Annotated in this window: 204 protein-coding genes, 2 tRNA genes, 6 pseudogenes and 1 riboswitch (1 of these 213 only partly in view); of the genes and pseudogenes, 99 read left to right on the top strand and 113 right to left on the bottom strand. The window is 70.7% G+C overall.

Annotation, left to right across the window (positions count from 1 at the left end):
• A protein-coding gene (ligD, locus tag AQI70_RS29210) for a non-homologous end-joining DNA ligase (protein WP_062155280.1) crosses the window boundary here: on the top strand, window positions 1-748 show its 3' portion. Its footprint begins 134 nt before the window's first position; only the last 748 of its 882 coding nucleotides appear in the window; the start codon falls outside the window, past its left edge; its stop codon occupies window positions 746-748.
• 67 nt (window positions 749-815) lie between these two features.
• Here the strand turns inward: ligD and AQI70_RS29205 are convergent, their stop codons facing one another.
• On the bottom strand, window positions 816-1622 hold the full coding sequence (locus AQI70_RS29205; protein WP_062155279.1) for a nuclease-related domain-containing protein: 807 nt from the start codon (window positions 1620-1622) through the stop codon (window positions 816-818).
• A 115-nt stretch (window positions 1623-1737) separates the two neighbouring features.
• Between AQI70_RS29205 and AQI70_RS29200 the strand changes: the two genes are divergently transcribed.
• The 7 genes from AQI70_RS29200 (at window position 1738) to AQI70_RS29170 (ending at window position 8437) form a co-directional block, all read left to right on the top strand.
• Entirely contained in the window at window positions 1738-2244 is a 507-nt protein-coding gene (locus AQI70_RS29200) for a protein-tyrosine phosphatase family protein (RefSeq protein WP_062155277.1), read from the top strand.
• 93 nt (window positions 2245-2337) lie between these two features.
• Window positions 2338-3135 (top strand): hypothetical protein, encoded by a 798-nt coding sequence (locus AQI70_RS29195; RefSeq protein WP_062155276.1) that lies wholly within the window; start codon window positions 2338-2340, stop codon window positions 3133-3135.
• Window positions 3132-4367: a sensor histidine kinase gene (locus tag AQI70_RS29190; protein ID WP_062155274.1), complete on the top strand. Its 1236-nt coding sequence runs from the start codon at window positions 3132-3134 to the stop codon at window positions 4365-4367. The genes AQI70_RS29195 and AQI70_RS29190 overlap by 4 nt, the downstream gene beginning before the upstream one ends.
• A 170-nt stretch (window positions 4368-4537) precedes the next feature.
• Window positions 4538-4903: an SH3 domain-containing protein gene (locus AQI70_RS29185; RefSeq protein ID WP_062155272.1), complete on the top strand. Its 366-nt coding sequence runs from the start codon at window positions 4538-4540 to the stop codon at window positions 4901-4903.
• A gap of 43 nt (window positions 4904-4946) precedes the next feature.
• Window positions 4947-6362: an FtsW/RodA/SpoVE family cell cycle protein gene (locus AQI70_RS29180; protein ID WP_062155270.1), complete on the top strand. Its 1416-nt coding sequence runs from the start codon at window positions 4947-4949 to the stop codon at window positions 6360-6362.
• The gene (locus AQI70_RS29175; RefSeq protein WP_062155268.1) at window positions 6359-7834 is read left to right on the top strand and encodes a penicillin-binding transpeptidase domain-containing protein; all 1476 of its coding nucleotides are present in this window, start codon (window positions 6359-6361) and stop codon (window positions 7832-7834) included. The genes AQI70_RS29180 and AQI70_RS29175 overlap by 4 nt, the downstream gene beginning before the upstream one ends.
• A gap of 84 nt (window positions 7835-7918) precedes the next feature.
• Window positions 7919-8437, top strand: a complete 519-nt coding sequence (locus tag AQI70_RS29170; RefSeq protein ID WP_062155266.1) for a DUF3291 domain-containing protein — start codon at window positions 7919-7921, stop codon at window positions 8435-8437.
• An 85-nt stretch (window positions 8438-8522) separates the two neighbouring features.
• Here the strand turns inward: AQI70_RS29170 and AQI70_RS29165 are convergent, their stop codons facing one another.
• The gene (locus tag AQI70_RS29165; protein ID WP_062155264.1) at window positions 8523-9629 is read right to left on the bottom strand and encodes a ferritin-like domain-containing protein; all 1107 of its coding nucleotides are present in this window, start codon (window positions 9627-9629) and stop codon (window positions 8523-8525) included.
• 125 nt (window positions 9630-9754) lie between these two features.
• Here AQI70_RS29165 and AQI70_RS29160 point away from each other — a divergent pair, with 125 nt between their 5' ends.
• From AQI70_RS29160 to AQI70_RS29145, 4 genes are all read left to right on the top strand, one after another.
• Entirely contained in the window at window positions 9755-10693 is a 939-nt protein-coding gene (locus tag AQI70_RS29160; protein WP_062155262.1) for an AurF N-oxygenase family protein, read from the top strand.
• 212 nt (window positions 10694-10905) lie between these two features.
• Complete coding sequence (locus tag AQI70_RS29155; RefSeq protein ID WP_062155260.1) at window positions 10906-11559, top strand: TetR/AcrR family transcriptional regulator; 654 nt, start codon at window positions 10906-10908, stop codon at window positions 11557-11559.
• Between the two features lie 10 nt (window positions 11560-11569).
• On the top strand, window positions 11570-11881 hold the full coding sequence (locus AQI70_RS29150) for a hypothetical protein (RefSeq protein ID WP_062155257.1): 312 nt from the start codon (window positions 11570-11572) through the stop codon (window positions 11879-11881).
• A gap of 116 nt (window positions 11882-11997) precedes the next feature.
• Entirely contained in the window at window positions 11998-13143 is a 1146-nt protein-coding gene (locus AQI70_RS29145) for a C40 family peptidase (RefSeq protein ID WP_079051529.1), read from the top strand.
• On the opposite strand, the gene AQI70_RS29140 is transcribed toward AQI70_RS29145, so the two are convergent.
• The 5 genes from AQI70_RS29140 to AQI70_RS29120 all read right to left on the bottom strand — a co-directional run bounded on the left by AQI70_RS29140 (window position 13061) and on the right by AQI70_RS29120 (window position 18697).
• Window positions 13061-14314 (bottom strand): styrene monooxygenase/indole monooxygenase family protein, encoded by a 1254-nt coding sequence (locus AQI70_RS29140; protein WP_062155249.1) that lies wholly within the window; start codon window positions 14312-14314, stop codon window positions 13061-13063. The genes AQI70_RS29145 and AQI70_RS29140 overlap by 83 nt on opposite strands.
• Before the next feature lie 67 nt (window positions 14315-14381).
• Window positions 14382-15023, bottom strand: coding sequence for a GTP-binding protein (locus AQI70_RS29135; RefSeq protein WP_003997952.1), 642 nt, complete (start codon window positions 15021-15023; stop codon window positions 14382-14384).
• Window positions 15004-15432, bottom strand: coding sequence for a DUF742 domain-containing protein (locus AQI70_RS29130; protein WP_062155247.1), 429 nt, complete (start codon window positions 15430-15432; stop codon window positions 15004-15006). The genes AQI70_RS29135 and AQI70_RS29130 overlap by 20 nt, the downstream gene beginning before the upstream one ends.
• Window positions 15429-15932, bottom strand: a complete 504-nt coding sequence (locus AQI70_RS29125) for a roadblock/LC7 domain-containing protein (RefSeq protein ID WP_062155245.1) — start codon at window positions 15930-15932, stop codon at window positions 15429-15431. The genes AQI70_RS29130 and AQI70_RS29125 overlap by 4 nt, the downstream gene beginning before the upstream one ends.
• A complete protein-coding gene (locus tag AQI70_RS29120; RefSeq protein ID WP_425264643.1) occupies window positions 15929-18697 on the bottom strand; it encodes a sensor histidine kinase in 2769 nt (922 codons plus the stop codon). The genes AQI70_RS29125 and AQI70_RS29120 overlap by 4 nt, the downstream gene beginning before the upstream one ends.
• Before the next feature lie 366 nt (window positions 18698-19063).
• Between AQI70_RS29120 and AQI70_RS29115 the strand changes: the two genes are divergently transcribed.
• Window positions 19064-19852 (top strand): protein phosphatase 2C domain-containing protein, encoded by a 789-nt coding sequence (locus AQI70_RS29115; protein ID WP_062155241.1) that lies wholly within the window; start codon window positions 19064-19066, stop codon window positions 19850-19852.
• A gap of 5 nt (window positions 19853-19857) precedes the next feature.
• Here AQI70_RS29115 and AQI70_RS29110 read toward each other — a convergent pair whose 3' ends face one another.
• Together AQI70_RS29110 and AQI70_RS29105 are read right to left on the bottom strand one after the other, a co-directional pair.
• Window positions 19858-23991 carry a tetratricopeptide repeat protein gene (locus AQI70_RS29110; RefSeq protein WP_062155239.1) on the bottom strand — a complete coding sequence of 1378 codons (4134 nt, stop codon included), beginning with the start codon at window positions 23989-23991 and terminating at the stop codon, window positions 19858-19860.
• A 173-nt stretch (window positions 23992-24164) separates the two neighbouring features.
• The gene (locus tag AQI70_RS29105; protein ID WP_062155237.1) at window positions 24165-24659 is read right to left on the bottom strand and encodes a MarR family winged helix-turn-helix transcriptional regulator; all 495 of its coding nucleotides are present in this window, start codon (window positions 24657-24659) and stop codon (window positions 24165-24167) included.
• Between the two features lie 242 nt (window positions 24660-24901).
• On the opposite strand from AQI70_RS29105, the gene AQI70_RS29100 reads away from it, so the two are divergent.
• Entirely contained in the window at window positions 24902-25873 is a 972-nt protein-coding gene (locus AQI70_RS29100; RefSeq protein WP_062155235.1) for a lysozyme, read from the top strand.
• Window positions 25874-25946: 73 nt separating this feature from the next.
• Here AQI70_RS29100 and lon read toward each other — a convergent pair whose 3' ends face one another.
• Complete coding sequence (gene lon, locus AQI70_RS29095) at window positions 25947-28361, bottom strand: endopeptidase La (RefSeq protein ID WP_062155233.1); 2415 nt, start codon at window positions 28359-28361, stop codon at window positions 25947-25949.
• 182 nt (window positions 28362-28543) lie between these two features.
• On the opposite strand from lon, the gene AQI70_RS29090 reads away from it, so the two are divergent.
• Window positions 28544-29338 (top strand): GNAT family N-acetyltransferase, encoded by a 795-nt coding sequence (locus AQI70_RS29090; protein ID WP_062155231.1) that lies wholly within the window; start codon window positions 28544-28546, stop codon window positions 29336-29338.
• Window positions 29339-29383: 45 nt separating this feature from the next.
• On the opposite strand, the gene AQI70_RS29085 is transcribed toward AQI70_RS29090, so the two are convergent.
• Window positions 29384-30325 (bottom strand): rhomboid-like protein, encoded by a 942-nt coding sequence (locus tag AQI70_RS29085; RefSeq protein ID WP_425264644.1) that lies wholly within the window; start codon window positions 30323-30325, stop codon window positions 29384-29386.
• 303 nt (window positions 30326-30628) lie between these two features.
• On the opposite strand from AQI70_RS29085, the gene AQI70_RS29080 reads away from it, so the two are divergent.
• The 7 genes from AQI70_RS29080 to AQI70_RS39265 all read left to right on the top strand — a co-directional run bounded on the left by AQI70_RS29080 (window position 30629) and on the right by AQI70_RS39265 (window position 40764).
• Window positions 30629-31306, top strand: a complete 678-nt coding sequence (locus tag AQI70_RS29080) for a spermine/spermidine synthase domain-containing protein (protein WP_062155229.1) — start codon at window positions 30629-30631, stop codon at window positions 31304-31306.
• A gap of 133 nt (window positions 31307-31439) precedes the next feature.
• Complete coding sequence (locus AQI70_RS29075; protein WP_062155227.1) at window positions 31440-32177, top strand: response regulator transcription factor; 738 nt, start codon at window positions 31440-31442, stop codon at window positions 32175-32177.
• On the top strand, window positions 32174-33280 hold the full coding sequence (locus AQI70_RS29070) for a sensor histidine kinase (RefSeq protein ID WP_003997965.1): 1107 nt from the start codon (window positions 32174-32176) through the stop codon (window positions 33278-33280). The genes AQI70_RS29075 and AQI70_RS29070 overlap by 4 nt, the downstream gene beginning before the upstream one ends.
• Before the next feature lie 291 nt (window positions 33281-33571).
• Window positions 33572-37381 (top strand): multifunctional oxoglutarate decarboxylase/oxoglutarate dehydrogenase thiamine pyrophosphate-binding subunit/dihydrolipoyllysine-residue succinyltransferase subunit, encoded by a 3810-nt coding sequence (locus AQI70_RS29065; RefSeq protein ID WP_062155521.1) that lies wholly within the window; start codon window positions 33572-33574, stop codon window positions 37379-37381.
• Window positions 37382-37545: 164 nt separating this feature from the next.
• Window positions 37546-37878: a CU044_2847 family protein gene (locus AQI70_RS29060; protein ID WP_159042707.1), complete on the top strand. Its 333-nt coding sequence runs from the start codon at window positions 37546-37548 to the stop codon at window positions 37876-37878.
• Window positions 37875-40337: a trypsin-like peptidase domain-containing protein gene (locus tag AQI70_RS29055; protein WP_062155226.1), complete on the top strand. Its 2463-nt coding sequence runs from the start codon at window positions 37875-37877 to the stop codon at window positions 40335-40337. The genes AQI70_RS29060 and AQI70_RS29055 overlap by 4 nt, the downstream gene beginning before the upstream one ends.
• Entirely contained in the window at window positions 40306-40764 is a 459-nt protein-coding gene (locus AQI70_RS39265) for a tetratricopeptide repeat protein (protein ID WP_062155224.1), read from the top strand. The genes AQI70_RS29055 and AQI70_RS39265 overlap by 32 nt, the downstream gene beginning before the upstream one ends.
• Here AQI70_RS39265 and AQI70_RS29045 read toward each other — a convergent pair.
• On the bottom strand, window positions 40761-41750 hold the full coding sequence (locus tag AQI70_RS29045; RefSeq protein WP_062155222.1) for a hypothetical protein: 990 nt from the start codon (window positions 41748-41750) through the stop codon (window positions 40761-40763). The two genes, AQI70_RS39265 and AQI70_RS29045, sit on opposite strands and share 4 nt — an antisense overlap.
• 127 nt (window positions 41751-41877) lie before the next feature.
• Between AQI70_RS29045 and AQI70_RS29040 the strand changes: the two genes are divergently transcribed.
• Window positions 41878-42060, top strand: coding sequence for a DUF6104 family protein (locus AQI70_RS29040; RefSeq protein ID WP_003997970.1), 183 nt, complete (start codon window positions 41878-41880; stop codon window positions 42058-42060).
• Window positions 42061-43094: 1034 nt separating this feature from the next.
• Here the strand turns inward: AQI70_RS29040 and AQI70_RS29035 are convergent.
• Window positions 43095-43940, bottom strand: a complete 846-nt coding sequence (locus AQI70_RS29035) for a hypothetical protein (RefSeq protein WP_062155220.1) — start codon at window positions 43938-43940, stop codon at window positions 43095-43097.
• Between the two features lie 169 nt (window positions 43941-44109).
• Between AQI70_RS29035 and AQI70_RS29030 the strand changes: the two genes are divergently transcribed.
• Window positions 44110-45192 carry a DUF4097 family beta strand repeat-containing protein gene (locus AQI70_RS29030; protein WP_062155218.1) on the top strand — a complete coding sequence of 361 codons (1083 nt, stop codon included), beginning with the start codon at window positions 44110-44112 and terminating at the stop codon, window positions 45190-45192.
• A 1-nt stretch (window position 45193) separates the two neighbouring features.
• Entirely contained in the window at window positions 45194-46249 is a 1056-nt protein-coding gene (locus AQI70_RS29025) for a PadR family transcriptional regulator (RefSeq protein WP_003997973.1), read from the top strand.
• A gap of 85 nt (window positions 46250-46334) precedes the next feature.
• Here the strand turns inward: AQI70_RS29025 and AQI70_RS29020 are convergent, their stop codons facing one another.
• The 4 genes from AQI70_RS29020 to AQI70_RS29005 all read right to left on the bottom strand — a co-directional run bounded on the left by AQI70_RS29020 (window position 46335) and on the right by AQI70_RS29005 (window position 49888).
• Window positions 46335-46898, bottom strand: coding sequence for a Clp protease N-terminal domain-containing protein (locus tag AQI70_RS29020; RefSeq protein ID WP_062155217.1), 564 nt, complete (start codon window positions 46896-46898; stop codon window positions 46335-46337).
• On the bottom strand, window positions 46898-47107 hold the full coding sequence (locus AQI70_RS29015; protein ID WP_062155215.1) for a helix-turn-helix domain-containing protein: 210 nt from the start codon (window positions 47105-47107) through the stop codon (window positions 46898-46900). Before AQI70_RS29015 ends, AQI70_RS29020 begins: the two co-directional genes overlap by 1 nt.
• A 107-nt stretch (window positions 47108-47214) precedes the next feature.
• Entirely contained in the window at window positions 47215-48177 is a 963-nt protein-coding gene (locus AQI70_RS29010) for a zinc-binding dehydrogenase (protein WP_062155213.1), read from the bottom strand.
• A 487-nt stretch (window positions 48178-48664) separates the two neighbouring features.
• A complete protein-coding gene (locus AQI70_RS29005) occupies window positions 48665-49888 on the bottom strand; it encodes an NAD(P)-dependent malic enzyme (protein WP_062155210.1) in 1224 nt (407 codons plus the stop codon).
• A gap of 654 nt (window positions 49889-50542) precedes the next feature.
• Between AQI70_RS29005 and AQI70_RS29000 the strand changes: the two genes are divergently transcribed.
• From AQI70_RS29000 to AQI70_RS28990, 3 genes are read left to right on the top strand one after another with little or no spacing between them, the layout of a single operon-like run.
• Entirely contained in the window at window positions 50543-51508 is a 966-nt protein-coding gene (locus tag AQI70_RS29000) for an ABC transporter substrate-binding protein (protein ID WP_062155208.1), read from the top strand.
• Window positions 51509-51540: 32 nt separating this feature from the next.
• Window positions 51541-52509 (top strand): amino acid ABC transporter permease, encoded by a 969-nt coding sequence (locus AQI70_RS28995; protein ID WP_062155206.1) that lies wholly within the window; start codon window positions 51541-51543, stop codon window positions 52507-52509.
• A complete protein-coding gene (locus AQI70_RS28990) occupies window positions 52506-53267 on the top strand; it encodes an amino acid ABC transporter ATP-binding protein (RefSeq protein WP_062155204.1) in 762 nt (253 codons plus the stop codon). The genes AQI70_RS28995 and AQI70_RS28990 overlap by 4 nt, the downstream gene beginning before the upstream one ends.
• Before the next feature lie 81 nt (window positions 53268-53348).
• On the opposite strand, the gene AQI70_RS28985 is transcribed toward AQI70_RS28990, so the two are convergent.
• Window positions 53349-54122: a class I SAM-dependent methyltransferase gene (locus AQI70_RS28985; RefSeq protein ID WP_062155202.1), complete on the bottom strand. Its 774-nt coding sequence runs from the start codon at window positions 54120-54122 to the stop codon at window positions 53349-53351.
• Between the two features lie 113 nt (window positions 54123-54235).
• Here AQI70_RS28985 and AQI70_RS28980 point away from each other — a divergent pair, with 113 nt between their 5' ends.
• The gene (locus tag AQI70_RS28980) at window positions 54236-54865 is read left to right on the top strand and encodes a CGNR zinc finger domain-containing protein (protein WP_003997982.1); all 630 of its coding nucleotides are present in this window, start codon (window positions 54236-54238) and stop codon (window positions 54863-54865) included.
• On the opposite strand, the gene sodX is transcribed toward AQI70_RS28980, so the two are convergent.
• Window positions 54769-55203: a nickel-type superoxide dismutase maturation protease gene (gene sodX / locus AQI70_RS28975; protein WP_062155519.1), complete on the bottom strand. Its 435-nt coding sequence runs from the start codon at window positions 55201-55203 to the stop codon at window positions 54769-54771. The genes AQI70_RS28980 and sodX overlap by 97 nt on opposite strands.
• 145 nt (window positions 55204-55348) lie before the next feature.
• Between sodX and sodN the strand changes: the two genes are divergently transcribed.
• Window positions 55349-55744, top strand: a complete 396-nt coding sequence (gene sodN, locus AQI70_RS28970) for a superoxide dismutase, Ni (RefSeq protein WP_020136639.1) — start codon at window positions 55349-55351, stop codon at window positions 55742-55744.
• 7 nt (window positions 55745-55751) lie between these two features.
• Here sodN and AQI70_RS28965 read toward each other — a convergent pair.
• A pseudogene (locus AQI70_RS28965) lies at window positions 55752-56336 on the bottom strand (site-specific integrase); the annotation flags it as partial.
• Between AQI70_RS28965 and AQI70_RS40400 the strand changes: the two are divergent.
• A pseudogene (locus AQI70_RS40400) lies at window positions 56316-56786 on the top strand (relaxase/mobilization nuclease domain-containing protein); the annotation flags it as partial. The pseudogenes AQI70_RS28965 and AQI70_RS40400 sit on opposite strands and share 21 nt — an antisense overlap.
• A gap of 12 nt (window positions 56787-56798) precedes the next feature.
• Here the strand turns inward: AQI70_RS40400 and AQI70_RS28960 are convergent.
• Window positions 56799-57617, bottom strand: a complete 819-nt coding sequence (locus tag AQI70_RS28960; protein WP_062155200.1) for a class I SAM-dependent methyltransferase — start codon at window positions 57615-57617, stop codon at window positions 56799-56801.
• A complete protein-coding gene (locus AQI70_RS28955) occupies window positions 57614-58942 on the bottom strand; it encodes a helix-turn-helix domain-containing protein (RefSeq protein ID WP_062155198.1) in 1329 nt (442 codons plus the stop codon). The genes AQI70_RS28960 and AQI70_RS28955 overlap by 4 nt, the downstream gene beginning before the upstream one ends.
• 104 nt (window positions 58943-59046) lie before the next feature.
• On the opposite strand from AQI70_RS28955, the gene AQI70_RS28950 reads away from it, so the two are divergent.
• The 5 genes from AQI70_RS28950 (at window position 59047) to AQI70_RS28930 (ending at window position 64510) form a co-directional block, all read left to right on the top strand.
• On the top strand, window positions 59047-59508 hold the full coding sequence (locus AQI70_RS28950; RefSeq protein ID WP_062155196.1) for an ATP-binding protein: 462 nt from the start codon (window positions 59047-59049) through the stop codon (window positions 59506-59508).
• Between the two features lie 113 nt (window positions 59509-59621).
• A complete protein-coding gene (locus AQI70_RS28945; RefSeq protein WP_244181874.1) occupies window positions 59622-59978 on the top strand; it encodes a hypothetical protein in 357 nt (118 codons plus the stop codon).
• 28 nt (window positions 59979-60006) lie between these two features.
• A complete protein-coding gene (locus tag AQI70_RS28940) occupies window positions 60007-61122 on the top strand; it encodes a hypothetical protein (RefSeq protein WP_062155192.1) in 1116 nt (371 codons plus the stop codon).
• Complete coding sequence (locus AQI70_RS28935; RefSeq protein WP_062155190.1) at window positions 61119-61475, top strand: ASCH domain-containing protein; 357 nt, start codon at window positions 61119-61121, stop codon at window positions 61473-61475. The genes AQI70_RS28940 and AQI70_RS28935 overlap by 4 nt, the downstream gene beginning before the upstream one ends.
• 1565 nt (window positions 61476-63040) lie before the next feature.
• Complete coding sequence (locus AQI70_RS28930; protein WP_062155188.1) at window positions 63041-64510, top strand: glycosyltransferase family 39 protein; 1470 nt, start codon at window positions 63041-63043, stop codon at window positions 64508-64510.
• Between the two features lie 25 nt (window positions 64511-64535).
• On the opposite strand, the gene AQI70_RS28925 is transcribed toward AQI70_RS28930, so the two are convergent.
• Both AQI70_RS28925 and AQI70_RS28920 read right to left on the bottom strand, forming a co-directional pair.
• Window positions 64536-64769 carry a hypothetical protein gene (locus AQI70_RS28925; RefSeq protein ID WP_062155186.1) on the bottom strand — a complete coding sequence of 78 codons (234 nt, stop codon included), beginning with the start codon at window positions 64767-64769 and terminating at the stop codon, window positions 64536-64538.
• Window positions 64770-64867: 98 nt separating this feature from the next.
• On the bottom strand, window positions 64868-66022 hold the full coding sequence (locus AQI70_RS28920; protein WP_062155184.1) for an inorganic phosphate transporter: 1155 nt from the start codon (window positions 66020-66022) through the stop codon (window positions 64868-64870).
• Window positions 66023-66162: 140 nt separating this feature from the next.
• On the opposite strand from AQI70_RS28920, the gene AQI70_RS28915 reads away from it, so the two are divergent.
• Window positions 66163-66936, top strand: coding sequence for a VOC family protein (locus AQI70_RS28915; protein WP_062155182.1), 774 nt, complete (start codon window positions 66163-66165; stop codon window positions 66934-66936).
• On the opposite strand, the gene AQI70_RS28910 is transcribed toward AQI70_RS28915, so the two are convergent.
• From AQI70_RS28910 to AQI70_RS28885, 6 genes are all read right to left on the bottom strand, one after another.
• On the bottom strand, window positions 66923-67150 hold the full coding sequence (locus AQI70_RS28910; RefSeq protein ID WP_244181873.1) for a hypothetical protein: 228 nt from the start codon (window positions 67148-67150) through the stop codon (window positions 66923-66925). The genes AQI70_RS28915 and AQI70_RS28910 overlap by 14 nt on opposite strands.
• A complete protein-coding gene (locus tag AQI70_RS28905) occupies window positions 67147-67479 on the bottom strand; it encodes a DUF952 domain-containing protein (RefSeq protein WP_062155515.1) in 333 nt (110 codons plus the stop codon). The genes AQI70_RS28910 and AQI70_RS28905 overlap by 4 nt, the downstream gene beginning before the upstream one ends.
• A gap of 10 nt (window positions 67480-67489) precedes the next feature.
• Window positions 67490-68716 carry an RNA polymerase sigma factor gene (locus tag AQI70_RS28900; protein ID WP_062155180.1) on the bottom strand — a complete coding sequence of 409 codons (1227 nt, stop codon included), beginning with the start codon at window positions 68714-68716 and terminating at the stop codon, window positions 67490-67492.
• A gap of 29 nt (window positions 68717-68745) precedes the next feature.
• The gene (locus AQI70_RS28895; protein WP_062155178.1) at window positions 68746-69159 is read right to left on the bottom strand and encodes a YciI family protein; all 414 of its coding nucleotides are present in this window, start codon (window positions 69157-69159) and stop codon (window positions 68746-68748) included.
• A 110-nt stretch (window positions 69160-69269) separates the two neighbouring features.
• On the bottom strand, window positions 69270-69503 hold the full coding sequence (locus AQI70_RS28890; RefSeq protein ID WP_062155176.1) for a hypothetical protein: 234 nt from the start codon (window positions 69501-69503) through the stop codon (window positions 69270-69272).
• A gap of 26 nt (window positions 69504-69529) precedes the next feature.
• A complete protein-coding gene (locus AQI70_RS28885) occupies window positions 69530-70114 on the bottom strand; it encodes a dihydrofolate reductase family protein (protein ID WP_062155174.1) in 585 nt (194 codons plus the stop codon).
• Window positions 70115-70235: 121 nt separating this feature from the next.
• Here AQI70_RS28885 and AQI70_RS28880 point away from each other — a divergent pair, with 121 nt between their 5' ends.
• Window positions 70236-70826: a TetR/AcrR family transcriptional regulator gene (locus AQI70_RS28880; protein WP_062155171.1), complete on the top strand. Its 591-nt coding sequence runs from the start codon at window positions 70236-70238 to the stop codon at window positions 70824-70826.
• 114 nt (window positions 70827-70940) lie between these two features.
• Here the strand turns inward: AQI70_RS28880 and AQI70_RS28875 are convergent, their stop codons facing one another.
• The 3 genes from AQI70_RS28875 to AQI70_RS28865 all read right to left on the bottom strand — a co-directional run bounded on the left by AQI70_RS28875 (window position 70941) and on the right by AQI70_RS28865 (window position 74500).
• Window positions 70941-71549, bottom strand: coding sequence for a GNAT family N-acetyltransferase (locus AQI70_RS28875; protein WP_062155169.1), 609 nt, complete (start codon window positions 71547-71549; stop codon window positions 70941-70943).
• A gap of 281 nt (window positions 71550-71830) precedes the next feature.
• Window positions 71831-72979 carry a family 2 encapsulin nanocompartment cargo protein polyprenyl transferase gene (locus AQI70_RS28870; protein ID WP_062155167.1) on the bottom strand — a complete coding sequence of 383 codons (1149 nt, stop codon included), beginning with the start codon at window positions 72977-72979 and terminating at the stop codon, window positions 71831-71833.
• A gap of 111 nt (window positions 72980-73090) precedes the next feature.
• Window positions 73091-74500: a family 2B encapsulin nanocompartment shell protein gene (locus tag AQI70_RS28865; RefSeq protein WP_062155165.1), complete on the bottom strand. Its 1410-nt coding sequence runs from the start codon at window positions 74498-74500 to the stop codon at window positions 73091-73093.
• A gap of 305 nt (window positions 74501-74805) precedes the next feature.
• On the opposite strand from AQI70_RS28865, the gene AQI70_RS28860 reads away from it, so the two are divergent.
• A complete protein-coding gene (locus AQI70_RS28860) occupies window positions 74806-75396 on the top strand; it encodes an N-acetylmuramoyl-L-alanine amidase (protein WP_208607463.1) in 591 nt (196 codons plus the stop codon).
• Window positions 75397-75427: 31 nt separating this feature from the next.
• Window positions 75428-76330: a 1-aminocyclopropane-1-carboxylate deaminase/D-cysteine desulfhydrase gene (locus tag AQI70_RS28855; RefSeq protein ID WP_062155511.1), complete on the top strand. Its 903-nt coding sequence runs from the start codon at window positions 75428-75430 to the stop codon at window positions 76328-76330.
• 19 nt (window positions 76331-76349) lie between these two features.
• On the opposite strand, the gene fxsT is transcribed toward AQI70_RS28855, so the two are convergent.
• Window positions 76350-79115 (bottom strand): FxSxx-COOH system tetratricopeptide repeat protein, encoded by a 2766-nt coding sequence (fxsT, locus tag AQI70_RS28850; RefSeq protein WP_062155163.1) that lies wholly within the window; start codon window positions 79113-79115, stop codon window positions 76350-76352.
• Window positions 79116-79214: 99 nt separating this feature from the next.
• Window positions 79215-80810, bottom strand: a complete 1596-nt coding sequence (locus tag AQI70_RS28845) for a Na+/H+ antiporter (RefSeq protein ID WP_062155161.1) — start codon at window positions 80808-80810, stop codon at window positions 79215-79217.
• Window positions 80811-81198: 388 nt separating this feature from the next.
• Between AQI70_RS28845 and AQI70_RS28840 the strand changes: the two genes are divergently transcribed.
• The 3 genes from AQI70_RS28840 to AQI70_RS28830 all read left to right on the top strand — a co-directional run bounded on the left by AQI70_RS28840 (window position 81199) and on the right by AQI70_RS28830 (window position 83318).
• A complete protein-coding gene (locus AQI70_RS28840; RefSeq protein WP_062155160.1) occupies window positions 81199-81459 on the top strand; it encodes a UBP-type zinc finger domain-containing protein in 261 nt (86 codons plus the stop codon).
• A gap of 270 nt (window positions 81460-81729) precedes the next feature.
• Window positions 81730-82143: an ATP-binding protein gene (locus tag AQI70_RS28835; RefSeq protein WP_004925829.1), complete on the top strand. Its 414-nt coding sequence runs from the start codon at window positions 81730-81732 to the stop codon at window positions 82141-82143.
• 17 nt (window positions 82144-82160) lie between these two features.
• Window positions 82161-83318, top strand: a complete 1158-nt coding sequence (locus AQI70_RS28830; protein ID WP_079051527.1) for an RNA polymerase sigma factor SigF — start codon at window positions 82161-82163, stop codon at window positions 83316-83318.
• 75 nt (window positions 83319-83393) lie between these two features.
• Here AQI70_RS28830 and AQI70_RS28825 read toward each other — a convergent pair whose 3' ends face one another.
• Complete coding sequence (locus AQI70_RS28825; RefSeq protein ID WP_062155158.1) at window positions 83394-83843, bottom strand: hypothetical protein; 450 nt, start codon at window positions 83841-83843, stop codon at window positions 83394-83396.
• Window positions 83844-84039: 196 nt separating this feature from the next.
• Here AQI70_RS28825 and AQI70_RS28820 point away from each other — a divergent pair, with 196 nt between their 5' ends.
• Window positions 84040-85008 carry a diacylglycerol/lipid kinase family protein gene (locus tag AQI70_RS28820; protein WP_062155156.1) on the top strand — a complete coding sequence of 323 codons (969 nt, stop codon included), beginning with the start codon at window positions 84040-84042 and terminating at the stop codon, window positions 85006-85008.
• Window positions 85009-85331: 323 nt separating this feature from the next.
• Entirely contained in the window at window positions 85332-85589 is a 258-nt protein-coding gene (locus tag AQI70_RS28815) for a WhiB family transcriptional regulator (RefSeq protein WP_003992873.1), read from the top strand.
• 204 nt (window positions 85590-85793) lie between these two features.
• Here AQI70_RS28815 and AQI70_RS28810 read toward each other — a convergent pair whose 3' ends face one another.
• Window positions 85794-87269 (bottom strand): sensor histidine kinase, encoded by a 1476-nt coding sequence (locus tag AQI70_RS28810; RefSeq protein WP_086025950.1) that lies wholly within the window; start codon window positions 87267-87269, stop codon window positions 85794-85796.
• A gap of 437 nt (window positions 87270-87706) precedes the next feature.
• Entirely contained in the window at window positions 87707-88360 is a 654-nt protein-coding gene (locus AQI70_RS28805) for a TetR/AcrR family transcriptional regulator (protein ID WP_062155155.1), read from the bottom strand.
• Window positions 88361-88456: 96 nt separating this feature from the next.
• Here AQI70_RS28805 and AQI70_RS28800 point away from each other — a divergent pair, with 96 nt between their 5' ends.
• On the top strand, window positions 88457-89209 hold the full coding sequence (locus tag AQI70_RS28800; protein ID WP_062155153.1) for an SDR family oxidoreductase: 753 nt from the start codon (window positions 88457-88459) through the stop codon (window positions 89207-89209).
• A 175-nt stretch (window positions 89210-89384) separates the two neighbouring features.
• Here AQI70_RS28800 and AQI70_RS28795 read toward each other — a convergent pair whose 3' ends face one another.
• Window positions 89385-90473, bottom strand: coding sequence for an SIS domain-containing protein (locus AQI70_RS28795; protein WP_062155151.1), 1089 nt, complete (start codon window positions 90471-90473; stop codon window positions 89385-89387).
• A 233-nt stretch (window positions 90474-90706) separates the two neighbouring features.
• Here AQI70_RS28795 and nagB point away from each other — a divergent pair, with 233 nt between their 5' ends.
• A complete protein-coding gene (gene nagB / locus AQI70_RS28790) occupies window positions 90707-91492 on the top strand; it encodes a glucosamine-6-phosphate deaminase (RefSeq protein WP_062155149.1) in 786 nt (261 codons plus the stop codon).
• Between the two features lie 56 nt (window positions 91493-91548).
• Here nagB and AQI70_RS28785 read toward each other — a convergent pair whose 3' ends face one another.
• From AQI70_RS28785 to AQI70_RS28760, 6 genes are all read right to left on the bottom strand, one after another.
• Entirely contained in the window at window positions 91549-92079 is a 531-nt protein-coding gene (locus tag AQI70_RS28785) for a hypothetical protein (protein WP_062155147.1), read from the bottom strand.
• A complete protein-coding gene (locus tag AQI70_RS28780) occupies window positions 92076-92324 on the bottom strand; it encodes a helix-turn-helix transcriptional regulator (protein WP_062155145.1) in 249 nt (82 codons plus the stop codon). The genes AQI70_RS28785 and AQI70_RS28780 overlap by 4 nt, the downstream gene beginning before the upstream one ends.
• An 82-nt stretch (window positions 92325-92406) precedes the next feature.
• Complete coding sequence (locus tag AQI70_RS28775; RefSeq protein ID WP_062155143.1) at window positions 92407-93894, bottom strand: glycoside hydrolase family 3 protein; 1488 nt, start codon at window positions 93892-93894, stop codon at window positions 92407-92409.
• Window positions 93895-93903: 9 nt separating this feature from the next.
• Entirely contained in the window at window positions 93904-94734 is an 831-nt protein-coding gene (locus AQI70_RS28770) for a carbohydrate ABC transporter permease (RefSeq protein ID WP_062155142.1), read from the bottom strand.
• Window positions 94731-95723 carry a carbohydrate ABC transporter permease gene (locus tag AQI70_RS28765; RefSeq protein ID WP_062155141.1) on the bottom strand — a complete coding sequence of 331 codons (993 nt, stop codon included), beginning with the start codon at window positions 95721-95723 and terminating at the stop codon, window positions 94731-94733. The genes AQI70_RS28770 and AQI70_RS28765 overlap by 4 nt, the downstream gene beginning before the upstream one ends.
• Before the next feature lie 103 nt (window positions 95724-95826).
• The gene (locus tag AQI70_RS28760; protein WP_062155140.1) at window positions 95827-97104 is read right to left on the bottom strand and encodes an extracellular solute-binding protein; all 1278 of its coding nucleotides are present in this window, start codon (window positions 97102-97104) and stop codon (window positions 95827-95829) included.
• 305 nt (window positions 97105-97409) lie between these two features.
• Between AQI70_RS28760 and AQI70_RS28755 the strand changes: the two genes are divergently transcribed.
• From AQI70_RS28755 to AQI70_RS28715, 9 genes are all read left to right on the top strand, one after another.
• On the top strand, window positions 97410-98174 hold the full coding sequence (locus AQI70_RS28755) for a GntR family transcriptional regulator (RefSeq protein WP_062155139.1): 765 nt from the start codon (window positions 97410-97412) through the stop codon (window positions 98172-98174).
• A gap of 88 nt (window positions 98175-98262) precedes the next feature.
• Window positions 98263-100398: a carbon starvation CstA family protein gene (locus tag AQI70_RS28750; protein WP_062155135.1), complete on the top strand. Its 2136-nt coding sequence runs from the start codon at window positions 98263-98265 to the stop codon at window positions 100396-100398.
• A complete protein-coding gene (locus AQI70_RS28745) occupies window positions 100373-100570 on the top strand; it encodes a CstA-like transporter-associated (seleno)protein (protein ID WP_062155134.1) in 198 nt (65 codons plus the stop codon). The genes AQI70_RS28750 and AQI70_RS28745 overlap by 26 nt, the downstream gene beginning before the upstream one ends.
• 128 nt (window positions 100571-100698) lie before the next feature.
• Entirely contained in the window at window positions 100699-100962 is a 264-nt protein-coding gene (locus AQI70_RS28740; protein ID WP_079051525.1) for a DUF3311 domain-containing protein, read from the top strand.
• Window positions 100959-102569: a monocarboxylate uptake permease MctP gene (gene mctP / locus AQI70_RS28735; protein ID WP_062155130.1), complete on the top strand. Its 1611-nt coding sequence runs from the start codon at window positions 100959-100961 to the stop codon at window positions 102567-102569. The genes AQI70_RS28740 and mctP overlap by 4 nt, the downstream gene beginning before the upstream one ends.
• Window positions 102570-102641: 72 nt before the next feature.
• Window positions 102642-103148, top strand: coding sequence for a GNAT family N-acetyltransferase (locus AQI70_RS28730; RefSeq protein WP_062155128.1), 507 nt, complete (start codon window positions 102642-102644; stop codon window positions 103146-103148).
• Window positions 103149-103166: 18 nt separating this feature from the next.
• A riboswitch (cobalamin riboswitch) is annotated at window positions 103167-103340 on the top strand.
• A gap of 122 nt (window positions 103341-103462) precedes the next feature.
• Window positions 103463-105841 (top strand): ribonucleoside-diphosphate reductase subunit alpha, encoded by a 2379-nt coding sequence (locus AQI70_RS28725; protein WP_062155126.1) that lies wholly within the window; start codon window positions 103463-103465, stop codon window positions 105839-105841.
• Window positions 105841-106854 carry a ribonucleotide-diphosphate reductase subunit beta gene (locus tag AQI70_RS28720; protein ID WP_003998041.1) on the top strand — a complete coding sequence of 338 codons (1014 nt, stop codon included), beginning with the start codon at window positions 105841-105843 and terminating at the stop codon, window positions 106852-106854. Before AQI70_RS28725 ends, AQI70_RS28720 begins: the two co-directional genes overlap by 1 nt.
• Window positions 106855-107113: 259 nt before the next feature.
• The gene (locus AQI70_RS28715) at window positions 107114-108079 is read left to right on the top strand and encodes a GlxA family transcriptional regulator (protein WP_062155124.1); all 966 of its coding nucleotides are present in this window, start codon (window positions 107114-107116) and stop codon (window positions 108077-108079) included.
• Window position 108080: 1 nt separating this feature from the next.
• Here AQI70_RS28715 and AQI70_RS28710 read toward each other — a convergent pair whose 3' ends face one another.
• From AQI70_RS28710 to AQI70_RS28665, 10 genes are all read right to left on the bottom strand, one after another.
• On the bottom strand, window positions 108081-109466 hold the full coding sequence (locus AQI70_RS28710; RefSeq protein WP_062155122.1) for a bifunctional albaflavenone monooxygenase/terpene synthase: 1386 nt from the start codon (window positions 109464-109466) through the stop codon (window positions 108081-108083).
• A complete protein-coding gene (cyc1, locus tag AQI70_RS28705; protein ID WP_107117109.1) occupies window positions 109463-110548 on the bottom strand; it encodes an epi-isozizaene synthase in 1086 nt (361 codons plus the stop codon). The genes AQI70_RS28710 and cyc1 overlap by 4 nt, the downstream gene beginning before the upstream one ends.
• A gap of 293 nt (window positions 110549-110841) precedes the next feature.
• Window positions 110842-111492: a peptide deformylase gene (gene def / locus AQI70_RS28700; protein WP_062155118.1), complete on the bottom strand. Its 651-nt coding sequence runs from the start codon at window positions 111490-111492 to the stop codon at window positions 110842-110844.
• 73 nt (window positions 111493-111565) lie between these two features.
• A complete protein-coding gene (locus AQI70_RS28695; protein WP_062155116.1) occupies window positions 111566-112546 on the bottom strand; it encodes a tetratricopeptide repeat protein in 981 nt (326 codons plus the stop codon).
• A 108-nt stretch (window positions 112547-112654) separates the two neighbouring features.
• The gene (locus AQI70_RS28690) at window positions 112655-113908 is read right to left on the bottom strand and encodes an HD-GYP domain-containing protein (RefSeq protein ID WP_062155114.1); all 1254 of its coding nucleotides are present in this window, start codon (window positions 113906-113908) and stop codon (window positions 112655-112657) included.
• On the bottom strand, window positions 113905-115212 hold the full coding sequence (locus AQI70_RS28685) for an HD-GYP domain-containing protein (RefSeq protein ID WP_062155112.1): 1308 nt from the start codon (window positions 115210-115212) through the stop codon (window positions 113905-113907). The genes AQI70_RS28690 and AQI70_RS28685 overlap by 4 nt, the downstream gene beginning before the upstream one ends.
• 129 nt (window positions 115213-115341) lie before the next feature.
• The gene (rsrA, locus tag AQI70_RS28680; protein ID WP_003998049.1) at window positions 115342-115644 is read right to left on the bottom strand and encodes a mycothiol system anti-sigma-R factor; all 303 of its coding nucleotides are present in this window, start codon (window positions 115642-115644) and stop codon (window positions 115342-115344) included.
• The gene (locus tag AQI70_RS28675; RefSeq protein WP_003998050.1) at window positions 115641-116336 is read right to left on the bottom strand and encodes a sigma-70 family RNA polymerase sigma factor; all 696 of its coding nucleotides are present in this window, start codon (window positions 116334-116336) and stop codon (window positions 115641-115643) included. Before AQI70_RS28675 ends, rsrA begins: the two co-directional genes overlap by 4 nt.
• 257 nt (window positions 116337-116593) lie before the next feature.
• Window positions 116594-117223: an alpha/beta hydrolase family protein gene (locus AQI70_RS28670; protein ID WP_062155507.1), complete on the bottom strand. Its 630-nt coding sequence runs from the start codon at window positions 117221-117223 to the stop codon at window positions 116594-116596.
• A gap of 19 nt (window positions 117224-117242) precedes the next feature.
• Entirely contained in the window at window positions 117243-118058 is an 816-nt protein-coding gene (locus tag AQI70_RS28665) for an SOS response-associated peptidase (RefSeq protein ID WP_062155110.1), read from the bottom strand.
• Window positions 118059-119035: 977 nt separating this feature from the next.
• Between AQI70_RS28665 and AQI70_RS28660 the strand changes: the two genes are divergently transcribed.
• From AQI70_RS28660 to AQI70_RS28630, 7 genes are all read left to right on the top strand, one after another.
• Window positions 119036-119263 (top strand): MbtH family protein, encoded by a 228-nt coding sequence (locus tag AQI70_RS28660; protein ID WP_062155108.1) that lies wholly within the window; start codon window positions 119036-119038, stop codon window positions 119261-119263.
• A 305-nt stretch (window positions 119264-119568) separates the two neighbouring features.
• Window positions 119569-119802 (top strand): hypothetical protein, encoded by a 234-nt coding sequence (locus AQI70_RS28655; RefSeq protein ID WP_062155106.1) that lies wholly within the window; start codon window positions 119569-119571, stop codon window positions 119800-119802.
• Window positions 119803-120075: 273 nt separating this feature from the next.
• A complete protein-coding gene (locus AQI70_RS39685) occupies window positions 120076-120255 on the top strand; it encodes a hypothetical protein (protein ID WP_167358923.1) in 180 nt (59 codons plus the stop codon).
• Window positions 120256-120447: 192 nt separating this feature from the next.
• A complete protein-coding gene (locus AQI70_RS28645) occupies window positions 120448-121170 on the top strand; it encodes a M50 family metallopeptidase (RefSeq protein WP_062155102.1) in 723 nt (240 codons plus the stop codon).
• Between the two features lie 120 nt (window positions 121171-121290).
• Window positions 121291-122610, top strand: a complete 1320-nt coding sequence (aroA, locus tag AQI70_RS28640; protein ID WP_062155100.1) for a 3-phosphoshikimate 1-carboxyvinyltransferase — start codon at window positions 121291-121293, stop codon at window positions 122608-122610.
• A gap of 18 nt (window positions 122611-122628) precedes the next feature.
• Window positions 122629-123639 (top strand): ribosome small subunit-dependent GTPase A, encoded by a 1011-nt coding sequence (gene rsgA, locus AQI70_RS28635; protein WP_062155098.1) that lies wholly within the window; start codon window positions 122629-122631, stop codon window positions 123637-123639.
• Window positions 123640-123803: 164 nt separating this feature from the next.
• The gene (locus AQI70_RS28630) at window positions 123804-124127 is read left to right on the top strand and encodes a DMT family transporter (RefSeq protein ID WP_062155097.1); all 324 of its coding nucleotides are present in this window, start codon (window positions 123804-123806) and stop codon (window positions 124125-124127) included.
• 17 nt (window positions 124128-124144) lie between these two features.
• Here the strand turns inward: AQI70_RS28630 and AQI70_RS28625 are convergent, their stop codons facing one another.
• Window positions 124145-124756: a TetR/AcrR family transcriptional regulator gene (locus AQI70_RS28625; RefSeq protein ID WP_244181872.1), complete on the bottom strand. Its 612-nt coding sequence runs from the start codon at window positions 124754-124756 to the stop codon at window positions 124145-124147.
• A gap of 209 nt (window positions 124757-124965) precedes the next feature.
• Between AQI70_RS28625 and hisN the strand changes: the two genes are divergently transcribed.
• The 3 genes from hisN to AQI70_RS28610 all read left to right on the top strand — a co-directional run bounded on the left by hisN (window position 124966) and on the right by AQI70_RS28610 (window position 126803).
• Complete coding sequence (gene hisN / locus AQI70_RS28620) at window positions 124966-125766, top strand: histidinol-phosphatase (RefSeq protein ID WP_062155096.1); 801 nt, start codon at window positions 124966-124968, stop codon at window positions 125764-125766.
• A gap of 69 nt (window positions 125767-125835) precedes the next feature.
• Entirely contained in the window at window positions 125836-126183 is a 348-nt protein-coding gene (locus AQI70_RS28615; RefSeq protein WP_062155095.1) for a DUF6233 domain-containing protein, read from the top strand.
• A 227-nt stretch (window positions 126184-126410) separates the two neighbouring features.
• Complete coding sequence (locus AQI70_RS28610) at window positions 126411-126803, top strand: CBS domain-containing protein (RefSeq protein WP_003998074.1); 393 nt, start codon at window positions 126411-126413, stop codon at window positions 126801-126803.
• A 70-nt stretch (window positions 126804-126873) separates the two neighbouring features.
• Here the strand turns inward: AQI70_RS28610 and AQI70_RS28605 are convergent, their stop codons facing one another.
• Window positions 126874-128328, bottom strand: a complete 1455-nt coding sequence (locus AQI70_RS28605) for a catalase (RefSeq protein ID WP_062155094.1) — start codon at window positions 128326-128328, stop codon at window positions 126874-126876.
• A gap of 153 nt (window positions 128329-128481) precedes the next feature.
• Between AQI70_RS28605 and AQI70_RS28600 the strand changes: the two genes are divergently transcribed.
• The 4 genes from AQI70_RS28600 to AQI70_RS28585 all read left to right on the top strand — a co-directional run bounded on the left by AQI70_RS28600 (window position 128482) and on the right by AQI70_RS28585 (window position 131936).
• Entirely contained in the window at window positions 128482-128898 is a 417-nt protein-coding gene (locus AQI70_RS28600) for a Fur family transcriptional regulator (RefSeq protein ID WP_037886712.1), read from the top strand.
• A 229-nt stretch (window positions 128899-129127) separates the two neighbouring features.
• A complete protein-coding gene (locus AQI70_RS28595; RefSeq protein WP_062155092.1) occupies window positions 129128-129916 on the top strand; it encodes an ABC transporter ATP-binding protein in 789 nt (262 codons plus the stop codon).
• Window positions 129913-130776 (top strand): ABC transporter permease, encoded by an 864-nt coding sequence (locus AQI70_RS28590; RefSeq protein ID WP_062155090.1) that lies wholly within the window; start codon window positions 129913-129915, stop codon window positions 130774-130776. Before AQI70_RS28595 ends, AQI70_RS28590 begins: the two co-directional genes overlap by 4 nt.
• Window positions 130773-131936 carry an ABC transporter substrate-binding protein gene (locus AQI70_RS28585; RefSeq protein WP_062155088.1) on the top strand — a complete coding sequence of 388 codons (1164 nt, stop codon included), beginning with the start codon at window positions 130773-130775 and terminating at the stop codon, window positions 131934-131936. Before AQI70_RS28590 ends, AQI70_RS28585 begins: the two co-directional genes overlap by 4 nt.
• A 49-nt stretch (window positions 131937-131985) precedes the next feature.
• On the opposite strand, the gene AQI70_RS28580 is transcribed toward AQI70_RS28585, so the two are convergent.
• The 4 genes from AQI70_RS28580 to AQI70_RS28565 all read right to left on the bottom strand — a co-directional run bounded on the left by AQI70_RS28580 (window position 131986) and on the right by AQI70_RS28565 (window position 137648).
• Window positions 131986-132059: transfer RNA gene (locus AQI70_RS28580), tRNA-Met, on the bottom strand.
• 307 nt (window positions 132060-132366) lie between these two features.
• Window positions 132367-134157 carry a tetratricopeptide repeat protein gene (locus AQI70_RS28575; RefSeq protein ID WP_062155504.1) on the bottom strand — a complete coding sequence of 597 codons (1791 nt, stop codon included), beginning with the start codon at window positions 134155-134157 and terminating at the stop codon, window positions 132367-132369.
• 393 nt (window positions 134158-134550) lie between these two features.
• Window positions 134551-134624, bottom strand: a tRNA-Met gene (locus AQI70_RS28570).
• Window positions 134625-134681: 57 nt separating this feature from the next.
• Complete coding sequence (locus AQI70_RS28565) at window positions 134682-137648, bottom strand: UPF0182 family membrane protein (protein WP_079051520.1); 2967 nt, start codon at window positions 137646-137648, stop codon at window positions 134682-134684.
• Window positions 137649-137812: 164 nt separating this feature from the next.
• Here AQI70_RS28565 and AQI70_RS28560 point away from each other — a divergent pair, with 164 nt between their 5' ends.
• Window positions 137813-138355, top strand: a complete 543-nt coding sequence (locus AQI70_RS28560) for a PPA1309 family protein (protein WP_037886716.1) — start codon at window positions 137813-137815, stop codon at window positions 138353-138355.
• Window positions 138356-138475: 120 nt separating this feature from the next.
• On the opposite strand, the gene AQI70_RS28555 is transcribed toward AQI70_RS28560, so the two are convergent.
• From AQI70_RS28555 to AQI70_RS28545, 4 genes are all read right to left on the bottom strand, one after another.
• Window positions 138476-139573, bottom strand: coding sequence for a YlbL family protein (locus tag AQI70_RS28555; RefSeq protein WP_062155084.1), 1098 nt, complete (start codon window positions 139571-139573; stop codon window positions 138476-138478).
• A gap of 74 nt (window positions 139574-139647) precedes the next feature.
• Window positions 139648-139812, bottom strand: coding sequence for a hypothetical protein (locus AQI70_RS39680; RefSeq protein WP_003998083.1), 165 nt, complete (start codon window positions 139810-139812; stop codon window positions 139648-139650).
• Window positions 139813-139940: 128 nt separating this feature from the next.
• Window positions 139941-140402, bottom strand: a complete 462-nt coding sequence (locus AQI70_RS28550; protein ID WP_003998084.1) for a molybdenum cofactor biosynthesis protein MoaE — start codon at window positions 140400-140402, stop codon at window positions 139941-139943.
• 240 nt (window positions 140403-140642) lie between these two features.
• The gene (locus AQI70_RS28545; protein ID WP_062155082.1) at window positions 140643-141761 is read right to left on the bottom strand and encodes an SDR family oxidoreductase; all 1119 of its coding nucleotides are present in this window, start codon (window positions 141759-141761) and stop codon (window positions 140643-140645) included.
• A gap of 192 nt (window positions 141762-141953) precedes the next feature.
• Here AQI70_RS28545 and AQI70_RS28540 point away from each other — a divergent pair, with 192 nt between their 5' ends.
• Both AQI70_RS28540 and AQI70_RS28535 read left to right on the top strand, forming a co-directional pair.
• A complete protein-coding gene (locus AQI70_RS28540) occupies window positions 141954-143396 on the top strand; it encodes a zinc-dependent metalloprotease (protein WP_062155079.1) in 1443 nt (480 codons plus the stop codon).
• Window positions 143393-143920, top strand: coding sequence for an NUDIX hydrolase (locus AQI70_RS28535; protein WP_062155077.1), 528 nt, complete (start codon window positions 143393-143395; stop codon window positions 143918-143920). Before AQI70_RS28540 ends, AQI70_RS28535 begins: the two co-directional genes overlap by 4 nt.
• Window positions 143921-144020: 100 nt before the next feature.
• On the opposite strand, the gene AQI70_RS28530 is transcribed toward AQI70_RS28535, so the two are convergent.
• From AQI70_RS28530 to AQI70_RS28515, 4 genes are all read right to left on the bottom strand, one after another.
• A complete protein-coding gene (locus tag AQI70_RS28530) occupies window positions 144021-144776 on the bottom strand; it encodes an AIM24 family protein (RefSeq protein WP_062155075.1) in 756 nt (251 codons plus the stop codon).
• A 17-nt stretch (window positions 144777-144793) separates the two neighbouring features.
• Entirely contained in the window at window positions 144794-145474 is a 681-nt protein-coding gene (locus AQI70_RS28525) for an AIM24 family protein (protein WP_030974882.1), read from the bottom strand.
• 13 nt (window positions 145475-145487) lie between these two features.
• A complete protein-coding gene (locus AQI70_RS28520) occupies window positions 145488-147287 on the bottom strand; it encodes a TerD family protein (RefSeq protein ID WP_062155073.1) in 1800 nt (599 codons plus the stop codon).
• Between the two features lie 151 nt (window positions 147288-147438).
• Entirely contained in the window at window positions 147439-148035 is a 597-nt protein-coding gene (locus AQI70_RS28515; protein WP_003998091.1) for a M48 metallopeptidase family protein, read from the bottom strand.
• Between the two features lie 274 nt (window positions 148036-148309).
• Here AQI70_RS28515 and AQI70_RS28510 point away from each other — a divergent pair, with 274 nt between their 5' ends.
• Both AQI70_RS28510 and AQI70_RS28505 read left to right on the top strand, forming a co-directional pair.
• Window positions 148310-149530: a TOMM precursor leader peptide-binding protein gene (locus AQI70_RS28510; protein WP_062155502.1), complete on the top strand. Its 1221-nt coding sequence runs from the start codon at window positions 148310-148312 to the stop codon at window positions 149528-149530.
• Window positions 149523-150893, top strand: a complete 1371-nt coding sequence (locus AQI70_RS28505) for an ABC1 kinase family protein (protein ID WP_062155070.1) — start codon at window positions 149523-149525, stop codon at window positions 150891-150893. Before AQI70_RS28510 ends, AQI70_RS28505 begins: the two co-directional genes overlap by 8 nt.
• A 21-nt stretch (window positions 150894-150914) precedes the next feature.
• On the opposite strand, the gene AQI70_RS37845 is transcribed toward AQI70_RS28505, so the two are convergent.
• From AQI70_RS37845 to AQI70_RS28490, 5 genes are all read right to left on the bottom strand, one after another.
• Window positions 150915-151124: a hypothetical protein gene (locus tag AQI70_RS37845; RefSeq protein WP_078504049.1), complete on the bottom strand. Its 210-nt coding sequence runs from the start codon at window positions 151122-151124 to the stop codon at window positions 150915-150917.
• Window positions 151125-151260: 136 nt separating this feature from the next.
• Window positions 151261-151584 (bottom strand): hypothetical protein, encoded by a 324-nt coding sequence (locus AQI70_RS28500; RefSeq protein ID WP_062155068.1) that lies wholly within the window; start codon window positions 151582-151584, stop codon window positions 151261-151263.
• Entirely contained in the window at window positions 151581-151949 is a 369-nt protein-coding gene (locus AQI70_RS28495) for a WhiB family transcriptional regulator (RefSeq protein ID WP_003998096.1), read from the bottom strand. Before AQI70_RS28495 ends, AQI70_RS28500 begins: the two co-directional genes overlap by 4 nt.
• A gap of 176 nt (window positions 151950-152125) precedes the next feature.
• The gene (locus AQI70_RS37840) at window positions 152126-152452 is read right to left on the bottom strand and encodes a hypothetical protein (protein WP_003998097.1); all 327 of its coding nucleotides are present in this window, start codon (window positions 152450-152452) and stop codon (window positions 152126-152128) included.
• 165 nt (window positions 152453-152617) lie between these two features.
• Entirely contained in the window at window positions 152618-154813 is a 2196-nt protein-coding gene (locus AQI70_RS28490; protein ID WP_208607462.1) for an ATP-dependent DNA helicase UvrD2, read from the bottom strand.
• 183 nt (window positions 154814-154996) lie between these two features.
• Here AQI70_RS28490 and AQI70_RS28485 point away from each other — a divergent pair, with 183 nt between their 5' ends.
• Window positions 154997-155239 carry a mycoredoxin gene (locus tag AQI70_RS28485; protein WP_037886733.1) on the top strand — a complete coding sequence of 81 codons (243 nt, stop codon included), beginning with the start codon at window positions 154997-154999 and terminating at the stop codon, window positions 155237-155239.
• Between the two features lie 90 nt (window positions 155240-155329).
• Here AQI70_RS28485 and nudC read toward each other — a convergent pair whose 3' ends face one another.
• The 5 genes from nudC to AQI70_RS28460 form a co-directional block, all read right to left on the bottom strand.
• A complete protein-coding gene (gene nudC / locus AQI70_RS28480) occupies window positions 155330-156271 on the bottom strand; it encodes an NAD(+) diphosphatase (RefSeq protein WP_062155065.1) in 942 nt (313 codons plus the stop codon).
• Between the two features lie 156 nt (window positions 156272-156427).
• Window positions 156428-157831 carry a dipeptidase gene (locus AQI70_RS28475; RefSeq protein ID WP_062155499.1) on the bottom strand — a complete coding sequence of 468 codons (1404 nt, stop codon included), beginning with the start codon at window positions 157829-157831 and terminating at the stop codon, window positions 156428-156430.
• A 10-nt stretch (window positions 157832-157841) separates the two neighbouring features.
• Window positions 157842-161450, bottom strand: coding sequence for an ATP-dependent helicase (locus AQI70_RS28470; RefSeq protein WP_062155062.1), 3609 nt, complete (start codon window positions 161448-161450; stop codon window positions 157842-157844).
• 131 nt (window positions 161451-161581) lie between these two features.
• A complete protein-coding gene (locus tag AQI70_RS28465; RefSeq protein WP_079051518.1) occupies window positions 161582-165040 on the bottom strand; it encodes an ATP-dependent helicase in 3459 nt (1152 codons plus the stop codon).
• Window positions 165041-165297: 257 nt separating this feature from the next.
• Window positions 165298-165705: an MGMT family protein gene (locus AQI70_RS28460; RefSeq protein ID WP_062155058.1), complete on the bottom strand. Its 408-nt coding sequence runs from the start codon at window positions 165703-165705 to the stop codon at window positions 165298-165300.
• Window positions 165706-165891: 186 nt separating this feature from the next.
• Between AQI70_RS28460 and AQI70_RS28455 the strand changes: the two genes are divergently transcribed.
• The 3 genes from AQI70_RS28455 (at window position 165892) to AQI70_RS28445 (ending at window position 172256) form a co-directional block, all read left to right on the top strand.
• Window positions 165892-168687 (top strand): lysylphosphatidylglycerol synthase transmembrane domain-containing protein, encoded by a 2796-nt coding sequence (locus AQI70_RS28455; protein WP_062155056.1) that lies wholly within the window; start codon window positions 165892-165894, stop codon window positions 168685-168687.
• 286 nt (window positions 168688-168973) lie between these two features.
• Entirely contained in the window at window positions 168974-170521 is a 1548-nt protein-coding gene (locus tag AQI70_RS28450) for an alpha/beta hydrolase (protein WP_062155054.1), read from the top strand.
• Window positions 170522-170708: 187 nt separating this feature from the next.
• Complete coding sequence (locus AQI70_RS28445; RefSeq protein ID WP_062155053.1) at window positions 170709-172256, top strand: alpha/beta hydrolase; 1548 nt, start codon at window positions 170709-170711, stop codon at window positions 172254-172256.
• Between the two features lie 71 nt (window positions 172257-172327).
• Here AQI70_RS28445 and moeZ read toward each other — a convergent pair whose 3' ends face one another.
• From moeZ to AQI70_RS28390, 12 genes and pseudogenes are all read right to left on the bottom strand, one after another.
• Window positions 172328-173506: an adenylyltransferase/sulfurtransferase MoeZ gene (gene moeZ, locus AQI70_RS28440; RefSeq protein ID WP_062155051.1), complete on the bottom strand. Its 1179-nt coding sequence runs from the start codon at window positions 173504-173506 to the stop codon at window positions 172328-172330.
• A gap of 63 nt (window positions 173507-173569) precedes the next feature.
• Window positions 173570-174334: a spherulation-specific family 4 protein gene (locus AQI70_RS28435; protein ID WP_062155050.1), complete on the bottom strand. Its 765-nt coding sequence runs from the start codon at window positions 174332-174334 to the stop codon at window positions 173570-173572.
• Window positions 174322-175293, bottom strand: coding sequence for an NAD-dependent epimerase/dehydratase family protein (locus tag AQI70_RS28430; RefSeq protein ID WP_003998110.1), 972 nt, complete (start codon window positions 175291-175293; stop codon window positions 174322-174324). Before AQI70_RS28430 ends, AQI70_RS28435 begins: the two co-directional genes overlap by 13 nt.
• 212 nt (window positions 175294-175505) lie before the next feature.
• Complete coding sequence (locus tag AQI70_RS28425; protein ID WP_062155048.1) at window positions 175506-176771, bottom strand: hypothetical protein; 1266 nt, start codon at window positions 176769-176771, stop codon at window positions 175506-175508.
• On the bottom strand, window positions 176768-178477 hold the full coding sequence (locus AQI70_RS28420) for a DUF3492 domain-containing protein (RefSeq protein ID WP_062155046.1): 1710 nt from the start codon (window positions 178475-178477) through the stop codon (window positions 176768-176770). Before AQI70_RS28420 ends, AQI70_RS28425 begins: the two co-directional genes overlap by 4 nt.
• 217 nt (window positions 178478-178694) lie before the next feature.
• Complete coding sequence (locus AQI70_RS28415) at window positions 178695-180323, bottom strand: dipeptide ABC transporter ATP-binding protein (protein WP_062155043.1); 1629 nt, start codon at window positions 180321-180323, stop codon at window positions 178695-178697.
• Window positions 180320-181169 (bottom strand): annotated as a pseudogene (locus AQI70_RS28410) (ABC transporter permease). The gene AQI70_RS28415 and the pseudogene AQI70_RS28410 overlap by 4 nt, the downstream one beginning before the upstream one ends.
• On the bottom strand, window positions 181166-182218 hold the full coding sequence (locus AQI70_RS28405; RefSeq protein WP_062155041.1) for an ABC transporter permease: 1053 nt from the start codon (window positions 182216-182218) through the stop codon (window positions 181166-181168). The pseudogene AQI70_RS28410 and the gene AQI70_RS28405 overlap by 4 nt, the downstream one beginning before the upstream one ends.
• A 32-nt stretch (window positions 182219-182250) precedes the next feature.
• The gene (locus AQI70_RS28400) at window positions 182251-183978 is read right to left on the bottom strand and encodes an ABC transporter substrate-binding protein (RefSeq protein ID WP_062155039.1); all 1728 of its coding nucleotides are present in this window, start codon (window positions 183976-183978) and stop codon (window positions 182251-182253) included.
• Between the two features lie 296 nt (window positions 183979-184274).
• Window positions 184275-184367, bottom strand: a complete 93-nt coding sequence (locus tag AQI70_RS40815; RefSeq protein WP_341845969.1) for an Ms4533A family Cys-rich leader peptide — start codon at window positions 184365-184367, stop codon at window positions 184275-184277.
• Window positions 184368-184423: 56 nt separating this feature from the next.
• Entirely contained in the window at window positions 184424-186028 is a 1605-nt protein-coding gene (locus AQI70_RS28395) for a DUF3152 domain-containing protein (protein WP_062155037.1), read from the bottom strand.
• Window positions 186029-186036: 8 nt separating this feature from the next.
• A complete protein-coding gene (locus tag AQI70_RS28390) occupies window positions 186037-187164 on the bottom strand; it encodes an alpha/beta fold hydrolase (protein WP_062155036.1) in 1128 nt (375 codons plus the stop codon).
• A 357-nt stretch (window positions 187165-187521) separates the two neighbouring features.
• Between AQI70_RS28390 and AQI70_RS28385 the strand changes: the two genes are divergently transcribed.
• From AQI70_RS28385 to AQI70_RS28370, 4 genes are all read left to right on the top strand, one after another.
• Window positions 187522-187746 carry a hypothetical protein gene (locus tag AQI70_RS28385; protein WP_062155031.1) on the top strand — a complete coding sequence of 75 codons (225 nt, stop codon included), beginning with the start codon at window positions 187522-187524 and terminating at the stop codon, window positions 187744-187746.
• Window positions 187747-187998: 252 nt separating this feature from the next.
• The gene (locus AQI70_RS28380; protein WP_062155029.1) at window positions 187999-188640 is read left to right on the top strand and encodes a TetR/AcrR family transcriptional regulator; all 642 of its coding nucleotides are present in this window, start codon (window positions 187999-188001) and stop codon (window positions 188638-188640) included.
• A gap of 214 nt (window positions 188641-188854) precedes the next feature.
• Complete coding sequence (locus AQI70_RS28375) at window positions 188855-189082, top strand: DUF3107 domain-containing protein (RefSeq protein WP_003998121.1); 228 nt, start codon at window positions 188855-188857, stop codon at window positions 189080-189082.
• 208 nt (window positions 189083-189290) lie between these two features.
• A complete protein-coding gene (locus AQI70_RS28370) occupies window positions 189291-189560 on the top strand; it encodes a hypothetical protein (RefSeq protein WP_003998122.1) in 270 nt (89 codons plus the stop codon).
• A gap of 75 nt (window positions 189561-189635) precedes the next feature.
• Here AQI70_RS28370 and AQI70_RS28365 read toward each other — a convergent pair whose 3' ends face one another.
• Complete coding sequence (locus AQI70_RS28365; protein WP_062155028.1) at window positions 189636-190400, bottom strand: ferritin-like fold-containing protein; 765 nt, start codon at window positions 190398-190400, stop codon at window positions 189636-189638.
• 474 nt (window positions 190401-190874) lie between these two features.
• On the opposite strand from AQI70_RS28365, the gene AQI70_RS28360 reads away from it, so the two are divergent.
• Together AQI70_RS28360 and AQI70_RS28355 are read left to right on the top strand one after the other, a co-directional pair.
• Window positions 190875-193460 (top strand): DEAD/DEAH box helicase, encoded by a 2586-nt coding sequence (locus tag AQI70_RS28360; RefSeq protein ID WP_107117103.1) that lies wholly within the window; start codon window positions 190875-190877, stop codon window positions 193458-193460.
• Window positions 193461-193592: 132 nt separating this feature from the next.
• A complete protein-coding gene (locus AQI70_RS28355) occupies window positions 193593-194501 on the top strand; it encodes an alpha/beta fold hydrolase (RefSeq protein ID WP_062155024.1) in 909 nt (302 codons plus the stop codon).
• Between the two features lie 44 nt (window positions 194502-194545).
• Here the strand turns inward: AQI70_RS28355 and AQI70_RS28350 are convergent, their stop codons facing one another.
• The gene (locus tag AQI70_RS28350; protein ID WP_037886749.1) at window positions 194546-195439 is read right to left on the bottom strand and encodes an NYN domain-containing protein; all 894 of its coding nucleotides are present in this window, start codon (window positions 195437-195439) and stop codon (window positions 194546-194548) included.
• 206 nt (window positions 195440-195645) lie between these two features.
• Between AQI70_RS28350 and AQI70_RS38770 the strand changes: the two genes are divergently transcribed.
• The gene (locus tag AQI70_RS38770; protein ID WP_003998127.1) at window positions 195646-195798 is read left to right on the top strand and encodes a hypothetical protein; all 153 of its coding nucleotides are present in this window, start codon (window positions 195646-195648) and stop codon (window positions 195796-195798) included.
• A 75-nt stretch (window positions 195799-195873) separates the two neighbouring features.
• Here AQI70_RS38770 and AQI70_RS28345 read toward each other — a convergent pair whose 3' ends face one another.
• From AQI70_RS28345 to AQI70_RS28335, 3 genes are all read right to left on the bottom strand, one after another.
• Window positions 195874-196479, bottom strand: coding sequence for a MarC family protein (locus AQI70_RS28345; RefSeq protein ID WP_062155022.1), 606 nt, complete (start codon window positions 196477-196479; stop codon window positions 195874-195876).
• A gap of 163 nt (window positions 196480-196642) precedes the next feature.
• The gene (locus AQI70_RS28340; protein ID WP_062155020.1) at window positions 196643-197500 is read right to left on the bottom strand and encodes a PHP domain-containing protein; all 858 of its coding nucleotides are present in this window, start codon (window positions 197498-197500) and stop codon (window positions 196643-196645) included.
• A gap of 166 nt (window positions 197501-197666) precedes the next feature.
• Complete coding sequence (locus AQI70_RS28335) at window positions 197667-198308, bottom strand: DUF6758 family protein (RefSeq protein WP_003998130.1); 642 nt, start codon at window positions 198306-198308, stop codon at window positions 197667-197669.
• A 124-nt stretch (window positions 198309-198432) separates the two neighbouring features.
• On the opposite strand from AQI70_RS28335, the gene AQI70_RS28330 reads away from it, so the two are divergent.
• Entirely contained in the window at window positions 198433-199641 is a 1209-nt protein-coding gene (locus AQI70_RS28330; RefSeq protein WP_062155018.1) for an MFS transporter, read from the top strand.
• Window positions 199642-199682: 41 nt separating this feature from the next.
• Here AQI70_RS28330 and AQI70_RS28325 read toward each other — a convergent pair whose 3' ends face one another.
• Window positions 199683-200267 (bottom strand): suppressor of fused domain protein, encoded by a 585-nt coding sequence (locus AQI70_RS28325; RefSeq protein ID WP_062155016.1) that lies wholly within the window; start codon window positions 200265-200267, stop codon window positions 199683-199685.
• Window positions 200268-200775: 508 nt separating this feature from the next.
• Here AQI70_RS28325 and AQI70_RS28320 point away from each other — a divergent pair.
• Window positions 200776-201891 carry a magnesium and cobalt transport protein CorA gene (locus AQI70_RS28320; RefSeq protein WP_062155014.1) on the top strand — a complete coding sequence of 372 codons (1116 nt, stop codon included), beginning with the start codon at window positions 200776-200778 and terminating at the stop codon, window positions 201889-201891.
• A 32-nt stretch (window positions 201892-201923) separates the two neighbouring features.
• Window positions 201924-202436, top strand: a complete 513-nt coding sequence (locus AQI70_RS28315; RefSeq protein WP_062155012.1) for a hypothetical protein — start codon at window positions 201924-201926, stop codon at window positions 202434-202436.
• Window positions 202437-202447: 11 nt separating this feature from the next.
• Here AQI70_RS28315 and AQI70_RS28310 read toward each other — a convergent pair whose 3' ends face one another.
• Complete coding sequence (locus AQI70_RS28310; RefSeq protein ID WP_062155011.1) at window positions 202448-203203, bottom strand: hypothetical protein; 756 nt, start codon at window positions 203201-203203, stop codon at window positions 202448-202450.
• Between the two features lie 220 nt (window positions 203204-203423).
• Here AQI70_RS28310 and AQI70_RS28305 point away from each other — a divergent pair, with 220 nt between their 5' ends.
• From AQI70_RS28305 to AQI70_RS28295, 3 genes are read left to right on the top strand one after another with little or no spacing between them, the layout of a single operon-like run.
• The gene (locus AQI70_RS28305) at window positions 203424-204707 is read left to right on the top strand and encodes a magnesium transporter MgtE N-terminal domain-containing protein (protein WP_062155009.1); all 1284 of its coding nucleotides are present in this window, start codon (window positions 203424-203426) and stop codon (window positions 204705-204707) included.
• The gene (locus tag AQI70_RS28300) at window positions 204697-205293 is read left to right on the top strand and encodes a DUF1003 domain-containing protein (protein WP_062155007.1); all 597 of its coding nucleotides are present in this window, start codon (window positions 204697-204699) and stop codon (window positions 205291-205293) included. The genes AQI70_RS28305 and AQI70_RS28300 overlap by 11 nt, the downstream gene beginning before the upstream one ends.
• A gap of 43 nt (window positions 205294-205336) precedes the next feature.
• A complete protein-coding gene (locus tag AQI70_RS28295; protein ID WP_062155005.1) occupies window positions 205337-206470 on the top strand; it encodes an Mrp/NBP35 family ATP-binding protein in 1134 nt (377 codons plus the stop codon).
• Between the two features lie 102 nt (window positions 206471-206572).
• Here the strand turns inward: AQI70_RS28295 and AQI70_RS28290 are convergent, their stop codons facing one another.
• From AQI70_RS28290 to sigE, 5 genes are all read right to left on the bottom strand, one after another.
• Complete coding sequence (locus AQI70_RS28290; RefSeq protein WP_062155002.1) at window positions 206573-207241, bottom strand: hypothetical protein; 669 nt, start codon at window positions 207239-207241, stop codon at window positions 206573-206575.
• A 227-nt stretch (window positions 207242-207468) separates the two neighbouring features.
• Window positions 207469-207909, bottom strand: a complete 441-nt coding sequence (locus AQI70_RS28285) for a sec-independent translocase (protein ID WP_062154997.1) — start codon at window positions 207907-207909, stop codon at window positions 207469-207471.
• Between the two features lie 219 nt (window positions 207910-208128).
• Entirely contained in the window at window positions 208129-210117 is a 1989-nt protein-coding gene (locus tag AQI70_RS28280) for a S1C family serine protease (protein WP_062154995.1), read from the bottom strand.
• Between the two features lie 352 nt (window positions 210118-210469).
• Window positions 210470-211441 (bottom strand): zf-HC2 domain-containing protein, encoded by a 972-nt coding sequence (locus AQI70_RS28275; RefSeq protein WP_062154993.1) that lies wholly within the window; start codon window positions 211439-211441, stop codon window positions 210470-210472.
• On the bottom strand, window positions 211438-212136 hold the full coding sequence (gene sigE / locus AQI70_RS28270) for an RNA polymerase sigma factor SigE (RefSeq protein WP_037642843.1): 699 nt from the start codon (window positions 212134-212136) through the stop codon (window positions 211438-211440). The genes AQI70_RS28275 and sigE overlap by 4 nt, the downstream gene beginning before the upstream one ends.
• A 235-nt stretch (window positions 212137-212371) precedes the next feature.
• On the opposite strand from sigE, the gene AQI70_RS28265 reads away from it, so the two are divergent.
• The gene (locus AQI70_RS28265; protein WP_279616766.1) at window positions 212372-213070 is read left to right on the top strand and encodes an O-methyltransferase; all 699 of its coding nucleotides are present in this window, start codon (window positions 212372-212374) and stop codon (window positions 213068-213070) included.
• A gap of 147 nt (window positions 213071-213217) precedes the next feature.
• On the opposite strand, the gene AQI70_RS37830 is transcribed toward AQI70_RS28265, so the two are convergent.
• Window positions 213218-213385 (bottom strand): DUF3117 domain-containing protein, encoded by a 168-nt coding sequence (locus AQI70_RS37830; protein WP_003966491.1) that lies wholly within the window; start codon window positions 213383-213385, stop codon window positions 213218-213220.
• A 368-nt stretch (window positions 213386-213753) separates the two neighbouring features.
• On the opposite strand from AQI70_RS37830, the gene chcB reads away from it, so the two are divergent.
• Entirely contained in the window at window positions 213754-214557 is an 804-nt protein-coding gene (chcB, locus tag AQI70_RS28260) for a 2-cyclohexenylcarbonyl CoA isomerase (protein WP_062154991.1), read from the top strand.
• 86 nt (window positions 214558-214643) lie between these two features.
• Here the strand turns inward: chcB and AQI70_RS28255 are convergent, their stop codons facing one another.
• Window positions 214644-215231 carry a DNA-3-methyladenine glycosylase I gene (locus AQI70_RS28255; protein ID WP_062154989.1) on the bottom strand — a complete coding sequence of 196 codons (588 nt, stop codon included), beginning with the start codon at window positions 215229-215231 and terminating at the stop codon, window positions 214644-214646.
• Entirely contained in the window at window positions 215228-215578 is a 351-nt protein-coding gene (locus AQI70_RS28250; RefSeq protein ID WP_062154988.1) for a DivIVA domain-containing protein, read from the bottom strand. The genes AQI70_RS28255 and AQI70_RS28250 overlap by 4 nt, the downstream gene beginning before the upstream one ends.
• 145 nt (window positions 215579-215723) lie before the next feature.
• Between AQI70_RS28250 and folP the strand changes: the two genes are divergently transcribed.
• Entirely contained in the window at window positions 215724-216584 is an 861-nt protein-coding gene (folP, locus tag AQI70_RS28245; RefSeq protein WP_062154987.1) for a dihydropteroate synthase, read from the top strand.
• Between the two features lie 158 nt (window positions 216585-216742).
• On the opposite strand, the gene AQI70_RS28240 is transcribed toward folP, so the two are convergent.
• Entirely contained in the window at window positions 216743-217501 is a 759-nt protein-coding gene (locus AQI70_RS28240) for an LOG family protein (protein WP_062154986.1), read from the bottom strand.
• A 137-nt stretch (window positions 217502-217638) separates the two neighbouring features.
• Window positions 217639-218718 carry a succinyl-diaminopimelate desuccinylase gene (dapE, locus tag AQI70_RS28235; RefSeq protein ID WP_062154985.1) on the bottom strand — a complete coding sequence of 360 codons (1080 nt, stop codon included), beginning with the start codon at window positions 218716-218718 and terminating at the stop codon, window positions 217639-217641.
• Window positions 218719-218803: 85 nt separating this feature from the next.
• On the opposite strand from dapE, the gene AQI70_RS28230 reads away from it, so the two are divergent.
• Window positions 218804-219778, top strand: a complete 975-nt coding sequence (locus tag AQI70_RS28230) for a VldE C-terminal domain-containing protein (protein ID WP_107117102.1) — start codon at window positions 218804-218806, stop codon at window positions 219776-219778.
• 345 nt (window positions 219779-220123) lie between these two features.
• Window positions 220124-220621, top strand: a complete 498-nt coding sequence (locus tag AQI70_RS28225; protein WP_062154983.1) for a hypothetical protein — start codon at window positions 220124-220126, stop codon at window positions 220619-220621.
• 132 nt (window positions 220622-220753) lie between these two features.
• Here the strand turns inward: AQI70_RS28225 and AQI70_RS28220 are convergent, their stop codons facing one another.
• Both AQI70_RS28220 and fdxA read right to left on the bottom strand, forming a co-directional pair.
• Complete coding sequence (locus AQI70_RS28220) at window positions 220754-221857, bottom strand: bifunctional succinyldiaminopimelate transaminase/glutamate-prephenate aminotransferase (RefSeq protein ID WP_062154981.1); 1104 nt, start codon at window positions 221855-221857, stop codon at window positions 220754-220756.
• A gap of 139 nt (window positions 221858-221996) precedes the next feature.
• Window positions 221997-222317 carry a ferredoxin gene (gene fdxA, locus AQI70_RS28215; protein WP_003998156.1) on the bottom strand — a complete coding sequence of 107 codons (321 nt, stop codon included), beginning with the start codon at window positions 222315-222317 and terminating at the stop codon, window positions 221997-221999.
• Between the two features lie 140 nt (window positions 222318-222457).
• Between fdxA and AQI70_RS28210 the strand changes: the two genes are divergently transcribed.
• Both AQI70_RS28210 and AQI70_RS28205 read left to right on the top strand, forming a co-directional pair.
• Entirely contained in the window at window positions 222458-223450 is a 993-nt protein-coding gene (locus AQI70_RS28210) for a GNAT family N-acetyltransferase (protein ID WP_062154979.1), read from the top strand.
• A 52-nt stretch (window positions 223451-223502) separates the two neighbouring features.
• Window positions 223503-224363: a transglutaminase family protein gene (locus tag AQI70_RS28205; protein WP_062154977.1), complete on the top strand. Its 861-nt coding sequence runs from the start codon at window positions 223503-223505 to the stop codon at window positions 224361-224363.
• Window positions 224364-224496: 133 nt separating this feature from the next.
• Here AQI70_RS28205 and AQI70_RS28200 read toward each other — a convergent pair.
• From AQI70_RS28200 to AQI70_RS40955, 3 pseudogenes are all read right to left on the bottom strand, one after another.
• Window positions 224497-225112: pseudogene (locus AQI70_RS28200) on the bottom strand (response regulator transcription factor).
• Window positions 225109-225534 (bottom strand): annotated as a pseudogene (locus AQI70_RS28195) (sensor histidine kinase); the annotation flags it as partial. The pseudogenes AQI70_RS28200 and AQI70_RS28195, both read right to left, overlap by 4 nt.
• A pseudogene (locus AQI70_RS40955) lies at window positions 225504-225596 on the bottom strand (ABC transporter ATP-binding protein); the annotation flags it as partial. The pseudogenes AQI70_RS28195 and AQI70_RS40955, both read right to left, overlap by 31 nt.
• Window positions 225597-225723 lie beyond the last annotated feature (127 nt).

Genomic DNA, 225723 nt, shown 5'->3' with positions numbered 1-225723 from the left:
GCACCTGCGGGATCGGCCCCTGTCCTTCCTGCGCTATCCCGACGGCCCGGACGGCCAGGTGTTCTTCGCCAAGAACGTCCCGCCGGGCACCCCCGACTGGGTCACCACCGCCGAGGTCCCCCGCGTCGAGGGGCCGGCGCGCATGGTGCTCGTGCAGGACCTCGCGAGTCTGATGTGGGCCGCCAACCTCGTCACCGAGTTCCATACGCCCCAGTGGGTGATCGGCGCACCCGGCGAGGCCGACCGGCTGGTCTTCGACCTCGACCCCGGCTCGCCCGCGACCGTGGTCGAGTGCTGCGAGGTCGCCCTCTGGCTACGGGAGCGGCTGGCCGCCGACGGCATCGAGGCCTACGCCAAGACCTCCGGCTCGAAAGGACTGCATCTCGCCGCGGCCATCCGGCCCGCCCCCTCCGAGCAGGCCGCCGAGTACGCCAAGGAACTCGCCGTGGAGGCCGAGAAGGCCATGCCCCGGCTCGTGATCCACCGGATGACCAGGAGCCTGCGGCCCGGAAAGGTCTTCGTCGACTGGAGCCAGAACGCCGCCCGCAAGACGACGGCCACCCCCTACACCCTGCGCGCCCGCCGCGCCCCCACCGTCTCCGCCCCGGTGACCTGGGCAGAGGTGGCGGACTGCCGCTCCCCCGGCAACCTGACCTTCCTCGCCCCGGACCTCGCTCCGCGCCTACAGGACTACGGCGACCTGCTGGCCCCGCTGCTCGACCCCGACCGGGCGGGTCCGTTGCCCTGACTCGGCCGAAGCGGGGGTCCGGGGGCCGCGGGCCCCCGGGGACGGCAACCCCGGCCGACCCGCACACTCAGCCGACGGAACCCCAGGTACGCCGGTCCCTTGCCATCGCATGCAGCGCCTCCACATCCGCCGGCTTCAGCACCCCGCCCAGCCGGGCCAGCCCCGCCACCTCCGTGTCCGTCAGCACCCTGACCTCCCGGAGCGACGCGGTGATCGCCACGTCGGCCGGTTCGACCAGGGCGAGGACCGGGCGGACCTCGGCGGTCAGGGCGTGGGAGGCGCGATCGGCGTCGGCGCGGACGCGGCGCAGCAGGGGGTTCGGGGAGCGGCGACCGAGGGAGACCATCGGGTCGGCGACCGTCACCTTCTGCTTACGGGCGTACAGGGTGTGCACCGCGAACAGCCCGCCGGGGCCGATCACCAGGTGGTGGATGCGGTCACCGCCGGGCAGCGGGACGGAGTGCAGCGCGTGCCAGCCCGCGCCGTCCAGCCGGTCCAGGGCGTCGCCGACCGTCTGCTCCGCCGTCAGCGCCCGGCGGCGCGGGTCGGGGCGCAGCCGGTGGGACGGTCCCGGGTCCCGGTCGAGGGCCACCAGGAGCGCCTCGCCGGGGCGGTTGGGCGCCAGGTCGTCGTCCGGGTGGAGGGTCAGCCGGGCCAGCTCAGCCGGGGTGGGGACCGGCGGCGGGCCCACCGTCACGGGGCCGGTGATGAAGGGACCGAGAGCCTCCAGCACATCCTCTCTGCGGTCCTCGCTGAGCAGGTTCACCCGGGCCGCCTCACGGTCGTACCAGGCGATGTTCCGCCCGTCCGTGAGGCAGACGTAGAGCCGTTCCTGGCCGTGCCGCCAGGCCGGTATGACGCGCAGTCCGCTCATGCATCATCACCCCACTGACCATGGGAACAGGCGGGGCGCTGCGCGGGCAAGAACCCGGTTACCTTTGTGCCGAGTTGGGCAGACCCCCCGGGAGGGGTTGGTTGGGGAGGCGCCGTTGCGTACCCGCAGGAAGCAGCCCGACGTACCGGCTCCCGGCAGTCCGTGGAACGAGATCGTGCCCGGTCTGTGGATGGGCGGGCACGAGTTCCGGGGGCCGTCGGGGCGACTGGAGTTCGCCGTCGTACGGGACGAGTTCGATCTCGTACAGACGCTCCTGCGGCTGCCGGGGCACGGGCCCGACGCCGGTGTCGAGCACCATGTGTGGCCGATACCGGACGGCCCGCTGGACGGCACCCAGCTCGCGGGGGTGATACGGCTCGCCGAGGCGGCGTGCGAGGCACTGGACGAGGGCCGCAGGGTCCTCGTCCGCTGTTACCACGGGTACAACCGCTCGGGGCTGGTCATCGCCCACGCCCTGATCCGCCGGAGCCACCCCGCCGAACAGGCGATCCAGCTGATACGCTCCCGCCGCTCTCCGTGGGCCCTGCACAACGAGCGGTTCGTCGAGTACCTGCGGGCCGGTCTGCCGACCGCCCGGCTCCTTGAGGAGCTCGCCGAGTAGCCGTTCGCCCGTCCGCCGACCGGGAGCGCAAAAAGGACTTCCGTACGAATAGGGTGTACGGGGCCGACAACCACCCCGAACCCCAGGAGAGCCGTGCCCCGCAGCCGCCCCACGCGCACCGCAGTGGTCGTCGCCCTGCTGCTGGCGGCCGCGACGGCCTGCGGTGACGCCGGAGGGCTGCAGGGCGCGGGCCCGACCGAGACCGCGGTCAGCCCGGACAAGCTCTGGCCGGAGCTGACGCCGGCGTCCAGTCCGGCCTATGTCATCGGCGAGGTGAACCGGAAGGCTGTCAAGGGCGTCACCGTACCCGGCGGCGACATCCGCGACGTGGACCCAGTGGCGGTCGTGCGCAAGGAGATCGCCGAGAGCCCGGGGGACTACCGGGGCGACGACGCGCCGTACCGCCGGACCGGCAGTCTGATGGCCCAGTGCGGCAAGGGCGCCGGGCGCGGCAGCTGCCCGGTGCTCCAGCCGTACTACCGGGATCTGACCGGCGACGGGCACCCCGACCTCACGGTGGGTTTCCGGCTGATGCCCGGCAAGACGACCGCGGTGCGGGTCTACACCGTCGAGAAGCGCAGGCTCGTGCAGGTGATGGAGTGGGACGACGCCGTCAGCGCCGTCGAGCTGGCCGGGCGGTCGGTGATCATCCGCTCGCCGTCCGAGGTCGCCGGGTACGAGTACCGGCTGCAGTGGACCTGGGACGCGGACCAGAAGGCGATGCTGCTCACGCACGACGAGATGCTGCGCGCCGGGCCGCGCAAGAAGACGCCGCACCCCTCACCGTCCCGCGCCGCCTCACCCTCCCGTGCCGCCTCACCGTCCCGCGCCGCCTCCCCCTCGCGATCGGCCTCGCCCCTGGGTGGCTCTCCCGCGGCGAGCGCCCCATGAGGCTCGCGCTCCCCCAGTGGGCCGGCACGCTCGCCGTGAAGGCCGCCGTCTTCATCACGGTGATGTGCTGCGCGCTCGCCGCGCTGCTCGGCATCCTCGTGCATGTCTCGGTGACGAACCAGACCGTCGGCCAGGCCCGCGAGCTGACACTGTCCCGGCTGGAGGACGCGACGGCGGCGTTCGAGGCCGGGGACACGCTCGGGCCGCACGTCGGCCTCGATCCGCCGGGGCTGCCCCGGTCCCTGCGCGATCTGGCGCTGGCCGGGGACCGCGGCACGATGGTCGCCGACCGCCAGGGGCGCCCGACGATGTGGGCGGCGGGCCCGGCCGACGACGAGCGGGTCCTCGCCGTCGAGGTCGACTACTCGCAGCAGGCCCGCACCATCGAGGGGCTGGACCGGGCGATCCTGTGGTCGTCGGGGCTGGCCATCGGGGCGACGCTGCTGGTGGGCGCGTTCGCGGTGACACGGGTGACAAGGCGGCTGCACGCCACGGCCCGGGTGGCCCGGCGGATCAGCGGAGGCGATCTGGACGCGCGGGTGGACGACCCCCGTACGAAGGATCCGACCAGGCCGCAGGACGAGGTGGCCGCCGTCGCCGTGGCACTGGACTCCATGGCGTCGTCGCTGCAGAGCAAGCTGCTCGCCGAGCAGCGGTTCACGGCGGACGTGGCGCATGAGCTGCGGACGCCGCTGACCGGGCTGCACGCGGCGGCCGAACTGCTGCCGCCGGGGCGGCCGACCGAGCTGGTGCGCGACCGGGTGGCCGCGTTGCGCACGCTGACGGAGGATCTGCTGGAGATCTCGCGGCTGGACACCGGGCGGGAGCGGGTGGAGCTGGACAGCGAGCCGCTCGGGGCGCTGGCCGAGCGGGTGGTGCGGGCGTCCGGGACCCAGACCGAGGTCGTCGTCGTACGGGACGTCGTGGTCGAGACGGATCGACGGCGGCTGGAGCGGGTGTTGGGGAACCTGGTTGCCAATGCCCACAAGCATGGGCGCCGGCCCGTCGTTCTGACGGTGGACGGTCCGGTGGTGACGGTGCGGGATCACGGCGAGGGCTTTCCGGACTATCTCATCGCGCACGGGCCGCAACGGTTTCGTACGGAGGGCGGGGCCAAGGGGCACGGGCTCGGTCTGACCATCGCGTTGGGGCAGGCGGAGGTGCTGGGGGCGCGGCTGACGTTCTCGAACGCCGTGGACGGTGGGGCGGTCGCGAGGCTGACGCTGCGATAAGGGTCGGGGCGCTTCTCCTACGGGCTCCTCCTACGGGCTCTTCCTACGGGCTCTTCGTACGGACTCCTCCTACGGACTCCTCCTATGGCCCAGCGTGGCGGGCGACTCTCCCGGATTACTCCTAATGTGGCGTTTAGTCAGGTTTGCCCCCCTCTGATGGAGGTACTCCCATGGCCCTACGCTCCCGCCTTGCCATATCCCTGGCCGCCGGCGCCCTCGCCGTCGCGGCCGTCGCCACCCCCGCTGTCGCCGACGACGAGTGGGGATCCCAGAGCGGCTCGGGCGGTGACCACGGCGGCGACCAGCGGTTCACTCGGGGTGTCGTCACCGCGAGCACCCTGCTGCTGCGCAGCGCACCCAACCGGGGCAGCCAGGTGATCCGCACCGCCCAGCAGGGGGACGTCGTCAGGATCTTCTGCCAGACCGTGGGTCAGAGCGTCCAGGGCAACAACCGCTGGTACCTCCTCGCGGACGGCACCTGGGCCTGGGGTTCGGCCCGGTACATCGCGACGAAGCGCCCGCCGCGCTGGTGCTGAGATGTAAGGCACACAAGGCGGACTATTTGGGTAAGTTCCGGACATGACCAAGGCCGGAACCACCCTGGTGGCAGCGGACACTCCCGCTCCCGCCGCACGTCTCCCCCGGCGCCGCGGCATCGAACTGGCCCTCATCGTCGTGGCCGTCCTGCTCTCCGTGTACGGCTACTGCGCGGTCGGCCTGGCGAGGAACGGCACCGTCCCGCCCGGCGCCGCCGGTTACGGAGCCGGGCTCGGCGTGCTCGCGCTGGTCGCTCATCTGGCGGTACGTCTGCGCGCCCCCTGCGCCGACCCGCTGCTGCTGCCGATCGGCGTCCTGCTCAACGGCCTCGGCCTGGTCCTCATCTACCGGCTCGACCTGGAGACGCCGGACGACCGGGCCGCGCCCGCCCAACTCGTGTGGTCCACGCTGGGCGTGGCGCTGTTCATCGTGGTCGTGCTCCTGCTGCGCGACCATCGCGTGCTCCAGCGCTACGCCTACGTGTGTGTCGTCGCCGCCCTCGTCCTGCTCGCCCTGCCGATCTTCTTCCCCGCCGTGAACGGCGCCCGTATCTGGATCCGGATCGCCGGATTCTCCATTCAGCCGGGCGAGTTCGCGAAGGTGCTGCTCGCGGTGTTCTTCGCGGCGTACCTGGCCGCCAACCGCAGTGCGCTGGCGTACACGGGCCGTCGGGTCCTCGGCGTCGACCGGCTGCAACTGCCCACCGGGCGCGTTCTGGGCCCGATCGTCGCCATCTGGCTGCTGAGCGTGGGCGTCCTGGTCCTCGAACGGGATCTGGGGACCTCGCTGTTGTTCTTCGGCCTGTTCGTGGTCCTGCTGTACGTCGCCACCGGCCGCACCGGCTGGATCGCGATCGGCCTGCTGCTCGCGGCGCTCGGCGCGGTGGCCGTGGGGCAGTTGGAACCGCATGTGCACAGCCGGGTCGAGGACTGGCAGCATCCGTTCGCGTCGATCGAGGCGGGCGAGGGCCCGAACCAGCTGTCCCAGTCGCTGTTCGCCTTCGCGGCGGGCGGCATGGTCGGCACGGGACTGGGCCTCGGCCACTCGATCATGATCGGCTTCGCGGCCAAGTCGGACTTCATCCTGGCGACCGCCGGAGAGGAGCTCGGCCTGGCGGGCCTGTCGGCGATCTTCCTCCTCTACGGTCTGCTGGTGGAGCGCGGCTTCCGGGCGGGCCTCGCCCTGCGCGACCCCTTCGGCCGGCTGCTCGCGGTCGGGCTCGCCTCGATCGTGGCGCTCCAGGTGTTCGTGATCGCGGGCGGGGTGACCGGCCTGATCCCGCTGACCGGCATGGCGATGCCGTTCCTGGCGCAGGGCGGCTCGTCGGTGGTCACCAACTGGGCGATCGTGGCGCTGCTGATCCGGCTGAGCGACAGAGCGCGCAGCCGGCTCGGCATTCCCGAGGACGAGGAGGCCGCCGTGACGAGATCCGAAGGCCGCGCGGAGGCCCTCCGATGACCCGGCACATCCGGCACGCCGCCTTCTTCTGCGCCCTGCTGCTGATCGCGCTGCTCGCCAACGCCGCCCGCATCCAGGTCATCGAGGCCCGTACGTACGACGACAACATCGCCAACCGCCGCGGCACCATCGCCCGTTACGGGCAGCCCCGCGGCGACATCCTGGTCGGCGGCACACCGGTCACCGGATCCCGGGACACCGGCGAACACCTGCGCTACGAGCGGACGTACACGAACGGCCCGATGTACGCCCCCGTCACCGGCTTCGCCTCGCAGGTGTACGGCACGACCTTCCTGGAGCACACCGAGGACGGCGTCCTGGCCGGCACGGACCCACTGCTCTCGCCGTTCCCGATGTGGAAGGGCGTCGCCCGCGACCGCAACCCCGGCGGCGACGTCCTCACCACCCTGCACCGGGGCGCGCAGGAGGCGGCGTACGAGGGGCTGACCGGCCGCAAGGGCGCCGTCGCGGCCGTCGAGCCGTCGACCGGGCGGATCCTGGCCCTTGTGTCGGCCCCGTCGTACGACCCGTCCGTGCTGTCCGGGAACGGCCCCGCGGTGGCCCGCTCCTGGGCGACGCTGAACCGCGACCAGGACAAGCCGATGCTCAACCGGGCGGTGCGCAAGACGTATCCGCCGGGGTCGACCTTCAAGGTGGTGACCGCGGCGGCGGCCCTGGACGCGGGCGTGGTCAAGAAGCTGGACAAACGGACCGACTCCGAGGATCCGTACACCCTGCCGGGTACCAGGACCTCGCTGACGAACGAGTCCGAGGGCTGCACGGACGTTCCACTGCGCAAAGCGTTCGAGTGGTCGTGCAACACGGTGTTCGCCAAGCTGGGCGTGCGGGTGGGGGTGAAGCGGATGGCGGCGACGGCGAAGGCGTTCGGCTTCAACGACGCGGATCTGAGGATCCCGTTCTCGGTCGCCGAGAGCACCTTCGACACCAAGGTGGACAAGGCGCAGCTCGCCCTGTCGTCGATCGGCCAGTACAACACCCGCGCCACACCGCTGCAGATGGCGATGGTCGCGGCGGCGGTGGCGAACGGCGGGCAGGTGCGGTCGCCGTATCTGGTGGAGCGCAGGACCCGGGCGGGCGGCTCCACCGTGGCGACGGGCGGGTCGCGGTCGGTCCGGCAGGCCATGCGGCCCTCGACCGCCGCGCTGCTGAAGGAGCTCATGGTGGACGTGGTGCGGGAGGGCACCGGCTCGAACGCGTGGATCCCCGGCGCGACGGTGGGCGGCAAGACGGGCACGGCCCAGCACGGCCTCGGCAACTCCGGGACCCCGTACGCCTGGTTCGTCTCCTGGGCGCAGGGCGACCTCGATCTGGAGCCCAAGGTCGCGGTCGCGGTGGTGGTGGAGGACGCGGACCCGGACCGGGGTGACATCAGCGGGGGCGGGGACGCGGCGCCGATCGCCCGGGCGGTGATGAAGGCCGTACTGAAGTCCCCCTCGGACGACCGCCGTTGACGTCCGCTGCCGGATTCGAGGCAGGTGCCCACGTACTGAGACGCCCCCTGGGCCCGCGCCCCGGCCCGACCTATCGTTCGGTGCATGACGCCATCAACCACTCCTGAAGCCGCCTACGAACTCGCCCAGGTCAACATCTCCCGCCTCAAGGCCCCGCTGGACTCCCCGCAGTTGAAGGAGTTCGTCGACGCCCTCGACCCGGTCAACGCCGCCGCCGACGCGGCCGACGGCTTCGTGTGGCGGCTGCAGAGCGATTCCGGCAACGCGACGGACGTACCCGTCTTCGGGGACTCCTGGCTCATCATCAACCTGACGGTGTGGCGCGACACGAACGCCCTGACGGCGTTCATGTACCAGGGCGGGCACCGCGAGATGCTCTCCCGCCGCCGCGAGTGGTTCGAGAAGCTTCAGGAGGCGGTGACGGCCCTGTGGTGGGTCCCGGCCGGCCACCGCCCGACGGTCGCCGAGGCGGAGTCCCGCCTGCTCCACCTGCGCACCCACGGCCCGACACCGTACGCCTTCACCCTGCGCACGTCGTACCCGCCGCAGGGGGCGGAGCCGGTACTGGGTGAGGTGCCGGAGGGGCTGGGCTGTTCGGTCTGAGGAGGTTCACCCGCTCCTCGGCGTCCTGGGCGACCATCGCCCTCGCGTGCGTCACGCTCCACGGCTGCCCATGAGGGGAAGCCTGTCAGCCCTCAGCCCCCGCCTCGATCGTCTCCCCCACCTCGGCGACCCGCTCCCGCTCCTTTGCCGCGAACCGCTCCGCGTCCAGCTTCTCGGCGATCTCCTCGTCCTGGGCCATCAGCAGGTCCAGATTCGAGTCACCCATCTCCAGCACACCCATGTCCACATAGGCCTGCTGCAGACGCCTGCCCCACAGCCCGATGTCCTTGACGCACGGAACGATGCGAGAGAACAGCAGCCGACGGAACAACTGAAGGAATTCGGACCGCTCGCTGATCTCCTCCGCCTCGGCCTTCGGGATGCCGAAGTTCTCCAGAACCTCGACCCCGCGCAGCCGGTCCCGCATCAGGTAGCAGCCCTCGACGACGAACTCCTCGCGCTCCCGGAGTTCGTCGTCGGTCAGCTGCTTGTAGTAGTCCCTGAGCGCCATCCGCCCGAAGGCCACATGCCGCGCCTCGTCCTGCATCACATACGCCAGGATCTGCTTCGGCAACGGCTTGTCCGTCGTATCCCTGATCATGCCGAACGCCGCCAGCGCCAATCCCTCGATCAGCACCTGCATACCGAGGTAAGGCATGTCCCAGCGGCTGTCCCGCAGGGTGTCACCCAGCAAGGACCGCAGATTGTCGTTGATCGGATAGACCATGCCGATCTTCTCGTGCAGGAAACGCCCGTAGATCTCGGCATGCCGCGCCTCGTCCATCGCCTGGGTCGCCGAGTAGAACTTCGCGTCCAGATCGGGCACGGACTCCACGATCCGCGCCGCACAGATCATCGCGCCCTGCTCACCGTGGAGAAACTGGCTGAACTGCCAGGAGGCGTAATGCCGGCGCAGCTCGCCCTTCTCGCGCTCGCTCATCTTCGCCCAGTACGGCGTCCCGTACAGCGCCATCGCCTCTTCCGGCGTACCGAGCGCGTCGTACGGGTCGACCTCCAGGTCCCAGTCGATCCTGCTCTGCCCGTCCCACTGCTTGTCCTTGCCCTTCTGGTACAGGGCCAGCAGCCGGTCGCGCCCGTCGTCGTACTCCCAGCTGAAACGGGCCGCACCGCTCGCCGGCACCTGCCAGATCGATTCGCCCGGGTCCATGGCGTACAGGTCGTATGTCGGCATGCCCCGCAGGCTCCTGCGTAGTGGACGCCGCGTCAACAAGTCATGCGCAAGGGATTGACGGCCTTGCTGACAAGCAGTCTCATAAGACGCGGACGAAGTACCCCCGGTAACGAGGTGAGGGACCGATGACGACCCTGACGGAAGCCGACGCGCTGGAGGGCCTGCGCGACGCACTCGGCCTGCTCAAGGACCGCGAACAGGTGGCCGAACGCCTCCTCGCCTCCTCCGCCAAGCACTCCTTCGACCCCGACAAGGAGCTGGACTGGGAGGCGCCCTTCGAGGAGGGCAAGTGGTTCTGGCCGCCGGAGCTGGTCTCGCTCTACGACACCCCCCTGTGGCACCGGATGAGCGAGGAACAGCGCCTCCTCCTCTCCCAGCACGAGGCCGCGGCCCTCGCCTCCCTGGGGATCTGGTTCGAGATCATCCTCATGCAGCTCCTGGTCCGCCACATCTACGACAAGGCGGCGACCAGCGCACACGTCCGCTACGCACTCACCGAGATCGAGGACGAGTGCCGCCACTCCAAGATGTTCGCCCGCCTGATCTCCCACGGCGGCACACCCTGGTACCCGGTCAGCCGCGTCCACCAGAACCTGGGCCGCCTGTTCAAGACGATCTCCACCACCCCCGGTTCCTTCACGGCGACCCTGCTCGGCGAGGAGGTCCTCGACTGGATGCAGCGCCTGACCTTCCCCGACGAACGGGTACAGCCCCTCGTCCGCGGCGTCACCCGGATCCATGTGGTGGAGGAGGCCCGCCACGTCCGCTACGCCCGAGAGGAACTGCGCCGCCAGATGGTGACGGCCCCGAAGTGGTCCCAGGAGTTCACCCGCATCACGTCCGGCGAGTTCGCCCGCGTCTTCTCCATAGCCTTCGTCAACCCCGAGGTCTACACGAACGTGGGCCTGGACAAACGAGAGGCCCTGGCCCAGGTGAAGGCCAGCGGCCACCGCCGGGAGGTCATGCAGACGGGGGCAAAGAGGCTGACGGACTTCCTGGACGACATCGGGGTACTGCGCGGTGTCGGCCGCCGCCTGTGGAGGTCGTCCGGCCTGCTGGCGTGACGAAGCGGGCGCACCCCACCGGCCCGCAGCCGCCCACGGCGGCAAGGGGACGTGCCGGGGGGCGCCCCCCCGGCACGTCCCCGCCCCAACGCAACCCAAGGCGCTACGCGCACCCCCACCCACCCGCACCGGCCGCCGCAGGCATCACACCAGCACCCCCACCAGCCCGCACCCGGCACCACGCACGGCACCCCCCGACTACCCTGCTGGTCATGACGCCCTCGGCACCCACCCCCGCCTACCGTCGCCTGAGCGTCGAGGAGCGCCGCACCCAACTCCTCAACGCCGCCCTCAGCCTCTTCGCCCACCGCACCCCCGAGGACGTGTCCCTGGACGACGTGGCGGAGGCGGCCGGCGTCTCACGGCCACTGGTGTACCGCTACTTCCCCGGCGGCAAGCAACAGCTCTACGAGGCCGCCCTGCGCTCGGCCGCCGAAGACCTCCAGCACTGCTTCGACGAACCCCGCGAGGGCCCCCTCCTGCCCCGCCTCGGCCGCGCCCTCGACCGCTACCTCACCTTCGTCGACCAGCACGACACCGGCTTCAGCGCCCTCCTCCAGGGCGGCAGCGTCGTGGAGACCTCCCGCACGACCGCCATCGTCGACGGCGTACGCCGCGCCGCCGCCGACCACATCCTCAGCCACCTGCAGGTCACCGACCCCGGCCTCCGCCTCCGTATGACCGTGCGGATGTGGATCACCGCGGTCGAGGCGGCCTCCCTCATCTGGCTCGACGAGGACAAGCAGCCGCCGGTGGAGGAACTAAGGGACTGGCTGGTGGAGCAGTTCACCGCCGTGCTCTCGGTCACCGCGGCCCGCGATCCACAGACCGCCGCGCTGGTCGAGAAGCTCGCGGCGGATGGCTGAGACTGGTGCCGTGAAGAGCGAAGACACCCCCTTCGAGGGCGGCCCCATGGACGGCCGCGTCCTGCCCGTGCTCCTGGGCATCACGGGCCACCCGCCCAAGACGTACCGCATCCCCGTCCCGGACCCCGACGGCGGCGCGCCCACCGTGCTCGTCTACCGCCGCGTACCCCGCACCCAAGGCGCCCAGGGCACCCGCACCGGCCTCACCCGACGCTGGAAGTACGAGTACGACCCCGAGGCAGACCCCGGCCGCCGGCTGAACTGGCCGTGGTCCAAGCCGGACACCCCGCCCCGCGGCAAGCCGGACGACACGGACGGGTGACCTCTTTACTCCGAACGACGCACACCTACCGCGCAAAACAGGCGATCACATCTGATGCTCGCGATGCGGAGCGGAGACCCTCTCCGCACCGGACTTCGCGCACCGGAGGTGATGACGTGTCAGGAAGACTCCTACGTCTGGCGTGCACGGCAGCGACGGCGGCGGCCTGCACGCTCCTCGCACCGACGCTCACGACGACCGCGACCGCCGCCCCCGAACCGCAGGAGCGATCCGTCTCGGAGCTCCTGACGGACCTTCAGCGCCTGTACCGCGAGGCCGAGCAGGCCACCGAGACCTACAACGCCACCGCGGAGAAACTGAAGAGACAGCGCGCCGAGGTGACCCGCCTGGACGCCGCGCTGACCCGCGCCCGCCTGTCCCTGCACGACAGCCGAGGAGCAGCCGGCCGCCTGGCCCGCCAGCAGTACCAGAACACCACCACCATCTCCCCGTACGTACGCCTGCTCCTGGCCCGCGACCTCCAGCACGCCCTCGACCAGGGGCATGTCATCGGCCGGCTGGCCCGCGAGCGCGCCGAGACGGTCGGCCGTCTCACCGGCACCGAGCAGAAGGCCGACGAACTGGCCCGCAAGGCCCGCAAGGCCCTCGACGACCAGTTCGCCCTGGCCGAACGCCAGAAGAAGGACAGGGACGCCGTACGAAAGCGCCTGAAGAAGGTGGAGGAGCTGCTGGCCTCCCTCACCGCCGAGCAGCTCACGGCCCTGGCCGAACTGGAGGCGAAGACCGTCACCAAGGCCCAGAAGGACTTCCTGGCGTCCGGCGCCCTCGCCGAGGACGACCACAAGCCCTCACCCGCGGGCGCCCGGGCGGTGCGCTACGCCAGGAAGCAGCTCGGGAAGCCGTACAGGTGGGGCGCGGAGGGCCCGAAGTCGTACGACTGCTCGGGCCTGACGTCCCAGGCGTGGGCCCACGCCGGCGCCCCGATCCCGCGCACGAGCCAGGAGCAGTGGGCGCAGCTCGAACGCATCCCGCTGACCGAGCTGCGCCCCGGCGACCTGGTGATCTACTTCCCGGACGCCACGCACGTGGCCATGTACCTCGGCAAGGGCAAGGTGGTCCAGGCCCCGCGCCCCGGCGAGAAGATCAAGATCTCCCCGATCGCGTCCAACCCGGTCCTGGGCGCCGTACGCCCGAGGGTCCCGAAGGCCGGGCCCGAGCTCAGGACCCGGAAACCTCCGCGAGATACGCCGCGGTCTTCTCCGGCTCATAGAAGAAGTTCTCAAAGTCGGCCGGGTCGTTGAACGCGTTGGCGAATCGATCCGCCACCGGCTGCAGCTGCCCCGCCGCCCCGATGAGGTTGAGGATGTGCTCCGGCGGCGGCGCCAGCATCGCGTTCGTCCACTTGGTGACGTGCTGCGCGGTGGCCCAGTACCGGTCGAAGGTGCTCCGCATCCACGCCTCGTCGAACTCCTTGTCCCCGTGTTCGAGGATCGAGGCGAGATACGCGGCCGCGCACTTCGACGCGGAGTTGGAACCCTGCCCGGTGATGGGGTCGTTGGCCACGACGACGTCCGCCACACCCAGCACGAGCCCGCCGCCGGGAAGCTGCCCGACGGGGTTGCGCACGGTCGGCGCGTACCGCCCGCTCAGCACACCGCCGGCGTCCGTGAGCTCCACCTTGGTCGCCCGCTCGTACTCCCAGGGCGTGTACTTCTCCATGAGCTGCAGGGTCAGGGAGAGGTGCTCCGCCGGGTCCTTCACGCCGTCGAAGACATCGAGCGGCCCGCCGGGTATGCCCTCCCAGAACAGGATGTCCGCCCGCCCGGAGGTCGTCAGACACGGCATGATGAACAGCTCGCCGACACCGGGGACGAGGTTGCAGCGGACGGCCTCCATCTCCGGGTGCTCGGGGCGCGGCCCCAGACCGTGGACGTACGACACGGCCAGCGCGCGCTGCGGCTCGCTGTACGGGGACCTCTCCGGGTCCCGCGCGAACATCTGGACCAGCTCGCCCTTGCCGGCCGAGACCAGGACCAGGTCGTAGGTACGGGAGAAGTAGTCGAGGTCGCCGACGGCCGCGCCGTGGATGACGAGCTGGCCGCCGCGCTGTGCGAACGTCTCCATCCAGCCGGCCATCTTCACCCGCTGGTCGACCGACTGCGCGAACCCGTCGAGGTGCCCCACCCAGTCGATCGCGCGGGCCGCGGGGCCCTCACCCCAGGAGCCCGGGGCCGCCACCGAGACGCCGAGTCCCTCGATCTTCGGGGCCTGGGACTCCCAGAAGTTCAGCTGGAGATCGCGCTCGTGCCGAAGCGCCGTGTCGAACATGCACTGGGTGGACATGACCCGGCCGGAGCGGATCTCGTCCGCGGTCCGGTTGGACATCAGGGTGACCTCGTACCCGTGCGACTGGAGGCCGAGGGCGAGCTGGAGTCCGGACTGGCCGGCTCCGACGACGAGTATCTTCCGCATGCGGGTGGTGTCTCCTACAGGGATCGGGGACTACTCGGGGCTGGTCGGGGTCGTGGTCTCCCCGGTGCTACTCGGGGGTGACGTCGAGTGCGTGACCGACGAGGGCCAGCAGGGTCTCGATCACCGAGATCCGGCGCCGCGCGTCCATGATCATGACAGGTATGTGCGCGGGGATCGTCAGGGCCTCGCGCACGTCCTCCGCCTCGAACAGCTCGCTGCCGTCGAAGTGGTTGACGGCGACGACGTACGGCAGCCCGGAGCTCTCGAAGTAGTCCAGTACCGGGAAGCAGTCCTTCAGCCGACGGGTGTCGGCCATGACGACGGCACCGATCGCGCCCCGCACGATGTCGTCCCACATGAACCAGAACCGCTGCTGGCCCGGCGTGCCGAACAGGTACAGCACCAGGTCGTCGTCGAGCGTGATGCGGCCGAAGTCCATGGCCACGGTCGTGGTCAGCTTGCCGGGCGTCGAGGAGAGGTCGTCGGTCGCCTCGCTCGCCTCGGTCATCAGCGCCTCGGTCTGCAGGGGCGTGATCTCCGAGACGGCGGTGACCAGCGTGGTCTTGCCGACGCCGAAGCCGCCCGCGACCACGATCTTCGTGGCGATCGGGGCCCGGGTCCGATCGGTCTGCCAGGAGCGCAGGTTTTCGTCGGGTTCGACGAACGGGGAGACGCCGGAGGCGGCGGCGTCAGAGACGACGGAGTCCACTCAGCACCCTTTCCAGCAGAGCGCGGTCCGGCCGGCCCGTGCCGTGGCCGGTTCCGGTGCCGTACACACGGATCTTTCCCTGGTCCGCGAGATCGCTGAGGAGCACCCGGACCACGCCGAGCGGCATCTTCAGCAGCGCGGCGATCTCGGCCACCGTGCGCATACGGCGGCACAGTTCAACGATGGCCCGCATCTCCGGCATGACACGGGAGGTGAGGGAACCATTCGTCAGTTCCCTGCGCTCCTCGGGAGCCTCCAACGCCGCTGTGCTGCTGACGAACGTCTCCACGAGCAGGACATGGCCGAAGCGGGTACGGCCGCCGGTGAGCGAGTAGGGACGCACGCGGGCGGGCTTGCGGTCGCCGCCGCGGACGGGGAGCTGGGTCCTGCTCTTCGGGGCGTTGCTCATCGGGTACTCCCTGCCGACTCGGCCTCAAGGGATTGCCGTAGCTCACTGCGGAGTTCGGGAGTGAGGACGTGTCCGGCACGGCCCACGAACAGGGCCATGTGGTACGCCACCACGCTCATGTCGCAGTCCGCGGAGCCGTGGACGCCGAGCAGTGAGCCGTCGCTGATCGACATCACGAAGAGGCTGCCCTCGTCCATGGCGACCATCGTGTGCTTGACGCCGCCGAACTCCATCAGCCTGGCGGCGCCGACGGTGAGGCTGCCGATGCCGGAGACGATGGTGGCGAGGTCGGCGGAGGAGCCGCGCGGGCCGGTGGGCCTGTCGTTCCTCGCCTCGCGGGCCTCGGCGTTTCGGCCCGGGTCGGAGGAGAGCAGGAGCAGGCCGTCCGAGGAGACCACGGCGACTGACTGGATGCCCGGCACCTCCTCGACCAGATTCGTCAGCAACCAGTGCAGGTTGCGGGCTTCACTGCTCAGTCCGAAGGTACTGGGCGCGGTCAACTGCTTGCCTCCTCGACTGTGCCCCCCGTGGCTGCTTCGGATTCAGTGGTTTCTGCGGTCGGTGCCTTGGTCTGGCCGGTCTGTTCGGCGATCTCCGCCTGTACGTGGCGGTGACCGGCCTCCGCCCCCTGGTGAAAGCCGCCCAGCCTCCTGCGGAGGGCTTCGGCGTCGACGCCGGCGGTCCGCTGGCGCGGGGCCTGTACGGGGGCGGTGATCTTCGGGGTGCGTTTGGGGAGGCCCTTGTCGGTCAGGAGCTCCTCGTCCGGGGTGCGGGCGTGTTCCGCCTCGGCTTCGCCTTCGGCGGGTTCGTTCCCACCGGGTGCGGGTGGCCCCTGTGGGGTGTCCTCGTCGTCGGCGGCCGCGGGTTCGTCGGTCCCCGGGGCGTCGGTCAGCGGTACCGGGAGCAGGAGTTCCATCGTGGTCTCGGCGGGATGCTCGCGCTCCTGCTCGGCCGCGGCCGCACTCTCCGGTACGGCCTCTTCGGCGTCCCCCTTCTCCCGTACGGCCTGCTCGGCCAGCGCCACCAGCGGGTCCTCGCTCTGCGAGCGGCCCCGCAGGACGTTGGAGTTGGCCTCGGCGTCAGCGCCCGGCAGGGAGAAGGTGTGCGGGCCGTGGGCCGGTGTCTGCGACGGGACCGCGGCCGGTGCGGCAGCCGACAGCAGGCCCTTGGACAGCACCGCGACCGCCGCGACCCCGCCCTGCTTCTGCTCGCGCAGCTGGACGCGGACGCCGTGGCGGTGGGCGAGGCGCGCGACGACGTACAGGCCGAGGCCCAGGCCGTCGTCGCCCTCCTGGTCGTAGGTGGCCTCGGGGTCGAAGTCGGCGAGGCGGGAGTTGAGGCGGGCCATGCGTTCGGCGGTCATGCCGATGCCCTCGTCCTGGACGGAGAGCATGACCTCGCCGTTCTCCAGCAGCCAGCCGGAGACCTCGACGGGCAGGTCGGGCGGGGAGAACGAGGTGGCGTTCTCCATGAGTTCGGCCAGCAGATGGGAGAGGTCGTCCGCGGCGAAGCCCGCCACGTGCGCGTGCGGCGGCAGAGCGGCGATGCGGACCCGCTCGTACCGCTCGATCTCGCTGACCGCCGCACGGACGACGTCGACGAGCGGGACCGGTCCGGCGTGCTGCTGGACGTGCTCGGTGCCGGCCAGGACGAGGAGGTTCTCGCTGTGCCGGCGCATGACCGTGGCGAAGTGGTCGAGCTTGAAGAGCGTGGCAAGCCGGTCGGGGTCCTGCTCGCGCTCCTCCAGGCCTTCGATGACGGCGAGTTGACGCTCGACCAAGCCGAGGGTGCGCAGGGCCAGGTTGACGAAGGTGCCGCCGATGCTGCCGCGCAGACGCTCCAGCTGGGCGGCGGACTCGGCGAGTTCGGTGCGCAGCTCCTCGCGGGCGTCGGCCATCTTCTGGCGCTGGCCGACGAGGTGCTTGCGGTCGGCCTCCAGGGTGGCGATGCGCTCGTGGAGGGCGGCGGCGTGCGCGTGCAGGGCGTTGACGGAACGGACGACCTGGGCGAACTCGTCGTTGCGCCCGGTGAACCTGACGGGCTCTTCGGCCGCCGGGTCCTCGGCCCGGGCGAGCCGGGCGGAGCCGAGCCGCAGGACCGCCAGCGGCCGGGTGAGGGAGCGCGCCATACCGGTGGCGACGCCGACGGCGAGCAGCATCAGGGCGCCGAGGATCGCGATGCGGATCTCCAGCGCGGTGACGTCGTCGTCGCGGAGCTGTTCGAGGGCCTTGGTGCGGCGGTCGTAGAGGGCGGACTCCACGCCCCGCATCAGGTCGACGCGGGCGGAGAGGGCGGCCTCGGCGCGCTTGGTGTCGGTGCCGAGATCCCGGTCGGAGAGCGTGGCCTGGTCGGTGAGGGCGGCGAGATACCGCTCGGCGGTGTCGGCCTCGGGACCGGTGACCGTGGAGTCGTACGAGGTGCGCGCGGCCTTGGGGGCGGTGTCGCGGAAGTCGGCGAGGGCGGCGTCGGAGCGCAGGCGGGCCTGCTGGGCGGCGGCGCTGAGCGTGTCGCGCTGCTTGGCGTCGGCGTCCGAGGAGGTCTTCTGGGTGCTCGCGACGCCGGTGACCGGGTCGATGACGGTCTCGGTGGTGGTCGGCACGCTGAGGGCGGCGAGCAGCAGCCCACGGGCGGCTGCGGCCTGCTGCACGGCGGAGTCCAGCTCGGCCAGGGCGTGCGCGCCGGCGCCCGCGCGGGGCGGCAGCTGCTCGGCCAGGGACTCGGCGAGCCGGTGGAGTTCGGTGATGGTGGCCGAGTAGGCGCCGTGCGCCTCCAGCGCGGTGCTCTTGCCGGTGAGCGCGGCCCTGCGGACGGCCGCGATGCCGTCGAGGTCGTCGCGCAGCGAGGCGGGGGCGTCGGTGTCGGCGCGCAGTTCCTCCACCTGCCGGTCGACGCGGGCGCTGCGCTGCTCGCTGGGCGCCTTGGACTTGGGGCGGCCGGCGGCGATGTAGGAGGTGACCTCGTCGCGCTCGTCGGCGAGGGAGTGGGCGAGGGTGAGCGCGTCCTCGGTCTGCTCGGCGAGGGTCACCAGCTGCTGGGAGTCGTGCAGTTGCCCGGAGGCGGCGACGACCGACGGTACGCCGGCTCCGGCGATGGCGGCGGCCACGACGGCCACGGCGACGATCAGCCGGTTGCGTACGTGAGTCGGGCGGCCCTTGCCGACGGGTGTCTCATCGGTCGTCGTGCCGGGCGTGGGCTCCGTGCCTCCTGCGGAGGCAGTCTGCTTGCCTGAGCGACGAGGCCGCATCTTCTGCACCGGTGCTCGCATTCCTGACTCGTGATACCCATGGATCCAGGTGACGCTGCGTCAACTAGCGCCGACTCTGCGTACGCCTGATACGGTTCCCGACCCTCCCAGTGCCGGTGGGCAGCGATCGTGCATCACCTGACCCGCCACCCGAAGGAGTGAACCCTGGAGAAGAGTTGGCGGGCAAGTTCCTCTGGCGCATGCACATGCCTTGCCCGGCGGGCCGGTTGGACGTCTGCGCCGGGCGGTGGCAATATTCGCCGCCACGCCCTCCCGGAGCGAACCATTCCACCCCAAATCAGGCGCTTGACCTGCGCGGCTGCACCCATCCCGCAACCAATGCAGGCCGTTCGCGAACCTTGTGAAGGCCTCGTGCAGACTGGCTGAATGCGAACAGAGCTTGTTTCGGAGCCCGGTGACCCGGCCCGCCCCAACGAGGACTTCGCAAGTGTCGCGCTTCCCGCCTCGGGACAGGGCGGCGTACTGGTGGCCCTGGACGGAGTGACGCCTCCGAGGAGTGAGACGGGCTGTCTGCATTCCGTTCCCTGGTTCACCGCGCGGCTGGGCGGAGCCCTGACCGAACTGACCGTTTCACTCCCGGATGTTCCCCTCGTCGACGCCTTGGCCCGCGCCATCGCGGTTACCGCCGGGACACACGCACAAACCTGTGACCTTTCTCACCCACGCACCCCACAGGCAACGGTGGTTCTGACGCGGTGGTCGGCGCGAGCCGTGGAGTACCTGGTCCTGTCCGACTCGGCCTTCCTGGTCGAGTCACCCGACGGGGCGGTCACGGCGTACCTGGACGACCGGCTGTCCCGCCTCCCGCGCGCGTCCCTCGCCACGGACGCCCTGATCGACGCTCACATCCGCAACAAGGAGGGCGGCTTCTTCACGGCCGCCGCGGATCCGTCCGTGGCGGGGCGGGCGGTGACGGGAGTGGTGCCGCGGGGGGACGTGCGGGCGCTGGCCGCGCTGACGGACGGGGCGACCCGGTGGGTGGAGAAGTTCCGGGAGGGGGACTGGGCGGACTGCTTCCGGCTCGTACGGAAGGAGGGGGCGCGGGAGTTGGTGGATCGCGTACGGGCTCTGGAGCGTGCCGATGCGGAAGAACGGGCGTATCTGGGGCGCAGCAAGACGCATGACGACGCGACGGTCGTGTACGCGGAGTTGTGAGCGCGCTACTCGCCCTCGGCGAGGGCCGACAGGACCGCTTCCGCGGCCTCCTCGGGCAAGTGCTCACGGAGTACGTCCTTGAAGGCGTCGTCCCCCAGGAGGACTCGCTGTTTGCGGAGCCAGTAAAGGTCCGTGGCGGTCGAGACTCCCAGCTGCAGGCGCATGGCGAAGGCCAGGAGATTGTAGGAGGTGCCTTGAGCGGGTTGGCCGCGTTTCGTTCGCAGTATGCCGAGTTGACTGGTGGTGGCGGCGATGCTGTCCCGGTCGCCGAGTTCCTCGCTGAGGGCGAGTGAACGGCGGTAGTACCGCTCGGCCTCGTCGTACTCGTCCCGATGCTCCGCGGCGATGCCGAGTTGGTGGTAGCCCATGGCGATGGCGCTTCGGTTGCCGAGTTGTTCGTTGATGGCGAGGGAACGGCGGTAGTGCCGCTCGGCTTCGTCGTACTGGCCCCGGGCTGCCGAGATCACCCCGAGCTGGTGGTAGACGGTGGCGATTCCCTCTCGGTGGCCGAGCTCTTCGCTGAGGGCGAGTGAACGGCGGTAGTGCCGCTCGGCTTCGTCGTGCCTCTCCAGTCGCTCCGCGATGCTGCCGAGTTGGAGGTAACTCGTGGCGATGGACTTTCGCCGGCCGAGTTCTTCACTGATGGCGAGTGCCTTGCGATAGAGCTCTTCGGCCCGGGCATAGTCCCCCCGGCTCTCAGCGATGATGCCGAGATGGTGGTGGGCGATGGCGACGCCTTCTCGGTCGCCGACTTCTTCCGCGATGGCGAGCGATTTCCGGGAGTGCTGTTCGGCTTCGGCGTACTCTCCGCGCGCTTCCGCGATGACGCCCAGGTGGTGGTGGTAGTCGGCGGCGTACCCGGAACGGTCCGGAGACCAGGTGAGGCTTTCCTTGACCAGTCGCTCTTCCCAGTCCCACGCACCCCAGATGTGCAGTTGCTGGCACACCTGGCCGGTGAGACTGTGCGCCTGATCGAGGTCACCGGCCCGGTGATGATGGTGGCGGGCCTCGATGCAGGCGAGGATGGCGGCTGTCCCCTCCCGCTGCCGTACCGAGCGCCACCGCCAGTAGGCGGCAGCCCGGCGCTGAGCCGCTGTCCGCGTGTCCGCAGTGGTGCCTTCCTGGAGGGCTTTCGCGGTCCATCGGTGCACCACCAAGCCGCTGGGCCGACTGCCCGGCTCGTCCTGGGGCGCGGAGGCCGGTGAGACGAGCCCCAGTGCCAGCAGCAGGGACAAGGCGTCCTCGCCGCGCTCGTCCAGCCGGACGGGGGGCCGGGCCAGCTCGTCGAGATCACGTCTGTACTGGTCGAACGTCTGCGGAGGAAGTCCCCAGCCGGTCTCCGCTCCGGCCCCCGCGGCCACGGCGTCGTCGATCTGCTGGTTCACGGCACGGAGCCGTGCCATCAGCGCGGCATCGGCAGCCGGCGCGGCGGTCAGGTCCGACAACTGCCAGGCGGCCCCCGTCCGGTCGACCGGACGGCGATACACCGCGAGTCCCTCCAACAGCCGCCGCGCCACCGGCACCCCGTCCAGCTGGCCCAGCAGCGTGTCGAGCAGCACGTCGTCCACGGCCAGCGTGACCGTTTCGGCCAGCGCCTTGTCCAGGTCGCCCGCGACCCCGGCCAGCCACCGCTGCGGATCACGCACACCGCGCCGCTCCAGTGCCTCTTCCATGCGGTCGGCGACGTCGGGGAATCGGGCATCGCCTCCGCGCAGCAGCGCGTCCAGATACTCCAGTGCCCGCGGATGCCCGCCGACATCGGTGTACGCGCGCGGAAGCTCCTTGGGCCCGAGGGCGTCCAGTCCAGGCAGCCGCCAGATCAGCTTGCGGGTTTCCGCGAACGACAGCGGGCCGAGGTGATGCGCCGTCAGTCGCCGGTGCATCCGCTTCGGCAGGCCGAACGGATACCGGCTGGTGACCAGCAGCCGAGTACGGGGCGCGGCAGCCGCCCAGGCGGCCAGGAAGTCCGCCAGGTCGGGATCGGAGAGCCGCCGGCCTCCGTCGGCACGGGTCAGGAGGTCCTCGGCGTTGTCCAGCACGAGCAGGACGGGCAGCCGTGGCAGCACGAGCCGCTGGACCAGCTCCCAGCGCTCCCGCCACGACGGCGTGGCGTTGACGAGCACGGCAGCCGCCCGGCGCAGCATGTCGTCCTCGGGCAGCCCCGCGCACTCGCAGTGAACGAAGAGCCGCTGGCGCAGGGTCTCCAGAACCGAGTCGACCGTCGGAGCCGTGGCGGCCGGGACGGGCACGACCAACCCGGCCTCGGCGCCCAGGTGATGCAGCAACTCGGCGGTCAGCGTCGACTTGCCGACCCCGCCGATCCCGTGGATCAGCACACCGGCCCGGTCGGAGTCACGCAGCGCGGCCAGCAGTTGCCGCAACTCCGCCCGGCGGCCCACGAACTCCCCGACCTTGCGCACCACCATGCCTTCTTCCAGCACCCTCTCGGGCGCCGAGGCCACCCGCTCGACGCCTGCCCCGGCATCGAACAGCGGCAGCGGCGACCCGGCGAGGAACAGAGACGGAGTGGACCACTCCGGCCACTCGGCACGCGGATCGCCAGCCGGCGCCTGCTGCCGTACCGCCTCCAGCCGCCGTCGCGCCCGGGACAGCGCGGTCAGCGGGACCGGATGCTCCGCCCTGGCCAGTTCCTCGTACACCAGGGCGGCCAGCTCGGTGGCGTACCGGTCGGTGACCGCCTCCGTCATGGCCAGCACGCCCGGGACCCCTCGCCCCAGAAGCGCCCGTGCCAGCCCCGCACGGGCCTCGGCGGCGGCCTCCTCGGCGTCGGCCTCCGGTGCCTGCGCGGTGGAACAGCCGGCCAGGACCACCAGAGGCACCCCACGCCCCGGCGGCAGCACCTCGTCCATGAACCGCCGCGCGTCGACCTCGTCCACCCCGCCGTCGTCCTTCTCCAGGAACAGCACACCCGGGGCGGCATGACACGACAGATGCAGGACGTGGAAACGCTCCTCCTCCAGAGCGGCGCGCATCTCGGCGACGCTGCCCCAGTTCAGTACCCGGACATACGCACCCTGCTTGGTCCGGACCGTGCCCACCGCGTCCAGGATGCGCGCCAGCTCGTGCTCGTAGTCGAGCAGTTCACCGCCGCCCGCCTCCGGGCTCGCGACCACGGCCAGAATCCGCAGCGGTCCCGGGATCGGCATCGCCACCGGCGGGGCCTCCCGCCGCACCTTGCGATAGAGGTCGACGTGTTCGGACAGCACCAGCGGTCGCTGTGCGCCGGGGACCGTCAAGCTCTCCCAGGGCAGGTCCCGCCACTGCGGTACGTCCACCTGAAGTCCGATCCGCAGCGGGGCGTGGCAGTTGCGGGCCGTCGCCTCCTCCCGCCGCAGCGCGGCTCCCACCTCGCCGTTCAGGAACCGCTCGCCCAGGGTCCGGCCGACGGCGGCCAGGGCGCCGTTCACACCACCGGAGACCGCCGGCGTGTCCTTGGCGGGCGCGGTACGGGTCACATGCCCACCGCGCAGCCGCTCCCTGGCCCGCCGCAACGCCCAGAGCCGCTCCTCCAGCTCACGGTCCAGCTCGGCAGGCGTGCCGGTCACCTCAGTGCCCTCGGTGGAGAACACCACCGACTCCGGCCCGACCCGTAACTCGGCGTGGACGGGTCCGTCCGGCCGGTACTGCAATCCCGGGGGCAGGGTCACCTCACCGGTGGGCGCCGGTCGCCGCGAGTCCGCCAGCCCCTGCACCGCGCGCACGAGTTGCCGGACGTTCGCCTTGTACCGGTCCGGTGTGGCCACCCTGCGGAAGTCGACGAACAGCCGTGAGGCGATGAAGGGCGGAACGGTCGCCACCTCGCCCCAGAGCACGGGGATCACCCGCTGCAGGCCGTCGGTCGAAGCCGTCAGGGCCGCCGAGAGCTCCTCCTGGCACCACTCGGAGGCGATCCACTTCGGGCTCACCACGGCCACCAGCGCGTCGGCCTTCGCCAACCCGTCCTGCAACCGTGTGGCCACTCGCTGCCCCGCGACCAGTTCCCACCGGTCGAACCACACCTTCAGCCCGAGCGCCTCAAGATTCTCCGCCAGCGTCTTGGGCCAGTCCCCGTCGTCGTAGGCGTAGGAGAAGAACACATCGAACCGCTCGGCGCCGGCCGCGGCCTCGGCTCCGCCCACATCGCACCCCCGTACGCGGCACCCTGGACCTCAGCCCTGACCGCTGCCCACCCCGAGTCCCAGGAATGACGAGAATGCCAGGACTCCCAGCCCGCGGCAGCCATAACGGCCATTTCCCCCGCCCGGGGCCGGACAACTCGCGATCGTCCTCCCCCAAGGCCTCACGGCCTGCCCTACTTCTCCATCCCCCGGTTCAGCTGGTTCAACAACCGGGCCAGCTCCGCCACCTCGCCCCGGTCCCAGTGGGACAGCTGCGCGACATACCTGGCCCGCCGCGCCTCCCGCACCTTGGCGACCCGCCCGCGCCCCTCCTCCGTGAGGTGCACCAACCACGCCCGCCCGTCGGCGGGGTCCGGCTCCCGCGCGACCAGGCCCAGGTCCTCCAGGGCGTGCAGCTGGCGGGACATGGTGGCCTTGCCGACGCCGATGTAGGCGGCGAGCTCGGTGGCCCGCTGGCGTCCGGATTCGTCCAGACGGACCAGCAGCCCGTACGCCGCCGACTCCAGGTCCGGATGCACCTGCCGGGCCATCTCGCCCTGCTTGGCCCGGGCACGCCGGAACAGCACCGTCAACTCGCGTTCGAGGTCCAGGAACTCGGGCTGGTCCATACCACCACCGGACGCCCCGGATTCGACTCGCCGCTCGTCGCCGTTTCCGTCTTCGTGCACGTCAGCCCCTACCTCGGTGTTCCCGGTCCGGAAAGTTTCCGCCAACCGCCGCCATCGCCGCAGCTCCGTCAGTATTTCGCAGGCTTGGACCAACGGCAGCCTTGGCAGCCCCTTCCACCTGCCCTTCTGCGCGCGTAGCTTCTCTACCGGTTCCGACTGGCATGTACACGTCGAGAAGCCGCCATCCGTACGCACCCCGAGCGTTTCCCCACCGAGCGCGACCGAGCCTTCGGAGGCACGCTATGCCCGTGCACAGACCCGAACCGCTCCGCCCCCGGCGCCCGCACCTCGCGGGGCTCCCACTCGCCCTCGCCCCTGCCCTCGGCCTCGCGCTGGCCCTCGCCCCACCGCCCGCCCGCGCTGCCGCCGCCGACACCCCACCACCCGCGTCCGCTGCCACCTCAACCGCCACGGCCACTGGCGCTGCCGCTGCCGCTGCAACCGCCACTGCCACTGCCACTGCCGACACCCCACCACCCGCCTCCCCTGCCGCCGCCGACACCCCGGCCCCCCGCGGCTCCGCCCACATGGGCATGGGCGTAGCGGCCCACGACGGCGTGCACGGCCTGCCCCTCACCACCCTGGCCACCCAGACGGAAGGCGTGGACGTCTCCAGCCACCAGGGCGACGTCGCCTGGTCGACCCTGTGGAACAGCGGGGTCAAGTGGGCCTACGTGAAGGCCACCGAGGGGACGTACTACAAGAACCCGTACTTCACCCAGCAGTACAACGGCTCCTACAAGGTCGGCATGATCCGCGGGGCCTACCACTTCGCCACCCCGGACACCACCAATGGAGCAACGCAGGCCGACTATTTCGTCGACCGCGGCGGAGGCTGGTCCCACGACGGCAAGACCCTGCCCGGCGCCCTGGACATCGAGTGGAACCCGTACGGAGACGCCTGCTACGGCAAGTCACCGAGCGGGATGGTCACCTGGATCCGCGACTTCCTGAACCGGTACAAGGCCCGCACCGGCCGGGACGCCGTCATCTACACGGCGACCAACTGGTGGAAACAGTGCACCGGCAACTACAGCGGCTTCGCCTCCGCCAACCCGCTGTGGATCGCCCGGTACGCGTCGACGGTGGGCGAGCTGCCGGCGGGGTGGTCGTACTACACGATGTGGCAGTACACGTCCTCCGGACCGACGGTCGGTGACCACAACAGGTTCAACGGGGCCCTGGACCGACTGCGGGCCCTGGCGAACGGCTGACACACAGCCGTACGGCGAAGGCCCGGGCCTCCCTCACGAGAACACCCGGGCCCCGCCTGTCCGGAAGCGTCCGTCACGCCGCCACCGGAACCTCCGGCGCCGCGCCGTTCGTGGCCGGCGACAGGGCCAGTTCCAGGACCTGGCGGACGTCGGTCACGGCGTGGACGTCGAGCTTGTCCAGCACCTCGGCCGGGACGTCGTCCAGGTCGGGCTCGTTGCGCTTGGGGATGATCACCGTGGTGACCCCGGCGCGGTGCGCGGCCAGCAGCTTCTGCTTCACGCCGCCGATGGGCAGGACCCGGCCCGTCAGGGAGACCTCGCCCGTCATCGCCACGTCCGTGCGGACCAGGCGGCCGGACAGCAGCGACGCCAGTGCCGTCGTCATCGTGATGCCCGCGCTCGGGCCGTCCTTCGGCACCGCGCCCGCCGGGAAGTGGATGTGCACGCCCCGGTCCTTCAGATCGGCGACCGGGAGCTCCAGTTCGGCGCCATGGCTGCGCAGGAAGGACAGGGCGATCTGCGCCGACTCCTTCATGACGTCACCCAGTTGGCCGGTCAGGGTCAGACCGGCCGCGCCCGTCTCCGGGTCGGCCAGCGACGCCTCCACGAACAGCACGTCGCCGCCGGCGCCGGTCACCGCGAGGCCGGTCGCGACGCCCGGGACCGCCGTACGCCGCTCGGCCGGATCCTGCGCCGACTCCGGCACATGGTGCGGCCGGCCGATCAAACCGCGCAGGTCGCCCTCGCCGATCGTGAACGGCAGCTTCCGCTCGCCCAGTTCGTGCTGGGCCGCCACCTTGCGGAGCAGGCGGGCGAGGGAGCGCTCCAGGTTGCGGACGCCCGCCTCGCGCGTGTACTCGCCGGCGAGCCTGCGCAGGGCGCCCTCGTCGACGGCGACCTCGTCCTGGTTCAGACCGGCCCGCTCCAGCTGGCGCGGGAGCAGGTGGTCGCGGGCGATGACGATCTTCTCGTCCTCGGTGTAGCCGTCGAGGCGGACCAGCTCCATACGGTCGAGCAGGGCCTCCGGGATGGCCTCCAGGACATTGGCGGTGGCGAGGAAGACGACGTCCGAGAGGTCGAGTTCGACCTCCAGGTAGTGGTCGCGGAAGGTGTGGTTCTGGGCCGGGTCCAGCACCTCCAGCAGAGCCGCCGCGGGGTCGCCGCGGAAGTCCGAGCCCACCTTGTCGATCTCGTCGAGGAGGACCACCGGGTTCATCGAGCCGGCCTCCTTGACGGCCCGCACGATGCGGCCGGGCAGCGCGCCGACGTAGGTACGGCGGTGGCCGCGGATCTCGGCCTCGTCGCGGACGCCGCCGAGGGCGACCCGGACGAACTTGCGGCCCATGGCGTGCGCGACGGACTCGCCGAGCGAGGTCTTGCCGACACCGGGCGGGCCGACCAGCGCCAGCACGGCACCGCCGCGCCGGCCGCCGACGACACCGAGGCCCCGGTCGGTACGGCGCTTGCGCACCGCCAGGTACTCGGTGATCCGCTCCTTCACGTCCTCCAGGCCCGCGTGCTCGGCGTCGAGCACGGCCTTCGCGCCCTGAATGTCGTACGCGTCCTCGGTCCGCTCGTTCCACGGGAGTTCGAGGACGGTGTCCAGCCAGGTGCGGATCCACGAGCCCTCGGGTGACTGGTCGCTCGCCCGCTCCAGCTTGTCGACCTCCTTGAGGGCGGCCTCACGGACCTTCTCCGGCAGGTCGGCGGCCTCGACGCGGGCGCGGTAGTCGTCGGACTCCTCGCCGTCCTTCTCGCCGTTCAGCTCGCGCAGCTCCTTGCGGACGGCCTCCAGCTGACGGCGCAGCAGGAACTCGCGCTGCTGCTTGTCGACGCCCTCCTGGACGTCCTTGGCGATGGTCTCGGCGACCTCCTGCTCGGCGAGGTGGTCGCGCAGCTGCTGGGTGGCGAGCCGGAGCCGGGCGACCGGGTCGGCGGTCTCCAGCAGCTCCACCTTCTGCTCGGTGGTCAGGAAGGGCGAGTACCCGGAGTTGTCGGCGAGGGCGGAGACGTCGTCGATGGCCTGGACCCGGTCGACGACCTGCCAGGCGCCGCGCTTGCGCAGCCAGGCGGTGGCGAGGGCCTTGTACTCCTTGACCAGTTCGGTGACCTGTCCGGGCAGCGGGTCGGGCACGCTCTCGTCGATGCGCGTCCCCTCGACCCACAGCGCCGCACCCGGCCCGGTCGTCCCGGCGCCGATCCTCACCCGGCCGCGGCCGCGGATCAGGGCGCCCGGGTCACCGTCGGCCAGCCGGCCGACCTGCTCGACGGTGCCGAGCACACCGGTGCTCGCGTACGTCCCGTCGATGCGGGGCACCAGCAGCACCCGTGGCTTTCCCGGCTGGGACCGGGCGGCGGCCTGCGCGGCCTCCACCGCGGCGCGGACATCGGCGTCGTTCAGATCCAGCGGGACCACCATTCCGGGCAGCACGACCTCGTCGTCGAGCGGCAGCACAGGCAGGGTGAGCGGTGTGGACGTCGAACCCATGATCTCCCCTTCGGCAGTCAAGTTGAGTTATGCCGACTCAATGTACGAGGGAGTCCGAATGTTCCCCGACCTCCGTTCGCTGTGAGCGATCACCACCGCCATGCGCTGTGACCTCGGCTTTCACAGAGGGCCCGGCGGAAAACCGGTTGCCGGGACGGACGCCTTCGCCCACCGTCTCCCCCGTGACAGAGACAGAGATCCTTCTCGCGGCCTACGACGACCAGATGCGCGGCGCGCCCCCGACCCCGCCCACCGGCGTGACGTACGAACACGACGGCCCGCTGCTGCGGACAGTCGGCGGATTCCGGGGCCTGGTCAGCGGCCCGCGCTCCCTCGGCGTACACGGCGCCGAACTCGACCGGCTCATCGCCCGCCAGCGCGACTTCTTCGCGGCGCGCGGTGAGGCGGTGGAGTGGAAGACCCGGTCCCACGACGACCCGGCCGACCTCATCGAACGTCTGCGTGCGGCGGGCTTCGTGCCCGAGGAGCGGGAGACGGTCCTGGTCGGACGCGCCGCCGACATGGCCGTACGGCAGCCCGTCCTGCCGGAGGGCGTGACGCTGCGCCGCGTCACGGCGGACGCGGACATGCGCCGTATCGCCGCGATGGAGTCGGTCGCGTGGAGGCAGGACTGGAGTTGGCTCGCCGACGATCTCATCGGCCGTGTCGCCTCCGCCCCGGACGAGATCGCCGTCTACATCGCCGAGGCGGAGGGCGAGGTCGTCTGCGCCGCGTGGCTGGTCTTCCGCGCGGGCACCGAGTTCGCGAGCCTGTGGGGCGGCTCCACGCTGGCCGAGTGGCGGGGCCGTGGAATCTACCGCGCCATGGTCGCCACCCGCGCCGCCCTCGCCGTCGCCCGGGGCGTCACCTACCTGCACGTCGACGCCTCCGACGACAGCGCGCCCATCCTGCGGCGGCTGGGCTTCGAGGCGGTGACGACGACGACGCCGTACGTGTGGTCGCCCGAGGCCGCCTGAGTCCGAGGGGCCGTAACCCCTGGCCCCTCCCCGGGACTTGGCCGCCTACCCCTGCTCCCGGTACCACCGCCGCACCACCGGCCACATCCCGAGACCGATGGCGAGGGCGATCAGATGCCCCCAATTGGTCAGCGGGTCCGTGAGGTTGAGCAGGTCCTGGATCAGCATCCCACCGAACAGCACCAGCACGGGCCAGCGCAGCCAGGGCCGCAGCAGTCCGGTCAGCGCGCCGAGGCTCGCGGCGACACCGAAGCTGATGCCGTAGTCGAGGCGGTGCAGGGAGCTGTCGGGGAGGTGGCCGGCCAGCACCGCGAACCCCACCGGGCCCTCGGTGGCGAGGGTGGCCAGGACGTGCCCGAGCAGGAAGACGACGGCCGTGCGCGGACCGCCGATCCGCCGCTCCAGCGCGGTGAGCACGAACAGGAAGCAGAGCGTGTACGGCGCCAGGATCCCGCCCGCCACCCACAGCGCGCTGGCGAGCAGCACCAGCACCGGGGCCCGTACGAGGTGGGCCACATCGGTGCTGGAGCCCTGGTGCAGGGCGTGGACCAGGGCGGGGTCGGCGTACGCGGCGATCAGTGAGGTGACGGCCAGTACGGCGGCGTAGGCGAAGGTGAACGGCGCGCCGGTGGGGGTGGGGAACAGATGCCAAGGGCGCAGACGCCAACGGCCGAGGGAACGCACGCGGGCGGGGGCTCCGGAGGCGCCCAGGGCATCCGGCACCGCCACCACGGCCGCGTGCGTCGCCCCACCTGCCACACGCACTGTCGCCGCGCCTGCCACGCGCACTTCTGACGCCGCCGCAGACGCCCCTGACGTCGCCGCAGACCACTCTGACGCCACCCCAGATGCGGCCGGGGCCGCCACGGAAGCCGCCGCCGGCGACGTCGGCTTCCCCGCGCCGCGTTGTCGCGGCACACCGTCCAGCAGCCCGGCCACATCGGGGAAACACGCGTCGGCGGAAGGGGTGTCCACGCTCGACGACACAGGGGAGCCGGGAGAGGAGCCCGTCGCGCCCACAGCACCGGTCCGTTCCAAGTGAGGTGCTCCTTCCGCTTTCCCCCCACCCTTGGCCCGCGACCCGCCCGTGTCTGTGACCGGCGCCACATGGGACCCGATTCTCAGCAACCTCTCAAGGAGCGCACGCGTCCTCCAAGAGGCTCACTGGCGTGCGTCAACCCGAAGCGGCCCCCGTACTCCCCGAGACCGAGGACCCGGTCTTCGGGGCACGGGCTCGCCCTCCGCGGTAATTCCCTCGGCCCGCCGGTCCGGACCTGCGAAGATGACCGGATGCCCACTTCGTACGACATCCCGGAAGTACTGGACCGTCGCGAAGGCCCGCACGGCGAGGTCGTGCTGCGGCGGCACGGCGAGTTGCTCCAGATCATCGCGAACGGCTGCTTCCTGATGGACACCTCCGACGGGCGCTCGGAGCGGCTGCTCGTCGACGCGGCGCTCGGCGCGCTGGACGGACGGCCGCAGCCCGCGGTGCTGATCGGCGGGCTCGGCGTCGGGTTCTCGCTCGCACACGCCGCCGCCGATCCGCGCCCGGGACGGATCACCGTCGTGGAGCGCGAGCGGGCGATTATCGACTGGCATCTCGACGGGCCGTTGTCCGACTTCTCCGCCGGTGCCCTCGCCGACCCGCGCGCCGAGATTCTGGAAACCGATCTCGTCACCTACGTACATGAGACATCCGCCACGTATGACGCACTGTGTCTCGACATCGACAACGGGCCCGGCTGGACCGTCACCGAGGGCAATGAGGGCCTGTACTCACCCAGCGGACTCGCAGGCTGCGCAAGGGTCTTGCGGCCGGGCGGGGTGCTGGCCGTATGGTCCGCCCAGCCCTCTTCCGAATTCGAAGAAACCTTGTGTAATGCCGGATTCCAACAGGTGCGTACCGAAGAGATCCCCGTTGCCCGGGGCGTTCCGGACGTCGTGCACCTCGCCGTCCGACCTGGATAGCCCTGGCGCGGTGACTCCCCGTACTCTGCTCATCTGACGCGGATCATTCAAGCGTCAATCGCAAGCATGCGCAGGCATAGCCAGTCAGTAGGAATCACCCCACGGATTCCGGAAAGCAACTTTGGGGCGGGCGATGGAGCAGACACACACCTCCCACAACGGCACGGCGGCGACCCCGGGCGCACAGCGCCGGGTCCTCGTGGTCGAGGACGATCCGACCATCGTGGACGCCATCGCGGCCCGTCTGCGCGCCGAGGGTTTCCTCGTGCAGACCGCGGGTGACGGCCCGGCGGCGGTCGACACGGCGGAGGCCTGGCAGCCCGACCTGCTGATCCTCGACATCATGCTGCCGGGCTTCGACGGCCTGGAGGTGTGCCGCCGGGTACAGGCCCAGCGGCCGGTACCGGTGCTGATGCTGACCGCGCGCGACGACGAGACCGACATGCTGGTCGGGCTCGGCGTCGGCGCCGACGACTACATGACGAAGCCGTTCTCGATGCGGGAGCTGGCGGCGCGGGTGCATGTGCTGCTGCGCCGGATGGAGCGGGCCGCGCTGGCCGCCACGACCCCGCGGTCGGGCATCCTGCGCCTCGGCGAGCTGGAGATCGACCACGCACAGCGACGGGTGCGGGTGCGCAGCGAGGACGTTCACCTCACGCCGACCGAGTTCGACCTCCTGGTGTGCCTGGCGAACACCCCGCGCGCGGTGCTCTCCCGTGAGCAGCTGCTCGCCGAGGTGTGGGACTGGGCGGACGCCTCCGGCACCCGGACCGTCGACAGCCACATCAAGGCGCTGCGCCGGAAGATCGGCGCCGAGCGGATCCGCACCGTGCACGGCGTGGGCTACGCCCTGGAGACACCGACGCCATGAGCGACGGGCCGGCCGCGCGGAGAGGCCCCGGGGAGCCCTGGGGCAGCGTCAGTCCGTTCTCGATCAAGACCAAGCTGGGCGCGCTGGTCGTCATCGCGGTCCTGATCACCACGGGCCTGTCGATGATCGCCGTACGCACCCAGACGGAGCTGCGCTTCATCACGGTCTTCTCGATGATCGCCACGCTGCTGATCACCCAGTTCGTGGCGCACTCGCTCACCTCGCCGCTGGACGAGATGAACGCCGTGGCCCGGTCCATCTCGCACGGCGACTACACCCGCCGGGTGCGCGAGAACCGCCGGGACGAGCTGGGCGACCTGGCCGAGACGATCAACCGCATGGCCGACGAGCTGGAGGCCCAGGACCAGCAGCGCAAGGAGCTGGTGGCGAACGTCTCGCACGAGCTGCGCACCCCGATCGCGGGCCTGCGGGCCGTCCTGGAGAACGTGGTCGACGGCATCGCCGAGGCCGACCCCGAGACGATGCGCACGGCGCTGAAGCAGACCGAGCGGCTGGGCCGGCTCGTGGAGACGCTCCTGGACCTGTCCCGGCTGGACAACGGCGTCGTACCGCTGCGCATGCGGCGCTTCGAGGTCTGGCCGTACCTGTCCGGCGTGCTCAAGGAGGCCAACATGGTCGCCTCCGCGCGCGGCGGCATGGCGTCGGGCTCCGGCAGCCACACCCGCACCGACGTCCATCTGCACCTCGACGTCTCCCCGCCGGAGCTGACCGCGCACGCCGACCCCGAGCGCATCCACCAGGTCGTCGCCAATCTCATCGACAACGCGATCAAGCACAGCCCGCCGCACGGCCGCGTGACGGTCAAGGCGCGGCGCGGGGCGTACCCGGAGTCGCTGGTGCTTGAGGTCCTGGACGAGGGTCCGGGCATCCCGAAGTCGGACTGGCACCGGGTCTTCGAGCGGTTCAACCGGGGTGCCGTCAGCCGGCCGCACGGGCCGGGCAGTGACGGCGGTACGGGTCTGGGGCTGGCGATCGCACGCTGGGCCGTCGATCTGCACGGCGGACGGATCGGCGTGGCCGAATCCGAGCGGGGTTGCCGGATTCTTGTCACACTTCCTGGGCAGTCATCCGTACCAAGTTGACGTAAAGTTCGAAGCGGAGCCACAAGATCCATGTGTGTCCCGGCTGACGGACACGTGTGATCAGGCACAGGCCCGCGCCTTCGGCGCGCCGGGTCCCGGCCGAGCCTTCCCATCTGGAGCCATCCCAAGCGGAACCACGCTTGTTTCCCGCCATTTCCAGGCACGAAACACGCTCTTCGATGTGACTTACACGACGATGACCTTGCTCGGCCTGACCTTCCCGGCCATGGAGGCGTAGCCTTTATTCCCGCTGTCCATCACCTTGTGAAGCGGAAGAGGGCGGTTGCCGCCGTGTCGCCACAGTCCCCCAGTAACGCATCGAGCATCTCGACCGACGCAGACCAAGCGGGCAAGAACCCCGCTGCCGCGTTCGGTCCGAACGAGTGGCTCGTCGACGAGATCTATCAGCAGTACCTCCAGGACCCGAATTCGGTAGACCGCGCCTGGTGGGACTTCTTCGCCGACTACAAGCCGGGGGCGCCTGCCGCCTCGGCTCCGGCGGGTACTGCGGCCGCGGGGGCCGCAGAGACCACCACCACGGCTCCGGCGGCGCCCGCCGCCCCGGCTGCTCCGGCCGCCCCGGCGACCCCGGCGCCGGCCCCTGCGGCTCCGAAGCCCGCGGCCGCCGCGCCCGCCGCTGCGGCCCCGGCCGCGGCGAAGCCCGCCGCCCCCGCCCCGGCCGCGAAGCCCGCTCAGCCGAAGAAGGCCGAGCCCGCCGCGGCCGCGCCTTCGGAGGGCCCCGAGCTGATCACGCTGCGCGGCCCGGCCGCCGCGGTCGCGAAGAACATGAACGCCTCGCTGGAGCTGCCCACGGCCACGTCCGTGCGCGCGGTTCCGGTGAAGCTGCTCTTCGACAACCGCATCGTCATCAACAACCACCTGAAGCGGGCCCGGGGCGGGAAGATCTCCTTCACGCACCTGATCGGCTACGCGATGGTGCAGGCCATCAAGGCCATGCCGTCGATGAACTGGTCCTTCGGCGAGAAGGACGGCAAGCCGACGCTGGTCAAGCCGCCGCACGTCAACCTCGGCCTGGCCATCGACCTGGTGAAGCCCAACGGCGACCGCCAGCTCGTCGTGGCCGCCATCAAGAAGGCCGAGACGCTGAACTTCTTCGAGTTCTGGCAGGCCTACGAGGACATCGTCCGCCGCGCCCGCGACGGCAAGCTGACGATGGACGACTTCACCGGCGTCACGGTCTCCCTGACCAACCCGGGCGGCCTCGGCACGGTCCACTCCGTGCCGCGTCTGATGCCCGGCCAGTCGGTGATCATGGGCGTCGGCTCCATGGACTACCCGGCGGAGTTCCAGGGCACCTCCCAGGACACCCTGAACAAGCTCGGCATCTCGAAGGTCATGACGCTCACGTCGACCTACGACCACCGGGTCATCCAGGGCGCCGCCTCCGGCGAGTTCCTGCGCCAGGTCGCGAACCTCCTCCTCGGCGAGAACAACTTCTACGACGAGATCTTCGAGGCGCTGCGCATCCCCTACGAGCCGGTCCGCTGGCTCAAGGACATCGACGCCAGCCACGACGACGACGTCACGAAGGCCGCCCGCGTCTTCGAGCTGATCCACTCCTACCGGGTCCGCGGCCACGTCATGGCCGACACCGACCCGCTGGAGTACCAGCAGCGCAAGCACCCCGACCTGGACATCACCGAGCACGGCCTCACCCTGTGGGACCTGGAGCGCGAGTTCGCGGTCGGCGGCTTCGCCGGCAAGTCGATGATGAAGCTGCGCGACATCCTCGGCGTCCTGCGTGACTCGTACTGCCGCACCACCGGCATCGAGTTCATGCACATCCAGGACCCCAAGCAGCGCAAGTGGATCCAGGACCGCGTCGAGCGCCCGCACTCCAAGCCGGAGCGCGAGGAGCAGCTGCGCATCCTGCGCCGCCTGAACGCGGCGGAGGCCTTCGAGACCTTCCTGCAGACGAAGTACGTCGGCCAGAAGCGCTTCTCCCTGGAGGGCGGCGAGTCCGTCATCCCGCTGCTCGACGCCGTGCTGGACTCGGCCGCCGAGTCGCGCCTGGACGAGGTCGTCATCGGCATGGCCCACCGCGGCCGCCTGAACGTCCTCGCCAACATCGTCGGCAAGTCGTACGCCCAGATCTTCCGCGAGTTCGAGGGCAACCTCGACCCGAAGTCGATGCACGGCTCCGGCGACGTGAAGTACCACCTGGGCGCCGAGGGAACCTTCACCGGCCTGGACGGCGAGCAGATCAAGGTCAACCTGGTCGCGAACCCGTCCCACCTGGAAGCGGTCGACCCGGTCCTGGAGGGCGTCGCCCGCGCCAAGCAGGACATCATCAACAAGGGCGGCACGGACTTCACGGTCCTGCCGATCGCGATCCACGGCGACGCGGCCTTCGCGGGCCAGGGCGTGGTGGCCGAGACCCTGAACATGTCGCAGCTGCGCGGCTACCGCACCGGCGGCACGGTCCACATCGTCATCAACAACCAGGTCGGCTTCACCGCGGCCCCCGAGTCCTCGCGTTCCTCCATGTACGCGACGGACGTGGCCCGCATGATCGAGGCCCCGATCTTCCACGTGAACGGCGACGACCCGGAGGCCGTGGTCCGCGTGGCGCGGCTCGCCTTCGAGTTCCGCCAGGCGTTCAACAAGGACGTGGTGATCGACCTCATCTGCTACCGCCGCCGCGGTCACAACGAGTCGGACAACCCGGCCTTCACCCAGCCGCTGATGTACGACCTGATCGACAAGAAGCGCTCGGTGCGCAAGCTCTACACCGAGTCCCTCATCGGTCGCGGCGACATCACCCTGGAAGAGGCCGAGCAGGCGCTCCAGGACTACCAGGGCCAGCTGGAGAAGGTCTTCACGGAGGTCCGCGAGGCCACCGCGCAGCCGGCCGCCGCGGAGCCCTCGGACCCCCAGGCCGAGTTCCCGGTCGCCGTCAGCACCGCGGTCACCACGGAGACCGTCAAGCGGATCGCCGAGTCCCAGGTCAACATCCCCGACCACATCACCGTCCACCCGCGTCTGCTGCCGCAGCTGCAGCGCCGGGCGTCGATGGTCGAGGACGGCACCATCGACTGGGGCATGGGCGAGACCCTCGCGATCGGCTCCCTGCTGCTGGAGGGTGTCCCGGTCCGCCTGGCCGGCCAGGACTCGCAGCGCGGTACCTTCGGCCAGCGCCACGCGGTCATCATCGACCGTGAGACGGGCGAGGAGTACACGCCGCTGCAGTACCTCTCCGAGGACCAGGCGCGGCTGAACGTCTACAACTCCCTCCTGTCCGAGTACGCGGCCATGGGCTTCGAGTACGGCTACTCGCTGGCCCGCCCGAACGCGCTCGTGATGTGGGAGGCCCAGTTCGGCGACTTCGTCAACGGCGCCCAGACGGTCGTGGACGAGTTCATCTCGTCGGCCGAGCAGAAGTGGGCCCAGACCTCCGGCGTCGTGCTGCTGCTGCCGCACGGCTACGAGGGCCAGGGCCCGGACCACTCCTCGGCCCGCCCGGAGCGGTTCCTGCAGCTGTGCGCGCAGAACAACATGACGGTCGCGATGCCGACCTCGCCGGCGAACTACTTCCACCTCCTGCGGTGGCAGGTGCACAACCCGCACCACAAGCCGCTGGTCGTCTTCACCCCGAAGTCGATGCTGCGCCTGAAGGCGGCGGCCGCGAAGGCGGAGGAGTTCACGAGCGGGCAGTTCCAGCCGGTCATCGGTGACTCCTCGGTCGACCCGGCCGCGGTCAAGAAGGTCGTCTTCTGCGCCGGCAAGGTCTACTACGACCTCGACGCCGAGCGGAAGAAGCGCGGCGTGACGGACACGGCGATCATCCGCATCGAGCGCCTGTACCCGCTGCCGGGTGCCGAGCTCCAGGCCGAGATCGCCAAGTACCCGAACGCCGAGAAGTACCTGTGGGCCCAGGAGGAGCCGGCGAACCAGGGTGCGTGGCCGTTCATCGCGCTCAACCTGATCGACCACCTGGACCTGGCGGTCGGCGCCGACGTCCCGCACGGCGAGCGCCTGCGCCGTATCTCCCGTCCGCACTCCTCGTCCCCGGCCGTGGGTTCCGCCAAGCGGCACCAGGCCGAGCAGGAGCAGCTGGTGCGAGAGGTGTTCGAGGCCTGAGCCCGAAGCACGGGTTCCGATCGGAAGGCCCGGTTCCAGTCCTGGTGACTCGGAGCCGGGCCTTCCGGCATTTACGGTCAACTCGGCCGCCGGACCAGTAAATTGGGGACGGACATGCCGAACTGACCGGGCCCGTGGGCCGGGTGCGACATACGGGGGCGCGAATGGCCGAGCTGCTGCGGATCTCCATGGGCGAGGAGGACGGCGAGGGTCAGCTGGTCGTCGAGGTCGAGGACGACGAGCCCGGCATGGTCCGCGCCTCCCGCGTCGGGGACCGTATGCGGGAGGCCTCCGTCTCTCTGGAGGAGGCCCTGGCCCCCATCCGACGGGCCGCCGAGACGACCCTGCGCACCTTCCAGGCGGCCCAGCCCACCACGGTGGAGCTGGAGTTCGGGGTGAAGCTGAACGCCAGCGCCGGAGCCGTCCTGACCAAGGCCGGCGTCGAGGGCCATATCGTCGTCAAGCTGGGCTGGCAGAAGAAGGACCCCGGCGCGTGAGCTTCAAGCGGTGGTCGGTCCGTGTCTCCGACCCCGCCGGCACGATCTGCGGCGCGGGCGTCTACCTCGGCCGGGACCTGGTCCTCACCTGTGCCCATGTGGTCGCCGACGCCCTGCGCATCGGCCCCGGGGACGCCCCCGACGGACGAGTGTCCGTCGAGTTCCTCGGTACGGCGGCCCCGGCGCCGATCGCCGCCACGGTCGCGGAGGGCGGCTGGTGGCCCGTGGGTGAGCGCCAGGAGGGCGACGCGGCCGTACTGCGCCTCATGGCCCCCGCACCGGCCGAGGCGGCACCGGCTCCGCTCACCACGGACTGGCGGCGCGGCGACACGGTCTGGGCCTACGGCTACCCCAGGCACCGGGACCTGTCGGCCGGGGTGCACGCCTCGGCCACCGTGACCGGCGAGACGATGGGCACGGGCTGGGTCCAGCTCAACGACCGCCACAGCAGCGGCGTCGAGATCCAGCAGGGCTTCAGCGGAGGCGGGGTCAGCGACGCGGACGGCGGCAAGGTCTTCGGCATCGTCGTCCTGGCGTTACAGGCCGAGCGGATGTCCTGGCTGCTGCCGGTCGGACCGGTCGCGGAGCGGCTGCCGTTGGTGCGCGAGGCGCTGACGGCCGCCGCGATCCCCCGGCAGCGGGCCGCCGAGGCCGAACTGGACGGTCTCGGCACCTCCTACGAACTCCCTCCCGACATCCGCGACTTCACCGGCCGGGCCCGCGAGATCGCCGAACTGATCGAGCAGATCGAGGAGAACACCGTCGGCCCGGCCGTCCACTCGATCGCGGGCATGGGCGGCCTCGGCAAGACGAAGCTGGCCGTCCACCTCGCCCACAAGCTCGCACCGGACTACCCGGACGGGCAGTTCTTGCTGGACCTGGAGGCCCACAAGGCCGGCGCCGAACACCGTCCGCTGACGACCGGACACGCCCTCCTGGCCCTGCTGCAGGCCACCCTCGGCAAGCCCCAGCACCTCAGCGACACCGCCCGTCTGGGCCGCATGTGGCGCGATGTGCTGCGCCGCCGCCGCATGATCGTCGTCCTGGACAACGCCGCGTCGTACGAGCAGATCGCCGAGCTCCTCCCCGAGCACCCCGGTTCGCTGGTCCTGGTCACCAGCCGGCGCAGACTGGACGAGCTCGGCGTGGAGGGAGCGGTGCCGATGGCACTGGAGGAGTTCGACGAGGAGACGTCCCTACGGCTGTTCACGGCCATCGTGGGCGAGCGGCGGGCGGCCACGGACCCGGAGGCGGTGCGGGACATCGTGCGGCTGTGCGGCTTCCTGCCGCTTGCCATCCGGGTCAAGGCGTCGCTGGCCGCCGGGCGGCAGCGCAGGTATCCGCTGGCCAGGATCCGGGACGAGATGGCGAAGGAGACGGACCGGCTGCGGGGACTGCGCGCCGGTCATCTCTCCATCCACGCCGCGTTCAGCACGTCGTACGCCCATCTGGGGCCCCGCGAGCAGGAGCTGTTCCGTCGGCTGGGGATCCATCCGCCGGGGAGCGTGAGCATGGAGGCCGCGGCGGCCCTGGCGGACGATCCGGAGGCGGCGCAGGACGCCACCGACGTGCTGGTCACGGAGAGCCTCGTCGACGACGAGGGCGGGCGGCTGAAGATGCATGACCTGCTGCGCGAGTTCGCGCGGGAGCGGCTGGCCGCCGATGAGCCGGGCTGGGCGCGGCATCGGGAAGTGGCGGGGCGGTTGCTGGACTTCTATCTGGCGGCGGCGCTGGCGGCACAGCGCACCCTGGTCCCGGCGCGGCCGGTGCGGGACCGCGCCGACCGTGAGCACACCGGGCTGCCCGAGGTCGCCGAGCGGAAGGCGGCGCTCGCCTGGTTCCAGGTGGAGCGGGAGAACCTGCTGCGGTGCGCGGGCCTCGCCGAGGAGTTCGGGCTGGTCTCGTACGGCTGGCGCATTCCCCGGGCGATCGGTCACTTCCTGTCGCTGGCGTCGGAGACGGACGTGGCGATCAAGGCGTACGAGGCGGGGCTGACGGCCGCGCGTGGGCGGGACCCGAGGGCCGAGGCGGATCTGAACGCGCTGCTGGGCGAGGCGTACCGGGTGGCGGGGCAGCAGGACGCGGCTCTCGATGCGCTTCGGGCGGCCCGGGATCACTACGCGCGTGCGGGCGACCGGACCGCGGCGGCGGACATGCTCACCCGGATCCGTGACGAGCTGCGAGCGGGCGCTGGCCGAGTTCACCGACCTGGGCGACGAGTTCGGGAGGGCCGAGGCCGAGTACACGCTCGGGATGATCTGGCGGTTGCGCGGCGAGTACGTTCGCGCTCTCCCGCATCTCATCAGCGCGGGCTCGTGCTTCCAGGCCATCGGCTACACCCTGGGCGAAGCGCGGTGCCTCAACCTGACGGGAGTCATCCTCCGGCTGCAGAACAGCTCGTACGACGAGGCCATCTCCCTGCTGAGCATGGCCGAGGAGCTCTACGAGGCGGCCGGTGACATCCGCGGTCTGGCCCACGCGATCAACAACCGTGCCTCCGTACTGGGGCTCACGGGCCGGATCGACGACGCCGTGGCGATCCACGGCCGCGCGCTGGACCTGCTGCGCCGCACCCGCAACTTCGCCTACCCGGACGCACTGCTGGTCGCCGCCGACCTGCGCGGCAGGCAGGGCGACCACGCGGCGGCGGAGCAGCACCTGCGGGAAGCCCTCGCCTACTACCAGCCGGCCCAGGCCAGACTCGGGCAGGCACGGGCACATCTGCTGCTCTCCGCGGCGCTGCTGGGCCAGGGACGCGCCGACCAGGCGCTCGCCCAGGCCCGTGAGTCACTCGCTCTCTACACCCAGCTGGCCAGCGAGAACGGCACCAAGCAGGCCAGGGCGGCGGAGGCCGACTGCCTCGCCGCCCTGTCGGCCGCCGGCTAGCGCAGCGCCTCCGCGAGCCGCGCCAACGACCGCACGGTCGACCGCACCTCCAGCAGGTACTTCGTCGCGCTGAACTGCTGCGCGGCCATCCCGGCCAGCACCCCCGGCTCGTTCCCGACGGTGTCCACCTCCACCCCGAACGGCAGCTTGAGCATCCGGACGGCGGCGGCGTGCTGGGCCGGCACGTAGATGGGCGTCGTCACCAGCAGCAGCCGCTCCCCCGGCTGCAGCGCGGCGACGTACTTGGCGAAGAACGCGTAGCTGTCCGGCGTGTCGGCACGGCGCCGCTCCGGCTCGCTGGAGGGTGCGGCCACGACCTGGACGGGCATCCCCTCGGCCGTACGGTACCGGCGCACGCCCCAGGTCCCGCCGGGCAGGTCGGACTCCTCGCCCTCGACGGCCTCCGGCGCGCCGAGCCCGAAGGCCCTGCGCGTCCCGAAGTCCATCGCCTCGTACTCCTCGCCGAGTTCGGGTGCCCCCGCCTGAGCCGCGAGCTCGAACTCGTCGCCCACGAACGGACGGTGGCCGCCGAGGGCGGTGACCGAACCGGCGGTCACCTGCCCGCTGCGGATCAGATGGGCGGCGTACGCCGTGCGCACCAGGCAGGCGCGGATGAGGCCGCCGAGCATGAGGATGTGGTCGTAGCGGTCGTAGCGGAGCCGGGTGCCGCCGCGCATGCCGAGCGCCTCGGCCGCCGCCAGTACCAGTTCCTCCTGCTCGGGCCGCATCGGCAGCTCGTCGGCCTGGTTGCGCTCCCGGCCCCGGCGGGTGTCCCACCGGTCGGTGAACGCGTCGAGCCGCGCCAGCCGCTCGGTGACGTCGCCCTTCTCGGCGGCCAGATCGCGGGCCAGCTCATGGTCCTGCTCGGTCCTGGAGAACGCCTCGACCAAGGCGTGCACGGGCGCGGAGGCCAGCCAGCCGTCGATGTCCCCTGCGGGGTCAAGCCCCGTTCCGACAAGGGGTACTTGGTCGAAGTGCGTGCCCATGAAGATCCGTCTCCGTATGGATAGACAACCTCTCGCCGCCCCAGTGTTCCACGGGCCGGACAGGGGCCTCGCACCAGCGGCACGGGCCCGGCACGCACGCGTACCGGACAGGACATATCCTCACTGCATGTACTTCACCGACCGAGGCATCGAAGAACTGGAGAAGCGGCGCGGCGAGGAGGAGATCACCTTCGAGTGGCTGGCCGAGCAGCTGCGCACGTTCGTCGACCTGAACCCGGACTTCGAGGTACCGGTGGAGCGCCTGGCGACGTGGCTGGCCCGCCTGGACGACGAGGACGACGACGTCTAGCCGACCGACCGGGCCTCGGACCGAGCCGGCGACCCTCGGGGCGCCGCTGACGGAGGCTTCCTGCGTGTGTGGGCGCCCTGGTTACGGGGCGCCCTTCGCGTTGTAGGAGCTGCCATTGCGGCTGTCGGGTGGGGGGGCGGAGCCCTGTGCGGCTGTCGGGCGGGGGACGGGGGCCCTGTGCCGCTGTCGGGCGAGGGCCGGAGGCACTGTGCGGCCGTCGGGCGAGGACCGGAGGCACTGTACGGCCGTCGGGCGAGGACCGGAGGCACCGTGCGTCGGGCGAGGACCGGAGGCACCGTGCCGCCGTCGGGCGAGGACCGGAGGCACCGTGCCGCCGTCGGGCGAGGACCGGAGGCACCGTGCCGCCGTCGGGCCGGCGGCTCCCGTGCACGTCACGGGCTGGGGGTGCGGCGGCTCCCGCGCTCCTCGCGGGCTGGCGGTCCGGGGGCTCCCGCGCTCCTCGCGGGCTGGCGGTCCGGGGGCTCCCGTACACGTCGCGGGCCGGCGGTGCGCCGGCTCGTGCACACCTCGCGGGCCGGCGGTACGGCGACCCCCCTCGCGGGCCGTCGGTCGGGCGGCTCAGCACGCCTTACGACCGCCGGTCCAGCGGCCCGAGGACGCCTCAGGGGTGCCGGGCCAACGCCCAGGACAGGCCTCGCTGCCGTCGGGCCAGCCCGAGCCTGCCGAACGGTTGTCGGTCCGACGCCCAGTGCACACCTGACAGCCGCTGATCCAGCGGCCCGAGCCCACCACACGGCCGCCGGTCCAGCGGCCCGAGCCCACCCCACGGGCCCTCGACCCAACGCCCAGCGCACAGCTCGCCGCCGTCGATCCAACGCTTAGCGCACACCTGACAGCCACCGGCCCAGAGGCCCAGCCGGCCCCACCCCACCGCACGGGCCATCGACCCAGCCCCCAGCGCGCACCTCGCCGCCGTCAGTCCAGTCCGAGCCCACCACCCAGCCGCCGATCCAGCGGCCCCAGCACACCCACAGCCGTCGCGCGGCGGCGCGGAACGTGCCGCAGATCGATCCTCAGTCCAGCGGCCGCACCGCTTCGTACGCCAGTCCCAGTGCGCCGTGGGCCAGGAGGACCGCGCCCGCGACGACCCAGCCGCCGCTGCGGCGCCGTAGGCCCCAGGCCGTGAGGGGCAGACCCACCGCGACCTGGGACAGGGCGAGAGCGTGGGCCTTGGGACCGCCTGCCCAGGGCAGCCAGGGGCCGAGGCGGCCGCCCTCCACGGCGTCGAGTTCCGCGCGGAAGGCGTCGCGCCAGCCGGACCACTCGATCCGGCGGACGTGCGGCTGGGCTCGGGCGGCCTCGTGCAGGCGGTCGGCGCTCTCGCCAGGGGTGAGGCCCGCGGGCAGGGACACGCCCGCGCGCGTGAGGACGGCGAGCAGCCCACGCATGCGTGCCTGCGCGTCGGCCGCCGGGTCGGGGCGCGTCAGGCCGTCGAGGGACTGCACGTCCAGGACCGGATCCAGGCCGAGCCGGCCGGCGAAGGTGCGCATGGCCTCGTCCTCACCGGCCGGGGTGCCGTTGGCGAGCCAGACGTAGCCGACGGGCCGGCGGAAGCCGGAGGCGAGGGTGTATCCGGCGCGGTCAATGTCCCACCAGAGGGCGAGTACGGGCCAGGGCGCGCCGACGGCGAGGGCGGTGGCCCAGCCGGTGAGGACGCGGTCGACCGGTTCGTCGCCCTCCAGCCAGGGCCTGCCCTCGGGGACGAGCACGCTCCACTCCTCGCCGGCCGGCGTGAGCAGCATGTGTTCACGCAACAGCTGGGCGGCGGGCGCGACGGACGCGGGCTCCGCGCGGCAGAGGAGCAGGGCCCCCGGCGCGGGACGGGCCTGGCGGGCGGCCTTGGACTCTTCCGTCGACATGGCAACACGCTAGGCCGATTTGTCCACCTGAGGTGATTTGTGATCACCAGAACGAGTGTCTTGACTTTCGAAGCCCGCGATATATCGTGAATTACGCAAGACGCGATATGGCGCGTCGTGTTCAGACCGGCCCGTGCGGCCGTGTCCGGTCGCCCAGGAGGTCCGCACCATGTCCGAGTGGTCCGTAGCAGAGCCCACGAAGCTCACTTTCGAGGAGCCGGTGAGCGAGCTCCATGTGCGCATCGTCAACGGAACGGTGAACGTCGTGGGCACGGACGAGGGCTCCGCCCGCCTGGAGGTCTCCGAGCTGGAGGGCCCGCCCCTGTCGGTGACCCAGCAGGGCGGCACACTGACGGTGGCGTACGAGGACCTGCCCTGGAAGGGGTTCCTCAAGTGGCTCGACCGCAAGGGCTGGCGCCGCAGCGCGGTGGTCTCCCTGGCGGTGCCGGCCCACACGCGGGTCGAGGTGGGCGTGGTCGGCGCCGGGGCGGTGGTCTCCGGGATCCACGGCCCTTCGGTGGTCAAGGGCGTCACCGGCGACACGACCCTCGTCGGCCTGTCCGGCCCGGTCCGCGCCGACACGGTCTCCGGGAACCTGGAGGCCCAGGCCGTCACCGGCGACCTGCGCTTCAACTCCGTCTCCGGAGACCTCACGGTCCTTGAGGGCTCCGGCCCGTCGGTGAAGGCCGACTCCGTGAGCGGCTCGATGATCGTCGATCTGGACCCGGACGGCCCGACCGACATCCGGCTGACCAGCGTCTCCGGCGAGATCGCCATCCGCCTGCCGGCCCCGGCGGACGCGGACGTGGAGGCCAACACCGCGAGCGGCACGATCTCCAACGCCTTCGAGGGCCTCCGGGTGCACGGCCAGTGGGGCGCCCACAAGGTCACCGGCCGTCTGGGCGCCGGCACCGGCAGGCTCCGGGCGACGACGGTCTCCGGCTCGATCGCACTGCTGCGCCGCCCACCCAGCGAAGACGAGCCGTGGGAGGCGGAGGCATGGGAAGAGCCCGCACCCACCACGGACACCCCTGACACCACGGACACCCCTGACACCGCTGACTCCCCAGGCCCAGACACCGCAGCGGAGACCGGCGCACGCAACGGAACACCGGAAACCCCACCCACAGACTCGACGACCGACCCGGTGAACAGCGCGCAGGACGACTCGGGGGACAATTCCGTCTCCGGCCAGGGCGATGGCCCCAGCGACGCCCCGGCCGACGGCACGACCGACAAGAAGGTGCTCTGACATGCCTCCCGTCTTCGCCCATGGCCGCCTCCGCCTCTACCTGCTGAAGCTGCTGGACGAGGCCCCGCGTCACGGCTACGAGGTGATCCGCCTCCTCGAAGAGCGCTTCCAGGGGCTGTACGCACCGTCGGCCGGCACCGTCTACCCCCGCCTGGCCAAGCTGGAGGCCGAGGGCCTGGTCACCCACACCACCGAGGGCGGCCGCAAGGTGTACGCCATCACGGACGCCGGCCGCGCGGAACTGGCCGACCGCAGCGGAGAGTTGGCCGACCTGGAGCTGGAGATCAGGGAGTCGGTCGCCGAACTCGCCGCCGAGATCCGCGCCGATGTGCGCGGCGCGGCGGGTGATCTGCGGCGCGAGATGCGCGCCGCGGCGTCCGAGGCCCGCCAGGGGAACGGCACCAAGGCGGAAACACCCTTCGGTGACTTCTCGGACTACACCGACAAGGAGGCGTGGCGCGCCGCCAAGGAGGAGATGCGCCGTGCCAAGCAGGAGTGGAAGGAGCAGGCCCGCCGGGCCAAGGACGAGAGCCGCCGCGCCCGCGAGGAGGCCCAGCGCGCCCGTCGCCAGGCCAAGGAGGCACAGGACCGGGCCCGGGCCCAGGCTCAGGAGGAGGTCCAGCGCATCGCCCGCCGGGTCCAGGAACACGTACAGGATCACTTCGCACGCGGCGACTGGCCGACGGGCGTACGGGAGGGCCTGACCGAACTGGCCAAGGAGTTCGGCGACTTCGGCAAGGACTTCGGAAAGGAGTTCGGCAGGGACTTCGGTTTCGGCCGACAGGACACCGGGGCCGCCAAGTCGGCACGGCAGCACCCCGACTACTCCGACACCCCGGAGGACTTCCCCGCCGACTACGAACCCACCTGGGCCCATGAGCCCCCCACCGGCGACCCGGCCCGCGACCTGGACCGCCTGCTGGACCGCTTCCGCGACGACATCCGCGACGCGGCCAGGGACCACGGCGTCACCCCGGACCAACTCCGCGAAGCCCGCCGCCACTTGTCCACGGCGGCGGCCCATATCGGAGCGCTCCTACGCACACCGAGGCCCTGACACCCCCTGGGCAGTACGGCCACCCACCGGCCGCACTGCCCAGGGTGCGCGCGACACCACGGCACCGCACTCACGCACCCCACCCTCAACCGGCTTTGGCCTCTCCACCGCCGCAAAGCACCCGGGTGAGCGTCTCGTACGTCACCCCATGATCGGCGAGAACCTCGGCGGGCACGCCGGGTCGGCCGGCCAGGGCCAGCAGGATGTGCTCATCACCGATGTGCCGGTCCCGACGGGCGACAGCGATACGCAGCGCCCGCTCCAGCACGTCCTTGGCCTCCCGGCTGAACGAACGGTGCCCCGACCACCACCTCTTGTCCTTCCGATCCCCGGACATCGCCCCGACCCCGTGCACTTCCTCGACCCGGGCGACGATCTCCCCCACATCGATCCCCAACCCGGCCAGCGCATCGGCTTCGGCCTGCGACAACCCACCCCTCCGCCGAGCCTCGTCCAAGGCCCGCCGCACGGACTCCAGCCACTGCCCACCCCCGAGCGCGGCGAGCGCGAACGAGGCCCGGCTCCCCTCCCGGTCGAGCAGGGCGAGCAGCATGTGCTCGGCCTCGACGGCCTGCGCCCCACCCCTCTCGGCATGCTCGACCGCGCCCGTCACCACCGCACGGGCATCCTTCGTGAACCGCTCGAACATCAACGCCTCCCGTACTTCTTGTGCACGGCCTGCCTGCTGACTCCGAGTTCCGCGGCGATCTCCTGCCACGACCACCCCTGATTGCGCGCACTGCGCACCTGCACCGCCTCCAGCTGCTCCAGCAGCCGGCGCAACGCCGCAACGGCCCGCAGTCCGACCCGTGGATCGCGATCACCGGCACGCTCGGCGAGATCTGTTGCATCGGTCATGATGTCAACTTACGTTGACACGCAGGGGCACGTCAACCCCAGTTGACATGCGAACGGCGGGCCCGAGGCAAAGCCCCGAACCCGCCGCAAGTGCCGTAGAAAAAAGGTCAGTTGGTGAGCACGATCTTCCCGAACTGCTCCCCCGAAGCCAACCGCTCAAAGCCCTCACGGGCGCGGTCCATGGGCAGCACCTCATCGATGACCGGCCGCACACCAGTGGCGGCACAGAAGGAGAGCAGATCCTCCAGCTCGTCCTTTGTGCCCATCGTGGACCCGACGACCTTCAGCTCCAGGAAGAAGATCCGCGTGAGTTCGGCGTGCGAGGGCCGGTCACCACTGGTGGCACCGGAAATGACAAGCGTGCCCCCCGGCTTCAGCGACTTGACGGAGTGCGACCAGGTAGCGGCGCCCACGGTCTCGATCACGGCATCGACCCGCTGCGGCAGCCGAGCCCCCGACTCGACGGCCTCCACAGCCCCCAGCTCCAAGGCACGCTTGCGCTTGGCCTCGTCCCGGCTGGTGGCGAAGACACGCAGTCCCGCGGCCTTCCCGAGCACGATGGCGGCAGTGGCGACCCCGCCCCCCGCCCCCTGCACCAGCACCGAGTCGCCGGGCCGCACGCCCGCATTGGTGAACAGCATCCGATAGGCCGTCAGCCAGGCGGTCGGCAGACAGGCGGCCTCCTCGAAGGAGAGCTCCTTGGGCTTGGGCAGGATGTTCCAGGTCGGCACGACCACCTGCTCCGCGAACGTGCCCTGATACCGCTCGGTGAGAATGGAACGCGGCTCCTTGGGCCCCACCCCGTGCCCACTCTGTCCGATCACGGAGTGCAGGACGACCTCGTTGCCGTCCTCGTCGACACCGGCGGCGTCACATCCGAGGATCATCGGCAACTTGTCCTCTGCGAGCCCCACCCCCCGCAGTGACCACAGGTCGTGATGGTTGAGGGAGGCGGCCTTGACGTTGACGGCACTCCAGCCGGGACGGACCTCAGGGGCCGGCCGCTCCCCCAACTCCAGTCCGGAGAGTGGCTGGTCGCGGTCGATTCGGGCGGCGTAGACAGCGAACATGACCTTGACGATAGGCTCCCCTCCCCGCCGACGGAACCACAGCCGCCTGTGAGACACACCCTCTTGCCAAGCCACCCCGCGTCGGCGTGGACCTGAGGCAGGCCACGCGCGGGGGGACCTACCCGCAGTCGCGCACGGCGGCAAGGGGACGTGCCGGGGGGTGTCCGCCCGCAGTGGCCGGCGTCAAGGAACAGCACCTCCAGGCCCACCCCAGCCGCCGGTCCGAGGACGGACACCCCCCCGGCGCGGCCCCGACCCACAAACCGGCCGCAGGCGCAACGCGCACCCCCACCCATCCCCCACAGGCCGCCGCAGGCATCACACGCGAACCCCTACGCACCCGCACAGCCCCGCGGCCCAGCCCAGCCCAGCCCACCCAGCCACCCAAACGGCCCACCCCAGCGAAAGAAAACGGCCCCGCCCAAACAGGCGGGGCCATCCGGCCAACGTCGGCCAAGCCCACCGGCTCAGCCCTCGGCAGAGCCCGTCAGCGGCGAGCAACCCCCTCCGCCCGAGCCGCAGCAGCCACAGCAGCGGTAACCGCCGGCGCCACCCGCTCGTCGAACGGCGACGGAATGACATAGTCCGCAGCGAGATCGTCACCCACCACAGCCGCCAGCGCCTCCGCCGCCGCGATCTTCATACCCTCGGTGATCCGGGAGGCCCGCACCTGCAGCGCCCCCGCGAAGATCCCCGGGAACGCCAGCACGTTGTTGATCTGGTTCGGGAAGTCCGACCGCCCGGTGGCAACCACCGCCGCGTACTTGTGCGCGACATCGGGGTGCACCTCAGGATTCGGGTTGGCCATGGCGAACACGAACGCGCCCTCGGCCATGGAAGCGACCGCCTCCTCCGGCACCGTACCGCCGGAGACCCCGATGAAGACGTCGGCACCTTCCAGAGCCGCCTCCAGCGACCCGCCGATGCCCGCCTTGTTCGTGAACCCGGCAAGCTCCCGCTTGACCGGCGTCAGGTCGTCCCGGTCGGCGGACACGATGCCCTTGCGGTCGGCGACGGCGACATCCCCGATGCCGGCCTCGACCAGCATCTTCGCGATGGCGACACCAGCGGCGCCCGCCCCCGAGATGACGGCCCGCAGATCCCCGAGCCCCTTCCCGGTCAGCCGCGCAGCGTTCCGCAGCGCCGCCAGCGTCACGACGGCCGTACCGTGCTGGTCGTCATGGAAGACCGGAATGTCCAGCCGCTCCTGCAGCTTCCGCTCGATCTCGAAGCACCGAGGCGCCGAGATGTCCTCCAGGTTCACACCACCGAAGGACGGCGCGAGCCGCACCACGGTCTCGACGATCTCGTCGACACCCGTGCAGTCCAGCGCGATCGGCACCGCGTCGACGCCACCGAACTGCTTGAACAGAATCGCCTTGCCTTCCATCACCGGAAGGGAGGCCTCGGGGCCGATGTCCCCGAGCCCCAGCACGGCCGTGCCGTCGGTCACGACGGCGACGACGGACGACTTCCACGTGTAGTCGTGCACCAGCTCCGGCTGCTCGGCGATCGCGCTGCACACCTTCGCGACGCCGGGCGTGTACGCCAGGGACAGGTCGTCCTTGTCCCGGACCGGCACGGTGGCCTGCACGGCCATCTTGCCGCCACGGTGCAGCGCGAACGCCGGATCGAAGGAATCGAGGGGCTCGACCCCGCCGTCCTGATCGGTATTGCCGCCGCTGCGAGGATTGACGATCTCCGCTGCCACTTTGTCTGACCCCTTAAGTGTTCTGGTTTGAGGGTGGAACCACTCCTGGTGAGAAGTGGGCGGGACCGCGTATGACCCTGCTCGTTGATACGTACGACGTACGACGTACGGGACATACGCGACGGGCGCGCCGCACACGCGCCCTGAAGCCCCGGATGAGGGGTGTAAAGAACCTTCTTACCGGACGGACCGCATCGCCGACGAGTCCAATACGTGCAAGATCACACGACCGCAAGGGAAACACCCGCACTCGACGACACGAATCGGACACGACCCGATGACGACACCGGTGTGATTCGTGGCTAAATAAGCGGACAATCAACACCAGAAAGCGCGACGAACAACAAACATCCGCAAACTACCCGCACAACTGATCCACATCCCGAGATGCGCCGAAGATCTTGCGGCCGGAAGCATGGATTCCCGTAGAAGGTCCGGTCGTGATGTACCAACCTGAGACGGTTCGGGGGTCACCCGTTATCCGATTTTGACATGGCGGGCGCCCTGAATGGCTCAGTCCGAATGGCAAGATGCCGTAATCACACGAGGTCGCGACACTCGAAGGCGTGTGCCTCGTCGACCCACGGCGCCGCCGAATCCATCGGCAGCCGTAGCCCCATCGGCAACTCCACCCATCCGCCGGAGGAACCCACCATGACCGCAAGCTCCACCCGTCGTACGACCGCCACACGCTCCCGGTTGGCAGCGGTCGGCTCGATCGCGGTCGCAGGCGCCCTGATTCTCACCGGCTGCGGTGACCAGACGGACAACGGCGGCAGCGAGGGCACGAAGGAGACGGGCAAGTCCAGCACCGCTCCGCTCTTCGACAAGCTGCCCAAGAAGATCCAGGACGCGGGCGTCATCAAGGCCGGCACCAACGCCGAGTACGCCCCGATGGAGTACCAGGAGGGCGGCAAGATCGTCGGTGTCGACCCCGACATCGCCGCCGCGCTGGGCGAGAAGCTGGGCGTGGAGTTCCAGTTCACCTCGGGCTCCTTCGACGGTCTGATCACCGCGCTGAACTCCGGCCGCTACGACGTGGCCATGTCCTCCATCACGGACAACAAGCAGCGCCAGGAGGGCCTGGACGACAAGGGCAAGAAGCTCGGTCCGGGTGTCGACTTCGTCGACTACTTCCTCGCCGGCACCGCCGTGTACGTCCAGAAGGGCAACCCGAAGAAGATCAACTCGATCGAGGACCTCTGCGGCCAGACGGCCGCCGTGCAGCGCGGCACGACGTACGAGAAGGCGCTGCAGGACCAGTCCAAGAAGTGCACGGACGGCGGCAAGAAGAAGATCGACATCGAGTCGTTCGAGAACGACACCGAGGCCCAGACCCGCGTGAAGTCCGGCGGCGCGGTCGCCGGTGTCAACGACTACCCGGTCGCGGTCGACCTGGCCCGCAAGGCCGACGGCGGCAACGCCTTCGAGGTCGTCGGCGAGCAGGTCGACGCCGGTCCGTTCGGTATCGCGGTGAACAAGGACAACAAGCAGCTCACCGAGGCTCTCGAAGCGGCCGTCAACGCGATCATCGAGGACGGCACGTACAAGAAGATCCTCGAGAAGTGGGGCGCCGGGACCGGCGCGATCGACAAGGCCGCGATCAACGGCGGCAAGTGACCGTCCCGGGTAAGCACTGAAGGGCAGTCACAGTGACTGACAAGTTCGACAAGGAGCCGGCCGACGCGAACCCGTCGGCCGCGCTCTCCAAGGAGGGCGGGGCTCTCCCGCCCGAGGCGATCAAGGCGATTCCGGTACGGCACTACGGCCGCTGGGTCAGCGGTGTCATCGTGCTGGCTCTGGTGGCCCTGCTCGTCAACGCCTTCGCCACCGCCGAGAAGATCCAGTGGAGCGCCGTCGGCGAGTACGTGTTCGACGACACGGTCCTCGCGGGCGCCGGACGCACCCTGCTGATCAGCGTCCTCGCGATGGTCATGGGCGTGGTCCTGGGCGTGATCCTGGCCGTGATGCGGCTGTCCAAGAACCCGGTGACGAGCTGGGTGGCCTGGGTCTACATCTGGTTCTTCCGCGGCACGCCGGTCTACGTCCAGCTCCTGCTCTGGTTCAACCTGGCGCTGATCTTCCCCATGCTCAATCTCGGTCCGATCTACAAGGACGAGATGGTCGACGTCATGACCCCGTTCATGGCCGCCCTGCTGGGCCTGGGTCTGAACGAGGCCGCGTACATGGCCGAGATCTGCCGCGCCGGTCTGATGGCCGTCGACGAGGGCCAGACCGAGGCCGCGCACGCGCTCGGCATGAGCCACGGCAAGACCCTGCGCCGCATCGTGATCCCCCAGGCGATGCGGGTGATCGTGCCCCCGACCGGCAACGAGTTCATCAACATGCTGAAGACCTCGTCGCTGGTGTACGCGGTGACGTACAACGAACTACTGCGCGCCACCTCCACGATCGGCTCCACGTCGTACGCCGTGATGGAGATGCTCTTCGTGGCGTGCATCTGGTACCTGGTCATGACCAGTGTGTTCAGCGTCTTCCAGTACTACCTGGAGCGCCGTTACGCCCGTGGCTCGCTACGTCAGCTGCCGCCGACGCCGTGGCAGAAGATCAAGGCCAACATGCTCGGCCTGGGCCACGCAAGGGGAGGTGTGTCGGCATGACCGCCATGGTGAAGGCCGAGCGTGTCCACAAGTCCTTCGGCGCGGTCCAGGTCCTCAAGGGCATCGACCTGGAGGTGCAGACCGGCGAGGTGTTCTGCCTCATCGGCCCCTCCGGCTCCGGCAAGTCCACGTTCCTGCGGTGCATCAACCACCTGGAGAAGATCAACGCCGGGCGGCTGTACGTCGACGGTGAGCTGGTCGGCTACCGCCAGAAGGGCGACAAGCTGTACGAGCTCAAGGACAGCGAGGTCGCGCTCCAGCGCCGGGACATCGGCATGGTGTTCCAGCGGTTCAACCTGTTCCCGCACATGACGGCCGTCGAGAACGTCATGGAGGCGCCGATCCAGGTCAAGGGCGTGAGCAGGGCCCAGGCCAGGCAGCGCGCGCAGGAGCTGCTCGACCGCGTCGGCCTGGCCGACAAGGCCGGCAACTACCCCTCGCAGCTGTCCGGCGGCCAGCAGCAGCGCGTGGCGATCGCCCGGGCGCTGGCGATGGACCCGAAGCTGATGCTGTTCGACGAGCCGACCTCGGCCCTCGACCCGGAGCTGGTCGGTGACGTCCTCGACGTCATGCGCGACCTGGCCGAGTCCGGCATGACGATGGTCGTCGTCACCCACGAGATGGGCTTCGCCCGCGAGGTCGGCGACAGCCTGGTCTTCATGGACGGCGGCGTGGTCGTCGAGTCGGGCGACCCGCGCGAGGTCCTGACCAACCCGCAGCACGAGCGGACGCAGGCGTTCCTGTCCAAGGTGCTCTGACGGCCGACGGTGCTCTGGCGGTCGTACGAGAAGGGGCGGTACGGGTTTCCCGTACCGCCCCTTCCTCCTGTGTGGGTGCTCCTACTTGAGGGCCAGCAGCAGCGTGTCCGAAGGCGAGCACCACACCGGCCGCGCCTCGCCGAACCCCTTTTCGCGCAGCACGCGCGCGTGCCACTCGACGGGCGGCATGTCGCCGTCGGCGTGCTCGCCGTAGATCTCGAAGCGCTGGGCCGTGGGCTCCGTCAGGGCCGGGTCCTTGGCGGCCAGCTGCCACCATTCGGACCAGTCGAGGGCACCGTCCGCCTTGGCCTGATCCATGCGGGCGTGGCGCTGGGCTCGCTCGGCCGCGTTGATCCGGGGCGTCGAGTCGTCGATCATGTGGTCGGCGTTCAGGAAGACACCGCCGTCGCGGACGAGTTCCGCGATCTGACCGTAGAGAGCCGCGAGGGGTTCACGGTGCAGCCAGTGCAGGGCCGTGGCGGTCAGGACGGCGTCGTACGAGTCGTACGGCAGCTTCGCCGGCCAGTCGGGGCTCTTGAGGTCGGCCCTGACGAGGCCGACCCGCTCGTCGCCCGCGAAGGTGCCCTCGGCGATGGCGAGAAGCGCGGGGTCGAGGTCGACGCCGGTGCTGACGGCGTCCGGGAACCGTGCGAGCAGCCGGGCCGTGATGGTGCCCGTGCCGCACGCGAGGTCGAGCACCCGTGGGGCGGGGCCGACGAGGGCCTCGACCATGTCCAGCATGATCCTGAAGCGCTCCTCGCGGTCGGGCATGTACAGCTCCTGCTGCCGGTCCCAGCTCTCCTGCCACGCGGCCCAGTCGGCGCCGGTCGTCGTGGTGGTGTCCGTGTCCGTCATCGAGCCCCTCCGCAGCGCACATCGCGCAATAACCGTCACGTAATACCCTGGATGCACGACCGGCTGTTACCCGACCGCACCACGACGATAGAACGCCTCCGTAAGGACTACAAGTGGAACTGGCCTATTACTCGGACTACGCCGTACGACTCGTCAACAGCGAGGAGCCGGCCCGGGGCAAGGACTCGCTGACCTCGGTCGAGGCCGTTCGTGACCTGTTCGGCGTCAGCCAGGAGGCGGCCCGCCGCGCCACCGACGCCGACGTCACCCGCTTCCGCTCGGTCCGTGCGCGGCTGAGGGCGGTCTTCGAGGCGGCGGACGGCGGCGACGAGACGCTGGCGGTGAACCTGCTGAACTCGCTCCTCCTGGAGTTCCCGGTGAGCCCGCAGATCTCCGGCCACGACTTCCGGGACGACGACGGCCGCCCCCTGTGGCACATGCACCTGGCGGACCATCCGTCGAACGCGACCGCGGGCTACGCGGCGATCGCGGCGATGGGCCTGGCGTTCCACCTGACGGAGTACGGCGTGGACCGTCTGGGCCTGTGCGAGGCGGCCCCGTGCCGCAACGCCTACCTGGACACCTCCACCAACCGTTCCCGCCGCTACTGCTCGGACCGCTGCGCGACCCGCGCCAATGTCGCCGCCTACCGCGCCCGCAAACGCCTGGAGGCCGACCGGACGGCGAAGACGGGACGTACGGCCGACAGCGCCCAGCGCGCCAGCGCGAACGGCGAGCGCTGATCCGGCTTGCGCGGCCGGTAGCGCAGGCGGACCTTGCCCAGGATCAGCTCGTCCGGCACCATCCCGTAGTCGGTGCTGTCCCCACCGGCGTAGGCGTTGTCACCGAGCACCCACCACCCGCCCTCGCGCCGCTCCGCGGCCCGCTTGACGACGAGCAGGTCCTGCTGGAACGGATGCCGCAGCACCACCACGTCCCCGGGCCTGACCCGGCCCCGGTACACCACCACGAGCAGGTCACCGTGGTACAGCGTGGGCACCATCGACGGCCCGGTCACCTCGGCCCACCCGAAGGGCCGGCCCGCCCGCCCGCGCTCGGTCTCCTGCGACAACTCCGGCATCCCCGGCACCTCCCCGGTACTGTCCTCCACCAGTCTCAGTCTGACCCTGGACTTTTGTCCTAAGCCCATGGGGGCACTCGCGAAAACCCGTCTTGCAGGGAGTAATGTCCCACCTGAGAAGACGATCACGAGGAAGGAATGCTCCATGCTTTCCCGCCTGTTTGCCCCCAAGGTCAAGGTCAGCGCACACTGCGACCTGCCCTGCGGTGTGTACGACCCGGCCCAGGCCCGCATCGAGGCGGAGTCGGTGAAGGCCGTCCAGGAGAAGATGGCCGCCAACGACGACCCGCACTTCCAGGCGCGTGCCACCGTCATCAAGGAGCAGCGCGCCGAGCTGGCCAAGCACCACGTCTCCGTGCTGTGGAGCGACTACTTCAAGCCCCCGCACTTCGAGAAGTACCCGGAGCTGCACCAGCTGGTCAACGACACCCTGAAGGCCCTCTCGGCCGCCAAGGCGTCCACCGACCCGGCCACCGGCCAGAAGGCGCTGGACTACATCGCCCAGATCGACAAGATCTTCTGGGAGACGAAGAAGGCTTGATCTATTGCTAGGCCGTCTGACCTGCGGTTACGCAGGTCGCATCGCCTACCAGTCCGCACCCGGTCCGCAGGCCGCCGAGAACGGCGTCCATGACGGTCCGGGTGCGGTCTTCTTCCCCCGGCCAGAGGTGCGCGTAGATCCGCAGCGTGATGACGGCGGACGCGTGGCCGAGGACCAGCTGGACCTGCTTGACGCTCGCTCCGCCGGCGATGAGGGCGGAGGCGTAGAAGTGGCGCAGGTCGTGGGTCACCATGTGCGGCAGCTCGACGGGCTTGCGGCCCTCGCGGTCGGCCGCCTCGTTCTCCGCTGATTGGAGCGTCCTGCGAGCGCAGTTCCACTCCGTCTTCCAGCGGCGGTAGTTGAGGGGCTCGCCCTCCTCCATCGTGAACAGCCACTCCTTGGAGGGGCGTGCAGCGAGATGCGTGAGGAGCGTGTCCGTGACGACCTCGCCGACCGGGACCGTACGCCGAGACTTGGCGGTCTTCGGCGGGCCGATCTTCCCGGACTGGAGGCGCTGCCGCTCGACGCGGATGGCGCCGGCCTTGAAGTCGATGTCCGACACCTTCAGGCCGAGCAACGCGGCCACGAGCAGCAGGCGACAGCGGCCGAGGAAGCCTTCCGCCATCTGCAGGCGGGTTACCAGCAGGCCCGCGAGCCGGTACTGGCGGATCTCACCCGCCGCGCCCCACGCGCCGCCACCGTCCGCCGCTTCGAGCAGGACCTGCGCGCAGCCCTCCCCGACCACGCCGACCGCATCCTCGCCGACCCGGCCTGGTCGGCCCTGACCACAACTCTCGCCCGCGCCGAGACCGCCGGCCACAATCCCCGGCGCCTCTTGGCCGAAGTCGCCGCCCAACGAGAACTCGACACCGCCGAACAGCCCACCGAAATCCTCAACTGGCGCATCGCCGTACAGCCGAACAAGCGAACACAGGCAGCACGCAGTCGAAGCACCCGGACAGCCACGCCAGTCACACCCGCACCACAGCCCACCCCCATGGCGGTGAGCGAACGGCCAACGGAACGCAGCCGACACCTATAGAGGAGTCGGCCCTCAGCGACGGCAGACGAGGATGCCGCCGAGGCAAGTGACCTTGAAGGTCCCATGCTGGGCAATGTGATCGGCGAGGATCGCGCGGGCCCGCTCGATAGTGGCCTCGAACGGCACATCGTGCTGGTCCGCCCACGCCCGGTACGACGCCATGTGCGCAATCACCGGCTTGGGATCCTGGACCGAGATGGTGCCGGGCAGCTCGATCGTCTCCACACGACCGAACTCCTCCCCCAGGAGGGCCCCAGCCTTCTCCAGGGAGAAGCGGGCGCTGAGCGAGATGCGCGCCGGGCCCCGTCCGGTGCCGAGGACGTCGCCTGCGGCCTGCTGCCACAGGTCGTCGAGTTCGACCTTGTCCCGGTCGCTGTTTGTGGAGGCGATCACCAGCCCGTCATGGGTGACCACGCGGGACAGTTCTCGCACTGCCTGGGGGATGTCAGGGACGTGGTAGAGCATGTGCATGGCCAGGGCGGCGTCGACGCCCGCCGTGGCCAGCGGCAGTCGAGTGGCATCCGCCACGGCAACGGGGCCGGGCACGCCAGCGAGGATGCCTGGAGCAATGTCCAGGCCGAGCAGAGCCAGATCGGGCCGGTCGTCGCCAAGTCGCTGGATGAACTTGCCATTTCCGCAGCCGACATCGACCACTCGCCCACGCACACCGCTCAACTGCTCGGCAACGATGCCGGGCAGGTCGTAACGGGGCACCTGCCACTGGTAGATCGACTGACGGGCGGCCAGATCCCGGTCACTGCTGTAGGCACTCCCGGCGAGGCGGCTCCGGTCGGTGACAGCGGCGTCGTGTGCGGCGGACAGTTCGGTCACGTCGGCAGCTCCGGAGGATGAGGGGCGGGTGAGGCCGCGAGAACGGCCGTGTGCTGGAGTCGTTCGCGCAGGTGTGCGGCCTGCGCGGCTCCACCGTACTGCGGGCCGCTCAGCTCCCGGCCCAGAGCGGTGAGTCGGCGCACGATGCTGGCCGACATGCGCTCGGGCGGGGATTCGAGGACGAATGCGATCACCGCCTCGGTGCCGTCCAGGTCGCCCAGGAGCAGATGACCACGGGCGAGATCGACATGGGCAGCGAACAGGTCACCGACCGACTGGTCGTCGTCCTCGGCACTGCGGTAGAGCCGGATCGCGGTGTCCGCGCTGGCGATGGCCCGCTGGACGTGCTCCCGCCCGCCCACGGCCAGGTAGCTCGTCCCGGCGTACGCGAACTGCTTGGCGGCCGGGAAGGCGAAGATGCCCGGCACCTCGTCGTGGCCAGGCACCGCTTCACGGGAGCGTGCGGCGTCCGCCAGCGCGGCCACCGCGCCCGTTCGGTCTCCGGCTATGGCCAGTGCCCGTGCCTCCAGGCTCGCCAGCCGGGCTCCGATGGTGCCCCTGGCCCGGTGGTGACGGCCAGCCTGCGCCAGCCGCGCTGCTTGTTCGTACCGCCCGGTCCAGTAGGCGATCAGGGACTCCACTGCCCGTACCCAGGCCAGCATCCCCTCGTGCCCGGCCGCCTCCGCGCATGCCCTGGCCGTGCGGGCATGCGTGGCCGCGGAGTCGTAATCGCCCAGGTCGAGGCAGACGTGTGCGGATAACCCGCACAACCGGGAGGCTGCGACGTACAAGTCGGTGGTCTGCCGTGGACGTTGACGCCCGCGCAGTAACTCGAACACCCCGTCCCGCAGCCGTTTGATCTCGACATGCAGCTCCAGCAGCGGGTGGCTGACGTAGGCACGGGCGAGTCGGGCGACATCGGCCTCCAACTGCTCGACGACGAACTCGTCGGCGTTGCGCTGCGCGATGAACCGGGCGAAGTCGGCCGACACCGCCGCGTCCGCCGAAACGACGCCCGCACCCGAGCGCGAAGGCGCCGCAGAGAGCGCTATCGAGGCCCCTGTGGCACTGTCTCTGCCCGAACGACTCTTGCTGACCAGCACAGCACGGTCGAGCAGTGCGACGTCGACGCCGAACACCTGCGCCAGGTGTCTGCGGGTGTACGGGACCGGGATACGCGCCTCACGCTCGTAACGCCCGATCTCCTTACCGGTCTTGGCAGCAGGCCCTTCCAGGGCGTTGTACTCGTCGGCCACCCGCTGCTGAGTCCAACCGCGCTCGGTACGCAGCCGAGCGAGCAACGCGCCGATCCCCGTGTCGCCCATCCGCTCTCCCTGGAGCACGTGAATTCTGGCCCCCATAGTGGCCCCCGGTATGGCCCCCACGCTGGCTCCCGACCCAAACGAGCGACAGCGGTTGGCTGTTGGCCATGCCCAGCACACTGCCCGACGAGCCGGACACCCTCACACAGGCCCAAGTTCTCGACGGCGCCGTCGAGCACGAAACGATGCTCTTCGACCGGCGCCGAACCACCCCGAGCGCCGCCCGCTCCTTCGTCGCCCAGACCCTTACCCAGTGGGGCCGGACCGAACGCCTAGACGACATCCGGCTGTGCACGTCAGAGCTAGCCACCAACGCCGTCCTGCACGGGGCACCTGCGGGCGGACAGGTTCTCGTACGCATCGAACTGCACGCCACCGTGCTCCGCATCGAAGTGCACGACGGCGGCAACGGCAGACCCGAAAAGCGGGAGGCACGGGACACCGCCGACGACGGCCGCGGGCTCCTGCTCGTGTCCGCAGTTGCCGACCACTGGGGCGTGGAGGAACGCCAGGGCCCCGGCACGTGCGTCTGGGCCGCCTTCCACCGACGCGCGGTGCCCGCATGCTGATGCCCGCGAGCGCCGAGTCCTTGACCCCAACGGCTGGGTTGATCGCCTCTCTCGCCACCACCACGTGGCTGGACACCACTCCAAGCGGCGCCACGCTGCGCTGCCTCCTACTCGTGCCTCAACCACCCCGCAGTACGTACGAGACGACGGTCGTCATCGAGCAACGCATGCGCGCCGTCGCCGACGCTCTGCGCCTCGGTCCCGCCACCGCGCCTCCACCGGACATCGGGCCACGCCTGCGTCAAGTCACTCCGACCGAGGTGGCCTTGCGTTTCGACGGCACCCCTTACCGCAAACGCATCCCCTCAGGCCGTCCCTGGACTTTGCTGCTCGGCCGGGGAACCCCGGTGGCCCTCGTCCTGGGCCTGGACCCGCTCTCCCGCAGCGCCACACCAGCAGCGATCGACGCCTACCTGGATCGCGCCACGCTGCGCCGGCGCCTGCTCTTCGGCCACACCCAATCCGAATGAACCCCAACCCGCCCCAGGGGGACATCCCGTGACGACCTACCCCGTCTCACCGAACACCGTCCTCGCCAACGCCCTCCACCGCGCTGAGGACGTACTGGCCCCGCGCATCCTGGCCACCCCGCCGGAGCGAATCGTGCTGGTCGTCGGCACACAGATCAACGGCGCCCCGCACATCGGCACCTCCCTCGTGCAGTCCCTGGCGTTCGCCATGGCTGCCCGCCTGCGCGACCGCTTCGGTATCCCCACGGAGGTCCTCTTCAGCGCCCTCGACAACGCCCCCTACGAGCTGACCACCGACCCGGTCAGCGGTCACCGCTACCAGCGCGCCTACGCCCAAGCCCTCGGCCGCGAGGCTCTGACCGACCTCGTCACGGCCCTCTACCAACCTCTGTTCACCGCGCTTTCTCGGCGCCTGGGCATTCCCCACCAGATCGAGACCTACAGCCAACAGCAAGCCGGCGAGCAATTCCGCCGCACGTGGCTGCGCCTCCTGCCCCGCCTTGACGCCGCCCGCTGGTGGCTCGCCCCCTCCACCGGCACCCCGCACCTGCGTGTCCCCTGCCCGCACTCCGACTGCGGCTGGGCCGAGAAACACACCGAGCGCACGCGCGTCAACCTCACCGACCGCGAAAACGCGCACGTCGCCGCCGTATGTCTCCACCACGGCCCCTACCAGGCGACCATCACACCAACCGGGGGCGACTACCTCGACCTAGCCACCCTGTACCGCAACACGGTCAAGGAACTCGCTCTTTCTAACCCCCACGGCACACTCCACGTCATGGTCAAGGGCGGCGACTGGGTGTTCGGCTCCCACCTGGTCGACGAAGCTCTCCAGGCAGTCGGCCTCACCCGCGCCCAACTCCCCGCCCGCTTGTTCTGCCCACAAGTCGTCACCGACACCGGCGCCAAGCTGTCCAAGTCGCTTATCCGCGAGGGCCGTGCTCCCATGCCCGAGGGTGCAGACGGCTGGATGCTCGACACTCGACAGTGGCCCGGCACCGTCGCGGAGTATGCCGAGCAACTGCTGGCCATGACCGATACGTTGCTGTCCGACCCCCGCCACTTCTTCCGCGCATACTCGGCCGCCGAGAGCGGCCGCATGATGACCGCACCAACCACCAGGAGCGTTCCCGCCCCATGACCGACACCACCGCCCGCGTCCACGAGCTCAACCTCTACCGCCAGTACTTCGACCTCGTCGCCGCGGGCACCAAGACCATCGAGGTGCGGGTGAAATACCCGCACCTCGCCGACCTCGCTGCAGGCGACATCATCCGCTTCCGCATCAAGGGCACCGACGAAACCTGCGAGGTCACGGTCGTTCGGGTCACCGAGTACGCCAACTTCGAGGCCCTGCTCGACGACGAGGGCCCAGGCAACGTCAACCCGACCGCCACCCGCGACCAGCAACTGGCCAACATCCGCGCCATCTACCCACCCGAGAAGGAAGCCCTCGGCGCACTCGCCATCGAGATCCAACTCGCTACTGCCTGATGCGACCTGGCAAGAGGACGGCTACCGCCCTCCAGATTCGGCTGGACTGCTGGCGGACTTGCTCCAAGTAAAAATGCGCCGATCGAGTCTCGGAGGAGAGAGTCGCCCCGTGCGCGTTCAACATGACCCTGACCGGCGACGATACTTCACCCGGTTCCAGTGGCGCAGTCCCAGCTTGCGGACGCTTCGATGCACCCATCCAATGGGTGAGATGCGGCTGGTCGGTACTCCCGTCCGAACCTCACCAGGGCGCAACCAGGCGCTCGGCTGGCGATCTCCGACATGTCAAACAATGGATCAATCGTGAAGCACCTCTAGCCTCGCTGACCGTAGCCGCGCAACTTCTAGTAGTCACGAGGGATTAGGGGGAGCAAGCTTGGACGTGCCCTGGGAGCTCATGCATGAGCCGACCGAGGAATTGTTGCGAGTTCGGAGCAAGTGAACTGCTTTGGATTCTGCGCGAGTGGCACACGGATTACATTCTGGCACTATCGGGCAATAGGTACGTACTGGTCAGCGTCAAGCATCGCGAGAAGAGCCAAGGCAGCTGGACCATCGCGCTTGATTATTACGGACAATAACGTCCCCGCTGAGACGCCGAATGAATACGGCGAACCGCACTTCACGTACGACCATCCGTTGGTCCCTGGTGTCCCCCATCCGGGCGAGGGCGTGGAAACGGTCTAGGTGCCAGCGGCGCAAACAGAGTCACCACCTCACCCTCGGGCGATTACCCTCTCCGCTCCGGCGTCACGGATCGTGTGCCGCGGAGGTACTCGAGCGTTTTGCAACCTCCGGGACGACCACCCCCGTATCCGCAGGATGGGGAATGCCATCGTCCTCGACTACGGGACGGGCCTGAGTGCCTCCGGCGGCTCCGCCGCCGAAGGCACTCCTTCTACGGCACGAAGGTCGAAGTCCTGGATCGGCCAGTGAATGACAGTCACAGGTCCCGCATCCGTTGCTAGAGCGACGCCAATCACGGAGATATCGCCGATGCGCCATCAGTCCGCACCCAGTCCGCAAGACACCCGATCAAGACCGTCGCACCCCATCGTCACCAATCGCCAAAAGGCCAGGTCAGCGCCCCACAGGAAACATCCCCGCAGGTCACCGACCCGGCCCATTACTAGGAGACGAAGAAGGCCTGACCCAGGCGCTTTTCGTCGATCGACAGACCCCTGAAGGGGCCCGACCGGTTCGCCGGCCGGGCCCCTTCGGCGTCTCGCATCGCGCGCCAAGGGGACTTTTCCGACGGCGTGCGGTCTCAAAGGTTGCCTGCGGGCGCGGTGATGGTGTTCACGCGGTGAACGGTGGCCTCGGATCGTTCACGTCCCGTAGATTCTGACATGTCCACCCGGGCGCTCGAACGCGCCGACGGGTGACTCACGGGGGAAGGTGACCAGCACTCGGATCCCGTCTCGGCCGCTCGGCCGGGGCGTAGTTCGGTGTGCTCTGCGACAGCGGGCGAGTGGAGATCACATCATCCGGCGGCCTGTCCCCCGCCGTATGGAATGTCGATCCCTTGGAGAACGCTGTTGCGCCAGACCCGCTCCGGGGCCCCGATGGCGACGGCGTCCCTCTCCGGGACACCTCCGAGGCGTACACCCGCTCTTCTGCGTCGCCCGCCCCTCTGGTCGATCCCGCTGCTGTGGACCCTCGCCCTCGGTCTTTGGGGGCTGTCCCGGCAGCACAGCGTGTGGCGGGACGAGGCCGCGACCTGGCAGGTGGCGCGACGGTCCGTCGCCGACATCTGGCACATGCTGGGACAGGTCGATGCCGTGCACGGGCTCTACTACCTGCTGATGCACGGACTCTTCGAGTACTTCGGGCCCGGCATCGCCACCCTGCGACTGCCCTCCGTGCTGGCGATGGCGGTGGCGGCGGCCTGTGTGACGGTCATCGGACGGCGGCTCGCGGGGGCCTGGGCGGGCCTGGCCGGAGGGCTGGCGTTCGGGATGCTTCCGGCCGTGCAGTTCTATCTGCAGGAGGGCCGCCCGTACGCGCTCGTCGCGGCCGGCGCCGGGATCTCCACCCTGTTGCTGGTAACCGTGCTGCAGGGCCGTGGCCGGGCGGTGCACTGGGCCGCGTACGGGGCCACGGTCGCGGCGTGCGGGCTGCTGAACTGGCTGTCGCTGCTGATCCTGCCCGCGCATCTGGTGACCCTGCTGTGGACGCGGGCCCGGCGCGGGACGTGGACGCGCTGGGCCGCGGTCGCGACGGCCGCCGTGGTGACCGTACTGCCCTTGATCCTGTTCAGCCGGAGCCAGTCCCACCAGGTGTCCTGGATCCCGCCACTGACGTGGCACACGCTGATCGGCCCGGCCATCCTGCTGGCGATAGGCGGTCTCGGGGCCCTGCTGGACCGGCCGCGCGCGGGACGGCTGTCGGTGACCGCCGTCGGGCTGCCGCTGCTGGCGGTGCCGCAGCTCGGCCTGCTCGGCCTCTGCCTGGTCCGGCCGCTGTATCTGGACCGCTACATCCTCTTCAGCATGCTGGGGCTGGCACTGCTGATCGGCACGGCACTGGCCACGGCGGTACGGGCGGCCGGGCCGCGGTTCCCGCGAGCGACGCCGTGGCTCGTACCGATGGTGGTCGCCGTGGCGGTGGTGGCGCTGTTGCCGCAGTCGCTGGCCAAGCGGTCTCCGGCGAGCCGGGTGGACGACGTGCTGGCGGTGGCGGAGGACGTACGGCGGCTGAAGGTGACCGGCGACGCGGTGCTCTTCGTACCGGCGGCCCGGCGCGACACCGCGCTGGTCTCCCCCGGCGCCTTCGCCGGCCTGCGGGACATAGCGCTGGCGAAGAGCCCTGTGGCGTCCGGGACGCTGAAGGGCGAGGAGGCGGCTCCGGCCCGCATACGGACCGCGATGCTGGCGCACCGGCGGATACTGCTCGTCACCGACGCGCCCGCGGTGGCCCGGCCCGCCTCAGCGGAGCGGGACAAGATGAAGGCCGCCGTGTTGCGGGAGTACTTCACGGTGGTGGCGGACGAGCAGGTCCGCGGGCGGCGGGTCACGGTGTACGAACGGCTCTGAGCAGCTCGACGATCCCCGCACCCCGTCAGTGGAACTGCGGCACGATCAGATGGATCCCGTACGCCACCACCGCCCCGCAGGCGAGAAAGCACAGCCCCGCCTGGGCGAGGCCGAGGGCTGAGGTGCCGCCGCCCTCCTCGCGTGCCCCTTCGTAGCGGGCCAGGCCCAGCACGCCGAGGGCGAAGACGGTGACGACGGCGACGGTGGCGGCGAGGCTGACCGCGGCGACCTGGCCGAGTGCGGTCCAGTCGAGGTTCATGGCGGGAACTCCCTTGGCTCGGGCGGTTGTTGTCCGAGGCGGCCATGGTCTGAGGCGGCCTTTGTCTCAGGCAGCCTTTGTCTCAGGCAGCCTTTGTCTCAGGCGGCCGTGCCGACCCTGGTCGGCTCCGCGCCGCGGATCGTGACCTCGTGGGCGTCGTTGACGTTGTGCGCGGACACCGGGTTGCGTCGGGAGACGAGCACGATGCCCGCGGCCACGGCGGCGCCGACCAGGGCGACCACGGCCGTGCCCACGTCGCCGCCGTGCTTGACCACGCCCGCCGAGACCCCGCCGACCAGGGCCGCGGCGGGCAGGGTGACCAGCCAGGCCACCACCATCCGGCCCGCCACACCCCAGCGGACCTCCGCCAGGCGGCGGCCCAGACCGGCGCCGAGGATGCTGCCGGAGGCGACCTGGGTGGTGGACAGGGCGAAGCCGAGGTGGGCCGAGGTGAGGATGACCGTCGTGGAGGCCGTCTCGGCCGCGAAGCCCTGCGGGGACTGAATCTCCGTCAGGCCCTTGCCCATGGTGCGGATGATCCGCCAGCCGCCGAGATAGGTACCGAGGCCGATGGCCAGGCCGGCCGAGGCGATCACCCAGAGAGGCGGGCCGGCGTCGGCGCCCAGCGCGCCCGCCGAGATCAGGGTCAGGGTGATGACGCCCATCGTCTTCTGTGCGTCGTTGGTGCCGTGGGCCAGGGAGACGAGCGAGGCCGAGGCGATCTGGCCGAGGCGGAAGCCCTTGGTGACGGACTCTTTGCGAGCGCGAGAGGTGAGTTTGTACGCCAGATACGTGGCCAGCAGCGCCGCGACCCCCGCCACGACCGGTGAGGCCACCGCCGGGACCAGTACCTTCTCGACAACCTTGGCGAACTGCACGCCGTGGGACCCCGCACCGACCCACACGGCCCCGATCAGCCCGCCGAACAGCGCGTGGGAGGAACTGGACGGCAGGCCGAGCAGCCAGGTCAGCAGGTTCCACAGAATCGCGCCGACCAGCCCCGCGAACACCATCCCGGGGGTCACCAGCGTGTCGTCCACGATGCCGCCCGAGATCGTCTTGGCCACCTCCGTGGACAGGAAGGCGCCGATGACGTTCAGGACGCCGCTGATGAGGACGGCCGTTCTGGGTTTCAGCGCCCCGGTGGCGATGGACGTGGCCATCGCGTTCGCCGTGTCGTGGAATCCGTTGGTGAAGTCGAAGGCCAGGGCCGTGATGATGACGACCGCCACCAGGAACGTGATGTGATCCATTCCCCAATGCAAACAAGCACGGGCCAATATCCGGGGAACTGACGGCAAAGCGTGTCCCAGGAGAAGGCGCGCGGTTGGCAATGGCCGAGCGGCGCAGCCGGAGAGGAGAGCGACAGCCGGCGTGGACCTACGATCGCACCATGAGCATCCGCTGGACGTACGCCTTCGTCGATCGCCCCGCCGACCGCTTCGGCCGGGCCGTGGAGTTCTGGACGGCGGTCACGGACACCCGTCTGTCGGAGTTCCGCGGCGAGCGGGACGAGTTCGTGACGCTGTTGCCCGGCGCCGGGGCCGACGCCTGTGTGAAGGCCCAGGGGGTCGACTCGGGCCCCGGTGGCGCGCACCTCGACTTCGCCGTGGAGGACGTACCGGAATTCGTGCGGTCGGCGCTCCGGCTGGGGGCGGGCACGGCCGCCGAGCACGAGGGGTGGGCCGTACTGCGGTCGCCCGCCGGGCAGTTGTTCTGTGCCGTGCCCTGGCACGGGGAGTCGGTGCGGCCGCCCGTGGTGCGCGGCAGCCGCCTGGACCAGGTCTGCGTCGACGTACCGCCGTCGCTGTACGACACTGAAGTCGCCTTCTGGAGCGCCCTGTTGACGGACTGGGAGTCGGCGCCCGGTTCCCTCCCCGAGTTCCATGTGGTCAAGCCGCCGCCCGGGCTGCCGATCCGCGTCCTGCTCCAGCGGCTCGGCCAGGAGCGGCGCAGCGAGGAGCGGCTCGGCCAGGAGCGGCCCGCCACCGCCCACCTGGACCTCGCCTGCGCTGACATCGAGGCGACCCGCGCCCGCCACGAGGAACTGGGCGCGGCCTTCGTCGCCCAGGGCTCCCACTGGACGGTGATGCGCGATCCGGCGGGCGGCACCTACTGCCTGACGGGACGGGACCCGGAGACCGGCGGGCCGGCTAACGGCTCCTGAAGAAGCAGACCGCCTGGCCGTTCTCGTCGGGCGTGGCGTTCGCGCACGCGGACTCCCACCCCTCGGGAAGGGACGGCGTCGGACTGGCCTCCTGCCAGCCGTACCGTCGCGGCTTGGTCGAGTCCTGCAACCACAGCGTCAGCCCGCCCGCGACGGCCACGAGGATCACCCACACCGCCAGGACCCACCGCCATAACCGGCGTCGGCCCGTCACCGCCACGGCTCCACGTCCACCACCGCGTCCACCCCAATGGGCCCGTAGACGTGCGGGAACTCCTCGCCCCCGGGTTCCGGCGCCTCGTACTTCAGCGGTACGTCGAGCCGCGCGGGGTCGACGACCAGTACCACCAACTCGTCGGGGCCGTCGTAGGAGCCGTACAGGAAGGCCGCCACGGACGGGAGCTGGGCGCGGGTCGAGCAGTGGATGAAGCCCTCCTCCTCCAGGGTGCGGCCACGGGTCGACATCTCGTATGTGCCGTGCTCGCGGGCCGCGTCCCACAGGGAGCGTTCGGTGATGTGGAGGAGGTACGTGTGTTCGGGCATGGGGGTCACGCTACGGCTTCAGCCGTGCCGCCCGCGCGTGCAGATAGCGCTGCTCCGGCAGGCTCAGTGTCTTTTCGGCCGCGGACTCGTAGGCGGCGCGGGCCTCCTCGTGCGCGCCCGCCCGCTCCAGGAGGTGGCCCCGCACCGCGTCCAGGCGATGTCCGGCACCCAATTCGTCCTCCAGCGAAGCCAGTTCGGCCAGCCCCGCACGCGGGCCGTGCACCATGGCGACGGCGACCGCGCGGTTGAGGCGCTCGACGGGACCGGGGACGAGGCGCACGAGGACGTCGTAGAGGCCGAGGATCTCCAGCCAGTCGGTCGCCTTCGCGGAGGGTGCCTCGTCATGGACGGCGGCGATGGCGGCGCGCAGCTGGTACGGGCCGGCGCGGCCCCGGGCCAGGGCCCTGGTGACCAGCGCGACGCCCTCCTCGATCGCGGCCTTGTCCCAGCGGTCGCGGTCCTGTTCGTCGAGGGGTACGAGCTCGCCGTGCGGGCCGGTGCGCGCATCGCGGCGGGCGTCGGTGAGCAGCATCAGGGCGAGCAGCCCGGCCACCTCGCCGTGGCCGGGGAGGAGCCGGTGGACCTCGCGGGTCAGCCGGATCGCCTCGCCCGCGAGGTCCCGCCGTTGCAGGCTCGCGCCCGAGGTCGCCGTATAGCCCTCGTTGAAGATCAGATACAGGGTCTGCAGGACCGCGGGCAGGCGGTCCTCCCAGTGGTCGGGGCGCCCGAAGCGCACCCCGCGGACCTTCTGCTTGGCCCGGCTGACGCGCTGGGCCATGGTCGCTTCCGGGACCAGGTACGCGCGGGCGATCTCGGCCGTGGTCAGGCCGCCGACGGCGCGCAGGGTGAGGGCGATCTGGGCGGGCGGGGTCAGGTCCGGGTGACAGCACAGGAAGAGGAGGGTGAGGGTGTCGTCCTCGCGGGGAGCCCGGTCCGCGCCCGGCGGCGGGGCGGTGAAGGCGTCGCGCGGCGTCAGCGCGGCGACCTTGTCCTCCCGGGCCCGGCGCGTCTCCTCCGCGCGCAGGGCGTCGGTCAGCCGGCGTGCGGCGACCTTGATCAGCCAGCCGCGCGGATTGTCCGGCACACCGGCCCGCGGCCACTGCTCGGCCGCGGCGAACAGGGCCTCCTGTACGGCGTCCTCGGCGATGTCGAAGTGGCCGTACCGCCTGACCAGCGCGCCGAGGACCTGCGGCGCGTGGCGGCGCAGCAGGTCCTCGGTGTCGGGTGTGGCGCTCATGTACGGCTCAGCTGTCCTCGGGGGACGGCTCAGATGTCCCCGGCGCCGTCCAGGATGGGCCGGATCACCACCGGATACACGGGGGTGCCGGGCGGCTGGGGGCAGCGGGCGACGCGCTCGGCGATCTCCGTGACCCGCTCCAGGCTCGCGCAGTCCAGCACCCAGTAGCCGGCCAGCAGCTCCTTGGTCTCGCTGTACGGCCCGTCGGTGATGACCGCCTTGCCGTCCTTGCCCAGGGTGACGTGCCGGACCTTCGCGGGCTCGGCCAGCCCCTGCCCGTCGATCATCTCGCCGGTCTCGGCGAGGTCGTCGTTGATGGACTGCATGTAGGCGTACATCGCCTGGATGTCCTCCTGGCTCCAGGCCGCGGTGTGCTCGGACGCCTTGCCGCGCATCGCCTCGTAGTCCGCCTGTGTGCCCTGCACCATGACCAGGTACTTCATCAGTCCGCTCCTTCGGTTTCCGTCGGCTCGGGCCACCCGCCGCCTTCCTCGGTCGGTGGGCGGCTCTCACAGGGAACGTCGGAGCCGGGCCGGGGTTCTCGACACGGGCTTCAGGAATTTTTCGTGGCGGTCTTCCCGGTCTCTTTCACGGGCCCCTTTTCGGACGTCTTCCGGTGCTCCTCGTCGCTGCCCTCGGCGCCCTCCTCGACGTGCGTCTCGCACTTCGGATTGCGACAGGGGCCGGCCACCCACACCGGGACCCACGCGCCCAGCGTCTTGTGACGCTTGACGACCGTCTCCACGGGCTGTCCGCAAGCGGGACAGACGTGTTCTTCGCTGTCCATGCCTTCAGAGTAGGGCGAGCGGGGCGTCAGCGCTTCCTGCTGTACGTGCGCACCAGCACTCCGTTGTCGAACGTGCGCACCGAGTCGAGTGCGAACTCGGTGAGGGCGAAGTCGGAACCGAACATCCGCATGCCCGCGCCGTACACGAGCGGGTACGTCTTGATGACGAGTTCGTCGATCTCGTCGAACAGTTCACCGGCGAGCTGCGAACCGCCGCACAGGTAGATACCGAAGTCGCTGTCCTCGGCCTTGAGTTCGCGGACCTTGGCGACCAGGTCGTCGCCGATGATCTCGACGTTGGGGTCGGGCGACTCCTTCAGGGTGCGCGAGGCGACGTACTCGCGCAGGTGGGCGTACGGGCTGGTGACGCCCTCCTTCAGGGCGAGGTCGTAGCTGGCACGGCCCTGGATGACGGTGTCGAACTTCTTGTTCTGCAGGTCGTCGACGCCGAGGGCCTGACGGCCATGGGTCGGCAGGGTCTCCGGGTACTCGGCCTTGAGGAACCCGAAGAACTCCTCGTCGACGAAGCGGACCATCGATGTCGCGTCGCCGCCCGGGTCCCCGATGAAGCCGTCGATGGAGCAGGCGATGAAGTACGTGAGCTTTCGCAAGCCGGTCTCTTTCCGTAGGGTGGTCAACCACTCCGTTTGTAGTGCTTCAGTTGTAGTACTTCGCTTGTAGTGGTTGCAAGGGTTTTTCCGGGGAAGACGCAAGTGGGAGAGGGGATTCCGTATGGCGGGCAATCCGGAGCGCCGGGCAGCGCTCGTCGACGCGGGCGTCGAGGTGCTCGCCCGTGAGGGCGCGCGCGGGCTGACGTTCCGCGCGGTGGACGCGGAGGCCGGGGTGCCGGTCGGCACCGCCTCCAACTACTTCACTGGGCGCGACGACCTGCTCCGCCAGATCGACGCCCGGCTGCACGTCCGGCTCGCGCCCGACCCGGAGGTGATCGCCGGGCTGCTGGCACGGCCGAAGGACCGCTCCCTGGTCGCCGCCTTCATGCACGACCTGATGGGTCGCGCGACCCGCGATCGCACGGGCTATCTGGCCCTGCTGGAGCTGCGGCTGGAGGCCAACCGGCGCCCCGAACTGCGCTCCTCGTTCACCAAGTCGGTGCGCGGGGACCTGGAGGAGGCCATGGAGTTCCACCGCAGCGCCGGGCTGCCCGGCGGCGACGAGGTCGTCACCGTGCTCTATCTCGCCATGCTCGGACTGCTCCTGGAGCATCTGACGCTGCCGGACGTGCTGGACGGCGTCCTGCCCGGGGTCAGCGTGCCGGACGGGCTGGTCGAGCGCATCACGGCGACGATCGTGCCGGAGGGATAGACGATCCTGCCGGCCTGAGGGATGGCGACCCTGCCGGCCTGAGGGATGGCGACCCTGCCGGCCTGAGGGATGGCGATCCTGCCGGAGGGCCGGCCGAGGGCTGCCCGAGAGGGCTCAGCCGCGCGGCTCGCGCCACATCGGCCACATCCGGGGGCCGTCCGGGAGGTCGAGGGGACGGCCCAGAAGCTCGAAGCCGAGCCGCTCGTACAGCTTCCGGCTGCGGGCGCTGCTCGCCTCCAGATAGGCGGGCACACCGTCGTGGTCGCAGCGGTCGAGGACCGAGGTGACCAGCGCGGTGCCGAGGCCCTCGCCCTGGCGCTCGGGTGCCACGGCGATCATCCACAGGTATTCGTGGGCACGGCCGGAGGGGTGGATGTCGGCGGTCAGCCGGGCGATCTGCTCCACCCGCTCGTTGTCCGGGTCGACCGCGGCGCGCAGCTGGGCGGGGCCCTCGTCGTCGCGGTGCTCGGGATCGAGTCCGTGGTCCCCCGCGGGGATGGACAGCCACAGCGCGCAGGCCGTGCCGTCCTCGGTGAGGTCGATACGGCCGTCGGCGAACACGATGTCGGTGAAGGCGGCCACGAGCGCGGGGTGTGTGGTGCGGCGGTGCTCCTCGTCCGGGAACACCCAGCCGCTGACCGGGTCGTCCTGGAAGGCCGCGTCCAACAGCCGGACCACCAGCTCCCGGTCCGCCTCGCCCGCCGTCCGGATCGCCACGCCCATGTGTACCCGCCCCTTCGTGTGAACCGACCTTGATCGTAGGGCGGTCGGGGCCTGTGCGGCGCCCGCGGAAGGAGTTTGACGCGATCCGACCGGTGCGCAGAGGCGGGCCCCGCACACCGTGGGGATGTGCGGGACCCGCCGGTCCGGAGCCGCTCGGCGGCCGTACGGGGTCAGGAACCGTACGGCCCCGATGGCTCCGGGGTCTCGACGACCTCCGCCGCCGCGGCCTCGATCAGTGCGGCCGTCGGCTGTCGTGGTCCTCAGTTGCTGCGTCGTGGTCCTCAGTTGCTGCGTCGTGTCACGAACTCCGCCAGGGCCAGGAGTCCGCCGGCCTCCTCCGGGTCGGGCACCGCGCGGGCCAGTTCCTGCATGGCGCGGGCCATGCGGTCGGCGGCCTGGGCCTGCGCCCAGTCGCGTCCGCCCGCGCGCTCCACGGCGAGGGCGGTCCGCGCGACTTCCTCCTCGTCCCCCTCGCCGTACGGCGCCTCGTAGAGCGCGGCCAGTTCCGCCGCCGCCGGCCCACCGGAGGTCAGCGCGGCGACGACCGGCAGGGACTTCTTGCGGGCGGTGAGGTCCGCGCCGGCCGGTTTGCCGGTGCGGCTCGGGTCGCCCCATATACCGATCACGTCGTCGATGAGCTGGAAGGCGAGCCCGGCCTCCCGGCCGAACGCGTCCAGCGCCGCGACGTCCTCGTCCGCCGCGCCCGCGTACAGCGCGCCGACGGCACAGGCACACCCCAGCAGCGCGCCGGTCTTGGCCTCGGCCATGGCGAGCACCTCGTCGAGACCGACCTCGCCCGGGGCCCGCTTCTCCATCGCCGTGTCCGCCTGCTGACCGGCGCACAGCTCGACGACACAGGCCGCGAGCCGGGCGGCGGCCGCGCCGGACGCCGGGTGCGGGTCCTCGGCGAGCAGTCGCAGGGCCAACGCCTGGAGGGCGTCCCCGGCGAGGATCGCGTCGGCGTCGCCGAAGACGGTCCACGCGGTGGGCCGGTGCCGGCGGGTGGTGTCCCGGTCCATCACGTCGTCGTGCAACAGCGTGAAGTTGTGCACCAGTTCCACCGCCACCGCCGCCGGTACGGCCGCCGCCCGCGCCGCCGGTCCGCCGAGCGCGGCGGCCGCGGTGAGGACGAGGGCGGGGCGGATGGCCTTGCCCGCGTTGCCCGCCGCCGGGGTGCCGTCCAGGTGCTCCCAGCCGAAGTGGTAGAGCGCGATCCGGCGCAGCGCACCCGGCAACGACTCGACGGCGGCGCGCAGTTCGGGGTCGACCGACGCGCGGGCGCGCTCCAGGATCACCGCCGCCTCGGGCCCGTCCAGCGGACCCGGCCTGCCGTCCGTCTCGGTCGTGATGGACCTCCGCCTTTCGAGCGTCTCGGTGGACGGCCGTGCCCCGGCGGGGCGCGGCTGCGTCTCCGTCATGAACTCACCCATGGCATCGCCTCGGAGAGTCGGCGGGCGGTGGCCCTTCCGCGGTGGTCGGGCGCCTACGCCGAGGGTGTACCCAGCTGGGGAGCGCGGGACACGGCCTACCCGGGGGGAGGGTCACTGCCAGCGCCCGATCTCGACGTTCTCCAGCACGCCGAGGGCGTCCGGCACCAGTACCGCGGCCGAGTAGTACGCCGTCACCAGGTACTTGATGATGGCCTGTTCGTTGATGCCCATGAAGCGGCAGGACAGGCTCGGCTCGATCTCGTCCGGGATGCCCGCCTGGTGCAGCCCGATGACGCCCTGCTCCGCCTCGCCCGTACGCATGGCGATGATCGAGGTCGTCCGGGCCTCGGTGACCGGGATCTTGTTGCACGGGTAGATCGGCACGCCACGCCAGGTGGGGATGCGGTTGCCGGCGATCTCGATCGTCTCGGGGACGAGTCCGCGCTTGTTCAGCTCACGCCCGAACGCGGCGATCGCGCGCGGGTGGGCGAGGAACAGCTTGGTGCCGCGCCGCCGGGAGAGCAGCTCGTCCATGTCGTCGGGGCTGGGCACACCGTCGTGCGGCTGGATCCGCTGGTCGTACTCGCAGTTGTGGAGCAGCCCGAACTCCCGGTTGTTGATGAGTTCGTGCTCCTGCCGCTCCTTCAGGGCCTCCACGGTCAGCCGGAGCTGCTGCTCGGTCTGGTTCATCGGCTGGTTGTAGAGGTCGGCCACGCGCGTGTGGATGCGCAGCACGGTCTGGGCGACGCTCAGTTCGTACTCACGGGGCTTGGCCTCGTAGTCGACGAAGGTGTGCGGGATGTCGGGCTCGCCGGTGTGGCCGGCGGCGAGGTCGATGGCCTTCTCGCCGTACTTGTTGGTCTCGTGCGCGGGGGCCGAGCGCATCTGCTCCAGGTGCTCGCGCAGGCCGTCCGCGCGCTCCGCGATCTGCTCGACGTCCTGGCGGGGCAGGACGAGCACCGTGCAGGCGGTGTGCGCGCGGGCGGTGTACTCCCAGATGGCCTCCCCGTCGAGCAGCGCCGTGTCGCCGAAGTACGCGCCGTCGGCGAGCACGCCGAGGACCGCGTCGTCGCCGTAGGGGCCGGTGCCGACCTTCTCCACCCTGCCGTGCGCCAGCAGGTACACCTCGTCGGTCCGGCTGCCGAACGATGCGATCACGTCACCCGGGGCGTACTCCCGCTGCTGGCAGCGCTGGGCGAGCTCGGAGAGCACACCGGCGCCGTCGTCGAACGTCCGCAGCGCCGGCAGCTCGCGCAACTCCGGGGGGACGACCTCGACACGGTCGCCGGTCTTCAAGAAGGTGATGCGGCCGTCCCCCATGGCGTAGGTCAGACGCCGGTTCACCCGGTACGTGCCGCCCTGCACATTCACCCATGGCAGGGTGCGCAGCAGCCAGCGGGAGCTGATCTCCTGCATCTGGGGTGCGGACTTGGTCGTGGTGGCCAGGTTCCGCGCGGCCGCGGTGCCGAGACTCTGCTGCGGCTTGCCCTGCTCCGTGCGGACCTCTTCGCCTACCGACATAAGGAACTGCCCTCCCGGTCATGCACCGGCGCCGCTCTGGCGCCGCACATCGCGATCTGCACGACCGAGCCTTCCATCACGAAGTGTGCTGGTGCCATTACCCGAAAGAGCGGGAATGGATCACCGCTCACTGGGCAAACAGGAGTCCCTCGTCCACTCGGCCACCTCCTCGTCCACGCCGCGGCGACTGTCCGAAACGACTCGCACGCCGTACGAGGGGGGAGTCCCGTCTGTCCGTTTTCGGTAAAGCACCGGTACGAGGCGGTCGCGCACGGCGGCCGGCGCACGGCACGAAGGAGGCGGCCATGGCCACACCCATGTCCGCGAGCACGTTCCTGGAGAGACTCCGGGCGGAGGGCGCGACGGTCGTCGAGGTCGGCGACTGGGAGCACCACAACCGCAACCACGTCGGCCCGTGGGGCCCCGTCCACGGCGTGATGATCCACCACACGGTGACCGAGGGCAGCGAGCACACGGTGGAGCTCTGCCGCAACGGATACGCGGGGCTGCCGGGCCCGCTGTGCCACGGCGTCATCACCAAGGACGGCAGGGTCCACCTCGTCGGCTACGGCCGCGCCAACCATGCCGGCCTCGGCGACGACGACGTACTGCGCGCGGTCATCGCGGAGAAGGCCCTGCCGCCCGACAACGAGGCCAACACCGACGGCAACCGCCACTTCTACGGCTTCGAGTGCGAGAACCTAGGTGATGGCCAGGATCCGTGGCCGGAGCCCCAGCTGGAGGCGATCGAACGGGTCTCGGCGGCGGTCTGCCGCCATCACGGGTGGACCGAGAGGTCGGTGATCGGACATCTGGAGTGGCAGCCGGGGAAGGTCGACCCGCGGGGGTTCACGATGACCTGGATGCGGGAGCGGATCCGGGAACGGCTGAAGTAGCGCGGTGACGCGCCGAGGCGACAATGGCCAGGTGACCAGCGCCCACCTCGCCGACCTCCGCCCCAGGATCCCCTCCCCGCTGCAGGAGCTGGCGGACGACCGTTTCACTCGTCACGGCGTCCGCCTGGTCCTCAAGCGCGACGATCTGATCCACCCGGAGCTGATCGGCAACAAGTGGCGCAAACTCGCGCCGAATCTCGCCGCCGCGTCCGGTCGTACGGTGGTGACGTTCGGCGGTGCGTACTCCAACCACCTGCGCGCCACCGCCGCCGCGGGCCGCCTCCTCGGCCTGCCCACGGTCGGCGTCGTACGCGGCCAGGAACTGGCCGGACGGCCCCTGAATCCGTCACTGGCGCGGTGCGTGGCCGACGGCATGCGCCTGCACTTCGTCGACAGGTCGACGTACCGCCGCAAGGCCGAGCCGGACACCCTGGCGGCCGTCCTGCGCGCGGCGGACGCGCAGGGGGCGTACGTCGTCCCCGAAGGCGGCAGCAACGCCCTTGCCGTACGGGGGTGCCAGGCGCTCGGCGAGGAGCTGCGCGGGCAGGCCGATGTGGTCGCGGTCGCCTGCGGCACGGGCGGCACCCTGGCGGGGCTGGCCGCCGGGCTGGAGCCCGGTCAGCGGGCGCTGGGCGTGCCTGTCCTCAAGGGCGGTTTCCTGGCCGATGACATACGGGCCCTCCAGGAGGAGGCGTTCGGTGGGCCGCGTGGGGAGTGGCGGCTCGACGAGCGGTTCCATTTCGGGGGGTACGCGCGGACGACGCCCGAACTCGATGCCTTCGCGGAGGACTTCGAGGGGCGGCATGGGGTGCGGGTGGAGCGGCTTTATGTGGCCAAGTTGCTGTATGGGCTTGTCTCGTTGGTGGAGGTGGGGGCGTTCGGGGCGGGGACCAGGGTTGCGGCGGTGATCACCGGGGCTCCCTTCACGGGGTGAGGGCGGAAGGTGCGGGCGACTAACGGCGTTTACGGCCGAACATGCGCTTGGGCTTCTTCTTCTTGGCCTGGAGCTTGTGCGCTTTGCTCTTGAGTCCCATCGCCGTGTAGATCGAAGCCAGCGAGTCAGTGGTGTTCCGAGTGTCGGGGTGGTTCTCGCCGAGCGTGCGGAGCTGACGGGCGCGTGTGTCCTCCAGGAGCTTCGCCGCTTCGTGGTAGGCACGCCGTGCGTGCAGGATGACCGCGAGACCGTGCGCAGATCTGAGCGTGCTGATGTGATCACTGCCGAGGACGAGGCGATACCGCGTCAGAGTCTCGTTCTGCAGGCGATGAGCCTCCTCGTACCTGTCCAGCGCGAACAGGGACCTGGCCAGTTCGTGAGCCGAGATCAGGGTGGAGCGGTGATCAGCACCGAGGACACGGAGGCGACGGTCCCTGATGTCCTCGTGCCTGCGACAGGCCTCCTCGTATTCACCCAGCGCGAGCAGATCGTTGGCGTAACTGGATGCCACCTCGAGGGCGACGGGGTGATCGTCACCCAGCACGTCTCTGCAGCGGGCCAGAGTCTGTTCGTTGCGGCGACGAGCCTCTGCCGTTTCGCCCAGATCGGCCATGATCTCGGCGAGATGGTTGGCGGATCTCAACGCATCAGGATGGTCGTCTCCGAGAACGCGCCGACGACGAGCCACGGCGTCTTCACAAACCTCGCGGGCTCGGGCGTACTGCCCCAGATCGCGCAGAGCGACAGCCAAGTTGTCGGCGGACTGCAAGGTGTCGGGGTGGTCGTCCCCCAGTACGTGGCGCCGACGAGCGAGGGTGTCCTCGTACGTGTGCAGGGCTCGCGTGACCTCGCCGAAGGCGCTCAGACTCACCCCTAGATCGTTGGCGGACTGCAGCGTGTCCGGGTGATCGTCCCCAAGGGTCCGGCGACGACGCGAGAACGCCTCCTCGACGATGGGCCAGGCGCCGCGGAGATCACCCAGATCCGAGGTCGCGTGGCCGAGGTACTGCATACAGGTGAGGACGTCCGAATCGTCGGGGCCCGACTGGGAGGTCCATGCCGTACGCAACTCGGCGGCGAGGTCGGCAGCGGATCGCGGCCTGCCGCTGCGGATCAGGAAGTGGACCGCGTCCAGAAGCATCGGCCGCAGCTCGGCACGGTCCGTGACGTCGATGTGCGGTGCCGTGAGATGCGCGGTGAGGCTGGCCCACGTGGGCCAGTTGGCCGGCGACTGCGGGTCGCCCGGCGAGGCGGCGGCCAGGACCGCCACGGCGTCGTCGTGGATCGCCCTGGTCTGCGCCGGGTCGACATGGTCCCTGATCACGGCCTGCGTCAGGCGATGTACCTGCACAGCGCCACCGTCGATGCGGGCAAGTCCGTAGCGGCGCAGCGGTTCCAATGCGTCCCGCGTCCACATCACGTCGTCCGGATCGATCGGAATCGTGGACAGATGGCGGCGCGCGTTCTCCAGCCATTCCGTGGGGATCCGCTCGGGCCCCAGGAACGCGGCCAGCCGGAGCACGGCCAACGAGTCGGCGTTGGTGGCACCGACTCGTTCGGCGGCGATGCCGACCGCCGCGGCCAGTGGCGCCGAATAGTCCGGAACTTCGCCTTCCTGCAGGATCCGGCTTGTGCTGTCGGTCAGCAGCCGCCGATAGCGGTCGACGTCGATGCCGTTCTCGATCACGCCTACGGCCTGGGCGAGCGCCAGGGGGAGGTCGCCGAGTTCCTGCGCCAGCGTGTCAGCCTGCTCTTCGGTGATGCCCGTGCCCCTGGTCTGCAGGTAGAGCAGGGAATCGGCCCGCGTGAACACATCGAGGGCCGCCGGTTGGGCGAGGCTGCGCCAGTTGGGATTGCGTGAGGTGATGAGGACGTGCCCGGGGCCCTCCGGCAGCCAGGGTTCGATCTGGTCCGGCTCCTCGGCGTTGTCGAAGATGATCAGCCAGCGTGGGCGGGTGCGGAGATGCTGCAGGAGCAGACGGGCGTTGTGCTCGGCACTGGCCTCGGCCACGGCGACCTCGACCTTGTCGGCCAGTTCCGTGTAGTGGACCGGAATCTGATCGGCCTGCTCCGCGTCGATCCACCACACCAGGTCGTACTGACTGGCGAACCGATGCGCGTACTCCAGCGCGAGCTGCGTCTTGCCGATCCCGCCCATCCCATGCAGCGCGTACACGGCGGAGTGCCGCCCGCTGAGCAGACCGTCCCGGAGCTGGACGATCTCGGCCTCCCGGCCGGAGAAGTCGCGATTCCCCCGGCGTACGTTCCACACGTCGGGCCGGTCGGTCGTGCCCGGCAGCCGGGGCTGGGGGCCCTCCGGGACCACGGCCTCGACCGCGACGCCGGCGCCCGGAAACGCCGGCGCGGCGGTCGGACGTCCCCCGCCTCCCACCGCATCCCGGAGCGCGGCGATGGCAGCCGTCTCGTCCAGTCCGTGCAGCTTCTTGCGCACCTTCGAGGCGAGCATCGGATCCACGTCGTGGTTGCTCAGCGGCTCGACCGCGAGCGGAATGATCCGGTCGCGGCGGGCGACCACCGCGGACCGCTCCTCCTGGGTCCAGCGCCCGTCCTCGAAGTACGACTTGGAGAACAGCGCCACCACGGCGTCGGCCTTCTCCAGCCCCTCGTCCATGCGCCGGACGAAGTCGTCCCCGGTCCGCCAGTCCCAGACGTCGAGCTCGACGAGGTGGCCGTCCCGCTCCAGATGCCACCCCACCCACTCCGCCCACAGCCGGTCGGCCCCCGCGTAACTGATGAAGAACCGCTGTCCGGTGCCGGTCGTCATCGAGCCCCCCGAGTCACCCTGTACTGAACGCGTCCCGCCTATGATCCCCCGTCAGACCCGCGGAGGAGTACGGAAGCCCCGCAGAGGAATACGGAAACCTCACCCCGCCTCCCGGTAGGCCGCCGCCTCCTCCAGGTCCAGCCTGCGCAGCAGGGTCCGCAGCATCTCGTCGTCGATATAGCGACCGTCGCGCAGCTTCACGAACACCGCGCGTTCGGCGCCGATCACCTCACGCGACAGCCGCCGGTAGGTGTCGTCGACGGACTCGCCGGTGACGGGGTTGGCCTGGCCGAGCCGTTCCCAGACGGCGTTGCGGCGCCGTTCCACGACGGCTCGCAGGCGGTCGGCCAGCGGCTCGGGGAGGGCGTTGCGTTCGTCGGAGAGGAGCTCTTCCAGGCGTTGCTCGGCGGCCCGGGAGGCCTGCGCCTGGGCGTTCGCCTCCGCGAGGGTCTCGGCCTGCGGGTCCCGGCCGGGGAGTCTCAGCAGCCGGATCAGCGTCGGCAGTGTCACGCCCTGGATGACCAGGGTGCCGATGACCGTGGTGAAGGTCAGGAACAGGATGAGGTTGCGCTCGGGGAACGGCTCGCCGCCGTGCACGGTGAGCGGGATCGAGAAGGCGATGGCCAGCGAGACCACGCCCCGCATCCCGGCCCAGGAGATGATGAACGGCCCCTTCCAGGTGGGGTTGTCCTCGCGCTCCCGGATCCGGGCCGACAGCATGCGGGGCAGGAAGGTCGCCGGATACACCCACACGAACCGCGAAACGACGACCACGACGAAGACGGCGACCGCGTACCAGGCGGCGCGAGGGCCCTCGTACTCCCCCAGTCCCTTCAGGACCACCGGCAGTTGCAGTCCGATCAGCGCGAACACCGCCGACTCCAGCACGAAGGCGACCATCTTCCACACCGCCTCCTCCTGGAGTCGCGTGGCGAAGTCGACCTCCCACGCGCGGTGTCCGAGGTACAGCGCGACGACCACGACCGCGAGCACTCCGGAGGCGTGCACCTGCTCGGCCGCCGCGTACGCGACGAACGGGATCAGCAGCGAGAGGGTGTTCTGCAGCAGCGCCTCCTTCACATGGGTGCGCAGCCAGTGGATCGGCACCATCAGCACCAGACCCATGCCGATGCCGCCGACCGCCGCGAGCAGGAACTCGCCGATGCCGCCGGCCCAGGTGGCGCCCTCTCCGACGGCGGCCGCGAGGGCGACCCGGTAGGCGGTGATCGCGGTGGCGTCGTTCACCAGGGACTCGCCCTGGAGGATCGTGGTGATCCGGGACGGCAGCCCCACCCGGCGCGCGACCGCCGTCGCGGCGACCGCGTCCGGCGGCGCGACCACCGCGCCCAGCACCAGCGCCGCGGTCAGCGGCAGGTCCGGCACGACGAGATACGCGACCCAGCCGACGACGAAGGTCGCGAAGAGGACGTAGCCCACCGACAGCAGCGCCACCGGCCGCAGTTGGGCCCGCAGATCGAGATACGAGCTGTCCGTCGCCGCACTGTGCAGCAGTGGGGGCAGCACCAGCGGCAGGACGATGTGCGGGTCGAGGGTGTAGTCGGGCACGCCGGGCAGATACGCAACGACGAGCCCGGCGGCCACGAGCAACAGCGGCGCCGGGACAGGCGTCCGCCGAGCGGCCGCGGCCACGGCGGCGCTCCCCGCCACCAGCAACAGCAGCGGCATCACATCCATACGTCTCGCCCACCCTCGCCCATCGACGCCCTCGTACTCCTACCGACCGCCGGTGACACCGGACCACCGGTCACCATGCGCCCGCTCCTGCCGCCACCCGTGCCGGTGATCCCCGCTTCGTGCCCCCGGCGATCCCCGTCGACCCCCGTCCGCACTCGCCGACGGCCCCCGGCGCACACTCACCCTCCGCCATTCGCCCATGCCCGCCCCTCCGCCGTTCGCCCGCGTCCGCCCCTCACCGTTCGCCCGCGTCCGCTCATCCCGGCCCGACCCCGTTCCTGGTCTTCGCCCACCTTCGATCACCGGCGTCGCCCGCACGTGATCACCGTCCTCGCCCGGCCCTGATTTTCCGCGCCGCCCTGCGCGTGGCCGTCGTAACCTGGCAATCATGAAACAGTGCACGCACGCCGACGCGCTGCCGCACCCGGAACCCGGTCCGCTCAGTGAGACGTGTCCGGAGTGTCTGGCGGACGGCTCGCACCCGGTGCAGCTGCGGCTATGCCTCACCTGCGGTCACGTCGGCTGCTGCGACTCCTCGCCGGGGCGGCACGCCACACAGCACCACAAGGAGTCCGGTCACCCGATCATGCGGACCTTCGAGCCCGGCGAGCGCTGGCGCTGGTGCTTCGTGGACCACGTACTCGTGTGACGGGGACGTACGCTGGACCACTGGGGAATCGGACGGTTCGACCGTCTGACGTCTGGGTACGTCAAACCGGCGCGCGCTCTTCCCAATTGGGCCCGCAAACCCCCTAGCCACGGAGCGTATCCGTGTGTTTACTATGAGTGACAGCAAGGGGTTGGGGTCCTGGGGACAGGAATGTTGAGAGCGCGATAGCGTCACCGCTGAACCACACATCGCGTTACCCCGGGGGGCGACCCTCGGCCCCGAGAAGCTTGTACCACCATGGAGGTGAGGGTGTCCCAGATCGCAGGCGAGCCCGCGACCCAGGACTTCGTGGAAGTCCGGCTGCCGGCTGCGGGTGCCTACCTGTCGGTGCTGCGTACGGCGACTGCCGGCCTCGCGGCCCGTTTGGACTTCACCCTCGACGAGATCGAGGACCTGCGCATCGCGGTGGACGAGGCCTGCGCGATCCTGCTCCAGCAGGCCGTGCCCGGTTCGGTGCTCAGCTGTGTCTTCCGACTCGTCGACGACTCGCTCGAGGTCACCGTCTCGGCCCCGACCACGGACGGCCACGCTCCCTCCAGGGACACCTTCGCCTGGACCGTCCTGTCGGCCCTCGCGGGCAAGGTCTCCTCCGCCGTGGACGAGGACAAAACCGTTTCGATCAGCCTCTACAAACAGCGCGGCGCGGGACCCGGGCCGGCGTGAGGAACGGGGACGGGCCGGTGCGGGACGAAGAGCGCGGCACAGTGGAGCTGCCGGACGGCACTCCCCCCTGCTCCGACGGAGCCGAGAGCCTGGGGGCGGGCCCGAGCGGTTCGCGACGCATGGCGGACGGCATCGACGGCATCCCCGAGCAGGCCCGGCCGCATCCGGAGGACGACTCCGCGGAGGCCGGCTTCCTGGACGACGGACGGGATGACGACGGTGCCGTGCAGAGCACGCCTCCTGGCGGGCGGATCGGAGTCTCCCCTGTCCATGGGGGTTCCCCCGGTCGAGGGAAGCCGAGAGTGGGGGCGGAGGCGAGGGCTCGGGAGAGGGCGACGGGCGGGACGATGAGCGAGCACGAGCGATACGCCGAGGACGAGGCGATGGGGGCGCACAGCGCGCAGGCCACGCGGCACGACCCTCAGGACCGCAGCGGAGCGCGCGCCATGTTCGTCAAGCTGCGCGAGCTGCAGGACGGCAGCCCCGAGTACGCGGAGCTGCGCAACCAGCTGGTCCGTATGCATCTGCCGCTCGTGGAGCACCTCGCGCGCCGCTTCCGCAACCGCGGCGAGCCGCTCGACGACCTCACCCAGGTCGCCACCATCGGCCTGATCAAGTCGGTCGACCGCTTCGACCCGGACCGCGGCGTCGAGTTCTCGACGTACGCGACCCCGACGGTCGTCGGCGAGATCAAGCGGCACTTCCGTGACAAGGGCTGGGCGGTGCGGGTGCCCCGGCGCCTCCAGGAGCTGCGCCTCGCGCTCACGACGGCCACGGCGGAGCTGTCCCAGCAGCACGGCCGCTCCCCCACGGTCCACGAACTCGCCGAGAAGCTGTCGATCTCGGAGGAGGAGGTCCTGGAGGGCCTGGAGTCCGCCAACGCGTACTCCACGCTGTCCCTGGACGTCCCCGACACGGACGACGAGTCGCCGGCGGTCGCGGACACCCTGGGCGCGGAGGACGAGGCGCTGGAGGGCGTCGAGTACCGGGAGTCGCTGAAGCCGCTGCTGGAGGATCTGCCTCCGCGTGAGAAGCGGATCCTGCTGCTGCGCTTCTTCGGCAACATGACCCAGTCGCAGATCGCGCAGGAGGTCGGGATCTCCCAGATGCACGTGTCCCGACTGCTGGCGCGCACGCTGGCACAGCTGCGGGAGAAGCTGCTGGTGGAGGAGTGACTGTCAGGCCCGGGTGTCATTGTCAGGCCCGGGTGTCATTGTCAGGCTTGAGAGTGACGCCTTCTTGAGAACGGATCACTGCTTCCGATCGGGAGCATTGCCGGGCCCCCGGATCCCGAGGGCCCGGGTGGTCTCCGGGTTGACCAGAAGCACGAGCGTGGCGACGGCGACCACCGCGATCGCGATCCCCGCCGGGATCGCCATGCTGTCGGCCTGCAGCAGGCTGTAGGCCACCGGCAGGGCCATGATCTGCGTGATGACGGACGGCCCTCGGCTCCAGCTGCGCTGAGCGAACAGCCCGCGCGCGGCGAGCAGGGGCAGCAGAGCGAGCGCGACGAGCGTCACCCCCAGGGTGACGGCCTGCTGCCGGTCGTCCGGGTCACCGGTGAGGCCCAGGACGAACACCCAGATGCCCCCCACGGCGAGCGCCAGCCCTTCCAACGCGGTGAGTGCCGCCGCGTACGTCAGCCGCCGCGGGCGCGGACCGGCGGTTTCCGGGGTGGTGGGGGTCTGCTCCTTGGTCACCCCTGAAGGGTAGCCCTCCGCGATATCGGCCTAGGCGGGCCGGGCGCCCTTGCACCGACCTCGCAAGGAGGCCGCATGGGACGGCACCCCGCGGCCGGGCGACGCAGTCCCCCCGTGTTGAGACTCACGCCCGATCTCTTACTCGATCCCTACCTCGACCTGTGCCCGGTACCCCCCAGTAGGTACGCTGCCAGTCATGCGTGCACTTCTCGTGGTCAATCCGGCGGCAACCACCACAAGCGCACGTACGCGCGACGTTCTGATCCACGCGCTCGCCAGCGAGATGAAGCTGGAGCCGGTCACCACCGAGTACCGCGGCCACGCCCGCGACCTGGGCCGCCAGGCGGCGGAGAGCGACGACGTCGACCTGGTGGTCGCCCTCGGCGGCGACGGCACGGTCAACGAGGTGGTCAACGGCCTGCTGCACGCCGGCCCCGACCCGGAGCACCTTCCCGGCCTCGCGGTGGTCCCCGGCGGCTCCACCAACGTCTTCGCCCGCGCCCTCGGCCTGCCCAACGACGCCGTCGAAGCGACAGGCGCCCTGCTGGACGCCCTGCGCGAGGGCAGCGAACGCACCGTCGGCCTCGGGCTGAGCTCAGGCACGCCCGGCACCGATGACGAGGCCGTGCCCTCGCGCTGGTTCACCTTCAACGCGGGCCTCGGCTTCGACGCCGGCGTGGTCGGCAGGGTCGAGCAGCAGCGCGAGCGGGGCAGAAAGTCGACGCACGCCCTCTATGTCCGCCAGGCACTGCGCCAGTTCTTCGGCGAGGCGCACCGGCGCCAGGGGACGATCACGCTGGAGCGGCCGGACGCGGAGCCGGTGACCGGTCTGGTGCTGTCCATAGTCTCGAACACCTCTCCGTGGACCTTCCTGGGCAATCACCCGATGTACGCGTCGCCTAAAGCCTCGTTCGATAAAGGCCTCGACGTACTCGGTCTCAGCCGTATGACGACAGCCGCGGTTGCCCGGTATGGCACCCAGTTGCTCACTTCGTCCCCCGAGCGCGGACCGCATGGAAAGCACGCCACCTCACTGCACGACCTGGACCAGTTCACCTTGCATTCGAAGGTCCCGTTGCCCCTCCAGATGGACGGCGACCACCTCGGGCTGCGTACGAGCGTGACGTTCACAGGCGTACGCCATGCACTGCGTGTGATTGTGTGAGCGGAACGGGCTAAAGTCCTTTCACTCGAACGTTTAGGCCAGGATCCACCCCATGGAAGTACGGCTGTGACCTAGTCGACACCGAGGAATCAAAAAAAACTTTCCGGAAGGGGTTGTATCCGTCGCTGAGGTTTGCGAGTCTCTACGTGGCGATCGGGACGGCCCGCAACACCGGCCTCCACTGATCACCGGAACCCCTCTTCAACTCACAGGACCCACGTCCAGGGAAACCTGGCGGTAGGCCCTTCACTTGTTGAGGGATTCGTGAAAGCGTTCACATTCACAAGCAACCCTGCACGTAATACCAAGGAGAGGTAGCAGCCATGGACTGGCGTCACAACGCCGTTTGCCGCGAGGAAGACCCCGAGCTCTTCTTCCCCATCGGCAACACCGGTCCTGCGCTGCTGCAGATCGAGGAAGCCAAGGCCGTCTGCCGTCGCTGCCCGGTTATCGAGCAGTGCCTGCAGTGGGCGCTCGAGTCCGGTCAGGACTCCGGCGTCTGGGGTGGTCTCAGCGAGGACGAGCGCCGCGCCATGAAGCGCCGCGCCGCCCGCAACCGGGCCCGTCAGGCCTCCGCCTGACACACCCACCCCGCCTGAGCTTGGCGGCGCGTACAGCGAGTACGCATCTCCCGCCCCCGAGCCGCAGCGCGCAGTACCCCCGGTGCGCCTAGCAATAGAGCAGCAACGAGCGACTAGCCCTGGATCTACGGATCCGGGGCTCTTTGCTGTTCAGGGGTGGGCGAGGTGGGCCGGCCCGTCCTCGGACTCCCGCCTCCTGCTTTTCTACTTGGGCGCCCGCACCGGGATGTCCAGGATCACCCGGGTCCCCCGCTCCGGCGCCGGGACCATGTCGAAGGTGCCGCCCAACTCGCCTTCCACCAGGGTCCTTACGATCTGCAGACCGAGGTTGCCCGCGGTGTGCGGGTCGAAGCCCTCGGGGAGGCCGACGCCGTCGTCCTGGACGGTGACCAGGAGGCGGGCCTGTTTCGTCGTACCGCCGCGGACCGCCGAGACCTCGACGGTGCCGGCGTCGCCCTCGCGGAAGCCGTGTTCCAGGGCGTTCTGGAGGATCTCGGTCAGAACCATCGACAGCGGGGTGGCGACCTCGGCGTCCAGGGTGCCGAAGCGGCCGGTCCGGCGGCCGGTGACCTTGCCGGGCGAGATCTCGGCGACCATCGCCAGCACCCGGTCGGCGATCTCGTCGAACTCCACGCGCTCGTCCAGGTTCTGGGAGAGCGTCTCGTGCACGATCGCGATCGAGCCGACTCGTCGTACCGCCTCTTCGAGGGCCTCACGGCCGCGGTCGGACTCGATGCGCCGGGCCTGGAGGCGCAGCAGGGCCGCCACCGTCTGGAGGTTGTTCTTGACCCGGTGGTGGATCTCCCGGATCGTGGCGTCCTTGGTGATCAACTCGCGCTCGCGGCGGCGCAGTTCGGTGACGTCCCTGAGCAGGACCAGTGAACCGATGCGGGTGCCCTTGGGTTTGAGCGGGATGGCCCGGAACTGGATGACCCCGTCGTGTGCCTCGATCTCGAACTCGCGCGGCGCCCAGCCGCTGGCGACCTTGGCGAGCGCCTCGTCCACCGGCCCCTGGGTCGGGGCGAGTTCGGCGGTGGTCTTGCCGAGGTGATGGCCCACGAGGTCGGCGGCGAGGCCGAGGCGGTGGTAGGCGGAGAGCGCGTTCGGGGAGGCGTACTGGACGATGCCGTCGGCGTCGAGGCGGATCAGGCCGTCGCCGACGCGTGGCGAGGCGTCCATGTCGACCTGCTGGTTCGCGAACGGGAACGCGCCGGCCGCGATCATCTGCGCGAGGTCCGAGGCGCTTTGGAGGTACGTCAGCTCCAGGCGGCTCGGGGTGCGCACGGTGAGGAGGTTGGTGTTGCGCGCGATGACGCCGAGGACGCGTCCCTCCCGTCGTACGGGAATCGACTCGACGCGGACCGGCACCTCCTCGCGCCACTCGGGGTCGCCCTCCCGCACGATCCGGCCCTCGTCCAGTGCCGCGTCCAGCATGGGGCGGCGGCCGCGCGGGACGAGGTGGCCGACCATGTCGTCCTGGTAGGAAGTGGGGCCGGTGTTGGGGCGCATCTGCGCCACCGACACATAGCGGGTGCCGTCGCGGGTGGGGACCCACAGGACGAGGTCGGCGAAGGAGAGGTCGGAGAGCAGCTGCCACTCCGAGACCAGCAGGTGGAGCCACTCGAGGTCGGAGTCGTCGAGGGCCGTGTGCTGGCGTACGAGTTCGTTCATGGAGGGCACGTGGCCGAGCGTACCTGGCGGTACGGACATCATTCGAAACCAGCCACCGCGGGGGCGATCCGGCCCCCGAGAACACCCGCGGGCCGCGGCGCCTGAGAGGGACCCTCAACCCTCCCGGCACCGCAGCCCGGAGCAATATCGGCCGTGGGGTGTGCGGTCCCGGTCGGCCGAGGTTGAGGAGCCGGGGCAGTCAGGGCAGAGAGCTCCGGTTCCTCGGTCCGCCTTCCTGTGCGGGGAAGACGGAAGTCGGTTCGTTCTCGTGCTACACACTCCCTCGCATTGTGGACTAGACCACTCGGGTGTGTCCATGCGTTGGAGCCTGTTTGTTGTTGGCGCTTCTTCGCGGGGTCCGATCCGGTCGGAGAACCAGTCGGAGAACCAGTAGGAGAACCAGTAGGACGCCCTGGCATCCACCACGCAGCCTAACCCGTGTGGGTTCATGTGCGGGGCCAGATGGACATGGCAATTTCCGCGAGCACCTCCAGTTCCTCCCGGCTCGCCCCGTCGCGCGCCTGTTGTGACATGCCCTGAATCATCGCGCCGGCGTGCCGGGCGAGTGCGCCGGCGTCGACGTCCGCGGGCAGGGCCCCGGCCACGATGTCCGCTTCGATACGGCTCCGGATGGCTGCGATGTTGGCGTTGCGCCGCCCTCGCAGCGACTCCTCGACCTCGGGCGTCGAGCAGTTGGTCGCCGCGTGGACGACGAGACAGCCGTACGGATGGGCCGGATCGGTGTACTCCGCGGCGGCCTCGCGCAGCATGCGCGCCACGGCGGCGCGGGCGGTGGGCTCTTCGGCGAGGGCGCGATCGGCGAAGGAGCCGTACCGCACGCCGTACTCGCGCACGACCTCCTCGAAGAGCGACTGCTTGTCACCGAAGGCGGCGTACAGGCTCGGGGCGCCGATGTCCATGACGCGCGTGAGATCGGAGACGGAGGTCGCCTCGTAGCCGTGCTCCCAGAAGGCCAGGATCGCCTTCTCCAGGGCGGTCTCACGGTCGAAGGAGCGGGGGCGGCCGCGAGGCTTGGACGCCGGGCGGGCCTTGGCCCTGGCGCCCCCGCCCTTCTCCTCGCTCTCCTTGTTGGTCACCATGGGGTGCATTTTATAGCGGGCGCTAGACAAACGTCGGCGGCGTGATCTACGGTGATTTTTGTAGCGACCGCTAGTGAATTACGGAGGGAGCGCGGCATGGGTGCGCTTGCGGGCAGGACGGCTCTGGTCACGGGGGCGAGCAGGGGGATCGGGCGAGGGATCGCCGAGCGACTGGGACGCGACGGCGCGCGGGTCGGCGTGCACTACGGCAGGAACGAGGCGGCTGCGAAGGAGACCGTCGCCGCGATCGAGGCGGCGGGCGGATCGGCGTTCACGATCGGCGTCGAGCTGGGGGTGCCCGGAGACGCGGAGGCCCTGTGGGAGGAGTTCGACCGGCACGCGGACGGGCTGGACATCCTGGTGAACAACGCCGGCATCGGCAACACGCGACCGATCGAGGAGATCGGCGAGCGGGAGTACGACGCCGTCTTCGCGGTGAATGTGAAGGCGCCGTTCTTCATCGTCAAGCACGGCATGGCGCGGCTGCGTGAGGGCGGCCGGATCATCAACATCTCGTCGGGGCTCGCCCGGACCGCCGTGATGCCGAACAACATGGCGTACGCCATGACGAAGGGGGCGCTCGACGTCTTCTCCCGGGACCTGTCCAAGGTGCTGGGCGCTCGGGGCATCAGGGTGAACTCGGTGGCGCCGGGTCTGATCGACACCGACAACACCGCCGAGTTCCTGCACGGCACCGCGGACGGCTGGGCGCAGGCCGAGGCGATATCGGCGCTGGGGCAGGTGGGGACACCGGCCGAGGTGGCGGACGTGGTGGCGTTCCTGGCCTCGGACGAGGGCCGGTGGGTCACGGGGAGTTGGGTGGATGCGACGGGGGGTTCGATCACCTGAGGGGGCGGAGCCGCCGCCGTCAGCCATCCATGCAAGGGGCGCCTGCCGCCGTCGGCCATCCACGCAAGGGAGCCTGCCGCCGTCAGCCATCCACGCAAGGGAGCCTGCCGCCGTCAGCCATCCACGCAAGGGAGCCTGCCGCCGTCAGCCACCCCAGCAGCCGTTCCCGCCGCCGTCAGCGCGTCTCCGTCACCTTCGCCAGAGCGCGCGGGGCATCCGGGTCCTGACCCCGGGCGATGGTGACCTCGTGGGCCAGGAGTTGCAGCGGGAGGATCTCCAGGATCGGCTGGACCTCCTCGGCCACGTTCTCGGTGGGCAGGACGAAGCCGGCCGACGCCTGCTCGACCTGGTGCCGGGGTCCGATGACGACCAGGTCGGCGCCGCGGCCACGAAGTCGGTCGAGGACGGGCTGGAGGGCCTCGCCGCCCTTGCCGTCGGTGACGACCGCGATGACCGGCGAGACGTTGTCGACCATGGCGAGCGGGCCGTGCAAGAGGTCGGCGCCCGAGTAGGCGAGCGCGGGGATGTAGCTGGTCTCCATCAGCTTGAGGGCCGCTTCCCTGGCCGTGGGATAGCCGTAGCCGCGGGAGGTGATCACCATGCGTTCGGCGAAGCGGTAGCGGGCCGCGAGGGTGCGGACCTCGTCCTGGCGGGCGAGCAGTTGCCCGGCGAGGTCCGGGAGCACCTTGGCGGGGGTGCCGTCGCCGCCACGCAGTCCTTCGACGAAGAGGTAGAGGGTGAGAAGGGAGGCCGTATAGGTCTTGGTCGCGGGCAGGGCCCGCTCAGGTCCGGCCATGATGTCGAGGTGGTACTCGGAGACGCCGGCCAGCGGTGAGTCGGGGTTGTTGGTCACGGCGAGCGTGATCGCGCCGGCCGCGCGGGCGGCCCGGGTGGAGGCGACGAGGTCCGGGGAGCCGCCGGACTGGCTGACGGTGATGACGAGGACATCGGTGAGGTCGGGGCGGGCGCCGTAGGCGGTGATGGTCGACATGGAGGTCAGGCCGCAGGGCAGACCGAGACGGATCTCCAGGAGGTACTTGGCGTAGAGCGCGGCGTTGTCGGACGTGCCGCGGGCGGTGAGGAGGACGAAGCGGGGCGCGCGGGCGGCGATCTCCTGGGCGACCTCGCGGATGGCGGGGGCGCCCGCGGAGAGGAGCCGGCGCAGCACGGAGGGCTGTTCGGCCATCTCGCGGGCCATGATCCGGCCGGGGAGGTCGCTGTGGGGGGCGTGGGGATCGGGAGGGTACGGGGTCGTGGCGCTCATGCGGGGCCCTTCCTGCTCTCGCGCTCATCATGCGGGGCGGCGCACCGGTCGCTTCGGACGGACAGTCTCCATTCCACTCCCCCACGGGGAATGACGCCTGCCCGACGGGCTGCCGAAATCCCCGAGGGACTTGCCGTCACCTGGGCCGCGGAGCCCCGCTCTGTTAGATTGGTCTAAACCACATGCCCCTTCAGGGTGCCCTTCGAGTCCCTCTTCAGATCGGCAGGCCCAGCGTGGAAGTTGTCATCGTTCCGGACGCCAAGGCGGGTGGCGAGCTGATAGCCGAGGCCATGGCGCAACTGCTCCGACGCAAGCCCGACGCGCTGCTCGGCGTGGCCACCGGGTCGACGCCGCTGCCCATCTACGCGGCGCTCGCCTCCAAGGTGCACTCCGGGGCCGTCGACGCCTCGCGGGCGCGGATCGCGCAGCTCGACGAGTATGTGGGGCTGCCCGCCGAACACCCGGAGTCGTACCGGTCGGTGCTGCGGCGCGAGGTGCTGGAGCCGCTCGGGATCGGGATGGACGCGTTCATGGGGCCCGACGGCACGGCCGAGGACGTGCAGGGGGCGTGCGAGGCGTATGACGCGGCGCTGGCCGAGGCGGGGGGCGTCGATCTGCAGTTGCTCGGGATCGGGACGGACGGGCACATCGGGTTCAACGAGCCGTGTTCGTCGCTGGCCTCTCGGACGCGGATCAAGACGCTGACGGAGCAGACCCGCCTCGACAACGCCCGGTTCTTCGACGGGGACATCGAGCAGGTCCCGCACCACGTCATCACGCAGGGGATCGGGACGATCCTGGAGGCGCGGCACCTGGTGCTGCTCGCCACGGGTGAGGGCAAGGCGGACGCGGTCGCCGCGACCGTCGAGGGGCCGGTCGCGGCCGTCTGCCCGGCCTCGGCGCTGCAACTGCACCCGCATGCCACGGTGGTCGTCGACGAGGCCGCCGCGTCCAAGCTGAAGCTGGCCGACTATTTCCGGCACACCTATGCCAACAAGCCGGAGTGGCAGGGGATCTAGGTCACGGTCCTGTCGTGCTGGGCCGGTGGTAGCGAGCCGGTTGAGTTCAGCCGGTTCTAGAGGGTGGCCGCCTCGTCCTCGGACGGCTCGTCCTGCGCGGAGAGGCCGGCTACCCACGACGGCATGACGAAGTGGGCCACCAGGGTGCCGACGAGGGCGGAGACCGCGTAGGTCCGCAGGGCGTCACCGTCGGCGTCCCCCACCACGAAGAGACCGACCACGGCCAAGAGCAGCAGACAGGTCGTGATGCGGTGGGCGCGGGCGAGCACCCGGTCGCGCTCGGCCAACTGCCGCTCGTCCAAGGCGGGCGCCCGCAGTTCCAGCAGTCCGCGCGTGGCGCTGTTGATCACCCCTTGCGCCACCATCCAGGGCAGCAGCAGCACCGCCACGACGACGGCGGACCATATCGCCTCCGCCCGCGAGAGGAAGAAGTGCGCGAACAGCCCCACGATGGCCGCGGTGAGCGCGGCGTGTGCGGCGACCGCCAGCCGCCGGCGCGCGGGCGTGGCGTACAGCGACCTCCCTCGGGGGTCGTTCATCAACCGCAGCATGCTCCGGTCGTAGCTCGTCATCCGCGTCGTCGTCATGGCTGTTTCCTCCCGTAGACCTCATCCGTGAGCGGCCGGAACGGTTCGAGGGAGAACAGGGCCTCGACCGGCAGTCCGAAGAACTTCGCGATCTTCAGTGCCAGGTCGAGGCTCGGGTTGTACTGCCCCCGTTCGATATAGCCGATGGTCTGGTAGTGGGCTCCCACTGCCTCGGCCAGGCTCTGGCGCGACACCTTGCGTTCGGCGCGCACCACCGCCAATCTGTTGTGCACCTGCTCGCTCATGTATAAGGAGTACTACATTCGGAGAGGGTGCTGCAACCATCGTGAGGAGCGTCAGGCTGCGCGTCGTGCGGCTCGGCGGCCTTCAGGGCCCGGCGATGACCTCCGCCGCCGCACGCCCGCACACGCGTGCCGCGCCGTGGGTGGCGATGTGCAGGGCACCGCGGGGCGGCGCCTGGGGGACGCCCATCTCGACCACGATCGTGTCCGGGCGGGACCGCAGCAGGGCGTCGAGTGCCGTCGCCATCCAGGGGTGGCGGTGTTCGTCGCGGACCACGGCCACGATCCGCCGCTCCCCGGCCGCTTCCAGGGCTTCCCGCCCGGCCCGCTCCCCCGCGAAGCTGCCCGTCTCCGTCCCCGGCAGCAGTCGGGCCAGCTCCGCCGCCACGCCCCACGGTGTCTCGTCGCCGACGGCGATGTTCGCGACCGGGGTGAAGGCGGCGACGTACGGCGCTTCGGTGAGCGGGGTGAAGTGGCCCGCGCCGCCGGTCGTCACGGTGAGCGCGCGGCGGGCGGCGACGAGACCGATGTCCGGCCGGGGCTCGCCCTCTCCCCTGGCGGCGGTCGCCGTCCAGCGGGCCAGTTCGCGCACCCGTTCCGCCGCCTCCGCCAGGCGTTCCTCGGGGAGTTCGCCCGAGCGGACCGCGGCGATCAGGGCGTCCCGCAGGCGGCGTACCGTCTCGTCGTCCGCCAGGCCGCCGCCGACGCAGATCGCGTCCGCACCGGCGGCGATGGCGAGGACGCTGCCGCGTTCGATGCCGTAGGTGCCCGCGATGGCCTGCATCTCCATGCCGTCGGTGACGATCAGGCCGCGGTAGCCGAGCTCGCCGCGCAGGAGGTCGGTCAGGACGGGGCGGGACAGGGTCGCCGGGCGGTCCGGGTCGAGGGCCGGGATCAGGATGTGCGCGCTCATCACCGCCCTCGTGCCGGCGGAGATCGCGGCGCGGAACGGGGAGAGTTCGCGGTCCGACAGCACGTCCAGGGCCGCGTCGATGCGTGGGAGGGCGTGGTGGGAGTCGACAGCCGTGTCGCCGTGGCCCGGGAAGTGCTTGGTGCAGGCCGCCACGCCCGCCGACTGCAGGCCGCTGACATAGGCCGCGGTGTGGCGGGCGACCAGGGTGGTGTCGGCGCCGAAGGAGCGTACGCCGATCACCGGGTTGGAGGGGTTGGAGTTGACGTCCGCCGACGGGGCCCAGTTGAGGTTCACCCCGCAGGCGGCCAGGCGGTGGCCCAGTTCGCAGGCCACCTGCCTCGTCAGCTCGATGTCGTCCACCGCGCCCAGGGCGTGGTTGCCGGGGAAGCTGGAGCCGGTCCGCACCTCCAGCCTCGTCACATCGCCCCCCTCCTCGTCGATCGCGACCAGCACGTCGTCCCGTTCGACGCGCAACTGGGCGGTCAGGGCGGCGAGTTGCTCGGGTGAGGCGATGTTGCGGCCGAACAGGCCGACGGAGGCGAGGCCCTCGCCGAGGCGGCGCAGCAGCCAGTCGGGGGCGGTGGTGCCGGTGAAGCCGGGCTGCAGGACCGTCAGCGCGTCGCGCGTGAGGGTGTCTGTACCGCTGGCGATTGTCGTCATCGGGTGGCGTTATCCCTTCACGGCGCCGGCCGTCAGGCCGCTGACAGCCCTGCGCTGCAGGAAGACGAAGAGGATCAGGATCGGGATGGCGAAGAGGGAGGACGCCGCCATCGTCGCGCCCCAGTCGTTGCCGAAGGCGGTCTGGAAGCTGGACAGCCACAGTGGCAGGGTCTGGGCCTCGGTCTCCTTGTTGAGCACCAGGACCAGGGGGAATTCATTCCATGCGGTGATAAAGCCGAACAGCGAGGTGGACATCAGGCCCGGTGCCAGCAGCGGCAGGATGACCTTGCGGAAGGCCTGGGCGCGGGTGCAGCCGTCGACCATCGCGGCCTCCTCCAGATCCCGGGGCACCGAGGCGACGAAGCCGCGCAGGGTCAGGATGGTGAAGGGCAGGATCATCATCATGTAGAAGACCGTCAGCGGCACGAGGCTGTTCAGCATCGAGGCGTCCCGCACGATCATGTACATCGCGATGATCATGACCTCCCAGGGTGCCATCTGGGCCAGCATGAAGCCGATGACGAACCCGCGCCGCCCCTTGAACCGCATCCGGGCGAGGGCGAAGGAGCCGGCCAGCGCGATGACCAGGGCGAGGACGACCGCGCACAGCGTGACGATCAGCGAGTTGGTGACGTAGGTCCAGAAGTGGTCGACGCCGGTCGCGCGCTCGAAGTGCTCGAAGGTGACGTCGGTCGGGAACCAGACCGGGTCCTCGGAGATGATGTCGCCGGTCGGTTTGAAGGCCGTGGCGAACATCCAGTACACGGGGAAGACGAAGCCGATGAACAAGGCGACGGCCGTGACGTTGGGCCACAGACGGCCGAAGAGCGAGCGCTTCACAGCCCGGCCTCCTCTTCCTCTCGCTTGAGCACGATCCTGAGGTAGTAGGCGGTCAGGCCGAGCAGGATCAGGATGGTCAGGACGGCGATCGCGGCGCCCATGCCGTAGTGCTGGTTGCCGACGCCCTCGATGTAGGCGTAGACGGGCAGGATCTCGGTGAGCCGGTCGGGGCCGCCGCCGTTGATGGCGAAGACCTGCACGAACGCCTTGAAGACCCAGATGATCTCCAGGAAGGTCGTGGCGTAGAGGAAGGGGCGCAGGAAGGGGAGCGTGACCGTGGTGAAGCTCTTCCACCCGCCCGCGCCGTCCAGTGCCGCGGCCTCGTAGAGCTCGCCCGGGATGGTGGTCGTGGCCGCGTACAGGTTGATGGCGACGAACGGGATCGACTGCCAGACGATCAGGACCGTGACCACGAAGAACGTCGACAGCTGGCTGCTGGTCCAGCTGTAGTCGGCCATGGAGTGCCAGCCGAGCTTGTCCAGGACCCAGTTGACGACGCCGAAGCGCTGTGCGAACAGCCACTGGTAGACGGTGGTCGCGGCGACCACGGGCATCGCCCAGGCCAGCACGAGCCCGAGCATCAGGGTGACCCGCATCCGCTTGCCGAGGCGGGCGAGCAGCAGGCCGACCAGGGCGCCCAGGATCATGGTCAGGACGACGTTGACCGCCGTGAACAGGATGGAGCGCAGGGTGACGCGCCAGAAGTCCTCGCCGGTGAGGACCTCCTTGTAGTTGTCGATGCCGTTCCACTCGGTGACGTGCTGGATCAGCTGCGCCATGTTGAGGTTCTGGAACGACAGCAGGACGTCCTTCAGCAGCGGCCAGCCGAGCAGCAGCACGGTGGCCGCGCAGGCCGGCAGCAGCAGGAGGTACGGGGTGAGCGCGCCGAGGCGCGACGCGGCCCGGGGTCCCGCTCCGGCGGGCCCGCTCTCGTCCCTTTTGACTACGTCCACCGGGCCGGAGGGCGGCCGTTCGGTCTGCACGGTCATGCTCGCGATCTCTCTTCTCGACCTGCGTACGTGGACCCGCGTACGGTCGCCGGGGCGGGGGGCGGCATGCGCATCCCCCGCCCCGGCGCGAACACCGGCGCCGTTACTGCTGCTGCGCCAGGCGCTTGTTGAACTCGCCCTCGACCTGCTCGGCGGCCTCGGCCGGGGACTTGCCGTTCAGGACGGCGGTCATGTACGTCTTGATCGGGTTGGGCGCGTTCTCGACGGCCGCCCACTCCGGGATCAGCGGCGTGGTGCCACCGCCCGCGGCGGCCGGCGCGGCGGCCTCGGCGACGGCGTTGCCCTTGAGGTTGGTCTGCAGCGACTCCTTGTTCGGGATGACGCCGTTGAGCTTGGCCAGCCGGCCCTCGTACTTGTCGGACAGGGCGATCCGCAGGAACTCCTTGGCCAGCTCCTGCTTCTTGCTGCCCGCGGCGACGGCGAGGTTGGAGCCGCCGAGGAAGACACCCTCGGGCTTGTCGGCCGTGGCCCCCGGGATGGTGAAGTAGCCGGTCTCCTTCTCGATCTTCGGGTTGGCCTTGATGGCGATGCCGGCCTCCCAGCCCATGCCGATGAAGGCACCGACGTTGCCCTTGCCGAAGACTTCGCCCTGCTGGGGGGTGGCCTCGTCCTTGTCCTTGGGGGCCTTGGAGAGCGCCTGGAACTTCTTGTACGTCTCCATGGCGGCGGCGATCTTCGGGTCGGCGAGGTTGGAGACGTACTTGTCGCCGTCCTTCTTCACCAGCTCGGCGCCCTCACCGATGGTCAGGCCGACGAAGTGGTACCAGTTCTGCCCCGGCAGGTAGAGGGGCTCGGCGTCGGTCTTCTCGCCGATCTGCTTGAGGTCGGCGTAGAACTCGTCGCGGGTCCTGGGCGTGTCCTTGATGCCGGCCTCGGCCCAGATCTTCTTGTTGTAGAGGACGACGCGGTTGGCGAAGTACCACGGGGCGGCGTACTGCTTGCCGTCGTAGATGGAGGACGCGTTGAGGGACTCGGTCCAGTCGGCGCCGATCTCGCTCTTGAGGTCGGCGAGGTCGGCGAGGCCGCCGGTCTTGGCGTAGGCCGGGGTCTGGGTGTTGCCGATCTCGAAGACGTCCGGCGGGTTGTCCTCCGACAGGGCGGTGGTCAGCTTCTGCTGGATGCCGTTCCACTGCTGGATCTCGAACTTGACCTTCGCCTTGGTCTTCTTCTCGAAGGCCGCGGCGACGTCCTTCTGCCACTGGTCGGGCGAGGAGCCGTCCATCACCCACACGGTGAGCGTCTGGCCCGCGTAGCCGTCCGCCCCGGCCTTGCCCCCGCTGTCGCCGTTGTCTCCCCCGCACGCCGCCAGGGAGATCATCATGCCCGCGACACCGATCGCGGATATCAGCTTGCGCTTCACGCCACCCTCCTCAGGGATGCCCACACCTCCCGCCCATGGGCGGACCTGGACCAATGGTGTAGACCAGTACCGGGAGCTTGGACCAGACCAGGAAGCGTGTCAAGGGTGGCCGAATGGCCTCTGACCAGCCGTTACGGGACCTACATATGCAGGAACCTTTAAGTAAGAAGCCAGCGAAAACAGCGCCGCCGGAGTACTCTCGTCCGCTAGACCACTTGCCCTTGTGGACTAGACCAAAAGAGGTGGGCGACGGTATACAGAGGGGATCACGAGGTGATCCGCATCCGGAGCCGGGAAGGCAGGCCATGAGCACCGACGTCAGCAGTGCGGAGAACGAGAACGGCGTCACCGTCCGTACCGCCCGCGTTCCCAAGTACTACCGCCTGAAGAAGCACCTCCTCGACATGACGGAGACCCAGGCGCCGGGCACACCCGTCCCGCCGGAGCGCACTCTCGCCGCCGAGTTCGACACCTCCCGCACGACCGTGCGCCAGGCCCTCCAGGAGCTTGTCGTCGAGGGGCGCCTGGAGCGGATCCAGGGCAAGGGCACGTTCGTCGCCAAGCCGAAGGTCTCGCAGGCCCTCCAGCTCACCTCGTACACCGAGGACATGCGCGCGCAGGGCCTGGAACCGACCTCCCAGCTGCTGGACATCGGCTACATCACCGCCGACGACCGCCTCGCCGAGCTGCTCGACATCACGGCGGGCGGACGGGTGCTGCGCATCGAGCGGCTGCGCATGGCGAACGGCGAGCCGATGGCCATCGAGACCACGCACCTGTCGGCCAAGCGCTTCCCGGCCCTGCGCCGGTCCCTCGCCAAGTACACGTCCCTCTACACCGCCCTCGCCGAGGTGTACGACGTCCATCTCGCCGAGGCCGAGGAGACCATCGAGACCTCCCTGGCCACCCCGCGCGAGGCCGGCCTGCTCGGCACCGACGTGGGCCTGCCGATGCTGATGCTGTCCCGGCACTCGCTGGACCGGGAGGGGCAGCCGGTGGAGTGGGTGCGCTCCGTTTACCGAGGGGATCGCTACAAGTTCGTGGCGAGGCTGAAGCGGCCGCAAGATTAGGCCACTTGCGGTGGTGCACGCGGTGTAGCGCATCCCCCTTTCCTGTTCTAGGTTCCTCCCGTCGCCGCATGGACGGGAGGACTGCCCGGTGCGTACCGCGAACCCCCGAACCGTCGTCATCTGGACCCTCGTCGCGCTGGTGGGCGCCGCCGGCTGGACCGTGCTCGCACTGTCCCGCGGGGAAGAGGTCTCCGCCGCCTGGATGGTCGCCGCCGCCCTCGGGTCGTACGCGATCGCCTACCGCTTCTACGCGAAGTTCATCGCGTACAAGGTCCTGAAGGTCGACAGGACCAGGGCCACCCCGGCCGAACGCCTCAACAACGGCATCGACTTCCACCCCACCGACCGCCGCGTCCTCCTCGGCCACCACTTCGCGGCGATCGCGGGCGCCGGACCGCTGGTCGGCCCGGTCCTGGCCGCGCAGATGGGGTATCTCCCGGGCACGATCTGGATCATCGTCGGCGTCATCTTCGCGGGCGCGGTCCAGGACATGGTGGTGCTGTTCTTCTCCACCCGCCGGGACGGACGGTCGCTCGGCCAGATGGCCCGGGAGGAGATCGGCCCGTTCGGCGGCGCGGCCGCGCTGATCGCCGCCTTCGCCATCATGATCATCCTGCTCGGTGTGCTGGCACTGGTGATCGTCAACGCCCTCGCCCAGTCGCCATGGGGCACCTTCTCCATCGCGATGACGATCCCGATCGCCCTGCTGATGGGTTTCTACCTGCGGGTCCTGCGCCCCGGCCGGGTCACCGAGGTGTCCCTCATCGGTGTCGCGCTGCTGCTGTTCGCCCTGGTCGCGGGCCGTTGGGTCGCCGAGTCCTCATGGGCCGACACCTTCACCCTCGCGCCCTCGACGCTGGTCGTCTGGCTGGTGGCGTACGGCTTCATCGCCTCGATCCTGCCGGTGTGGATGCTGCTGGCGCCGCGCGACTACCTCTCCACCTTCATGAAGGTCGGCACGATCGTCCTGCTCGCCCTCGGCGTGGTCATCGCGCTGCCGACGCTGAAGATGGACGCGGTGACGGACTTCGCCTCGCGCGGCGACGGCCCGGTCTTCGCGGGCTCGCTCTTCCCGTTCGTCTTCATCACCATCGCCTGCGGCGCCCTGTCCGGCTTCCACTCGCTCATCTCGTCCGGTACGACGCCGAAGATGATCCAGAAGGAGACACAGGTCCGGATGATCGGCTACGGCTCCATGCTGATGGAGTCGTCGGTCGCCGTGATGGCGCTGGTGGCGGCGAGCATCATCGACCCGGGTCTGTACTTCGCGATGAACGCGCCCGCCGGGGTCATCGGGGACACCGTCCAGAACGCCTCGCAGGTCGTGGGCAGTTGGGGCTACCAGATCTCACCCGAGGCGCTCGCCCGGGCGGCGGAGAACGTCGAGGAGGCGTCCCTGCTCTCCCGGACCGGCGGCGCGCCCACCCTCGCCATCGGTGTCTCGGAGATCTTCTCCCAGGTCACGGGCGGCGGCTTGCGGGCCTTCTGGTACCACTTCGCGATCATGTTCGAGGCGCTGTTCATCCTGACCGCGCTGGACGCCGGCACCCGGGTGGGCCGGTTCATGCTCCAGGACATGCTGGGCAACGTCCACCGGCCCTTCAGGAACGTCAGCTGGAAGCCCGGCCTGGTCGTCACCAGCGCGGTGGTGTGCGGCCTGTGGGGATACTTCCTGTGGGTGGGCGTCCACGAGCCCCTCGGCGGCATCAACCAGCTGTTCCCGATCTTCGGCATCGCGAACCAGCTGCTCGCCGCGGTCGCCCTCGCCGTCTGTACGACCCTGCTGGTGAAGTCCGGCCGCCTCAAGTGGGCCTGGATCACCGGGGTCCCGCTCGCCTGGGACGCCACGGTGACGCTCACCGCCAGCTGGCAGAAGGTCTTCTCCAGCGATCCGAAGGTCGGCTTCTTCAAGCAGCGCCAGGTGTTCCAGGACGCCATCGACCGCGGCGAGGTCCTGCCGCCCGCCAAGAGCATGGACGACATGCACACCGTGGTCACCAACTCCACGGTCGACGGCGTCCTCTCGGCGGTCCTCGCGCTCCTGATCGTCGTCGTGATCGCCGACGCGTTGCGGGTCTGCGTCCGGCATGTCCGCCGCCCGGCCCTGTCGACGCTGAGCGAGGCGCCGTACGTCGAGTCGAAGATCACCGCTCCGGCCGGGCTGTTCCCGACGAAGGAGGAGAAGGAGGAGGAGCGTCGTGCGGTCGCTTCGGCGGGTTCTTAGAGGTGTGCGCTGGTACGTGCGCGAGCTGACCGACGAATCGGCGTACGACCGCTATGTCGCGCACCTGCGGCGCGAGCACCCCGACGCGCGGGTGCCCTCCCGACGCGATTTCGAACGGATGCGGACCGACCGCCAGGAGCAGGACCCGCGGCAGGGGTTCCGCTGCTGCTGAGCGCCCCGCCGCTCCGCACACCAACCCTCCACATCCGATATGCGGACGGGGTCTTCCGCTGTCGTTGCACCGTCACCTACATTGCCTGCGCGTTTCATAGGTGATCAGTGAGGGGACGGAGCCGTCAGATGTCAGATGCCCCAGAAGTGAACAGAGCGGTGGTGACACCCATACGGGTCGTCATCGCGCTCTGCCTCGGCGCGCCCTTCGTGGCGATGCTGTGGGTCGGTTCGTACGCCAAGACCGATCCGGAGTTCGCCGGCATCCCGTTCTTCTACTGGTACCAGATGCTGTGGGTCCTGCTCTCCACGCTGCTGACGATGGTCGCGTACAAGCTGTGGCAGCGTGACCAGCGCGCCCGCGCCTCCCAGAAGGGCGGTGCGGCGGAATGAACGGCGGTGTGAACGGCGTCGCGCTCGGCGTCTTCATCTTCTTCTTCCTGGCCGTCACGGTCATGGGCTTCCTGGCGGCGCGCTGGCGCAAGGCCGAGAACGAGCACAGCCTCGACGAATGGGGCCTGGGCGGCCGGTCGTTCGGCACCTGGATCACCTGGTTCCTGCTCGGCGGCGACCTGTACACGGCGTACACCTTCGTGGCGGTCCCGGCGGCGATCTACGCGGCGGGCGCGGCCGGCTTCTTCGCGGTGCCGTACACGATCCTCGTCTACCCGCTGATCTTCACCTTCCTGCCCCGCCTGTGGTCGGTCTCCCACAAGCACGGCTATGTGACGACCTCGGACTTCGTGCGCGGCCGCTTCGGCTCCAAGGGCCTGTCGCTGGCCGTGGCCGTCACGGGCCTCCTGGCCACCATGCCGTACATCGCGCTCCAGCTGGTCGGCATCCAGGCGGTGCTGGACGTGATGGGCGTGGGCGGCGGCGAGAACACCAACTGGTTCATCAAGGACCTCCCCCTCCTCATCGCCTTCGGTGTGCTGGCGGCGTACACCTACTCCTCGGGACTGCGCGCCCCCGCGCTGATCGCGTTCGTCAAGGACACGCTGATCTACATCGTGATCGCGGTGGCGATCATCTACATCCCGATCAAGCTGGGCGGGTTCGACGAGATCTTCACCGCGGCCAGCGAGAAGTACACGAAGGCCGGTGCGGGCGGCCTGATCCCGCCGGAGGCGGGCCAGTGGACGTACGCCACGCTGGCGTTGGGCTCCGCGCTCGCGCTGTTCATGTACCCGCACTCGATCACCGCGACGCTCTCCTCCAGGAGCCGTGAGGTGATCCGCCGCAACACCACGATCCTGCCGCTGTACTCCCTCATGCTCGGCCTGCTGGCCCTGCTGGGCTTCATGGCGATCGCGGCCGGAGTCTCGGTCACCAACCCCCAGTTGGCGATCCCGCAGCTCTTCGAGGACATGTTCCCGTCCTGGTTCGCGGGCGTGGCCTTCGCGGCGATCGGCATCGGCGCGCTGGTGCCGGCCGCGATCATGTCCATCGCGGCCGCGAACCTCTTCACCCGCAACATCTACAAGGACTTCATCAAGCCGGACGCCACTCCCGCGCAGGAGACCAAGGTGTCGAAGCTGGTGTCCCTGCTGGTGAAGGTGGGCGCCCTGGTCTTCGTCCTCACCATGGACAAGACGGTCGCGATCAACTTCCAGCTGCTGGGCGGCATCTGGATCCTGCAGACCTTCCCGGCGCTGGTCGGCGGTCTGTTCACGCGCTGGTTCCACCGCTGGGCGCTGCTGGCCGGCTGGGCGGTGGGCATGGTCTACGGCACGGTGGCCGCGTACGGCGTGGCGTCGCCGACGCAGAAGCACTTCGGCGGCTCCGCGAAGGAGATCCCGGGCATCGGGGAGATCGGCTACATCGGTCTGACCGCGTTCGTGCTGAACGTGGTGGTGACCGTGGTGCTGACCTTCGTCCTGAAGGCGGCGAAGGCTCCGGAGGGCGTCGACGAGACGAGGCCGGAGGACTACACGGCGGACGCGGGCGACCCGGGTGTCCAGGTGGAGCTGCCGCCGGCGACTGCGGGCTCGTCCCACTGAGCACCTGTCATCGACGGGCCGCCGGAGAAGTCCGGCGGCCCGTTGTCGTACCCGTCCGCCACACTGACCTGCATGGACATCGTGATCCGGCAGGTGGAACCCGACGAGTACGAGGCCCTCGGTGAGATCACCGCGCAGGCCTATCTCCAGGACGGTCTGCTCGACTTCGGGGAGAGCGACGAGTACCTCGGCGAGCTGAAGGACGTGGCCAAGCGGGCGGCCGCCGCCGAGGTGCTGGTCGCCGTGCACAGCGGCCGCGTCGTCGGCGGCGTCACCTTCGTACCGTCCGGCGGCCCCATGGCCGACATAGCCGGCCCCGGCGAGGCGGAGATCCGCATGCTGGCGGTCTCGCGGGAGGCACGCGGCCGGGGCGCCGGCGAGGCCCTCGTACGCGCCTGCGTCGAGCGGGCACGGGCCACGGACGGCTGTGTACGCATCGTCCTGTCGAGCCAGCGCACCATGCACAGCGCCCACCGCATCTACGAACGCCTGGGCTTCGTCCGCACACCCGAGCGGGACTGGAATCCGATCCCGCACCTGTCCGACATCACTCTTCTCACCTATGAGTTGACGCTCTGACACCACCGCGACACAACATCTGGGGGTGGCGTGGCAGGTGAGCACAAGATGTATGCTCATCCTCGCTGTCGCCGCAGGGGAATCCGGTGCGAATCCGGAACTGTCCCGCAACGGTGTACTTGTGCATGTCTGTTCCCGGAACCGCCGTGCACAGGAGTCAGTCCGAGGACCTGCCGACAGCGCACCCGGCCATCCGGTCGGCGTGCCTGACGTCCGGGCCTCGTGGAATGGGCCGGTGGACGCGACGCCCCGTGCGCTCGTGTGCTGCCCCTGCCCTCGGCGAGGCCCCCGTGCCGAGCGAGGGAGAGCCCCACGTGACCATCGCGCCAGCAGATCCGGCCTCAGCAGCCCTGGTGGACACCGACGGTCCCGGTGCCGCGCTGCTGCGGACCCTGACCGAGCTGACCGCCGACCTCCCCGACGCCGACCCCGGCCGGGTCGCCGCCGCCGCGCTGCGCGGCCGGTCCGCACGGGCTGCCTCCGAAATCACTGCGGAGCTGCGCGAGCTGGCCACCGAGGCGGCGGCCGGCCTGATCTCCGAGGACCCCGCCTACTCCCGGCTGGCCGCCCGGCTGCTGACCATCTCCATCGCCGCCGAGGCCGCCTCCCAGGGCGTCACGTCCTTCACCGAGTCGGTCGCGGTCGGGCACCGGGAGGGGCTCATCGCCGACCGCACCGCCGAGTTCGTGCGCGTCCACGCCGCCCGCCTCGACGCCCTCATCGACACCGGCGCCGACGACCGCTTCGGCTACTTCGGCCTGCGCACCCTGCACAGCCGGTACCTCCTGCGGCACCCCCTCACCCGCAAGGTCATCGAGACGCCCCAGCACTTCATGCTGCGCGTCGCCGCCGGCCTAGCCGAGGACGACACCGCCGGGTCGGTGGACGAAGTCGCCGCGCTCTACGGACTCATGAGCCGCCTCGACTACCTGCCCTCCTCCCCCACGCTCTTCAACTCCGGCACCCGGCACCCCCAGATGTCGTCCTGCTACCTCCTCGACTCCCCCAAGGACGAGCTGGACTCCATCTACGACCGCTACCACCAGGTCGCCCGCCTGTCGAAGCACGCCGGCGGCATCGGCCTCTCGTACTCCCGCATCCGCTCCCGGGGTTCGCTGATCCGCGGCACCAACGGCCACTCCAACGGCATCGTCCCGTTCCTGACGACGCTGGACGCCTCGGTCGCCGCCGTGAACCAGGGCGGCCGGCGCAAGGGTGCCGCCGCGGTGTATCTGGAGACCTGGCACTCCGACATCGAGGAGTTCCTGGAGCTGCGCGACAACACCGGTGAGGACGCCCGCCGTACGCACAACCTGAACCTCGCGCACTGGGTCCCGGACGAGTTCATGCGCCGGGTCAACGCCGACGGACAGTGGAGCCTCTTCTCCCCCGCCGACGTGCCCGAGCTGGTCGACCTGTGGGGCGAGGAGTTCGACGCCGCCTACCGCAAGGCCGAGGAGGCGGGCCTGGCCAGGAAGACCATCCCGGCCCGTGACCTGTACGGCCGTATGATGCGCACCCTCGCGCAGACCGGCAACGGCTGGATGACGTTCAAGGACGCCGCCAACCGCACCGCCAACCAGACGGCCCTGCCCGGCCATGTCGTCCACTCCTCGAACCTCTGCACGGAGATCCTGGAGGTCACGGACGACGGGGAGACGGCGGTCTGCAACCTGGGGTCGGTGAACCTGGGCGCCTTCGTGGACCCGACGCGTCAGGACATCGACTGGGAGCGGCTGGACGCCACCGTCCGCACCGCCGTGACCTTCCTCGACCGCGTCGTCGACATCAACTTCTACCCGACCGAGCAGGCGGGCCGCTCGAACGCCAAGTGGCGCCCGGTGGGCCTGGGCGCGATGGGCCTGCAGGACGTCTTCTTCAAGCTGCGGCTGCCCTTCGACTCGGCCGAGGCGAAGCGGCTCTCCACCCGGATCGCCGAGCGCATCATGCTCGCCGCGTACGAGGCGTCCGCCGACCTCGCCGAGCGGGGCGGCCCGCTCCCGGCCTGGGAGAAGACCCGTACGGCCCGTGGGGTCCTCCACCCCGACCACTACGACGTCGAGCTGACCTGGCCGGAACGCTGGGCGGCCCTGCGCAGCCGTATCGCCACGACCGGCATGCGCAACTCCCTGCTGCTCGCCATCGCGCCCACCGCCACCATCGCGTCCATCGCCGGCGTCTACGAGTGCATCGAGCCGCAGGTGTCCAACCTGTTCAAGCGCGAGACGCTCTCCGGCGAGTTCCTCCAGGTCAACTCCTACCTGGTCAACGACCTCAAGGAGCTCGGCGTCTGGGACGCCCGCACCCGGGAGGCCCTGCGCGACTCGGGCGGGTCGGTGCAGGACTTCGCCTGGATCCCGGCGGACGTACGGGCCCTGTACCGCACGGCCTGGGAGATCCCGCAGCGCGGCCTGATCGACATGGCGGCGGCGCGGACCCCCTTCCTCGACCAGTCCCAGTCCCTGAACCTCTTCATGGAGACGCCGACCATCGGCAAGCTCTCCTCGATGTACGCGTACGCCTGGAAGCAGGGCCTGAAGACGACGTACTACCTGCGCTCGCGCCCGGCGACCCGCATCGCCCGCGCCGCCCAGGCGCAGGCCCAAGCCACCATCCCCGTTCAGCAGCCGGCGCCCGAAGACGCCGTCGCCTGCTCCCTGGAAAACCCCGAGTCCTGCGAGGCCTGCCAGTAATGACCACCCGTAATCAGAATCTCCTCGACCCGGGCTTCGAGCTGACCCTGCGCCCCATGCGCTACCCCGACTTCTACGAGCGCTACCGGGACGCCATCAAGAACACCTGGACCGTGGAGGAGGTCGACCTCCACTCGGACGTGGCCGACCTGGCCAAGCTCACGCCCGCCGAGCAGCACCTCATCGGCCGTCTGGTGGCCTTCTTCGCGACGGGTGACTCGATCGTCGCGAACAACCTGGTGCTGACCCTCTACAAGCACATCAACTCCCCGGAGGCGCGCCTGTATCTGTCGCGCCAGCTCTTCGAGGAGGCCGTCCACGTCCAGTTCTATCTGACGCTGCTGGACACCTACCTCCCCGACCCGGAGGACCGCGCCGCCGCCTTCGCGGCCGTGGAGAACATCCCCTCCATCCGCGAGAAGGCCGAGTTCTGCTTCAAGTGGATGGACTCGGTGGAGAAGCTCGACCGGCTGGAGAGCAAGGCCGACCGGCGCCGCTTCCTGCTGAACCTGATCTGCTTCGCCGCGTGCATCGAGGGCCTGTTCTTCTACGGCGCCTTCGCCTACGTCTACTGGTTCCGCAGCCGCGGCCTGCTGCACGGTCTGGCCACCGGCACCAACTGGGTGTTCCGCGACGAGACGATGCACATGTCCTTCGCCTTCGACGTCGTCGACACCGTCCGCAAGGAGGAGCCGGAGCTCTTCGACGACCAGCTCCAGCAGCAGGTCACCGACATGCTGAGGGAGGCCGTCGAGGCCGAGCTGCAGTTCGCGCGCGACCTGTGCGGTGACGGCCTCCCGGGCATGAACACCGACTCGATGCGGCAGTACCTGGAGTGTGTCGCCGATCAGCGTCTGACGCGTCTCGGCTTCGCTCCGGTGTACGGCTCCGAGAACCCCTTCTCCTTCATGGAGCTGCAGGGCGTTCAGGAGCTCACCAACTTCTTCGAGCGGCGTCCGTCGGCGTACCAGGTGGCGGTGGAGGGCACCGTCGACCTGGACGAGGACTTCTGAGCCTGCTCAGCCCTCTGAGCCTGCTGAGCCTTCCGAGTCGCGGCGGAGTGCTCCGCCGCCCTCAACTGGCGGTCGATCCGGCGCTCGTGGAGATGCCCCACGAGCGCCGGGCCCGCGAGGAGGACGAAGAGGACCAGGACGGTGACGTATCCGAGGAATGCGTTCATGCGGTAATCATCGTCGCGGCCCCATGCTCCTGACAGTGGCAGGACTGCCGCACACTCTCGATTTACTGCCAGAGACACGGCACACTGGCAGCATGCTGAAGAACGTCGCCGCCGTCCTCCTCGACGGTGTGCACCCCTTCGAACTGGGCGTCGTCTGCGAGGTGTTCGGCATCGACCGCAGTGACGACGGGCTGCCCACCTATGACTTCGCCGTCGTCTCCGCGGAGGGCCCGACGCTGGCCACACACGTCGGCGGGCTCACCCTCTCCACGCCGTACGGCCTGGAGCGGCTGGCCGAGGCCGACCTGATCACCGTGCCGGCCGGCAACGACTACGTCACCCGCGACTATCCGCCCGAGCTGCTGGACTGCCTGGTCAGCGCCGTCGAGCGGGGTGCCCGGGTGCTCAGCGTGTGCTCCGGCGCGTTCGTGCTGGGCGCGGCCGGACTGCTCGACGGGCGGCGGTGCAGTGTGCACTGGCGGCACGCCGCGGAACTGTCCCTACGGCATCCGCGGGCGATCGTCGAGCCCGATGTGCTGTACGTCGACGAGGGCCCGGTCATCACCAGCGCCGGCACCGCCGCCGGGATCGACGCCTGTCTGCACATCGTGCGGCAGGAGCAGGGGCCCGAGGTCGCCAACAAGATCGCCCGGCGGATGGTGGTACCGCCGCACCGGGACGGCGGGCAGGCCCAGTACATCGAGCGTCCGCTGCCGCGCTCCCAGTGCGACACGGTCGGCGAGGTGCTGGCCTGGATGGAGCGCCACCTCGACGAGGAGGTCACCGTCGAGCAGCTCGCCGAGCGCGCGCACATGTCCCCGCGCACCTTCGCCCGCCGCTTCCAGCAGGAGACCGGCACGACTCCGTACCGCTGGATCCTGCGCCAACGCGTCCTGCTGGCCCAGGAGCTGCTGGAGGCGACGGACGAGACGGTGGACGCGATCGCCGGTCGAACAGGGTTCGGCACGGCGGCCGCGCTGCGCCATCAGTTCGTACGCGCGCTGGGGACGACCCCGAACGCCTACCGCAGGACGTTCCGGGGATCCGAGGCAGCCTGAACTACTCCCAGGGCACCGGCTTCAGCAGCAGGTCGTGCGGGCGGAGCGTGATGCCCACCCGGGTCGCGTCGTTGGAGCCCGACACCTGCTCGAAGCGGTACTTGCTGGACAGCGCCGCCGTGATCAGCGTCAGCTGCGCCATGGAGAAGTGGTCACTCGGGCACTTGCGGTTGCCGACGCTGAACGGGCTCATGGCGTACTTCGGCACCTCCTTCACGCGTTCCGGAAGCCAGCGGTCGGGGTCGAACTCAAGGTTGTGCGCGTACGACTTCGGGTCGCGCTGTATCGCGTAGGGGCTGTAGATGATGTCGGCCCCGGCCGGAATGCGATAGCCGCCGAGTGACGTATCGGTCACCGCTCGTCGCGTCAGAATCCAGACCGCGGGGCGCAAACGCATCGCCTCCACGACGACATTGTTGGTGTGCCTGAGCGCCCGGACGTCCTCGAATGCGACGGGTCGGCCACCGGTCACGGATTCGACCTCCGCGCGCACCCTCGCCGCGTGTTCCGGATGTTCCGCGAGCACATGCAGCAGCCACATGATGGTGGAGGCCACAGTTTCGCTGCCCGGGGTGACTATCGCGACGACCTGATCGTGGATCTCCTGTTCCCCGATGGGGTCGCCATTCTCGTCCTTCGCCTCCAGCAATGCCGTCAGCAAATCGTCCGGCTTTTGACCAGATGCCCTCCGTTCGGCCACGATCTCGTCGACCAGGAGATGCAAATCGGCCAGAGCCCGGTTGAATTCGCGGTTGGGCGGGAGAGGCAGGTTGTACAGCGGCCCGAGCGGGATCACCATCCGCCGGTACATGCCCCGGAAGACGGTGGCGAGCGCGACGCACAGCCGCTCGGCCCGCTCGTCCATGTAGTCGCCGCGCAGCAGACAGCGGGCCGCGATCCGCACGGCGATCCGGAAGGACTCGGAGGTGCAGTCGACGGTCTCGCCGGGCTTCCAGCGCTCGGTCAGCGCATGCGCCTCCTCCTCCATGATCGGCCCGTACGCGGGGATCGCGTCCAGCCGGAAGGCGGGCTGGATGGTGCGCCGCTGACGCCGGTGCCGTGGGCCGTTGGCGGTGGCCACACCCTCCTTGCCGAGCAGGCCTTCCAGGGACTCCCACAGCGGCCCGTCGATCTTGAAGTCGGTGCTCAGCGCCAGGGCGCCGGTGAGCTCCGGCGTGGTGACGGCGTACACCGTCTTCGGGCCGAGCCTCAGCCGTACGACGTCGCCGTGCTCCCGGAGCCCGGCCATGAAGGCCAGCGGATCTCGGACCAGCTTCCAGCCGTGACCGAGAAGCGGAACTCCGCCGCCCGCGAGGGGCGGCTCACGCAGCTCTCCCTGGGACGCCGCAGCGACCGGGGCTCCGGGCTTCACAGACTCGACGGTCATTTCTCACCTGCCGCTTCGTTGTTGACGTACGGGGGCGTGGACCGGTCGTCCCAGCTGTCGACCATGTACCGGCCGGACTCGTGGTGGAACCAGTAGACCGAGCTGAACCAGTTGCGCATATTGCTGACGCAGGCGCGTACGGCGGCGCTGAGTTCCTTTCCCCGCAGCGTTCCGTCGGCCAGGGAGTCGGCGAGTTCCAGGGCTTCCCGCTCCGCCACCAGGAAATCGGATATACAGGTCTCGACCCGTCGCCTGACTTCCTTCACAGCCTCTTCCAGGGGCAGCCCCTTGTCTTTGATGAGACTGATTCCGAGATTGTGGACCTCATCGCCTGCGATTTCCTTGGGGAGCGAGCAGAGATCGTTGTACCAGGCGGCGAATTCCTGGCTCAACAACGCGGCCCGCCGATATGCCGGGTGTTTCCGAACGTGCTCCGGCAGTTCCAGCCCCGCACTCGGCTCCAGCAGATCGGTCCAGATCCAGTGCGCGAACGTGAGCCGACGCAGTGCGAGGTATTCCTCCACCGTGGGTATGTTCCCCTCGGTGCGGTTGCGGAATTCCCGGTCGTACGCCTCGATCACCGCGTGGAAGTGCCGGGCGAAGCGGATGTTCCAGGTGCGGGGCAGGAACGAGTACAACCGCACCATGCTGTCCGCGAACCCGGCGACCAGCGGGTCGTCGTGGTGCAGATGCTCCTCGGGGGAGTCGAGTGCCGCGTGCAGGCGGAACCTCAGGCGCCGCCAGGCGGCCGGTCGGTGGTGGACGATGTCGCGGTCGTGCCGGTCGTCCCAGACGAAGAACCACGCGCTGTAGTCCCCGATCGCCTGGAGGACCTCGTCGGGAGCGCCAATGTAGTACCCCGCCATCAGGTCGGTGTAGCAAAGGCCGTCGGCATATTCCTCGACCTTGTCGGCCGGCATCAGCCGTTTTTCCAGCAGCCAGGTGCGTGTCTTCTCCTGGAGCCTGGGCCAATACGGATGGAGTTGCCTGGGAAACGCTGCTTCGATCACCGGAAGAGCGAGCGATGGTGGAACTGGCACCGCCGTCGGTGTGGATGTGGTGCTGTGTGAGAAAGCATGCACGAACAAACCCCTCTCAGCCGCCAGTTGAACACGCCCCTCCCGCTGTGCCGGGCGTGCGCCGTTGCGTATCCCCGCCCCTCCCATTCAGCACTACAACTGACCGTTCTGGGAACGGATTTGCTTCATTCACTACCCCACAGTGCCGAGAATCTCCCCCTATGTGACTGGATCTGGATCACCACCTGCGTGTATGGGATCGAACGTGCGACGGACATGCGAACGGCGCCTGGTCAGGAAGGTGAACCTGAACAGACGCCGTGCGGGTGGGGCCGGTGGGCCTTGGGGCGGAGGCCTCAGTCGTTCGCGACCACGGGGTAGCGGGGCTCGTTCTCGGCCATCTGCCTCAGCGCGTCCTTGCGCTCCCGCTTGGAGAGGCGGTCGATGTAGAGGTAGCCGTACAGGTGGTCGGTCTCGTGCTGCAAACACCGAGCGAAGTACCCGGTGCCGCGCACCTTGATGGGGTTGCCCCGCTCGTCCTGCCCGGTCACCTCGGCGTAGTCCGGGCGGGCCAGCGGCGCATATGCCGTCGGCACCGAGAGGCAGCCCTCGTTGCTGTCGTCCAGGCGGCGCTTGTCGGCCGGCAGGTCGACGAGCTTCGGGTTGCAGACCACGCCGACGTGCCGGACGCCCTGGTCGTCCTGGCAGTCGTAGACGAAGACCTTCAGATCGACACCGATCTGGTTGGCGGCCAGGCCCACGCCCTCGGCGGTGCGCTGGCTGGCGAACATGTCGTCGACCAGCTTCAGCAGCTCGTCGTCGAACTCGGTGACGTCCTTGCACTCCTTGTGGAGCACCGGGTTCCCGACGACCGTGATGGGCCGCGAGGTGCCACGCTCGCGGTACGCCTGCTCGCGCTCCTCGCAGTCCTCCGTGTCGATGACGAACCCGTCGTCGTCGACGGGGAGCACGCCCGCGTGCTGCTGATCGGTGTCCTGCTGGGCCATGACCGACGTATGCCTTCCTGCACAAACAAAGAACAAAGGGGGGTGTGACGCTGATACAGGGTACGGCGAACGCTCAGCAGACCTCTTCGAGATCCCGCCAGTCCCGGGAGTCCGGGCTGTCCGCGACCCACCCGTCCAGCAGTCCCCGCACGAGTGAGGCGGGCGCCGCGACGCCGCACTCCCGCTCCGGCACCCACAGCTGCCCGTCGGTGCGGTGCCCCAGCGGCCCGGGATGACCCGGTTCACTGTGGTCGTGCGGGTCCAGGTGCTCCCCGTCGCCCTCGTCGGACGGCATCCGTGACTCGGAGCACATCCGGCACAGCAGCCGTACGGACGACGACCAGTCCTCCGCGGCGAACCCGGCGTCCGCGGCGAGCTGCTCCAGGGCGTCCCGGTCGGCCTCGGTGGCGGCCTCCAGGAGCACCACCCACGTCGGAACCGGCGAGGGCGCCCACAGCTCGATCTCGTCGAAGACCGGGTAGGCGTGCCCGGAGGACGTGGTCCGCTCCCCGTGGGGCACCCCGTCGTGCAGCACGACCTCGCCCCAGCGCCGCCCGGAGGACGGCAGCGGGATGGACAGCACCTCGATCCGGGCGGGGTCCAGCCGGCGCCCCCACACGACCTCGGCCTCCCCCTCGGGGGACAGTCGTACGGCCGCGCTGCCCAGGTCCATGCCGACCGGCTCGCCGGAGTCGGTGGCACCGCCGGGCACCCGCAGCCCGTAGGCCTGCCAGGCCCGACGGGCCAGCGGCCAGTCCTGCAGGGCGGTGGCGGCGATACCGACGTTCCACCAGTCGGGTGCCCCGGTCTCCCGGTCGAGCAGCGCCACGGCGCGCAGTCCGGCGGCCCGGGCCTGCTCCCAGTCGTGCCGGAACTTGTGCAGCAGGGCGAGGTTGAACCAGGACTCGGAAAGCCAGGGCTCCAGATCGGCGGCCCGCGTCAGCAGCGCGCCCGCGTCCTCGTACCGGCCGTCGCCGATCAGTGTGAACGCGCGGTCGGTGGCCTGCCGCCAGGAGGCGGAGGGCCGGTGCCGTCCCTTGCCGAAGATCCTCACGATTCCCGCCTGCCAGTTCCGTGGAGTGGGCTGGCTAGTGCTGCCCCCGGACACCCTCTCATTCGCATCCAACCACGTACGGCTGGAAGGGCGCTCATTACCCATGGGTTACCCCGCCACAGGCAAAGTCAGACCGTCTCTGGACAGTACCCGTGCGAGCGATTCCACCACCTCGGGCGCGTAATCTCCGGCGGTGCCCAGCCGCAGCTCCTCCAGCGCCTTCAGCGGCCCGCCCGGCCCGGCGTCCCGTGTCTTCTCCTCGTAGGCGTTCACCGCCCGCACGATCCGCGCGGCGACCGGCTGCTCCGGGCAGGGGTCGGCCAGCCGCTCCACAACCGTCGCCACCTGCGGGTTCACCCCGGTCTGCCGTACGACGGCCCCGCCGAGCAGCGCGATCCGCCGCTGCTCCTCGACGGGCAGCGCGGCCGTGGCCCCGGCCGGCACCGGGTCGACCAGGCTCAGCTGCCCGATGTCGTGCATGAGGGCCGCGTACTCCAGCACGGTGAGTTCGGCCTCGGTGAGGCCCAGGTCCCGGCCGACCTCCCGGCTGAGCGCCGCCACCCGCCGGGCGTGTCCGGTCGGGGTGTACCCGGCGATCTCGGTGGCGCGGGCGAGGGAGGCGATGGTCTGCCGGTAGGTGGTCCGGACGGCGGCGTACCGGCGGAAGGACATCTGGGTGAGCAGCAGGGGCAGCGAGAAGACGGGCAGCGCCCACAGCCCGACCACGGCGACCGCGAGGGCCATCACCGCGCCGGTCGCGCAGACGGCCGACCCGATCCCGAGGGTGGCCCGCAGCTCGTCCCGCAGCAGCGGCCCGAACGGCCACCGGGTCCTGGAGTGCGCCAGCGCGGCGGCGAGCAGGGCGTCGCACAGGGCGGTGAGGACGAGGATCGCGAGCAGGAGCAGGGCGTAGGCGGAACCCCAGCCGTGGAAGGTGCCCTGGTTGTACAGGGGCTGGAAGCAGACGGCGGCGAAGCCGACGGTGAACACGCGCCGGGCGAGATGGTCGGCCACGGGGCGGCCCCGCGCGATGTGCGGCACGCTGCCGAGGAGCGAGGCGGCCAGGACGACGGTGACGACCTGGAGGACGCCGTGGTGGGTGGGGTCTCCGCCGTCCTCCCCCAGCAGGGCGTACGACAGCGCCGCGGCGGCACCGAGCGGCGCGGCCTCCCGCCCTTCCGCGCCGGTCCACCGGGTCAGTTCCCCCACGGTGACGAGGACCCCGAAGGCGAGGGCGACACCGCGTTCGTCGAGGCCGTGCCAGAGGGTGCCGAGCAGGCAGACGGCGGCCAGGAGGGCGGCGCAGGTGTGGACGAGGGTAAGGAGAAGGGGTGGTCGGCCGGGGGCACGCGGGCCGCTCATCGGTGCGCTCCCGGGGCGCTGGAGACCGGCGGGCGGGCAGGGGGCGCAGCCGCGTCGTCGGCGGTCACGGCGGGATGCCACCCGTACTGGTCCACGGCCCGGGCGAGGGCGGTCACCATCCGCGGGTCGAAGTGCGACCCCGCGCACTTCTCCAGCTCCCCGAGGGCCACGGAGACGGGCCGGGCCCTCGAATAGCACCGGTTCGACGTCATCGCGTCGAACGCGTCCGCGACCGCCACCACCCGCGCCGACTCCGGGATCTGGCTGCCGGCCAGCCCGTAGGGGTACCCGCTCCCGTCCAGCCGCTCATGGTGGTGCAGTACGGCGGCCCGCGCCTCCCCGAGAAAGGAGATGCCCCGGACCATCTCATGGCCGTACTCGGGATGCAGTTCGATCACCCGCCGCTCCTCGGGGGTGAGCGGCCCGTTCTTGCGCAGCAGCCGGGTGGGCACGCCGAGCTTCCCCACGTCGTGCAGGATCCCGGCGAACCGCAGCACCTCGATGCGCTCGTCGTCCATGCCCAGCTCACGCGCGATCATCATCGAGGCCTGCCCGACCCGCTCGCTGTGCCCGCGGGTGTAGCCGTCCTTGATGTCGACGGCCTGGACGAGCGCCCGGATGGTCGCCTGGTGAGCCGCTCGTTCCCGGTGGTACTGGGCGAACACCCACCACGACACACACATCGGCAGCAGCACGAGCAGCGCGGCGACGGGGCCGTACGGACTGCACCACAGCACGGCCATCATGAGCCCGGCCAGACCGTGCACGGCGATGGGTGCGAGCGACCGGGCGAACAGCCCCCGCCAGGCGCGCCGCACCGGCGAGCGCTCGGCGAGCGCCGACATGCCTCCGTCCAGCGCGGTCAGCACCGCACAGAACGCCAGCACCGCACCGCCGGCCGGCAGCAGCGCGCCCGGCAGGTCGCCCGCCCCGACGGCCTCGCGCCCGCCCAGCGCCCAGTGCACCCGGGCCGTCGCCCAGACGGCCACCGCGAGCTGGGCGGCCCGCCAGATCCGCCGGGTCCAGCGCGGCCGTTGCCCGGCCGGCGCCAGCAGCGCGCCCGGCACCGCGACCAGCGCGGCGGCGGACGGCGGCAGCAGGAAGGCCCCGGCGAGCAGAACGGGGTAGAAGGTGCCCGCGAACCACCACCGGGCGGCGACCTGCTCACCGGCGGCATACAGCGCGGCGAGCAGAACGGCCGCCCACCAGGGCGTGTGAGTGGTGGTCAGCGGAAGGAGGCAGCCCAGGGCGCACAGCGCCACACCGGCGACGTAGACACGTGCCCGTGCCGGTATCGCCTCCATCTCCGACGCCCTCCTCCGCCATGACCTGTTCAGCTCAACGGAGCCTAGGTCGGCAAAGGGGGCAACTGTGGCCTTGTCACGCGCCGATTAGCACGTTCGGGTGACGACAGCCCGTTCCCGGAGAGGAGTTCAGGACTCCTGCGGGGTGGCGGTCACGTCGTGGTCGGGCACGGCCTGGCCGGAGCGGATCAGCTCGATCCGCCCCATGACCTTGGCACGCAGGTCCGTCGGCACGTCGTCATGCCCGCAGCAGCGCTTGACCAGCTTCTTCACGGCCTCTTCGAGGCCGTACTTCTCCAGGCACGGCGAGCACTCGCGGAAGTGCTGCTTGAACTTGTCGCGATCGACGTCCGGCATCTCACTGTCGAGAAACTCGTACAGATGGTCCAGGACCTCACTGCAGTCCGTCTCGTGCGGCTCTCCGCAGCTCATGAGCCCGAGCCTTTCGCTTCGTTCGAGTCTCCGGCGCCGGCCGGGACCAGCCCGCGCTCACGGGCGTAGTCCTCGAGCATGCCGCGCAGTTGACGGCGGCCCCGGTGCAGCCGGGACATCACCGTACCGATGGGTGTCCCCATGATGTCCGCGATCTCCTTGTACGCAAAGCCCTCTACGTCGGCGAGGTACACGGCGATGCGGAATTCCTCGGGGATCGCCTGGAGCGCTTCCTTCACGTCCGAGTCGGGCAGGTGGTCGAGCGCCTGCGACTCCGCGGAGCGCAGACCCGTCGACATGTGCGACTCGGCGCGGGCGAGCTGCCAGTCCTCGATCTCCTCGGCCGCGCTGCGCTGGGGTTCACGCTGCTTCTTGCGGTAGGAGTTGATGAAGGTGTTGGTGAGGATCCGGTACAGCCACGCCTTGAGGTTGGTGCCTTCACGGAACTGGTGGAAGGACGCGTACGCCTTGGCGTACGTCTCCTGCACCAGGTCCTCGGCGTCGGCCGGGTTGCGCGTCATGCGCAGCGCGGCCGAGTACATCTGGTCGAGGAATTCGAGTGCGTCCCGCTCGAAGCGCGCGCTGCGCTCGGCGGTCGTCTCCGTGGACGTGTCCACGCTCGTGCCCAGACCCTCGGGCTGCTCCGCCTGGCCGTTGTCGGTCCCTGCGTCGGTACCGGGAACCGGACCCACCTCCTCAAGATTGCGGGCAGGACCGAAACCGGTCCCACCTGAATCGGAGGATAGACGACCTGCCGTACCTGCCGCCCCTCGAATAGGAGCGGTCCTGGCCGCGTGCAGCACCGTCCAGTCCAGGTCACTGCGGCTGCTGCGGGCCGGGCAGAAGGTCGAACCCATGCGGCGGACTTCCTCTCCTACGACGTCGGCGCTGGTGGTTCAGCACCGCTTTCCGCGACAACAGAGAGCGGGGCCCCGACATTCCCGAAGCTTTACCCGAGTGACCCGGTCCACTTCACGACCGCGTCGGTGATGACCGCCACGGCCTCGTCCTGCCCGAGGGGCGCCCGCTTGGGCACGGCGAACCCGTGATCGGCGTACGGCACCTCGACGATCCCGTGGTCGCCGTCCGGGAACTCCTCCGGCTTCCCGAACGGGTCGTTCCCGCCCTGTACGACGAGCGTGGGCACCCCGGCCCCGAGCAGTTCGCCGGCGCGGGACTTCTCGGGCCTGCCCGGGGGATGCAGCGGGAAGCTGAGGGCGAGTACGGCGTGCGCCCCGAGTTCCACGGCCGTACGGCAGGCGACCCGGGCCCCGGCGCTGCGGCCGCCGGAGATCACCGGCAGTCCGGGCGCGGCTAGGGCGGGCCACAGTCCCCGCCACCCGAGGTCGAGGGTCTTGGGCGCGGGCGCCACCTTCTTGCCGGCCACCCGCCAGGGCTGCTCCACGCGGGCGACCGTCACACCGTGGGCCGGCAGGACCTCGGCGAGCGCCTTGAGGTCCCGGGCCTCGATGCCGCCTCCCGCGCCGTGGCTCACGGCCAGGACCAGCCGTGCCTTCTTCGCCCGGTGCCAGGTGATGCGGGCGTCCCCCGCCTCGGTACCAATGATCTCGGTGGTCACATCAGACTCGGTCGTCACATCAGAAGAGTGTGCCCTCTTCGGGGCCCTCCAGTTCCTTCAGCAGCTCCGGGCCGTTGTTGCGGACGTTGCTGACCAGGGTGGAGACGGGGTAGGCGCGCATCAGTCCGGCCGGCGGCGGTTCGAGCAGCGCCCGCAGCTCCTCCGGGTCGGTGCGGGACGGGTCCAGCCAGGCGTCCCAGCGGTCCGGGGTCAGCATCAGCGGCATCCGGGGGTGGATGTCGGCCAGCGAGTTCGGGCCCTCGGCGGGCGCCACGGCCAGCGGGGTCGTCTCCGCCTCCGTCGTGATGACGGAACAGGTCACCCACCAGGCCTGGGGATGCTCGTCGGGCAGCGTCCGGTCCCGCCAGAACTCGTAGAGCCCGGCCATCGCGAACACCGACCCGTCGGCGGGCAGCACGAAGTACGGCTGCTTGCGCGGCCGTTTGCGCTTCCCCTCGACCTCCAGGTCCCGCTCCTGCTTGCCGGTCACCCACTCGTAGTAGCCGTCGGCGGGGATGATGCAGCGCCGGGAGCCGAAGGCCCTGCGGTACGACGGCTTCTCGTGCACCGTCTCCGCCCGTGCGTTGATCATCTTGAAGCCGCTCTCGGGGGTCTTGGACCAGCTGGGCACCAGCCCCCACTTCAGCTTCCGCAGCTGCCGAACCGGCCGAGGGTCCTCCACGTCCTTCAGCGGACGGTCGAGAACGACGTGGACCTCCTTCGTCGGAGCCACGTTGTAGTCCGGCTCCAGGGTCTCCTCCGGCTCCCACTTCTCGATCTCGAAGATGCCTGCGAGATCCTCGGGTCCACGACTCGCCGCATACCGTCCGCACATATGAAGCCACCCCTCCGACCTGCGGAAACGCTAGATCATGCCGTCTCGGTCAGCACCACGGTGCTGACTGAACACGTCCAAGGTTGGCAGACCGGTGCCGCCGCCAGGCATCGGAAGGGGCGGCTCACCGCCTCACTGCGGTGCTGCGAACGGCCCTGTGCCGGCCGCCTGATGGACGGCGAGCAGGCAGCCCGCCTGGAACCGGCTCTCGGACCCCAGTCGTGAGCAGCAGGACGACCCGCCGTTTCAGCTGTTCCGCGACGTCGGCCGCGTCGAACGGCCCGCTCCGGGGCCACGGCCACCGGCGACGGCGACTGCTCCTGTCCCTTCTGAACCAGGCCCAGTTCCTCCGACACTCGCGGTCGTCGATCATGCCCGATTCATTGCCCACAATCCCGTTAAGCCCCCTCCTTATCAGGAGGTCACGGACATTGATGATCTACCACAATGGCGATTGACGGAACTGTTACCCTCACAACGGCAGTCCCGGAAAAGCGCCGAAAGGAAGCATTGGACACATGATGTCCCTCTTAATCCCTTTCCCGACCGACTGCGTTTTCGCGGCGGGAAGCGCCGCAGGGGGCGGCAGCGCAGGAGTCGGCGCGAACGACTCTCACCGGACGCCGCTTGCCGGGGACAAGGAATCGGTTTCGGGGGATACGAAAAACATGTCGGGGGACCCAGACTCACGCAGGCCATAGACGGCGCGGGGGACGCATTGCCGCTGACGGCATGCCGGCCTCTTGCCACGTCCCTTTCACCGTCGGCAGCCGTTCTCGTGACTTTTCTCGGTGCCGACCCCGCCGACACCCATGATTTCCCGCAGGCCCGACCGCCCGGACACCCGGCGGTCCGGGGGCCATCCCGCGCCCGGCGCCGCGCACGATCGAAGACGCCATGATCCCGCCGCACATCCGGTTCACCTTCCCGGACAGACCTGTGCGGGCGTGAATCCACACAGAAAGGCACTTTCAGCTGTGAGCAACCCCTTCGAAGACGCGGACGGCACCTACTTCGTCCTGGTCAACTCCGAGGGCCAGCACTCCCTGTGGCCCTCCTTCGCCGAGATCCCGGCCGGCTGGACGACCGCCTTCGGCGAGGCCGACCGCGCGGCATGCCTGGCGTACGTCGAGGAGTCGTGGACCGACATGCGGCCGAAGAGCCTCGTGGACGCGATGGGCGCGACGGACTCGACCGCCCAATAGCCCTGCGCTCATCTCGCGGCGATCGAAGATGCCCGGCAATTCGCAGATGGAATGGAGCACTTCATGTCCGACCTGACGCCCAGTGAGTCGCTCGCCAAGAACTGCTTCGCCGGCCTGTTTCCGCGCTCATAAGAGCCTTCGGCGAGATTCTCGGCATCTCTCCCGTTGCCTCCGATGCCCCCGGCGGCTCCGGTGCGGCGGCGATCGAGCCCGCCCCGGGGCGGCCCGGCGAGCCGTCGCACGCCGAGGAACGGCTCCGGCGGCTGGACCAGCTCACCGGTGACCTCGCCGTCTACAACGAGCCGATGGTGTTCCGCCTGCGCGGCGAGGCCGACCTTCCGCTCGATCCGGAGGCGCCCCGGCAGCGCCTCGGCCGGATCATGGCCGACGCCCGCTCCCGGGTGTGCCTTACCAACCTGCTGGCCGCCGCGGCCAACCGGCCACCGGACCATCCCGGGGCGGTGCGCCTCTGCCAGAGCCTCGACGCGGAGACACCGAAGGACGTGGAGGAAACGATGCAGGAAAGGCACGGTCGGTGACCGAGAAAGAACCAGTTTGTGGCGGCACGCAGACTTCAGGAACCTGCGGCTCGGGCTGACCGCCTAATGGAGAGCGCACTGACCGGCCGCATCTCCGGCGGCCCGGTCCAGATGCTCCGTGAGGAGATCCTCGACCCGCAGTTCCGCTACGAGGCCGGGCAGTAGTGCTGCCGCACTGCGTGGCCATCGAGAAGGTCCTGGTCGCCGAGTACGACCGGATGGGCCACGCCCCCCGGCGCAAGCCGCACGCTCATCGTCGTCTCGGTCGTCGCGGTGTCGGCCGGTCCGGAGCGGCTGGTCCGGGTCGCCCTGCTCAGCGCGGTCCTCGCCGCGGTGCTGATCCTCGTCGTACGTCCGCTGCTGCGGCGGCTGCTGCGCCCCCGCGCGGGACGGCTCCGGAGCTCGTCCTGCCGGTCCTCGCGGCGGGCGCCAAGAAGATCACCGCGTTGCTGATGCCCGTCTTCCGAGAGGGCCACCCGGCCGACGCCTCGGCGGGAGCCGCCCCGCAACACTCGGGGGCTCCCACGCGGTGACCCCCACCCTGCGGTCAGGAACGATCGGTGCCACGTGGACGTCTCAGAGACAGTCCGTGCGGACGTGCCACACTGCCAGATTCCATCCGACCCCAGGGAGCCATCGCCTTACATGGACAGCACCGCATCCGCCTCGCTCGCCTCCCTCTGGAACGAGGTCTCCGGCACCCAGCCCGACCCCGATGTGTGGGTGGTGATCGCCACCCTGGTCACCGCGCTCGCCGTGGTCGTCCCGCACGTCCTGTGGCGCGTCTCTCGCAACGCGATCACCATCGCCCACGAGGGCGGCCACGGCCTGGTCGCGCTGCTGACCGGCCGGACCCTGACCGGCATACGCCTGCACTCCGACACCAGCGGCCTCACCGTCAGCCGCGGCAAGCCGTACGGCCTCGGCATGATCCTCACCGCCGCCGCGGGCTACACGGCTCCCCCGCTGCTGGGCCTGGGCGGCGCGGCGCTCCTGGCGGCCGGGCGGATCACCCTGCTGCTGTGGCTGGCGACAGCCCTGCTGGTGGCGATGCTGGTGATGATCCGGAACGCGTACGGGGCACTGACGGTGTTTGTCGCGGGCGGCACGTTCGTGCTGGTCAGCTGGCTGACCGGGCCGCAGGTGCAGGCGGCGTTCGGGTATGTGGTGGTGTGGTTCCTGCTGCTGGGCGGGGTCAGGCCGGCGTTCGAACTGCAGGCGAAGAGGGCGCGGGGCGGGGCGGGTGATTCGGACGCCGACCAGCTGTCACGACTGACGCATGCGCCGGCGGGTCTGTGGCTGTTCCTCTTCCACGCCGTCTCGCTGTGCTCACTGATAGGCGGAGGTCGCTGGTTGTTGGCAGTGTGACGGCCGGCCCGGGGGCGCGGGGCTGTAGCGATGTGCGGCTCCGCCGCGGGGCGCGGCCAGCCCCCACGGCGCCGCACCCGAAGAACGGCCTGCGCAGCCCCCTCCTTATAAAGTGAACCCATGGCCCAAAACCCCGCCGCACACACCGCCCTCTGGCCCGCCCCGCACGCGAGCGGAGCCGTCGACGCGACGGTCCACGTGCCCGGGTCCAAGTCGGTCACCAACCGCGCCCTCGTGCTCGCCGCCCTGGCGAGCGAGCCCGGCTGGCTGCGCCGCCCGCTGCGCTCCCGCGACACCCTGCTGATGGCCGGCGCGCTGCGCGCGATGGGCGTCGGAATCGAGGAGGGCGTGGGCCCCGAGGGCACCGGCGAGGCATGGCGTGTGCTTCCCACGGGCCTGCGGGGCCCGGCCACGGTCGACGTCGGCAACGCCGGGACCGTGATGCGCTTCCTGCCGCCGGTCGCCGCGCTGGCCGACGGCCCCATCCGCTTCGACGGCGACCCGAGGTCGTACGAGCGCCCCCTGCACGGTGTGATCGACGCCCTGCGCGCCCTCGGCGCCCGCATCGACGACGACGGCCGGGGCGCCCTGCCGCTGACCGTCCACGGCGGGGGTGCCCTGGAGGGCGGCGCGGTGGAGATCGACGCCTCGTCGTCGTCCCAGTTCGTGTCGGCGCTGCTGTTGTCCGGCCCGCGCTTCAACCAGGGCGTGGAGGTCCGCCACATCGGCTCCACGCTCCCCTCGATGCCGCACATCCGCATGACCGTCGACATGCTGCGCGCGGTCGGCGCCCAGGTGGACACCCCGGAGTCGGGCGGCGAGCCGAACGTCTGGCGGGTCACGCCGGGCGCCCTGCTCGGCCGCGATCTGACCGTCGAGCCGGACCTGTCCAACGCCCAGCCGTTCCTGGCGGCGGCGCTGGTGACCGGCGGCAAGGTCCTCATCCCGGACTGGCCGGCCCGTACCACCCAGCCCGGTGACCGGCTGCGTGAGATCTTCACCGAGATGGGCGGTTCCTGCGAACTCACCGAGTACGGGCTGGTGTTCACCGGTTCGGGTGCGATCCACGGCATCGACGTGGACCTGGGCGACGTCGGCGAACTCACCCCGGGCATCGCGGCGGTGGCCGCCCTCGCGGACTCCCCGTCCACGCTCCGCGGCGTCGCGCACCTGCGCCTGCACGAGACCGACCGCCTGGCCGCGCTGACCAAGGAGATCAACGAACTCGGCGGCGACGTCACCGAGACCGCCGACGGCCTGCACATCCGTCCGCGCCGGCTGCACGGCGGCGTCTTCCACACCTACGAGGACCACCGTATGGCGACGGCCGGCGCGATCATCGGCCTCGCCGTCGAGGGCGTACGGATCGAGAACGTGGCGACGACGGCGAAGACCCTGCCGGACTTCCCCGAGCTGTGGACCGGGATGCTCGGGGCGTAGAGACGCGGGGATACAGTCATGCGCCGCTATGGCAAGCACACCGACGAGGACGACATCCGCACCCGTCCCGGCCGTCGTAACACCCGGCCGCGTTCGAACATCCGGCCCAAGCACGAGGACGCCGCCGAGGGCATGGTCCTCACCGTCGACCGGGGCCGTCTGACCTGTCTCGTCGAGGACCGGGTCGTGATGGCCATGAAGGCCCGCGAGCTCGGCCGCAAGGCCGCGGTGGTCGGGGACCGGGTGGCGCTGGTCGGCGATCTGTCCGGCAAGAAGGACACACTGGCGCGGATCGTGCGGATCGAGGAGCGGACGTCGGTGCTGCGCCGTACCGCCGACGACGACGATCCGTTCGAGCGCGTGGTGGTGGCCAACGCCGACCAACTCGCCATCGTCACCGCCCTCGCCGACCCCGAGCCGCGGCCCCGGCTGATCGACCGCTGTCTGGTGGCGGCGTTCGACGGGGGTCTGGAGCCGCTGCTGGTGATGACGAAGTCGGACCTGGCGCCGCCGGACAAACTCCTGGAGCTGTACGGGGCGTTGGACATCCCGTATGTCGTCACCAGCCGCGAGGAGCTGGCGGACGGTGGCGCGGCGGACCGGGTGCGGGAGCATCTGGACGGCAGGGTCACGGCGTTCGTCGGTCACTCCGGGGTGGGCAAGACGACGCTGGTGAACGCGCTGGTACCGGAGGAGCGCCGGCGTTCGACGGGTCATGTGAACGCGGTGACGGGACGGGGCCGCCACACGACGACGTCGGCCCTGGCGCTGCCGCTGGCGGAGGTCGACGGCTGGGTGATCGACACCCCGGGTGTCCGCTCGTTCGGGTTGGCTCATATCGATCCCTCCCGGGTGATCCACGCGTTTCCGGACCTGGAACCGGGAACCGAGGGCTGCCCGCGTGCGTGCAGTCATGACGAGCCGGACTGCGCACTGGACGACTGGGTGACGGAGGGTCACGCCGATCCGGCGCGGCTGTACTCGCTGCGCCGGCTGCTGGCGACGCGGGAGCTCACGGAAGGGGACTGAGGAGGCCGGCGAAGCCCGCCGGGGAAGGTGATTGACCTCCGCGTTGTTTGTCCCCCCGGGAGTCCGGTAAAGGCATAATCGCACCGAGCCGGATCCAAGCCCGAGCAAGGCCTGACGAACCTGATGAAGCGGTCACAGAACGTGGGGATACGGGAGGACAGCACATGGCGTGGCTGCTGGTCATCGTGGCGGGGCTGCTCGAAACGGGCTTCGCCGTCTGCCTGAAGCTGTCGCACGGCTTCACCCGGCTCTGGCCGACCATCGCCTTCTGCGTCTTCGCTCTCGGCAGTTTCGGGCTGTTGACCCTGGCGCTGAAGAAGCTGGACGTGGGGCCCGCGTATGCGGTGTGGACGGGGATCGGGGCGGCGGGGACGGCGATCTACGGAATGGTCTTCCTCGGCGACCTCGTATCGACGTTGAAGATCGTGTCGATCAGTCTGGTGATCGTCGGCGTCATCGGCTTGCAGCTGTCGGGTTCGGCGCACTGAGCCGGGTCGCGCGGAGGTCAGCCGGTCAACTGCCGGTGCAGCGCGCTGCGTACGAGGTCGGCGACACCGCCTTCCCCGGGTGGCGCGGCGACGCAGGACAGGGCCAGCCTGACGACCAGTTCGCAGGAGCGGGCGAGGTCGGCGAGGTCGGACTTGCCGACGCCGGGCCCGGACAGGACCGTCACGGCGCGGTCCCGCACCATGGCCACGAAGTCGCCGGGTGAGGGAAGCGGCCCGTCGGCCCGCCGTTGAGCCGGTACGGCCGAGGAGGACGGCACGGCGGACAGCGTGGGTGACGGCAGGCGCTCGCTCCAGCAGCCGGTGAGCATGGCGCGCACGAGGGCGTTGTCGTGGGCGAGTGACGCGGTCCACTCGGCGGTGGCGGTGAGGCGGTCGCGGGCGTCGCTGTGGGTGGCGAGGGCACGTTCGACGCCGGCGAGGTAGCCGTCGGCCTCCCTGCGCACGAGCGCGCGGGCGAGCCCTTCCTTGCTTCCGAACTCGTTGTACAGCGTCTGCCGGGACACTCCGGCCACCGCGGCCACGTCCACCATCCGCACGGCGGACCACGGCCGGCGCGCCAGCGCCGTGTAAGCGGCGTCCAGCAGGGATTCCCGCGCTGCAGGCATCATCGCCTCCCTGGGACGAGCGGCTCTGCGCCCAGATTTGACGCGCACAAAGGCACTGTCAAGGGTTCGCGAGGGCACACGGGGGCGCCATTCGGCCGGGGTGCGCGGGGCTCCGGCGCGCGCTCCGCCCCCGCCCGGCCACGGCGTCGGACCCGCCGCTTGCCCCCGGGGCCCAGTGGCCCCACCCCGACCGCGCCAGATAGGTTCGTTCCATGCCGGACTACCTCGACGACCTCCGCCTCGCCCACGTCCTCGCGGACGCCGCCGACGCGGCCACCATGGACCGCTTCAAGGCGCTCGACCTCAAGATCGAGACCAAGCCGGACATGACCCCGGTGAGCGAGGCCGACAAGGCTGCCGAGGAACTGATCCGCGGGCAGCTGCAGCGGGCCCGGCCGAGAGACGCGATCCTCGGCGAGGAGTACGGCATCGAGGGCACCGGCCCCCGCCGCTGGGTGATCGACCCGATCGACGGCACCAAGAACTACGTACGCGGCGTCCCGGTGTGGGCCACCCTCATCGCCTTGATGGAGGCGGGCGAGGGCGGCTACCAGCCGGTGGTGGGCGTCGTGTCGGCCCCCGCCCTCGGACGGCGCTGGTGGGCCGCCAAGGGGCACGGTGCCTTCACCGGCCGCAGCCTCTCCTCCGCGACCCGCCTGCGGGTCTCGCGCGTCTCGAAACTGACGGACGCCTCGTTCGCGTACTCCTCGCTCAGCGGGTGGGAGGACCAGGGCCGGCTGGAGGGCTTCCTCGACCTCACGCGCGCCGTGTGGCGCACGCGCGCGTACGGCGACTTCTGGCCGTACATGATGGTCGCCGAGGGCTCGGTCGACCTGTGCGCCGAGCCCGAGCTCTCCCTCTGGGACATGGCCGCCAACGCGATCATCGTCACGGAGGCGGGCGGCACCTTCACCGGCCTCGACGGCCGCCCGGGCCCGCACAGCGGCAACGCGGCCGCCTCGAACGGCCTCCTGCACGACGAGTTCCTGGGCTATCTCAACGAGCGCTACTGAGGCGACGCACCGCCGACGGCGAGGCCACCCCGCTGTCGCGCGGTGCCCCCACCCCCTAGAATCGAACATGTGAACGATCCCGGGCCGTCGAGAATCGAGCTGCTCCGCTTCGCCCGCCGCGTCGTGGTCCAGCAGGCGAAGGCGGCCCTGTCACAGCTCGATCGCTGGATCGCCGACGAGGAGCGGCGTGAGGCCGAACGACAGCGGGGCGTGGAGGCTCGCCCGCCGGAGCCGCACTGGCTGATCGAGCAGAACCTCAGCGGGCGCACACCGGTGTACGTGCACGTCGGCGGCTGCCACATGACGGGCAAGCGATCGAAGGGCGCCACCAGGGAGCAGGCCCTGCGGGCCCTGACCGACCGGGTGGACCCCTGTCCGCACTGCCGGCCGGACACCGAGCTGGGACTCCTGGACTAGAAAGCCGGCAAAGCCGCCGTCAAACTCCCTCAGCCGGTGGGCGCTTGAGGCCCGAGGGCGACCGCGATCACCTGACCACCGCCTCGCCCGCGTCGAGCGCCCCGAACGAGCCGTTCGCGCCCTCTTGTTGACCCGCGCTTTACCTGCGACCCTGAAAGCCCCCCCACTTGTGAATTTGTGAAATACAGAACAAACGGTGGGGACACTTGAGGAGGTGGCTCCCTTCCATGCTCGTCCGCGACGCCATGAGCACGGTGGTCCTGACCATCGGCCCCACCCACACCCTTCGCCAGGCCGCCGCGCTGATGTCCGCCCGCCGGGTCGGCGCGGCCGTGGTCCACGACCCCGACGCAGGCGGTATCGGCATTCTCACCGAGCGCGACATCCTCAACTCCGTCGGCCTCGGAGAGGACCCCGACACCGAACACGCCCACGATCACACCACCACCGACGTCGTGTTCGCCGCCCCGTCATGGACCCTGGAGGAGGCGGCCCGCGCCATGGCGCACGGCGGCTTCCGCCATCTGATCGTCCTCGATCACGACGAGCCCGTCGGCATCGTCTCGGTCCGCGACATCATCCGCTGCTGGGCCCCCGTACGGCAGCACGTACCGGCCTAGGCACGCCGAACGGCCGGGCTCCCGAAGGAACCCGGCCCATCCGCCACGGCAAGCGATCCAGTGCTGGTGGTCAGCCGCGCAGAGCCTGGACCGCGACCTCCAGCCGCTTGCCGAAGTCCTCGTCGGCTTGACGGAAGTTGCCGATCGCCCGCTCGGCGATGTCCTCGCGCGAGACCTGCGCGAGGGCACCCGCCAGGTTGGCGATCAGGCGCTCCTTCTCACCCTCCGACATCAGCCGGTAGAGGTTGCCCGCCTGGACGAAGTCGTCGTCCTCCGCGTGGACGGGGGCCTCGTGGTTGCCCATACCGGCCGTGAAGCCGGCGAGCGGCTGCCACAGCGGGCGGCCGGTCTGGGCCGGGCCGCCGAAGCTGTTCGGCTCGTAGTTCTTCGCCCCGCCGTGGCGGCCGTCGTACAGGAAGCCGTCCCGGGAGTTGGTGCGCGCCTCGGTGGCGTGCGGGCGGTTCACCGGCAGGTGGTCGGCGTTGATGCCGACGCGGTAGCGGTGGGCGTCGCCGTACGCGAAGAGGCGCCCCTGGAGCATCTTGTCGGGCGACGGGCCGATGCCCGGCACGAAGTGCGCGGGGCTGAAGATGCTCTGCTCGACCTCGGCGAAGACGTTCTGCGGGTTGCGGTTGAGCTCCAGCTTGCCGATCTCGATCGGCGGGTAGTCCTGGTGCGGCCACACCTTGGTGAGGTCGAACGGGTTGAAGCGGTACGTCGCCGCGTCCGCCGCCGGCATGATCTGCACCTGCACGGTCCAGCTCGGGAACTCCCCGCGCTCGATGGCCTGGCGCAGATCGCGCTGGTGGGAGTCGGGGTCCTCACCGGCGAGCCGGTTGGCCTCCGCCTGCGTGAGGTTACGGATCCCCTGGTCGGTCTTGAAGTGGTACTTGACCCAGAAGACCTCGCCGGCCTCGTTGTTCCACTGGTAGGTGTGTGAGCCGTAGCCGTTCATGTGGCGGTACGACGCCGGGATGCCGCGGTCACCGAACAGCCAGGTGACCTGGTGCGTGGACTCGGGGCTCAGGCTCCAGAAGTCCCAGACGTTGTCCGGTTCCGTCGAGCCCGTGTACGGGTCGCGCTTCTGCGTGTGGATGAAGTCCGGGAACTTGATGGCGTCCTTGATGAAGAACACCGGGGTGTTGTTGCCGACGAGGTCGTAGTTGCCCTCCTCGGTGTAGAACTTCAGCGCGAAGCCGCGCGGGTCACGGACGGCGTCCGCCGCGCCCAGGTTGCCCGCCACCGTGGAGAAGCGCAGGAAGACCTCGGTCTGCTTGCCGACCTCGGAGAGGAAGGCGGCGCGCGTGTACGGGGTGGCGTCGGCGGTGACCGTGAAGGTGCCGTAGGCGCCCGCGCCACGGGCGTGCACCACGCGCTCGGGAATGCGCTCCCGGTTGAAGTGGGCCAGCTTCTCCAGCAGGAGCTGGTCCTGGACGAGGACCGGGCCGCCGATGCCCGCGGTCTCGCTGTTCTGGTTGTCGGCGACCGGAGCACCGGCCTCCGTCGTGAGCGGTCCCTGGGTCACTTGCGCCTCCTGCGTCTGTCTGAGCAACTCCAGCCACACCTGTCCATTGGCTAAAGTCGAGCTCGATCCTATCCTGGACTTTGTCCAAGTCAAGCCAAGCTCCAAAGTCACATCCATTCGGAAGCTGGTCCCCCTGCTGTTAAGGTGTTCTCCATGAGTGACCTTCTGGAACGGCTGCGCGGACGCGGATGGCGGATGACCGCGCAGCGGCGCGTCGTGGCCGAGGTGCTCGCCGGCGATCACGTCCATCTGACGGCCGACGAGGTGCACGCGCGGGCCGTCGCCAAGCTGCCCGAGATCTCCCGCGCGACCGTCTACAACACGCTGGGCGAGCTGGTCTCCCTCGGCGAGGTACTCGAGGTCTCCACCGACAAGCGGGCCAAGCGGTACGACCCGAACGCCCACCGGCCCCACCACCACCTGGTCTGCGCCCAGTGCGGCGCGATCCGGGACGTCCACCCGACGGGCAACCCGATGGCCGACCTCCCCGACTCCGAGCGCTTCGGCTTCACGGTCTCGGACGTCGAGGTGACCTACCGCGGCGTCTGCCCGAACTGCGCGAAGGCGTAGTCCCGCGACTCCTTGACTCCTCCAAGCCCCGGCACCGACGAGGCGCCGGGGCTTCGTGCTGCGTACGGCCGTCGGAACAGCCGTCGCTACGGCTTGCGGAACAGCCGTGCGAACGGCCTGCGGAACGGGCGCCGGATGCGACCCCTGCGGGCGACCTTCCCGTATCTGACGGCCCGTCATATCGTCGACGGCGCCCACCATTCCGTACCGCACTCCGCGAGGAGCCCCCGTGGGAGAGCCGTATCAAGACCGCGAAGCGAGTGATCCGAAACTCAGAGCCACCGACCTGACCCGCACCTTCGGCCGAACCCCCCACACCGTCGACGCGCTCGGCCCCCTCGATCTGACCGTCGCCCCGGGCGAGTTCGTCTGTGTCGTCGGCCCCTCCGGCTGCGGCAAGTCCACGCTCCTGCGCATCGCCGCGGGCCTGCTCCGCCCCAGCATGGGCACGCTGGAGATCCGCACGTCGAGCCCGCGCCCCGCCGCCATGATCTTCCAGGACTACGGCATCTACGACTGGAAGACCGTCCGCGCGAACGTCCGCTTCGGCCTGGACATCCAGCGCGTCCCCCGGCGCGAGGCGAACGCCCGCGCCGACGACTGGCTGGCCCGCATGGGCCTGTCCGACTTCGCGCACGCCTACCCGGCCACCCTGTCCGGCGGTATGCGCCAGCGTGTGGCGATCGCCCGGGCGCTGGCGGTGCAACCCGAACTCCTCCTGATGGACGAGCCGTTCGCGGCGCTGGACGCCCAACTCCGCACGATCCTCCAGGACGAACTCCTGGATCTCACCCAGTCGCTGCGGACGACCACCCTCTTCATCACCCACAGCCTGGAGGAGGCGATCGTCCTCGGCGACCGCGTCCTGGTGATGTCCGCCCGCCCGGGCCGGATCATCGCCGAGCACCGCCCGCCCTTCCCGCGCCCGCGCACCGGCGACATCCGCACCGCACCCGAGTTCACCGCCCTGAAGAGCGAGCTGTGGGACCTGCTGCGGAAGGAGGCCGCACCGGTATGACGACACTCACGAAGCCGCCCGCCGACTCCGTCCTGACCCGCCGCCCGGGCCCGCGGGAACTCCACCCCGCCCGCACCCACCGCCGCAGGCGCGCGCTGGAGGTCTCCCTGGCCCTCGCGGTGCCCCTCTGCCTCCTCCTGCTGTGGCAACTGGCCGCCGACCGGGCCTGGATCGACGACCGCGTCTACCCGGCCCCGTCGACGATCCTCGCCGACGGCTGGGAACGGGCCGCGGCCGGCGACCTCTGGCCGGACGTATGGGCCACGCTCAAGCGCGTCCTGGCCGGATACGCGGCCGGCACGGCCGCAGGCTACGCCCTGGGCCTCCTGATGGGCTCCCTCTCCCTGGTACGAGCGGCCCTGGAACCGCTCCTGGACGCCCTGTACGTCGTACCGAAACTGGCCCTCCTGCCCATCTTCCTGAACATGTTCGGCCTGGGCGAGGGCCCGCAGGTCGCCCTGGTCGCGACGACGGTGTTCTTCTTCGTCTGGATCTCGACGATGTCGGCGGTCATGTCCATCCCCTCCGGCCACCGGGACGCCGGCCAGGTCTTCGGCGCCTCGCGATGGCAGATGTTCCGTCATGTGCTCCTCCCCGCGTCACTGCCGTCGGTCCTGGTGGGCGCGCGGATCGCGGCGGGCGTGGCGGTCCTGGTCATCGTCGCCTCGGAGCAGATCGCCGCGACGAACGGCCTGGGCCATCTGATCTTCGACTCACGCGCTCTGTTCCAGAACGACGTGATGTTCGTCGGCATCGTCTGCGTCGCGGTCCTGGGAGTGCTCTTCTCCGAACTGATCCGCTTCGCCGGACGGCTGCTCACCCCCTGGGCACCGAGGGACCGGGGAAGGGGCCAGTCATGAAGCGGCGCGGAAACCGCGCATACGGCGGTGTCCTCGCATACGGCGGTGTCCTCATCGCCGTGACCCTGCTGGCGTCGGCGGCCTGCTCATCGCCCTACGAGTCCGCCCCCTCGAAGGCAGCCGCCGGCCACCGCACCATCCGCCCCGTCGAGGGCTGCGGCGCGAAGTCCTGGACGGACCCGAAGGACCTCTCCCCAAGCCGCACCCCCGCCCGCTGCCTCCCCGGCGCCCCTCCCCCACAGCCGCTGCCGGAGCCCCGCAAGCTGACGATCGCGACGGGAACGCTGAGCGCCGAGTACGTCGCCCCGCTGCAAGTCGCTCTCGACAAGGGCGAGTTCGAGAAGGAGGGCCTGGACGTCGAGCTGAAGGTGCTCCCGACACCGGACGCGCTCCCCCTCCTGGCCAAGGGCGACATCGACGCCCTGTGGGCGGCGCCGGAGGCCGCCGTCATGAACGGCATCAAGGGCGGCTTCGACATCAAGTGGGTCGCGGGGAACTTCTCACCCGACCCGAAGTCGAAGAGCGGCCTGTGGGTGCGCCTGAGCGAGGGCGAGAGCGCGAACCGCGTCACCATGGCGGGCCGCAAGCTGGGCACCATGATCGGCAAGGGCTCGGTCATCGCCTACCCCATGGAAAAGGCGCTGGAGAAGCACGGCGGCGGCCTGGCCGAGATCCAGTACCAGCAACTGGGCTCGGCCGACGTCCTCACGGCCCTCCAGAACGGCGGCGTCGACTCGGCGTGGCTCCTGGACCCGGTCTGGCGCAAGGTGGACGGCAAGCCGGGCTACACCTTCCTGGGCGGCCAGCCCCCGGGCGAACCGCTGGGCGGCCTGCTGTACGGCCGCACACTGCTGCAGGACGACGTGGACGCGGGCGTAGCCCTTCTGCGGGCCCACATCCGCACGGTGAACACCTACTTCGCATCCGACTACAAGCAAGATGCGAGCTTCGTCACATACTTGGCCGAACTCCTCAAGGCAGAGGAGCCGATCCTCAAATCCAGCCCGCCCCTCCGCATGGACTGGGAAATCCGCGCCGGCACGACGACACGCCTCCAGTCGGCCTACGCGGCCCAAGGCGTCGCGGAGGGAAGCCCCCTACCGGAGTCACGGACGGTGAACCGCGCGCTGTACGCGGAGGCGGTGGGCCACGCGCCCTGACACACACCTAGGGCCGGGACCCTTACGGATCCCGGCCCTAGGCCTTCAGTAGCGGGGACAGGATTTGAACCTGCGACCTCTGGGTTATGAGCCCAGCGAGCTACCGAGCTGCTCCACCCCGCGTCGATGAACGCAACACTACGTCACCAGCGCGGACAGAGGCAAATCACTTGTCGCCCCGCCCCTCTCGACCCCGGTCGGCACCATCCAGCCCGTCCGGCGTTTGAGGACGAGGCCCGTTCAGGGCCGATAGCGGGGGTCTGGGGGCCGCAGGCCCACAGGAACGCGGGGTCGAAGGGGCGGCAGCCCCTGGGGGATGGGACGGGTAGGGGCGGCGGGGGCGAAAAAACCCGACGCCGGCTTCAACGCCGGACGACACAAAAGCCCACCTTGCCACCCGCCCGGGCCCCCGCCCCCGCTCGGCGCAGCGTCACGCCGACAACTCCTCCCGCAGAGCGTCCCGCAACCGAGCCGCCCGCCGCGCAACCTCCGCCGGCCCCAGCGCCACCGCCCGATCAGCCCACCGCTGCCCCTCCGCCAGCTCCCCGCGACGCGCGTAGACCAGAGCCAGCCGCAACGCCGACCGCCCATGCCCGGCATCAGCCGCCCGCGTCCACCACACCGCGGCCTCCGGCTCACTCCCCTCCCGGGCCAGCAGCAGTCCCAGATTGAACGCCCCGTTCCGCGACCCGGCCTCCGCGGCCTCCCGGTACCACCGAGCCGCCTCCACCACGTCCCCCCGAGCCGCGGCCAGCATCCCCACCCGCACCTGCGCCCGCCGATGCCCCTGGGAAGCAGCCCGCTCGTACCACTCCTCGCACTCGGTCTTCTCGTGCACCGACTCCCCGAGCTCATGCGCGGGCTCCGGCGGCCGCCGAGCGTCCAGCAGGGTCGCCAGCCGATACGCGGCCTCCGCACTGCCGGCCCCGGCCGCGCACCGCAGGTGCCGCTCCGCCGCGAGCTCGTCCCCGTCCCGCAGCCGCGCGATCCCCACCTGCAGCGCCGCCTCCGTGTGCCCGGCGGCAGCGGCACGCTCGTACCACCGCAGAGCGGCCCGCTCCTCGCCCCGCCCGGCGTGCAGAATCCCCAGGTTGAAGGCCGCGTCGACGCTCCCCGCCTCCGCCGCCTTGGAGAACCACGGCTCGGCACCCGTCGTGTCCCCGCCCTGCAGCAGCAGAATCGCCAGCGCGTTCGCCGCCTCGCGATGCCCGGCGTACGCCGCCCGCCGGTACCACTGCTCGGCCTGCGCGATGCGCCCCTGCTCGGCGCAGAGCAGCCCGAGGTTGTACGCCCCGTTCACATCACCGGCATCCATCGCGGCCCGGTACCACCGCTCGGCGGTCTGCGTCTCCCCGCGCTCGGCGTGCAGCGCGCCCAGCGCGTTCGCCGCGTTGCCGTCCCCGTCCTGCGCGGCCCGCAGCCACCACACGGCGGCGCTCTCGGTGTCCCCCGCGTCCCGCAGCAGGAACCCGAGCGCACAGGCGGCCCGTGCCTCCCCGTCCTTGGCGGAGGTCAGATACCAGCGCCCGGCCTCCTTGAGCTCCCCGCGCTTCTCCAGGATCGCCCCGAGGTGCAGGGCGGCTCTGCGGTGGCCGCGCGCGGCGGCCTGCCGGTACCACTGCTCGGCCTCGTCCAGCAGCGACTCACTCGACCCGACACCGTTCCCGACTCCGTTCCCGCCGCCGTTCCCGACACCGTTGTCGGATCCGTCCTCGCCCGCACGCACGGCCTGCCGGTCGAGCGCACGCGCCAGCCGGTACGCGGCCTCCCGGTGCCCCCGCTCCGCCGCGGCCCGCATCCACTGCTCGGCCACGCTGTCGCCGCGGTGCTCCAGCAGATCGGCGAGCGCGTACGCGCCCAGCACGTGCCCCTGCTCGGCGGACTGCCGCAGCCAGTACTCGGCGGCGGGCTCGTCGCCCCGCTCACGGTGGTGGCGGCCCAGCGCGTGCGCGGCCGCGGCCGACCCCGCGACGGCGGCGATCCGCCACCATCCGGCGGCCTCGTCGGCGTACCCGCGCTGGTGGAGAAGGACTCCCAGATTGTTGGCGGCGGCCCGGTCCCCGGCGGCGGTGGCGGCACGCAGATGGGGCTCGGCTCCGTCGAGATCACCGCGGCGCAGCAGCATGGCCCCGAGGACACTCATCGCCTCGACGTCCCCGGCCTCGGCGGCGAGCCGCTGCCGGGCCTCCTCCGCCGCCTCCCCGGTCTCGTCGCGGTCCATGGGCCGGTCGAAGGGGAAGTCACCCTCCGGCTGGGAAAGATCACCCACCGGCTGCGCGACACCGTCCGTCGACTGCACGAAATCGCCCGTCGGCTGCACAAAGTCGGCAGGCTGCACAAACCGCCCTGTCTCCCACAGAGTTGCCTTGTCCCCCATAACGTCCATCGTCGCACCACCTGCAACCTGGGTACACCTCGTATACCGCAGCCAGTGAGGTCACTTCAGCGTTTTGTCGACATGCCCACAGAGAGACAAGTCAAACACAGTTCTGCCAACTCCCCACGGCGGCGCCACCGTCCCACCCTCCGGCACATGCGTTCGCACATCACAAAGGCCCGGATCCTTGTCAGGATCCGGGCCTTCGCTGTCGTACGAAATGTTCGTCGACTTCAGTAGCGGGGACAGGATTTGAACCTGCGACCTCTGGGTTATGAGCCCAGCGAGCTACCGAGCTGCTCCACCCCGCGCCGTTGTTCTGCAACCGTATCACGGCGCGGGGTGAGCTTTTTGATCAGCCGCCGTCCCTAGCTCTTGGTGGGACTGCCGGACGGGCTCGGACTGGCACTCGGGCTCGCGTCACCGCCGCTGTTGCCACCGCCGCCACCGTTGCCGCCGGCCTTGTCCGCCTGTGCCTGGGCGTCCTCGGCGCGCTGCAGCGCCTCCTCCAGATCCTCCTGCGCCCTGCCGTACGCCTCCCAGTCACCCTTCTTCAGGGCTTCCTGGCCGGCCTCGAAGGCCTTCTGGGCGTCGTCGAGCGCTTCTTGGACCGTCGGGTTGGTGGAGGTCGGCGGTGGTGTCGTACCGCCGCCTTCCTCCTCGCCCTCGTCCGGCGGCTCGGTGGTCGGCCCCTCGGCTCCGAAGACCTTGTTGAGGGCCTCGCCGAGCGTGTCCTCGAAGGCGGTGGTGCCGCCGTAGGACACCAACACCTTCCGCAGCAGCGGGTACTTGAGTCCGCCACCGCGGACATAGACCGGCTCCACATAGAGCAGTCCGCCGTCGAGCGGGACCGCCAGCAGGTTGCCGTACTCGACCTCGGAGTCGCCGCCTCTCAGCAGCCTGATGGTCTCGGCGATGTTCTGTTCGGAGTTGAACTGGCTCTGGACCTGACTGGGCCCGTTGACCGTGGTGTTGGTCGGCAGTTTCAGGATTCTGATCTTGCCGTAGTCACTGGTGCCCGCCTCGGCGTCGACGGCCATGAAGGCGCTGAGGTTGTCCCGGCCGTTCGGCGTGAACGTCGTCGTCAGCGAGAACGCCTGAGCCTGCTGGTCGGGCATCTTCATGCTCAGGTAGTACGGCGGCACCGCGCTGCCCGACTTGTTCGTCGGGTCGTCCGGCACCTGCCAGACCTCGCTGCCGCTGAGGAACGTCGTCGCGTCCTTCACGTGGTAGCGGGTGAGCAGCTCACGCTGGACCTTGAACAGGTCCTGGGGGTAGCGCAGGTGGGCCATCAGCGAGTTCGAGATCTCGCTCTTGGGCTCCACCGTGTCCGGGAAGGCCTTCATCCAGGTCTTCAGGACGGGGTCCTGGGTGTCCCACTGGTAGAGCTTGACCTCACCGGTGTAGGCGTCGACGGTCGCCTTCACCGAGTTGCGGATGTAGTTGACCTGGTTCTGCTGGGCCACCACCGCCCGCTGGTTGTTGCTGGCGGTCAGCGAGTCGGCCGTCGTGTCACCGAGGGTGGTGCGGGAGGAGTACGGGTAGCCGTTCGTCGTCGTGTAGGCGTCGACGATCCACTGGATACGGCCGTCCACGACCGCCGGGTAGGCGTCACCGTCGATGGTCAGCCACGGGGCGACCGCCTCGACGCGCTCCTTGGGCGTGCGGTTGTACAGGATGCGCGAACCGTCCCCGATCGCACCGGAGTACAGGATCTGCGGCTCGCCGAACGCCACCGCGTACGCGGCCCGGTTGACCGGGTTGGAGAGGCTGACCCCGCTGTCGCCCTTGTAGCTGTAGGTCTTCTCCCCGCTGTCGTCGGAGTAGTCGATCTCCTTCTGGGGACCGCCGACGATCGAGTACATCGTGGTCTTCTCGCCGTAGTAGACCCGCTGCTCGTACGTCCCGAGGTCGCCCTTGGACGGCAGGTCGGACTCGGTGAACTCCGGCCGGCCCTGGGAGTCGGCGTTGGTGCCCTCGGCGGCGACCACGCCGTAGCCGTGGGTGTAGCGGAAGTGGTCGTTGATCCAGTTCCGCTTCGGAATGCCGTTGAGGTTGATCTCACGCAGACCGATGACCGTGTCCTGGTCCTTGCCGTCCTTGCTGTACCGGTCGACGTCCAGGTTGGTCGGGAACGCGTAGTAGTTCCTGATCTGCTGGAGCTGCTGGAACGTCGGCGAGACGATGTTCGGGTCCAGGATCCGGATGCTCGCCGTGGCGTCCACGTCGTCGCGCAGCTGGGTCTTGTCCTCGGTCTTGCTCGTGCCCGCGTAGTCGCTGACCTTGGTGCCGTCAATGCCGTAGGCCTCGCGCGTCGCCTTGAGGTTCTTCTCGACGTACGGCGCTTCCTTGGCCTGCTCGTTGGGCTGGACCTGGAACTTCTGGACAATCGCGGGGTACAGGCCGCCGATGAGGATCGCCGAGAGCACCATCAGACCGAAGCCGATGACGGGCAGCTGCCAGGTGCGCCGCCACAGGGTGGCGAAGAACAGCAGCGCGCAGATGACGGCGATGCAGAACAGGATCGTCTTGGCCGGCAGATAGGCGTTGGCGTCGACGTACCTGAGGCCCGTCCAGTTGTCGGTCGCCTTGAAGTCGCTGGACTTCACCGCGAGTCCGTACCGGTCGAGCCAGTACGCGACCGCCTTCAGGGCGACGAAGATGCCGATGAGGACCGACAGATGGCCGGTGGCCGCGGCCGTGGCGCGCGCGCCCGGGCTGGTGATGCGCAGCCCGCCGTAGAGGTAGTGGGTCAGCGCGGCGGCGATCACGGAGAGGATCGCGGCGGCGAAGCCGAAGCCCAGCAGGAACCGGTACCAGGGCAGGTCGAAGGCGTAGAAGGAGACGTCGAGCTTGAACTGCGGGTCCTTCTCGCCGAAGGGCACGCCGTTGACCCACATCAGCCAGGTCCGCCACTGGCTGGAGGCGGAGGCGCCGGCGATCAGGCCGACCAGGGCGGTGATCGCGATCAGCAGCCACTTCTTGTACGGCGCGATGCCCATGCGGTAGCGGTCGAGGCTCTGCTGCTCCATCGACATGGCGCTCAGCGGCGGGCGCAGCCGGTGCGCCAGCCAGATGTTGAAGCCGACCGCGAGGGCCATCAGCAGGCCGAAGACGAAGAAGAGCCCGATCTTCGTCCACAGCGTGGTCGTGAACACGGACGAGTAGTTCACCGACCGGTACCAGAGCCAGTCCGTCCAGAAGCCCGCGAACATGGTGAAGACCATGCCGAGGACGGCGAGGACGCCCAATGTCATGAGAAGCGTCCGGACACGCCGGGACGGGCGGCCCACTCTGATCCGTGGCCCGGTCGGGCCTCCGCCGCGGTCCGGCATCTGGAAAGCCAAGGTTCGCACCCCGAAGTTCGCTGTTGATCCGTCAGGCCCGCGTCTTCGTGGACCCTGCGTGGCCCCGCGTGATCGTGGGCCCACACCTATGCAACTTACTCACCGTTTACTCGGTTCCCGATTCCGGCCGGGAACGAGGCAGGATTGTGACCATGTCCAACACTCCCATGGCAGCGAGCCCGCTGACCCGGGCCGTACTCGAGATCGACGAGTACGCCTCCGGCCTCGGCTGGGACCAGCCCGCCCGCCTTTTCGCCCTCGTAGACACCGCACGGCTGCGGGCCCAGGAACCCGGGCTCGCCGCCCAGCTCGGCCTGGGGGACGAGCAGGAGTCCTCCGGCCTGACCCCGATCGAGCAGGACGAGATTCCAACGGGCAAGCCGCTCGACGAGTTCCTCGGCACGATCGCCTGGCCCGACGCGGTGGTCGGCTGCGCTCTCACCGTCGAGCGCCTGATGCTGCCCCCGTCCGCCGAGGCCCAGGTCCCGGAGGGGCTGAGCGAGGCCAAGCTCACGAAGTGGGTGGCGGACCACCCCGACCGTCAGGAGGTCCGCATGACGGTCGCGGTGCTGCGCGACGGCGCCCGCGAGTCGGCCCTGCGCCTGCGCGAGAAGGACACCCCGACCGAGGTCCTCACCGGCCCGGACCTGGTTCCTGGTCTGGCGGAGGCGCTGGCGGCGACGTTCGAGGACTGAAGCCTTCCGGTACGGCCACGAGACGCGTCCGACACTGAGGGCCTGTACGGCGGTGGGGGCGCCCCTTGAGGTGAGGGGCGCCCCCACCGCCGTACCCGGGGACTGGTTTTCAGCTCTTGGTCAGCTCTTGGTCGTGCACTGCGGCAGGTCGGCGGTGTCGCCGGAGCGGATGTCCTTGAGGGCCTCTAGGGCGTCGTTCATGGTGCCGACCTTGACGAGGGTGAGCCCCTCCGGGACGTCCCGGGCGGCGGTCGCGCAGTTGTCGGCGGGCGTGAGGAAGTACTGGGCGCCCCTGTCGCGCGCGGCGATGGTCTTCATCTCGATGCCACCGATGGGGCCGACCTTGCCGTCGTCGTCGATGGTGCCGGTGCCTGCGACGAATTTGCCGCCGGTGAGGCTGCCCGGGGTGAGCTTGTCGTAGAGCCCGAGCGCGAACATGAGGCCCGCGCTGGGTCCGCCGACGTCGGCGAGCTTGATGTCGATGGTGAACGGGAAGGTGTGGTCGGTCCCGGCGGAGATCCCCACGATGGCGCGCTTCTCACCGCTGTCGTCGGACTCGGCGGTCCTGATCGTGACCTTCTCGGTCTTCGCCGGCGCCCTGCGCTCCTTCTCGGCGGCGACCTGCTCCTTGGCCGGCACGATGGTGAAGACGACGTCCTGGCCCGGCTTGTGCTTGGTCACGAGCTTGGCGACGTCGGCGGGTTCCTTCACGACCGTACCGTCGACGGCCTTGATCACATCACCGGCGTGCAGCTTGCCCTGGGCGGGGGTCGCCTTGACGACCGTCGAGACGATCACCCAGCTCTGCACCGGGATGTCCAGCTCCTCCAGGGCGGCGACCTTGGCGCTCTCCTGGGACTGGCTGAACTCCTCGGCGTTCTCCTGGGTGGACTCCTCCTCGGTCTTGCCGTCCGGGTAGAGGGTGTCGTGCGGCACGACCTTGTTGTCATGCGCGAGCCACCCGTAGACGGCCTCCACGAGGTTCATCTTGTAGTCGGCGCTGGTGACCCGGACGGTGGTCATGTTGAGGTGCCCGGTCGTCGGGTAGGTCCTGTGCCCGGAGATCTGCAGCACCGGCTCGCCGTCGTGCTCCCCGAGGGTGTTCACCGTCGGCCCCGGGGACATCTCCGAGTACGGCACGGGGATGAACACTCCCGCGCACAGGAGCGCGATCAGCATCAGGGTGGAGGCGAGCATCGTCGCGGTGCGGCGTGGCATGCCACGACAGTACGTGACACGCCTGTCAGTGCCCCGTCAGGGCTGCCTCCGACAGCGTGATCACGCCCCGGTGATCAGGTGCGGGAGGTGGACTTCTCCATGGCCGCGCGGAACCGGGCATATCCGTCGAGCTCCGGCCCGTCACCCCGTACCTTCCGGGTCCGGTGGGCCCAACTGCCCCAGAGACCGGCGCCGATCGCAGCCACAAGCGGAATCAGCAACCAGGCGAGCGCCGCCATGCCGTCCTCCCATCCCCAATGAGTGACCGCAACTGACTGATCAACAGATTAACCACTGGCACTGACAACGCTCACGCCAGGGGTGCGGTTACGCAACCGGAGTGGGGTGGACGGGTACCACGGACGGATCAGCAGGCGCCGACCCACTCCTCCGTGCCGTCGGAGAACTTCTGGTGCTTCCAGATGGGCACTTCGTGCTTGAGATCGTCGATGAGCTTGCGGCAGGCCTCGAAGGCCTCGCCGCGATGGGGACAGGAGACGGCGACGACAACCGCGAGATCCCCGATCCTGAGGTCCCCGACCCGATGGACGGCCGCGAGAGCCCGCACCGGATACTCGGCGGCGACCTTCTCCGCGATCCGCCGCATCTCGGTCTCGGCGCTGGGATGGCAGGAGTACCCGAGCTCGTCGACATCGGCACCCCCGTCGTGGTTCCGCACGGTCCCCACGAACAACGCGGTCCCACCGGCGGCGTGGTCCTCGACGGCCTGGAAGACCTCGTCGACGGAGAGGGCCGTGTCGCGGATGGCGATGAGCTTGATGGGGTCCTGAGCGCCCTGCTCACCGGGGTGATCGTTGGTAGGTGCCATAGCCCCATCGTGCCCCACGCGCGCGAGGACGGGGAATAGCGTCATCGCCCGGCACACGCGCGTGCGGGTTGGAGCCTTCTACATGCCGCCTGCATGCCGTCTGCATGCCGCCTGCATGCCGTCTGCATGCCGTCTGCATGCCGTCGAGCGTGTACATGTCGTGGAGTGCGTACATGCCGTGGCGCGAGTGCATGCGGTGCCGCGAGTACGAGCCGCCGGACAGGCCTCACCGGACCGGCCCTAGATCCGCCGCCGTGCCTTCCGGGCCCGCCGCACCACTGCCGCCGCGCCCAGCAGGGCCACCGTGGCTCCCGCGGCGCCGGCCGCCGTCGCGTCCTTGCGACCGAGCCGCCGTCCGGCGACCGTGTGCCGTCCGGAGACCTCCTCCAGCAGCTCCGCGAGCACTTCCTCATTGGTCCACTGCGGGCGCCACCCCGCGTCATGGAGCCGGCTCCCGCTCACCACCCACGGATACATCGTGTAGGCCAGGTCCCCGGCCGGAGAGGGCGTCAGTCCGATCCGGTGCAGCCGGGCCGCCGCGCCCAGCGCGACCGCCGACGGCAGTTCCATGCGCCGGATCCCGCTGAGCTCCTCGACCTCCTCCTGCTCCAGCCATCCGTCGCATCCGACGGCGAGCTCCCCCTCGACCTTCTCCAGGACGGCGTACTCCAGGGCGCTGCACAGATCCTCGACATGGCAGAACTGCCAGGCAGGCCGCGACCCGGCCACGACCAGCAGCCGAGGCGACTCGAAGTACCTGGTCAGCGCGGTGTCGGTGCCGCCCACCAGCACCGCCGGCCGGACGACGGTGACATTGAGTCCCGGGTGCGCCCGAGGCGCCCTGCGCGCGAGGCGCTCGATCTCCAGCAGGTCCCCGACGCCGGTGGCCTCCGCCGTCGCGCGCAGCTCAGCGTCCTCGGACAGCGGCAGCTCGTTGTCCGGCAGCGCCCCGTAGACCATCGCGGAGGTGCACAGCACGACCCGGTGGATCCCGGCCGCCGCCGCGGCCGTCAGCACGGTCTGCGTCCCCCGAACGTTGTACGCCGTCCGAGCGGCGGCGTCCGTCTCCAGATCCAGATCGAGCGCCAGGTGCACGACCACGTCGGCGCCCCGCAGCTTGTCCGCGATGGCCGGGTCCCGGACATCCAGGATGTGCCATTGCGCCGCCGCGCACTCCCCGCGCCGCTCGTCGATGGCGATGACCTGCTTGACCTCGTCCGACGCGACGAGCCGCTCGGTGAGCAGCGCGCCGATGCCGGACGCGGCACCGGTCACCGCGACGACGGGTCCGCGCACGCCGCGCGCGGGAGGGGTTGACTGGTTTCGCGCTGCGCGAACCTGCGGATCAGGGGAACTCACCGGGCGTCTCCAGCGGTTGTCTTCAGTACGAACGCGAGGGACGCGTCCGTACCAGGTGGCATCCATCCTGCCGCAGGCCGAGAGTCGGCGAAGCACCGAGGCCCGAACGGCTCGCGGTGTCTACGCTGGGTGGTGTTATCGGGCAGTCGCGCCGCCGGTGCCAGCCGGTGGCCTTACCAGCCGAGGAATCCCGTGAGTGACACCCCATTCGGATTCGGCCTTCCGCCGGAGGAGCCGGACGACGGCGACGAGGGCAAGAAGAAGGACCAGCAGAGCGGCGGTGGTCAGGGACCGGCCAACCCGTTCGGTTTCGGCGGGCTGCCCGGAGCCGGGGGCTTTGGCGGCCCGGGCGCCGACAATCCCTTCGCAGCCATGTTCGGTTCGCTCAACCCCAGCGACCTGGGCGCCGCGTTCCAGCAGCTGGGGCAGATGCTCTCGTACGAGGGCGGCCCGGTGAACTGGGACATGGCCAAGCAGATCGCCCGCCAGACGGTCTCCCAGGGCACCGCGGACGGCACGAAGGACGCGAGCGTGGGCCCGTCCGAGCGCACCGCCGTCCAGGAAGCCGTCCGGCTGGCCGACCTGTGGCTGGACGACGCGACGTCCCTGCCGTCCGGCGCGGCCTCCGCCGTCGCCTGGAGCCGCGCGGAGTGGGTCGAGGCGACCCTGCCCGCGTGGAAGGAGCTCGTGGACCCGGTCGCCGAGCGGGTCGGCACCGCGATGGGTGACGTCCTGCCGGAGGAGATGCAGGCCATGGCCGGCCCGCTGATCGGCATGATGCGCTCCATGGGCGGCGCCATGTTCGGCACGCAGATCGGGCAGGCCGTCGGTGTGCTCGCGGGCGAGGTCGTCGGCTCCACCGACATCGGCCTGCCGCTCGGCCCGGCCGGGAAGGCCGCGCTGCTGCCGGTGAACATCGAGACGTTCGGCAAGGACCTGGGCGTGCCGAAGGAGGAGGTGCGGCTGTATCTCGCCCTGCGCGAGGCGGCCCACCAGCGCCTGTTCGCCCATGTGCCGTGGCTGCGCTCGCACCTGTTCGGCGCGGTCGACGGCTACGCGCGCGGGATCAAGGTCGACACCGCCAAGCTGGAGGACGTGGTCGGCCAGTTCGACCCGCAGAACCCGGAGCAGTTGCAGGACGCCCTGCAGCAGGGCATGTTCCAGCCGGAGGACACGCCGGAGCAGAAGGCGGCCCTGGCCCGTCTGGAGACGGCCTTGGCGCTTGTCGAGGGCTGGGTGGACGCGGTGGTGCACGCGGCCGCGAAGCCGCGCCTGTCGTCCGCGGACGCGTTGCGCGAGACCCTGCGCCGCCGTCGCGCCTCGGGCGGTCCGGCCGAGCAGACGTTCGCCACGCTGATCGGCCTGGAGCTGCGCCCGCGCCGGCTGCGGGACGCCTCCCGTCTGTGGGCCTCGCTCACGGACGCGCGCGGTGTCGACGGCCGGGACGCCCTGTGGCACCACCCGGACATGCTGCCGACGGCGTCCGACCTCGACGACCCGGACGGCTTCGTGCACCGCGAGCAGATCGACTTCTCCGAGCTGGACAAGATGCTCGGTGAGGCGGCGAGCGGCGGCGGCTCCGCGGAGAAGCCGAACCTGAAGAAGGACGACGACAAGGGCGACGACGCCGAGTGAGCCTCTATGACGACGCGGTCCTCGTGCTCAAGGGGTACGAGGGCCAGGAGGACCTGCGCCAGGCCTACCTGCGGCATCTGGAGACGCATCCGGACGGCCTGTGGAAGGCCTGCGGGGACGGGCACATCACGGCGAGCGCCCTGGTGATCGACCCCGATCGCGGCCGGGTGCTGCTCACGCTCCACAGAAAGCTGCGGATATGGCTGCAGATGGGCGGCCACTGCGAGCCGGAGGACACCGCCCTGGAGGCCGCGGCGCTGCGCGAGGCCACGGAGGAGTCCGGCGTCGCGGGGCTGACGCTGCTGCCGGGCGGCCCGGTGCGTCTCGACCGGCACCCGATCCCGGCCCCGTGTCACTGGCACTACGACGTCCAGTACGCCGTGCTGGCCCCGCCCAACGCGGAGCACGCGATCAGCGACGAGTCGCTCGACGTGCGCTGGTTCGGCTACGACCAGGTGGCGGACGTAGCGGACGAGTCGGTCGTACGACTGCTGGAGGCCACGCGCGCGCGGCTGGCGACCTGAGGCAGGTGTAGGTCCTGAGGCCTGCCCAAGCTCTGAGTCAAGGCATGTGTAAGGGGCGACCGCCAATGGCGGTCGCCCCTTACGTCTGCTTTCCGGACGGTCAGCTCCAGACGTTGCCCTGGTTCTGGCCCCGGGCCCCCTGCTGCCCCATGCCGTACTGCGCGGCGAGGCCCGAGCCGATCTGGGCGTTCTGCGGCGGCAGCAGCTCGCTGGGCTGGACGAGCGCGTAGCCGGTGCCCATGAAGCTGAGCTCCCAGCCCTCACCGGTGTTGCCACGGCGCCGCCACACCCCGGAGGAGTGCGTCTGGGCCTGCATCTGCACGCGCAGTGCGGTGGACCAGGCGACGATCGCGTCGGCGTCACAGTTGACGTACTTGTCGGGCGTCACCTGCATCATCAGCGGCATGCCCGAGGTCATGAGGGCGACCTTGCCCCGGCCGGTGATGTTGAGCTGGTACTTCCCGGAGCCGGAGATGCCGTAGAGGCTGTCCACGGCGATCACCTCGTGGTGCAGGGAGGAGTCCATCGCCAGCACATAGCTGCTGTCGACGGTCAGCCCGTCCTGTTCCACGTCCACCAGGTGGACGTGCTGCTTGAGGTTGGCGAGGTAGACCGTGCCCTGCCCGTGACAGCGCATCAGGTCCAGGCCCTCGCCGGTGTGGGCACGCGCGCGTCCCTGCTGGTTGCTCTGGTACTCGGCGTCGAACTCGACGAGTCCCTGGTAGGCGACCATCGTGCCCTTGCGGGCGAGGATGTCGTCGTGTCCCTCCAGGGCGACGCGGAGCATCTGCTTGTTCTGCAGGCTCCAGCGCTCCTGGGTCTGCTGCTCGTTGTAGGCGAAAATCGGACTCTGCATGGCTCTCTGGCTCCCCCTCAGCCCCGGACCCGGAGGCGGTCGGTGCTGTCCTCGCTGGGCTGGACGACGACGATGCCCTGGCCGGAGAAGGCCATCTGGTAGGCCTCACCGCTGCCCCGGCCGATGAGCGACTGCGCCTTGAAGCTGCGCTTGCCCTTCACCTTGAGGTTCGGGGACCAGGCGACGAGCGCGTCCGGGTCGACGTACGTCTCGTCCTCGCCGCCGCCGCAGTCGACGACGATCGGCTTGCCCCGGGAGGTCAGCGCGACCCAGCCCTGCCCGGAGATCTTGGTGTTCCACAGGCCCTGCCCGGCGAACTTCGCCAGGCCCTTCACCCGCTCGACCCCCCACGTCAGGTGCGCGTCGAAGGCGAGCAGGTTGGTGGCGTTGACGGAGATGCCGTCGCCGTTGAGGTTGATGACGACGACGTTGGCGCCGTAGTCGGCGAGGTAGAGCAGTCCGTCGCCGGAGCACTTCATCAGGGGCGCGCCCTCGCCGGTCATCCAGTCCTTGGCGATCTGGCGCACGGCCGGCGGGTTGGGCTCGTACTGGACGAACCCTTCGTAGGCGACCATCGACCCCACGCGCGCGAGGAGGTCGTTCCCGGTCTGCATGGCGACCTTCAGCATGTGGTTGCCGTGGTTCTCCATGCGGGCCGTGACGGGTGCGGGGGCGTAGCCCGCGAGCGGCTGGTTCATGACGGGCTCTCCCTCAGATCTCGTACGGCTGGACGACGATGAAGTTGCCTGGCGCGCCCCGGAACTGGAGGTTGACGCTCTCTCCGGTGTCGCCGGGGTAGGCGTTGCGGCGCATGCGCACCTGGCTGGAGACGACCACCTGGGCGGCGGCCGACCAGGCGACGACCGCGTTGCAGTCGGCGAACGTCGTGGGCGTGACCGGGAGGACCACGGGCGTGCCGTGCGTCTTCACGACGATCGTGCCGGTGCCCGTGAACTGCATCGTGAACAGCGCGCCGCCGGGGATGCCGTGGCCCTCGATGCGGCGGACCTCGTACTGGAGGCTCTCGTCGAAGGCGAGGACGTTCTCCGCGGAGACGCAGATGCCGTCGCCCTGGAGCTCGATGGGGTGCAGCATCGTGGAGTTCTCGGCGAGGAACACCTGGCCCTGGCCGGTGCAGCGCATCAGCTGCATTTCCTGGCCGGTCGCGTTGCCCACGATCCGGCCGGCGAAGCCGGCGCCCTTGTAGCTGAAGTCGACCTTGCCCTGGTAGAGCACCATGCTGCCCTGCCGGGCCAGCACGGGATGCCCGCCGATGCCGAGGTCGACCCGGACCAGCTTCTTGTTCTGCTGCGTCCAGCGCTGTCCGGTGGGCGTCTCCTTGAACTGCTGGAGCGCCGCGGCCACACCGGGTCCCTGAGACGCGCCTTGCGGTGCGCCCTGCGGGGCTCCGTAGGGGGCCTGCTGGCCCGGGGCCTGGCCGAAGGGAGGCTGCTGGCCGTAGCCCGGGGGCGGGGTCGGCTGGCCGTAGCCGGGAGGCGGCGTCGGCTGCCCGTAACCGGGGGGCGGGGCCGGGGCCTGCGGCGCCTGGGGCTGGGCGTAGCCGGGGGGCGGCGGGGCGCTCGGAGCGGGGGCCTGGCCGTACGGGGCCTGCTGCCCGGGCTGGCCGTACGGCTGCTGCGGACCCGGCTGGCCGTAGGGCGCGGGCGCCGGAGCCGGGGGCGGCGGGGTGCTGCCGGGCGGCGTCACGGGCGCGACGATGGTCGGCTGGGCGTGCACCGAGGGCGCCGGGGCCGGAGGCGGCGGAGTCCCCTGCGGGGGCGCGAAGCCCTGGGCGGCGGGCTGGGGGACCGGGTCGGGCGCGGGAGCCGGAGCAGGTGCGGGAACCGGGGCGGGAGCAGGCGCGGGCGCCGGGGCCGCGCCTGCCGGGGCGCCGAACGCGGGCGGCGCGGCGGCCTGGGCGGGCGGAGCGAAGCCGGGACCGGCCCCGGTCTGCGGCTGCTGCGGGGCGGCGGGGGCCTCCTCCTCGGCGACCTCGCCGCCGAAGTTCCTCAGCAGCGCCTCGAGGCCGCCGTCGAAGCCCTGCCCGACGGCGGCGAACCGCCAGACGTCCTTCAGATAGAAGTCACCCAGCATCACGGCGCGTTCGGTGGAGAACTCCGAGCCGTCGAAGGCGTACCGGGCCACCTCCTCGCCACCGGCGACGATGCGGATGTATCCGGGGTTGATCTGCGACATCTGTCCGGCGCCGTCGATCGTCGCCGTGAAGGACAGTTTCTGGATCTGCGGGGGGATCTTGTCGAGTGTGACCCGGAAGGACTCCGTGTCACCGGCCTGGGCGCCGAGGAGCTGGATGGCCTCCTCGGGGGACTTCGGCTGGTTGAAGAAGACGAAGTAGCGGTCGTCCGAAAGCCGTTCGTCGGCGTCGAGACCGAAGCAGCTGATGTCGAAGGTCAGTCCCGGGGCGGAGATCTGTACTCCTACGTACAGATCCGTGCCCGCGGTGAGGTCACTGATCCTGGCCTTGTGGCCGCGTTGGAATTCCCTGGCCATGCGTAACGACCGTCCCCCATCCCGAATGTGAGTGCGTCGCGCCAGGCTAACGGCAAACTCGGACATCGGACGAAGCCGGTACAGACCCGGTACACAACCCTGGCTCACCCGTACCGGAAGCGCTGCCTCCGGGGACGGCCGAGGAAAGCGGTCACTCCTCGCGTGCGCCCGGCAGATGAGGCAACCGCTCGGCGGCGACGACCCCTTCCAGGTAGCCCTTCGCCCGCTCGGTGCGGGGATACGACTCCAGCAGGCGCCAGAAGCGGGGGCCGTGCCCGGGCACGAGTAGATGGGCCAGCTCGTGGAGGAGGACGTAGTCGACGACGTACTCGGGCATGCCCTGCAGCCGGTGCGAAAGACGGATGCTGCCCTCGGCCGGGGTGCACGAGCCCCAGCGTGTGTTCTGGTTGGTGACCCAGCGCACCGAGCTGGGCCGGGCGCGGCCGTCGAGGTACTGGGCCGACAGTCGCTCGGCACGCTCGGACAGTTCGGAGTCGCCGAGGACGCGCTTGCTCTCCTGGGCGGCCAGCTTGTCGAGCATGACGTTCACCCAGCGCTGCTCCTCGGCCTCGGACATCCGGGCGGGGATGAGCACGACGGTGCGATCGCCCTCGCGGTACGCCGAGACCGTCCGGCGGCGCCGGGCGCTCCTGCGGACCTCGATCGCGCTCGCCCCCGAGCCGCTCGACGGCGGGCTCGTCGACTTGCGCTGTGGCGTTCCGGCGCGGTGCAGTGGGTCGGCGGACACGCCCCGACGTTACCCGCTGCGCATGGGGGAAGTCCCGACTCCGGAACGGTTCGATGCCGATCCCCCACCATGCGTTTGATTTGTACGACGAATATCCACCGCCTGTGGACAACTTTCGGCACCGGGCGCCGCGTCAGGGCATGCTGGCAGTCACGGGCGGAGCCGCGACCGAGCTTCGCCGCACACGGGATGTTCCACGACGGTAACGGGGGGCCTGTTCATGGATGCGACGGTATCGACCGCATCGACGACTTCGGACGTTCCGGCGGTGGCGCTGGCTCCGCTGGTGAAGCCCGCGCTCAGGCGCAGCTGGCGCGATCTCAACACCGTGCAGTTCGGGATGACTCCGGCGCACGCGCTGACGCTGGGTCCGATGGACACGGCGACGGGCAGCTTCCTCGATCTGCTCAACGGCACCCGCGGGCTGGAGCTGCTGCGCGAAGAGGGCCGCCGGATGGGCCTGCCGGACGGCCATGTCGACGGGCTGGTGCGACGACTGGCGCGGGCAGGGCTCCTCGACGACGCGAAGGGAGGCGGCCCGGCCGCCGAAGCCCTGCGCCGCAAGAAGGAGGTCCTGGACCGGCTGCGTCCCGATCTGGCCTCCCTGTCCCTGACCACGTCCGAGCCGGGCGAGGCGACCGCCCGCCTGGCCGCCCGACGCTCACTGCGCGTGCAGGTCAGGGGCGCCGGCCGGGTGGGCGCGATGGTCGCCTCGCTGCTGTCGGGCGCGGGGGTCGGCGACGTCGACGTGCGCGACGTCGGCCGTGTCGAGCCGTGGGACGTCGCGCCGGGCGGACTGCCCGCGGAGGCGGTCGGCGAGCGCAGGGACGAGGCCGCCCGGCGGACCGCACGCCGCTTTGCACCGGACCGCCCACCGCGCCACGGCCCCCGCTCGCCCCACGGGGAGGACGGCGCGGGCCACTCCCTGGTGATCATCGCGCCACGGGACGATGTCGCGGTGCACGCACCCTCTCCCTCCGCCGCCGAACCCCTCATCGCGTCCGGTACGCCCCATCTGTACGCCGGTGTCGTGGAGGGCACCGGTGTCGTCGGCCCGCTCGTCCTGCCCGGCGAGACCAGCTGCGCCGGCTGTCTCAGCGAGGGGCGCACGGACCGGGATCCGGCCTGGCCGCGCCTGGTCGCGCAGTGGCGCTCGGGGGCGGCAAGGACGCGCGAGGTGCGGCCCTGTGACCTCGCGCTGGCCACGACGGTCGCCGGGCTGGCGGCCGCGCACGCTCTCGCCTTCCTGGACGGCCGCGTTCCGTCGAGCGCGGGTGCACGCTGGGAAGTGTCCCTACCCGGTCTGAGCTGGCACGCCCGACCGGTGTGGGCACACCCCGCATGCCCGTGCGGCGCCGCGCGGAAAGGTGAGGGAGAACACCCCTCCGAGGACGAGGAGTCGCACGCGACAATGGGGGAGCAACGGCCGTCGAAGGAGATACGTCGTAAGGCAGACGCGGAGCGGCTGGCTGGGACCTGGAGGGCGCATGTCTGATCTTCCCCGCAAGGCGGTCACCCGTACCGCCAAGCTCGCCGCGCTCCCGCTCGGCTTCGCCGGGCGGGCGACCTGGGGACTCGGTAAGCGGATCGTCGGCGAGTCCGCGGAGCTCGTCGGCCGTGAGCTGCAGCAGCGCACCGCGGAGCAGATGTTCAAGGTGCTCGGCGAGCTCAAGGGCGGCGCGATGAAGTTCGGCCAGGCCTTGTCCGTCTTCGAGTCGGCCCTGCCCGAGGAGATCGCCGGCCCCTACCGCGCGGCACTCACCAAACTGCAGGAGGCGGCTCCCCCGATGCCGACGCGCACCGTGCACACGGTGCTGGCGCGGCGGCTCGGCGAGGACTGGCACGACCTGTTCCTGGAGTTCGAGGACAAGCCCGCCGCGGCGGCCTCGATCGGCCAGGTGCACCGGGGCGTGTGGCATGACGGCCGTGAGGTGGCGGTCAAGGTGCAGTACCCGGGAGCCGGCGAGGCCCTGCTCTCCGATCTGAACCAACTGAGCCGTTTCGCCCGACTATTGGGTCCCCTGATCCCCGGCATGGACATCAAGCCGCTGATCGCGGAGCTCAAGGACCGAGTCTCCGAGGAACTGGACTACGACCTGGAGGCACAGGCCCAGCAGGCGCACGCGGAGGAGTTCGCCGACGACCCGGACGTCGTCGTCCCCGCGGTGGTCCACCAGTGCGAGCAGGTCCTGGTCACGGAGTGGATCGACGGCACCCCGCTCTCGGAGGTGATCTCCGCCGGCACCCAGGAGCAGCGCGACCGCGCCGGCCAGCTCCTGGCCCGCTTCCTCTTCTCCGGCCCGGCCCGCACCGGCCTCCTGCACGCCGACCCCCACCCGGGCAACTTCCGCCTTCTGCCGGGCGGCCCGGAGGGTGAGGACGACTGGCGGCTGGGCGTCCTGGACTTCGGCACGGTGGACCGCCTCCCGGGCGGCCTGCCGACCCCCATCGGCGACTCCCTGCGGATGACGCTGGACGGCGAGGCGGACGCGGTCTACGAACTCCTCCGCACCGAGGGCTTCGTCAAGGAATCGATCGACCTGGATCCGGACGCCGTCCTCGACTACCTCCTGCCGATCATCGAACCGGCCCAGGTCGACGAGTTCACCTTCACCCGCGGCTGGATGCGCAGCCAGGCCGCCCGCGTGGCCGACCCCCGCTCCCCTGCCTATCAACTGGGCAAGCAGCTCAATCTCCCCCCGGCGTACCTCCTCATCCACCGGGTGACTTTGAGCACAATCGGGGTGCTGTGCCAGCTGGGCGCGACGGTGCGGCTGCGCGAGGAACTGGAGGAGTGGCTGCCGGGCTTCGTGTCGGAGGAGATGCCGGACGAGGAGGAGCCGGCGGCGGAAGCGTGAGACCGGCGCGTCCCGTGCGCCCTACCACCAGGCCGAGTCCAGTCGCCCCTCGATGGCTCTGAGGTTCTCCCGGGAGCAGGTGTCGCAGAAGTAGCGGCGCATGCCGTTCTCCACGGAGCAGGTCCAGGTGGGCTGCGGGGCTTTGGCCTGGGTGCCGCAGCGGGCGCACACAAGGGGCTGGGGCTCCGCGGTGGAGCCGCCGTTGTCACTGCCTCCGGAAGGACTCGTCACTCGGCGACGATATCGCCGACCCTGTCCGATCTGCGGGCACAACGCACCGCGGGGGCCGGTCCGTTCGAACGGACCGGCCCCCGCGGGGAGCTACCGCCTCCCGGCTCGGGAGGCCACCGTCTGGCGGTGTGGTCGGTTACTGCATGACCGCCATGGCGAGCGCACGGCGGGCGCGCATCGAGGCGCGCTCCGCCCGGCGCTGCATCCGGCGAGCGGTCACCAGGCGCGCGGCCCGGCGTTCCTGCTCGGCCTGATGCTGTCGCTCGTGCATATGCGCACGTGCCAGGGCTTCTTGGATGAGTTGCATCTCTCGGTTCCTGTTCTGACGCGAGTCGTTCGCGCCACTGGTGGTGAAGTCTTCAGGCGCGGAGCCTGCGGGTTCGTGGGTGGACGGCTTCATCGGGGCCTGCTTCTGGGGGTCGTGCGTGAGGGGGCGGTCGATCGTTCCTGCGGTGTTCATGCCGTGACCGGGTTCTTGCGCGGGCGACCACGGGGCCGCTTCCGGGCGACGACGACACCCTGGACGAACAGCTCGCCACCCCAGACGCCCCAGGGCTCACGCCGCTCCTTGGCGCCGGCGAGGCAGGCCTCGATCAGCGGGCAGGTGCGGCAGAGGGACTTGGCGTACTCGACGTCCGCCGGCGACTCGGCGAAGAAGACCTCCGGGTCGTAGGAGCGGCAGGGGACGGGTACGCCGAGGTTCTCGATGGCGTCGTCGAGCGCGGTGAGCGCGGTGAGCGGGGTCAAGGTGGAGTCCTCCGTGGGGCCGGGCTTGGGGATCGTGTCTGAAGGCGGTACGGACGGGACGTGCGCTTCGAGTTGCACGGGTCGTCTTCCTCGTCTGGTCGTTCCGGCCCTGTTGGGCCGGGTGGCGGCTGGTACCGGGCTCTTTTCTTGTCCCGAGGCCCCTTCGCTCCGTCGTCCCCGTTCGAGGACAAACAGAAGGGCCGCGGATCCCGGATGGGGTTCCGCGGCCCTGAAGGCGCCGGCCTGATCGGCGATCAGGCTGGATCACTCCAGGGTTCTGGCCCACGGAAGGCCCACATCAGGTGGTGCTGCGTCGTCTGCTTCCGGAATCCGGCACCGGTCGCCGTAAGGGCATAGGCCTGCGCCTGTGCCGCTACTGCCGCTTCCAGTGCCTTGGTCGGTCGCTCATTGCGCTCACGGCCGGGAAGGCCCGCGAGGGACAGGGAGGACGCCGGACGAACGGCACGAATGCCGGACAGACCGGTGCCCTGGTCCGAGGCGCCGAGCATGCACACAGAGGCGACGACCGAGCGATCGGTCATTTTGACGTTGCTGATGGAGCTGGCGTTGATGCTGATCACTGGACTCGCCTCCTCTCGGCGTCTCGGGGGACTGGGGTGAACCAGTCCGACGGGTATGCAAGTACAACACGGAATTGGGGCCTCCGAGAAGGCCTCCGTTCCCGTGGCTAAGAACCTATGGGGATCGCTGGGGCATGCGCAAACTATTTTTTCGACGAGTTCGCATCATTCCCCGCCAACGCCCTCCCCAACCTCCTGGCCTGCGCAGATGGCCAGCACATCCGCACCGTAGCGGTCGAGTTTGCGTCTGAGGACGCCCGGGATGCGCGACAGCTCAACCGGACTGCTCGGCTCCGCCTCGGCGATGGCCATCAGCGTCCTGTCCGTGAAGATGCAGAAGTCCGGCTGCCCGCTGAGCTGTGCCTGGACCGCGCGCCACGCACGGAGTCGTTCGTAGAGGCTCTCGTCCATGTCGGAGGGGCAGTCCTCGCAGCGCATCAGCTTCATCTCACCCGCGTCGGTGAGGGTGCGCCCGCAGACACGGCAGCGGGCAGGCGTGCGCTGCGTCCGTTTCGGAGCGGCGTCCGGCCTGCTCGTGAAGCCGCGCTGGACGCCTCCGGCGCCGCCGCCGGCGGTGCGTCCGGCGGTGGCGGTCGAGCCGGGTCGAAGGCCGTCGAGGAAGCGGCTGGGGCGGCGGTTGGGCCGGCCGCCGGGTGCGCGGGTGAGCGCCCAGGAGACATGGAGGTGCTGCCGGGCGCGGGTGACGCCGACATAGAGGAGGCGGCGTTCCTCCTCGATCTGCTCGTCGGTCTTTGCGTAGGTGATCGGCATCATGCCCTCGGCGACACCGACCAGGAACACGACGTCCCACTCCAGGCCCTTGGCCGAGTGCAGGGAGGCGAGGGTGACGCCCTGGACGGTCGGGGCGTGCTGCGCGTTCGCACGCTCGTCGAGTTCGGCGACGAGGTCGGCGAGGGTGGCGCCGGGTTTGGCGGCGGCGAAGTCGTGGGCGAGGTTCACCAGGGCGGCCAGCGATTCCCAGCGCTCCCTGACGGCGCCGGAGCCGGCCGGCGGCTGTGGGGTCCAGCCCTCCCCCGACAGCACGGCACGTACCTGCGAGGGCAGGTCGACGACGTCGTCGAGGAGCGAGTCGTTGCCGCCGAAGCGGGCCGCGCCCCGCAGGGCGATGCCGGCCTTGCGCACTTCGGGGCGGTCGAAGAACCGCTCGGCGCCACGCAGCTGGTAGGGGACGCCCGCGTCGGCGAGGGCCTGCTCGTAGGTCTCGGACTGGGAGTTCGTGCGGAACAGGATGGCGATCTCGCTGGCCGGGATGCCCGAATCCATGAGTTCCCGGATGCGACGGGCGGCGCCCTCGGCCTCGGCGGGCTCGTCGGTGTACTCGGTGTAGACGGGTTCGGGGCCCGGGTCCCGCTGGGAGATCAGCTCCAGGCGATGGTCGGCGGCGCGCCCCCGGGCCTGGGCGAGCAGGCCGTTGGCGAGGTGGACGACCTGGGGCGTGGAACGGTAGTCGCGGACCAGCTTGACGACGGTGGCACCGGGGTGGCGGGTGCGGAAGTCGAGCAGATGGTCAGGAGTTGCTCCTGTGAACGAGTAGATCGTCTGGCTGGCGTCGCCGACCACGCACAGGTTGTCCCGGTCGCCGAGCCACAGCTCCAGCAGGCGCTGCTGGAGCGGGCTGACGTCCTGGTACTCGTCGACCACGAAGTGCTGGTACTGGGAGCGGACCTGGTCGGCGATGTCGCGCCGGTCCTGAAGGATGCCGACGGTGAGCAGCAGGACGTCCTCGAAGTCGATGACGGAGCGGTCCCGCTTGAGGTCCTCGTAGACGTTGTAGATCTGGGCGATCTCGGCAGGGTCGCGGGGGGCGTCACGGTCCGCCTTGGCGGCGGCGAGCGGATAGTCGGCGGGGACGGTCTGGGTGACCTTCGACCACTCGATCTCACTGGTGACGTCCCGCAGCTCGTTCCGGTCGAGGCGGATGCGGCAGGCGGCCGCCGCGTCGGCGACGAGCTGGACCTTGCGGTCGACGAGCCGGGGCATGGAGCCGCCGACCGCTTTCGGCCAGAAGTACTGGAGCTGACGCAGGGCGGCCGAGTGGAAGGTGCGGGCCTGCACCCCGGCGGCTCCGAGCTGGCGCAGCCGGCCGCGCATCTCTCCGGCGGCACGGTTGGTGAAGGTGACGGCGAGCACGCTGGAGGGCTGGAGGATGCCGGCGCGCACCCCGTAGGCGATGCGGTGGGTGATCGCCCGGGTCTTGCCGGTGCCGGCGCCCGCGAGCACGCACACCGGACCGTGCAGGGCGGTGGCCACCTCGCGCTGCTCGGGGTCGAGCCCTTCGAGCACCGCGTCGGCCGAGTCCGGTACCTGCGGGAAGAGGGTGGAGTGCGTTGCTGCTGTCACACGGCCATGCTGCCAGGTCGCCGGAGACGGCTGTGCCGGTTGTCCACAGGCAGGCACTGATAGTCGTACTAATGCGGCAGGCGTCACGTCGGCGGGCATACCCCCGGTGGGAATGGCCGCCTGATCGCGTACGTTCCCTCTCTGGACGACCTGTTCCCCAGCCACCAGAGGAGCGCGCGAGACATGCAGGGCACTGTGACGATGTACAGCACGACGTGGTGCGGTTACTGCCAGCGGCTGAAGAAGCAGCTGGAGCGCGAGGGCATCGCGTACACCGAGATCAACATCGAGCAGGACCCGGCGTCCGCCGCGTTCGTGGAGAAGGCGAATGGCGGAAACCAGACGGTGCCGACCGTGCTCTTCGCGGACGGTTCGACGCTGACGAACCCGTCTCTGGCTCAGGTGAAGCAGAAGATCGGCGTGTGATCGACACGTACGCGGAGGGTGGCCGTCCCGATCAGGGGCGGCCACCCTTCTTTCTTCTGCTCTTTCTTCTGTCCTGCTCTTCTGCGGTGCTCAGACGCTGCGCGTCGGCAGCGGCTTTCCGTACCAGAGCTCGATCAGGCGGGCCGCGATCGAGATGCCGTACGGCGGCATGACCTCGCCGGAGTCGAAGGCGGCGCGCAGTTCCTCGCGGGAGAACCAGCGGGCCTCGTGGATCTCGTCGCCGTCGACGTTGACCTCGGTGGACGTGGCACGGGCCATGAAGCCCAGCATGAGGCTGGACGGGAAGGGCCAGGGCTGGCTGGCGACGTACTCGACCTGGCCGACGGTGACCCCGGCCTCTTCGTAGACCTCGCGGCGCACCGCCTGCTCGATGGACTCGCCGGGCTCCACGAAGCCGGCGAGCGTCGAGAAGCGGCCCTCGGGCCAGTGCACCTGGCGGCCTAGGAGGATGCGGTCGTCCTCGTCGGTGACGGCCATGATCACGGCGGGGTCGGTGCGCGGGTAGTGCTCGGCGCCGCAGGCGGGGCAGCGGCGGATGTGGCCGGCTGCGGCGATCACGGTGCGTTCGCCGCAGCGGGAGCAGAAGCGGTGGGTGCGCTGCCAGTTCTCCAGGCCGACGGCGTGCACCATCAGGCCCGCGTCGCGCGGCGACAGCAGCAGGCCCGCCTCGCGCAGGCCGGCCGGGCGCGCGGACTGGTCGATGCGGCCGGGCAGGGCGTCCTTCTGGAGGGCGAAGTAGCTGACGCCGTCCTCGTCGATGCCGAGGAAGTAGCGGTGCGCCTCGGTGAGGGGGGCCTCGAAGGAGGGGGTCATGACGAGTTCGGTGCGTCCGTCCGCCGTCTCGTCGATGAGTACCTGGCCGCCGGAGACCACGAAGCAGCGGGTCGTGGGGTGGCTCCACGCCGCCGCGAGCCAGGCCTCGTCGAGCCGGTGGTGGGCGGCGCGGTCGATGCCGCTGGGGGCGGTGAGCGAGATGGGGCGGTCGGCGGTGTGGTCGGTCCAGGTGGTCACGGGTGCTTCCAACTCCCCCAGTGGAACGGTGTGCTTCGGCGGGCGGATCGGCGGGACGTACGGCGGGAGACGACCGGGTGCGGCTGGGTTCGGCCGTGCGGGGCGGTTTTCCCAGTGTGCCCCGCGCGCGATGCCGCTTCGGACGGCGCCGGGGGCTCAGGGCGCATGGCGCCAGTTCGCGGCGAGGTCGTCCCACAGGTATGCGGTGGTCTCGACACCCTTGAGGAGCAGGTCGAGCTCGACCTTCTCGTTCGGCGCGTGCCAGCCGTCGGAGGGGACGGAGATGCCCAGGAAGAGCACGGGGGCGCCCAGGACGTCCTGGAGGTCGGCGGCAGGTCCCGAGCCGCCTTCGCGGGTGAAGCGGACGGGCGCCTCGAAGGCGCGCCCCATGGCGCGGACGACGGATTGCAGCGCCGGGTGGTCCAGTGGCGTCAGGCACGGGCGCGTACCCGCCGAGAACGTGATCTCGCAGCGGATGCCCGCGGGGATCTGCTCGGCGGCCCAGGCGTGGACCACCTTCTCGATGTGGTCGAGGTCCTGCCCCGCGACCAGCCGGAACGAAAGCTTCACCACGGCGGTGGACGGGATGATCGTCTTGCTGCCCGGGCCCTGGTAGCCGCCGCCGATGCCGTTGACCTCGGCGGTGGGGCGGGCCCAGACGCGCTCCAGGGTGGTGTGGCCGGCCTCGCCGTGGGTGGCGTACGACTTGGCGGTGCGCAGCCACCGCTGCTCGTCGAAGGGCAGCTCGGCGAAGAGCTCGCGCTCGCGGTCGGTCAGTTCGACGACGCCGTCGTAGAAGCCGGGGATCGCCACGCGCGCGTGCTCGTCGTGCAGGGCGGCCACCAGGCGGGCCGCGGCGGTCGCCGGGTTGGGCACGGCGCCGCCGAAGGACCCGGAGTGGATGTCCTGGTCGGGGCCGTACAGCCGGATCTCGCACTCGGCGAGGCCGCGCATGCCGGTGCACACGGTGGGGGTGTCCTCGGACCACATGCCGGTGTCGGAGACGATCACGGCGTCGGCCGCGAGCCGCTCGGCGTGCTCCTCGACGAGCGCGCGGAAGTGCGGCGAGCCGGACTCCTCCTCGCCCTCGATCAGCAGCTTGAGGTGGACGGCGGGGGTACTGCGGCCGGTGGTGGCGAGGTGGGCACGGACGCCGAGTGTGTGGAAGAACACCTGGCCCTTGTCGTCGGCCGCCCCGCGCGCGTAGAGGCGCCCTTCTCGGACCACCGGCTCGAAGGGCTCGCTGTCCCAGCCGTCCTCACGGACGGCGGGCTGCACGTCGTGGTGGCCGTAGACGAGGACCGTGGGGGCCTCCGGGTCGTCGGAGGGCCACTCGGCGAAGACGGCGGGCGCGCCCGGGGTCTGCCAGACCTCGGCGGTCGGGAAGCCGGTCTCCTTGAGCTTGGCGGCGAGCCAGTCGGCGCTGCGCTGTACGTCGGGCGCGTGGTCGGGCTGGGCCGACACGGAGGGGATGCGCAGCCACTCGGCGAGGTCGTGGAGGAAGGCGGCGCGGTGCTGCTCGATGTACGTACGGACGGCGCTGTCCGGGGTCTGGCTCATGGTCACGAGCCTATCGGCCCGCACCGACATCCTCGGTGGGCGGTTCCTCACAGTCCGCCGCCTCGACTGGCTCCCCGGTCAGCAGCCGCTCCAGTGCGGCCCGGTCCGGCAGGTGGTCCGGGCGTACGACCTCGCCGCTGCGGACGTACAGGAACGCGGCGTTGACCGACTCCAGCGGCACACCCTGCTGCTCGGCCCAGGCGAGCCGGTACAGGGCGAGCTGGAGCGGGTCGGCGGAGCGCGAGCGGTTGGTCTTCCAGTCGACGATCTCGTACGTCACCCCGTCGCCGTCGCCGTCCTTGTAGACGGCGTCGATGCGGCCCCGTACGACGCGGCCCGCGATCGCGAGCTGGAACGGGGCCTCGACCCGGTACGGCGTGCGGTGCGCGTACTCGGTGCGCTCGAAGGCGTCCTTGAGGGCTTCCAGGTCGCGTTCGTCGGCGATCTCGGCCTCGCTTCCGGGCAGGTCCTCCGGCTCCAGCATGGGCAGGGTCAGCTCTTCGAAGCGGGCCTCGACCCAGGCGTGGAACCGGGTGCCCCGGCGGGCGGCGGGCTGCGGCGGGCGCGGCATGGGGCGCGCGAGTTCCTGCGCGAAGCCGTCCGGGTCGGCGGCCAGCCGCAGCAGCTGGGAGGCGGTCAGCGAGGCGGGCAGGGGGACGTCCGTGACACTGGCGCGGGCACGCAGCAGCTCCCCGGTGAGGGCGTCGAGGTCGCGGTCCCAGGAGGCGATGGTGCGCGCCTCCTCGGGGGTGAGGCCGGGGCGGGCCGGCTCGACGCCCGGGGAGTGTCGGGGTGCGGGGGGTTGCTCGGGGGCACGAGGGCGTGCTGGGGGCGGCCCGGGCTCCGCCGGGTGGGTGCGCGCGCCGTCCGCCGCATCGGGAGCCTCGGCCGCTTCCGGTCCCGTCGCCTGGTGCGGGACGGTCGAGCGGGCCGTGGCCCAGGAGTCCCAGTCGTCGGGGTTCTCCTCCAGGAAGGGGTCGTTCTCCTCCAGAACGGGGTCGTCCTCGGAGAGGGCTTCGCCGTTGAAGAGGGCTTCGTCGTCCGGTGGCGGAGGCCAGTCCGGGTCGTCACAAGTGTCCGGGGCGGGCGTGGCGGCGGGGTGGCCGTCCTCGTGGGAGGCGAGGTTCTCCAGGTGGGCCAGGACCGTCTCCGCGGCCGCCCGGCGCCGGGCCAGGGCGGCCTCGTCCAGGGGCAGGGGCCACACCTGGTCGGCGCTCTCCCGGTGCAGGGCCGGGTTCTCCTCGCCCTCAGCGGGCTCGTCGGCCCACGCCTCGATCTCGCCGTACCCGGCCGCGCAGTGGTCGTACAGGGCCCGCAGGAAGTCGGAGGGGCCTCGGGGCTTCTTCTGGGTGGGGCCCCACCAGTGGCCGGAGCCGAGGAGCAGGGAGCGGGGGCGGGTGAAGGTGACGTAGCCGAGGCGGAGTTCCTCGGTGTGCTGGTGCTCCTTCATGGCCTCGTGGAAGGCCTTCAGGCCGCGGGAGTCCCAGGAGGTGACGTCGGGGAGGGTGTCGGCGTCGCCGCGCAGCTCGTGCGGGAGGACCTTGCCCTGGGCGGTCCACTTCTCGCGGCCCTGGGTGCTGGGGAAGGTGCCGGTGACCAGACCGGGGACGGCGACGACGTCCCACTCCAAGCCCTTGGACTTGTGCGCGGTGAGCACCTTGACGGTGTTCTCCCCTCCGGGGAGGGCGTTGTCGAGGCCCTTCTCGTACTGGGCGGCGGTGCGCAGGAAGCCGAGGAAGGCGAGCAGGGTCGCCTCGTTGTCACCGGCCGCGAAGGAGGCGGCGACATCGAGGAAGTTGGACAGGGTCTCGCGGCGGCGGGCGGCCAGCGCGTGCGGGGACGCCGACAGCTCCACCTCCAGGCCGGTGACGGCGAGGACGCGGTGCAGGACGTCCATCAGCGGGTCGGACAGGGAGCGGCGCAGGTCGCGCAGTTCGGCGGCCAGGCGCGCGAACCGCACGCGCGCGTCCGGCGAGAAGGGCAGGCCGTCGTCGTCCCCGCCGCCGTCCAGGGGCGTCTCCAGGAACGTGTCGAGGGCGTCCGCGAGCGAGATCACCTCGGCGGGGTCGACCCCCTCGACGGCCTCGGCGAGCCGACGGTCCGGGTCGTCGTCGCCGTCCACGCGCGCGTGGGACACCAGCAGCCGGGCACGGCGCCCCAGGAGGGCGAGGTCGCGCGGGCCGATGCGCCAGCGCGGGCCGGTCAGCAGGCGGACCAGGGAGGCGTTGGCGCCGGGGTCCTGGAGGACCTCGCAGACGGCGACGAGGTCGGCGACCTCGGGCAGATGGAGCAGCCCGGACAGGCCGACCACCTCGACGGGGACGTCCCGAGCGACGAGAGCGCCCTGGATCTCGGCGAAGTCCGTGGCCGTACGGCACAGGACGGCGATCTCCCCGGGCGCCTTCCCGGTGTTCACGAGATGGGCGATGGAGTCGGCGATCCAGTCGACCTCCTCGGCATGGGTGGGCAGCAGCGCGCAGCGGACCGTGCCGTCGCGCTCCGCGCCGGGGGCCGGGCGGAGGGCCTCCACGCCCGCGTGCATGGCGCGCAGGGGCTCGGCGAGGCCGTTGGCGAGGTCGAGGAGGCGGCCGCCGCTGCGGCGGTTCTCGCTGAGCGCCTGACGGGTGGCCAGGCGGCCGTCGGCGTGGGCGAAGTGCTCGGGGAAGTCGTCGAGGTTGGCGACGGAGGCGCCGCGCCAGCCGTAGATCGCCTGGCAGGGGTCGCCGACGGCGGTCACCGGGTGCCCGGTGCCGCTCCCGAACAGGCCCGCCAGGAGGACGCGTTGGGCGACGGAGGTGTCCTGGTACTCGTCCAGGAGGACCACGCGGAACTCGTCGCGCAGGATGCGGCCCACCTCCGGGATCTGCGCGAGCTGTGCCGACAGGGCGATCTGGTCGCCGAAGTCGAGCAGGTCGCGCTCCCGCTTGGCGGCCCGGTAGCGGACCACGAGGTCGGCGAGTTCGCGGCGGGCCGCGGCCGCCTCGGGGACCTTGCGCAGATCGGCGTTGGTGAGCTTGGCGCCCTGAAGGGTGAGCAGCAGCTGGGCGTCGTACGCGCGCAGGGCCTCGGGCCGCACGAGGTGCTCGGCTAGCTCGGAGTCGAGAGCGAGGAGGTCGCTGACCAGGTCCGCGAAGGAGCGGGTGAGGGCCGGGTACGGGCCCGGGGCCTCACGCAGCACGCGCGCGGCGAGCTGGTAGCGGGTGGCGTCGGCGAGCAGGCGGGAGGTCGGTTCGAGGCCGATGCGCAGGCCGTGGTCGGTCAGCAGACGGCCCGCGAAGGCGTGGTACGTCGAGATCACCGGCTCGCCCGGAGGGTTGTCCGGGTCGATGACGTCGGGGTCGGTGACGCCAGCCTTGACGAGGGCTTTGCGGACCCGCTCGGCGAGCTCACCGGCGGCCTTGTTGGTGAAGGTGAGGCCGAGGACCTGCTCCGGGGCGACCTGGCCGGTGCCGACCAGCCACACCACGCGTGCCGCCATCACCGTCGTCTTGCCGGATCCGGCTCCGGCCACGATCACCTGCGGAGCGGGCGGCGCGGTGATGCAGGCCGTCTGCTCCGGGGTGAACGGGATGCCGAGGAGCTCCTTGAGCTGCTCGGGATCAGTGATACGGGCGGGCACCTCAGAGAGGCTAGCGGCGGGCACTGACAGCGGATGCCGGATCGCCTGACGGGGAGGAAGAAGCGCAGGTCAGCACGTGTGGTGCGATCCGTCACTCCGGTTGCTCGACCGCGTTGCCCGACTTGCTCGGCCTACTCGACCACGTGCCGCCCCTCGGACCGCGCGCTGCACGACGCCCGGAACGCGCAGTGGGTGCAGTGCTGGCCCGCGGTGGGCGTGAACCGTTCGTCGAGGACCTTGCCCGCAGCCGTGGCGAGCAGGTCGCCGACCCACTCCCCCTCGGCTCCCTCCAGGGGCGCCTGCCCCTGCACCTTGGGCAGCGTCTCGCCGCCGTCCCGCTTGGCGGCGCCCTGGCGCAGCTGGACGAGTTCGGCGCCGCCCGGCTCGGGGCGTACGCCGTGGAAGGCCTCGTCGACGGCGCCCTCGCGGACGGCGAGCTGGTAGACGGCGAGCTGCGGGTGGCGGGCCACCTCGGCGGCGCTGGGCGCCTGCTTGCCGGTCTTGAAGTCGACGACGTAGGCGCGGCCGTCGCCGTCGGCCTCGACGCGGTCCATCTGGCCCCGGATGCGCACCTCGAACTCTCCGGCCGCCAGGGTCACGTCGAAGTCGTGCTCGCTGGCGACCGGCGTACGGCCCGCGCGGTCCATCACGTGCCACTGCAGGAAGCGTTCGAGCGCCACGCGCGCGTGGTCCTTCTCCTGCGCCGACTTCCACGGGGCGTCGAAGGCGAGCGCGTTCCACACGGAGTCGAGGCGTTCCATGAGGACGGCGAGGTCGGCCGGGGTGTGTCCGGAGGCGACCTCGTCGGCGAGGACGTGGACCACGTTGCCGAAGCCCTGGGCGGCGGTCGCGGGCGCGTCGGCCTTCACCTCGCGGCCCAGGAACCACTGCAGGGCGCAGGTGTTGGCGAGCTGGTCGAGGGCGCTTCCGGAGAGCACGACGGGCTGGTCCCGGTCGCGCAGCGGCACCTTGGACTCGGTCGGCTCGAACATGCCCCACCAGCGGTAGGGGTGCGCGGACGGGACCAGTGGGCGGCCGTCCTCGTCTGTGAGCGCGGCGAGCCGGGCCAGCCGACGGGCTGCGGCCTCCCTCAGGGCGTCCGACGCGCGCGGGTCGACCGTCGTGGCCCGCAGTTCGGCGACGAGCGCGGCGACGGACAGCGGGCGGCGCGGGCGGCCCGTCACATCCCTCGGCTCGACGCCGAGCTCGGTCAGGAAGCGGGAGGGCTGGTCGCCGTCGTCCGCCGGAGCCTTCACCGCCGTGACGACAAGGCGTTCACGCGCGCGCGTGGCGGCGACGTAGAACAGGCGGCGCTCCTCCGCCAGCAGCGCCCCCGGGGTGAGCGGTTCGGCGAGTCCGTCGCGGCCGATGCGGTCGGCCTCCAGGAGGGAGCCGCGGCGGCGCAGGTCCGGCCACAGGCCTTCCTGGACGCCCGCGACGACGACCAGGCGCCACTCCAGGCCCTTGGAGCGGTGCGCGGTCATCAGGCGCACGGCGTCGGGGCGTACGGCACGCCGTGTGAGGGTGTCGGCGGCGATGTCCTCGGCCTCGATCTCCGCCAGGAAGTTCAGGGCGCCCCGGCCGCCGGTGCGCTCCTCCGCGCGGGCCGCGGTGGCGAAGAGGGCGCATACGGCGTCCAGGTCGCGGTCGGCGTTGCGTCCGGCCGCGCCGCCGCGGCGGGCGGTCCGCTCCAGGCGGGCGGGCCACGGCGTGCCCTCCCACAGGCCCCACAGCGCCTCCTCGGCCGTACCGCCGCCCGCGAGACGCTCACGGGCCTTGCGCAGCAGCGCGCCGAGGCGCTGGGCGCCTCGCGCGTACGTGGGGTCGTGCACCGCCAGCCGCTCCGGTTCGGCCAGCGCCCGCGCGAGCAGTTCGTCGGAGGGCGGCGGCAAGGGGTTGCCCGCGGCCCGCTCCTCGTCGCGCAGGGCACGCCCCAGGCGGCGCAGGTCGGCTGTGTCCATGCCGGCGAGGGGGGAGGTGAGCAGGGTCAGGGCCGTCTCGGTGTCGAGCCAGCAGGTGTCCGGGTCCGGCTCATCGGGGACGGCTTCAGATCCCGCCGCCTCCGCCTCCTCGGAGGGGACGACCTCCTGCGCCTCCTCCTCTGAGGGAACCTCCCGCGCCGCCGCCTCCGCCTCCCCGGAGGGGGCCTCCCGCGCCGCCGCCTCCGCCTCCCCGGACGGAGCCTCCCGCGCCGCCGCCTCCGCGTTGGCCACCGCCCGCAACGCGGTCAGCAGGGGCGCGACGGCGGGCTCGTGCCGCAGGGGCAGGTCGTCGCCGTCGATGTCCAGGGGCACCCCGGCGGCCGTGAGCGCCCGGCGCACCGTCGGGATCATGCGCGCCCCCGCACGCACCAGGACGGCCATCTCGCCCCAGGGCACGCCGTCCTCCAGGTGCGCCCTGCGCAGGATGTCGGCGATGTTGTCCAGCTCCGTGCCGGGCGTGGGGTACGTGAAGACCTCGACCCGGCCGCCCTCACGGACCGGGGCGAGCTCCCGGTGGGCGCGTACCTTCTCCGCCGGGAGCCGGGTGAGCGGCATGCGCTGGGTCAGCAGCCGCGTCGCGGCCAGCAGGGCGGCACCGGAGCGGCGGGAGGTGCGCAGGACCTCGACGGGCGCTGGGCGGCCGTCCGCGCGCGGGAAGGCCTGGGGGAACTCCAGGATGCCGTTCACGTCGGCGCCCCGGAAGGCGTAGATCGACTGGTCGGGGTCGCCGAAGGCGACGAGGGTACGGCCGCCGCCGGCGAGGGCGCGCAGCAGCCGTACCTGGGCCGGATCGGTGTCCTGGTACTCGTCGACGTACACGGCGTCGTACTGCGCGGCGAGCCGCTCGGCGGTCTCGGGGCGGCGGGCGAGGAGCACCGCGCGGTGGACCAGTTCGGCGTAGTCGAGCACGCCCTGCAGGTCGAGCACGTCGAGGTACTCGGCGAGGAAGGCGGCCGCGGCGCGCCAGTCGGGGCGGCCGAGGCGGCGGGCGAAGGCGTCCAGGGCGTGCGGTCCGAGGCCCAGTTCGCGGCTGCGGGCGAGGACCGCGCGGACCTCGTCGGCGAAGCCGCGGGTGGTCAGGCAGGCGCGCAGCTCGTCCGGCCAGCGCACATGGGCGAGCCCGAGCCGCTCCAGGTCCGGCTGGCCCGCGAGCAGCTCCCGTACGGTGACGTCCTGCTCGGGGCCGGACAGCAGCCGCAGCGGCTCCACGAACAGGTCGCTGTCCTGGTGGGCGCGGACCAGGGCATAGCAGAACGAGTGGAACGTGGTGGCCTGGGGCGCGCGTGCCGCCCCTATGCGCAGCGCCATGCGGTCGCGCAGTTCCACGGCGGCCTTGCGGCTGAACGTCAGCACCAGGATGCGCTCGGGGTCGCCGCCGCGGGCGATGCGCGCCGCCACCGACTCGACGAGCGTGGTGGTCTTCCCGGTGCCCGGACCTGCGAGAACGAGCAGTGGGCCGGCCGCGTGGTCAACCACCGCGCGTTGTGCGGCGTCCAGATGAGGGGGAGCCACCCGGACCGGCGGGGTACGCACCAGCCGGTAAGCGCCACGGGTCCCCTGTCGCACCTGGGGGTGCGACAGGCGCCTGGTGGAGGAAGAGGAGCTCACGTGGTTCGCCGGTCCTGGTGGGTGTGCTGTTGGGTCGCCCCTCGCGCGTGGAGGGCGGTGGCCGCGGGGTGAGGGGGACACGTGCAGCCGACGCTACGCCGAGGAGCGGTCCGGAAGCAGGGCTTCCGATTCATCCCTCGGGGCACACCAGGCACGTGCGTCCCTCGACTCACGAACGTACGTCATGCCACGGATGTGCCCTGTTTCCGCCTTACGGATCAAAGGTCACACAGGGGGGCCTTCGATGGCGGAAGCTGTCAGGTGTGACCCTGTGCGCGTTCGCCGCCGTCCCACCGCGCGCGCCTCATGTCGAGGCGCGGCAGGTGACCCTCGGCCGCCCTGCTCGCCTCCTTCAGGGGCGTGCCCTCGGCGCGGTAGTGCTCCAGGGCTCTCAGCTCGTGGCCCGGCAGCAGGACCCCGTCCGCGCGGACCACACGCCACCACGGAACGGCTCCCCCGTAGAGGGCCATTACCCGACCGACCTGGCGGGGACCGCCCTCCTGGAGCCACTCAGCGACGTCCCCGTACGTCATGACACGCCCGGGCGGGATCAGTTCGGTGACCTCCAGAACCCGCTCGGCGTACTCCGGCAGCGCATCCGCGTACTCCGGATGGGCGTCGCCGTACTCCGGGCGGGCGTCGTACGGAAGGCTCTCCTCGCTCATCCGCCCCATCCTGCCCCACCCCACCGACAATGTGACGCGCTCGCCACTGTGCGTATCCCTCGCCCCGGGGCGACGCTTCGGGCAGACTGTGCGCCCCCGCGTTTGCACCCTGATGCCCCCGTGTGTCGGTGGGGCATGCCACCATCGTGCGGGCGGTGACTGGTGATACGAGATCAAGAAGAGACGATGAAGCAACAGGGTGTGCACCCGGAGGACGCGGAGAGCACCTCTGACGCTTCGTCGCGCCCTGGCACCGCGAACGCCGGCAAGAAGGACACCGGTGAGAGCGACGGCGGCAAGCAGGACGAGGCCGCGAAGGGCGCCGACACGAGTGACGCCGGCCGGGAGGCCGGCGAGGGGAAGGCCGCCTACGACCTCGAAGAGGCGCATGTCGACGAGGTCGAGGGCGACGAACCGCTGCTCCCCGCGCGCGTGCACCGTCCGTCCGACCTGATGCGGCTTCTGGTGGGAGTGCTGGGCATCGCCCTGCTGCTCGCGATCGCCGCGTTCGCGCACGGCACCACCTCGGGGCTCGAGCAGGACATCAACAAGGGCACCGGGCAGGCGCCCGATGTGTTCAGCAAGATGGCCGGACTGGTGTCCAGCATCGCGATCCTCCTGGTCCCCGTCGCCTTTGCGATCGAGCGCCTGATCAAGCGGGACGGGCTGCGCATCGCCGACGGCGTCCTGGCGGCGGTCCTAGCGCACGGTGTGACGCTCGCCACCGACCTGTGGGTGGCACGGGCCGCGCCGGACTCCATCCGGGACGCGCTCACCCAGCCCTCGCCAGGTGACGTCGGCTCCCTCACCGACCCGGTGCACGGCTATCTCGCGCCGGTCATCGCGTACATGACGGCCGTGGGCATGTCCCGCAGACCCCGCTGGCGCGCGGTCCTCTGGGCGGTCCTGGTCCTGTACGCCTTCTCCATGCTGGTCACCGGCTACACGACGCCGTTCTCGATCCTCCTGACGCTGCTGATCGGCTGGACCGTCGCCTACGGCACCCTGTACGCGGTCGGCTCGCCCAACGTCCGCCCCACCGGACGGACGCTGATGGCGGGCCTCAGGCACGTCGGCTTCCGCCCGGTGAGCGCGGCCCGCGAGGAGAGCTCCGACGCCCAGGAGACCGGCGACCGCGGCCGGCGCTACTTCGTCACCCTGGAGGACGGCCCGCCGCTGGATGTGACGGTCGTCGACCGGGAGCAGCAGGCGCAGGGCTTCTTCTATCGCGCGTGGCGCAATCTGACGCTGCGCGGCTTCGCCACCCGCAGCAGCCTCCAGTCGCTGCGGCAGGCCCTGGAGCAGGAGGCGCTGCTCGCCTACGCGGCCATCGCGGCCGGGGCCAACGCCCCCAAGCTGATCGCCACCTCCGAGCTCGGCCCGGACGCCGTGATGCTGGTCTACGAGCACACCGGCGGGCACACCCTGGACTCGCTGCCGGACGAGGAGATCACCGACGAGCTGCTGCGCGGCACCTGGCGCCAGGTCAAGGCGTTGCAGTCCCGGCGCATCGCGCATCGCAGGCTGGTGGGTGACGCGATTCTGGTGGATCGTTCCGGCAAGGTGATCATCACCGACCTGCGCATCGGTGAGATCGCGGCCAACAGTCTGCTGCTGCGCATGGACATCTCCCAGCTGCTGGTGACGCTCGGCCTCCGGGTGGGCGCCGAGCGCGCGGTCGCCTCGGCGGTGAGCGTGCTCGGCCCGGACGCCGTGGCCGACTGTCTGCCGATGCTCCAGCCCATCGCGCTGAGCCGCTCCACGCGTGCGACGCTGCGCAGACTCGCCCGGGAGCGTGCCCAGCGCGAGCGCGAGGCGGTGCTGGAGGCGTCCCGGCACACCAAGCACGCCCGCAGCGAGGAGACCACGGGCGAGGCCGAGCCCGTGCTCGACAAGCCGGACAAGAAGACCGTTCGGGCGCAGGCGCGGGCCGAGAAGCGGGCGATCGACGAGGCCGTGGACGAGGCGCGCGAGGAGGACCTGCTCACGCAGATCCGGCACGAGGTGCTGCGGATCAGGCCGCAGGCGCCGGTCGAGCCGGCCCGGCTGGAGCGGGTGCGGCCGCGCACGCTGATCAGCTTCATCGCCGGTGCCATCGCCGCGTACTTCCTCCTGACGCAGCTCACCCACATCGAGTTCGGCCCGCTGATCGCCAACGCCCAGTGGGGCTGGGTGGCCGCGGCCGTGCTGTTCTCGGCGGCCAGCTACCTCGCGGCGGCCATGGCGCTGCTGGGGTTCGTGCCCGAACGGGTGCCGTTCCGGCGGACCGTGGCGGCGCAGGTCGCCGGGTCGTTCGTGAAGATCGTCGCGCCGCCCGCCGTCGGTGGGGTCGCCCTCAACACCCGCTTCCTGCAGCGTGCGGGAGTGCGGCCGGGGCTCGCGGTGGCGAGCGTCGGCGCGTCGCAACTGTTCGGGCTCGGCTGCCACATCCTGATGCTGCTGTCCTTCGGCTATCTGACCGGTACCGAGAAGACGCCGTCGCTGTCGCCGTCCCGGACGGTCATCGCGGGTCTGCTGACGGTGGCGGTGCTGGTGCTCGTGGTGACCTCGGTGCCGTTCCTGCGGAAGTTCGTCGTCACGCGCGTGAGGTCGCTGTTCGCGGGTGTCGTACCGCGCATGCTCGACGTGCTGCAGCGGCCGCAGAAGCTGGTCACCGGCATCGGCGGCATGCTGCTGCTGACCGCCTGCTTCGTGATGTGCCTGGACGCCTCGATCCGGGCGTTCGGCAGCGAGGGAACCTCGATCAGCCTCGCCAGCGTGGCCGTCGTCTTCCTCGCGGGCAACGCGCTCGGCTCCGCGGCGCCGACCCCGGGTGGCGTGGGCGCCGTGGACGTGACCCTGACCGTCGGTCTGATCGCCGTGGGCCTGCCCAGCGAGGTCGCCGCGCCCTCGGTGCTGCTGTTCCGGCTGCTGACGCTGTGGCTGCCGGTGCTGCCGGGCTGGCTGGCCTTCAACCATCTGACCCGCAAGGGCGCGCTGTAGCGCGAGGCGGCGTTCGCAGGACAGCGCGGGCTTGCCTCTTACGAGGAGCAGGGCGCCGTACGAGGGGCTGGGCGCCGTACGAGGGGCTGGGCGCCGTACGAGGAACAGGCTGCCGCACGAGGAACAGGGCGCCGTACGAGGAACAGGCTGCCGCACGAGGAACAGGGCGCCGCACGAGGACCAGGGCGCCCTACGCGGGTGCCGGCGCGGGACCGGTGAGGCGCCGCCGTACCTCGTACGGCCCGCGCCCCGAGCGCCCCACCCCGGACGACCGCAGGATGGGACCATGCCGAACGCTCCCCGGACGCGCACCGCTGCCCTGACCGCCGCCGCCCTGCTGCTGTCCTCCCTGCTGGCGGGCTGCAGCGACGACGACTCCGGGGACGAGGATCTGACGGCACAGGAACTGAGCTGGGAGGACTGTCCCGCGCCCTCCCAGGCAGAGGGCGGTGGCAACGCCCCCTCGCCCCTGCCGGACGGCGACGAGTGGCAGTGCGCCACGATGAAAGCGCCCCGCGACTGGGCCGATCCCAAGGGCGACACGATCGAGCTGGCGCTGATCCGGGCGAGGGCGAGCGGAGCCGCAGGCAGCCGCATCGGCTCGCTGATCTTCAACTTCGGCGGGCCCGGCGGCTCGGGCGTCAAGAGCCTGCCCTCCTTCGGCGAGAGCTACGCGAAGCTGCGCACACGCTACGACCTGGTGAGCTTCGATCCGCGCGGGGTCGGCCGCAGCGCCCCGGTGCGGTGCGCGAACGACCAGCAGCTCGACGCCTACTTCCAGCAGGACGCGACGCCGGACGACGCCGCCGAGCGGACCGAACTGCTGGACAGCACCGAGGAGTTCAACGAGGCGTGCGAGAAGAACTCCAACGGGATGCTGCCGCATGTGCGCACCACCGACGCGGCGCGCGACCTGGACCTGATGCGTCAGGTCCTCGGCGACGACAAGCTGCACTACTTCGGCATCTCCTACGGCACCGAACTCGGCGGCGTCTACGCCCACCTGTTTCCCAGGAACGTGGGCCGCGCCGTCTTCGACGCGGTGGTCGACCCGACGCAGAACCCCGAGCAGAGCGCACTCGCGCAGGCGAAGGGCTTTCAGCTCGCGCTCGACAACTTCGCGCAGGACTGCGTCTCCAAGACCGAGGCCTGCCCGATCGGCGACACCGCCCAGGACGTCAAGGACCGCATCGCCAAGCTGCTCAAGGACCTCGACAGCAAGCCGATCGAGGGCATCTTCCCGCGCGAGCTGACGCAGACCGCCGCGACCAACGGCATCGCGCAGGCGCTGTACTCGCGAAACTTCTGGGAGTACCTCACCCAGGGTCTTGAGCAGGCGTACAACGGTGACGGCAGGATCCTGCTGCTGCTGTCCGACTCGCTGAACGGGCGCAGCGAGAACGGCGAGTACAGCAACCTCACCGCCGCCAACGTCTCGATCAACTGCGCCGACGAAAAACCGCGGTACACCCCCGCGTACGTGGAGCGGAAGCTGCCCGAGTTCCGGGCCGCCTCGAACCTGTTCGGCGAGTTCATCGCCTGGTCCATGGTCAACTGCATCGACTGGCCCGTGGCGGGCGCCGCCGACCATCCCGACGTCAGCGCGCCCGGCTCGGCACCGATCCTCGTCGTGGGCAACACGGGCGACCCGGCGACGCCGTACGAAGGCACGCGAAGGATGGTGGAGGCGCTGGGCAAGGGGGTGGGCGTCGAGCTGACGTACAGGGGGCAGGGGCACGGGGCGTACAACAGCAAGAACAAGTGCGTGCAGGACGCCGTGGACGGTTATCTGCTGGACGGGAAAGTACCGGCGGCAGGGACGGTCTGCTCCTGAGGACGGTCTGCTCCTGAGGACGTTCTACTCCTGAGGACGTTCTACTCCTGAGAGCGAGCCGGAAAGCCGGGAAACCAGCAGGTCAGAGAGTTATCCACAGGCATCGGCAGCTTTTTCGCGGTCCGCCTACTATGGCCTGACCGCCATCCGCGGCACGGTGCGGAGGGCCTGCGAGGGGGGAAGTGACATGGCGCATTTCGTACGGTGGACGGCTCTGACGGCCGCCGCCGCGCTGCTGGTGACGGGCTGCAGCGGCGGCTCGTCCGACGGCGGCGAGGCCGGCGGAAAGACGAGCGGGACGAGTTCGTCGCCCTCGTCCGCCGGCTCGGCGACCTCACTGCCCCCCTCACTGACCTCGCAGAAGCTCGACTGGGGAGGGTGCGAGGCCGTCGGGGACTCCCCCGCGCCGGGCGACGAGTGGCGGTGCGCGACGCTCAAGGCGCCGCTGGACTGGGCGAAACCGGACGGCGAGACGATCGACCTCGCACTGATCCGCAGCGAGGCGAAGGGCGACGACCGCATCGGCTCGCTGCTGTTGAACTTCGGCGGCCCCGGCAGCTCAGGGGTGTCCACGCTGCCGTGGTACGCCTCCAGCGCGTCCGAGCTGGCCGAGCGGTACGACCTGGTGAGCTGGGACCCCCGCGGGGTGGGCGGCAGTGAGGGCGTCCGCTGCCGCAGCGACAAGGAGATCCAGGCCTCCGAGTCCGTGGACATCACGCCGGACACCGCGGCCGAGGAGACCGCCTACTTCCGGGACGCCGGCGCCTTCGGCAAGGGCTGCCAGAAGTCCACGGGGGCGCTGATGGCCCATGTGTCGACCACCGACACCGCCCGCGACATGGACCTGATGCGCCAGGTCCTCGGCGACTCGCGGATGCACTACTTCGGCATCTCCTACGGCACCGAACTCGGCGGCGTCTACGCCCACCTGTTCCCCAAGCACGTGGGGCGGCTGATCCTGGACGCCGTCGTCGACCCGAGCGCCGACGCGGCCGGGCACGCCGAGAACCAGGCCAGGGGCTTCCAGCGTGCGCTGAACAACTACCTGGAATCCACCGGCCAGGGCGCCGAGGAGGGCTCGCGGAAGATCGCGGGCCTGCTGAAGCGGATCGACGCGAGGCCGCTGCCGACGTCGTCCGAGCGGAAACTGACGGAGACGCTCGCGCTCATCGGCCTCATCAGGCCGCTGTACAGCGAGGCGAACTGGCCCACCCTCACCAGCGCCCTGGAGGCGGCCGAGGAGGGCGACGGTACGGAACTCCTGGCGCTCGCCGACGACTACAACGACCGCGACGCCACGGGGCACTACGCCACGGGGACCCACTCGCAACGGGTCATATCGTGCCTGGACGACAAGCAGCGGCCGACGGTCGAGGAGGCGAAGAGGCTGCTGCCGCGGTTCGAGAAGGTCTCGCCCGTGTTCGGCCCCATGCTGGGCTGGGACACGGCCGGCTGGTGCCACGACTGGCCGGTGGCCGGGCAGTACGACACCCCGGAGGTCAGTGCGCCGGGTGCGGCACCGATCCTGCTCGTCGGCAACACCGGCGACCCGGCGACGCCCTACGAGGGCACCCAGCGGATGGCGGACGAACTCGGCAAGGGTGTCGGTGTGATGCTCACCTGGAAGGGCGAGGGGCACGGCGCGTACGGGAAGGGCAGCGACTGCGTCGACTCCGCGGTGAACGCGTATCTGCTCCAGGGGACGGTGCCGAAGGACGGCAAGGTCTGCTCATGACGACGGCGGGGGCTCCGGGCACCCGTGGTGCGCGAAGCCCCCGCCGAGCGGAGAGCGAGTCGAACCTTGGCTCAGTACACCGGCTTGTGCGGCTCGATCTGGTTGACCCAGCCGATCACACCGCCACCGACGTGCACGGCGTCGGCGAAGCCCGCGGACTTCAGGACCGCGAGGACTTCCGCACTGCGGACACCCGTCTTGCAGTGCAAGACGATCTTCTTGTCCTGCGGGAGGGCCTCCAGGGCGGTGCCCATGAGGAACTCGTTCTTCGGGATCAGCTTGGCGCCGGGGATCGAGACGATCTCGTACTCGTTGATCTCGCGGACGTCGATGATCTCGATGTTCTCGCCGTCGTCGATCCACTCCTTGAGCTGCTTGGGAGTGATCGTGGAGCCGGCGGCCGCCTCCTGGGCCTCCTCGGACACGACGCCGCAGAAGGCCTCGTAGTCGATGAGCTCGGTGACGGTCGGGTTCTCGCCGCAGACCGCGCAGTTCGGGTCCTTGCGGACCTTGACCTGGCGGTACTGCATCTCCAGGGCGTCGTAGATCATCAGGCGGCCGACCAGCGGCTCACCGGTGCCGGTGAGGACCTTGATGGCTTCGGTGACCTGGATGGAGCCGATGGACGCGCACAGCACGCCGAGCACGCCGCCCTCGGCGCAGGAGGGGACCATGCCGGGGGGCGGGGGCTCCGGGTAGAGGCAGCGGTAGCAGGGGCCGTGCTCGGACCAGAAGACCGAGGCCTGACCGTCGAAGCGGTAGATCGAGCCCCACACGTACGGCTTGTTCAGCAGCACGCAGGCGTCGTTGACCAGGTAGCGGGTCGCGAAGTTGTCCGTGCCGTCGACGATCAGGTCGTACTGGCTGAAGATGTCCATCACGTTGTCGGCCTCGAGCCGCTCCTCGTGAAGGATCACGTTCACGTACGGGTTGATGCCCAGGACCGAGTCGCGCGCGGACTCGGCCTTGGAGCGGCCGATGTCGGACTGGCTGTGGATGATCTGGCGCTGCAGGTTCGACTCGTCGACCTCGTCGAACTCCACGATGCCGAGCGTGCCGACGCCCGCAGCGGCCAGGTACATCAGCGCCGGCGAGCCCAGGCCGCCGGCGCCCACACAGAGCACCTTGGCGTTCTTCAGCCGCTTCTGCCCGTCCATCCCGACATCGGGGATGATCAGGTGGCGGGAGTACCTGCGAACCTCGTCTACGGTGAGCTCGGCGGCCGGCTCGACCAGGGGTGGCAGCGACACGGGGACTCCGTTGGTCGGTCAATCACTACGGTTGTTCTCTCCGTAACACTGCCATGGGCTTTTTCATTCCGAGACACCTGTTCCGATCCGCGAGACGATTTCGTCCCAGTAGCCGGGCATGGTCTCCCAGGGGTCGGTGCGGCCGCCCCGGTCCGTACGGTCGGTGAACCAGATCGTCGCGGCGCCCTGCCAGCGGGCGATGCGCAGTGCCTCGTCGAGGTGACCGCGGGGCACTCCGTGGACGAAGTGGCAGAAGCGGTCGGCCGGGTGGTCGGCCGTCCACTCCGCCACCTGCGACCAGCGGTAGTCGCTCCACGAGCCCCGGAAGGTGACCAACTGGTCGGCGCACTCGGCGTAGCCCGGGTGCGGGTGGGTGCCATGGCCGAGGACGATGTGGGCCTTGTCACGCAGCGCGCGGAGCGTGGTGACCGTGCGGCGGATCTCGGGCAGGGCGGCGGGGCCGGTCGGGCAACGATTCAGGAAGAAGCCGTCGACCCGGTACCAGTCCAGGTATCGGTGCGCCTCGGAGATCACGTCGCCGAAGGCGCGAGTGCCGTGCGCGGTGCCGAGAAGGGCCGTGTCGAGGTGGCCGAGGACCCGGACTCCCGTGCTGCGGAGCCGTCCGGCGGCCTGGAGGCAGTGCGAGTCGGGGCGGGTGCCGGGGCCGTCGGCGACGTTGAGGACGACCCAGTGCACGGGGGTGCCGGGACGGGTGAGTTCGCCCCACTCGGTGGGGGCGAGGAGGGGGTGTGCGTAGCCGGGGACACCGAGGCCCGTGCGGAGGAGTGTGCTCGATGTGGTCGGTGTGGTGCCGGTCAGATACGGCATGCCGCCTCCATCCAGATGTCACCGAGGGACTCTTCGAGGTTGATGCGGGGGCGCCAGCCGAGCCGGTCGCGCGCGGTGCGCACGTCGGCCTGCTGCCAGCTGCCGCAGCCGTCCGGGTACGCGATCGGAGCGGTGGGAGCCCCGTGGGCGGTGTGGTCCGATTCGGCGCGGGGGTGGCCGATGGACGGCCGCAGCGGGCCGGGCGGGCCGTCGAGTTCGTGGAGGGCGCCGCCGTATCCGGCCACGCGCGCGAGGATGGCGGCGGCGTCGCGGAGGCGCACGGCACGGCCGGAGCCGATGTTGATGACGCCCTGCGCGGCGGAGAGCGAGGCGGCATGGACGGCGCGGGCCACATCGCGGACGTCGACGAAGTCGCGCTGGGCGCCGAGGCCGGTGAGTTTGAGCTCGCCGTCGCCGGACTGCATGGCGCGGCGCATGGCCTCGGCGAGGCGCCCAAGTGGGGAGCCGGCGGGCGTGCCCGGGCCCGCGGGCGAGAAGACCCGGAGGACCACGGCGTCCAGGCCGGAGCCCAGGACCAGTTCGGTGGCGGCGAGTTTGCTGACGCCGTACGGGCCGCCGGGGCGGGGGACGGCGTCCTCCGCCGTGGAGGAGCCGGGCTGGCTGGGGCCGTACTCGGCACCGCAGCCGATCTGGACGAGGCGGGCGCCGCAGCCGCTGCGGCGCAGGGCCTCGCAGACGGTGGCGACGGCGACGGTGTTGTGGCGGGTGAGTTCGCGGGCGCCTCCTCGGGTGGCGCCGGCGCAGTTGATGACGACGCCGGGGTGGACCGCGTCCAGGAACCGGGTGAGGGCACCGGGGCTGCCGGACGCGAGGTCGAAGCGGACGTCGGCGTCGTCGCCGCGGCCCAGCGCGGTGAGTTGGACGGCGGGGTCGGCGAGGAGGCGGTCCGCCACGAAGCGGCCGAGGTAGCCGTTGGCTCCGATCAGCAGGACTCTCATCGGGCGGCTCCCGGGGCCGAGGGGTGGTCGGATCGGGAGGTGATCATTTGGGGGTCTCCTTCAGGGGCGTCAGGCAAGGGGGCTTGAGGGGGCACTGCCTCCGGTTGTGGGGGCGCGGGTGGGTATGCCTGCGGCGGCCCGCGCAGCTGAGTGGGGGTACGCGTAGCGCCTATGGCCGGCGGGTGGGTCGGGGCCGCGCTGTTGCTGCCGAGTCACCACGGCTGGTCCTGCCTCGCATATGCCGATGCCCTCGTCAGGGTGCGCGTCGCGTGGAGCAGGAGCGTGAGGGCGCCCGCGCCGCAGGCGGCGGTGGGGATACTGCCCGGACCCCAGGTGTCGATGAGGGCCTGGACGGGGGTCGCGAGCCAGGCGCAGCCGGGGAGGCGGGATGCGAAGAGGGTGCACAGGGCCGTTGCCTCGGCGGTGGCGGTGGCGGTGAGGACGAGTGCGGGGGCGTGGGTGAAGCCGTGGGTGGTGAGGAGGCGGGAGAGGAGCAGGAGGGCGCCCAGGGTGAGGGTCTGGGGGTAAGCGGCGGGCTCGTTCAGGGCGGTGGCGGTCAGGGTGAGGAGGGCCGTCAGGGCGCAGACGTAGAGGGTGAACGTGCCCAGGAGCAGGGGCCTTGCGGAGGTGGCGAAGTCCTCCAGGGCGCGGCTGGCCGACAGTTTGCGTCGGGCCCGTACGGCGAGGAGGTGGGCGCACCAGGCCGCGGGGGCGCAGGACAGGGCGAGCGCCAGTACGGGGGTGGTGGCGAGGGGCCAGGGGCCGTCGGTGGTGCCGGTGGGGAGGGCGTCGGGGCCTCCGGTGGCGGCTGCGCTCAGGAGTCCGTCGCCGAGGAGGGCGTAGGCGATGAGCCAGCAGGTCCGGGTGAGGGGAGGGCGGGTACGGTCCGTCGCGGCCAGGGGGCCGCGGGCCATGGCCGCGCGCAGGGCGAGGGCTACGGCGAGGCATCCCGCGGCGGCCACGATCAGGCGGGCGTGGCCGTGGGTGAGGTGCAGGCCGGTCACGGCCGCCGCGCAGAGTGCTCCGGGGAGGAGCGTGAGAAGAGCCCAGTCCGCGCGTGCGCGAGGGGCGGTGAAGGGCGGGCGGCCGGAGGGCGTTGCCGCGTCGCGGGGCACTCGTGCGTACATCTCCTCCGCGAGGGAGAAGACGTCCCGGTGCAGGAAGCGGGCCGCGGTGCGGTCGGTGACTCCGTGGGCCTCCAGGCCGGCGGCGATCTCCAGGGGGTCCACCGCCCTTGCGCACAGGTCGCGATGACGGTGCAGCAGTGCCTTCACGGGGTCCGCGCCGGTGCGGCGAGCGGGAGGCTGCCGGCGGCCGGTGGTGTGGGGGGCGGCCGGTTGCCGGCCGGGGCTGGGCGGCGTGTCGGCTCGGCTCTCCCATGGGTCCGTCTCCGCCGCGAGCCACTCCTGGGACCGCTCGTCCCATGCCCCGGGGCCGGCGGGGGCCCCGGGGCGGTCCAGTCCTCCCACGCCGCTCATCGCGCCCCCTCCGTCGCGGGGAGCGCGGTGGCGCGCACGGGCGCCTGCGTCGGCCGGTACGGGCCGCCGCGGGCCACCAGGCGTGCGGTCCGCCCGGTCCAGCGGCCGGGGACGTGGGCCTCGGCGGGGAACGCGAAGGGCAGGGGGTCTCCGGCCTGGTCCAGGGCGACCCGGCGGACCGGCGTGCGGGAGACGATCTCCAGGTAAATGCCGTGAAATGCTGTGACGTTCTGCTCGACGGTGAACAGTTCGAGCGCACGCGCGCGTGCGGCCGCGCCGAGGCGCTCACGGCGCTCGGGGTCGCGCAACAGCGCCACGCAGGCCTCCGCGAGCGCCCGAGGGTTGCGCGGGGGCACGACGAGCCCCGTACCGCCGACGGCCTCCACCACCGCGCCGACGTCCGTGGACACCGTCGCGCGGCCGCAGAACATGGCCTCGACCAGGCTGATCGGGAAGCCCTCGACGATGCTGGACAGGACGGCCACGCCACCCGAGGCGTACGCGTCGGCGAGGGTCGGGATCTCCGGGCCGCCGATCTCCTCGAAGGAGACCGGGTTGTCGCAGGCCCTGTGCGGGCCCTCCGCCTCGTCGGGGAAGAGCTGTGCGGCCAGCGCCTTGCAGTGGCCGAGATAGGCGGCTCCCTCGGCGTCCGAGGGAGCGCCGACGATCCGCAGGCGTGCCTTCGGCTCCTGCTTGCGGACCTCGGCGAAGGCGTGCAGCAACGACACCAGGTCCTTGGCGGGTTCGACACGGCCGACCCACACCAGCGTGTCCGGACCCGCGCACTCCGGGGCCTCGCCGACCTCCGCGAAGCGGGCGGCGTCCATGCCGGGGTAGACCGTGCGCAGCTTCGCCCGGTCGGCGCCGCAGCGCTCCTGCCAGCGGCGGGCGTGGCCGTTGCCGGGCGTGATGAGGGCGGCCCGGGCGTAGGTCTCGGCGGTGAGCCGGCCGTGGAAGGCGGCGAGCAGGGACCGTACGGCGGGTGAGGAGTCGGTGGCGGCCAGGTAGTGCGCGCGCAGCCGCACTCCGTATTCGGTCAGCAGCAGCGGTACGCCGCAGAAGTGGCGGGCGAGCAGGCCGGGCAGGGCCGCGGGTCCGCCGGAGGTGGCGTGGCACAGGTCGACCGAGCCCAGGCCGTCGTCCTCGTACCAGTCGAGCGAGAGGGGGCGCAGGGCGCTTTCCAGATGCGCGGCGACGGCGAGCAGATCGGGTACGCGCGCCTCGCGCGCCGTACGCAGGGCGCCCCGCGCCCGGCAGGCGCGCTCCAGGGCGCGTACGGCGGACTCGGAGCGGAGCGCTCCCACCAGCCCGCCCTCGTCGCGGGCGAGTTCGGCGAGCCCGTACAGCGCGTTGCCGAAACGGTCCGCCTCACTGGCCGACGGGTCCTCGGGCGCTCCGGAAGCGGCTGCGGCACCCCCTGCGCACAGCACGGCCACGAGCTCGCCGTAGCACTCGTCGAACCGTCGGCGCGCACGGCGGCCGTAGACCGCCCCGTCACCCTCGGCCGTCCACAGCGGTGCCGTACGCACGCGGCTGACCTGCGGGGGCAGCGGGACCCAGCCCTGGTCCTCCTGGCGCTCGCTGCGGCTGAGCGCGTAGATGGCGAACTCGTGCTGTTCGAGCCCGCGCACGAGCCGGTCGCACCAGAGCCTGGCGTCACCGCTCACATACGGATAGCCACCCTCCGTAATCAGTCCGATGCGCACCAGTACACCCCCGATCTCCCGTAAGGGGAGCCGCCGTTGCCCGGGCGGCTCGCAGCGGGAAGAACGTATGCGGACAAGGCGGTGGCGCGACGGACGGTTGTCCATCGCACCACCAAAAGGGGTGAACGGTCGTAACTTTCCCGTGCAGACCGCGTTCCGTCGCGCTAGGAGATCAAGCGCATACGGATCGTCACAGGACACCGGCTCGCACGGTCGGTCACACCGCGGCCAACTCCCGTCGGGCGGCTCGCCGCAGGGCCGCGATCCGCGGGTCGAGTGCCGGTACGGCGGCCAGGAGCTGCTTGGTGTACGGGTCCTGCGGATTGTCGTACACCTCGTCGGCCGGGCCCTGTTCGACGATCCGTCCGCGCCGCATCACCACCACCCGGTCGCTGACCTGCCGCACGACGGCGAGGTCGTGGGCCACGAAGACGAGCGCGAGTCCCAGTTCGCGCTGCAACTCGCCGAGCAGGGCGACCACCTGGGCCTGTGTGGTGACGTCGAGTGCCGAGACGGGCTCGTCGCAGACGATGACGCGCGGGTCGGCGGCGAGCGCCCGGGCGATGCCGATGCGCTGGCGCTGGCCGCCGCTGAACTCGTGCGGGTAGCGGTCGTAGTGCGCCGCGTCGAGTCCCACGCGCTCCAGCAGTTCCCGCACCCGCCCCCGGATGCGCCCCTCGTCCCTCCCTCTGCCACGCGCGCGCAGCGGGTCGGCGATCGACTCGCCCACGCTGCGCCGGGGATTGAGAGAGGAGACGGGGTCCTGGAAGACCATCTGAACGGCCGGATCGACGCCCACGCGCGCGTGCCCCTCGTATCGGACCTCTCCCGCCGTCGGTTCCAGCAGGCCGACCAGCATGCGCCCCAGCGTCGTCTTTCCGCTGCCGCTCTCCCCCACGATCCCGACGGTCTCGCCGCGGTGGATCGTCAGCGACACGTCGTCCACCGCGGTGAACGCGCGCTTCCCGCGCCCGAAGGCACGCCGGAGACCGGTCGCCTCCAGGACGACCTGTGCGGGCCCTTCGGCCGGTTCCTCCGCCGGTTCCTCCGCCGCCTCGGAGGCGGTGCGCGGCGCGTCCACGCGGGGGACGGCGCCGAGCAGTTCGCGCGTGTACGTCTGCGCGGGCGATCCCAGTACGGCGACGACCGGGCCGTGCTCCACCGACCGCCCGTGCCGCATCACGAGCACCTCGTCGACGCTCTCGGCGGCGACGCCGACATCGTGGGTGACGAGGAGAAGCCCCATGCCGGTCTCCTCGCGGAGGGTGTGCAGAAGGTCGAGGAGCTGCGCCTGGACGGTCACGTCGAGCGCGGTCGTCGGTTCGTCGGCGATCAGCAGGTCGGGCTCGCAGGCCAGCGCCATGGCGATGAGGGCACGCTGGCGCATGCCGCCGCTGAACTCGTGGGGGCGCGAGCGGGACCGCCGCGCCGGGTCCGGGATGCCGACCCGGTCCAGCACCTCCACGGCACGCGCGCGTGCCGCTCGGCGCGAGGCACGCGTGTGGACGCGGTACACCTCGGCGATCTGGTCCCCGATCGCGTAGTACGGGTCCAGGGACGACAGCGGGTCCTGGAACACCATCGCGGCCTTCCCGCCGCGCAGCCGCCGCAGCGCCTCCTCCGGCGCCTCCTGTACGTCGACGCCGGCCACCTCGATCGCGCCGCCGACCCGCGCGCCCGTGCCGCGGTGCAGGCCGAGCAGGGCGGCGGCGACGGTGGACTTGCCGGAGCCGGACTCGCCGACGAGGGCGAGGGCGGCGCCCTGCTCCAGACGGAAGGAGAGTCCGTCCACGGCGCGCAGGGGACCGAACTCGACCGTCAGGTCCGTGACGTCGACCAGACTCATGCCAGTACCACCCGTCGGTCGGCCACCGCGTACAGGACGTCCGCGACGGCGTTGGCGAGAACCACGAAGAAGCCGGTCACCAGGACCATGCCGACGACCACCGGCAGATCGACGACCTTGACCGCCTCGACCATCTCCCGGCCGATGCCGGGCAGGCCGAACAGCGTCTCGGTGAGCACGGCTCCGCCGAACAGGACGCCGATGTTGTTGGCGTTCACGGCGATGAGCGGGGCCAGCGCACCGCGCAGGCCGTGCCGCCAGATGATCGCCCGCTCGCCGACGCCGTAGGCCCGGAAGGTGCGGACGCAGCAGCTCCAGTTGCCCGCAGACGACGATCATCAGGACGAGGCCGATGACGAACACGGGCGTGGACATGCCCGCGAGGGTGAACGTGGTCAGCAGCCGCTCGGTGAGCCGGCCGCGCCGCCACACCGACAGCACACCGGTGCCGACGCCGAGGACCAGCCACAGCACCATGGCACCGAGCGCCAGCGAGGCCGTGACCGGAAGCTTCGTCAGGATGAGCCCCGTGACCTGCTGGTCGCTCCGGTACGACAGCCCGAGGCAGGGCGCCGAGCAGTGCTGGACCGAGGTGCCGGTGGAGTAGTCCTGGCCGACGAGGAGGCCCTGGAGGAAGTGCCAGTAGCGGGTGTACAGCGGGTCGTCGAGGTGCAGTTGCCCGGCGACCTGCTGCACCTGGGCCGGCGAGCAGCGCGGACCGCAGGTGATCTGGGCGACGTTGCCGGGGGTGACGTAGAAGACGACGTAGATGATGACCGAGAGGGCGAACAGGGTGACCACTGCGCCGAGAGCGCGGCGCAGTACGAAACCGCCGAGACCGGTCATGACGCCACCCCCTTCGTCTCCCGCCGTGCCTTCCGGCTCGTCTCCCCCTTCGTCTCCGGTTTCGCTTCGCGCCCGCGCCCCGTCCCGATGCGCAGCCGGGAGGCCGCGCGCGGGTCGAGGGCCGTGCGGACGCCGTCGCCGAGCACGGTGAAGGCGAGGACGGTCACGAACAGCGCGCCCGCGGGCAGCAGCAGATACTGCGGTGCCGCCTGGTACCAGACGTCCGCGGAGGTGAGCATCTGCCCCCAGGAGGGCGTCGGCGGCTTCACACCCACGCCGAGGAAGGACAGGGCCGCCTCCACGGTGATGTTCGAGGGGACGAGGATGGCCGCGAACGTGATGACGGGGGCGGCGAGACCCGGGAGCAGTTCGCGGCGGGCGATCCGGACGGTGCTCCAGCCGCTGAGCCGGGCCGCGGCGACATAGTCGAGTTCCTTGAGGGTGAGGGTCTGCGCGCGCACCATCTTGGCGAGCGTGGCCCAGCCGGAGACCAGTCCGACGACCAGCGCGACCAGGACGGGGCGCGGGAAGCTCGTGGGCACGACGGCGAGCAGGGCTAGCGCGACGACCATCAGCGGCATGGCCACGAAGATGTCGGCGATCCGGGTCAGGAGGAGATCCACCCAGCGGTTGCCGAGCCCGGCCGCGACGCCGATGACGACACCCAGCAGGAGCTGGACCACGGTCGCCGCCAGCGCGACACCGAGCGACACGCGCGCGCCATACACGAGCCGTGCGAACAGGTCCCGGCCGGTCTGCGGTTCGACGCCGAGCCAGTGTTCGGCGCTCACTCCGCCGAACGACCCGATGGGCACGCCTCCGCGCGCGGAGTCCACCAGGGACGGGTGGTAGGTGGTCGGGTCCTGGCCCTCGATCGCGGTGAGCAGCGGTGCGGCGAGCGCGACCAGGACGAGCAGCGCGACGACGGCCGCCGCGACGAGGGCGGCGCGCTGCGTCCGCAGCCGCCGCCAGAACTGACGAGCCCCCGACGCCCCCGGGACGGCGGTGTCCGTCCCGGGGGGCTGGGAGGTCAACAAGGCCTCGCTCATGATGACTTGACCAGATCCATTGACCGCATGGACTACTTGACCGCGACCTGGGAAATGTCCAGTACGCCGGTCCAGTCGCTGATCACGACGTTCTTGACGTCCTTGCCGTAGAGCCGCTTGTAGACGGGGTGGAACAGCGGCACGGTCAGCGCCTGCTCGCCGATCTTCTTGTCCAGTGCACCCCAGCGCTTGGCTGCGGCGTCAAGATCGGTCAACTTGTTGATCGCGTCAATCTCGGCATTGACCGACTTGTCGTCGAGCAGGCCCGTGTTGAAGTTCGCGCCGTCCTTGACGATCTGCCGGCCGTCGAAGATCGGGACGAGGAAGGGGCCGCCGGAGGGCCAGTCGGCACCCCAGTGGGCGAGGAAGAAACCGGGCTCGGTCTTCACGTTGTGGATCTTGTCGGAGTAGTCGTTCTCCTCCAGTCCCTGCAGCCTGACCGTGATGCCGGCCTTCTTCAGCGCGTCCTGGATCGCGGTGGCGATCTCGGGGCTGGTCTCGAAGTCCTTGGCGTTGGAGTGGGTCAGCGTGACGGTCAGGCCGTTCGCGTGACCGGCCTCCTTCAGCAGTTCCCTGGCCTTCGCCGCGTTGCCGGACTCGCCCGCCGGGAAGTGGTCGTAGGGGGTGTGGCCGAAGGACTTCTGGTTCGGCAGGAAGGTGGTGGCGGGCTCGGCCAGCGCGGAACCGCCGGCCGCGTTGATCACGGAGGACCGGTCGATCGCGTAGGCGATCGCCTGCCTCACCTTGACGTTGTCGAACGGCTTGATCGTCGGGTTGAACGCGATGTAGTTGGTGTAGCCGAAGTGCCCGGTGCCGACACGCGAAGCAAGTTCCTTGTCGCCCGTCACCTTGGCGAGCTCGGCCGGGCCGAGATTGGTGTCCGTGGTGACCGCGGCCGCGTCCGCACCCTGAGACGCGGACAGCCGCTGGTTGATCACGGACGAGTCGAGCCCCGACCGCACGTCGATCTTGTCCGGGTAGGCCTTGCGCTCGGCGTCCGTCGAGGCCGACCAGTAGGTGTTGCGCTCCAGGACGAGCCGCTCGCCGTCGTTCTCGTTCCTGACGACCTTGTACGGCCCGGACGAGATCGGGTGCTCCTCGTACTTCGTACCGGTGTCCTTGTCCTTCGGTACGGGTGCGAACTGCGTCTGGGTCGCCAGGTACGGGAACTCGCCCTCGGGCTTGGCGAGATGGAAGACGATGGTCCGCGCGTCCGGCGTCTCGATCGAGTCCAGCCCGCCCTTGTCGCCCCTGTCCTTGTACGGCCCCTCGTAGTCGGCCCCGCCGACCAGCCAGTCCCTCAAGTAGGGAGCGCCTCCGGAGAGTTCGGGGGCGAAGGAGCGCTCGATGCCGTACTTGATGTCGGCCGAGGTGATCGGGGTGCCGTCCTCGTACTTGAGTCCCTCCTTGAGGGTGTACGTCCAGACGGTGGCGTCCTTGTTCGGGCGCCCGGTGTCGGTGGCGAGGTCGGGGACGACCTTGGCGCCGGCCTCCCCGTTCTCGCGGTTGCGGGTGGTGAGCGTGCGGAAGACGAGGGAGGGCACGTTGCCGCCGCCGGAGGTGTACAGGCGGGCCGGATCGAAGTCCTGCTGCGGGTTGGCGTTCAGGACCGTGAGCGTGCCGCCCTTGTGGGGCGTGGAGTCGCCGCCGGCGCCGTTGGCATCGTTGTCCTCGGGCCCGCAGGCGGCGGCGCCCGCTGCCACGACCAGGCTGACGGATGCCGCGGCCACGCGGCGCGCTATGACGGACGGTTGACGCATCGGAGACGACCTCTCGGATTGATGAGTCCCGCGCTGATGGGCCGAGCATCGACGGACCGGCATCGACGGACAGGACAATCGATGGACCGGACAATCGATGGACCGACCATCAATGACCCGGCATCGATGGTTCTCGAATGGCGAGACGGATTGACGAGGAGTGAGACGAAGAAGTGCAGACGTCTGCCCCGGCGCCAGGTCGTCGGAAGCCCGTGAACCGGCCGCGGGTCCGAAAACCCGTCAGCGACTCGCAGGAGAGGAAAGCGATCGCGACACCAACACCATGGGGCGGGCGTCTAGCGACAGTGAATGTCGGCCAGGCACAGGGCGGTCACACCGATGAGCGCCAGCTCGATGGCGGCGCGAGAAGAGGTGTGACGGGTCGACATGTACAGAAATATGTACGAACTCACTGCACATGTCAATGTGACATGTGAGTCACCCGTCAACTCCCGGGATACGGCCAGGGGTTGGCCCGGCAGCGGATCCCGTCGTGGTCGAGGAACTTGGTCTGCTGCTGCATGACCGGGGCGAGATCGCCGTCCTTGTCGCAGGTGACGTGGCTGAAGCCGAGCCGGTGGCCGACCTCGTGGTTGATCAGCATCTCCCGGTAGGCATGGATTCGATCACCGTATGTCTTCGAGCCCTGAGCCCATCTGTACGCATTGATCATCACGCGCTCGGTGGCGGCCGAGTCGCACGACACGTTGTCCTCGGTCGTGTCGAGCCCGGACTTGGCGCACCAGACGGCGGTGGTGCCGGGGCTGGCCAGCGTGATCACGAAGCGGGGCTTGCCGGAGTAGATGCGCTCGAAGGTACGGGCGCCGTTGTGGGACCAACTCCGGTCGTCGTTGAGCGTCTTGTGCACGGCCTCGGCGAAGAGTTCGCCGTCGAGGCCGAGCCCCTGCTCCACGTCCACGCGGTAGGTGAACTTCTGCCCCGTGCCGGGCGCCCTGTCGATGCCCGGGATCGCGTCGAACTGCCCCGAGCCCTTGAGCGTGGCGCTGAGCGCGTACTTCTCGCCCATCTTCTGGTCGTACGTCAACGGCGCCATGCTCGGCGAACCGGAGGGCGCCGGCCGCCCGTCCCCGCGCGAGGCGGAGTCACGGGCGTCCCGCGCCTCATCGGCGGCGGACTGCGACTGTACGTCGTTGTCGTCCCGCCCCTGCGTGACCTCACCGGCGACGACGACGGCCAGTACGGTGACGACGGCGGCGGCCGCGATGCCGGTGAAGGTCCGGCTCTTGGTCCCCTTCGTGGAGGCGGGCTCCCCGGTCGGCGGGGCGTCGTCGTCGAGGTCGGTGCCGTTCGGGACGCCGATGCCGGGTCCGGTGTTCCAGTCGGTGACGGAGGCGTACGGGTCGGCGGGGTGGGCGGCATCGGACGTACGGGACGCGAAGACGTCGACGTCCCCCTCGAAGGCGTCGAGGTAATCCTGCCGGGGCCCCTCGGCCGGCGATGCCCGCCGGGGCCGCGGCACGGGAGCGCCGGGGACGGGCGGAGCGCCGGCCGCCGCGGAAGCGCCGTACGCGACCCCGGTCCGCCCCCTCAGCTGGCCCCAGCCGCCACCGCGTTCGCGCTGCTCGGGGTGACCGCTGCGGACCTGGGGGGTGCCGTGGGCGGGGGTGCCGTCGGAGAAGCGGGGGGTGCCGTGGGCGGGCGTACCGTCGGCGAAACGGGGAACGCCATGGGCGGGAGTCCCGTCGGCGAAACGGGGCACGCCATGCGCAGGAGTCCCGTCCGGCAGCCGCGGAACGCCCTGTGCAGGCGTCCCGTCGGGCAGTCTCGGTGCCCCCTGCACGGGCGGCGGACCCGGCACCCGGCGACCGCCAGTCCCGACGGACCCGACGGACTGCGGCCAGCCGCTCTGCCCCGCTCCCGGAGCCGCGCCCGGTCGTGCACCCGGGGCCGTACCAGGTCCCGCGCCCGGCACTGACGGCCCCCGCTGGGCCGCACCCGTCTCCGGCGGTGCCCCCCGAGCCCCCTGTCGTGCGGTTGTCTCCGTGGCGTCGCGCTTGGCGGCGAGCCCGCGGCGGCTGTGGCGTCCCACGTCGCGCCTCAGCTCCCCGGGGTCTCGGTCATGGCCTGATCCTCGCCCGCGTCGGCTCTCCCGGCCCCGGCCCCGGCCCCAACCTCACCCACACTCCGGCTCAAGGCCCCGGCCACGTCCACACTCCGACTCACGGCCCCGGCCACCTTCCGGTTCACCGCCGCGCCGTCCACGGCCGGCGACTCCCCCTTGTCCACGAGGAATTCGCAGAACGCCCGGGCGACCACCTCCGGGTACTCCATCATCGCCACGTGCCCGGCCTCCGGCAGGCTCAGCAGACGGGAGTCACGGAAGCTGCGCGCGGCCTTCTGGCACATGCGGTAGCCCACGAGCTGGTCCCGGCCCCCGTAGATGAGCAGTGTCGGCGCGAGCACCCGCTCGGCCTGGCGCCACAGCGCGTGCTGGCCGCCCAGCGTGTACGCGTTGACCAGCCCGCGCGCGGAACGCGTCATCGCGTCCCAGGAGTACGGCAGTTGCAGCCGTCGTTCCATCTCCTCGACGGCGTTGCGGAACCCTTCCGGCGTCACCCGCCCGGGATCGCCGTAGCACAGGTGCATGACACCACGGACCCGCTGCTCAGCCGTCCACTGCCGGGTGAGCCGGGTGAAGAGCGCGGTCACTCCGGGTACCGCGAGCAGCGCCGTGGGCACGGCTGTGCGCTGGACGCGGATCTCGGGCAGGGCGGGCGACACGAGGGTGAGCGTACGGACCAGGTCGGGCCGTACGGCGGCGACGCGCGTGCTGACCGCGCCGCCGAGCGAGTTGCCGAAGAGGTGTACGGGGCCTCGTCCGGACGCGTCGAGATAGCGGATCACCGCGCGTGCGTGCGCGGTGATCGAGTAGTCGCCGTCGTCCGGTGGCGGCGAGTCGCCGAAGCCCGGCAGGTCGAGGGCCTCGCCGTCGACATCGCCCTCCAGCTGCTGCATCAGCGCCGACCAGTTCAGCGAGGAACCGCCGAGGCCATGGACGTACAGCGCGGGCGGCAGCCCCTCGCGCGCTGGTGGCCTCGACCGCACCGTCAGCGTGATCCCCGGCAGCCCGACCGACCGGAGCCGCTCGCCCTCCGCGACCCGGACGGCCGACACCTTGGGAAGCACATTGGCGGCCGGCACGGACGGGAGTTCGGTCGAAGACATGCGGCAATGTTACGAGACGATCACGCCGTGGTTCATGTGTTCGCAGTCACAAGTCGACGGGTACATGGCACCCGTCCCGGCGGGGAACCGGCCATACGCGTCGCCCTCAGCAAACCCGCCGGACAGCGCACCCGAAACACGCTCGAAGCACGCCCCAAGCACATCCGACGCACATCCGAAGCAACGCCCGAAGCCACGCCCGAAGCCACGCCCGAATCGCCCGCAGACCCCCCGCACATCGCATAGCGTCCGGAACCGGTGTCTCCTAGGCTCGTACGCAGGGCACCCGCAAATGGACCCCTGCTTCACCCAGGGACGTTGTGCCCCCACGGGGACGTTCTAGGAAGGGAGCCCGCCATGGCCGTCGATCCCACCGACCCCGAGACGTTCGTGAACGACGACACCGAGGAAGTCCAGGAGTTCGACGTCGAGGCCCCGACGGCCGACGCGGCCGAGCAGCACGCCGACGTCCGCCCCGACCGCGACGATCCCCTGACCGGGGTGGACCCGGACCGTGCCAACGAAGCCGATCTGGTCGAACAGACGCGCGTCGTCTCCATCGACGAGGACGACTACCGGTGACGCACCGGTGACGAGACCGACGCGAGGGGCCACGGAGCGCCGACGAAGGTGCGGCCGCGGCCGAAAGCGAGTGCTGCCCCAGCAGGAAAGAGACCGTTTTCTGCCCGGTCCGCCCGGTTTTCAAACCTTCTGCGCGACTTTCGCCACCGTCCGGTCCGTGAAATTCTGCGCTCGCACCGCGCACACCAGGGTTACCGAAAAGTACGATGGCGGCGCGGCGCACACCGCATATGGACGACTTTGGGAGGCGGCGTGACAGCCATCGAGCAGACAGAGGCGGCACGCCCGCGGGGCACTCGCCTGCCGCGCCGAGCCCGACGGAACCAGTTGCTGGGCGCAGCCCAGGAGGTTTTCGTCGCGCAGGGCTATCACGCTGCCGCGATGGACGACATCGCCGAGCGCGCCGGCGTCAGCAAGCCGGTGCTCTACCAGCACTTCCCGGGCAAGCTCGACCTCTACCTCGCCCTGCTGGACCAGCACTGCGAGTCCCTGATCCAGGCCGTACGGAACGCGCTTGCGTCGACGACCGACAACAAGCAGCGCGTACGGGCGACGATGGACGCGTACTTCGCCTACGTGGAGGATGACGGCGGCGCCTTCCGCCTGGTCTTCGAGTCGGACCTGACGAACGAGCCGGCCGTGCGCGACCGCGTCGACAAGGTCACGAACGACTGCGCCGAGGCGATCTGCGACGTCATCGCCGAGGACACCGGCCTCTCGCGCGCGGAGTCGATGCTCCTCGCCTCCGGCCTCGGCGGCCTCGCCCAGGTGGTGGCCCGTTCCTGGCTGCACAGCGACCGCAGCGTTCCGCGCGACCAGGCGGTGCAGCTGCTGACGTCCCTGGCATGGCGGGGCATCGCGGGCTTCCCGCTGCACGGCACGGAGCACCACTGACCGACGCCTGACCGCACGCGCGCGTGGGGCGCTGTCCCGCCCACGCGCGCGTGGGTGCGTTTGTTCCCGTCCACTGTTCCGGTCCGCTTGTTCCCCTCCGCTGTTCGCTCCTGGCGTTCTTGGGCAGAGCGTGTACGTCCCCTCACCGGGCTAATGTGTGCTGGGTACGGCGCGGTAGGCCGCGCACTTCACTGACCGTCGGAGGGACATAGCCGTGGAGGTCAAGATCGGCGTGCAGCACGCGCCCCGCGAGATCGTTCTGGAGAGCGGTCAGAGTGCCGAGGAGGTCGAGCGGGCGGTGTCCGAGGCACTGGCCGGGAAGTCACAGCTGCTGACCCTCGTGGACGAGCACGGCCGCAAGGTCCTGGTCCCGGCCGAGCGTCTGGCGTATGTGGAGCTCGGTGAGCCGGCTCCGCGCAAGGTGGGCTTCGGCGCGCTGTAGGAAGGCGTCGGCAGACAGGCAGTAAGGAGGGCCCGGCGACCACGGTCGCCGGGCCCTCCTTTTCGCGCAGTGACCTTTTCCTCCGGGATGGGCCTTCTCCACGGATGGAGCACAGGTCGATCACAGGGGAGGATTGCATTCCGCAGGTCAGGGGTATGACGGGCTACGACTGTTTCGAGCAGGCCGGCCATGTGGGAGGGACCCCAACATGCTCTTGGAAGCGCTCAGCTCCGCGATCCTCGGCCTGGCCCTGGCATGGGCGGTTGCCCACCGCCTGCCGCACCGGCTGCCGACGCGCTCCCTGGTCCTGCCGACGGGTGTCGCCGGTGCCCTCTTCGGCGCCTTCATCACGCACACCGCGCTGGACTTCGGCAACCTCTTCCTGATCCTCATCGGCGCGGCGACCGTCTCCGCCGCCTCCCTCTCCCTGCTGGTACGCCCCGCGGGAAGACTCCGCCGGCACTCGGCGACCGCGTGAACCCCGAGGACCGGCCGCCTGACGAATGACGCCGTCGGTCCGGGGGCCGCGGCCCCCGGTGCTGGTCGGGCGGGCTTACGCCGCGAGCCCCAGCGCGGCCATCCGCTTCGTGTGCGCCTCCGTGATCCGCGAGAACATCTTGCCGACCTCCGCGAGATCGAACCCGTCCGCAACGCCACCCACCAGCATCGTGGACAGCGCGTCCCGGTCGGCGACCACCCGCTGGGACTGGGACAGCGCCTCGCCCATCAAACGCCGCGCCCACAGTGCCAGTCGCCCGCCCACACGCGGATCGGCATCGATCGCCGCCCGTACCTTCTCGACGGCGAACGACGCGTGCCCGGTGTCGTCGAGTACGGCCAGCACCAGACCACGGGTGTCCGAGTCGAGCCGAGCGGCGACCTCCCGGTAGAAGTCACTGGCGATCGAATCCCCGACGTACGCCTTGACCAGCCCTTCCAGCCAGTCCGAGGGCGCCGTCTGCTTGTGGAAGCCGTCCAGCGCGGCGACGAACGGCTCCATGGCCTGGGTCGGCTCGGCACCGATCTCGGTGAGCCGGTCGCGCAGCTTCTCGTAGTGGTGGAACTCGGCCGACGCCATCTTGGCCAGCTCCGCCTTGTCCGCCAGCGTCGGCGCCAGCTTGGCGTCCTCCGCCAGCCGCTCGAACGCCGCCAGCTCCCCGTAGGCCAGCGCGCCGAGCAGGTCCACGACCGCGGCCCGGTACTGCGGATCGGCGGAGGCCTGGGCCCAGTCCTGGGCGGCGACCCCGGTGTGTTCGACGGTGGAGTCAGCGGTGTCAGAGGCGTCAGGGGTGTTGTCAGGCGTCGTCATGAAGCGCACAATAGCCCGCTCACCGTGTCACGGAAGTCCCTGGTCAATCACTGTGACGCCGACTACGTGACCAATTCGGCCATCGCATGTGCGCGTTTCCGGGGTATGGTGGTAATGCGCCCGCTGAGTACTCAGACGTATCTCGACGGGCCGCACGTTATGAGGATGCCCGGTCGGTGGCCCGATCGGCTCCGACCCGACAGCCCTCCCCGGCCGTACGGCACTGTGCGTACGACGACCGGAGGGACACCCTCAGCGGTACGAGCGCTAGAGCGTCGGCAGTGGTCCCGTGCCTTACGGCCCGACCGTATGGCAGCCGACGTCCCCCGGCACGGTCCGTCAAAGACCCCCGCGCTCGCCTCGCACCGCGCACACAGAAGAGGCAGCACCCTGACTACGACTTTTCGAGAGCTCGGAATCCTTCCCGAGACCGCCGAGGCCCTGGAAGCCGTCGGCATCACCACTCCCTTCCCCATCCAGGAGATGACCCTCCCCGTCGCCCTCTCCGGCACGGACGTCATCGGCCAGGCCAAGACCGGCACCGGAAAGACGCTGGGCTTCGGCCTCCCGCTCCTTGAGCGCGTCACCGTCCCCGCCGACGTGGAGGCCGGGCGCGCCAAGCCCGAGGCGCTCACCGACGCCCCGCAGGCACTCGTGGTCGTCCCCACCCGCGAGCTGTGCACCCAGGTCACCAACGACCTGCTGACCGCGGGCAAGGTGCGCAACGTACGCGTCCTCGCCATCTACGGCGGCCGGGCCTACGAGCCCCAGGTCGAGGCCCTGAAGAAGGGCGTCGACGTGATCGTCGGCACCCCGGGCCGACTGCTGGACCTCGCCGGCCAGAAGAAGCTCAACCTCAAGCACATCAAGGCGCTCGTCCTCGACGAGGCCGACGAGATGCTCGACCTGGGCTTCCTGCCCGACGTCGAGAAGATCATCAACATGCTGCCGGCACGCCGCCAGACCATGCTGTTCTCGGCGACCATGCCGGGCGCGGTCATCGGCCTCGCGCGCCGCTACATGTCGCAGCCCACCCACATCCGCGCCACGGCGCCGGACGACGAGGGCGCGACGGTCGCGAACACCGCGCAGTTCGTCTACCGGGCGCACAACATGGACAAGCCCGAGATGGTCGCGCGCATACTGCAGGCCGACGGCCGGGGACTGGCCATGGTCTTCTGCCGTACGAAGCGCACGGCGGCCGACCTCGCCGACCAGCTCCAGCAGCGTGGTTTCGCCGCCGGCGCGGTCCACGGCGACCTCGGCCAGGGCGCCCGCGAGCAGGCGCTGCGCGCCTTCCGCAACGGCAAGGTGGACGTCCTCGTCTGCACCGACGTCGCCGCGCGCGGTATCGACGTCGAGGGCGTGACGCACGTCATCAACTACCAGTCGCCGGAAGAGGAGAAGACGTACCTGCACCGCATCGGCCGCACCGGCCGCGCGGGCGCCAAGGGCATCGCGATCACCCTCGTCGACTGGGACGACATCCCGCGCTGGCAACTGATCAACAAAGCGCTGGAGCTGAACTTCAACGACCCGCCGGAGACGTACTCCACGTCCCCGCACCTCTTCGAGGAACTGAACATCCCCGCGGGCACGAAGGGTGTCCTGCCCCGCTCGGAGCGCACGCGCGCCGGGCTGGCGGCGGAGGAGGTCGAGGACCTCGGCGAGACCGGCGGACGCGGTGGGCGCGGTCGCGGTGGCCGAGGCGGCCGGGACGAGTCCCGCGACGCGCCCTCGTCCGACCGTGAGCGCCCGGCCCGTACGCCGCGTCGCCGCCGCCGTACGCGCGGCGGGGCACCGCTGGACGCGACGCCGGCGCCCGCCGCCGGTTCCGCGACGCCGGAGGACACCGCCGAGGCCACTACGGCGGAGTCGGTCACCGCATCTCGCACCCCGCGCCGCCGTCGCCGCACGCGCGGCGGGGCGTCGGCTGAACCGGCCCCGGCCGTGACGGCCACGTCCTCCTCCGCACCCGAGCCCGTGGACGCCGCGGAGGCGGCCCTCACCACGGCGGAGGGCCCGTCCCTGGACACCGCCGAGGAGGCGTCGGCCAAGCCGCGCCGCCGCCGGACGCGCAAGTCGGCGGAGGCGGAGGCGACTTCGGCCGAGGCCGTGACGGCGCCCGAGGCGGAGGCCGTGACGGCTCCGGAGGCCGGGCAGGTCACGGAGGGCGCCAAGGTCGCGGAGGCGGTGCAGGCGTCCGAGGCCGCTACGGCTCCGCAGGCCGCCGCCCCCGAGGAGGCTGCCGCCACCAAGCCGCGCCGCCGCACCCGCAAGGCGACGACCACGGCGGAGGCCGCCGTTGAGACGGCTGAGGGCGTCACCGAGGCCGCACCGGAGACCCCGGAGGCGACCGAGGCCAAGCCCAGGACGCGCCGTACCCGTAAGGCGACGGCCGCCGCCGAAGCCGCCGTGGACACGGCCGAGGCCACCGAGGCCAAGCCCAAGACGCGCCGTACCCGCAAGACCGCGGCGACGACCGTGGCCGCCGAGACCGCCGACATCCCGGCCCAGACGGCCCCGGAGCCGGAGGCTGCCGAGGCCAAGCCCAAGGCACGCCGCACTCGCAAGACCGCGGCCGCCGCGGAGGCCGCCGTCGACACGGCCGAGGGCACGGAAGCCAAGCCGCGCCGTACGCGCAAGGCAGCCGCGACCGTGACGGAGCCGGAGGCCGCCGAGGCCAAGCCCCGCCGGACGCGCAAGGCGACGGCCGCCGCTGAGGCTTCCGCCGACACGGCCGAGGCCACCGAGGCCAAGCCCAAGACGCGCCGCACCCGCAAGGCGACGGCCACCGCCGAAGCCGCCGTCGACACGGCCGAGGCCACCGAGGCCAAGCCCAAGGCACGCCGCACCCGCAAGACCGCGGCGAGCACCTTGGCCACCGAGACCGCCGACATCCCGGCCCAGGCCACACGGGAGCCGGAGGCCACGGAGACGCCCGCACCGCGCCGCCGTACCCGCAAGGCCGCGGCGACCGTGGAAGCCGCCGACGGTACGGCCGAGGCGAAGCCCAGGGTTCGCCGTACCCGCAAGGTGACGGCCGCCGCGGAGCCCGCGGAGAGCTGATCCCCCGTACGACGGCCCGGTCCCACCTCGCGTGGGGCCGGGCCGTCGGCGTTGCACCGGTGGCATCGGCAGGCCGGTTCCGGGCCGCTACTCGGCAGTCCCCGCCGCGCGCCCACCCGATACCCTCCACCCGTGACCACCCAACCCGCCTTCACGCCTCCCCCCAACGCCCGCGCCTACCCCCTCCACACCTCCCGCGGCACGTTCGCCGTCGTCGACTCCCCCGCCGCCCCCGGCGTGGCGCCCCGAGGTACCGCCCTGCTGCTGCCCGGATTCACCGGCAGCAAGGAGGACTTCACCCTCATGCACGAGCCGCTCGCGGCGCGCGGCTACCGCACGGTCGCCGTCGACGGACGCGGACAGCACGAGTCCGACGGCCCCGAGCACGACGAATCGGCGTATGCCCAGGGTGAGTTGGCCCGTGACGTCCTGGCCCAGGCAGCAGCCCTCGGCGCTCCCCTGCACCTCCTCGGTCACTCCCTCGGCGGCCAGATCGCCCGTGCGGCCGTGATCCTCGACCCCTCCCCGTTCCGCTCCCTCACGCTCATGGCGTCGGGCCCCGCCCAGATCTCCGACTCCCAGCAGCAGCGCGTGAAACTGCTGCGGGACGCGCTCGCGGTGATGAACATGGCCGAGACCTGGGAGGCCATCCTCGCCATGGGGCCGCCCGAGGAGGTCGGCGGGCCGGCGCGCGGCATCGGCGGTCCGGAGCTGCTGCGCCGCCGTTGGCTCGCCACGAAGCCCGCGCAACTTCTCGCGACGGGGCGTCAGTTGTGCACGGAGCCGGACCGCGTCGACGAGCTCGCCGCCGTATCCCTGCCGTTCCACGTCCTGTCCGGCGCCAGCGACGACACCTGGCCGGTCCCGGTCCTCGACGACATGGCCGTACAGCTGAACGCCCGCCGGACGGTCATCCCCGGCGCCGAGCACTCCCCCAACGCCGACCAGCCGCTGCACACCGCCCAGGCGTGCGCCGACTTCTGGGACAGCGTCGACGGCGCCGACGACCCGGGCCCGGCAGACAACCAGCACTGCCGCTAGTACTGCCGCTAGTACTGCCGCTAGTACTGCCGCTAGTACTGCCGCTAATACTGCGCCTGCAGGTGCTCCCAGAACCCGTCGCGCAGCGCCCGACGCAGATCCGCCTGCCCGCGCAGCGAGTACTGCAGCAGCCCCTCCGCCTCCACGAGCAGGTCCTGGTCCACCGACCCGGGCAGATACGGATGGCCGGGCAGCAGCTCCACGAGCGACTCCCGCCCCCGCGCCACGAGCCACTTCGCCGCGATCTGTGCCCCGACGAAGCGGACGTCCTCCCGCGTCGGCCGAGCCCCCGCCGCCTCGTACGCGGCGGCCGTGCGCCGGGAGACGTACGGCTTGAAGAAGTCGAGGTCGAAGGTGCGCTGGCTGTCGACCTCCCAGAGCAGGGGCTCGGCCTGGTTGCGGCCTTCCGGTGCCTCGATGCCCCACAGGTGCACCCGCGCCCCGTAGCCCTGCGCCGCCTCGACCGCCGACACCAGGTCCTCGTCCCCGCCGAGCAGGGCCGCGTCGCTGATGGCGCGGTGTCTGGCCAGGGACTCCAGGTCGGTCCTGATCAGTGAGTCGACGCCCTTTTGCTGGTTGTTGGCGTTGAGGTTGCCCAGCCGTACCTTCACGTCGGGGAGTTCGGCGATCGACTGCTGTTCCGCGGTGTGGATGCGGCGCCGGGCGCCGTCGTACCAGTAGACCCGCAGCAGCCTGCTGTCCGCGAAGATCGTGCGGGCCCGGTCGATGAGTGCCTCGATGAGCCCCTCGGCGTCCAGATCGAAGGCCCGGCGGTCCTCCGTCCCGGCGACCAGCCGTCCCGCGGCGGCGTACAGATAGCCCGCGTCGACGAAGATCGCATGGGTCGAGGGCGTCTTCGCCACCTCGGCGAGCATGCGTTGCAGCAGCTCGTTGGTGTGGTCGATGCGGGCGGCGAGCGCCGCGAGGTCGTCGTTCATCGCCTCCATTGTCCCGGCGGTCACGTTGCGAACACAACCGGTCCCAGTCAGTCCCACCTTGATCACTCACCGACCACTTACCGGTCAGTAGTTAGACGTTCGAAAAATTTCTTTAGCGTAGGGAATGTTTGTAACACGCAGACCGTTGCATACGTGTGTAACGCAGTAGTTCTCCTCAGGAGGATGACCAGACGAAGGGAGAAGCAGTGCGCTTCGAGATCATGCGACTCGACGAGGTCGACGGGACCCCCGTGGACAGCACCGTCGTGGACGCGGCCTCCGTCAACCGGATCGTTCAGCAGGCCGCGGCTATCGGCCAGCGACTTTGGATCCGCCCGACCGAACCCACGGCCTCGTAATAATTATTGAAGCTTCAGGGCCCCGTACGGCTACGACGCCGTACGGGGCCCTTGTGCATGCGAGGGGAGGCGGCCTCAGCTCCCCTGGATCACCTGGGTCACCCCGTTGATGATCTGCTGCACCGCGATCGCCGACAGCATCATGCCCGCGAGCCGCGTCACCAGGACCACGCCGCCGTCCTTGATGACCCTGATGATCAGCAGCGAGTACCGCATCACGAGCCACAGGACGACATGGATGGCGAGGATCGCCGACCACACCGACACCTGCGTGCTGACGCTGTCGGCCTTCTGCACGGCGAGGATGACCGACACGATCGCACCCGGCCCGGCCAGCAGCGGCATGCCCAGCGGGACGAGGGCGACGTTGACGTCCTTGGTCTGCTTCGGCTCGTCCGTCTTGCCGGTGAGCAGGTCGAGTGCGATCAGCAGGAGCAGCAGCCCGCCCGCGATCATCAGCGCGGGGACGGAGACGTGCAGGTAGTTGAGGATCTGGTGGCCGAGGAGCCCGAACACCGTGATCACCCCGCCCGCCACACAGACGGCCTGCAAGGCCATCCGCCGCTGCACCTTGGCCGGGCGGCCGGCGGTGAGCGCGAGGAAGATCGGGGTGATCCCGGGGGGATCCATGATGACGAAGAGGGTCAGGAAGAGGGAGCCGAAGACGGCGAGGTCGAACATGCGAAAGAGGCCTTGCGAGGTGAGTGATACGCGCGGTGGGCAGGCGGGGCCGGGTTACTGCCGCTGCGCCGCTACCGCTGTGGGCAGACGTTCCGCAGGGCGGAACGGTTGGGCACAGCCGACAGCGCCGGGTGCCTCTGAACGGACGTGAAAGGTGACCGGCCTAGACCCCGCCGGTCCCCGGGACGGGAAACGCGCCGGTCGCGCGCCGCGTGATCTCGCCGTACACCTCGGGGTCCGTCGTGTACTCGCCGAGCACGCATGTCTTGCGGCTGCCGTGGTAGTCGCTGGACCCGGTCGTCAGCAGCCCGAGTTCCTTCGCGAGGCCGCGCAGCCTCGCACGCGTGTCGGGATCGTGGTCCATGTGGTCGACCTCGATGCCGTCGAGCCCGGCCGCGGCCATCTCCGCGATCGCGGACTCCGGTACGGTACGGCCCCGTTTGCTGGCGGCGGGGTGCGCGAAGACGGCGACGCCGCCCGCGGCCTTGATCAGCCGGATCGCCTCGAACGGGTCGGTCTCGTGCTTCTCCACGAAGGCCCGGCCGCCGTCGGCCAGCCAGTCCTGGGTGAAGGCGTCGCCCACGGTCGGGACGACACCGAGCTCGACCAGCGCGGTGGCGACATGCGGCCGGCCGACCGATCCGTCACCCGCGATCCGCGACACCTGCTCCCAGGTGACCGGCACACCCAGCTCGTTGAGCTTGGCGACCATGCCCTGAGCCCGGGGCACCCGGTCGTCGCGCACCAGCTCGCGCTCGGCGAGCAGCGCCGGCTCCTCGGGGTCGAAGAGGTAGGCCAGCATGTGCATGCTGATGCCGTCGATACGACAGGACAGCTCGGCGCCGGTGACGAGGGTGAGCCCCCGCGGCAGCGCGGCGATCGCCTCGGTGTGGCCGCGGGTGGTGTCGTGGTCGGTGAGCGCCACGACGTCCAGTCCGGCCGCGGCGGCGTGCCGCACCAGGTCGGCCGGGGTGTCCGTACCGTCGGAAGCGGTGGAGTGGGTGTGCAGATCGATGCGCACGACGCGGACTCCAGACGGCGACGGGACGGAAGGGGACGCTCAAGGATAACCGGATTTTCAACAGCCCCTGTCGCACCCGCAGCCGCACAGCACCCCCTACACAGCGGGCCCCCTACACAGCGGCCCCTACACAGCCGACACCCCCGCACAGCCCCTCAGCCGGCTCCTAGGGTTCGAGCAGGCGCGGCGACAGTGCCCCGCAAGGCACCAGCTCCACCTCCGCCCCCGCGTCCCGCAGATCCGTCAGCACCAGCTCGTCGTACATCAACAACCCCGACTGCTCCGGCCAGATGACCGCCCACAGCCACATCCCGAGCGCCTCCCCCGCGAAGACGGCGCGGTCGTCCGGGGTGCGGTAGACATGCCACAACGGGGTCGGGCGTCCGGCGGCGAGAACCTTGGTCTGGGGTGGCTTCTCGACGTTCATGTACGGCCCCGGGTCCGGGCCGTCGATGCCCGCGTAGCGCGCGCCGAGGCCGACGCCGAGCTCCTCGGCGACCAGGATCAGCTCGCCCATGCCACCGAGCGGGCCGGGTCCGGAGCAGGCCACGGCGCTCGCACGGCCGCCGCTGCGGTCGTCTCCCGCGCTGGCCACGCCCGTGAACAGCCAGCCGATCGGCAGCGGCCACGGCATCCACACCGGCACCTGCGTGCGATGCACGACGACACTGAGGGCCTCGACGCTGGGCGGGATCACGGGCTGCACCGGATGCACGGTGCCGTGCACATCGCACTGCCAGGTGTCGGCGAAGAGTCCGGGAGCCCTGACCCGGCCACCACACTTCGGGCAACTGGGTTCGCCCCTCATAGGGCTCCACGGTCCTACCCCTTGTGCGTCACGTCAAGGACGATCACCCGTCCGGGCGGAACCGGTTCACCAAGGAGGCCGGATGACCTTTGCATCGTTAACATGCCTAACTTAATATGTGTATATGCCATCTATCTCTCTGCGCCAGCCGACGGCCGTATGGGCGACCGCCGGCGCATCCGTCGTCGCCTTCATGGGCATCGGCCTCGTCGACCCGATCCTGCCGTCCATCGCCGGCGGTCTGAACGCCACGGCCGGCCAGGTATCCCTGCTCTTCACCTCGTACTTCCTCATCACCGCCGTGGCGATGCTGGTCACCGGCTTCGTCTCCAGCCGTATCGGCGGCCGTAGGACCCTGCTGCTCGGCCTCGCGTTCGTGGTCGTCTTCGCGGGACTCGCGGGCACGTCAGGATCGGTCGGCGAACTGGTCGGGTACCGGGCGGGCTGGGGGCTCGGCAACGCCCTGTTCGTCTCCACCGCCCTCGCCGTCATCGTCGGCGCGGCGGCCGGCGGCAGCGCGGCGGCGATCCTGCTGTACGAGTCCGCCCTCGGCCTCGGCATGGCGTGCGGGCCGCTGCTGGGCGCGCTGCTCGGGGACGCCAGCTGGCGCTACCCGTTCTTCGGTACGGCCCTGCTGATGGCGGTGGGCTTCCTGTGCATCGCGGCGTTCCTGAAGGAGCAGCCGAAGCCGGCCCGCAGGACCTCGCTCACGGATCCGATCAGGGCGCTCGGCCACGGCGGCCTCGCGTCCGCGGCGGTCTCGGCGTTCTTCTACAACTACACGTTCTTCACCGTGCTGGCCTTCACGCCGTTCGTGCTGGACATGAGCCCGTACCGGTCGGGGGCGGTGTTCTTCGCCTGGGGCGTGCTGCTCGCCGTGTTCTCGGTGGTCGTGGCGCCGCGCCTGCAGGAGCGGTTCGGATCGCTGCGGGTGCTCGGCGGCTCGCTGGTGCTGCTCGCCGTGGACGTGCTCGTCCTCGGCTACGGCGACCATGCCACCGCCGTCGTCTGCACGGTCCTGTCCGGTGCGTTCATCGGCGTGAACAACACCGTCTACACGGAGCTGGCCCTCGGCGTCTCCGACGCGCCGCGCCCCGTCGCGAGCGCCGGCTACAACTTCGTGCGCTGGTTCGCGGCGGCAGCCGCGCCCTACTTCGCGCCGCGGATCGAGGAGTGGACCGGCAGCATCCGCATCCCGTTCGTCGTGGCGGCGGTCACGGCCGTGGCCGGCGCGCTCGTGGCCGTCGTACGGCGCAAGGCGCTCACGCACGACGCGGAGGAGCTGGAGACGAAGCACGCGACGGAGGACAGCGTCGCCGTGTTCGCCAACTGACGCTTTTCGGCCACCCGTTGGTGAGGTTCCTCACGCCCCGGTCACTCCAGCGGGACGGACCTGCGGGCGGGATCCCGCAGGTCCGTCCCGCTCGTCAGCCAGCGCTCCTGGAGGGCCTGGGCGCCGTGCACGCGCTTCCAGGCGGCCTCGTTCGGGGTCATGGGCAGCAGCGGCAGGAAGTGCACGGGGCCGGCGGGCGCGTCGAGCTCCAGGTCCTCGACCAGGCCGCCCGGCTCGGCGACCAGGACCGAGGTGAAGGGTGCGCCGGGCCACAGCGGTTCACCGACGTCCAAAGAGGCGCCCGGCGCCACGATCACGCCCTCCACCTGCGGGGACGCGGCGAGCACGGCGAGCGGGCGGAGCACCTTGTCGGTGTCGGCGACCCCGGAACGGACCGAGAGGATCAGCTCGGCGCGGGGGCCCTTGACCGGGTCGGCGACCATCGCGGTGGGGTCGTTCATGGGCTGCGCGGACATGCCGAGGGTGGCGTAGCGGACGATGTCGCCCTCCTGGAAACGGAGCACCTCGATGCGGTCCGTACCGAGGAAGGTGACCGCCGCGCGCGCGTCCGGTTCGCCCAGCGCGGTGCGCAACCGGGCCTCGACCAGAGGAAGAACATCAGCCATGCGGCGAGCATAGAACTCGTCAGTACCGGGCAAAGCAGCGCCTTGACACTTCAGTCGGCTGATACTCTTGCCCGGTGTTCGGGGCAGCACGCAGAAGCGTCGCGATCGAGTCCCGACGCCGGATTGCGACTCCCCTACGGGGAACCCCGAACGGGGTATGGAACGTCCCTCACGAGGGACCGGCCGGAGGAGGTGGGGCTGTCATGGATCGAAGTCGACCGTGCAGTACCACTCGCTCTTCCCGCCACTGATGTAGCTGATTCGGCTGTTCCGCTCCGGCTGACCGCCGCCCTTTCACGCTTGCGTCCTTCCACGGAAGAGCACTTCGTTTCGCTTTGCCTGATCGGCCTGATCTACACCAGCAACGAAGCCCACCACCGCGACGGTGCGGTGCTCCCCGCTTTGTGGACGTGCCAAACATCCTGAGGCCAGGACGTCCCCATTCCGGGCAGTTCCACCCGTGCCGCGGCCCTCCACGCTTCGTTGCCCGTTGCGAAGGAGCCTGCTCATGTCGATGATCCGCGACCTGCGTGCCGTGGTCCGCCCGTCCCGCGTCTCGCTGCGCAAGGACAACGGCGCGTACGACACCACCCGTGACCCCGCGACGCCCTCCGCCGTCGTCGACTGCGGCGTCTACCGCGACGGCGCCCGGGTCGAGAGCCCCGAGCCCCTCACCCCGCACGAGGCGATGCGCCAGGTGCGGCGCGACGGAGGCTTCGTGTGGATCGGGCTGCACGAGCCGACCGAGGCCGAATTCGCCGGTATCGCCGGCGAGTTCGGGCTGCACCCGCTGGCCGTCGAGGACGCGGTGCAGGCCCACCAGCGGCCCAAGCTGGAGCGCTACGACGACTCGCTCTTCACCGTCTTCAAGACCATCCACTACGTCGAGCACGACGAACTCACCGCCAACAGCGAGGTCGTGGAGACCGGCGAGGTCATGTGCTTCACCGGCCGGGACTTCTTCATCACCGTCCGGCACGGCGGCCAGGGCTCCCTGCGGGCCCTGCGGCACCGCCTCCAGGACGACCCCGAGCTGCTCGCCAAGGGTCCGTCAGCCGTGCTGCACGCGATCGCCGACCATGTCGTCGACGGGTACCTCGCGGTCGCCGACGCGGTGCAGGACGACATCGACGAGGTGGAGACCGAGGTCTTCTCACCGGGGCGCAAGGGCTCGCCGCGCGGTACGGACGCGGGGCGGATCTACCAGCTCAAGCGTGAGGTGCTGGAGTTCAAGCGGGCGGTCGCGCCGCTGCTGCGGCCCATGCAGCTGCTCAGCGAGCGGCCGATGCGGCTGATCGACCCGGACATCCAGAAGTACTTCCGGGACGTGGCCGACCACGTGGCCCGCGTGCACGAGCAGGTCGTCGGCTTCGACGAGCTCCTGAACTCCATCCTCCAGGCCAACCTCGCGCAGGCGTCCGTGGCGCAGAACGAGGACATGCGGAAGATCACGTCGTGGGCCGCGATCATCGCCGTACCGACGATGGTGTGCGGTGTGTACGGCATGAACTTCGACTACATGCCGGAGACGCACTGGAAGTACGGCTATCCGGTGGTCATGAGCATCACGGTGGCCATCTGTCTGGGCATCCACCGCACGCTGAAGCGGAACGGATGGCTCTGACCGGGCCGGGCACCGCTGGATAGTCTTGGGCCATGACAAGCGAGCTGCTCGACCAGGCCCTCGTCGAGGAGGCCACGAAGAAGTCCGGCCTCATCTGGGTCAAGGGGCCCGGTGTCCCGGCGCGGACGCTGTGGCACGTGTGGCACGACGGTGCGGCGTGTGTCGTCGGCGACGGTCCGGGCGAGCAGCCGCTGCCGGGGCTGGCCGACGGGGCCGTGGCCGAGGTGACGGTCCGCAGCAAGGACAAGGGCGGCCGACTGGTCTCGTGGGCGGCGAAGGTCGTGGAGCTGGCGCCGGGGACCGAGCAGTGGGAGGCCACGGTCGCCGAGCTCAAGGGCAAGCGCCTGAACGCCCCGGACGGCGAGGCGATGCCGCAGCGGTGGGCGCGGGAATGCCGGGTGCTCCGCCTGGAGCCGACGGGCACGACGACGCCCTTGCCGGACGGCTCGCTGGCCGAGGCGCCGCTGCCGACTTCGGCGACGACTCGGCAGCCGATCCCCGCGGGGCTGCCGCGGCTGCTGCTGAAGCGGCGTAAGCGGAAGTAGGTTCCTTTCGCCTACGAGGTCGGCAGCTGCTGGCCGTAGTCCACCGTTTCGTCCTTGGCGGGCTTCTCCAGGGCGAAGTCCGCGCCCCAGGCGGAGAAGGTCAGCGTGCCCCCGCCGCCCGCTCGCGTCAGACGGAGGGGGTAGGGGGTGCCCTCCAGGGAGACGTCGAGGGTGCCGCCGGAGCCGGCGTCGCCGGTGATGCGGATGGTGCGGGTGCCCGCCTGTTCGTGGTGGCCGTCCGTCGCCAGCGTGCCGTGGAGGGTCAACAGCCCGTCGAGGAGGACGTCCTTGTCCGTGAAACCGCTGAACTTCTTGTACGAGGGGTCGCCCTGCGGCACCTTCACATACTTGCCGTCCAGCTTGTCCGCGGCCGCCGCGTCCGCCGCGCCGGTGCCGCCCTCCCCGCCCGCATCGCTCCAGAAGCCGGCGTCGGCCTTCAGATACAGCTGCTCGCCGACCCTCAGCAGCTGGAATGTCGACCCCTGCGAGGTGACCGAGCCCGTCGCGCCGTCGGACTTCAGCCGCATGTCGAGTTTGTATGTGCGCCCGCTGGTGACCACGTTCCCGGAGAGGCGTACCGCGTCGGCGGAGTCGGCGGCCGTACGGGTCTTGCGCTGGATCTCGGCGGCCGGCAGCCTGCCGACCCCGTTGGTGCCCTCGTCGGGGTCCTCACTGCATCCCGTCAGTCCTGTTCCCGACACGACCAGGGCGCACACTGCGCTCATCAGCGCGGCCCGGCGCGTACGACCCTGGGGAATCGCAGTCACAGGTGGGGCTGCCTTTCTGTGGTGGGACCCGAGCGGCGTACGCAGCGTACCGGGGCCTCACGGCCCAGGCGGAGCCAGTCCGTCCGGACGGCTCACCAGGGCGTACCGGATCCGTACGGGCTAGCCTGAAGCCCACCTGAGCGGGCAATTCGGATAACCGGCACAGTCAGCGGAACAGCAACAACAACTCGGCACACCAGCACGCAAAGGAGCCGCAGCCATGGCAGCCGGCGCTCCCCGGATCTTCGTCTCGCATCTCGCCGGCGTCGCCGCTTTCGACCCGAACGGCGACCAGGTCGGCCGGGTCCGCGATCTCGTCGTCATGCTGCGCGTCGGCCGACGCCCCCCGCGCCTGCTCGGCCTGGTCGTCGAACTCGCCACCCGGCGCCGCATCTTCCTGCCCATGACCCGGGTGACCAGCATCGAGTCCGGCCAGGTCATCACCACCGGCGTGCTCAACGTCCGCCGCTTCGAGCAGCGCCCCACCGAGCGCCTGGTCTTCGGCGAGCTGCTCGACCGGCGCGTCACCCTCGTCGAGACCGGCGAGGAGGTCACCGTCCTCGATCTGTCGGTGCACCAGCTGCCGGCCCGCCGGGAGTGGGAGATCGACAAGGTGTACGTACGCAAGGGCGGCAAGAGCGGGGCCTTCCGGCGCGCCAAGGGCGAGTCGCTGACCGTCGAGTGGTCCGCCGTCACCGGCTTCTCCGCGGAGGAGAAGGGGCAGGGCGCCGAGAGCCTGCTGGCCACCTTCGAGCAGCTGCGCCCCGCCGACCTCGCCAACGTCCTGCACCACCTCTCCCCCAAGCGCCGCGCCGAGGTCGCCGCCGCCCTCGACGACGACCGCCTCGCCGACGTACTCGAAGAGCTCCCGGAGGACGACCAGATCGAGATCCTCGGCAAGCTGAAGGAGGAGCGCGCCGCCGACGTCCTGGAGGCCATGGACCCCGACGACGCGGCCGATCTGCTCAGCGAGCTCCCGGAGGACGACCAGGAGCGGCTGCTGAGCCTGATGCAGCCCGCCGACGCGGCCGACATGCGCCGCCTGATGGCGTACGAGGAGCACACGGCGGGCGGCTTGATGACCACCGAGCCGATCATCCTGCGCCCGGACGCCACCGTCGCCGACGCCCTCGCCCGGGTCCGCAACCCCGACCTGTCGCCCGCCCTCGCCGCCCAGGTCTACGTCTGCCGCCCGCCCGACGAGACGCCCACCGGCAAGTACCTCGGCACGGTCCACTTCCAGCGTCTGCTGCGCGACCCGCCGTACACCCTGGTCAGCTCGCTCGTCGACGAGGCCCTCGAACCCCTGGAGCCGGACGCCGCGCTGCCGGTCGTCGCCGGGTTCTTCGCGACGTACGACATGGTCGCGGCGCCCGTCGTCGACGAGTCGGGTTCGCTGCTGGGCGTGGTGACCGTGGACGACGTACTGGACCACATGCTGCCCGAGGACTGGCGGGAGACGGAGTTCCACCTGGACGAGGGGGTGACGGCGCATGGCTCCTGAGCGCGAGAGCACGCGCGAGCGCACGGTGTCGGGCGCCACCGCGGCCACCCGGGCGCACCGCACACGCCTCGACCAACCCCGCCCGCCGCGCCGCCGCATCCTGCCCGAGTGGGATCCGGAGGCCTTCGGACGGCTGTCGGAGCGCATCGCCCGCTTCATCGGCACCGGGCGGTTCCTCGTCTGGATGACGGTCGTGATCATCGTGTGGGTGCTGTGGAACATCGCAGCGCCGAGCGACCTGCGCTGGGACGAGTACCCGTTCATCTTCCTGACCCTGGTCCTGTCCCTGCAGGCCTCGTACGCCGCCCCGCTGATCCTGCTCGCCCAGAACCGGCAGGACGACCGCGACCGGGTCAATCTCGAACAGGACCGCAAACAGAACGAGCGGTCGATCGCCGACACCGAGTACCTGACCAGGGAGATCGCCGCGCTGCGCATCGGCCTGGGCGAGGTGGCCACCCGCGACTGGATGCGCTCGGAGCTGCAGGACCTGACGAAGGAGCTGGAGGAGCGGCACAACGGTCACCGCGAGCACGGGGTATTCCCGGCAGATCGGTCGCCGGGACGTGACGTAGACGACCGGTGACGGGCTTTCCGGGGGATGGCTACCGCGCCGTACCATCGTCTCTATGGCTACGGAAGACGCGGTGCGCGAAGCACTGGCGACGGTGAACGACCCCGAGATCAACCGCCCCATCACCGAGCTCGGGATGGTCAAGTCGGTCGACATCGGTGCGGACGGTGCGGTCGCGGTCACCGTGTACCTGACGGTGTCCGGGTGCCCCATGCGCGAGACGATCACGCAGCGCGTCACCGACGCCGTCTCCCGGGTCGACGGCGTCACCCGCGTCGACGTCACGCTCGACGTCATGAGCGACGAGCAGCGCAAGGAGCTGGCGAACGCCCTGCGCGGCGGCCAGACCGAGCGCGAGGTGCCCTTCGCCAAGCCCGGCTCGCTCACCCGCGTCTACGCGGTCGCGTCCGGCAAGGGCGGCGTCGGCAAGTCGTCGGTGACGGTGAACCTGGCGGCGGCGATGGCGGCCGACGGCCTCAAGGTCGGCGTCGTCGACGCCGACATCTACGGCCACAGCGTGCCGCGCATGCTGGGCGCCGACGGCCGTCCGACCCAGGTCGAGAACATGATCATGCCGCCGTCCGCGAACGGCGTGAAGGTCATCTCCATCGGCATGTTCACGCCGGGCAACGCCCCGGTCGTGTGGCGCGGCCCGATGCTGCACCGGGCGCTCCAGCAGTTCCTGGCGGACGTGTACTGGGGCGACCTGGACGTCCTGCTCCTGGACCTCCCGCCCGGCACCGGCGACATCGCCATCTCCGTCGCCCAGCTGGTCCCGAACGCCGAGATCCTGGTCGTCACGACCCCGCAGCAGGCGGCGGCCGAGGTCGCCGAGCGCGCCGGGTCCATCGCGGTCCAGACCCACCAGAAGATCGTCGGCGTGGTCGAGAACATGTCCGGCCTGCCCTGCCCGCACTGCGGCGAGATGGTCGACGTCTTCGGCACGGGCGGCGGCCAGCTGGTCGCCGACGGCCTGACCCGCACGACCGGCACGAACGTCCCGGTGCTCGGCAACATCCCGATCGACGTCCGCCTGCGCGAGGGCAGCGACGAGGGCAAGCCGGTGGTCCTGACCGACCCGGACTCCCCGGCGGGCGCCGCGCTGCGGGCGATTGCCGGGAAGCTGGGCGGACGGCAGCGGGGCCTTTCGGGGCTGTCGCTGGGGATCACACCGAAGAACAAGTTCTGATACGCCCCCAGGGGCGCGGGGCGCAGCCGCGAACGGCACGAAGCCCTACGACGAAGGGGCGCCGCATCACCCGCGGCGCCCCTTCGTCGTGTTCGCCCGGTGTCATGCGTACGCGGTGATGTCCTTGACCACGGCGAAGCCCAGCCCGTACGCGCTCATCCCTCTCCCGTACGCCCCCACGTGAACGCCCTGCTGGGTCGACCCGGCCAGCACCCAGCCGAACTCCGACTCACGGTAGTGGAAGGGCGTGGGCACCCCGTCCACCGGCAGGGAGAGCGTCGACCAGTCCGGCCCGTCCAGATCGTCGGCCAGCGCCCACGCCGTCTCCGTCTGCTGCTCCAGCCAGTCGTCCCGCAGCGTGTGGTCCATCTGCCCCGGCCATGTGAACGACAGCAGCCCCACACCCGCCAGCCACGCCGCCGAGGACACCGACGTGGCCTCCAGTAGCCCCGTACCGTCGGCGCTCCGGCGGGACGGATTCGCCGCGACGGTCACCACGACCGCGAACTTCTCCCGGTCCTCCGACGCCTCGTTCCGTACGGAGGGCTCGTCGCCGTGCCCGATCGACCCGTGTTCCACGGCACCGTCGGCCGCCGTACCGACCTGCATCAGCCAGCGCGGCCCCGTGAAGGCCTCGTCGAGGCCGTACCAGGGGAAGGGCGCCAGCAGGTAGCCGTCGACCGTGCGCCAGGCGGAGGGGACCTGCTGTCCGCTCTCCGCGGCCGGTTCCTGCGCGACTGCCCGACTCGTCGTCTGACTCGTCGTCTCCATGTGCCCGGACGCCTCCTCGTTCTCGCCGGACCAGCCCGGCCCGCCCCCCTTCGGGCGTACTCGTCCGGTCCGCACAACAACTCGGCAGCATAGCCACACCGCTCCGAGCAGCAGGGAAACCGCCCGGCGCGTGGGGCGCGCAGGGGGCGGGTTCAGGCCGTGCGCGACCCGGGCGGAGTATGAGAAGCGTCACGTACGAACGGTGGCCGCCCCCGGGGCCGTACGGCTCAGGTGGCGTCCGCGTCGTAGGGCGGGCGCTCGTCGCGGGGGTTCTCGGGCTTCTTCGTCATGTCGACGCTGCCGCCGGAGGAGCCGGACGAGGACGACGACGAGGACGACTCCGGGTCACGGCCGTGGACGGCGTCGGTGACCTCGGCCATCTCCTTCTTCAGGTCGAAGCCGTTGCGGATCTCCTTCAGCCCCAGGTCGTCGTTGTCCAGCTGCTTGCGGATGAACGTCTTGGGGTTGAGGTCCTCGAACTCGAAGTCCTTGAACTCCGGGCCCAGTTCCTGCCGGATGTCCTGCTTGGCGCTCTCCGAGAACTCGCGGATCTTGCGGATCGTCCGCGTGACGTCCTGGATGACCTTCGGGAGCTTGTCCGGACCGAAGACGAGCACGGCGAGGACGATGAGCGTCACCAGCTCGAGCGGTCCTATGTCATTGAACACCTGAAGCTCCTTGCGATGTCCTCGGTCCTCGGCCCTCGGTGGTCTGTGCGGGCCTTGCCGTGGTCCGGGCCGGATCCAAGGTACCTGCCGATCCCGTACGACCGGTACTGTCCCGAGGTCTCCGAGTGCGCGTACGCGTGCGGTTTTGTGGGTTGTTTGCCATGTGGCGGCCGGTTCGGGGCGGCCACGGGGCTCTGATCTGTGATGTTTCCGTGAGTCTCAGCCACCGCTCGACGAGCCCAGCGTCAGCGAGATCCTCATCTCCTTGCCGCCGCGCTGGAGGGTCAGCTCCAGACGGTCGCCGGGGCGGTGGGCCCGGGTCCTGACGATGAGTTCCTCGCCGGAGTGGACGCGTTGGCCGTCGACCTCGGTGATGACGTCGCCCGGCTTGATGCCGGCCTTGTCGCCGGGGCCGCCCTCGCTGACCGAGGGACCGCCGTCGCTGCCCTTGGTGCCGACGCGGGCGCCGTCGCCGGTGTAGGCCATGTCGAGGGTGACGCCGATGACGGGGTGGGTCGCCCTTCCGGTGTTGATCAGCTCCTCGGTGACCCGCTTGGCCTGGTTGACCGGGATGGCGAAGCCGAGGCCTATGGAGCCGGACTGACCACTGTCGAGATCGGAGCCGCTGTCGGCGGAACGTATGGCGGAGTTGATGCCGATGACACGGGCCCGCGCGTCGAGGAGGGGGCCGCCGGAGTTGCCGGGGTTGATGGGGGCGTCGGTCTGCAGCGCGTCCACGTACGACACGTCACTGCCGTCGCCGCTCTCGCCGCCGGCCGTGATCGGCCGCTCCTTGGCGCTGATGATGCCGGAGGTGACGGTGCCCGCCAGGTCGAAGGGGGCGCCGATGGCGACGACGGGGTCGCCGACCTGGACGTTGTCGGAGTTGCCGAGCGGCAGGGGCTCAAGGCCGCTCACGCCGGTCACCTTGACGACGGCGAGGTCGTAGCCGCCGTCCCGTCCGACGACGGTGGCCTTGGCGGTGTCCCCGCTGTGGAAGGTCACCGTTATCTCGCCGTCGTCCCCGGCGGGCTCGACGACGTGGTTGTTGGTGAGGATGTGGCCCCGGTCGTCGAGTACGAACCCGGTCCCGGTGCCCTGCTCCTCGCTCCCGCTCACATGCAGGGTCACCACGCTGGGCAGGGCGCGCGCGGCGATCCCGGCGACACTGTCGGGCGCCCGCCCGGTGGGTTCGGCCGCGGACTGCGGCAGTTCCACGTCCCCCACGCCGCCGTTGCGCTCAAGGTACGCCCCCACGACACCGCCGATGCCTCCGGAGACGAGCGCGAGCAGCAGGGCGCCGACGAGGAGCACCTTCTTCGCACGCCTGCGCTTCTGCTCCTCGGTGGCGACCGCGGCGCCGTTCTGCTGGAGGGGGGCGGCGGGGTGCGCGGCGCGGGCCCAGGGGTCGTAGTTCTGCCATGGGTTGGCGGCGGAGGGCGGGGCGTCCGCGTAGGCGGGGACGGGAGCGGCGTGGGCGGGGGCGCCGGCCGTCGTGGCTGCCGGGGGCGGCACGGGGGTGGGCATGCCGGGGGCCGGTGGCACGGCCTGGTCGGGCATGGCGAGGGCCGACGTCGGGACCGGAGCACCAGCGGTCGCGCCATGCGCTGCGCCTGGCGCGCCGGGTGTGGGGGCCGGCAGGCCGTGCGCCGGCGGGGGCGGCATCGGTACGGCCGTCCCGTGCGCCGGCGTGGTCGCCGGATGCTGGACCGGCGGAGCAGGCGCCCAGGGACCGGGCTCCCCGTAGGGAGGGGTGCTGTAGGGGTCGGGGTCGTGCAGCGGCTTGGGACGCTCGTCGACCGGCTCCCCGGCCACCGCGGCGGGACCGTCGGCCGACGGAACGGATGCGGGCGCAGCAGCCGGCCGCGCCAGCTCGAAGTCGCCCTCAGCGGAAGCCGTCACGTCGCCGCCGGCGCCGCCTGTGCCGCCCGCAGCAGGCCGGGCCAGCTCGAAGTCGCCCTCGGCCGAAGCCGCGTCGCCGGCCACGCCCGCCTCGGGCCGCGCCAGCTCGAAGTCACCGTCGGCGCCACCGCCGAGGCCCCGCTCACCGGCGCCTGCGGGTGTCGTGGGCTCCGTCGCGTCCGGCAGATCCGGCGTCGTCCCGCTCATCCCGTCCGGCGTCGGGGCAGCCGTCTCCGCCTGGGCCGAGGCCCCCTGCGGCCGAGGTCGGCTCCACCACTTCGCCTTCGCGGGCTTCCCCTCGTTCATGTTCTGCTTCCTACTCGCTGCTGACCGTTGCTCGAGTAGGACGCTTCGCTCTCCGCCGCGTCCAGAGGAGCCCCGCACGAACGGCGCTGCGTCGACGGAAGCGGACGCACGTGACCCCTGGTTCCTCGGCAGGCCGCCACCGGGAACGTCCCGGTGCCCGAATGCCTACTCACCTCTGCGCTGTCGCACTCAAGTTCCCCCCAGGAAACCGGCGACGTCGTGCTACCTCCCCCATCTGGCACGCGGCGTCAACGGCGGCCGCGGATCATCGACTCCGCGCCCGGCCGTGAGGCCTCGGGCGCGACCCACCCTGGATTCAATCAGGTTCGTGGGCCGCTGCGCAGAGGCCGGCTCAGCGGCCGGTCGCCGGGGAGGTGGCGGGGGATGACGTGGTGTCGGGGACGGGTGCGGCGAGCAGGTCGGGAGTTGCCGTGATGTCGGGGGTCGTGGACCACGCGGTCAGGGTGAGCGGCGGGGTCGCGCTGAGCGGGCGTATCAGTGGCGACATGGCGGCCGCGCCGGCCACCACGGGCGCCGTCAGGGTGTGCATGTCCTGGTCGGCCGACCGGGCCGGCATCCCGGGCAGCAGCGGTGCCGACACCTCGGTCGGGGCCACCGGGGTGTCGGGAGTCCGCTGGCTCTGCCCCTGCGCGGACAGCGGGCCGGTGCCCCGGCGGCGCTGGTTCTCGGGTGCCGTCGCCGCGCCGGTGCCCTGCGTCCTGGCCGGCGTCACCTTGCTGCCGCCCGAGCCGCCGCGCGCCTCCACGTCGGTCGGCACACTCGCCGTGACGCCGCCCAGCGAGATGGCCGCCAGTGACACCGCCCCCGCCGCGACCAGCGCGAACCGCATACGGGAGGACCCGGAGCGATCGGCGTCGTGACGGCTCACGGGATGGGTGCGGAAGCCGCGGTCCGAGACGGGGAGCGCGGGGGCGTGCGGACGGGAAGGGACGTATCCGAACTCGAAGCGGTCGCCCCGCTTCACGCCGAACGCCCCGGTGGCACCGGGCCGTCCGGAGAGTCCGCCGAACCCTCCCCCGCCCAGCGGCGAGCCGCCGCCGTCCAGGTCACCTCCCCCGGGGAGGCCCTGGAGCCGGGCCAGGAAACTCTCGGAGGGAGGCGGCGGGGCCGCCTCCGCGAAGACGTTCTTCAGTCGGCGCTGGGCGTCCACCTCGGCCTTGCACTTGGCGCAGGTCGCCAGGTGGGCCAGGACACGCTCACGCGTCTCATGACCGAGCTCTCCGTCGACGAGGGCGGAGAGTCGGTCGCCAAGGTGCTGCTCTGCCAGGAGCCTTTCGGCGGGGTCGGGTCGGGAGCCACTCACGCGGTCGCGCCCCCTCCCCCCAGTGCGGCCACACGCGGCACGAAGGAGCGGCGCTCGGCGCGCGCCTCCGGCGAGCGGTGGGCGAGGGCCTTGCGCAGCTGCGAGCGGCCACGGTGGATCCGGGACCGGACCGTGCCGAGCTTCACTCCCAGGGTCGCGGCGATCTCCTCGTACGACAGTCCTTCGATGTCGCACAGGACGACCGCGGCGCGGAACTCGGGCGCGAGGGTGTCGAGGGCCTGCTGGACGTCCGCGTCGAAGTGCGCGTCGTTGAAGACCTGCTGGGGCGTGGGCTCCTTGCTGGGCAGCCGCTCGGCCGCGTCCTCGCCCAGCGCGTCGAAGCGGATGCGCTGCTTGCGGCGGACCATGTCCAGGAAGAGGTTGGTGGTGATGCGGTGCAGCCAGCCCTCGAAGGTGCCCGGGGTGTAGGTCGACAGGGAGCGGAAGACGCGGACGAAGACCTCCTGCGTGAGGTCCTCGGCGTCGTGCTGGTTACCGGTGAGGCGGTACGCCAGCCGGTAGACCCGGCCGCTGTGCGTGCTGACGATCTCCTCCCAGGTGGGCGGAGTCCACGCCTGCCCGTCCGCGTCGGTGGAGAAGGTCGCGGTCTGGGCGTAGTCGCCGGCGTGGCTGTGGTCAGCAGTGTCGTTCACGGATTTCGGCCTGCCCGCCGATCCGAGAAAGCGCCGCAGCACTCCTCCCCGATCCACAGGCGCAGCCGCACCTCCCCTGTCGGCTCTGGTGGTGTCCAGTGGAGCCCCTACCATAGCCACCTCGCCCGTTAGCTCCGGATAAGCGGTTTTACGAGAATTTGATCTGGGCTGATACGGCTGGTGGGCCTGCGTCAGCACTTGCTCGCGGTCTCGCTCGGCATCGTGATCCAACTGTGTCCCCCCGCTCGTCTTCCCACCCCTCTAAACGCCTGGTCCCATCTGCGGGTTCCCGCCCCCAACGGATACAGTCACGCCCAGGCAACCACGGGGCAAGGAGAGGGTCATTACCGGCAACCGGCAGACGAGCTGGGCGTTCGCCGACGCCTATGTCGCCGAGGACGAAGCGCTGCGCTGGGCCCGCGACCGGGCCCGTGAGGCGGGGCTGCGCTCGGTGTCGCCCGGCACGGGCGCCGCCCTGCGGTTGCTGGCCGCGTCGGTGGACGCGAAAGCCGTGGCCGAGATCGGCACCGGGTGCGGTGTCTCCGGGATCCATCTCCTGCACGGCATGCGTCCCGACGGCGTCCTGACGACGGTCGACCCCGAGCCGGAGCACCAGCAGTTCGCCCGCCAGGCCTTCCGCGCCTCCGGCTTCGCCAGCAACCGCGCCCGCTTCATCCCGGGCCGCGCCCTGGACGTCCTGCCCCGCCTCGCGGACGCCGGCTACGACCTCGTCTTCTGTGACGGCGACCGGCTGGAGTTTCTCGACTATCTCGCTGAATCGTTGCGTCTGCTGCGTCCGGGCGGCCTCGTCGTCTTCGAGGGCGTTTTCGCCAACGGGCGCACGGTGGACTCGGGCCCCCAGCCGACCGAGGTCATACGGATCCGGGAGCTGCTGCGCGCGGTGCGCGAGAGTCAGGAGCTGGTGCCGTCGCTGCTGCCGGTCGGGGACGGCCTGCTGTGCGCGGTCAAGCGGTGAGCGCTGGAAGCACGGTTTGAAGCACGGTACGTCGGGGACGCCGTATCGAAGGAACGAACACGCGCAAGAGAGGCACCCGCGGAAAGCGGCGACCCCGGCACCGTATGCGATACCGGGGTCGCCGAAAGGTTAGGGTCGCTTCCCGCGTCAGCCGACGACCTTCTTGAGGGCGTCGCCGAGTGCGTCGGCCTCGTCAGGGGTCAGCTCGACGACGAGCCGACCGCCGCCTTCGAGCGGAACGCGCATGACGATGCCCCGCCCCTCCTTGGTCACCTCGAGCGGGCCATCGCCCGTCCGCGGCTTCATGGCCGCCATGCTCGTTCCCCTTCCTGAAACCAGCTCATCGTCAAAGCCGACGGCCCCATGGAGGGCACGCGCGTCTGGCATGAGACACGCGACACCGGCATCGAACACATTGCTTCCAAGCCATTATCCCGCATCTCAGGACCCGATGACCAACATCAGTCGGCATCGCTTGGGCAACGCGCGCGAGCAAAACCACTCAATTCGGCGATGTGACTGCGATACTGCGCCCCCGCACGCGATTCGGCCGAACAGAATCGGACACACATTCTTTGACGCAGGTCACATGACCGCTTGCCGGTGATCTCCGCCATGCTGTCCTTCAGACAGGCGCGTACCGACGAGTACGCCCGAGCCGCCGACACCGGAGGGGATACGCCATGGCCGACACCGTGCTCTACGAGGTGAGCGACGGGCTCGCGACGATCACGCTCAACCGCCCCGAGGCGATGAACGCGCTGAACATCGCGGCGAAGGTCGCCCTGCGGGACGCGGTCCAGGCTGCTGCGGGCGACGACGCCGTACGGGCCGTGCTGCTGACGGCGGCCGGGGAGCGGGCGTTCTGTGTGGGGCAGGACCTGAAGGAGCACATCGGGCTGCTCGCCGCGGACCGGGAGACGGGGTCCGGGCAGACGATGAGCACGGTGCGGGAGCACTACAACCCGATCGTGCGGGCGCTGGCCGGGATGCGGAAGCCCGTGGTGGCCGGGGTGAACGGCGTCGCGGCCGGGGCGGGATTCGGGTTCGCGCTGGCCGCGGACTACCGGGTCGTGGCCGACACGGCGGCCTTCAACACGTCGTTCGCGGGGGTCGCGCTGACCGCCGACTCGGGCATCTCGTGGACGCTGCCGCGGGTCGTGGGACCTGGACGGGCGGCTGACCTGCTGCTTTTCCCGCGGAACATCAAGGCGCAGGAGGCGTACGACCTGGGTATCGCGAACCGAGTCGTGCCCTCTGCCGACCTGCGCGGGGAGGCCGAGAAGGTGGCGCGGGCACTCGCCGAGGGGCCGACGGTGGCGTATGGGGCGATCAAGGAAGCGGTGGCGTTCGGGCTGTCGCACTCCTTGGAGGAGACCTTGGAGAAGGAGGACGAGCTGCAGACGCGGGCGGGGTCTTCCGAGGACCACGCGATTGCGGTGCAGGCCTTCGTCAACAAGGAGAAGCCGAAGTACTTGGGCCGATGAGCTCGGGGCGGTAGCGCCGTCGGGGGGCCGCGGGGGCGGGGGGCTGGTCGCGCCACGCGGCGGAGCCGCATACAGGCCCGCGCCCCTCAGGGGGCGCTTCTCGCGATGCAGGTTTCCAGGTGGTCGTCCACCAGGCCGCACGCCTGCATCAGCGCGTATGCCGTCGTCGGGCCCACGAAGCGCAGGCCCCGCTTCTTCAGGGCCCTGGACAGGGCCGTGGACTCCGGGGTGACTGCGGGGACGTCCGCCAGTGTCTTCGGTACCGGGCGGGTGGTCGGGTCCGGGGCGTGGGACCAGATCAGGGCGTCCAGCTCACCCGGGGCCCAGTCGGCCAGCACGCGCGCGTTGGCGAGGGTCGCGTCGATCTTGGCGCGATTGCGGATGATGCCGGGGTCCGCGATGAGGCGCTCGCGGTCCTCGTCGGTGAACGCGGCGACCTTGGCGATCTCGAAGTCGGCGAAGGCGGTACGGAAGGCCGGGCGGCGGCGCAGGATCGTGATCCAGGACAGGCCGGACTGGAAGGCCTCCAGGCTGAGGCGTTCGTAGAGCGCGTCGTCGCCGTGGACCGGGCGGCCCCACTCCTCGTCGTGGTACGTCACATAGTCCGCGGTCGAGAGGGCCCAGGGGCAGCGCAGGGCGCCGTCCGGTCCGGCGAGGGCCGTACCGTCGCTCATTGCTGCTCCTCCTGGGCGGGCTTCTCCATCGACACATGGCCGGCCGGTCTCTGCGCGCCGGCCAGCGCGGACTCCAGGTCGGCGATGCGGGCGTCGCGCTCCGCGAGTTCGGCGCCGAGGCGGCTGAGGGCGTCGTCGACGTCGGACATGCGGTAGCCGCGGGCGGCGAGCGGGAAGCGGAGGCTCTCGATGTCCGCGCGGTTGACGGGGCGGTCCGGCGGCAGGGCGTCCTGCAGGCGCTCCGGCGGGGCCTCCGGCAGCGGGCCGTCGCCCTCGCCGCCGCCCACCACGGCGAGTGTCACCGCGGCGACCACGACGGCCAGCGCGACGACCAGGAACAAGAACATAACCATCGCTGTGGCCCCCACGGTCGGTGAATGCGAGCGGTCGAGTGTGTCAGTGTCCGATCGTGCCATGCGACTCTGACAGTTAGGGTCGCAGGCGGCCGAAGGCCGGCGACTTGCCAGGACGTACTAGGAGAGGTCACAGGGGATGCTCAGGCTGGGCAGGCGTGCGTTCGACGCGCATGAGCCGGTGATCATGGCGATCGTCAACCGGACCCCGGACTCCTTCTACGACCAAGGGGCCACGTTCCGTGACGAGCCCGCCCTCGCGCGCGTGGAGCAGGCGGTGGCGGAGGGGGCGGCGATCATCGACATCGGCGGGGTCAAGGCCGGGCCGGGGGAAGAGGTGACCGCCGCGGAGGAGGCGCGGCGGACGGTCGGGTTCGTGGCCGAGGTGCGGCGGCGTTTTCCGGATGTCGTGATCAGTGTGGACACCTGGCGGGCCGAGGTCGGGGCGGCGGTGTGCGAGGCGGGGGCGGATCTGCTGAACGACGCGTGGGGTGGGGTGGACCCGGGGCTGGCGGAGGTCGCCGCGCGGTACCGGGTGGGGCTGGTGTGTACGCATGCGGGGGGTGCCGAGCCTCGGACGCGGCCGCATCGGGTGACGTACGACGACGTCATGGCCGACATTCTGCGGGTGACGGTGGGGCTGGCCGAGCGGGCGTTGTCGCTGGGGGTGCCGCGGGAGTCGATCCTGATCGATCCAGGGCACGACTTCGGGAAGAACACGCGGCACAGTCTGGAGGCGACTCGGCGGCTGGGGGAGATGGTGGGGACGGGGTGGCCGGTGTTGGTTTCCCTGTCCAACAAGGACTTCGTCGGGGAGACCTTGGACAAGCCCGTGAAGGAGCGGGTGCTGGGGACGCTGGCCACGACTGCGGTGTCGGCGTGGTTGGGGGCGCAGGTGTACCGGGTCCATGAGGTGGCGGAGACCCGTCAGGTCCTGGACATGGTGGCGTCGATCGCGGGGCACCGGCCTCCGGCGGTGGCCCGGCGGGGGCTGGCGTAGGCGAGTTTTCCTCGCCCCCGCCACCCCTGCCCGTCCCGTCCCTGGGGGCCTGCGGCCCCCAGACCCCCGCTATCGGCCCTGAACGGGCCTCGTCCTCAAACTCCCCCAAGCTCTTCGAGCAGGGGGACCCCCGGACGGGCTGAAAGACACGCCCGGCGCTAGCGCCCCGCCTCCTTCGACACCAGTGCCACCGCCTCCTCCACATCGTCCGTGACGTGGAACAGGAGCAGGTCCTTCTCCGATGCCTTGCCCTGGGCCACCAGGGTGTTCCTCAGCCAGTCGACCAGGCCGCCCCAGTATTCGCTGCCGAAGAGGACGATCGGGAAGCGGGTGACCTTCTGGGTCTGGACGAGGGTCAGGGCCTCGAAGAGTTCGTCGAGGGTGCCGAGACCGCCGGGAAGTACGACAAATCCTTGTGCGTACTTCACGAACATCATTTTTCTGACGAAGAAGTACCGGAAGTTCAGGCCGATGTCGACGTAGGGATTGAGGCCCTGCTCGAAGGGCAGCTCGATGCCGAGGCCGACCGAGATGCCGCCCGCCTCGCACGCGCCCTTGTTCGCCGCCTCCATGACACCGGGGCCGCCGCCGGTGATCACCGCGAAGCCGGCCTCGACGAGGCCCCGGCCGAGGCGGACTCCCGCGTCGTACTCGGGAGAGTCGACCGGTGTGCGTGCCGAGCCGAACACGCTGATCGCGGAGGGGAGTTCGGCGAGCGTGCCGAAGCCTTCGATGAACTCCGACTGGATGCGCAGGACCCGCCACGGGTCGGTGTGGACCCAGTCGGAGGGCCCGCCCACGTCCAGCAGCCGCTGGTCGGTCGTACTCGCCGTCACCTGGCTCCGCCTCCGGATGACCGGTCCCAGGCGCTGCTCCGACGGTGGCTGCTTCTTCCCCTCGGGGTTGCCGGTAGCCATGTGCGCTCCCTCCACTGCGGGGCCTGCGGGTGTTGCAGGTCTATCCACCTCAGCGTAGATCCACGCGGGTTACGGGCGGGGGACGTGAGCATGTCCGCCATGAAGCGCCATCCCGGGCGACCCCTGCCCCGGCGCCGCTACGCCGTGAGCCACGCCCTCAGCCGCTCCTCCCCCGCGAGGATCTTCGCGGTTTCCACCCGTTCGTCCCGCTTGTGCGCCAAGTGCGGGTTGCCGGGGCCGTAGTTGACCGCCGGGATGCCCAGGGACGAGAAGCGGGAGACGTCCGTCCAGCCGTACTTGGGCCGCGCGGTGCCCCCGACCGCCGCCATGAACGCCGCGGCCGCCGGGTGGGACAGGCCGGGCAGCGCGCCGCCGCTGTGGTCGTCCACCACGAACTCCTCGACACCGCAGTCCGCGAACACCTCCCGGATGTGCGCGATGGCCTCCTCCTCCGTGCGGTCCGGCGCGTAGCGGAAGTTGACGGTCACCACGCACTCGTCGGGGATGACGTTGCCCGCCACGCCGCCCGAGATGCCGACCGCGTTCAGGCCCTCCCGGTACTCCAGGCCGTCGATCACCGGGTAGCGCGGTTCGTAGGCGGCCAGCCTCGCCAGGATCGGCGCCGCCGCGTGGATGGCGTTCGAGCCCATCCAGCTGCGGGCGGAGTGGGCGCGCTCGCCCTTGGTCTTGAGGAGCATCCTGAGCGTGCCCTGGCAGCCGCCCTCCACCTCGCCGTCCGACGGCTCCAGCAGCACCGCGAAGTCGCCCTCCAGCCACTCCGGACGGTTCTCGGCGATGTGCTTGAGGCCGTTGAGCTCCGCGGTCACCTCTTCGTTGTCGTAGAAGACGAAGGTCAGGTCGCGGTTGGGAGCGGGGACCGTGGCCGCGATGCGCAGCTGGACCGCGACGCCCGATTTCATGTCGCAGGTGCCGCAGCCCCACAGGACGCCGTCCTCGTCCAGCCGCGACGGGACGTTGTCCGCGATCGGCACCGTGTCGATGTGGCCGGCGAGGATCACGCGCTCCGGGCGCCCCAGGTCGGTCCGCGCCACGACGTTGTTGCCGTACCGGTCGACCGTGAGGTGCGGCAGGGCGCGCAGGGCGGCCTCGACGGCGTCCGCGAGGGGCTGCTCCGTGCCGCTGACGGAGGGGAAGTCGACGAGCTGAGCGGTGAGCTTCGCGGCGTCCAGCGTGAGGTCAAGGGAGGTGTCGGCCATGGTGCCGACCCTAACCCGGCCGGGCTGCGCCCCACTTTCCCCACTCGGCTCATACCCCCCAGTAACCTCGGCTACCTTGTAGGGCGTGCCAGAGCTGTCCCCCTCTCCGAAACGTCGTGGCCGCCTCCTGCGTCGCGGAGCGGCCTTCCTGGTCCTGCTCGCCGTAGCGGGATATCTCGCGGTGCAGTACGTCACCGGGGGCACGGGCGCCCCGGGCTGCGAGGTCGTCTCGGACAAGGGCGACGGGGCGCGGTACGAGTTCACGCCGGAGCAGGCGGTGAACGCGGCGACCATCGCCGCCGTCGGCACCGGCCGCGGGCTGCCCGAGCGGGCCGTGACGATCGCCCTCGCCACCGCGCTCCAGGAGTCGGCGCTGCGCAACATCAGCCATGGCGACCGTGACTCGCTGGGCCTGTTCCAGCAGCGGCCCTCGCAGGGCTGGGGCACGGAGCGGGAGATCATGGACCCGATCTACTCGGCGGGCATCTTCTACGAGCACCTGGTCAAGGTCCGCGACTACCAGGAGCTGCCGCTCACCGTCGCCGCGCAGCGCGTCCAGCGCAGCGGCTTCCCCGAGGCGTACGCCAAGCACGAGCCGGACGCGACGCTGCTCGCCGCGGCCCTCACCGGGCGTTCGGCGGCCACGCTGACCTGTGAGGGGCGTCCCGGGGCCACCCGGGGCGGGGGGCCGGACTCCGTACGGGCCGCGCTGCTACGGGACTTCGGGCAGGACGCGCTCCGCCCGGCCGCAACCGAGGTGGGCGGCGAGAAGGCCACGCCCACGCCCGTTCCTTCGGTGATCGAGCGCGACGAGCGGACCGTCGTGCTGCCCGTGACCGCCGACAAGGGATCCGGCGCGCGCAGTGCCCGCGAGCGGGGGTGGCAGCTGGCCCACTGGGCCGTGGCCAACGCCTCCGACCTGCACATCAAGCGGGTGTCGTACGCCGGCCGGGAGTGGACCGCCGGGAACACCGACAGCCAGTGGCGCCCGATCGCCGCGGGGGGTTCCTCGGGGGCGGAGAGCGGTCCGGGCTCGGTCCGGATCGTGACGGCCCCGTAGTACGCGCAGAGGTTCGGGAACTCACTCCCCGGGGTTACCCGGGGCCTCGGTCGGCGACGGTGTGCGCAGGTTTTCGCGCGGTCACCCACGCATCCGTCAAATGCCTTGAGAACAAAGGGATGTAAGGATTCGGCGGACTTTCGGGCGGCGAGCGCTTTGCCCGTTTTTATCCGCAGGCGATAATGCGACGCATTGCCAACTCTTTACATTGCGGCGCCGCAACCTTCGCGGGCTTCGAGCGGTAGTCACTGCGTCCGAGCCCGGAGATCAACAGCCAGTCGGTCAACTGCCGGGTGTGGCCGGACACTTCATCGTTCTCATCCGACATACCGTCGAAGGAGCATCATGTCCCTCCCCCTGACCCGCCGGATCGCCCGTGCCGCGCTGCTCGTCGCTGCGGGAGCGGCTGCCGGGGTCGGTGCGGCCGGCTCCGCCAGCGCGGCCCCCGAACTGCCCGACGCCTCGAAGGTCGGCGGGCTGACCGCCCTGGACGGCACGAACGTCGTCGACGGCGCGGCCCAGAACGCCACCGGGCTCGCGGGCGGCGCCGTCGACACGGCGGTCGACAAGGCGCTGCCGACCGCGACGAAGGCCGGCGACAAGGTGACCAAGACCGGTGGCAAGGCCGCGAAGAAGGCCGTGCCGACCGCGGCCAAGGCCGGTGGCAAGGTGACCAAGGCCGGCGGCAAGGTCGCCAAGAAGGCGACGCCTGCGGCGCAGGAGACCGCGGGTGGCGTGGCCGGGTCGGTCGGGACCGTCCTGGGTGACGCGACCGGGGTGGCCACGCAGGGTGGCGTGGCGAAGACCGGTTCGCTGCCGGTGCAGGCGTTCCCGATCGGCTGACGATCCGCTGACGGTCGGCCGCGCCTGGCTTGAGCCGCCGACGGGGTCCGGGGACTTCCCTGGACCCCGTCGGCTTTTGCGTGCTTGCGCCGGGCGAGGCGGGCGCCCGGCCCTGCCGGCTGTGCCCGCCCGTTACGGTCGTGACGACAGGCGCCGTACGGCCGCCCGCACCCGTTCGTCCGTCGCGGTGAAGGCCACGCGTACGTGCCGGGCGCCCGCCTCGCCGTAGAAGTCGCCCGGCGCGACCAGGATGCCGAGGTCGGCGAGATGGGCGACCGTGGTCCAGCAGGACTCGTCCCTCGTGGCCCAGAGGTAGAGGCTGGCCTCGCTGTGCTCGATGCGGAAGCCGTGGGACTCCAGTGCCTCGCGGAGAGCCGTACGGCGGGCCGCGTAGCGGTCGCGCTGGACGCGGACGTGCTCGTCGTCGCCGAGCGCCGCGACCACCGCCGCCTGGGTCGGCGCCGACGTCATCATGCCGCCGTGCTTGCGGATCTCCAGGAGCGGACCGAGGACCGCCGGGTCACCGGCCAGGAAGGCGGCGCGGTAGCCGGCCAGGTTCGAGCGCTTGGAGAGGCTGTGGACGGCGACGATGCCCTCGTACGAGCCGCCGTTCACGTCCGGGTGCAGGACCGAGACCGGGTCGGCCTCCCAGCCCAGCTCCAGGTAGCACTCGTCGGAGAAGAGCAGGATGCCGTGCTCGCGGGCCCAGGCGACGATCCGGGTCAGTTCCTGCTTCGACAGGACCTTGCCCGTGGGGTTGGACGGCGAGTTCAGCCACAGCAGCTTCAGGCCCCGCGGGTCCAGCTGCGTCGGGTCGTCGTACACCTCGTACTCCGCGCGGGCGAGGCGGGCGCCCACCTCGTACGTCGGGTAGGCGAGACGCGGGTAGGCCACCTTGTCGCCGGGGCCGAGGCCCAGCTGGGTGGGGAGCCAGGCGACCAGTTCCTTGGAGCCGACGATGGGCAGCACGTGCCGGTGGGTGACCTCGCGGGCGCCCAGGCGGCGCTCCACCCAGCCCGTGATCGCGTCCCGTAGCGCCGGGGTGCCCCAGACCGTCGGATAGCCCGGGGAGTCCGCCGCGTCGATCAGGGCCTTCTGGATCAGCTCGGGCACCGGGTCGACCGGCGTGCCGACCGAGAGGTCGACGATGCCGTCCGGGTGCGCGGCGGCCGTCTTCTTGTACGGCTCCAGCTTGTCCCAGGGGAAGGTCGGAAGGCGGTCGGAGACTGCGGACACGGGATCTGGCTCACTTTCTGGAACTGCCAGGAACTGCCTGGTGGTGCCGGATACGGCAACGCCTCGGTCCCGCACGGCGATCAGGGCGAATCAGGCCGTACGGGACCGAGGCGGCACGCTGTGCGGGTCGCCGGTGGGGTTACTCGGCCTGCGGCGGCAGCGCGGCGACGAACGGGTGGTCCCGCTCGATCAGACCCAGCTTGCTGGCGCCACCGGGCGAGCCGAGCTCGTCGAAGAACTCGACGTTCGCCTTGTAGTAGTCCTTCCACTCCTCCGGCACGTCGTCCTCGTAGAAGATCGCCTCGACCGGGCAGACCGGCTCACAGGCACCACAGTCGACGCATTCGTCCGGGTGGATGTACAAGGACCGGGAGCCCTCGTAGATGCAGTCGACCGGGCACTCCTCGATGCACGCCTTGTCCTTGACGTCGACACAAGGCTGCGCGATGACGTAGGTCACGCTGTCGTTCCTCCTCGATAGGGCGCTGGCGGGCCTCCTCAGGCTCCGCCGCCTGGCGCGCGGGAGCGCGGCGTCGTCGATGCCCGCCCCTAGTATCTCCGTTCTTGGGCATGATCCGAACAGGAGGGGTGAACTGACCTGTGGAAATCTATGGCACCGGGCGCCTGGAGGTCCGTATCACCGCTGCTGACGTGGGCAAACGGGTCTCGGTACGCCGCCTGAACGATCCTGCGGTTCCGGGTGAGAAGTTCACCGACACGGTGGGTGTTCTCGCATCATGGGACGACGGTGTGCTGCTGATCACACGGAAGAGTGGCGAGACCGTCCACATTCCGGAAACGTCGCTGGTCGCGGGCAAGGTCGTGCCCGCCGCTCCCGCCCGGCGCCGGGGGCCCGCCGCCACGTACGAGGAACTCGCGCGCGTCGCCACGCGCGCGTGGCGGCCGGTGGAGAGCGAACGGCTCGGCGAGTGGGAGCTGCGGGCCGCGTCCGGGTTCACCCGCCGGGCCAACTCGGTGCTGCCGCTCGGCGACCCCGGGATGCCGCTGGAGGCCGCGCTCGATGTCGTACGGCGCTGGTACGGCGACCGTGGGCTGCCCGCGTACGTCCAGACCGCGACCGGGGCCGAGGGCACGCAGGAGCTGCTGTGCGCGGAGCTGGAGCGGCTGGGGTGGGTGCGGGAGGTGTCCGCCGAGATGTGGATCGGGTCGCTGGCGCCGGTGGCCGATCTGGATGAGGGCGCCGGAGTGGTGCTGTCCCGGGAGGCGGACGAGGCTTGGCTTGCGCGGTATCAGCGCAAAGGGGTGAGCGAGGTGGCCCTCAAGGTGCTCGGGAGCGGGCCGTCGGTGTGGTTCGCGACGGTTCCCGGTGCGGCGGGTGGTGCCCCTGCCGCGATCGGGCGGTGTGTCGTGGACGGGCGGTGGGCCGGGTTCGCCGCCGTGGAGGTGGATCCGGCGCTGCGGCGGCGGGGGCTGGCCACCCGGGTGATGGCGGCGCTGGCCCGGCAGGCGCTCGACGAGGGGGCGTCGGCGGCGTGGCTGCAGGTCGAGACGGAGAACGCGGGGGCGCGGGAGCTGTACGCCGGGATGGGGTTCGCCGCGCATCACGCGTATCACCACTATCGAGCGCTGTGAGCAGTCGCCGCCGGCAGCGGTACCGATCGCCGTGAAAGGGCACGAGCCAGCTATGCGTCCCCCCTACCCGCCACATCCGCCACCGCCCGAACGCTCCGCCGAGCTGCGGCGCCGGTTCGCCGAAGAGGCGCGGTCCGAGCGGCCCGACCTGTCCACGCTGTGTCTGCTGCTGGGAGCCGAGGCGGACGGGGAGCTGGACGAGGCGGGCATGGATGCGGTGCAGGTGGAGCTGGACGGCCTGGCGGGGCAGCTGCCGTTCCGGCCCGGCGGGCCGCGGGCGTGGGCGGTCGCGCTGCGGGAGCTGCTCGGGGAGCGGTACGGGTTCCGTGGCTCCGCCGCGGATTATCAGCGGCTGGAGTCGTCGTTGCTGCATCAGGTGCTGGTGCGGCGCAGGGGGCTGCCGATTCTGCTGTCGGTGGTGTGGCTGGAGGTGGCGCGGCGGGCGGGGGCTCCGGTGTACGGGGTCGCACTGCCGGGACACTTCGTCGTGGGGTTCGGGCCGGCCGATGAGCAGGTGCTCGCCGACCCGTTCGACGGGGGGCGGGTGCTGACCGGGGGCGATGCGGAGCTGCTGGTGGCGGGGGCCACGGGGGCGCCGTTGCATCCGTCGATGCTGGGTCCGGCCGATCCCCTGGAGGTGGTGCTGCGGATCCTGAACAACATCCGGGCCTGGGCGGCCACCCGGCCGGAGCGGACGGATGTGGCCCTGTGGGCGGTGGAGTTGTCGCTGTTGCTGCCCTCGCATCCGGCCCGGCTGCGGTTCGAGCGGGCGCAGTTGCTGGTGCAGCGGGGGGACTTCGTCGAGGGGGCCGTGGGGTTGGAGGAGTACGCGGAGTTGATCGGTGCGGTGGATGCTGCCGCGGCGGAACGGGTGCGGGGGCAGGCCAGGGCGGCTCGGGCGATGTTGAACTGATGGTTCGCCTGATCGCCGTGAGGGATCCTGGTGTGGTGCGACTACGGGGCCGTTGTGGCTGGTCGCGCCCACGCGGCGGAGCCGCATATCGATACAGCCCCCCGCCCCTGAGGGCGTTGCCCCTGGCGGCGATTCACAACCAGCCCTTCTCCCTCGCGATCCTCACCGCCTCCGCGCGGTTCCGTGCCGCCAGTTTCTGGATCGCCGTCGAGAGGTAGTTCCGTACCGTCCCCTGGGACAGGTGCAGGGCCGCCGCCAGCTCGGCGTTCGTGGAGGCCGTCCTCGGCCGCTCGCAGGACCTCTCGCTCGCGGTCCGTCAGAGGGTTGGCGCCCTCCGCCAGGGCCGCTGCCGCCAGCGTGGGGTCGATGACTCGTTCTCCCGCCAGCACCTTCCGTACCGCCTCCGCCAACTGGGCCGCCGGTGCGTCCTTGACCAGGAAGGCGCCGGCGCCCGCCTCCATCGCGCCGCGGAGGTAACCGGGGCGGCCGAAGGTCGTGAGGACGACCAGCTTCACGGCCGGCAGCTCCTTGTGCAGCAGCGCCGCCGCCTCGATGCCCGTCGCGCCCGGCATCTCGATGTCCAGGAGCGCCACGTCCACCTCGTGCTCGCGGGCGGCCGGCAGGACCTCGTCACCGCGAGCCACCTGGACGACGACCTCGATGTCGTCCTCCAGGCCGAGCAGGGCGGCCAGGGCCTCGCGGACCATCGACTGGTCCTCCGCCAGCAGGACCTTGATCGTCGGGCTCATGTCGCGGATCCTACGTCCGCCGAGGCCGCTGCGGCCGGGACCCGTGCGGTCAGGCGGAAGCCGTGCCTGGTCCCGCCCGCCTCCAGGGTGCCGCCCGCCTTCTCCAGGCGTTCCGTCAGTCCCGTCAGGCCGTTGCCCGCGGTGCTGCCCGCGCCGCCCGAGCCGTTGTCGGCCACGGAGAGTTCGAGGACGGGGCCGTCCAGGGTCTGGCGGCGCAGGAGTTCCACCGCGCAGCGCCGGGCGCCGCTGTGGCGTACCACGTTGGTGACCGCCTCGCGCAGCGCCCAGGCGAGGGCCGTCTCGCTGTCCTCGGGGACGCCCGTGAGATCCGGTTCGGCGGGCAGGTCCGCGCTGATCCCGGCCGCCGTCAAGGCGACCTTGGCGCCCGACGCAGCGCGAGGGTCAGTCCGTCGACGGCCCGTACGTTCCCGTAGCTCTTGCTCACCTGGTCGAATGCGACCACTGTCGTTGTCATGTGGTCCACAGTGGCCGCGCGGGCCGGGGCCGCGGCAGTGCCGGTGGTCCTGACTGCCGGATGACAGATGTCATACGACGACGGAGGGCACCCGGTGTGCGCCGGGTGCCCTCCGTCGTCGTCTGCGGCGGATCCG

Source organism: Streptomyces curacoi (assembly GCF_001513975.1).
Taxonomy (GTDB): domain Bacteria; phylum Actinomycetota; class Actinomycetes; order Streptomycetales; family Streptomycetaceae; genus Streptomyces; species Streptomyces curacoi.
Note: the sequence above shows the minus strand (reverse complement) of the source record. Positions and strands in the feature narration are given on the sequence as shown.

What these genes read in the sequence shown, in the direction of transcription:
- AQI70_RS29205 (WP_062155279.1), bottom strand. Translation starts at nt 1,622, where the DNA reads ATGAGCGGACTGCGCGTCATACCGGCCTGGCGGCACGGCCAGGAACGG.
- AQI70_RS29190 (WP_062155274.1), top strand. Translation starts at nt 3,132, where the DNA reads ATGAGGCTCGCGCTCCCCCAGTGGGCCGGCACGCTCGCCGTGAAGGCC.
- AQI70_RS29185 (WP_062155272.1), top strand. Translation starts at nt 4,538, where the DNA reads ATGGCCCTACGCTCCCGCCTTGCCATATCCCTGGCCGCCGGCGCCCTC.
- AQI70_RS29180 (WP_062155270.1), top strand. Translation starts at nt 4,947, where the DNA reads ATGACCAAGGCCGGAACCACCCTGGTGGCAGCGGACACTCCCGCTCCC.
- AQI70_RS29175 (WP_062155268.1), top strand. Translation starts at nt 6,359, where the DNA reads ATGACCCGGCACATCCGGCACGCCGCCTTCTTCTGCGCCCTGCTGCTG.
- AQI70_RS29170 (WP_062155266.1), top strand. Translation starts at nt 7,919, where the DNA reads ATGACGCCATCAACCACTCCTGAAGCCGCCTACGAACTCGCCCAGGTC.
- AQI70_RS29165 (WP_062155264.1), bottom strand. Translation starts at nt 9,629, where the DNA reads ATGCCGACATACGACCTGTACGCCATGGACCCGGGCGAATCGATCTGG.
- AQI70_RS29160 (WP_062155262.1), top strand. Translation starts at nt 9,755, where the DNA reads ATGACGACCCTGACGGAAGCCGACGCGCTGGAGGGCCTGCGCGACGCA.
- AQI70_RS29155 (WP_062155260.1), top strand. Translation starts at nt 10,906, where the DNA reads ATGACGCCCTCGGCACCCACCCCCGCCTACCGTCGCCTGAGCGTCGAG.
- AQI70_RS29140 (WP_062155249.1), bottom strand. Translation starts at nt 14,314, where the DNA reads ATGCGGAAGATACTCGTCGTCGGAGCCGGCCAGTCCGGACTCCAGCTC.
- AQI70_RS29130 (WP_062155247.1), bottom strand. Translation starts at nt 15,432, where the DNA reads ATGAGCAACGCCCCGAAGAGCAGGACCCAGCTCCCCGTCCGCGGCGGC.
- AQI70_RS29120 (WP_425264643.1), bottom strand. Translation starts at nt 18,697, where the DNA reads ATGCGAGCACCGGTGCAGAAGATGCGGCCTCGTCGCTCAGGCAAGCAG.
- AQI70_RS29115 (WP_062155241.1), top strand. Translation starts at nt 19,064, where the DNA reads ATGCGAACAGAGCTTGTTTCGGAGCCCGGTGACCCGGCCCGCCCCAAC.
- AQI70_RS29100 (WP_062155235.1), top strand. Translation starts at nt 24,902, where the DNA reads ATGCCCGTGCACAGACCCGAACCGCTCCGCCCCCGGCGCCCGCACCTC.
- lon (WP_062155233.1), bottom strand. Translation starts at nt 28,361, where the DNA reads ATGGGTTCGACGTCCACACCGCTCACCCTGCCTGTGCTGCCGCTCGAC.
- AQI70_RS29080 (WP_062155229.1), top strand. Translation starts at nt 30,629, where the DNA reads ATGCCCACTTCGTACGACATCCCGGAAGTACTGGACCGTCGCGAAGGC.
- AQI70_RS29075 (WP_062155227.1), top strand. Translation starts at nt 31,440, where the DNA reads ATGGAGCAGACACACACCTCCCACAACGGCACGGCGGCGACCCCGGGC.
- AQI70_RS29070 (WP_003997965.1), top strand. Translation starts at nt 32,174, where the DNA reads ATGAGCGACGGGCCGGCCGCGCGGAGAGGCCCCGGGGAGCCCTGGGGC.
- AQI70_RS29060 (WP_159042707.1), top strand. Translation starts at nt 37,546, where the DNA reads ATGGCCGAGCTGCTGCGGATCTCCATGGGCGAGGAGGACGGCGAGGGT.
- AQI70_RS39265 (WP_062155224.1), top strand. Translation starts at nt 40,306, where the DNA reads ATGGCCGAGGAGCTCTACGAGGCGGCCGGTGACATCCGCGGTCTGGCC.
- AQI70_RS29045 (WP_062155222.1), bottom strand. Translation starts at nt 41,750, where the DNA reads ATGGGCACGCACTTCGACCAAGTACCCCTTGTCGGAACGGGGCTTGAC.
- AQI70_RS29040 (WP_003997970.1), top strand. Translation starts at nt 41,878, where the DNA reads ATGTACTTCACCGACCGAGGCATCGAAGAACTGGAGAAGCGGCGCGGC.
- AQI70_RS29035 (WP_062155220.1), bottom strand. Translation starts at nt 43,940, where the DNA reads ATGTCGACGGAAGAGTCCAAGGCCGCCCGCCAGGCCCGTCCCGCGCCG.
- AQI70_RS29030 (WP_062155218.1), top strand. Translation starts at nt 44,110, where the DNA reads ATGTCCGAGTGGTCCGTAGCAGAGCCCACGAAGCTCACTTTCGAGGAG.
- AQI70_RS29025 (WP_003997973.1), top strand. Translation starts at nt 45,194, where the DNA reads ATGCCTCCCGTCTTCGCCCATGGCCGCCTCCGCCTCTACCTGCTGAAG.
- AQI70_RS29020 (WP_062155217.1), bottom strand. Translation starts at nt 46,898, where the DNA reads ATGTTCGAGCGGTTCACGAAGGATGCCCGTGCGGTGGTGACGGGCGCG.
- AQI70_RS29015 (WP_062155215.1), bottom strand. Translation starts at nt 47,107, where the DNA reads ATGACCGATGCAACAGATCTCGCCGAGCGTGCCGGTGATCGCGATCCA.
- AQI70_RS29010 (WP_062155213.1), bottom strand. Translation starts at nt 48,177, where the DNA reads ATGTTCGCTGTCTACGCCGCCCGAATCGACCGCGACCAGCCACTCTCC.
- AQI70_RS29000 (WP_062155208.1), top strand. Translation starts at nt 50,543, where the DNA reads ATGACCGCAAGCTCCACCCGTCGTACGACCGCCACACGCTCCCGGTTG.
- AQI70_RS28990 (WP_062155204.1), top strand. Translation starts at nt 52,506, where the DNA reads ATGACCGCCATGGTGAAGGCCGAGCGTGTCCACAAGTCCTTCGGCGCG.
- AQI70_RS28985 (WP_062155202.1), bottom strand. Translation starts at nt 54,122, where the DNA reads ATGACGGACACGGACACCACCACGACGACCGGCGCCGACTGGGCCGCG.
- sodX (WP_062155519.1), bottom strand. Translation starts at nt 55,203, where the DNA reads ATGCCGGAGTTGTCGCAGGAGACCGAGCGCGGGCGGGCGGGCCGGCCC.
- sodN (WP_020136639.1), top strand. Translation starts at nt 55,349, where the DNA reads ATGCTTTCCCGCCTGTTTGCCCCCAAGGTCAAGGTCAGCGCACACTGC.
- AQI70_RS28955 (WP_062155198.1), bottom strand. Translation starts at nt 58,942, where the DNA reads ATGGGCGACACGGGGATCGGCGCGTTGCTCGCTCGGCTGCGTACCGAG.
- AQI70_RS28950 (WP_062155196.1), top strand. Translation starts at nt 59,047, where the DNA reads ATGCCCAGCACACTGCCCGACGAGCCGGACACCCTCACACAGGCCCAA.
- AQI70_RS28935 (WP_062155190.1), top strand. Translation starts at nt 61,119, where the DNA reads ATGACCGACACCACCGCCCGCGTCCACGAGCTCAACCTCTACCGCCAG.
- AQI70_RS28930 (WP_062155188.1), top strand. Translation starts at nt 63,041, where the DNA reads ATGGCGACGGCGTCCCTCTCCGGGACACCTCCGAGGCGTACACCCGCT.
- AQI70_RS28925 (WP_062155186.1), bottom strand. Translation starts at nt 64,769, where the DNA reads ATGAACCTCGACTGGACCGCACTCGGCCAGGTCGCCGCGGTCAGCCTC.
- AQI70_RS28920 (WP_062155184.1), bottom strand. Translation starts at nt 66,022, where the DNA reads ATGGATCACATCACGTTCCTGGTGGCGGTCGTCATCATCACGGCCCTG.
- AQI70_RS28915 (WP_062155182.1), top strand. Translation starts at nt 66,163, where the DNA reads ATGAGCATCCGCTGGACGTACGCCTTCGTCGATCGCCCCGCCGACCGC.
- AQI70_RS28905 (WP_062155515.1), bottom strand. Translation starts at nt 67,479, where the DNA reads ATGCCCGAACACACGTACCTCCTCCACATCACCGAACGCTCCCTGTGG.
- AQI70_RS28900 (WP_062155180.1), bottom strand. Translation starts at nt 68,716, where the DNA reads ATGAGCGCCACACCCGACACCGAGGACCTGCTGCGCCGCCACGCGCCG.
- AQI70_RS28895 (WP_062155178.1), bottom strand. Translation starts at nt 69,159, where the DNA reads ATGAAGTACCTGGTCATGGTGCAGGGCACACAGGCGGACTACGAGGCG.
- AQI70_RS28890 (WP_062155176.1), bottom strand. Translation starts at nt 69,503, where the DNA reads ATGGACAGCGAAGAACACGTCTGTCCCGCTTGCGGACAGCCCGTGGAG.
- AQI70_RS28880 (WP_062155171.1), top strand. Translation starts at nt 70,236, where the DNA reads ATGGCGGGCAATCCGGAGCGCCGGGCAGCGCTCGTCGACGCGGGCGTC.
- AQI70_RS28875 (WP_062155169.1), bottom strand. Translation starts at nt 71,549, where the DNA reads ATGGGCGTGGCGATCCGGACGGCGGGCGAGGCGGACCGGGAGCTGGTG.
- AQI70_RS28870 (WP_062155167.1), bottom strand. Translation starts at nt 72,979, where the DNA reads ATGGGTGAGTTCATGACGGAGACGCAGCCGCGCCCCGCCGGGGCACGG.
- AQI70_RS28865 (WP_062155165.1), bottom strand. Translation starts at nt 74,500, where the DNA reads ATGTCGGTAGGCGAAGAGGTCCGCACGGAGCAGGGCAAGCCGCAGCAG.
- AQI70_RS28860 (WP_208607463.1), top strand. Translation starts at nt 74,806, where the DNA reads ATGGCCACACCCATGTCCGCGAGCACGTTCCTGGAGAGACTCCGGGCG.
- fxsT (WP_062155163.1), bottom strand. Translation starts at nt 79,115, where the DNA reads ATGACGACCGGCACCGGACAGCGGTTCTTCATCAGTTACGCGGGGGCC.
- AQI70_RS28845 (WP_062155161.1), bottom strand. Translation starts at nt 80,810, where the DNA reads ATGGATGTGATGCCGCTGCTGTTGCTGGTGGCGGGGAGCGCCGCCGTG.
- AQI70_RS28840 (WP_062155160.1), top strand. Translation starts at nt 81,199, where the DNA reads ATGAAACAGTGCACGCACGCCGACGCGCTGCCGCACCCGGAACCCGGT.
- AQI70_RS28820 (WP_062155156.1), top strand. Translation starts at nt 84,040, where the DNA reads ATGCGTGCACTTCTCGTGGTCAATCCGGCGGCAACCACCACAAGCGCA.
- AQI70_RS28815 (WP_003992873.1), top strand. Translation starts at nt 85,332, where the DNA reads ATGGACTGGCGTCACAACGCCGTTTGCCGCGAGGAAGACCCCGAGCTC.
- AQI70_RS28805 (WP_062155155.1), bottom strand. Translation starts at nt 88,360, where the DNA reads ATGGTGACCAACAAGGAGAGCGAGGAGAAGGGCGGGGGCGCCAGGGCC.
- AQI70_RS28800 (WP_062155153.1), top strand. Translation starts at nt 88,457, where the DNA reads ATGGGTGCGCTTGCGGGCAGGACGGCTCTGGTCACGGGGGCGAGCAGG.
- AQI70_RS28795 (WP_062155151.1), bottom strand. Translation starts at nt 90,473, where the DNA reads ATGAGCGCCACGACCCCGTACCCTCCCGATCCCCACGCCCCCCACAGC.
- AQI70_RS28785 (WP_062155147.1), bottom strand. Translation starts at nt 92,079, where the DNA reads ATGACGACGACGCGGATGACGAGCTACGACCGGAGCATGCTGCGGTTG.
- AQI70_RS28780 (WP_062155145.1), bottom strand. Translation starts at nt 92,324, where the DNA reads ATGAGCGAGCAGGTGCACAACAGATTGGCGGTGGTGCGCGCCGAACGC.
- AQI70_RS28775 (WP_062155143.1), bottom strand. Translation starts at nt 93,894, where the DNA reads ATGACGACAATCGCCAGCGGTACAGACACCCTCACGCGCGACGCGCTG.
- AQI70_RS28765 (WP_062155141.1), bottom strand. Translation starts at nt 95,723, where the DNA reads ATGACCGTGCAGACCGAACGGCCGCCCTCCGGCCCGGTGGACGTAGTC.
- AQI70_RS28755 (WP_062155139.1), top strand. Translation starts at nt 97,410, where the DNA reads ATGAGCACCGACGTCAGCAGTGCGGAGAACGAGAACGGCGTCACCGTC.
- AQI70_RS28740 (WP_079051525.1), top strand. Translation starts at nt 100,699, where the DNA reads ATGTCAGATGCCCCAGAAGTGAACAGAGCGGTGGTGACACCCATACGG.
- mctP (WP_062155130.1), top strand. Translation starts at nt 100,959, where the DNA reads ATGAACGGCGGTGTGAACGGCGTCGCGCTCGGCGTCTTCATCTTCTTC.
- AQI70_RS28730 (WP_062155128.1), top strand. Translation starts at nt 102,642, where the DNA reads ATGGACATCGTGATCCGGCAGGTGGAACCCGACGAGTACGAGGCCCTC.
- AQI70_RS28720 (WP_003998041.1), top strand. Translation starts at nt 105,841, where the DNA reads ATGACCACCCGTAATCAGAATCTCCTCGACCCGGGCTTCGAGCTGACC.
- AQI70_RS28715 (WP_062155124.1), top strand. Translation starts at nt 107,114, where the DNA reads ATGCTGAAGAACGTCGCCGCCGTCCTCCTCGACGGTGTGCACCCCTTC.
- AQI70_RS28710 (WP_062155122.1), bottom strand. Translation starts at nt 109,466, where the DNA reads ATGACCGTCGAGTCTGTGAAGCCCGGAGCCCCGGTCGCTGCGGCGTCC.
- def (WP_062155118.1), bottom strand. Translation starts at nt 111,492, where the DNA reads ATGGCCCAGCAGGACACCGATCAGCAGCACGCGGGCGTGCTCCCCGTC.
- AQI70_RS28690 (WP_062155114.1), bottom strand. Translation starts at nt 113,908, where the DNA reads ATGAGCGGCCCGCGTGCCCCCGGCCGACCACCCCTTCTCCTTACCCTC.
- AQI70_RS28685 (WP_062155112.1), bottom strand. Translation starts at nt 115,212, where the DNA reads ATGGAGGCGATACCGGCACGGGCACGTGTCTACGTCGCCGGTGTGGCG.
- rsrA (WP_003998049.1), bottom strand. Translation starts at nt 115,644, where the DNA reads ATGAGCTGCGGAGAGCCGCACGAGACGGACTGCAGTGAGGTCCTGGAC.
- AQI70_RS28665 (WP_062155110.1), bottom strand. Translation starts at nt 118,058, where the DNA reads ATGTGCGGACGGTATGCGGCGAGTCGTGGACCCGAGGATCTCGCAGGC.
- AQI70_RS28655 (WP_062155106.1), top strand. Translation starts at nt 119,569, where the DNA reads ATGGTGTTCCGCCTGCGCGGCGAGGCCGACCTTCCGCTCGATCCGGAG.
- AQI70_RS28645 (WP_062155102.1), top strand. Translation starts at nt 120,448, where the DNA reads ATGGACAGCACCGCATCCGCCTCGCTCGCCTCCCTCTGGAACGAGGTC.
- aroA (WP_062155100.1), top strand. Translation starts at nt 121,291, where the DNA reads ATGGCCCAAAACCCCGCCGCACACACCGCCCTCTGGCCCGCCCCGCAC.
- rsgA (WP_062155098.1), top strand. Translation starts at nt 122,629, where the DNA reads ATGCGCCGCTATGGCAAGCACACCGACGAGGACGACATCCGCACCCGT.
- AQI70_RS28630 (WP_062155097.1), top strand. Translation starts at nt 123,804, where the DNA reads ATGGCGTGGCTGCTGGTCATCGTGGCGGGGCTGCTCGAAACGGGCTTC.
- AQI70_RS28625 (WP_244181872.1), bottom strand. Translation starts at nt 124,756, where the DNA reads ATGATGCCTGCAGCGCGGGAATCCCTGCTGGACGCCGCTTACACGGCG.
- hisN (WP_062155096.1), top strand. Translation starts at nt 124,966, where the DNA reads ATGCCGGACTACCTCGACGACCTCCGCCTCGCCCACGTCCTCGCGGAC.
- AQI70_RS28610 (WP_003998074.1), top strand. Translation starts at nt 126,411, where the DNA reads ATGCTCGTCCGCGACGCCATGAGCACGGTGGTCCTGACCATCGGCCCC.
- AQI70_RS28600 (WP_037886712.1), top strand. Translation starts at nt 128,482, where the DNA reads ATGAGTGACCTTCTGGAACGGCTGCGCGGACGCGGATGGCGGATGACC.
- AQI70_RS28590 (WP_062155090.1), top strand. Translation starts at nt 129,913, where the DNA reads ATGACGACACTCACGAAGCCGCCCGCCGACTCCGTCCTGACCCGCCGC.
- AQI70_RS28585 (WP_062155088.1), top strand. Translation starts at nt 130,773, where the DNA reads ATGAAGCGGCGCGGAAACCGCGCATACGGCGGTGTCCTCGCATACGGC.
- AQI70_RS28575 (WP_062155504.1), bottom strand. Translation starts at nt 134,157, where the DNA reads ATGGACCGCGACGAGACCGGGGAGGCGGCGGAGGAGGCCCGGCAGCGG.
- AQI70_RS28565 (WP_079051520.1), bottom strand. Translation starts at nt 137,648, where the DNA reads ATGCCGGACCGCGGCGGAGGCCCGACCGGGCCACGGATCAGAGTGGGC.
- AQI70_RS28560 (WP_037886716.1), top strand. Translation starts at nt 137,813, where the DNA reads ATGTCCAACACTCCCATGGCAGCGAGCCCGCTGACCCGGGCCGTACTC.
- AQI70_RS28555 (WP_062155084.1), bottom strand. Translation starts at nt 139,573, where the DNA reads ATGCCACGCCGCACCGCGACGATGCTCGCCTCCACCCTGATGCTGATC.
- AQI70_RS39680 (WP_003998083.1), bottom strand. Translation starts at nt 139,812, where the DNA reads ATGGCGGCGCTCGCCTGGTTGCTGATTCCGCTTGTGGCTGCGATCGGC.
- AQI70_RS28550 (WP_003998084.1), bottom strand. Translation starts at nt 140,402, where the DNA reads ATGGCACCTACCAACGATCACCCCGGTGAGCAGGGCGCTCAGGACCCC.
- AQI70_RS28530 (WP_062155075.1), bottom strand. Translation starts at nt 144,776, where the DNA reads ATGCAGAGTCCGATTTTCGCCTACAACGAGCAGCAGACCCAGGAGCGC.
- AQI70_RS28525 (WP_030974882.1), bottom strand. Translation starts at nt 145,474, where the DNA reads ATGAACCAGCCGCTCGCGGGCTACGCCCCCGCACCCGTCACGGCCCGC.
- AQI70_RS28520 (WP_062155073.1), bottom strand. Translation starts at nt 147,287, where the DNA reads ATGGCCAGGGAATTCCAACGCGGCCACAAGGCCAGGATCAGTGACCTC.
- AQI70_RS28505 (WP_062155070.1), top strand. Translation starts at nt 149,523, where the DNA reads ATGTCTGATCTTCCCCGCAAGGCGGTCACCCGTACCGCCAAGCTCGCC.
- AQI70_RS28500 (WP_062155068.1), bottom strand. Translation starts at nt 151,584, where the DNA reads ATGAACACCGCAGGAACGATCGACCGCCCCCTCACGCACGACCCCCAG.
- AQI70_RS28485 (WP_037886733.1), top strand. Translation starts at nt 154,997, where the DNA reads ATGCAGGGCACTGTGACGATGTACAGCACGACGTGGTGCGGTTACTGC.
- AQI70_RS28475 (WP_062155499.1), bottom strand. Translation starts at nt 157,831, where the DNA reads ATGAGCCAGACCCCGGACAGCGCCGTCCGTACGTACATCGAGCAGCAC.
- AQI70_RS28460 (WP_062155058.1), bottom strand. Translation starts at nt 165,705, where the DNA reads ATGAGCGAGGAGAGCCTTCCGTACGACGCCCGCCCGGAGTACGGCGAC.
- AQI70_RS28455 (WP_062155056.1), top strand. Translation starts at nt 165,892, where the DNA reads ATGAAGCAACAGGGTGTGCACCCGGAGGACGCGGAGAGCACCTCTGAC.
- AQI70_RS28450 (WP_062155054.1), top strand. Translation starts at nt 168,974, where the DNA reads ATGCCGAACGCTCCCCGGACGCGCACCGCTGCCCTGACCGCCGCCGCC.
- AQI70_RS28445 (WP_062155053.1), top strand. Translation starts at nt 170,709, where the DNA reads ATGGCGCATTTCGTACGGTGGACGGCTCTGACGGCCGCCGCCGCGCTG.
- AQI70_RS28435 (WP_062155050.1), bottom strand. Translation starts at nt 174,334, where the DNA reads ATGCCGTATCTGACCGGCACCACACCGACCACATCGAGCACACTCCTC.
- AQI70_RS28430 (WP_003998110.1), bottom strand. Translation starts at nt 175,293, where the DNA reads ATGAGAGTCCTGCTGATCGGAGCCAACGGCTACCTCGGCCGCTTCGTG.
- AQI70_RS28425 (WP_062155048.1), bottom strand. Translation starts at nt 176,771, where the DNA reads ATGAGCGGCGTGGGAGGACTGGACCGCCCCGGGGCCCCCGCCGGCCCC.
- AQI70_RS28415 (WP_062155043.1), bottom strand. Translation starts at nt 180,323, where the DNA reads ATGAGTCTGGTCGACGTCACGGACCTGACGGTCGAGTTCGGTCCCCTG.
- AQI70_RS28405 (WP_062155041.1), bottom strand. Translation starts at nt 182,218, where the DNA reads ATGAGCGAGGCCTTGTTGACCTCCCAGCCCCCCGGGACGGACACCGCC.
- AQI70_RS28400 (WP_062155039.1), bottom strand. Translation starts at nt 183,978, where the DNA reads ATGCGTCAACCGTCCGTCATAGCGCGCCGCGTGGCCGCGGCATCCGTC.
- AQI70_RS40815 (WP_341845969.1), bottom strand. Translation starts at nt 184,367, where the DNA reads ATGTCGACCCGTCACACCTCTTCTCGCGCCGCCATCGAGCTGGCGCTC.
- AQI70_RS28390 (WP_062155036.1), bottom strand. Translation starts at nt 187,164, where the DNA reads ATGTCTTCGACCGAACTCCCGTCCGTGCCGGCCGCCAATGTGCTTCCC.
- AQI70_RS28385 (WP_062155031.1), top strand. Translation starts at nt 187,522, where the DNA reads ATGGCCGTCGATCCCACCGACCCCGAGACGTTCGTGAACGACGACACC.
- AQI70_RS28370 (WP_003998122.1), top strand. Translation starts at nt 189,291, where the DNA reads ATGCTCTTGGAAGCGCTCAGCTCCGCGATCCTCGGCCTGGCCCTGGCA.
- AQI70_RS28360 (WP_107117103.1), top strand. Translation starts at nt 190,875, where the DNA reads ATGACCCTCCCCGTCGCCCTCTCCGGCACGGACGTCATCGGCCAGGCC.
- AQI70_RS28350 (WP_037886749.1), bottom strand. Translation starts at nt 195,439, where the DNA reads ATGAACGACGACCTCGCGGCGCTCGCCGCCCGCATCGACCACACCAAC.
- AQI70_RS28345 (WP_062155022.1), bottom strand. Translation starts at nt 196,479, where the DNA reads ATGTTCGACCTCGCCGTCTTCGGCTCCCTCTTCCTGACCCTCTTCGTC.
- AQI70_RS28335 (WP_003998130.1), bottom strand. Translation starts at nt 198,308, where the DNA reads ATGAGGGGCGAACCCAGTTGCCCGAAGTGTGGTGGCCGGGTCAGGGCT.
- AQI70_RS28330 (WP_062155018.1), top strand. Translation starts at nt 198,433, where the DNA reads ATGCCATCTATCTCTCTGCGCCAGCCGACGGCCGTATGGGCGACCGCC.
- AQI70_RS28325 (WP_062155016.1), bottom strand. Translation starts at nt 200,267, where the DNA reads ATGGCTGATGTTCTTCCTCTGGTCGAGGCCCGGTTGCGCACCGCGCTG.
- AQI70_RS28320 (WP_062155014.1), top strand. Translation starts at nt 200,776, where the DNA reads ATGTCGATGATCCGCGACCTGCGTGCCGTGGTCCGCCCGTCCCGCGTC.
- AQI70_RS28315 (WP_062155012.1), top strand. Translation starts at nt 201,924, where the DNA reads ATGACAAGCGAGCTGCTCGACCAGGCCCTCGTCGAGGAGGCCACGAAG.
- AQI70_RS28305 (WP_062155009.1), top strand. Translation starts at nt 203,424, where the DNA reads ATGGCAGCCGGCGCTCCCCGGATCTTCGTCTCGCATCTCGCCGGCGTC.
- AQI70_RS28300 (WP_062155007.1), top strand. Translation starts at nt 204,697, where the DNA reads ATGGCTCCTGAGCGCGAGAGCACGCGCGAGCGCACGGTGTCGGGCGCC.
- AQI70_RS28295 (WP_062155005.1), top strand. Translation starts at nt 205,337, where the DNA reads ATGGCTACGGAAGACGCGGTGCGCGAAGCACTGGCGACGGTGAACGAC.
- AQI70_RS28290 (WP_062155002.1), bottom strand. Translation starts at nt 207,241, where the DNA reads ATGGAGACGACGAGTCAGACGACGAGTCGGGCAGTCGCGCAGGAACCG.
- AQI70_RS28280 (WP_062154995.1), bottom strand. Translation starts at nt 210,117, where the DNA reads ATGAACGAGGGGAAGCCCGCGAAGGCGAAGTGGTGGAGCCGACCTCGG.
- AQI70_RS37830 (WP_003966491.1), bottom strand. Translation starts at nt 213,385, where the DNA reads ATGGCGGCCATGAAGCCGCGGACGGGCGATGGCCCGCTCGAGGTGACC.
- chcB (WP_062154991.1), top strand. Translation starts at nt 213,754, where the DNA reads ATGGCCGACACCGTGCTCTACGAGGTGAGCGACGGGCTCGCGACGATC.
- AQI70_RS28255 (WP_062154989.1), bottom strand. Translation starts at nt 215,231, where the DNA reads ATGAGCGACGGTACGGCCCTCGCCGGACCGGACGGCGCCCTGCGCTGC.
- AQI70_RS28250 (WP_062154988.1), bottom strand. Translation starts at nt 215,578, where the DNA reads ATGTTCTTGTTCCTGGTCGTCGCGCTGGCCGTCGTGGTCGCCGCGGTG.
- folP (WP_062154987.1), top strand. Translation starts at nt 215,724, where the DNA reads ATGCTCAGGCTGGGCAGGCGTGCGTTCGACGCGCATGAGCCGGTGATC.
- AQI70_RS28240 (WP_062154986.1), bottom strand. Translation starts at nt 217,501, where the DNA reads ATGGCTACCGGCAACCCCGAGGGGAAGAAGCAGCCACCGTCGGAGCAG.
- dapE (WP_062154985.1), bottom strand. Translation starts at nt 218,718, where the DNA reads ATGGCCGACACCTCCCTTGACCTCACGCTGGACGCCGCGAAGCTCACC.
- AQI70_RS28225 (WP_062154983.1), top strand. Translation starts at nt 220,124, where the DNA reads ATGTCCCTCCCCCTGACCCGCCGGATCGCCCGTGCCGCGCTGCTCGTC.
- AQI70_RS28205 (WP_062154977.1), top strand. Translation starts at nt 223,503, where the DNA reads ATGCGTCCCCCCTACCCGCCACATCCGCCACCGCCCGAACGCTCCGCC.